At 58.7% G+C, this 230,686-nt stretch carries 212 protein-coding genes, 6 pseudogenes and 1 other annotated feature (2 of these 219 running past the window's edge); of the genes and pseudogenes, 126 read left to right on the top strand and 92 right to left on the bottom strand.

Annotation, left to right across the window (positions count from 1 at the left end):
- The 9 genes from ACORQT_RS06815 to urtE all read left to right on the top strand — a co-directional run.
- Positions 1-556: the final stretch of a putative mucin/carbohydrate-binding domain-containing protein gene (locus ACORQT_RS06815; protein ID WP_042783939.1), read on the top strand. The gene continues 2,012 nt to the left of window position 1, outside the view; the window shows 556 of its 2,568 coding nt (coding positions 2,013-2,568); its start codon lies beyond the left edge, outside the window; the stop codon is at positions 554-556.
- A 222-nt stretch (positions 557-778) separates the two neighbouring features.
- A complete protein-coding gene (gene atzF / locus ACORQT_RS06820; protein ID WP_164057408.1) occupies positions 779-2,608 on the top strand; it encodes an allophanate hydrolase in 1,830 nt (609 codons plus the stop codon).
- A 2-nt stretch (positions 2,609-2,610) separates the two neighbouring features.
- A complete protein-coding gene (gene uca, locus ACORQT_RS06825; RefSeq protein ID WP_042785661.1) occupies positions 2,611-6,231 on the top strand; it encodes an urea carboxylase in 3,621 nt (1,206 codons plus the stop codon).
- Positions 6,232-6,245: 14 nt separating this feature from the next.
- On the top strand, positions 6,246-6,956 hold the full coding sequence (locus ACORQT_RS06830) for a GntR family transcriptional regulator (RefSeq protein ID WP_164057438.1): 711 nt from the start codon (positions 6,246-6,248) through the stop codon (positions 6,954-6,956).
- A 35-nt stretch (positions 6,957-6,991) separates the two neighbouring features.
- A complete protein-coding gene (gene urtA / locus ACORQT_RS06835; protein WP_164057407.1) occupies positions 6,992-8,260 on the top strand; it encodes an urea ABC transporter substrate-binding protein in 1,269 nt (422 codons plus the stop codon).
- Positions 8,261-8,316: 56 nt separating this feature from the next.
- Positions 8,317-9,897, top strand: a complete 1,581-nt coding sequence (gene urtB, locus ACORQT_RS06840) for an urea ABC transporter permease subunit UrtB (protein ID WP_089191348.1) — start codon at positions 8,317-8,319, stop codon at positions 9,895-9,897.
- Positions 9,897-10,973, top strand: a complete 1,077-nt coding sequence (gene urtC / locus ACORQT_RS06845) for an urea ABC transporter permease subunit UrtC (protein ID WP_033642333.1) — start codon at positions 9,897-9,899, stop codon at positions 10,971-10,973. The genes urtB and urtC overlap by 1 nt, the downstream gene beginning before the upstream one ends.
- Positions 10,970-11,776 carry an urea ABC transporter ATP-binding protein UrtD gene (gene urtD / locus ACORQT_RS06850; protein ID WP_164057406.1) on the top strand — a complete coding sequence of 269 codons (807 nt, stop codon included), beginning with the start codon at positions 10,970-10,972 and terminating at the stop codon, positions 11,774-11,776. Before urtC ends, urtD begins: the two co-directional genes overlap by 4 nt.
- Before the next feature lie 12 nt (positions 11,777-11,788).
- Positions 11,789-12,487, top strand: a complete 699-nt coding sequence (gene urtE / locus ACORQT_RS06855) for an urea ABC transporter ATP-binding subunit UrtE (RefSeq protein WP_046686646.1) — start codon at positions 11,789-11,791, stop codon at positions 12,485-12,487.
- Between the two features lie 7 nt (positions 12,488-12,494).
- Here urtE and ACORQT_RS06860 read toward each other — a convergent pair whose 3' ends face one another.
- Both ACORQT_RS06860 and ACORQT_RS06865 read right to left on the bottom strand, forming a co-directional pair.
- Positions 12,495-12,794: a type II toxin-antitoxin system RelE/ParE family toxin gene (locus tag ACORQT_RS06860; protein WP_042783942.1), complete on the bottom strand. Its 300-nt coding sequence runs from the start codon at positions 12,792-12,794 to the stop codon at positions 12,495-12,497.
- Complete coding sequence (locus ACORQT_RS06865; protein ID WP_004939442.1) at positions 12,779-13,042, bottom strand: type II toxin-antitoxin system ParD family antitoxin; 264 nt, start codon at positions 13,040-13,042, stop codon at positions 12,779-12,781. Before ACORQT_RS06865 ends, ACORQT_RS06860 begins: the two co-directional genes overlap by 16 nt.
- 134 nt (positions 13,043-13,176) lie before the next feature.
- Between ACORQT_RS06865 and ACORQT_RS06870 the strand changes: the two genes are divergently transcribed.
- A complete protein-coding gene (locus tag ACORQT_RS06870) occupies positions 13,177-13,689 on the top strand; it encodes a DUF2165 family protein (RefSeq protein WP_042783943.1) in 513 nt (170 codons plus the stop codon).
- Positions 13,690-13,711: 22 nt separating this feature from the next.
- Here the strand turns inward: ACORQT_RS06870 and ACORQT_RS06875 are convergent, their stop codons facing one another.
- The 4 genes from ACORQT_RS06875 to ACORQT_RS06890 all read right to left on the bottom strand — a co-directional run bounded on the left by ACORQT_RS06875 (position 13,712) and on the right by ACORQT_RS06890 (position 16,120).
- On the bottom strand, positions 13,712-14,224 hold the full coding sequence (locus tag ACORQT_RS06875) for a GNAT family N-acetyltransferase (protein WP_164057405.1): 513 nt from the start codon (positions 14,222-14,224) through the stop codon (positions 13,712-13,714).
- A gap of 24 nt (positions 14,225-14,248) precedes the next feature.
- The gene (locus tag ACORQT_RS06880) at positions 14,249-14,596 is read right to left on the bottom strand and encodes a type II toxin-antitoxin system RelE/ParE family toxin (protein ID WP_055312493.1); all 348 of its coding nucleotides are present in this window, start codon (positions 14,594-14,596) and stop codon (positions 14,249-14,251) included.
- Positions 14,556-14,816, bottom strand: coding sequence for a type II toxin-antitoxin system Phd/YefM family antitoxin (locus tag ACORQT_RS06885; RefSeq protein WP_016928576.1), 261 nt, complete (start codon positions 14,814-14,816; stop codon positions 14,556-14,558). The genes ACORQT_RS06880 and ACORQT_RS06885 overlap by 41 nt, the downstream gene beginning before the upstream one ends.
- A gap of 68 nt (positions 14,817-14,884) precedes the next feature.
- Positions 14,885-16,120, bottom strand: a complete 1,236-nt coding sequence (locus ACORQT_RS06890; RefSeq protein WP_240290314.1) for an FAD-dependent oxidoreductase — start codon at positions 16,118-16,120, stop codon at positions 14,885-14,887.
- 280 nt (positions 16,121-16,400) lie between these two features.
- Here ACORQT_RS06890 and ACORQT_RS06895 point away from each other — a divergent pair, with 280 nt between their 5' ends.
- Positions 16,401-17,270, top strand: a complete 870-nt coding sequence (locus tag ACORQT_RS06895; protein ID WP_033642340.1) for a LysR substrate-binding domain-containing protein — start codon at positions 16,401-16,403, stop codon at positions 17,268-17,270.
- On the opposite strand, the gene sseA is transcribed toward ACORQT_RS06895, so the two are convergent.
- Positions 17,267-18,112: a 3-mercaptopyruvate sulfurtransferase gene (gene sseA, locus ACORQT_RS06900; protein ID WP_089192576.1), complete on the bottom strand. Its 846-nt coding sequence runs from the start codon at positions 18,110-18,112 to the stop codon at positions 17,267-17,269. The genes ACORQT_RS06895 and sseA overlap by 4 nt on opposite strands.
- Positions 18,113-18,219: 107 nt before the next feature.
- Between sseA and ACORQT_RS06905 the strand changes: the two genes are divergently transcribed.
- Complete coding sequence (locus tag ACORQT_RS06905) at positions 18,220-18,642, top strand: NUDIX hydrolase (RefSeq protein ID WP_033642342.1); 423 nt, start codon at positions 18,220-18,222, stop codon at positions 18,640-18,642.
- Positions 18,643-18,652: 10 nt separating this feature from the next.
- Here the strand turns inward: ACORQT_RS06905 and ACORQT_RS06910 are convergent, their stop codons facing one another.
- The 3 genes from ACORQT_RS06910 to ACORQT_RS06920 form a co-directional block, all read right to left on the bottom strand.
- The gene (locus ACORQT_RS06910; RefSeq protein ID WP_033652680.1) at positions 18,653-19,318 is read right to left on the bottom strand and encodes an epimerase; all 666 of its coding nucleotides are present in this window, start codon (positions 19,316-19,318) and stop codon (positions 18,653-18,655) included.
- On the bottom strand, positions 19,315-20,340 hold the full coding sequence (locus tag ACORQT_RS06915) for an AraC family transcriptional regulator (RefSeq protein ID WP_164057404.1): 1,026 nt from the start codon (positions 20,338-20,340) through the stop codon (positions 19,315-19,317). Before ACORQT_RS06915 ends, ACORQT_RS06910 begins: the two co-directional genes overlap by 4 nt.
- Before the next feature lie 81 nt (positions 20,341-20,421).
- On the bottom strand, positions 20,422-21,858 hold the full coding sequence (locus ACORQT_RS06920) for an aminotransferase-like domain-containing protein (protein ID WP_444859346.1): 1,437 nt from the start codon (positions 21,856-21,858) through the stop codon (positions 20,422-20,424).
- A gap of 180 nt (positions 21,859-22,038) precedes the next feature.
- Between ACORQT_RS06920 and ACORQT_RS06925 the strand changes: the two genes are divergently transcribed.
- The 3 genes from ACORQT_RS06925 (at position 22,039) to ACORQT_RS06935 (ending at position 24,213) form a co-directional block, all read left to right on the top strand.
- Positions 22,039-22,221, top strand: coding sequence for a DUF1127 domain-containing protein (locus tag ACORQT_RS06925; protein WP_071845081.1), 183 nt, complete (start codon positions 22,039-22,041; stop codon positions 22,219-22,221).
- Between the two features lie 9 nt (positions 22,222-22,230).
- Complete coding sequence (locus ACORQT_RS06930) at positions 22,231-22,854, top strand: glutathione S-transferase family protein (RefSeq protein ID WP_164057402.1); 624 nt, start codon at positions 22,231-22,233, stop codon at positions 22,852-22,854.
- Between the two features lie 228 nt (positions 22,855-23,082).
- Positions 23,083-24,213, top strand: a complete 1,131-nt coding sequence (locus ACORQT_RS06935; RefSeq protein ID WP_042783948.1) for a Gfo/Idh/MocA family protein — start codon at positions 23,083-23,085, stop codon at positions 24,211-24,213.
- 101 nt (positions 24,214-24,314) lie between these two features.
- On the opposite strand, the gene ACORQT_RS06940 is transcribed toward ACORQT_RS06935, so the two are convergent.
- The 3 genes from ACORQT_RS06940 to ACORQT_RS06950 are packed head-to-tail and all read right to left on the bottom strand — an operon-like array spanning position 24,315 to position 27,446.
- Positions 24,315-26,186, bottom strand: a complete 1,872-nt coding sequence (locus tag ACORQT_RS06940) for an amidohydrolase (protein ID WP_164057401.1) — start codon at positions 26,184-26,186, stop codon at positions 24,315-24,317.
- A 21-nt stretch (positions 26,187-26,207) separates the two neighbouring features.
- Complete coding sequence (locus ACORQT_RS06945; protein ID WP_033652685.1) at positions 26,208-26,753, bottom strand: antibiotic biosynthesis monooxygenase; 546 nt, start codon at positions 26,751-26,753, stop codon at positions 26,208-26,210.
- 48 nt (positions 26,754-26,801) lie between these two features.
- The gene (locus tag ACORQT_RS06950) at positions 26,802-27,446 is read right to left on the bottom strand and encodes a hydrolase (protein WP_004939390.1); all 645 of its coding nucleotides are present in this window, start codon (positions 27,444-27,446) and stop codon (positions 26,802-26,804) included.
- A 140-nt stretch (positions 27,447-27,586) separates the two neighbouring features.
- Here ACORQT_RS06950 and ACORQT_RS06955 point away from each other — a divergent pair, with 140 nt between their 5' ends.
- The 8 genes and pseudogenes from ACORQT_RS06955 (at position 27,587) to ACORQT_RS06990 (ending at position 35,569) form a co-directional block, all read left to right on the top strand.
- Positions 27,587-28,498, top strand: a complete 912-nt coding sequence (locus ACORQT_RS06955) for a LysR substrate-binding domain-containing protein (protein ID WP_042783950.1) — start codon at positions 27,587-27,589, stop codon at positions 28,496-28,498.
- Positions 28,499-28,539: 41 nt separating this feature from the next.
- Entirely contained in the window at positions 28,540-28,914 is a 375-nt protein-coding gene (locus tag ACORQT_RS06960; RefSeq protein ID WP_047572209.1) for a cell envelope integrity TolA C-terminal domain-containing protein, read from the top strand.
- Positions 28,915-29,854: 940 nt separating this feature from the next.
- Entirely contained in the window at positions 29,855-30,913 is a 1,059-nt protein-coding gene (locus tag ACORQT_RS06965) for a fatty acid desaturase (protein ID WP_164057931.1), read from the top strand.
- A 13-nt stretch (positions 30,914-30,926) separates the two neighbouring features.
- Positions 30,927-31,856, top strand: a complete 930-nt coding sequence (osmF, locus tag ACORQT_RS06970) for a glycine betaine ABC transporter substrate-binding protein OsmF (protein ID WP_164057930.1) — start codon at positions 30,927-30,929, stop codon at positions 31,854-31,856.
- Between the two features lie 61 nt (positions 31,857-31,917).
- A complete protein-coding gene (locus tag ACORQT_RS06975) occupies positions 31,918-33,078 on the top strand; it encodes an ABC transporter permease (protein ID WP_072628081.1) in 1,161 nt (386 codons plus the stop codon).
- The gene (locus tag ACORQT_RS06980; RefSeq protein WP_047572208.1) at positions 33,075-34,010 is read left to right on the top strand and encodes an ABC transporter ATP-binding protein; all 936 of its coding nucleotides are present in this window, start codon (positions 33,075-33,077) and stop codon (positions 34,008-34,010) included. The genes ACORQT_RS06975 and ACORQT_RS06980 overlap by 4 nt, the downstream gene beginning before the upstream one ends.
- Positions 34,007-34,779 (top strand): annotated as a pseudogene (locus tag ACORQT_RS06985) (ABC transporter permease). The gene ACORQT_RS06980 and the pseudogene ACORQT_RS06985 overlap by 4 nt, the downstream one beginning before the upstream one ends.
- A gap of 28 nt (positions 34,780-34,807) precedes the next feature.
- Positions 34,808-35,569 (top strand): phosphate/phosphite/phosphonate ABC transporter substrate-binding protein, encoded by a 762-nt coding sequence (locus tag ACORQT_RS06990; RefSeq protein WP_089191356.1) that lies wholly within the window; start codon positions 34,808-34,810, stop codon positions 35,567-35,569.
- 6 nt (positions 35,570-35,575) lie between these two features.
- On the opposite strand, the pseudogene ACORQT_RS06995 reads toward ACORQT_RS06990, so the two are convergent.
- The 3 genes and pseudogenes from ACORQT_RS06995 to ACORQT_RS07005 form a co-directional block, all read right to left on the bottom strand.
- Positions 35,576-36,294, bottom strand: a pseudogene (locus ACORQT_RS06995) (SDR family oxidoreductase).
- Between the two features lie 105 nt (positions 36,295-36,399).
- Positions 36,400-36,780, bottom strand: a complete 381-nt coding sequence (locus ACORQT_RS07000) for an HVO_A0114 family putative DNA-binding protein (protein WP_004939357.1) — start codon at positions 36,778-36,780, stop codon at positions 36,400-36,402.
- Positions 36,780-37,145, bottom strand: coding sequence for a DUF6516 family protein (locus ACORQT_RS07005; protein WP_004939355.1), 366 nt, complete (start codon positions 37,143-37,145; stop codon positions 36,780-36,782). Before ACORQT_RS07005 ends, ACORQT_RS07000 begins: the two co-directional genes overlap by 1 nt.
- Before the next feature lie 98 nt (positions 37,146-37,243).
- Here ACORQT_RS07005 and ACORQT_RS07010 point away from each other — a divergent pair, with 98 nt between their 5' ends.
- Positions 37,244-38,155, top strand: coding sequence for a LysR family transcriptional regulator (locus ACORQT_RS07010; RefSeq protein ID WP_033642361.1), 912 nt, complete (start codon positions 37,244-37,246; stop codon positions 38,153-38,155).
- Here the strand turns inward: ACORQT_RS07010 and ACORQT_RS07015 are convergent.
- The 4 genes from ACORQT_RS07015 to ACORQT_RS07030 form a co-directional block, all read right to left on the bottom strand.
- On the bottom strand, positions 38,143-38,319 hold the full coding sequence (locus ACORQT_RS07015) for a hypothetical protein (RefSeq protein ID WP_004939348.1): 177 nt from the start codon (positions 38,317-38,319) through the stop codon (positions 38,143-38,145). The two genes, ACORQT_RS07010 and ACORQT_RS07015, sit on opposite strands and share 13 nt — an antisense overlap.
- 103 nt (positions 38,320-38,422) lie before the next feature.
- Positions 38,423-39,346 carry a drug/metabolite exporter YedA gene (yedA, locus tag ACORQT_RS07020; protein WP_033650530.1) on the bottom strand — a complete coding sequence of 308 codons (924 nt, stop codon included), beginning with the start codon at positions 39,344-39,346 and terminating at the stop codon, positions 38,423-38,425.
- A gap of 108 nt (positions 39,347-39,454) precedes the next feature.
- Positions 39,455-39,949 carry a DUF2878 domain-containing protein gene (locus tag ACORQT_RS07025; RefSeq protein WP_033642363.1) on the bottom strand — a complete coding sequence of 165 codons (495 nt, stop codon included), beginning with the start codon at positions 39,947-39,949 and terminating at the stop codon, positions 39,455-39,457.
- Between the two features lie 177 nt (positions 39,950-40,126).
- Complete coding sequence (locus ACORQT_RS07030; RefSeq protein WP_033642364.1) at positions 40,127-40,780, bottom strand: helix-turn-helix transcriptional regulator; 654 nt, start codon at positions 40,778-40,780, stop codon at positions 40,127-40,129.
- A 103-nt stretch (positions 40,781-40,883) separates the two neighbouring features.
- Between ACORQT_RS07030 and ACORQT_RS07035 the strand changes: the two genes are divergently transcribed.
- The 3 genes from ACORQT_RS07035 (at position 40,884) to ACORQT_RS07045 (ending at position 43,563) form a co-directional block, all read left to right on the top strand.
- Complete coding sequence (locus ACORQT_RS07035) at positions 40,884-42,338, top strand: MFS transporter (RefSeq protein ID WP_108680334.1); 1,455 nt, start codon at positions 40,884-40,886, stop codon at positions 42,336-42,338.
- Positions 42,339-42,472: 134 nt separating this feature from the next.
- Positions 42,473-43,042: a helix-turn-helix domain-containing protein gene (locus tag ACORQT_RS07040; protein WP_033642366.1), complete on the top strand. Its 570-nt coding sequence runs from the start codon at positions 42,473-42,475 to the stop codon at positions 43,040-43,042.
- Between the two features lie 2 nt (positions 43,043-43,044).
- On the top strand, positions 43,045-43,563 hold the full coding sequence (locus ACORQT_RS07045; RefSeq protein ID WP_033642367.1) for a GNAT family N-acetyltransferase: 519 nt from the start codon (positions 43,045-43,047) through the stop codon (positions 43,561-43,563).
- Positions 43,564-43,566: 3 nt separating this feature from the next.
- Here the strand turns inward: ACORQT_RS07045 and ACORQT_RS07050 are convergent, their stop codons facing one another.
- The 3 genes from ACORQT_RS07050 to ompC form a co-directional block, all read right to left on the bottom strand.
- Positions 43,567-44,397: a 5'-nucleotidase, lipoprotein e(P4) family gene (locus tag ACORQT_RS07050; protein ID WP_049866662.1), complete on the bottom strand. Its 831-nt coding sequence runs from the start codon at positions 44,395-44,397 to the stop codon at positions 43,567-43,569.
- Positions 44,398-44,412: 15 nt separating this feature from the next.
- Complete coding sequence (locus tag ACORQT_RS07055) at positions 44,413-45,261, bottom strand: GNAT family N-acetyltransferase (RefSeq protein ID WP_042783961.1); 849 nt, start codon at positions 45,259-45,261, stop codon at positions 44,413-44,415.
- Positions 45,262-45,440: 179 nt separating this feature from the next.
- Positions 45,441-46,538 (bottom strand): porin OmpC, encoded by a 1,098-nt coding sequence (gene ompC / locus ACORQT_RS07060; protein WP_033637639.1) that lies wholly within the window; start codon positions 46,536-46,538, stop codon positions 45,441-45,443.
- Between the two features lie 240 nt (positions 46,539-46,778).
- Here ompC and ACORQT_RS07065 point away from each other — a divergent pair, with 240 nt between their 5' ends.
- From ACORQT_RS07065 to dinG, 4 genes are all read left to right on the top strand, one after another.
- Positions 46,779-47,435, top strand: coding sequence for a glutathione S-transferase family protein (locus tag ACORQT_RS07065; RefSeq protein WP_164057929.1), 657 nt, complete (start codon positions 46,779-46,781; stop codon positions 47,433-47,435).
- A 123-nt stretch (positions 47,436-47,558) separates the two neighbouring features.
- Positions 47,559-47,891: a carboxymuconolactone decarboxylase family protein gene (locus ACORQT_RS07070; RefSeq protein ID WP_089194442.1), complete on the top strand. Its 333-nt coding sequence runs from the start codon at positions 47,559-47,561 to the stop codon at positions 47,889-47,891.
- Entirely contained in the window at positions 47,881-48,273 is a 393-nt protein-coding gene (locus tag ACORQT_RS07075; RefSeq protein WP_042783965.1) for a tautomerase family protein, read from the top strand. The genes ACORQT_RS07070 and ACORQT_RS07075 overlap by 11 nt, the downstream gene beginning before the upstream one ends.
- 66 nt (positions 48,274-48,339) lie before the next feature.
- Positions 48,340-50,538 carry an ATP-dependent DNA helicase DinG gene (gene dinG, locus ACORQT_RS07080; protein ID WP_042783966.1) on the top strand — a complete coding sequence of 733 codons (2,199 nt, stop codon included), beginning with the start codon at positions 48,340-48,342 and terminating at the stop codon, positions 50,536-50,538.
- Here the strand turns inward: dinG and ACORQT_RS07085 are convergent, their stop codons facing one another.
- A complete protein-coding gene (locus tag ACORQT_RS07085; protein ID WP_042783967.1) occupies positions 50,539-50,973 on the bottom strand; it encodes an Lrp/AsnC family transcriptional regulator in 435 nt (144 codons plus the stop codon).
- A gap of 136 nt (positions 50,974-51,109) precedes the next feature.
- Here ACORQT_RS07085 and ACORQT_RS07090 point away from each other — a divergent pair, with 136 nt between their 5' ends.
- Positions 51,110-52,018, top strand: coding sequence for a DMT family transporter (locus ACORQT_RS07090; RefSeq protein ID WP_042783969.1), 909 nt, complete (start codon positions 51,110-51,112; stop codon positions 52,016-52,018).
- A 3-nt stretch (positions 52,019-52,021) separates the two neighbouring features.
- On the opposite strand, the gene prpR is transcribed toward ACORQT_RS07090, so the two are convergent.
- Positions 52,022-53,623: a propionate catabolism operon regulatory protein PrpR gene (prpR, locus tag ACORQT_RS07095; RefSeq protein ID WP_164057927.1), complete on the bottom strand. Its 1,602-nt coding sequence runs from the start codon at positions 53,621-53,623 to the stop codon at positions 52,022-52,024.
- A 244-nt stretch (positions 53,624-53,867) separates the two neighbouring features.
- Between prpR and prpB the strand changes: the two genes are divergently transcribed.
- The 4 genes from prpB to ACORQT_RS07115 all read left to right on the top strand — a co-directional run bounded on the left by prpB (position 53,868) and on the right by ACORQT_RS07115 (position 58,166).
- A complete protein-coding gene (gene prpB / locus ACORQT_RS07100) occupies positions 53,868-54,758 on the top strand; it encodes a methylisocitrate lyase (RefSeq protein WP_164057926.1) in 891 nt (296 codons plus the stop codon).
- A 33-nt stretch (positions 54,759-54,791) separates the two neighbouring features.
- A complete protein-coding gene (gene prpC / locus ACORQT_RS07105) occupies positions 54,792-55,955 on the top strand; it encodes a bifunctional 2-methylcitrate synthase/citrate synthase (protein WP_042783971.1) in 1,164 nt (387 codons plus the stop codon).
- Positions 55,956-56,005: 50 nt separating this feature from the next.
- Complete coding sequence (locus ACORQT_RS07110) at positions 56,006-57,457, top strand: bifunctional 2-methylcitrate dehydratase/aconitate hydratase (RefSeq protein WP_033644225.1); 1,452 nt, start codon at positions 56,006-56,008, stop codon at positions 57,455-57,457.
- Positions 57,458-57,536: 79 nt separating this feature from the next.
- Entirely contained in the window at positions 57,537-58,166 is a 630-nt protein-coding gene (locus tag ACORQT_RS07115) for a LysE family translocator (protein ID WP_060444218.1), read from the top strand.
- Here the strand turns inward: ACORQT_RS07115 and ACORQT_RS07120 are convergent.
- Complete coding sequence (locus ACORQT_RS07120) at positions 58,163-59,002, bottom strand: helix-turn-helix transcriptional regulator (protein ID WP_046686666.1); 840 nt, start codon at positions 59,000-59,002, stop codon at positions 58,163-58,165. The two genes, ACORQT_RS07115 and ACORQT_RS07120, sit on opposite strands and share 4 nt — an antisense overlap.
- Before the next feature lie 99 nt (positions 59,003-59,101).
- Here ACORQT_RS07120 and ACORQT_RS07125 point away from each other — a divergent pair, with 99 nt between their 5' ends.
- Genes ACORQT_RS07125 through ACORQT_RS07140 form a run of 4 tightly spaced genes read left to right on the top strand, consistent with a single transcriptional unit; the run spans position 59,102 to position 64,113 of the window.
- The gene (locus ACORQT_RS07125) at positions 59,102-60,526 is read left to right on the top strand and encodes an MFS transporter (protein WP_164057925.1); all 1,425 of its coding nucleotides are present in this window, start codon (positions 59,102-59,104) and stop codon (positions 60,524-60,526) included.
- Positions 60,527-60,583: 57 nt separating this feature from the next.
- Entirely contained in the window at positions 60,584-61,213 is a 630-nt protein-coding gene (locus tag ACORQT_RS07130; protein ID WP_164057924.1) for an FMN-binding negative transcriptional regulator, read from the top strand.
- Positions 61,214-61,250: 37 nt separating this feature from the next.
- Complete coding sequence (ybiB, locus tag ACORQT_RS07135; RefSeq protein WP_042783976.1) at positions 61,251-62,210, top strand: DNA-binding protein YbiB; 960 nt, start codon at positions 61,251-61,253, stop codon at positions 62,208-62,210.
- A gap of 46 nt (positions 62,211-62,256) precedes the next feature.
- Positions 62,257-64,113 carry a M3 family metallopeptidase gene (locus tag ACORQT_RS07140; protein WP_042783978.1) on the top strand — a complete coding sequence of 619 codons (1,857 nt, stop codon included), beginning with the start codon at positions 62,257-62,259 and terminating at the stop codon, positions 64,111-64,113.
- A gap of 62 nt (positions 64,114-64,175) precedes the next feature.
- Here the strand turns inward: ACORQT_RS07140 and ACORQT_RS07145 are convergent, their stop codons facing one another.
- Together ACORQT_RS07145 and ACORQT_RS07150 are read right to left on the bottom strand one after the other, a co-directional pair.
- Entirely contained in the window at positions 64,176-64,811 is a 636-nt protein-coding gene (locus ACORQT_RS07145; RefSeq protein WP_004939270.1) for a carbonic anhydrase, read from the bottom strand.
- 485 nt (positions 64,812-65,296) lie between these two features.
- Complete coding sequence (locus tag ACORQT_RS07150; protein ID WP_444859347.1) at positions 65,297-66,538, bottom strand: IS91 family transposase; 1,242 nt, start codon at positions 66,536-66,538, stop codon at positions 65,297-65,299.
- A gap of 459 nt (positions 66,539-66,997) precedes the next feature.
- On the opposite strand from ACORQT_RS07150, the gene ACORQT_RS07155 reads away from it, so the two are divergent.
- From ACORQT_RS07155 to cui, 3 genes are all read left to right on the top strand, one after another.
- Positions 66,998-67,228, top strand: a complete 231-nt coding sequence (locus ACORQT_RS07155) for a hypothetical protein (protein WP_239507495.1) — start codon at positions 66,998-67,000, stop codon at positions 67,226-67,228.
- Between the two features lie 70 nt (positions 67,229-67,298).
- Positions 67,299-67,712, top strand: a complete 414-nt coding sequence (locus ACORQT_RS07160; RefSeq protein ID WP_164057923.1) for an Exc2 family lipoprotein — start codon at positions 67,299-67,301, stop codon at positions 67,710-67,712.
- A gap of 120 nt (positions 67,713-67,832) precedes the next feature.
- The gene (cui, locus tag ACORQT_RS07165) at positions 67,833-68,333 is read left to right on the top strand and encodes a colicin immunity protein Cui (RefSeq protein ID WP_415640873.1); all 501 of its coding nucleotides are present in this window, start codon (positions 67,833-67,835) and stop codon (positions 68,331-68,333) included.
- A 4-nt stretch (positions 68,334-68,337) separates the two neighbouring features.
- Here cui and ACORQT_RS07170 read toward each other — a convergent pair whose 3' ends face one another.
- On the bottom strand, positions 68,338-70,230 hold the full coding sequence (locus ACORQT_RS07170; RefSeq protein ID WP_269474748.1) for a colicin-like pore-forming protein: 1,893 nt from the start codon (positions 70,228-70,230) through the stop codon (positions 68,338-68,340).
- Between the two features lie 231 nt (positions 70,231-70,461).
- Positions 70,462-71,699, bottom strand: a pseudogene (locus ACORQT_RS07175) (IS91 family transposase).
- Between the two features lie 301 nt (positions 71,700-72,000).
- Here ACORQT_RS07175 and ACORQT_RS07180 point away from each other — a divergent pair.
- Positions 72,001-72,441, top strand: a complete 441-nt coding sequence (locus tag ACORQT_RS07180) for a hypothetical protein (RefSeq protein ID WP_232091344.1) — start codon at positions 72,001-72,003, stop codon at positions 72,439-72,441.
- Complete coding sequence (locus ACORQT_RS07185) at positions 72,438-72,854, top strand: putative T6SS immunity periplasmic lipoprotein (protein ID WP_047572179.1); 417 nt, start codon at positions 72,438-72,440, stop codon at positions 72,852-72,854. Before ACORQT_RS07180 ends, ACORQT_RS07185 begins: the two co-directional genes overlap by 4 nt.
- Positions 72,855-72,922: 68 nt before the next feature.
- On the opposite strand, the gene bhsA is transcribed toward ACORQT_RS07185, so the two are convergent.
- Entirely contained in the window at positions 72,923-73,183 is a 261-nt protein-coding gene (gene bhsA, locus ACORQT_RS07190) for a multiple stress resistance protein BhsA (protein ID WP_015377148.1), read from the bottom strand.
- 166 nt (positions 73,184-73,349) lie between these two features.
- Positions 73,350-73,979, bottom strand: coding sequence for a flavin reductase family protein (locus ACORQT_RS07195; protein WP_033642382.1), 630 nt, complete (start codon positions 73,977-73,979; stop codon positions 73,350-73,352).
- A gap of 155 nt (positions 73,980-74,134) precedes the next feature.
- Between ACORQT_RS07195 and rlmF the strand changes: the two genes are divergently transcribed.
- The 6 genes from rlmF to ACORQT_RS07225 all read left to right on the top strand — a co-directional run bounded on the left by rlmF (position 74,135) and on the right by ACORQT_RS07225 (position 82,284).
- Positions 74,135-75,061, top strand: coding sequence for a 23S rRNA (adenine(1618)-N(6))-methyltransferase RlmF (rlmF, locus tag ACORQT_RS07200; protein ID WP_444859424.1), 927 nt, complete (start codon positions 74,135-74,137; stop codon positions 75,059-75,061).
- A gap of 210 nt (positions 75,062-75,271) precedes the next feature.
- Complete coding sequence (locus ACORQT_RS07205) at positions 75,272-78,271, top strand: DUF4214 domain-containing protein (RefSeq protein WP_164058235.1); 3,000 nt, start codon at positions 75,272-75,274, stop codon at positions 78,269-78,271.
- A 308-nt stretch (positions 78,272-78,579) separates the two neighbouring features.
- The gene (locus ACORQT_RS07210; RefSeq protein ID WP_033633761.1) at positions 78,580-79,884 is read left to right on the top strand and encodes a methyl-accepting chemotaxis protein; all 1,305 of its coding nucleotides are present in this window, start codon (positions 78,580-78,582) and stop codon (positions 79,882-79,884) included.
- Between the two features lie 182 nt (positions 79,885-80,066).
- Positions 80,067-80,636 (top strand): TetR/AcrR family transcriptional regulator, encoded by a 570-nt coding sequence (locus ACORQT_RS07215; RefSeq protein ID WP_042783982.1) that lies wholly within the window; start codon positions 80,067-80,069, stop codon positions 80,634-80,636.
- Positions 80,637-80,647: 11 nt separating this feature from the next.
- Positions 80,648-81,286 (top strand): GNAT family N-acetyltransferase, encoded by a 639-nt coding sequence (locus ACORQT_RS07220; protein ID WP_072628065.1) that lies wholly within the window; start codon positions 80,648-80,650, stop codon positions 81,284-81,286.
- The gene (locus tag ACORQT_RS07225; RefSeq protein ID WP_042783984.1) at positions 81,274-82,284 is read left to right on the top strand and encodes an alpha/beta hydrolase family protein; all 1,011 of its coding nucleotides are present in this window, start codon (positions 81,274-81,276) and stop codon (positions 82,282-82,284) included. Before ACORQT_RS07220 ends, ACORQT_RS07225 begins: the two co-directional genes overlap by 13 nt.
- Before the next feature lie 2 nt (positions 82,285-82,286).
- Here the strand turns inward: ACORQT_RS07225 and ybiO are convergent, their stop codons facing one another.
- The 6 genes from ybiO to dps form a co-directional block, all read right to left on the bottom strand.
- Positions 82,287-84,506: a mechanosensitive channel protein gene (gene ybiO, locus ACORQT_RS07230; protein ID WP_052752678.1), complete on the bottom strand. Its 2,220-nt coding sequence runs from the start codon at positions 84,504-84,506 to the stop codon at positions 82,287-82,289.
- A 154-nt stretch (positions 84,507-84,660) separates the two neighbouring features.
- Positions 84,661-85,383, bottom strand: a complete 723-nt coding sequence (glnQ, locus tag ACORQT_RS07235) for a glutamine ABC transporter ATP-binding protein GlnQ (RefSeq protein WP_004939230.1) — start codon at positions 85,381-85,383, stop codon at positions 84,661-84,663.
- Complete coding sequence (gene glnP, locus ACORQT_RS07240; RefSeq protein WP_004939229.1) at positions 85,380-86,039, bottom strand: glutamine ABC transporter permease GlnP; 660 nt, start codon at positions 86,037-86,039, stop codon at positions 85,380-85,382. The genes glnQ and glnP overlap by 4 nt, the downstream gene beginning before the upstream one ends.
- A 103-nt stretch (positions 86,040-86,142) precedes the next feature.
- Entirely contained in the window at positions 86,143-86,886 is a 744-nt protein-coding gene (gene glnH, locus ACORQT_RS07245; RefSeq protein ID WP_016928516.1) for a glutamine ABC transporter substrate-binding protein GlnH, read from the bottom strand.
- A 339-nt stretch (positions 86,887-87,225) separates the two neighbouring features.
- Positions 87,226-87,492, bottom strand: a complete 267-nt coding sequence (locus ACORQT_RS07250; RefSeq protein WP_033642389.1) for a DksA/TraR family C4-type zinc finger protein — start codon at positions 87,490-87,492, stop codon at positions 87,226-87,228.
- Between the two features lie 142 nt (positions 87,493-87,634).
- Complete coding sequence (dps, locus tag ACORQT_RS07255; RefSeq protein ID WP_016928514.1) at positions 87,635-88,138, bottom strand: DNA starvation/stationary phase protection protein Dps; 504 nt, start codon at positions 88,136-88,138, stop codon at positions 87,635-87,637.
- A gap of 357 nt (positions 88,139-88,495) precedes the next feature.
- Between dps and ACORQT_RS07260 the strand changes: the two genes are divergently transcribed.
- Positions 88,496-89,047 (top strand): shikimate kinase, encoded by a 552-nt coding sequence (locus tag ACORQT_RS07260; protein ID WP_164057296.1) that lies wholly within the window; start codon positions 88,496-88,498, stop codon positions 89,045-89,047.
- Here ACORQT_RS07260 and nanQ read toward each other — a convergent pair.
- Both nanQ and rhtA read right to left on the bottom strand, forming a co-directional pair.
- Positions 89,029-89,496, bottom strand: coding sequence for an N-acetylneuraminate anomerase (nanQ, locus tag ACORQT_RS07265; protein WP_033650557.1), 468 nt, complete (start codon positions 89,494-89,496; stop codon positions 89,029-89,031). The two genes, ACORQT_RS07260 and nanQ, sit on opposite strands and share 19 nt — an antisense overlap.
- A 132-nt stretch (positions 89,497-89,628) precedes the next feature.
- The gene (rhtA, locus tag ACORQT_RS07270) at positions 89,629-90,516 is read right to left on the bottom strand and encodes a threonine/homoserine exporter RhtA (protein WP_164057297.1); all 888 of its coding nucleotides are present in this window, start codon (positions 90,514-90,516) and stop codon (positions 89,629-89,631) included.
- A gap of 400 nt (positions 90,517-90,916) precedes the next feature.
- Here rhtA and ompX point away from each other — a divergent pair, with 400 nt between their 5' ends.
- Positions 90,917-91,435: an outer membrane protein OmpX gene (gene ompX, locus ACORQT_RS07275; protein ID WP_019454480.1), complete on the top strand. Its 519-nt coding sequence runs from the start codon at positions 90,917-90,919 to the stop codon at positions 91,433-91,435.
- 86 nt (positions 91,436-91,521) lie between these two features.
- On the opposite strand, the gene ACORQT_RS07280 is transcribed toward ompX, so the two are convergent.
- A complete protein-coding gene (locus ACORQT_RS07280; protein ID WP_164057298.1) occupies positions 91,522-92,505 on the bottom strand; it encodes a nitrilase family protein in 984 nt (327 codons plus the stop codon).
- Between the two features lie 91 nt (positions 92,506-92,596).
- On the opposite strand from ACORQT_RS07280, the gene ACORQT_RS07285 reads away from it, so the two are divergent.
- A complete protein-coding gene (locus ACORQT_RS07285; RefSeq protein ID WP_099784306.1) occupies positions 92,597-93,469 on the top strand; it encodes a LysR family transcriptional regulator in 873 nt (290 codons plus the stop codon).
- A gap of 4 nt (positions 93,470-93,473) precedes the next feature.
- On the opposite strand, the gene ACORQT_RS07290 is transcribed toward ACORQT_RS07285, so the two are convergent.
- The 6 genes from ACORQT_RS07290 to ltnD form a co-directional block, all read right to left on the bottom strand.
- Positions 93,474-94,004: a GNAT family N-acetyltransferase gene (locus tag ACORQT_RS07290; protein WP_033650561.1), complete on the bottom strand. Its 531-nt coding sequence runs from the start codon at positions 94,002-94,004 to the stop codon at positions 93,474-93,476.
- Between the two features lie 63 nt (positions 94,005-94,067).
- Positions 94,068-95,438, bottom strand: coding sequence for a GntP family transporter (locus ACORQT_RS07295; protein ID WP_042783990.1), 1,371 nt, complete (start codon positions 95,436-95,438; stop codon positions 94,068-94,070).
- 106 nt (positions 95,439-95,544) lie between these two features.
- Positions 95,545-96,321 carry a 2-oxo-tetronate isomerase gene (otnI, locus tag ACORQT_RS07300; RefSeq protein ID WP_046686680.1) on the bottom strand — a complete coding sequence of 259 codons (777 nt, stop codon included), beginning with the start codon at positions 96,319-96,321 and terminating at the stop codon, positions 95,545-95,547.
- Positions 96,322-96,324: 3 nt separating this feature from the next.
- Complete coding sequence (gene otnC / locus ACORQT_RS07305; RefSeq protein WP_089191378.1) at positions 96,325-96,957, bottom strand: 3-oxo-tetronate 4-phosphate decarboxylase; 633 nt, start codon at positions 96,955-96,957, stop codon at positions 96,325-96,327.
- Entirely contained in the window at positions 96,954-98,213 is a 1,260-nt protein-coding gene (gene otnK, locus ACORQT_RS07310) for a 3-oxo-tetronate kinase (protein ID WP_164057299.1), read from the bottom strand. Before otnK ends, otnC begins: the two co-directional genes overlap by 4 nt.
- Positions 98,213-99,127, bottom strand: coding sequence for an L-threonate dehydrogenase (ltnD, locus tag ACORQT_RS07315; RefSeq protein ID WP_072628056.1), 915 nt, complete (start codon positions 99,125-99,127; stop codon positions 98,213-98,215). Before ltnD ends, otnK begins: the two co-directional genes overlap by 1 nt.
- Positions 99,128-99,410: 283 nt before the next feature.
- Between ltnD and ygbI the strand changes: the two genes are divergently transcribed.
- Positions 99,411-100,181, top strand: coding sequence for a DNA-binding transcriptional repressor YgbI (gene ygbI / locus ACORQT_RS07320; RefSeq protein ID WP_042783995.1), 771 nt, complete (start codon positions 99,411-99,413; stop codon positions 100,179-100,181).
- Positions 100,182-100,330: 149 nt separating this feature from the next.
- Here ygbI and ACORQT_RS07325 read toward each other — a convergent pair whose 3' ends face one another.
- From ACORQT_RS07325 to ACORQT_RS07340, 4 genes are all read right to left on the bottom strand, one after another.
- Complete coding sequence (locus ACORQT_RS07325; RefSeq protein WP_049866663.1) at positions 100,331-100,858, bottom strand: hypothetical protein; 528 nt, start codon at positions 100,856-100,858, stop codon at positions 100,331-100,333.
- Between the two features lie 122 nt (positions 100,859-100,980).
- A complete protein-coding gene (locus tag ACORQT_RS07330) occupies positions 100,981-101,748 on the bottom strand; it encodes a molybdopterin-dependent oxidoreductase (RefSeq protein WP_147837780.1) in 768 nt (255 codons plus the stop codon).
- The gene (locus ACORQT_RS07335) at positions 101,741-102,346 is read right to left on the bottom strand and encodes a cytochrome b/b6 domain-containing protein (RefSeq protein ID WP_147837781.1); all 606 of its coding nucleotides are present in this window, start codon (positions 102,344-102,346) and stop codon (positions 101,741-101,743) included. Before ACORQT_RS07335 ends, ACORQT_RS07330 begins: the two co-directional genes overlap by 8 nt.
- 13 nt (positions 102,347-102,359) lie before the next feature.
- Positions 102,360-102,986, bottom strand: a complete 627-nt coding sequence (locus ACORQT_RS07340) for a hypothetical protein (RefSeq protein ID WP_116286517.1) — start codon at positions 102,984-102,986, stop codon at positions 102,360-102,362.
- A 140-nt stretch (positions 102,987-103,126) separates the two neighbouring features.
- Here ACORQT_RS07340 and ACORQT_RS07345 point away from each other — a divergent pair, with 140 nt between their 5' ends.
- A complete protein-coding gene (locus ACORQT_RS07345; RefSeq protein ID WP_164057300.1) occupies positions 103,127-103,798 on the top strand; it encodes a heavy metal response regulator transcription factor in 672 nt (223 codons plus the stop codon).
- A complete protein-coding gene (locus ACORQT_RS07350) occupies positions 103,795-105,213 on the top strand; it encodes a heavy metal sensor histidine kinase (RefSeq protein WP_164057301.1) in 1,419 nt (472 codons plus the stop codon). Before ACORQT_RS07345 ends, ACORQT_RS07350 begins: the two co-directional genes overlap by 4 nt.
- A gap of 13 nt (positions 105,214-105,226) precedes the next feature.
- On the opposite strand, the gene ACORQT_RS07355 is transcribed toward ACORQT_RS07350, so the two are convergent.
- The gene (locus ACORQT_RS07355; protein WP_108680352.1) at positions 105,227-106,693 is read right to left on the bottom strand and encodes a sensor histidine kinase; all 1,467 of its coding nucleotides are present in this window, start codon (positions 106,691-106,693) and stop codon (positions 105,227-105,229) included.
- A gap of 3 nt (positions 106,694-106,696) precedes the next feature.
- The gene (locus tag ACORQT_RS07360; RefSeq protein ID WP_016928494.1) at positions 106,697-107,410 is read right to left on the bottom strand and encodes a response regulator transcription factor; all 714 of its coding nucleotides are present in this window, start codon (positions 107,408-107,410) and stop codon (positions 106,697-106,699) included.
- 151 nt (positions 107,411-107,561) lie between these two features.
- Here ACORQT_RS07360 and ACORQT_RS07365 point away from each other — a divergent pair.
- From ACORQT_RS07365 to ACORQT_RS07380, 4 genes and pseudogenes are all read left to right on the top strand, one after another.
- Positions 107,562-107,859 (top strand): annotated as a pseudogene (locus ACORQT_RS07365) (hypothetical protein).
- A 10-nt stretch (positions 107,860-107,869) separates the two neighbouring features.
- The gene (locus ACORQT_RS07370; RefSeq protein ID WP_164057302.1) at positions 107,870-108,646 is read left to right on the top strand and encodes a molybdopterin-dependent oxidoreductase; all 777 of its coding nucleotides are present in this window, start codon (positions 107,870-107,872) and stop codon (positions 108,644-108,646) included.
- Between the two features lie 59 nt (positions 108,647-108,705).
- Entirely contained in the window at positions 108,706-108,996 is a 291-nt protein-coding gene (locus ACORQT_RS07375; protein WP_025302107.1) for a pentapeptide MXKDX repeat protein, read from the top strand.
- 64 nt (positions 108,997-109,060) lie between these two features.
- Positions 109,061-109,531 (top strand): YkgB family protein, encoded by a 471-nt coding sequence (locus ACORQT_RS07380; RefSeq protein WP_164057303.1) that lies wholly within the window; start codon positions 109,061-109,063, stop codon positions 109,529-109,531.
- A gap of 44 nt (positions 109,532-109,575) precedes the next feature.
- On the opposite strand, the gene ACORQT_RS07385 is transcribed toward ACORQT_RS07380, so the two are convergent.
- On the bottom strand, positions 109,576-111,615 hold the full coding sequence (locus tag ACORQT_RS07385) for a choline transporter (protein ID WP_004939112.1): 2,040 nt from the start codon (positions 111,613-111,615) through the stop codon (positions 109,576-109,578).
- Positions 111,616-112,014: 399 nt separating this feature from the next.
- On the opposite strand from ACORQT_RS07385, the gene betI reads away from it, so the two are divergent.
- The 3 genes from betI (at position 112,015) to betA (ending at position 115,909) form a co-directional block, all read left to right on the top strand.
- Positions 112,015-112,617, top strand: coding sequence for a transcriptional regulator BetI (gene betI, locus ACORQT_RS07390; protein WP_033642409.1), 603 nt, complete (start codon positions 112,015-112,017; stop codon positions 112,615-112,617).
- 14 nt (positions 112,618-112,631) lie between these two features.
- The gene (betB, locus tag ACORQT_RS07395; RefSeq protein WP_047572157.1) at positions 112,632-114,104 is read left to right on the top strand and encodes a betaine-aldehyde dehydrogenase; all 1,473 of its coding nucleotides are present in this window, start codon (positions 112,632-112,634) and stop codon (positions 114,102-114,104) included.
- 137 nt (positions 114,105-114,241) lie between these two features.
- Positions 114,242-115,909, top strand: a complete 1,668-nt coding sequence (gene betA / locus ACORQT_RS07400; RefSeq protein WP_004939099.1) for a choline dehydrogenase — start codon at positions 114,242-114,244, stop codon at positions 115,907-115,909.
- A gap of 108 nt (positions 115,910-116,017) precedes the next feature.
- Here the strand turns inward: betA and ACORQT_RS07405 are convergent, their stop codons facing one another.
- From ACORQT_RS07405 to ACORQT_RS07415, 3 genes are all read right to left on the bottom strand, one after another.
- The gene (locus ACORQT_RS07405) at positions 116,018-117,643 is read right to left on the bottom strand and encodes an FMN-binding glutamate synthase family protein (RefSeq protein WP_004939096.1); all 1,626 of its coding nucleotides are present in this window, start codon (positions 117,641-117,643) and stop codon (positions 116,018-116,020) included.
- 184 nt (positions 117,644-117,827) lie between these two features.
- Complete coding sequence (locus ACORQT_RS07410; protein WP_004939094.1) at positions 117,828-118,418, bottom strand: LuxR family transcriptional regulator; 591 nt, start codon at positions 118,416-118,418, stop codon at positions 117,828-117,830.
- 21 nt (positions 118,419-118,439) lie between these two features.
- Entirely contained in the window at positions 118,440-119,156 is a 717-nt protein-coding gene (locus ACORQT_RS07415) for an EAL domain-containing protein (protein ID WP_016928483.1), read from the bottom strand.
- Between the two features lie 514 nt (positions 119,157-119,670).
- On the opposite strand from ACORQT_RS07415, the gene ACORQT_RS07420 reads away from it, so the two are divergent.
- From ACORQT_RS07420 to ACORQT_RS07435, 4 genes are read left to right on the top strand one after another with little or no spacing between them, the layout of a single operon-like run.
- The gene (locus tag ACORQT_RS07420; protein WP_033647475.1) at positions 119,671-120,213 is read left to right on the top strand and encodes a fimbrial protein; all 543 of its coding nucleotides are present in this window, start codon (positions 119,671-119,673) and stop codon (positions 120,211-120,213) included.
- Positions 120,214-120,261: 48 nt separating this feature from the next.
- A complete protein-coding gene (locus ACORQT_RS07425; RefSeq protein WP_033650575.1) occupies positions 120,262-120,948 on the top strand; it encodes a fimbrial biogenesis chaperone in 687 nt (228 codons plus the stop codon).
- Positions 120,949-120,960: 12 nt separating this feature from the next.
- On the top strand, positions 120,961-123,555 hold the full coding sequence (locus ACORQT_RS07430) for a fimbria/pilus outer membrane usher protein (RefSeq protein ID WP_033650576.1): 2,595 nt from the start codon (positions 120,961-120,963) through the stop codon (positions 123,553-123,555).
- Between the two features lie 14 nt (positions 123,556-123,569).
- Positions 123,570-124,637 (top strand): fimbrial protein, encoded by a 1,068-nt coding sequence (locus ACORQT_RS07435; protein WP_033650758.1) that lies wholly within the window; start codon positions 123,570-123,572, stop codon positions 124,635-124,637.
- 74 nt (positions 124,638-124,711) lie between these two features.
- Here ACORQT_RS07435 and ACORQT_RS07440 read toward each other — a convergent pair whose 3' ends face one another.
- The 5 genes from ACORQT_RS07440 to ACORQT_RS07460 all read right to left on the bottom strand — a co-directional run bounded on the left by ACORQT_RS07440 (position 124,712) and on the right by ACORQT_RS07460 (position 130,441).
- On the bottom strand, positions 124,712-125,170 hold the full coding sequence (locus tag ACORQT_RS07440) for a helix-turn-helix domain-containing protein (RefSeq protein ID WP_046686691.1): 459 nt from the start codon (positions 125,168-125,170) through the stop codon (positions 124,712-124,714).
- Between the two features lie 205 nt (positions 125,171-125,375).
- Positions 125,376-126,956, bottom strand: coding sequence for a malate:quinone oxidoreductase (locus ACORQT_RS07445; RefSeq protein ID WP_042784013.1), 1,581 nt, complete (start codon positions 126,954-126,956; stop codon positions 125,376-125,378).
- A gap of 460 nt (positions 126,957-127,416) precedes the next feature.
- Positions 127,417-128,844 carry an alkaline phosphatase gene (gene phoA / locus ACORQT_RS07450; protein WP_042784014.1) on the bottom strand — a complete coding sequence of 476 codons (1,428 nt, stop codon included), beginning with the start codon at positions 128,842-128,844 and terminating at the stop codon, positions 127,417-127,419.
- A gap of 131 nt (positions 128,845-128,975) precedes the next feature.
- The gene (locus ACORQT_RS07455) at positions 128,976-129,683 is read right to left on the bottom strand and encodes a glutathione S-transferase N-terminal domain-containing protein (RefSeq protein ID WP_042784015.1); all 708 of its coding nucleotides are present in this window, start codon (positions 129,681-129,683) and stop codon (positions 128,976-128,978) included.
- Between the two features lie 74 nt (positions 129,684-129,757).
- Positions 129,758-130,441, bottom strand: coding sequence for an ArsR/SmtB family transcription factor (locus ACORQT_RS07460; protein WP_042784016.1), 684 nt, complete (start codon positions 130,439-130,441; stop codon positions 129,758-129,760).
- A gap of 175 nt (positions 130,442-130,616) precedes the next feature.
- On the opposite strand from ACORQT_RS07460, the gene ACORQT_RS07465 reads away from it, so the two are divergent.
- Together ACORQT_RS07465 and ACORQT_RS07470 are read left to right on the top strand one after the other, a co-directional pair.
- Positions 130,617-130,988, top strand: coding sequence for an antibiotic biosynthesis monooxygenase family protein (locus ACORQT_RS07465; RefSeq protein ID WP_072628042.1), 372 nt, complete (start codon positions 130,617-130,619; stop codon positions 130,986-130,988).
- A gap of 168 nt (positions 130,989-131,156) precedes the next feature.
- Positions 131,157-131,654 carry an AAA family ATPase gene (locus ACORQT_RS07470; protein WP_042784019.1) on the top strand — a complete coding sequence of 166 codons (498 nt, stop codon included), beginning with the start codon at positions 131,157-131,159 and terminating at the stop codon, positions 131,652-131,654.
- A 32-nt stretch (positions 131,655-131,686) separates the two neighbouring features.
- Here ACORQT_RS07470 and ACORQT_RS07475 read toward each other — a convergent pair whose 3' ends face one another.
- From ACORQT_RS07475 to ACORQT_RS07490, 4 genes are all read right to left on the bottom strand, one after another.
- On the bottom strand, positions 131,687-132,193 hold the full coding sequence (locus tag ACORQT_RS07475) for a GNAT family N-acetyltransferase (RefSeq protein WP_033650582.1): 507 nt from the start codon (positions 132,191-132,193) through the stop codon (positions 131,687-131,689).
- Between the two features lie 62 nt (positions 132,194-132,255).
- Positions 132,256-132,513 (bottom strand): YjhX family toxin, encoded by a 258-nt coding sequence (locus ACORQT_RS07480; protein ID WP_004939031.1) that lies wholly within the window; start codon positions 132,511-132,513, stop codon positions 132,256-132,258.
- A gap of 233 nt (positions 132,514-132,746) precedes the next feature.
- Positions 132,747-133,217: a cyanase gene (gene cynS / locus ACORQT_RS07485; protein ID WP_042784021.1), complete on the bottom strand. Its 471-nt coding sequence runs from the start codon at positions 133,215-133,217 to the stop codon at positions 132,747-132,749.
- Positions 133,218-133,237: 20 nt separating this feature from the next.
- Complete coding sequence (locus ACORQT_RS07490; RefSeq protein ID WP_042784023.1) at positions 133,238-133,891, bottom strand: carbonic anhydrase; 654 nt, start codon at positions 133,889-133,891, stop codon at positions 133,238-133,240.
- Between the two features lie 110 nt (positions 133,892-134,001).
- Here ACORQT_RS07490 and cynR point away from each other — a divergent pair, with 110 nt between their 5' ends.
- Complete coding sequence (cynR, locus tag ACORQT_RS07495) at positions 134,002-134,952, top strand: transcriptional regulator CynR (protein ID WP_033642427.1); 951 nt, start codon at positions 134,002-134,004, stop codon at positions 134,950-134,952.
- Here cynR and ACORQT_RS07500 read toward each other — a convergent pair.
- A complete protein-coding gene (locus ACORQT_RS07500; RefSeq protein WP_019454439.1) occupies positions 134,876-135,307 on the bottom strand; it encodes a hypothetical protein in 432 nt (143 codons plus the stop codon). The genes cynR and ACORQT_RS07500 overlap by 77 nt on opposite strands.
- A 58-nt stretch (positions 135,308-135,365) precedes the next feature.
- On the bottom strand, positions 135,366-135,833 hold the full coding sequence (locus ACORQT_RS07505) for a winged helix-turn-helix transcriptional regulator (protein ID WP_033642428.1): 468 nt from the start codon (positions 135,831-135,833) through the stop codon (positions 135,366-135,368).
- A gap of 63 nt (positions 135,834-135,896) precedes the next feature.
- Between ACORQT_RS07505 and ACORQT_RS07510 the strand changes: the two genes are divergently transcribed.
- Both ACORQT_RS07510 and ACORQT_RS07515 read left to right on the top strand, forming a co-directional pair.
- The gene (locus ACORQT_RS07510; protein ID WP_033650586.1) at positions 135,897-136,124 is read left to right on the top strand and encodes a tautomerase family protein; all 228 of its coding nucleotides are present in this window, start codon (positions 135,897-135,899) and stop codon (positions 136,122-136,124) included.
- Positions 136,125-136,263: 139 nt separating this feature from the next.
- A complete protein-coding gene (locus ACORQT_RS07515; protein WP_033642430.1) occupies positions 136,264-137,856 on the top strand; it encodes an ABC-F family ATPase in 1,593 nt (530 codons plus the stop codon).
- A 51-nt stretch (positions 137,857-137,907) separates the two neighbouring features.
- Here ACORQT_RS07515 and moeB read toward each other — a convergent pair whose 3' ends face one another.
- A complete protein-coding gene (gene moeB / locus ACORQT_RS07520) occupies positions 137,908-138,663 on the bottom strand; it encodes a molybdopterin-synthase adenylyltransferase MoeB (RefSeq protein WP_117189155.1) in 756 nt (251 codons plus the stop codon).
- 2 nt (positions 138,664-138,665) lie between these two features.
- On the bottom strand, positions 138,666-139,904 hold the full coding sequence (gene moeA, locus ACORQT_RS07525) for a molybdopterin molybdotransferase MoeA (protein ID WP_444859348.1): 1,239 nt from the start codon (positions 139,902-139,904) through the stop codon (positions 138,666-138,668).
- A 157-nt stretch (positions 139,905-140,061) separates the two neighbouring features.
- On the opposite strand from moeA, the gene ACORQT_RS07530 reads away from it, so the two are divergent.
- From ACORQT_RS07530 to ACORQT_RS07565, 8 genes and pseudogenes are all read left to right on the top strand, one after another.
- Positions 140,062-140,598 carry a DUF924 family protein gene (locus tag ACORQT_RS07530; RefSeq protein ID WP_033650589.1) on the top strand — a complete coding sequence of 179 codons (537 nt, stop codon included), beginning with the start codon at positions 140,062-140,064 and terminating at the stop codon, positions 140,596-140,598.
- Between the two features lie 358 nt (positions 140,599-140,956).
- Positions 140,957-141,913: an isoaspartyl peptidase/L-asparaginase family protein gene (locus ACORQT_RS07535; RefSeq protein ID WP_444859349.1), complete on the top strand. Its 957-nt coding sequence runs from the start codon at positions 140,957-140,959 to the stop codon at positions 141,911-141,913.
- Positions 141,914-141,932: 19 nt separating this feature from the next.
- Positions 141,933-143,807 (top strand): dipeptide ABC transporter ATP-binding protein, encoded by a 1,875-nt coding sequence (locus ACORQT_RS07540; protein WP_108680363.1) that lies wholly within the window; start codon positions 141,933-141,935, stop codon positions 143,805-143,807.
- A 23-nt stretch (positions 143,808-143,830) separates the two neighbouring features.
- Positions 143,831-145,366: a glutathione ABC transporter substrate-binding protein GsiB gene (gene gsiB, locus ACORQT_RS07545; protein WP_444859350.1), complete on the top strand. Its 1,536-nt coding sequence runs from the start codon at positions 143,831-143,833 to the stop codon at positions 145,364-145,366.
- Between the two features lie 52 nt (positions 145,367-145,418).
- Positions 145,419-146,339, top strand: coding sequence for a glutathione ABC transporter permease GsiC (gsiC, locus tag ACORQT_RS07550; RefSeq protein ID WP_025302141.1), 921 nt, complete (start codon positions 145,419-145,421; stop codon positions 146,337-146,339).
- A 9-nt stretch (positions 146,340-146,348) separates the two neighbouring features.
- Positions 146,349-147,258, top strand: a pseudogene (gene gsiD, locus ACORQT_RS07555) (glutathione ABC transporter permease GsiD).
- An 81-nt stretch (positions 147,259-147,339) separates the two neighbouring features.
- The gene (locus ACORQT_RS07560; protein WP_078061989.1) at positions 147,340-147,582 is read left to right on the top strand and encodes a type II toxin-antitoxin system CcdA family antitoxin; all 243 of its coding nucleotides are present in this window, start codon (positions 147,340-147,342) and stop codon (positions 147,580-147,582) included.
- Between the two features lie 2 nt (positions 147,583-147,584).
- On the top strand, positions 147,585-147,893 hold the full coding sequence (locus tag ACORQT_RS07565) for a CcdB family protein (RefSeq protein WP_047728145.1): 309 nt from the start codon (positions 147,585-147,587) through the stop codon (positions 147,891-147,893).
- Positions 147,894-147,929: 36 nt separating this feature from the next.
- Here the strand turns inward: ACORQT_RS07565 and fghA are convergent, their stop codons facing one another.
- The 3 genes from fghA to ptrR are packed head-to-tail and all read right to left on the bottom strand — an operon-like array spanning position 147,930 to position 150,862.
- Positions 147,930-148,772, bottom strand: a complete 843-nt coding sequence (gene fghA / locus ACORQT_RS07570) for an S-formylglutathione hydrolase (protein ID WP_015377214.1) — start codon at positions 148,770-148,772, stop codon at positions 147,930-147,932.
- Between the two features lie 14 nt (positions 148,773-148,786).
- Positions 148,787-149,911: an S-(hydroxymethyl)glutathione dehydrogenase/class III alcohol dehydrogenase gene (locus ACORQT_RS07575; protein WP_197752085.1), complete on the bottom strand. Its 1,125-nt coding sequence runs from the start codon at positions 149,909-149,911 to the stop codon at positions 148,787-148,789.
- A gap of 30 nt (positions 149,912-149,941) precedes the next feature.
- A complete protein-coding gene (ptrR, locus tag ACORQT_RS07580; RefSeq protein ID WP_047572137.1) occupies positions 149,942-150,862 on the bottom strand; it encodes a putrescine utilization regulator PtrR in 921 nt (306 codons plus the stop codon).
- A 105-nt stretch (positions 150,863-150,967) separates the two neighbouring features.
- On the opposite strand from ptrR, the gene ACORQT_RS07585 reads away from it, so the two are divergent.
- From ACORQT_RS07585 to mglC, 7 genes are all read left to right on the top strand, one after another.
- Positions 150,968-152,125 carry a YbfB/YjiJ family MFS transporter gene (locus ACORQT_RS07585; RefSeq protein ID WP_042784036.1) on the top strand — a complete coding sequence of 386 codons (1,158 nt, stop codon included), beginning with the start codon at positions 150,968-150,970 and terminating at the stop codon, positions 152,123-152,125.
- Between the two features lie 243 nt (positions 152,126-152,368).
- A complete protein-coding gene (gene folE / locus ACORQT_RS07590) occupies positions 152,369-153,034 on the top strand; it encodes a GTP cyclohydrolase I FolE (RefSeq protein ID WP_004938969.1) in 666 nt (221 codons plus the stop codon).
- Between the two features lie 79 nt (positions 153,035-153,113).
- Positions 153,114-154,286, top strand: coding sequence for a DUF418 domain-containing protein YeiB (yeiB, locus tag ACORQT_RS07595; protein ID WP_042784037.1), 1,173 nt, complete (start codon positions 153,114-153,116; stop codon positions 154,284-154,286).
- Between the two features lie 127 nt (positions 154,287-154,413).
- Positions 154,414-155,451 carry an HTH-type transcriptional regulator GalS gene (gene galS, locus ACORQT_RS07600; protein ID WP_042784038.1) on the top strand — a complete coding sequence of 346 codons (1,038 nt, stop codon included), beginning with the start codon at positions 154,414-154,416 and terminating at the stop codon, positions 155,449-155,451.
- 265 nt (positions 155,452-155,716) lie between these two features.
- Positions 155,717-156,709, top strand: coding sequence for a galactose/glucose ABC transporter substrate-binding protein MglB (gene mglB / locus ACORQT_RS07605; RefSeq protein WP_033650594.1), 993 nt, complete (start codon positions 155,717-155,719; stop codon positions 156,707-156,709).
- A gap of 99 nt (positions 156,710-156,808) precedes the next feature.
- Positions 156,809-158,317 (top strand): galactose/methyl galactoside ABC transporter ATP-binding protein MglA, encoded by a 1,509-nt coding sequence (mglA, locus tag ACORQT_RS07610; protein ID WP_004938959.1) that lies wholly within the window; start codon positions 156,809-156,811, stop codon positions 158,315-158,317.
- A gap of 11 nt (positions 158,318-158,328) precedes the next feature.
- A complete protein-coding gene (mglC, locus tag ACORQT_RS07615; protein WP_033642445.1) occupies positions 158,329-159,339 on the top strand; it encodes a galactose/methyl galactoside ABC transporter permease MglC in 1,011 nt (336 codons plus the stop codon).
- An 844-nt stretch (positions 159,340-160,183) separates the two neighbouring features.
- Here the strand turns inward: mglC and sanA are convergent.
- The 8 genes and pseudogenes from sanA to metG form a co-directional block, all read right to left on the bottom strand.
- A complete protein-coding gene (gene sanA / locus ACORQT_RS07620; protein ID WP_004938948.1) occupies positions 160,184-160,927 on the bottom strand; it encodes an outer membrane permeability protein SanA in 744 nt (247 codons plus the stop codon).
- A 169-nt stretch (positions 160,928-161,096) separates the two neighbouring features.
- Positions 161,097-162,794 (bottom strand): NAD-dependent malic enzyme, encoded by a 1,698-nt coding sequence (locus ACORQT_RS07625; protein WP_004938945.1) that lies wholly within the window; start codon positions 162,792-162,794, stop codon positions 161,097-161,099.
- Positions 162,795-163,015: 221 nt separating this feature from the next.
- Entirely contained in the window at positions 163,016-163,900 is an 885-nt protein-coding gene (cdd, locus tag ACORQT_RS07630; protein ID WP_072628019.1) for a cytidine deaminase, read from the bottom strand.
- 137 nt (positions 163,901-164,037) lie between these two features.
- Positions 164,038-164,734: pseudogene (locus ACORQT_RS07635) on the bottom strand (CidB/LrgB family autolysis modulator).
- A complete protein-coding gene (locus ACORQT_RS07640; protein WP_206358101.1) occupies positions 164,731-165,138 on the bottom strand; it encodes a CidA/LrgA family protein in 408 nt (135 codons plus the stop codon). The pseudogene ACORQT_RS07635 and the gene ACORQT_RS07640 overlap by 4 nt, the downstream one beginning before the upstream one ends.
- Before the next feature lie 138 nt (positions 165,139-165,276).
- Positions 165,277-166,491 carry an MFS transporter gene (locus ACORQT_RS07645; protein WP_033650599.1) on the bottom strand — a complete coding sequence of 405 codons (1,215 nt, stop codon included), beginning with the start codon at positions 166,489-166,491 and terminating at the stop codon, positions 165,277-165,279.
- A gap of 131 nt (positions 166,492-166,622) precedes the next feature.
- On the bottom strand, positions 166,623-167,690 hold the full coding sequence (locus tag ACORQT_RS07650; protein ID WP_164057311.1) for a sugar ABC transporter substrate-binding protein: 1,068 nt from the start codon (positions 167,688-167,690) through the stop codon (positions 166,623-166,625).
- A 224-nt stretch (positions 167,691-167,914) separates the two neighbouring features.
- Entirely contained in the window at positions 167,915-169,942 is a 2,028-nt protein-coding gene (metG, locus tag ACORQT_RS07655) for a methionine--tRNA ligase (RefSeq protein ID WP_164057312.1), read from the bottom strand.
- Between the two features lie 159 nt (positions 169,943-170,101).
- On the opposite strand from metG, the gene apbC reads away from it, so the two are divergent.
- A complete protein-coding gene (gene apbC / locus ACORQT_RS07660) occupies positions 170,102-171,214 on the top strand; it encodes an iron-sulfur cluster carrier protein ApbC (RefSeq protein ID WP_033650602.1) in 1,113 nt (370 codons plus the stop codon).
- 45 nt (positions 171,215-171,259) lie between these two features.
- Here the strand turns inward: apbC and ACORQT_RS07665 are convergent, their stop codons facing one another.
- Entirely contained in the window at positions 171,260-171,889 is a 630-nt protein-coding gene (locus tag ACORQT_RS07665) for a phosphatase PAP2 family protein (RefSeq protein WP_164057313.1), read from the bottom strand.
- Positions 171,890-172,121: 232 nt separating this feature from the next.
- On the opposite strand from ACORQT_RS07665, the gene udk reads away from it, so the two are divergent.
- The 4 genes from udk to dcuC all read left to right on the top strand — a co-directional run bounded on the left by udk (position 172,122) and on the right by dcuC (position 176,873).
- Entirely contained in the window at positions 172,122-172,763 is a 642-nt protein-coding gene (gene udk / locus ACORQT_RS07670; RefSeq protein ID WP_033642454.1) for a uridine kinase, read from the top strand.
- A 125-nt stretch (positions 172,764-172,888) separates the two neighbouring features.
- Positions 172,889-173,470: a dCTP deaminase gene (dcd, locus tag ACORQT_RS07675; RefSeq protein ID WP_019454407.1), complete on the top strand. Its 582-nt coding sequence runs from the start codon at positions 172,889-172,891 to the stop codon at positions 173,468-173,470.
- Between the two features lie 44 nt (positions 173,471-173,514).
- Complete coding sequence (gene asmA, locus ACORQT_RS07680; RefSeq protein WP_147837798.1) at positions 173,515-175,347, top strand: outer membrane assembly protein AsmA; 1,833 nt, start codon at positions 173,515-173,517, stop codon at positions 175,345-175,347.
- Between the two features lie 173 nt (positions 175,348-175,520).
- Entirely contained in the window at positions 175,521-176,873 is a 1,353-nt protein-coding gene (dcuC, locus tag ACORQT_RS07685) for an anaerobic C4-dicarboxylate transporter DcuC (protein ID WP_108680368.1), read from the top strand.
- Between the two features lie 31 nt (positions 176,874-176,904).
- Here the strand turns inward: dcuC and ACORQT_RS07690 are convergent, their stop codons facing one another.
- Complete coding sequence (locus tag ACORQT_RS07690; protein WP_033642457.1) at positions 176,905-178,488, bottom strand: TerC family protein; 1,584 nt, start codon at positions 178,486-178,488, stop codon at positions 176,905-176,907.
- A gap of 618 nt (positions 178,489-179,106) precedes the next feature.
- On the opposite strand from ACORQT_RS07690, the gene galU (ACORQT_RS07695) reads away from it, so the two are divergent.
- From galU (ACORQT_RS07695) to ACORQT_RS07850, 32 genes are all read left to right on the top strand, one after another.
- On the top strand, positions 179,107-180,003 hold the full coding sequence (galU, locus tag ACORQT_RS07695; protein WP_033650760.1) for a UTP--glucose-1-phosphate uridylyltransferase GalU: 897 nt from the start codon (positions 179,107-179,109) through the stop codon (positions 180,001-180,003).
- A gap of 53 nt (positions 180,004-180,056) precedes the next feature.
- Positions 180,057-180,950 carry a UTP--glucose-1-phosphate uridylyltransferase GalU gene (gene galU / locus ACORQT_RS07700; RefSeq protein ID WP_033650605.1) on the top strand — a complete coding sequence of 298 codons (894 nt, stop codon included), beginning with the start codon at positions 180,057-180,059 and terminating at the stop codon, positions 180,948-180,950.
- 436 nt (positions 180,951-181,386) lie between these two features.
- Positions 181,387-182,523, top strand: a complete 1,137-nt coding sequence (locus ACORQT_RS07705) for a polysaccharide export protein (RefSeq protein WP_033650761.1) — start codon at positions 181,387-181,389, stop codon at positions 182,521-182,523.
- Between the two features lie 10 nt (positions 182,524-182,533).
- Positions 182,534-182,968, top strand: coding sequence for an arsenate reductase/protein-tyrosine-phosphatase family protein (locus tag ACORQT_RS07710; protein ID WP_033650606.1), 435 nt, complete (start codon positions 182,534-182,536; stop codon positions 182,966-182,968).
- Between the two features lie 12 nt (positions 182,969-182,980).
- Positions 182,981-185,158, top strand: a complete 2,178-nt coding sequence (gene wzc / locus ACORQT_RS07715; protein WP_033650607.1) for a tyrosine-protein kinase Wzc — start codon at positions 182,981-182,983, stop codon at positions 185,156-185,158.
- Between the two features lie 104 nt (positions 185,159-185,262).
- Positions 185,263-186,399 (top strand): glycosyltransferase family 4 protein, encoded by a 1,137-nt coding sequence (locus ACORQT_RS07720; RefSeq protein ID WP_033650608.1) that lies wholly within the window; start codon positions 185,263-185,265, stop codon positions 186,397-186,399.
- A 1-nt stretch (position 186,400) separates the two neighbouring features.
- Positions 186,401-187,723: a hypothetical protein gene (locus ACORQT_RS07725; RefSeq protein WP_033650609.1), complete on the top strand. Its 1,323-nt coding sequence runs from the start codon at positions 186,401-186,403 to the stop codon at positions 187,721-187,723.
- 37 nt (positions 187,724-187,760) lie between these two features.
- Positions 187,761-188,825, top strand: coding sequence for a glycosyltransferase family 4 protein (locus tag ACORQT_RS07730; protein ID WP_033650762.1), 1,065 nt, complete (start codon positions 187,761-187,763; stop codon positions 188,823-188,825).
- 173 nt (positions 188,826-188,998) lie between these two features.
- A complete protein-coding gene (locus tag ACORQT_RS07735; RefSeq protein WP_033650610.1) occupies positions 188,999-190,159 on the top strand; it encodes a glycosyltransferase family 4 protein in 1,161 nt (386 codons plus the stop codon).
- 15 nt (positions 190,160-190,174) lie between these two features.
- Positions 190,175-191,590, top strand: coding sequence for a mannose-1-phosphate guanylyltransferase/mannose-6-phosphate isomerase (locus tag ACORQT_RS07740; protein WP_042785671.1), 1,416 nt, complete (start codon positions 190,175-190,177; stop codon positions 191,588-191,590).
- A 57-nt stretch (positions 191,591-191,647) separates the two neighbouring features.
- Positions 191,648-193,021 carry a phosphomannomutase CpsG gene (cpsG, locus tag ACORQT_RS07745; protein WP_042784047.1) on the top strand — a complete coding sequence of 458 codons (1,374 nt, stop codon included), beginning with the start codon at positions 191,648-191,650 and terminating at the stop codon, positions 193,019-193,021.
- A gap of 119 nt (positions 193,022-193,140) precedes the next feature.
- Positions 193,141-194,535: an undecaprenyl-phosphate glucose phosphotransferase gene (gene wcaJ / locus ACORQT_RS07750; protein WP_072628010.1), complete on the top strand. Its 1,395-nt coding sequence runs from the start codon at positions 193,141-193,143 to the stop codon at positions 194,533-194,535.
- Between the two features lie 72 nt (positions 194,536-194,607).
- Positions 194,608-195,954, top strand: a complete 1,347-nt coding sequence (locus tag ACORQT_RS07755; RefSeq protein WP_232091346.1) for a cellulase family glycosylhydrolase — start codon at positions 194,608-194,610, stop codon at positions 195,952-195,954.
- 79 nt (positions 195,955-196,033) lie between these two features.
- Positions 196,034-197,104 (top strand): acyltransferase family protein, encoded by a 1,071-nt coding sequence (locus ACORQT_RS07760; protein ID WP_164057315.1) that lies wholly within the window; start codon positions 196,034-196,036, stop codon positions 197,102-197,104.
- A 647-nt stretch (positions 197,105-197,751) separates the two neighbouring features.
- Positions 197,752-200,745 (top strand): beta strand repeat-containing protein, encoded by a 2,994-nt coding sequence (locus ACORQT_RS07765; protein ID WP_042784050.1) that lies wholly within the window; start codon positions 197,752-197,754, stop codon positions 200,743-200,745.
- A 380-nt stretch (positions 200,746-201,125) separates the two neighbouring features.
- Positions 201,126-202,892, top strand: a complete 1,767-nt coding sequence (locus tag ACORQT_RS07770; RefSeq protein ID WP_033650615.1) for a type I secretion system permease/ATPase — start codon at positions 201,126-201,128, stop codon at positions 202,890-202,892.
- A gap of 54 nt (positions 202,893-202,946) precedes the next feature.
- Entirely contained in the window at positions 202,947-204,278 is a 1,332-nt protein-coding gene (locus ACORQT_RS07775; RefSeq protein ID WP_042784051.1) for an HlyD family type I secretion periplasmic adaptor subunit, read from the top strand.
- Positions 204,279-204,280: 2 nt separating this feature from the next.
- Positions 204,281-205,657 carry a TolC family outer membrane protein gene (locus tag ACORQT_RS07780; protein WP_033650617.1) on the top strand — a complete coding sequence of 459 codons (1,377 nt, stop codon included), beginning with the start codon at positions 204,281-204,283 and terminating at the stop codon, positions 205,655-205,657.
- 426 nt (positions 205,658-206,083) lie between these two features.
- Positions 206,084-207,097 (top strand): UDP-glucose 4-epimerase GalE, encoded by a 1,014-nt coding sequence (gene galE / locus ACORQT_RS07785; RefSeq protein WP_444859351.1) that lies wholly within the window; start codon positions 206,084-206,086, stop codon positions 207,095-207,097.
- A 487-nt stretch (positions 207,098-207,584) separates the two neighbouring features.
- Positions 207,585-208,472, top strand: a complete 888-nt coding sequence (gene galU, locus ACORQT_RS07790) for a UTP--glucose-1-phosphate uridylyltransferase GalU (RefSeq protein WP_033650619.1) — start codon at positions 207,585-207,587, stop codon at positions 208,470-208,472.
- 313 nt (positions 208,473-208,785) lie between these two features.
- On the top strand, positions 208,786-209,553 hold the full coding sequence (locus tag ACORQT_RS07795; RefSeq protein WP_019454384.1) for an ABC transporter permease: 768 nt from the start codon (positions 208,786-208,788) through the stop codon (positions 209,551-209,553).
- Positions 209,553-210,293 (top strand): ABC transporter ATP-binding protein, encoded by a 741-nt coding sequence (locus tag ACORQT_RS07800; protein ID WP_033650620.1) that lies wholly within the window; start codon positions 209,553-209,555, stop codon positions 210,291-210,293. The genes ACORQT_RS07795 and ACORQT_RS07800 overlap by 1 nt, the downstream gene beginning before the upstream one ends.
- 31 nt (positions 210,294-210,324) lie before the next feature.
- Positions 210,325-212,208: a DUF4422 domain-containing protein gene (locus ACORQT_RS07805; protein WP_033650765.1), complete on the top strand. Its 1,884-nt coding sequence runs from the start codon at positions 210,325-210,327 to the stop codon at positions 212,206-212,208.
- A gap of 4 nt (positions 212,209-212,212) precedes the next feature.
- Positions 212,213-213,367, top strand: a complete 1,155-nt coding sequence (glf, locus tag ACORQT_RS07810; protein ID WP_033650766.1) for a UDP-galactopyranose mutase — start codon at positions 212,213-212,215, stop codon at positions 213,365-213,367.
- Positions 213,364-214,044 (top strand): glycosyltransferase, encoded by a 681-nt coding sequence (locus ACORQT_RS07815; protein ID WP_444859352.1) that lies wholly within the window; start codon positions 213,364-213,366, stop codon positions 214,042-214,044. Before glf ends, ACORQT_RS07815 begins: the two co-directional genes overlap by 4 nt.
- Positions 214,045-214,139: 95 nt before the next feature.
- On the top strand, positions 214,140-214,262 hold the full coding sequence (locus ACORQT_RS07820) for a hypothetical protein (protein ID WP_444859353.1): 123 nt from the start codon (positions 214,140-214,142) through the stop codon (positions 214,260-214,262).
- 14 nt (positions 214,263-214,276) lie between these two features.
- Positions 214,277-215,419, top strand: a complete 1,143-nt coding sequence (locus ACORQT_RS07825) for a glycosyltransferase family 4 protein (RefSeq protein ID WP_033650622.1) — start codon at positions 214,277-214,279, stop codon at positions 215,417-215,419.
- Positions 215,420-215,672: 253 nt separating this feature from the next.
- Positions 215,673-217,079: an NADP-dependent phosphogluconate dehydrogenase gene (gene gndA / locus ACORQT_RS07830; RefSeq protein ID WP_042784055.1), complete on the top strand. Its 1,407-nt coding sequence runs from the start codon at positions 215,673-215,675 to the stop codon at positions 217,077-217,079.
- A 222-nt stretch (positions 217,080-217,301) separates the two neighbouring features.
- A complete protein-coding gene (locus tag ACORQT_RS07835; RefSeq protein ID WP_099817909.1) occupies positions 217,302-218,402 on the top strand; it encodes an acyltransferase family protein in 1,101 nt (366 codons plus the stop codon).
- Between the two features lie 50 nt (positions 218,403-218,452).
- A complete protein-coding gene (locus ACORQT_RS07840; RefSeq protein ID WP_164057316.1) occupies positions 218,453-219,475 on the top strand; it encodes a glycosyltransferase family 2 protein in 1,023 nt (340 codons plus the stop codon).
- Position 219,476: 1 nt separating this feature from the next.
- Positions 219,477-220,751: a glycosyltransferase gene (locus ACORQT_RS07845; protein WP_042784056.1), complete on the top strand. Its 1,275-nt coding sequence runs from the start codon at positions 219,477-219,479 to the stop codon at positions 220,749-220,751.
- 149 nt (positions 220,752-220,900) lie between these two features.
- Positions 220,901-222,274, top strand: coding sequence for a glycosyltransferase (locus ACORQT_RS07850; RefSeq protein WP_164057317.1), 1,374 nt, complete (start codon positions 220,901-220,903; stop codon positions 222,272-222,274).
- Positions 222,275-222,394: 120 nt separating this feature from the next.
- Here ACORQT_RS07850 and hisIE read toward each other — a convergent pair whose 3' ends face one another.
- From hisIE to hisL, 9 genes are all read right to left on the bottom strand, one after another.
- Complete coding sequence (hisIE, locus tag ACORQT_RS07855; RefSeq protein ID WP_015377251.1) at positions 222,395-223,015, bottom strand: bifunctional phosphoribosyl-AMP cyclohydrolase/phosphoribosyl-ATP diphosphatase HisIE; 621 nt, start codon at positions 223,013-223,015, stop codon at positions 222,395-222,397.
- Positions 223,009-223,785, bottom strand: coding sequence for an imidazole glycerol phosphate synthase subunit HisF (hisF, locus tag ACORQT_RS07860; RefSeq protein WP_033642483.1), 777 nt, complete (start codon positions 223,783-223,785; stop codon positions 223,009-223,011). Before hisF ends, hisIE begins: the two co-directional genes overlap by 7 nt.
- A complete protein-coding gene (gene hisA / locus ACORQT_RS07865; protein WP_042784058.1) occupies positions 223,767-224,504 on the bottom strand; it encodes a 1-(5-phosphoribosyl)-5-[(5-phosphoribosylamino)methylideneamino]imidazole-4-carboxamide isomerase in 738 nt (245 codons plus the stop codon). The genes hisF and hisA overlap by 19 nt, the downstream gene beginning before the upstream one ends.
- A gap of 5 nt (positions 224,505-224,509) precedes the next feature.
- Positions 224,510-225,100, bottom strand: coding sequence for an imidazole glycerol phosphate synthase subunit HisH (gene hisH / locus ACORQT_RS07870; RefSeq protein ID WP_021504315.1), 591 nt, complete (start codon positions 225,098-225,100; stop codon positions 224,510-224,512).
- Positions 225,100-226,167, bottom strand: a complete 1,068-nt coding sequence (hisB, locus tag ACORQT_RS07875) for a bifunctional histidinol-phosphatase/imidazoleglycerol-phosphate dehydratase HisB (RefSeq protein ID WP_015377254.1) — start codon at positions 226,165-226,167, stop codon at positions 225,100-225,102. Before hisB ends, hisH begins: the two co-directional genes overlap by 1 nt.
- Positions 226,164-227,252: a histidinol-phosphate transaminase gene (gene hisC, locus ACORQT_RS07880; RefSeq protein WP_072627990.1), complete on the bottom strand. Its 1,089-nt coding sequence runs from the start codon at positions 227,250-227,252 to the stop codon at positions 226,164-226,166. Before hisC ends, hisB begins: the two co-directional genes overlap by 4 nt.
- Positions 227,249-228,556, bottom strand: coding sequence for a histidinol dehydrogenase (hisD, locus tag ACORQT_RS07885; protein WP_042784060.1), 1,308 nt, complete (start codon positions 228,554-228,556; stop codon positions 227,249-227,251). Before hisD ends, hisC begins: the two co-directional genes overlap by 4 nt.
- A 4-nt stretch (positions 228,557-228,560) precedes the next feature.
- Positions 228,561-229,460, bottom strand: coding sequence for an ATP phosphoribosyltransferase (hisG, locus tag ACORQT_RS07890; RefSeq protein ID WP_015377256.1), 900 nt, complete (start codon positions 229,458-229,460; stop codon positions 228,561-228,563).
- Between the two features lie 70 nt (positions 229,461-229,530).
- Positions 229,531-229,657: a sequence feature (His leader region), on the bottom strand.
- Entirely contained in the window at positions 229,633-229,680 is a 48-nt protein-coding gene (hisL, locus tag ACORQT_RS07895) for a his operon leader peptide (RefSeq protein ID WP_100396937.1), read from the bottom strand. Its footprint overlaps the feature before it by 25 nt.
- Before the next feature lie 229 nt (positions 229,681-229,909).
- Between hisL and ACORQT_RS07900 the strand changes: the two genes are divergently transcribed.
- Positions 229,910-230,686, top strand: the 5' portion of a protein-coding gene (locus ACORQT_RS07900; protein WP_164057318.1) for an SDR family oxidoreductase. The gene runs 48 nt beyond the window's last position; the window shows 777 of its 825 coding nt (coding positions 1-777); it begins with the start codon at positions 229,910-229,912; its stop codon lies beyond the right edge, outside the window.

Raw genomic sequence — 230,686 nt, forward strand, 5'->3', positions numbered from 1 at the left:
GCAGCGTTTGCGTCGCCTGTTGCCGGCTTACTATGCGCCATCGTCGTCGTTCAAGGACGATATTTATCTGGCGTTCGGCGCCTTTGCCGAGCCGCAGCGCGAGTCACTGTTGGCGACCTATCGGGATTGCCTGCCGGCCGACAATACGCCGCCGGGCGCCAACGTCGGCAATGCGTTTACCGTGGCGTGCAAAGGGATTGGCGATCGCCAGTTCCTGACCGGCGCCATCGATCTGGTGAAGAAAACCGTTACCGTCACGCTGGCGGCGGGGATTGCTCACCACTACTTTGCCGACAGCTATGCCTTCCTCAGCGTGACGGATGCGGACGGCAACGTCTTGCTCAGCTACGACGTCATCGGCAGCCAGAATCAACCGGCCAAAACCTGGGTGTTGCCGCTGTCGGGTTACGGCGGTGAAGTGATTCATCTGCGGCATGAAGAGCCGGACAACCGCCTGGCGATCGTCAACGAAATGCAGCACTTGCGGCTGGCGGAGAAGGGCAAGCAACAGACCTACTGCATTACGCCGGTCGGTTTGAAACGCATCAACGACTGATCCCCATCGGCCTGCGGGGCGGCGAGTGCGTCGCCCCGGTTTTTCCTCTGCATCATCCCGCCATTGCACTCTTTTTGTTCTCCCGCTGCGCGCCGCTGGTGCAGCCCGTTTGCCGCCGCCGTCATAAGTTTTAATTATAATTTATTGAAATCATGAGATTAAAAATTGGCACGCCGGTTGCTCTGTTGAATCCCATCTTGTGTACCAGATGGAATTCAGTCGATGAGCGAACCTGTTGTAGCGTGCGGTTTTACCCTCAGTGAATGGCAACACCATTACCAAACCCGCCCGGCGGGCGAGCGCCTTGCCTGCGTCAGTGCGACGATCGAAACGCTGGTCGCCGGGCTGAACCCAGACGATAACGCCTGGCTGTATCTCGCTACGCCGGCGCAGCGCGAGCAGCAGTATCGGCAGCTGGCACAGAGGCTCGAGGCGGTCGCCGGCGATCTCAGCCGCCTGCCGCTGTTCGGCGTGCCCTTCGCCATCAAAGACAATATCGACGTCGGCGGCTGGCCGACCAGCGCCGCCTGCCCGGCGTTCACCTATCAGGCCGCGGCGGACGCCACCGTGGTCGCCCACCTGCGCGCCGCCGGGGCGATCGCCCTTGGTAAAACCAACCTCGACCAGTTCGCTACCGGGTTGGTAGGCACTCGCTCACCGCATGGCGCAGTGGTCAACAGCTTCGACAGCCGCTACGTCAGCGGCGGTTCCAGCTCCGGCTCCGCCTCGGTGGTGGCGCGCGGCCTGGTGCCGTTCGCGCTCGGCACCGACACCGCCGGTTCGGGGCGTGTGCCCGCCGGGTTCAACAACATCGTCGGGCTGAAGCCGACCAAGGGGCGGTTGTCCAACCGCGGCGTGGTGCCGGCCTGCCGGTTGAACGATACGGTGTCGGTTTTCGCGCTGACGGTGGCCGACGCCGCGCTGGTGGCGGAACTGGCGAGCGGCTTTGACGCGGCAGACCCGTATTCCCGCCCCGATCCGCATACCGCGCCGGCGGATATCCCCGCCGCGCCGCGTTTCGCCGTTCCCGCCCAGCTGGAGTTTTTCGGCGATGTTCAGGCCGAGCGGGCGTTTCACCGAGCGCTGGCGCAGCTGCAGGCGGGCGGCGCCACGCTGGAACCCCTCGATTTCGCGCCGTTTCGCACTCTGGCGGAGCAGCTGTATTACGGCCCCTGGGTGGCGGAGCGCACGGTAGCCATTGAGCAGGTGCTGGAAGCGAGCCCGCAGGCTATCGATCCGGTGGTGCGCGGCATCGTCGGCAACGGCCTCGGCTACAGCGCCTGCGACGCCTACAAGGCGGAATACCTGCGCGCCGAGCTGGCGCGGCAAATCGCCCAGCGGCTGGCGCCGTTCGACGCGCTGGTGGTGCCGACCGCGCCCACTATCCGCACCCTGGCGGAGATGGCGCAGGAGCCGGTGCTGTTCAATTCGCAATTCGGCACTTACACCAATTTCACCAACCTGGCCGATCTGAGCGCGCTGGCGCTGCCGGGGCCGCTGCGCGAAGACGGTCTGCCGGCGGGCATCACCCTGATTGCGCCCGCCTGGCATGACCGGGCGCTGGCGGCGTTTGGCGTGCGCTGGCAACGACAAAGCGCCTTGCCGCTCGGCGCTATCGGCCGGGCGTTGCCGCCGCAGCCTGTGTCTGCGCCGTCCACAGGGCACGTGCGTCTGGCGGTAGTGGGCGCTCACCTGAGCGGCATGCCGCTCAACGTCCAGTTGACACAGCGCGACGCGGTGCAGGTGGAGCAAACCGCTACCGCCCCCTGCTATCGCCTGTATGCGCTGGCCGATACCGAGCCGCCGAAGCCGGGGCTGGCGCGCGCGGCGCAGGGGGCGGCGATCCGCGTTGAGCTGTGGGACATCCCGCTGGCCCGTTTCGGCGAGTTTGTGGCGGAAATCCCGGCGCCATTGGGCATCGGCACGCTGCTGCTGGCGGACGGCCGGCGGGTGAAGGGGTTTATCTGCGAAGCCTGGGCGCTGGAAGACGCGACGGATATCACTGAGTTTGGCGGCTGGCGCGACTATCTCGCCAGCGTTAAGGGGGCATGAACATGTTTACTACCGTACTGATCGCTAACCGCGGCGAAATCGCCTGCCGCGCCATTCGCACCCTGAAACGCCTGGGCGTAACCAGCGTGGCGGTCTATTCCGACGCCGACCGCAATGCGCCGCACGTCGCCGAGGCCGACAGGGCGGTGGCGCTCGGCGGCGACAAGGCCGCCGACAGCTACCTGCGCATCGACAAGATCCTCGCGGCGGCAGCGGCCACCGGCGCGCAGGCGATCTACCCCGGCTACGGCTTTTTGTCCGAGAGCGCCGAGTTTGCCGACGCCTGCGAAGCGGCGGGCATCGCCTTTATCGGCCCGACGGCGGCGCAGATGCGCGAGTTCGGCCTCAAGCACCGGGCGCGCGAGCTGGCGGCGTTGGCCGGGGTGCCGATGACGCCGGGCACCGGCTTGCTGGAGAGCGTTGAGCAGGCGGTCGCCGCCGCCGCGCGCATCGGCTACCCGGTGATGCTGAAAAGCACCGCCGGCGGCGGCGGCATCGGCCTGACGCGCTGTGACGACGAGGCGGCGCTGCGCGACGCGTACGACAGCGTCAAACGGCTGGGAGAGCAGTTCTTCCGTGACGCCGGCGCCTTTATCGAACGCTTCGTCGATCGGGCGCGCCACGTCGAGGTGCAGATTTTCGGCGACGGCCAGGGGCGGGTGGCGGCGCTCGGCGAGCGCGACTGTTCGCTGCAGCGGCGCAACCAAAAGGTGGTGGAGGAAACCCCGGCGCCGCATCTGCCGGCGGCGACCCGCCAGGCGCTGCACCGGGCGGCGGTGGCGCTGGGCGAGTCGGTGAATTACCGTAGCGCCGGCACCGTAGAGTTTATCTATGACGCCGCGCGCGACGAGTTTTATTTCCTGGAGGTGAACACCCGCTTACAGGTCGAGCACCCGGTCACCGAAATGGTCACCGGCCTGGATCTGATCGCATGCATGCTGCAGGTGGCGGCGGGCGACGCGCTGGATTGGGCGGCGTTGCAACGCGCGCCGCAGGGCGCGGCGATCGAGGTGCGCCTCTACGCCGAAGATCCGCTGAAAAACTTCCAGCCCAGCCCCGGCGTGCTGACCGAGGTGCATTTCCCTGACGACGTGCGCCTCGACGGTTGGGTGGCGACCGGCAGCGAAGTGTCGGCGTTTTACGACCCGATGATCGCCAAGCTGATCGTGCACGGCGCGGATCGGGCGCAGGCGCTGGAAAAATTGCGCGTGGCGCTGGCGGCGACCCGTTTGCACGGCATCGCCACCAACCTCGACTATCTGCGGCAGGTGATCGCCACGCCGCAATTTCAGCGCGGCGACGTCTGGACGCGCCTGCTGGACGATGTGCGTTTCCAGCCGCACTGCCTCGAAGTGCTGCAACCCGGCACCTACAGCAGCGTGCAGGATTATCCCGGCCGCCTCGGCTATTGGGACATCGGCGTGCCGCCGTCCGGCCCGATGGACGACTTCGCGTTTCGGCTGGCCAACCGCATCGTCGGCAACCACCCGGCGGCCGCCGGGTTGGAGTTTACCCTGCAGGGGCCGACGCTGCGCTTTCACTGCGACGCCACCATCGCGCTGACGGGCGCGAGCTGCCCGGCCGATCTGGATGGCGAGGCGGTCGCCTACTGGCGGCCGATCGCGGTGCGGGCCGGGCAGGTATTGACGCTGGGGCGCGCTACGCAAGGCTGCCGCACCTATCTGGCGGTACGCAACGGCTTTGACGTGCCGGTGTATCTCGGCAGCCGCTCCACCTTCGCGCTGGGCCAGTTCGGCGGCCACGCCGGGCGCACCTTGCGCGTGGCGGACATGCTGGCGATCGCCCAACCGGCGCTGGCGGCCAGCACCACGCCGGCGCCGATCGCCGCGCCGCAGGCGATGGACGACAGCCTGATCCCGCACTACGGCGACCAGTGGCACATCGGCGTGCTGTACGGGCCGCACGGCGCGCCGGACTTTTTCACCGCTGAATCGATAGAGGCCTTTTTCGCCACCGACTGGCAGGTGCATTACAACTCCAACCGCCTCGGGGTGCGCCTGTCGGGGCCGAAGCCCGAGTGGGCGCGGGAGGACGGCGGCGAGGCCGGTTTGCATCCTTCCAACGTGCACGACTGCGAGTACGCCATCGGCGCCATCAACTTCACCGGCGACTTCCCGGTGATCCTGACCCGCGACGGGCCCAGCCTCGGCGGCTTCGTTTGCCCGGTGACCATCGCCAAGGCTGAACTGTGGAAAGTGGGGCAGGTGAAGCCGGGCGACCGCATCCGTTTCCATCCGATCGGCTTCCGGCAGGCGCAGTCGCTGGAGCAGGCGCAGCTCGGCAGCATCGAAGCGCTGGCGGCGGTGAAGGCCATCACCCTGCCGCCGCCGGATCTGGCCCCGGCGGAGACCGTTTCCGCCGCGGTGCTGGCGGCGCTGCCGGCGGCGGAAGGGCGCCCGGCGGTGGCGTATCGCCAGGCGGGGGACGGCTACATCTTGATGGAGTACGGCGACAATGTGCTCGATCTGGCGCTGCGGCTGCGCATTCATCTGCTGATGCAGTCGCTGCGTGAGGAGGCGATACCGGGCGTGGCGGAGCTGGCGCCCGGCGTGCGTTCGCTGCAGATCCGCTACGACAGCCGGCAGATTAGCCAGGCCGACCTGCTGCAGCGCCTACTGGCGCGCGAACGGGCGCTGGGGGACGTCAGCCGCCTGAAGGTGCCGACGCGCACCGTGTGGCTGCCGATGGCGTTTGAGGATTCGGCCACGCTGGGGGCGGTGGATCGCTATCAACAGACGGTGCGCGCCTCGGCGCCCTGGCTGCCGAACAACGTCGATTTCATTCAGCGCATCAATGGCCTGAGCCGACGCGAGCAGGTGCGCGACATTCTGTTCGACGCCAGCTACCTGATCCTCGGGCTGGGCGACGTCTACCTCGGCGCGCCCTGCGCGGTGCCGCTCGATCCGCGCCATCGCCTGCTGAGCTCCAAATACAACCCGGCGCGCACCCACACCGCCGAAGGGACGGTCGGCATCGGCGGCATGTACATGTGCATCTACGGCATGGATTCGCCGGGCGGTTACCAGCTGGTGGGGCGCACGCTGCCGATCTGGAACAAGTTTCTCAAAAACCCGCAGTTCACCGCCGGTGAGCCCTGGCTGCTGCGCTTCTTCGATCAGGTGCGCTTCTACCCGGTCAGCGAGCAAGAGCTGGACGAGCAGCGCGAAGCGTTCCGTGAAGGGCGCATGCAGGTGCGCATCGAAGAGAGCGAGTTCGACTTCGCCGCCTACACCCGTTTCCTGGCCGACAACGCCGAGGCGATCGCCGACTTCCAGCATCGCCAGCAGCAGGCGTTCAGCGCCGAAGTGGCGCGCTGGCGCAGCGATGACGACGAGGCCGAGGCGCAACTGTTGCCGCCGGAGGAAGAAGACGCCATCGACGGCGATCTGGTCAGCGCCGATCTGAACGGCAGCGTGTGGAAAATCCTGGTGGAACCGGGGCAGGCGGTGGCGGCCGGGCAGCCGCTGATCGTGGTCGAGGCGATGAAAATGGAGCTGGCGGTCACCGCGCCGCGCGCCGGGATCGTTAAACGCATCAGCTGCCGGCAGGGGCGGCCGGTCGGGCCGGGCGACGCCCTGCTGTGGCTGGAAAAGGCGGTCTGAACGGAGGAGCGATGATGCAAATCACCAACGGAGAGCACAAGGCGCGCCCGGAAGGGTTGGCGGAGCGCATTTATCTGCAGCTCAAGGCCGACATCTTCGAGTTTCGCCTGCTGCCGGGCGATCGCTTCAGCGAAAGCGACGTGGCGCAGCGCATGGCGGCCAGCCGCACGCCGGTGCGTCAGGCGCTGTTTCGGCTGGAGCGCGAAGGCTATGTCGAGGTGTTGTTTCGCAGCGGTTGGCAGGTGCGGCCGTTCGATTTCGCCTACTTCGAAGAGCTGTACGACCTGCGCATCGTGCTGGAGCAAGAGGCGGTGAAACGGCTGTGCGAACGCCCGGCCGGGGAAACGCCGGACGCGCTGTCGGCGCTGAGCCGTTTTTGGACCGAAGCGCCGCGCCTGGCGGACGGCAAGGCGGTGTCGCAGCACGATGAGCAGTTTCATCAGGCGTTGGTGGCCGCGGCGGGCAACGGCGAAATGGCGCGCATTCACCGCGAACTGACCGAAAAGATCCGCATCATTCGCCGGCTGGATTTCACCCAGCAGGCGCGGGTGGACGCCACCTACCGCGAGCACGCCGCCATTTTGCAGGCGATCCTGCAGCGGCAAAGCGGGGAGGCGCAAACGCTGCTCGGCGAGCACATCGCCGTCAGCAAGGCAGAAGTGCGAAAAATAACGCTGCACATGTTGCACCAGGCGCGGGCTCAGCAGCCTGCGCGCTCGGCGTAACGATTTTGATTTCACACACATCAGGAGTTTGAACTATGCAACGTCGTCGTTTTATCAAAGCTTTTGCGCTGTCCGCCGCCGCTGTCGGCCTGGGCCTGGCCTGGAGCGCGCAGGCCGCCGACACCATCAAGGTCGGTATTCTGAGTTCGCTTTCCGGCACCATGGCGATTTCCGAGACGCCGCTGAAGGATGTGGCGCTGATGACCATCGACGAGATCAACGCCAAAGGCGGGGTGCTCGGCAAAAAGCTGGAGCCGGTGGTGGTGGATCCGGCCTCCAACTGGCCGCTGTTCGCCGAAAAGGCGCGCCAGCTGCTGAGCCAGGACAAGGTGGCGGCGGTGTTTGGCTGCTGGACTTCGGTGTCGCGCAAGTCGGTACTGCCGGTGTTTGAGGAGCTGAACGGACTGTTGTTCTATCCGGTGCAATACGAAGGCGAAGAGATGTCGCCGAACGTGTTCTACACCGGTGCGGCGCCGAACCAGCAGGCGATCCCGGCGGTGGAATACCTGCTGAGCGAGGACGGTGGCGGCGCCAAGCGCTTCTTCCTGTTGGGCACCGATTACGTCTATCCGCGCACCACCAACAAGATCCTGCGCGCCTTCCTGCACAGCAAAGGCGTGCAGGACAAGGATATCGAAGAGGTCTATACGCCGTTCGGCTATAGCGATTACCAGACCATCGTCGCCAACATCAAGAAGTTCGCCGCCGGCGGCAACACCGCGGTGATTTCCACCATTAACGGCGATTCCAACGTGCCGTTCTACAAAGAACTCGCCAACCAGGGCGTCAAGGCCACCGACGTGCCGGTGATCGCCTTCTCGGTCGGCGAGGAAGAGCTGCGCGGCATCGACACCAAGCCGCTGGTGGGCAACCTGGCGGCCTGGAACTACTTCGAATCGCTGGATAACCCGACCAACAAACAGTTTGTCAGCCAGTGGAAAGCCTACGCCAAGGCGCACAATCTGCCGAATTACGCCACTGCGGTCACCAACGATCCGATGGAGGCCACCTACGTCGGCCTCCATATGTGGGCGCAGGCGGTGGAAAAGGCCGGCTCCACCGACGTCGATAAGGTGCGCGCGGCGATGGCCGGGCAAACCTTCGCCGCGCCGTCGGGGTTCACGCTGACCATGGACAAGACCAATCACCACCTGCACAAGCCGGTGATGATCGGCGAGATCGAGGGCAACGGCCAGTTCAACGTGGTGTGGCAGACCGAGGCGCCGGTGCGCGCGCAGCCGTGGAGTCCGTATATTGCCGGCAACGACAAAAAACCGGATTACCCGGTGAAAGGCGGCAAGTAACGTCACTCAGCGCCGGCGCGGCCCGACGCGCGCCGGCCCAACAGAAGAGGCAGCTGATGCAATCTCCGTTTTTATCCTCTCTGCGCGCCGGGCTGTGGCTGTTGTGCGCCTGGCCCCTGCTGGCGCAGGCCGGGCCGGCCGATGAGTTCGCGGCGGCCACTCGCGCGCAGCAGGCCAAACTGCTGCAGGCGTGGGCGGCCGAGCCGGACGCCGCGCGCCTGCCGTTGCTGCAGGGGCTGCAGCAGGAAACCGTGGCGATCGACGAGGCGAAGCGCGCCTTTATCCGCCAGGGCGACCGCTATCTGCCGCTTGAAGGTGAGGCGGCCCCGGTTGGCGAGCCGAAGAAAGTGTGGCTGAACAACCGGCTGCGCATTCTGATCGCCAACGCGTTGTCGGCGCAGCGGTTGGTCAGCGCGGACGCGGCGGTGCGGCTGCAGGCGGCGACCGCGCTGCAGCGCGAGGCGCAGGGCGAGCAGTTGCCGCTGTTGACCCGGCGGCTGGCGCAGGAGAAAGACCCGCAGGTACGCGACGCGCTGAGCATTGCGCTGGCGAACCTGCAATTGGCCGACGCCAGCCCGCAGGTGCGCTTCAATGCGGTGCGGCTGCTGGGGGAATCGGGCAAGCCGGAAACCCGCGCGCGGCTGCAAGCCTTGACCGACGCGGCCATTGAGCCGGACGCCGCGGTGCGCGCCGAGGCGCAGCGCAGCCTGCAGCGCGTGCAGCACCGCCTGATGATCGGCGATCTGCTCGGCCAGGCGTTCAGCGGCCTGTCGCTCGGTTCGATCCTGCTGCTGGCGGCGCTTGGCCTGGCGATCACCTACGGCCTGCTCGGCGTCATCAATATGGCGCACGGCGAAATGCTGATGCTCGGCGCCTATTCCGCCTATCTGGTGCAGGGGTTGTTTCAGCAATTTGCGCCGCAGTGGCTGGCGCTCTACCCGCTGGCGGCGCTGCCGGTGGCGTTCGCCATCACCGCCGGGATCGGTATGCTGCTGGAGCGCACGGTGATCCGCCACCTGTACGGCCGGCCGCTGGAAACCCTGCTGGCCACCTGGGGCATCAGCCTGGTGCTGATCCAACTGGTGCGGGTGCTGTTCGGTGCGCAGAACGTCGAGGTCGCCAACCCGGCGTGGCTGTCGGGCGGCGTGCAGCTGTTGCCGAACCTGGTGTTGCCGTGGAACCGCATCGCGGTGATCGCGTTCGTGCTGCTGGTGCTGGCGTTGACCTGGCTGCTGCTGAACAAAACCCGGCTCGGCATGAACGTGCGCGCGGTGACGCAAAACCGCGCGATGGCGGCCTGCTGCGGCGTGCCCACCGGGCGGGTGGACATGCTGGCCTTCGGGTTGGGATCCGGCATCGCCGGGCTTGGCGGGGTGGCGCTGTCGCAGTTGGGCAACGTCGGGCCGGAGCTGGGGCAAGGTTACATCATCGATTCGTTCCTGGTGGTGGTGCTCGGCGGCGTCGGCCAGCTGGCGGGGACGGTGGCGGCGGCCTTCGGCCTCGGCATCGTCAACAAGATCCTCGAGCCGCAGATCGGCGCCGTGTTGGGCAAGATCCTGATCCTGGTGCTGATCGTTCTGTTTATTCAAAAGCGTCCGCAGGGGCTGTTCGCCCTTAAGGGCAGGGTGATTGACTGATGAGCCAACCATTGACCGTAACCGGCGTGCAGAAAGCGCCCCGGCTGGCGTTGAGCATCGGCGGGCTGGCGTTGCTGGCGCTGCTGGTCATGCCGTTCATGACGTTGTTGCCGGCGGGTCATCCGCTGGCGGTGTCCACCTATACCCTGACGCTGGCGGGCAAGATCCTGTGCTACGCGGTGGTGGCGGTGGCGCTCGATCTGGTGTGGGGCTATGCCGGGCTGCTGTCGCTCGGCCACGGGCTGTTCTTCGCGCTCGGCGGCTACGCCATGGGCATGTACCTGATGCGGCAGGCGGCGGGTGACGGGCTGCCGGCGTTTATGGCGTTCCTCTCCTGGAACGAGCTGCCGTGGTTCTGGAGCGGCACCCAGCATTTCGCCTGGGCGCTGTGCCTGATCGTGCTGGTGCCGGGCCTGTTGGCTTTCCTGTTCGGCTACTTCGCCTTTCGCTCGAAAATCAAAGGGGTGTACTTCTCGATCATGACCCAGGCGCTGACCTATGCCGGCATGCTGCTGTTCTTTCGCAACGAGACCGGTTTCGGCGGCAATAACGGCTTTACCGGTTTCACCACGCTGCTCGGCTTTCCCATCACCGCCGCCGGCACGCGGGTGGCGCTGTTCCTGGCGACGGTGCTGCTGCTGGCCGCCAGCCTGGCCATCGGCTTTGCGCTGGCGCGCAGCAAGTTCGGCCGGGTGCTGACCGCGGTGCGCGATGCGGAAAACCGCCTGACCTTCTGCGGCTACGATCCGAAGGGCTTCAAGCTGTTCGTCTGGACGCTGTCGGCGGTGCTGTGCGGGCTGGCCGGCGCGCTCTATGTGCCGCAGGTCGGCATCATCAACCCCGGCGAAATGTCGCCGACCAACTCGATCGAGGCCGCCATTTGGGTCGCCCTTGGCGGGCGAGGCACCCTGGTGGGGCCGCTGCTCGGCGCCGGCATCGTCAACGGCGCCAAGAGCTGGTTCACCATGGCCATTCCCGAATACTGGCAGTTTTTCCTCGGCCTGATGTTTATCGTCGTCACGTTGTTTCTGCCCAAAGGGGTGATTGGCCTGCTGCGTCGGAGGAAATCCTCATGAAGGCGATGCAAGTGACCGACGAACTGTTTACCCATCCGCTGCCGGCGGACAAATACCGGCAGCAAACCGATCCGGTGTTGCAGCTCGACAACGTCAACGTCAGCTTCGACGGTTTTCGCGCGCTGACCGATCTGTCGCTGCGCATTGGCGTCGGCGAACTGCGCTGCGTGATCGGCCCCAACGGCGCCGGCAAGACCACGCTGATGGATGTGATCACCGGCAAAACCCGGCCGGACAGCGGCAGGGTGTTTTACGACCAGACCGTCGATCTGACCCGGCTGGCGCCGATGCAGATCGCCCATGCCGGCATCGGCCGCAAGTTTCAAAAACCGACGGTGTTCGAGGCGCTGACGGTGTTCGAAAATCTGGAGATCGCCCAGAAAACCCGCAAGTCGGTATGGACCTGCCTGCGCGCCCGTTTAAGCAGCGAACAGCGCGACCGCATCGACGAGATGCTGAAGACCCTGCGGCTGGGGCACGAGCGCCACCGGCCCGCCGGGCTGCTGTCCCACGGGCAGAAACAGTTTCTCGAGATCGGCATGCTGCTGGTGCAGGAACCGCACCTGCTGTTGCTCGACGAGCCGGCGGCCGGCATGACCGACGCTGAAACCGACTACACCGCCGAACTGTTCCGCGAGCTGGCGGGCAAGCATTCGCTGATGGTGGTGGAGCACGACATGGGGTTTGTGGAAACCATTGCCGATCGCGTGACGGTGCTGCATCAGGGACAGGTGCTGGCGGAAGGATCGCTGGCGCAGGTGCAGGCCGATGAACGGGTGATTGAGGTATATCTGGGGCGCTGAGGAGGCGTAATCATGCTGCAGGTAGAGGAATTGAATCAGTATTACGGCGGCAGCCACATTCTGCGCGGCCTGTCGTTCGAGGCGCGCATCGGCGAGGTGACCTGCCTGCTGGGGCGCAATGGCGTGGGCAAGACCACGCTGCTGAAATGCCTGATGGGGCTGATCCCGGCGCGCAGCGGCAGCGTCCGTTGGCGGGGCGAAACCATCACCGGTAAAAAGCCGCATCAGCGGGTGCAGGCGGGCATCGCCTATGTGCCGCAGGGGCGGGAGATTTTTCCGCGCCTGACGGTGGAGGAAAATCTGCTGATGGGGCTGGCGCGTTTTTCCGGCGCCGACGCGCGCGCGGTGCCGGATCCGATCTATGAACTGTTTCCGGTGCTGCGGCAAATGAAGGATCGGCGCGGCGGCGATCTTTCCGGCGGGCAGCAACAGCAGCTGGCGATCGGCCGGGCGCTGGCCTGCCGACCGCAGCTGTTGATCCTCGACGAACCGACGGAAGGGATCCAGCCTTCGGTGATCAAGGAGATCGGCGCGGTGATCAAACAGCTGGCGGCGCGGGGCGATATGGCGATCCTGCTGGTGGAGCAGTTCTATGACTTCGCCGCCGACCTGGCGGACAGCTATCTGGTGATGTCGCGCGGCAGCATCGTGCAGCGCGGCGCCGGCAGCGCTATGGAACAGGACGGCGTCCGCGCGCTGGTGGCGATTTAACGTTGGGTCAGCTGAAAAAGGATTGGCTGAGCGGATCGCGGGAATGATGCAGCACTCTGATGATATTCACCTCCCGCCTGTGCTGTCGAAAATAAATCAGGTGGTTGGCGACGGGCAATACCCATAGGCCGGGGCCGATTGCATCGATGTTTTTGCCGAGTTGGTGGTGGCTAAGGTTATCGAAAGCCTGATGCAGGCGGCGCAGATAATCTTCGGCCACCTGCAAGCCAAAGTGCGCCAACCCGTAAAAATAGATCTCTTCCATATCGTCCAACGCTTTTGGACGAACGGTTACTCTCCTGCGCATCCTTTTGCTTTGCTCCGTATTCTTTCCATGAACACATCACGATCCCATTCGACGGCTTCGCCGCTGTTCTCTCCTTCGGCGATCAAGCGCCTAAGCTCTTCCAGTTTTGAGGCGGCGGTACGTTCGCGCAAAGTGCGCACGGATTCGCGGATGACTTCGCTGGGCGTTCGGTAATCGCCGCTGGCCACCAGGTCTTCGACGAAGCTACGCAGTTCGTCACCCAGATCTACCGTTAGTGTTCTGCCCATTGTTCCTCCTCACTTTCGGCTATGCTGCGTCATTGTAAGATTAGTTCTTACATTGTGCACGTCAAACTATCAGGATCTCAATAGCGGTCCCGTCATGAGGACGGGAGCCACCCGTTTATTCATTAAGGATAACCATGAACGAAATCACTGTGTCACGCCTCGGTTGCATCGTCCTGTCCCTGTTTCCGGCCCTGTGGGGGCTGTTTAGCCTGTTGAACAATACGGCGGATTTCGCCGGCACCGCGCGCAATGCGGTGGGGCCGCTGCTCGCCATGCAGGATACTTATCAAACGCCGGGGCTGATGTGGCGCGCGATCAGCGCCGACTGGGCCTGCATGTTGGGGTTGGCGGTCATCACCGCGCTGGAAACGCTGGCCGGCCTATTCGCGACGGCGGGCGTGGCGTTGATGATCGGGCGATTGAAAGGCCCTTACGCCGCTTTCGCCAAGGGCAAAGTCTGGGCGATGCTGGGGGCGCTTTGCGCGATAACGGTGTGGGGCGTCGGCTTTATGGTGGTCGCCGGCGACTGGTTTATGGCCTGGCAGGCCAAGAAGGATCCGCTGGCGGTGCAGCTGGGGGCGCTGATCTACCTGGCGCCCAATGCGTTTGCCTTGCTGTTCCTGATGCTGCAGCGGGAGCCGCGCTAAACGACGGCGGAGTGGGGCGCGGTTACAGCGCCTTGCTCATATACCAAATGCCTATCGAGCCCTGGGCGCTGGTGTAGCAGGTCTCGCCACAAATGCTCAATCCTTGACGCTGATAAAAACGTTGGGCGCGGGTGTTGCGTTGCAGCACTTCCAGCCACAGCGTTTTTTGCCGACGGTCGATAGCCCGCTGCTGTACCTGTTCGTACAGGCGCTGGCCATAGCCGTTGCCGGCATGGTCCGGCAGAAAATAGATTTTCTGCAGCTCTGCGCCGATGTGCTCGGTTGGTGCCAGCAGGCTGTCGAAATTCACCCGCGCATAGCCGACGAGGGCGTCATCCTCATGGGCCAACAGCCAGCAAACGTTGGGATCGCGCAGCGTCCGTTCCAACGCGGAGACGGAAAAATTCTCCGCCAGAAAGACCTCCAGCTCGTGCGGGTAGCGCCACAGCTCACCGAAGTGGGCGCGGTAGGTGCGGATGCCGATATCGCGCACTTGCGTTAAATCTTCCAGCAATGCCTGACGGACGGTGAACATCAGTGCCCCTTTGAGTAAGAAAAATTACAGCCGTTGTTCCAGATGCCGGTGAGGCACCATCGCCTGATGCAGAATGGCGAGAACGGTGATGCCGGCAGGGCGGTTGCGGTAGTAGATCCTATGGCTGGCGTAAGGAAAACTGCGTATCTCTTCGCCCAGATCGTGGAAGTGAGCTTTACCCGCTTCCGGCATATCTGCCAAATGATGCATGACCTCTCTCAACTGCTCAAGATAGCGGCGAGATTGCGCTTGGCCCCAGTGCTCGATGGTGAAATGACGAATAGCCAGCAGATCTTGTTGGGCCTGCGGGGTGAGGCGAAACGCGGGCATCTCAGTCTGTTTCATCGGTGAGTAGACGGTTGAAGAAGGCATCGCCGTCTACCGCCTTACCGGCGTCTTCCTCGGCGGTAGCCTGCGCGATTTTTTGCTGCAGTGCGCTTAATTTGAGATCTTCCAGCGCCTGGTAATCTTCTACAGACATGACGACGGCGACCGGTTTGCCGTTGCGATTGATTTGCACCGGTTCACGCTGCGCCTTGAGCAGCAAATCGCCGAATTGGGTTTTGGCCTCGTTCGCGGTGAGTGCGTACATTTAATCGCTCCAGTTAATTAAATCGTTCGATTTAACCATTATACGACGCGATGAAAAAATCACCAATGCTATTCCGGCGGGCAGGTTTCGTTGGACAGATGCCGCGGTGTTTCACGGCGAAAACCCAGGCCGATGATGCGGCCGAACAGGCGCGGCAGCCAGCGGCTGTTACCGACGCGGGCGATCAAGCGCGAGCCGCCCGCCGCGCGGCGTTCGCCCGGCTTGCGCTGGCTCATTTTGATCTGCAAAAACTGGATGGCGCGAGTGGGGAATTCGCGCCGGCGCTGCACGCTCAGCAGATGCTTCAGCTGCAGCCGATGCTGGCGCAGCGGCGGGATCAGGGCGTTGGCGGCGGCCACCGCGTCCTGAATCGCCAGGTTGACGCCCACGCCGCCGATCGGCGACATGGCGTGCGCGGCGTCGCCGATGCACAGCACTCCCGGTTTGGCCCAGCGATCCAGACGATCGATGCGAATGCTCAGCAGTTTGACCTGATCCCACTCGACGATCTCCTGCAGGCGATCGTCCTGGAACGGCGCCACCTCAGCGAGGTGCAGTAAAAATTTCTCCAGCCCGCTGTGGCGGATCGCATCGAAGCTGCCTTTGTCGATCGAGTAACCGCACTGCCAGTAGTCGCCGCGATCGATCATGATGAAGTTCTGTTTCGGCCCGGTGTGGCCCATCGACCAGGCCGGATCGCCCGGCTGCTTGCTGAGCTTCATCCACAATACGTCGCGCGGCGCGCCGAAGGATCGGCTGCTGAGCGCCGCCTGTTCGCGCACTACCGAGTTGCGGCCGTCGGTGCCGATCACCAACTGGCTGCGCACGCGGATCGGGCCTTCTGGCGTGTCGGCCAGCACGCCGCACACCTGGCCGCGGTCGTACAGCAGCTGGTGAACCTGCGTTGAGGTCAGCAGCCTGAAGTTGGGGAAGGCGGCGGCCTGCTGGGCCAAAAAGTTGAGGAACTCCCACTGCGGCATAAAGGCGATAAATTTGCAGCGCGTCGGCAGGCGGGTGAAATCCGCCAGCTTGATGTCGCGTCCGGCGACTTCGGCGTGCAGAGATTCCGCGCGCTGATGCGGCAGCGTCAGCAGTTCGTCGAGCAGGCCCAGTTGATGCATGATTTCCAGCGTCGACGGGTGAATGGTGTCACCGCGAAAATCGCGCAGGAAATCGGCGTGCTTCTCCAGCACCGTCACGTCGATCCCCGCCCGCGCCAGCAGATAGCCGAGCATCAGCCCGGCGGGGCCGCCTCCCACGATGCAGCAGGTGGTGGCGTAAGGTGTGATTGGTGATGACGACATGACGGTTGACCCCGGAGAACGGCCCGCATCCCGCGAGCCGCAAATGAATATGCAATATTGATAATGATTATCAATATCACATTGAGCTGTCAACCCGCGGCGCAGTGTGGTCAAAGGGAGCGGACAGAGGGGCGGAACCGGCGGGCAGGGTAAAACGGTATTGCATCGCGAGTATAAGGATTCTCCGGAAAGACATTGACCCGGAGCGCGTGACACGCCATCTTTATCAGTAAAATCGGTATTATTTTGATTGATGGTTCAGAAAATCAGGATGGTCAGCATGGGGCGAATAACGTTCGATCTCGAGGATTTGCGCAGCTTCGTCACCGGCGTCGAGCTGGGCAGCTTCGCCAAGGCGGCTGAACGGCTGGGGCGCTCGACGTCGGCGGTCAGCGCCCACCTGAAAAAACTGGAACAGCAGGTTGGCGCGCCGATCCTGCGCAAGGCCGGGCGCGGCATGGTGATGACCGAGACGGGGGAAACTCTGCTTGGCTACGCGCGCCGCCTGCTGGAGCTTAATGACGAAGCCGCCGCCGCGGTGCGCGGGCTGGATCTGCAGGGCACGGTGCGGCTGGGGTTGCAGGAGGATTTCGGCGAGACGTTTCTGCCGCAGGTGTTGGGCAGCTTCGCGCGCGCCAATCCAAAGGTGAGGATCGAGGCGCGCATCGCGCGTAATGCCGAGCTGATCGACTGGGTGCTGAAAGGCCAGCTGGATCTGTCGCTGGCGTGGGATGGCGGTCTGAGCACGCCGTTTCATCAGGCGCTGGGGCAGCGGCAGTTGCACTGGATCGCGTCGCCCGGCTTCGCGCTGGCGCCCTGGCGAGAAGGGGATGAGCCGCTGCCGTTGGTGATGTTCGACGCGCCCTGTCTGATGCGCAGCGCGGCGACGCAGGCGCTGGATCGCGCCGGCATACCCTGGCGCATCGCCTTTAGTAGCCGCAGCCTGAACGGCGTGTGGGCGGCGGTGAGCGCCGGGTTGGGCGTTACGGTGCGCACGGCGGCGGGCTTGCCGCCCGGCCTGTCGCCGCTGGCCCCCGATCTGCTGCCCGCTCTCGGCCAACTCGGCGTGGTGTTGCACCGCGCCGAGGATCAGCCTTCGGCCGCCGTGCAGCGGCTGGCGCAAATCGTGGTCGAGCGGATCGAAACTTAATCTTGGGCGATAGGCTGCTTGCCGCTCAGCTGGCCCCATTCGCTCCAGGCGCCGTCATACAGCTTGACCTGCGGCGCGCCGAGCGACAGCAGGCCAAACGCCAGCACCGCCGCCGTCACGCCGGAGCCGCAGCTGGTGATGATTGGGCCGTTGATGTCCACCCCCTTGTCGCTGAAGGTTTGGCGCAGCGCCTCCAATGATTTGAAGCGGCCGTTTTCCAGCAGCTCGCCGTACGGAATGTTGATGCTGCCGGGAATATGGCCGCGATGCAGGCCGGGGCGCGGCTCTGGCGCTTCGGCATAAAAGCGCGGCGCGGCGCGCGCGTCGAGAATTTGCACCGGCGTGCCTAACGCTTGCTCCACTTGCCGCATATCCACCACCGCGTCGGCGTTGAACCGGGCGTTGAACGTCAGCGGGGCAGGCTGCGCCGGGCCGGTTTCCAGCGCTTGCCCCAGCGCGGTCCAGCCGTTCAGCCCTTCATCCAGCACATAAACGCGCTCGGCGCCGAAATTGCGGAAAGTCCACCAGCCGCGCGGTGCGGAGAACTGATTGCCCTCGTCGTAAATCACCAGGGTATCGCGCTCGCTGATGCCCAATTGGCCCGCCGCCGCGGCGAATTCCGCCGCCGTCGGCAACATGTGCGGCAGCGCGGTGTTTTTGTCCGCCACGTCGTCGATATCAAAATAGACCGCGCCGGGGATATGGCCGCGTTCGAACTCGGCAAGCATGTCTTTTTTCGGCGTCAGCCCGACCGGCGACATCCGAACGTCGATCACCACCAGATTTTCATCGTTGATATGTTGCGCAAGCCATTGGGGAGTCACCAGAAACGGAGAGTTCATCGTCATTGTTCGCCTGTTGTGAAAACGGATTTTCACTATACACCAGGCCGCGCGGGGATGAAGTATGATGTTCAGTCAAAGGCGATGGGGCCGGGAGCGGAGAAATCATGACGGACGAGGCGTTTGGCGGGGCCAAGATCGCGCTGCTGTGCGACGGTCTCTTGCTGGTTTACCAACGGGACGACAAGCCGGGCATTCCGTGGCCCGGTCAGTGGGATCTGCCCGGCGGCGGGCGGGAAAACGGCGAAACGCCGCTGCAGTGTGTGCAGCGGGAAACGCGGGAAGAGTTCGGCGTGGCGATCGCCGAACACCAGGTTGTCTGGCGGCGACGCTACGCCGGCATTTTGCCCGGCTCCCCGCCGACCTGGTTTATGGCCGGCGAGATCGCCCCGGCGCAGATCGCCGCCATTCGCTTCGGCGACGAAGGCCAACGCTGGCGGATGATGCCGGTGGCGCAGTTTATTGAGCATCCGCAGGGCATCGAGCATCTGCGCCGCCGGGTGGCGGAGTATTGGCGGCGGCGCGGTTGATGACGGTATTTCAGCGCGTCGCCAGTTGATTGATCTGCGGCGGCTCCAGGATGCGCAAGGCCGTTTCCCGGCGCGCCACCGCCAGCATCGCCAGCCCGATTCGTTCGGTGCTGCTCACCTGCGCGGGAAACAGTCGCAATGCGCCGAGCCACAGCGGCTTGAACAGCCGATAAATCAGATCGTATGCGCGGACTTTGGAGCGAATGCCGTGCAGCGGCACAATGGCGCCGGGGCGGAACATCACCGCGTGGAACGGCAGCGCCAGCAGCGCGTTTTCGGTGGCGCCCTTGACCCTGGCCCACATGCTGCGGCCGCGTTCGCTGCTGTCGGTGCCGACGCCGGAAACGTAGAGGAAGACCATCGTCGGATTCAGCCTCGCCAGCGGGCGGGCGGCGGCCAGCGTCAGATCGTAAGTCACCGCGCGATACTCGGCTTCGCTCAGGCCGGCGGACGAAATCCCCAGGCAGAAGAAACAGGCGTCATAGCCGGCGAGCTGCGGCTCCAGCGCCGACAGATCATGCAGATCGGGCACAGAAAGCTGGCGCAGTTTGGCGTGGCTTTGCGCCACCGGGCGACGGCCGATGCTGAGTACTTCGCTGACCCGCGGATCGCGCAGGCATTCCCGCAGCGCGCCCTGGCCCACCATGCCGCTGGCGCCGAAGATAATCACTTTCATGCTCTGTTCTCCCACTGGCCGGCGGTGCGCTGCATGCGCCAGCGGCTGGGCGTCAGCGCTTCCCACTGAATAAAGGCGCGGCTGAACGAATTCAGCTCTTCGAATCCCAGCACAAAGGCGATTTCCCCTGGCTCAAGATCGGTCTCCGCCAACAAGCGGCAGGCGGTGCGGTGGCGGGTTTTGTCCAACAACTGCTGGTAGCTGTAGCCGTGCCGTTGCAGACGGCGCTGCAGCGTGCGTGGGCTGAGATAGAGCTCCGCGGCCACGCTGTTGACGCTGGGGCGCTGGCCGCGCATGCTGCGGCCGAGGATCGTCATCACCTGTGTGGGCAAGTCTTGCTCGGCGCGCGCTTCGGCCAACTCGGCTTCCAGCTCCGGCAGCAGCAGCGCCAGCATGTCCTGGTCGTGGGTGATGAGCGGCTGCTGCATCAGCGCACGGTCAAATACCAGCACGTCCAGCGGCGCGTCGAATCGCACCGGGCAGCCGAAGTGGCGCAGCAGCGGTGAGTGGGGATCGCGACGGCGGGTCACTTCAAGCGCCTTGGGTTGCAGCGGTAAACCGGTGCCACGGCGGCACAGGGTGGTGATAGAGGCGAACATGGTGTCTATCAGCAATTCCGGCGTATGGTCCTCAATCATCGTCCAACGCGTATGCAGCCGAACGCTGTCGCCATCTTCCTCCAGCATCAGTTCTTCCGGGCACACCAACCGTTTGTAGCGCGCGACTTTACGCAGGGCCTCGCCCATCGTGGCGGAGTGCAGTGCGGCGACTGACGCGATATCGTAATGCTCCGGCACGACGTCGCCGCCCAGCCGCAGACCAAAGGCGGGATCGTCGCTCAGTTGGGCGAGGGCGCGCCAGACGGCGAAGAACTGCTGGGTGGTCAACCGCACTTTTACGCGCCGCTCGCTGAGCAGCCCGGCGGGCAAGCCGGCCAACTGACCGACCCGTTCGAGATCGACGCCTTGCGCCGCGAGGCGCACCGCCAACGCGTTGGAAACCGGAATTTGATCGCTGCTCATGGTTGTTGCCTGCCAGTGGTAAGAGAAGGCATTACTCTAAAACAACCTGTCCGTGCGCCGATAATCCGATCGCGTCAAGATTTAATCCGATTGCGCCAAACTGTTGCTCGGCATCAGCGCCTGGATGGTGGCGCCGACCCGTTGTACCGCCTGTTCGATCTCCGTCGTCAGCGTCGGCGCATAGTTGATGCGCAGACAGTTGCGGTACTTGCCGGCGGCGGAAAAAATGCTGCCGACGGCGATTTGCACGCCTTGCTGTTCAAGATGGCGGTTCAGCCGCAGGGTGTCGAACGCCTCGTCCAGTTCGATCCACAGCATAAAACCGCCGCGCGGCCGGCTGACGCGGGTGCCGGCCGGGAAGTATTTCAGGATCAGATCGGTCATGCGGTCGCGGTTTTGCTGGTAGCGGGCGCGCATGCGCCGCAGGTGCTTCAGATAGTGCCCGCCGCGGATGAAGTCGGCGATCGCCAGCTGCGGCTGGGTGGCGGTGGCGCCGGAGCCGATGAACTTCATGTGCAGCACCCGCTCCAGATAGCGGCCGGGCGCGATCCAGCCCACGCGCAGCCCCGGCGCCAGCGTTTTGGAAAACGAGCTGCACAGCAGCACGCGGCCATCTTCGTCGAACGATTTGATGGTGCGCGGCCGCGGGTAGTGATAGGCGATGTCGCCGTAAACGTCATCCTCGATGATCGCCGCGTCGTGGCGCTGCGCCAGCGTCAGCAGCCGCTGTTTATGGGCGTCGGGCATGATGTAGCCCAGCGGGTTGTTGCAGTTGGGCGTCAGCAGGATGGCCTTGACCGGCCACTGTTCCAGCGCCATCTCCAGCGCCGCCAGGCTCACGCCGGTCAGCGGATCGGTGGGGATTTCCAGCGCTTTGATGCCCAATCCCTTCAGCGTTTGCATGGTGCCGTGGAAACAGGGGGAATCGACCGCCACGATGTCGCCGGGTTGGCAAACGGCGCGCAGCCCGGCGGAGATCGCTTCCTGACAGCCGGTGGTGATCAGCAACTGATCGGCGCCGATTTGGCAGCCGGAATCCAGCAGCAGGCGAGCGACCTGTTCGCGCAGCGCGGTCACGCCCTGGATGCTGTCGTAATACAGGCTGCGCAAGTCGCCGTGACGGGCGGCGTTGCGCAGGGCGACGATCAGCGGTTTCATCGTCGGCTCGGCGATGTCCGGCATGCCGCGCCCCAGTTGGATCAGGCCCTCGCGCGGCCGGGTGCGCACCAGTTCCAGCACCTGTTCCCATTGCGAAATGTCCACCGGCCGCTGCGTCGGCGCCGTCATGGCGGGCAGCTCGGCCTGCGTGCGCTGCGCATGCACGAAGTAGCCCGATTTCGGTCGCGCTTCCACCAGGCGCTGTTCTTCCAGCAGGCGGTAGGCTTGTTGCACCGTGCTGATGCTGACGCCGTGTTCCAGGCTCAGCGCGCGCACCGAAGGCAAGCGGTGGCCGACCGGATACAGCCCTTGCTGAATGCGTTGGCTGAGAATGGCGGCCAGCGTGGCGTAGCGTGTCATACAGATATCCCTCATCAGGAAAAGTAACCGAAAAACCGGTACAGATGCCTCAAAAGTAAACCATTCAGCGCATTTTGGTATGCAGCTGTATGAAAAAAATAGCGCTAACGTGCATCTGTATTGTTTTTTGCCCGGCGCGCATCATCACAACAAGGCGAAAACATCAGGGGGAATAATAAGATGGCTCTGTTTGATGGCATGACGACGTGGCGACGGGGAGGCTGGTCACGCTGGCGTTGGTATTTGTTGCGTCGCAGAACGCGCAGAGAGTTACTGCTGCTGAACGACAGGCAACTGGCGGATATCGGCCTGACGCGGGCGGATGCCTGGCGGGAAGGGTATAAACCGTTCTGGAGAGAATAAGGAAAGCGGATGCTGAAATTATTGGGCAAAGCCTCATCGATCAACGTGCGCAAGGTGCTGTGGACCAGCCATGAGCTGGGGCTGACGCTGGAACGGGAAGACTGGGGCAGCGGCTTTCGCTCCACGCAGGAACCCGAGTTTTTGGCGCTCAATCCCAACGGCCTGGTGCCGGTGCTGATCGACGGCGCGCGGGTGCTGTGGGAGTCGAACACCATTTGCCGCTATCTGGCGGGGCGGGAAAGGCGCCGCGATCTGCTGCCGCAGGAACCCGGCGCGCGCGCGGCGGTGGAGATTTGGATGGACTGGCAGGCCACCGATCTGAATGGCGCCTGGCGCTATGTGTTCATGTCGCGCGTGCGCGGGCATGCGGATTACCAGGATGCCGCCAGCCTGGCCGTCGCCGAGCGCGAGTGGAATCGGCTGATGGGCTTGCTGGATGCGCATTTGGCGCAGCACGGCCCTTACGCCGCCGGCGCTGCCTTCACGCTGGCGGACGTAGTGCTGGGGCTGTCGCTCAACCGCTGGCTGATGACGTCGTTCGAGCGGCCGGAGTATGCGGCGCTGGCGGCCTATCAGCAGCGCCTGCTGCAACGCCCTGGCTACGTTCAGCACGGTGCCAACGGTTTACCGTAATATGAAATAAATGGTTCATTTTACCTTATCCGGATACGGCAACGCTGCGTTCGGATTTTCCTTTTTGCATCATCCTGTCAACGTTTCATGAACGACATCACGAATCCGAACTTTCTTTTTCCGTGCGCTTGTTATTGAAATTTATATTCCATATAAAGCCGTTATCAGCTGGCGCGTTTCACTCAGGGCGCCGGGTTTCAGGCAAGATTTCGGTCACGGGAGAGGATGATGAAACAGGTACGCGTTGGATTAATCGGCACCGGCTATATCGGGCGTTGTCACGCTATCGCTTATGCGCAGGCCCCCACGGTCTTTCCCCTTAAAGGGGATCTGGTGCTGGAGATGCTGGCGGAGGTGACGCCCGAGCTGGCGGCGCAGCGCGCGGCCGAGTTCGGCTTTGCGCGTTCGACCGGCGACTGGCGGCAGCTGGTGGCCGATCCGGCGATCGACGTGGTGGACATCTGCGCCCCCAACTTCTTGCACAAAGAGATGGCGCTGGCGGCGATCCGCCACGGCAAGCACGTGTATTCGGAAAAACCGCTGGCGCTGGACGCCGCCGACGCGGCGGAGATGGTGCAGGCCGCCCGCGCCAAGGGGGTGAAAACGCTGGTGGGTTTCAACTACATGAAAAACCCCACCAGCCAGCTGGCGCGCGAGATCATCGCCAACGGCGAAATCGGCGAGGTGGTGCATTTTTACGGCACCCACAATGAGGATTACCTGGCCGACCCGCGCACGCCGATCGACTGGCACTGCCGCCGCGCCAGCGCCGGGCTGGGCGCGTTGGGGGATCTGGCGGCGCACATCGTCAATATGGCGCACTACCTGGTGGGCGATATCGTGGCGGTCTCTGGCGATATGCAGACCGTGATCAAACAGCGGCCGGATCCGCAAGACCCGTCGCGTATGCATCCGGTGGAAAACGAAGATCAGGCCGGCGCGCTGCTGCGTTTCGCCGGCGGGGCGATGGGCACTATCGAAACGTCGCGCATCGCCTGCGGGCGCAAGATGGGGCTGACCTATGTGGTTACCGGCACCAAAGGCACGCTGAGTTATACCCAGGAACGGATGGCCGAACTGAAGCTGTATCGACACGATGAACCGGCGGAGCGGCAGGGGTTCAAGACGTTGCTGGTGGGGCCGAAGCACCCGGACTATGCGGCGTTTTGCATCAGCGCCGGGCACGGCATTGGTTTTAACGATCAGAAGACGGTGGAGATCCGCGATCTGGTCAACGGCATCGCCGCGGGCGATCGCATGTGGCCGGACTTTGAAGAGGGCTGGAAGGTGTCGTGCGTGCTGGACGCGATAGCCGCCTCCGCCGAGCAGCGGCGCTGGCTGGAGATCAACCGCGATTGAAAAGGAAATGGCGCTCTCCGCGGACAGCGCCATTAATTTATTATGTTGCTAGCTTAATGGCTTATTAAATTAATTTTATAATAAGTTATTGGCTTGATAACTTAGAACGAGAAACACGAACAGCCGAAAGCGCCCCAGAAGGCATTCTCGTCCGACACCGGGATGCTGGAGCGGCGCGCGATGTCATGCTGGTGCGCGTGCACGCCGCACGGGCCGCAGCATTGGTGCGCCTGGCTCACTACCCCGACGCGGGCCGCCGCCGACGGCGGCGCGGAGCGGTAATGGCCCGGCACCTGGGTGACCGGCGACCACTCCGGCAGCACCGGCAGCGGCGGCGGCGCCAGCGGCGAGAAGCTGCCGGCGGCGTAGACTACTTTGCCGTCCACCACCGTCATTACCGACTCGATGCCTTTGATCTGCTCTTCCGGCACGCTGAAGTAGTCCTGCGACAGCACCGCCAAATCCGCCAGTTGGCCGACCTTGATCTGGCCTTTCTTGCCCTGTTCGGTGGAGAACCAGGCGCTGCCCTGGGTCCACAGCATCAGCGCCGTTTCGCGATCCAGCCGGGCGCTGTCGTCGTACATCGCCATGCCGCCGACGGTGCGGCCGGAGACCAGCCAGTACAGCGCCGTCCACGGGTTGTAGCTGGCGACGCGGGTGGCGTCGGTGCCCAGCCCGACCGGCAGCTCGGCCGCCAACATTTTCGCTACCGGCGGCGTATGTTTGGTGGCTTCGATGCCGTAGCGGTCGGCGAAATATTCCCCCTGGAACGCCATGCGGTGCTGGACCGCAATGCCGCCGCCCAGCGCCTTGACGCGCTCGATATTGCGTTCGGTAATGGTTTCGGCGTGGTCGAACAGCCAGTGCAGGCCGTTGAACGGAATATCGCGGTTCACCTTCTCGAACACGTCCAGCATGCGGCTGATGGATTCGTCATAGGTGGCGTGCAGGCGGAACGGCCAGCGGTGCTCGACCAGATGGCGCACCACCCGCTCCAGCTCGTCTTCGGTGCCCGGCGGCAGATCCGGGCGCGGCTGCAGGAAGTCTTCGAAGTCGGCGGCGGAAAACACCAGCATCTCGCCGGCGCCGTTGTGGCGATAGAAGTCGGTACCCTGGCCCGGTTTGAGCATGTCGGTCCACAGCTCGAAGTCTTCCAGTTCCTGCTTCGGCCGCTGGGTGAACAGGTTATAGGCGATGCGGATGGTCAGCTGCTTTTTCTCGTGCAGCTCGGCGATCACCTGATAATCTTCCGGGTAGTTCTGGAAACCGCCGCCGGCGTCGATGGCGCTGGTGAGGCCGAGGCGGTTCAGCTCACGCATAAACTGGCGGGTGGAGTTGACCTGCTGTTCCAGCGGCAGCTTCGGCCCTTTCGCCAGCGTGGCGTACAGGATCATGGCGTTGGGTTTGGCGATCAGCATGCCGGTCGGGTTGCCGTTGGCGTCGCGCTGGATCTCGCCGCCCGGCGGGTTCGGCGTGTCTTTGGTGTAGCCGACTACCTTCAGCGCCGCGCGGTTGAGCAGCGCGCGATCGTATAAATGCAGAATAAATACCGGCGTGTCCGGCGCCGCCTGGTTGATTTCGTCCAGCGTCGGCATGCGGCGTTCGGCAAACTGGAACTCGGTCCAGCCGCCGACCACCCGCACCCATTGCGGGCTCGGCGTGCGCAGTGCCTGCTCTTTCAACATGCGCAGCGCGTCGGCCAGCGAAGGCACGCCTTCCCAGCGCAGCTCCAGGTTGTAGTTCAGGCCGCCGCGGATCAGGTGCAGGTGCGAGTCGTTCAGGCCCGGAATGGCGGTGTGGCCGTGCAGATCGATCACCTGGGTTTCCGGCCCGGCGTGTTGCATGACTTCGGCTTCGCTGCCGACCGCCAGAAACTTGCCGTCGTGAATGGCGACCGCCTGCGCGGTGAGGTTTTGGCGGTCAACGGTGTGAAATTTGCCGTTGGTGAGGATCAATGAAGCGTGGTGGTTCATAACATTCTCCCGGCGAACCGCCTAGCGGCGGATCAGCCATTGATGAAAAACGCGAGTCACGATGGGCATCCACAGGTACACCACCAGAGCGACCACGGTGGCGTCATTGAGAAAATGGCCGAGCAGCGTGCCGTTCAACTGCGGCAGCGCCAGCCCCCAAAACCAGGGCACCAGATTGGTGGAAGGGAAGATCACCAGCAGGGTGATGATGAACTGCTTCCACTGGGGCGGTTGGCGCACGCCGGGGTTGGGCGGGGTAAACCAGAACTCCGCGCCGGGGCGGATCTCGATATGGTCATTCTCCAGCAACAGCGGAGTGACTTCTTCGATGTATTGCTTGCGCAGCGGCGAGTTGAGCCAGCGGTAGAGATTATCGACATTGTCGAAGCGGACCAGCACCGTATAGGCCTGTTCGCTGTCGGATGGGCGGATGACGTTGACGCCCAGATGGCCGGTGAAGCCCGCGGCGTCCGGCATGATGCGGTTCAGCCAGGCCTCATAGGCCTGCTCGTTCCCCGGCGCCAAACGGTGGGTGATCACCAGCGTGACATGCTGCGGATGGGCCATAAAACCGACTCCTGAAAATACCCCGGCGCGGGGCCGGGGCAGGGGGAATTATTTCACCGTGCGGGCCGGTGCGTGGTGCACCATGGTGTAAGCGTAGTCGACGCCCATGCCGTACGCGCCGCTGTGTTCGCGCACCAGCGCCATCACCGCGTCGTAGGTGTCTTTGCGCGCCCAGTCGCGTTGGTACTCCAGCAGCACCTGCTGCCAGGTCACCGGTACGGCGCCGGCCTGCACCATGCGATCGATCGAGCGCTCGTGCGCATCGACGGAGGTGCCGCCGGAGGTGTCGGTCACCACATACACTTCATAGCCGGCTTCCAGCGCCATCAGCGCCGGGAAGGTCAGGCACACTTCGGTCCACAGCGCGGAGATCACCAGCTTTTTGCGGCCGGTGGCTTCCACGGCTTTGACGAAGGCCGCGTCTTCCCAGGAGTTCATCGAGGTGCGTTCAATCGGGGTGATTTCAGGGTGTACCGCCAGCAGCTCCGGCCAGATATAGCCGCTGAAGCTTTCGGTTTCGACCGAGGTGAAAAGGGTAGGAACGTTGAAAATCTTGCCTGCCTTCGCCAAACCAACAACGTTGTTTTTCAGTTGCTGACGATCAATATTAGCCACGCCGAAGGCCATTTGCGGTTGATGATCGATAAAAATCAGTGCGGAGTTGTCTTTATCAAGCAGTTGAAACTTGGACATAATTTACCTTCCCAGTGATATTTCGGTTGAACATCTGATGAGTGTAACGCCGATAAAACCCATGGTAGGCAGAGGGCGATTTCAAAGATACCGCAGAATTTTTGCCGACTTGTTGAGTTTTTTTATACACGGGAGAAAACATGAGATTAAACCTGGAAGCGCTGCTGATTTTGGATGCGCTGGACCGGCACGGATCTTTCGCCGCCGCGGCCGCCGCACTGTTTAAAACCCCTTCGGCACTGAGTTATATGGTGCAAAAGCTCGAGAACGATCTCGACATCACCCTGCTCGATCGCTCCGGCCATCGGGCGAAGTTCACCGATACCGGCAAGCTGATGCTGGAAAAAGGGCGGGTGCTGCTGCGCGCGGCGCAGGATCTGGAACAGCAGGCGCGCTATGTCGAAAACGGCTGGGAAAGCGAGATCACGCTCGGGATCGACGCATCCTTCCCGTTTGCCCGCCTGTTGCCGTTGATAGAAGAGTTCTACCGGCAGCATCACCATACCCGGCTGCGTTTCAGCCACGAGGTGCTGGCCGGCTCCTGGGAGTCGCTGGTTTACGGCTGCGCCGACATTATCATCGGCGCCATCTGCGAGCCGCCGTCGCGGGTGGGCTATGCGTTCAGCCGCCTGGGGCAGCTGGATTACGTGTTTGCCGTCGCGCCGCAGCATCCGCTGGCCGCGCTGCCGGAACCGTTGCCGAAGGATGAGATCCGTCAGCACCGGGCGGTGGTGGTGCGCGATACCTCGCGCGTCAACGCGCCGCAGAGCCTGAACCTGCTGGAAGAGCAAGACACGCTGACGGTCTTCGGCTTCGACGCCAAACTGCAGGCGCAGCTAGCCGGACTGGGCTGCGGCTATCTGCCGCGCGCCTTGGCGGAACCTTACCTGAACAGCGGCGAACTGGTGGCGAAACGCGTCGAATCGGAACGTTGCAGCGACATCGCCTACTTCGGCTGGCGGGAAAGCGCCAGCGGTCTGGCGGCCAAGTGGTGGCGCGAGCGGCTGCAGCGTTACGCAGATGACGGTGAGGCTTACCCAGCGGCGCAGTAAGGGCGCTCGATAAAGATTAATCCCCAATAAGGACATAGGGAATGAAAAAGACACTAAGCCTGTTGGCGCTGTTACTGTTGAGCGGCTGCGGCGCGGGCGCCGGGCGTCAGGCCGGCACCCCCTTGCCGTCGCCGCAGACCGAGGCGCCGGTTGCGGCGCCGCTCAGCTATCCGGTGCGGGTGCATAACGCGGTGAGTCGCGAGCTGCGTTTGCCGGAGCACGCGCGCGGCCAACGCTGCACCATCAGCATCCGTTTGCGGCCGGACGGGAAACTGGCGAGCAGCAAGATCGTAAGAGGCGATGCGCCGCTGTGCGCGGCGGCCAACGCGGCGGTGCAGCGCGCGCAGTTTCCGCCGATGGCCAGCGCCACTGAATACGCATTGTTCAACGCCGTGGTGCTCGATTTCGTTCCCTGAAGGGATGTGACCGACGGGCCGCCTGCGCGGTCAATGCTTGTCAGTTAGCGTTTTTTTGAAGTACTCGTGACGTTTTCGGTCGATAAATGAGAGGTGCATCATGAGGCTCCTGCACCTCGACCGAGCCAGGGGCCGAAAGGCGCGGCCCCTGGCAACCCGCGCCTTTGCCCTATCAGACGGTTGGCTTTGCCAACGTTACTCAGCCCATCCCTGGGCCTCGCCCCTTCGGGGCCGCTGCAAGCAGCGTTCAAATCTGCTCCAGGCAGATTTGTCCTCCCTCCGCCATACCGCATTGAGGCCGGTTGCGACAGGCGTCCCTGCCTGTCTCACCTGAAACCGCCGTCCATGGCGGTTTCGCCTAATGCGCTATGCCTGCGTTCGGCGTCTTCAAGGGCGTCCAATACCGTGCTCATCTCCGATTCCTCTTCTCTGCTATAACCTCATAAAGTACGGGTTGCCCGGTAGCTGCCAGCTCGGGTGTTGACCTTTGACGTGCATCACCGGCTGCCGAGCAAGACGGCGTTGTCAGGGGCAACCGGCCAGGGAAGGCCGGTTGAGGCGAGACTAACAGGGACGTTTGTCGTAGCCGACCCGCCCGACAATGCAGACGCGGCGAGGGTATCCGCGTAGCGGACAGACGGTGTTAAGCGAAGGCGCGGGTGGAGGGGCCGCGCCTTCGGCCCCTCCAATTGCCGTTCATTGTAGTAACAGAGAAATGCGGAACATTTACGGCAATTCAGGCTACACAAAACACACAAAGATGGGATAAAAAATGCCAGTCAGGTTTAACTGACAGATATCACCGCCTGCGCGGCCCGTTTTTTCGCTTTGACGCGTACGCAACCCGCTGAATTTTCACTTAGCTTTGCCATTTTCGTTATTTTGAACGTCACTGCGGCTCACGGATACTGGGGGAAAATCCCCAACCGCGAGCCGCAGCATGTCCCACGCCCACTATTTGCACCCCGAACAACGCGACCGGATCCGGCGGCTTTATCAGCGTTGGCACTGGCGGCTGGAACTGCCCACCTGGGGGATCATGGCGGCAGTGTACGGCGGCTGGTTTGGCGTGGCGCATTATTGGCAGGCGCTGGGCCCGTGGCTTGGCACGCCACTGCTGATCCTGCTGACCACCGGGTATATGTCGCTGCAGCATGAGCTGATCCACGGCCATCCGACGCGCCGGCCGCGCGTCAATCAGCTGTTCGGCCTGTTGCCGCTGGCGGTGTGGTATCCCTATGGGCTGTATCGCGATTCGCATCTGCGCCACCATCGCAATGAACACCTGACCGATCCGCACGAAGATCCCGAAAGTTACTACTTCAGCGCCGCGCAGTGGCGGCGTTATCCCCGCCTGTTGCCGCTACTGGCCGCGGTGCGCAATACGCTGATCGGCCGGGTGCTCCTCGGCCCGGCGCTGGATATCGCCGCAACCCTGGCCGCGGCGGTGAAGGCGCTTGCCGGTGGCGCATGGCGCGCCTGGGCGATGTGGCTGGTGCATCTGTCGTTGTTGGCGGCGCTGCTGCACTGGCTGCAGGCGCAGGGTATCGGTACGGCGTTTTACCTGTTGGCCATCAGCTATCCGGCGCTGGCGCTGACCAAGGTGAGATCGTTTTTTGAGCATCGCGCCGTGGACGCACCGCAGGCACGTTCTATTATTAATGAGGCGGGCTGGCCGTGGCGGCTGTTGTTTCTCAATCTGAACTACCATTTAGTGCATCACGATCTGCCCGGCCTGCCCTGGTATGGCCTGCGCGAAGTCTATCTGGCGGAACGCGAAGCGTATCAGCGCCGCAGCCAGGGATTTGTCGCGCAAGGCTACGGCGAGTGGCTGCGCGATTACGCGCTGACGCCGATCGACCTCGGCGTGCATCCGCTGAGCGCCGGCGAACGGCGGGAGGAACGCGGCGCCCGGCCGAAGAAAAAATTTATTGCGCGCTGGAAGCGCGTTTCTCAGGATTTTCCAACCGAACTGGCCCATGAGCCGAAAAACATATAACCAGAGGAAAAGTATGGCAATCACCTTATCACGCGGACGTTCCTTTGCCGTCGCGCTGGCTCTGCTGGCCACCGGCGGCCTGGCGCAGGCGGCCGACTCGGTGCGCGTCGGCTCCAAGATCGATACCGAAGGTTCGCTGCTCGGCAACATCATCGTGCAGTTGCTGGAAGCCAACGGCATCAAAACCACCAACAAGCTGCAGCTCGGCACCACCAAGGTGCTGCGCGGCGCCATTACCTCCGGCGAGATCGACATTTACCCGGAGTACACCGGCAACGGCGCGTTTTTCTTCTCCGATGAGAAAGATCCGGCATGGAAGAACGCCCAGGCTGGCTTCGAGAAGGTGAAGCAGCTCGACTACGACAAAAACAAAATCGTCTGGTTGGACGCGGCGCCAGCCAACAATACCTGGACTATCGCCATTCGGCAGGACGTGGCGGACGCCAACCATCTCAAAACGCTGGCGGATCTCGGCAAGTGGATTAATGGCGGGGGCAAGTTCAAGCTGGCGGCCTCGGCGGAGTTTATCGAGCGGCCGGATGCGCTGCCGGCGTTCCAGAACGCCTACGGTTTCAAGCTGAATCAGGATCAGCTGCTGTCATTGGCCGGCGGCGACACGGCGGTGACCATCAAGGCGGCGGCGGAGCAGACCTCCGGCGTCAACGCGGCGATGGCCTACGGCACCGATGGCCCGGTGGCGGCGCTGGGGTTGCAGACGCTGGCGGACCCGAAAGGTGTACAACCCATCTACGCGCCGGCGCCGATCGTGCGCGAAGCGGCGCTGAAAGCGCACGCCAATCTGCCTGAACTGCTGAAGCCGGTGTTCGCCTCGCTGGACGGGCCGACGCTGCAAAAGCTCAACGCGCAGATCGCCGTGGAAGGCCAGGACGCCAAACAGGTGGCGGCCGCTTACCTGAAAGAGAAAGGATTTGTTAAGGGATAACGCCGAGGTGCCCCCTCTTGCTACGGGAGAGGGGGAAAACCGATGGCGCCGGAGAGTTTCTTTGACTATTGCCGTAAAACATCGCGTGTTGTTAACGCTGTTCGTGCTGTTGCTGCTGGCCGCCTTCGGCCTGCCGTTCCTCAGTTATGCCCCCAATCGTCTGCTGTCGGGTAAAAGCCTGTCCTTATTCTCCCTGTTGCACGGCCCGGCGCTGTGGCTGCTGTTGCCGCTGGCGGCGTTGGCGATCCTCAGCCTGTTGCCGCCGACGCGGGGGCGTGCGCTGTTGACGGCGCTGGCCGCCTGCGGGGTGCTGACGCTGGTCTTTTGGATCGGCGGACAGGCCGCTGAACGCCTGGCGCAGGAGGGATCGCGCCTGGCGCGCACCTCTTGGGGCAGCGGTGCCTGGCTGACGATGGCGCTGAGCCTGCTGATCGCCGCCGACGCGATGACGCGCCTCACCGCGTCGCACCTGCGGCGAATGCTCGGCAACGCGCTGGTGCTGGTGCCGCCGGCGCTGCTGCTGTTCGGCCATCAGCTCGATCAGCTGTCGCTGCTGAAGGAGTACCACAATCGGCAGGAGGTGTTTGACGCCGCACTGCTGCAGCACCTGACCATTCTGCTGGCGACGATGGCGCCGGCGCTGGCGATCGGCGTGCCGCTCGGGGTGCTGTGTTTTCGCTCCGAGCGCTGGCAGAGGCCGATCTTCTCCGCGCTGAACATTATCCAGACCGTGCCTTCCATCGCGCTGTTCGGCCTGCTGATCGCGCCGCTGGCGGGGCTGGCGGCGGCGGTGCCCTGGCTGGCGGAACACGGCGTCAGCGGCATCGGCATGGCGCCGGCGATCGTGGCGCTGGTGCTGTACGCGCTGTTGCCGCTGGTGCGCAGCGTGGTGGCGGGGCTGCAGAGCGTGCCGGCCGGGGTGATTGAATCCGCCACCGGCATGGGGCTGACGCGCGGGCAGATCTTCCTGCGCGTGCAGCTGCCGTTGGCGTTGCCGCTGTTCCTGACCGGCGTGCGCATCCTGGCGGTGCAAACCGTCGGCATGGCGGTGGTGGCGGCGCTGATCGGCGCCGGCGGCTTTGGCGCCATCGTGTTTCAGGGGCTGCTCAGCAGCGCGCTGGATCTGGTTCTGCTGGGGGTGATCCCGGTGGTCATGATGGCGGTCATCGTCGATTCGCTGTTTAAATTTTGGGTTTCAATCCTGGACGTATCGCGCCGATGATTCACTTTGAGCAAGTCAGCAAAATTTTTCAGGGCAAGCCGGCGGTGGACGATCTCACGCTGCACATCGCCGAGGGCGAATTCACCGTGTTGATCGGCACCTCAGGTTCCGGCAAGTCCACGACATTAAAAATGATCAACCGCCTGATCGAACACGATCGGGGCAAGATTCTCTTTGCCGGCGAAGAGATCCAGTCGTTTAAACCGCAGGATCTGCGGCGGCGCATGGGTTATGCGATCCAATCGATCGGCCTGTTTCCACATTGGACGGTGGAGGAGAACATCGCCACCGTGCCGCAGCTGCTGAAATGGCCGCGCGCGCGCATTCGCGATCGGGTTACCGAGTTGCTGGAGCTGCTGCACCTGGAACCGGATCTGTTTCGTCGCCGCTATCCGCACCAGCTTTCCGGCGGGCAGCAGCAGCGGGTCGGAGTGGCGCGCGCGCTCGCCGCCGATCCCGAGGTGTTGTTGATGGACGAACCGTTCGGCGCGTTGGATCCGGTCACCCGCGCGGCGCTGCAGGCGGAGATCGCGCGCATTCATCAGATCTCGGGCCGTACCATTGTGCTGGTGACGCACGACATCGACGAGGCGTTGAGCCTGGCGGATCGTCTGGTGCTGCTCGATCAGGGGCGGGTGGTGCAACAAGGCACGCCGCTGACGCTGTTGACCGCCCCGGCCAACGACTTCGTGCGTGACTTCTTCGGGCGCAGCGATCGCGGCATCAAGCTGCTGTCGCTGGGGACGGTGGCGGAGCGGGTGCGGCCCGGTGTCGCCGGGGGCGAACCGATCGCCGCTGCCATGAGCCTGCGCGAGGCGCTATCGGTGTTCGTGGCGCGCGGCAGCGACTGCCTGCCGGTGGTGGATGAACGGGGCGAAGCGTTGGGGGTTCTGCACTTCCACGATCTGATCGCCGGGCAGGCGCTGTCATGAGCGGGCGTCTCTGGCGCCTGCTGCGCGATCCGCTGCCCTGGACGCTGGCGCTGCTGTTGGCGCTGGTGTTCGGCATGGATCATCTGCGCGGCCTGTTCGCCGCCTGGTTCCCCGATCTGGACCGGCCCATTTATCAGCAGGACAGCTTTATCGCGCTGGTGGGGCGCACCTGTCGCTGGTGGCGATCTCCAGCCTGATTGCGGTGGCTCTCGGCGTGGCGGCGGGCGTCGCCGTGACCCGACGCGGCGGCCGGGAGTTTCGTTCGCTGCTGGAAACGGTGGTGGCGGTGGGGCAGACCTTCCCGCCGGTGGCGGTGTTGGCGGTGGCGGTGCCGGTGATGGGCTTCAGCGAGCAGCCGGCGATCATCGCGCTGGTGCTGTACGGCTTGCTGCCGATCCTGCAGGGCACGCTGGCGGGCATCGAATCGGTGCCGCCCGCCACGCGCGAGATCGCCCGCGGCGTGGGGATGAGCGCCTGGCAAATACTGTGGCGGGTTGAACTGCCGCTGGCGGCGCCGGTGATTGTCGCCGGGATCCGCACGTCGGTGATCATCAACATCGGCACGGCGGCCATCGCTTCCACCGTCGGTACCAAAACGCTCGGTTCGCCGATCATCATCGGCCTAACCGGGTTTAACACCGCCTATGTGATCCAGGGCGCGGCGGTTGTGGCGTTGTTGGCTATTATCACCGATATGCTGTTCGAACGTTGGGTGCGTTATCTCACCGCCTGGCGTCAGCAGACGCTGGCGGCCACTCCGGCGGGGTAAGGGGGAAATGATGCAGGTGTCTCTACCGATGTACGGCGTTGGCCGGGAGCAGGCCGACGCTTTCTGGCAGGTCTTGCGCGGCAAGCTGCTGCGGCTGGGGCTGCCGGCGGCGCCGGAACGGCTCAGTTGGCCGGACGATTTGGCGCAGCATTGGCGGCGCGAGGATCTCTTGCTCAGCCAAACCTGTGGTTATCCGTTGGTCAGCAGCCTGCCGCAGGTGCAGCTGATCGGAACCTATCATTATCGGGTGGAAGGGTGCGACGGGCCTAATTACCGCAGCTGGCTGGTGGTGCGCGCGGGCGACTCCGGCGAACGGCTGGCGGATTTTCGCGGCCGGACGGCGGCGTATAACAGCACCGATTCCCAGTCCGGCTACAACGGCTTACGCGCGCTGATCGCGCCACTGGCGCAGGACGGGAAATTCTTCGGTGCGGCTATCGCCTCCGGGGCGCATTACCAGTCGCTGAAACTGATCCGCAGCGGGCAGGCGGATATCGCCGCCATCGATTCCATCAGCATGGAACTGCTGCGCCGCGCGCAGCCGCAGGCGCTGGAGGGGCTGAAAATCATCGGCCGCACGGCGGCGGTGCCGGGTTTGCCGCTGATCACCGCAGCCGGCACGCCGCCGGAACAGGTGGACATCCTGCGCGCCGGCGCCCGAGCGATGCTGGATGAGGCGGTCAGCGACCGCCTGCTGATCGGCGATTTCAGCCTGGTGCCGCGCTCGGCTTATCAGATTATCACCGTGCTGGAGCAGCAGGCCGCCGCACAGGGCGTAACGGCGCTCTAGCCGCCGTTACAGCAGGCCGCCGCCGTCGATGTCGATCACGCTGCCGGTGACGAAACCGTTCTCCATCGCCAGCAGGTAACCCGCTGCGACGTCGGCCGCCTGGCCGATCCGGCCGACCGGTAGACTGACGCTCACGCGCTCGAACAGCGCCTGACGCTGCGCGGCGCCCATGCCGCCGTAGGCTTCGGTGGCGGTGATGCCGGGGCTGACCACGTTCACCCGCCGCGGCGCCAGTTCCTTCGCCAGCTGTTTACCGACCGCTTCCAACGCGGCATTGATGCCGGTTTTGATCAACTGACCGCCGAGGTATTTGCGCGACAGCTGGCCGGAGGTCAGAGTGATGGAGCCCTGCGGCGCCAGCGTCGGCAGCGCGGCCTGCACCGCGCGCAAGCTGCCCCAGAATTTGACGTTGAAGTCGGCCTGCGCCTGCTCAAAAGCAGTCTCCGCCAGCGGTTTCGCCTGCACCAGCGGCCCGGCGGTGATCACCAGATGGTCGAAAGCGCCGACGGCGGCAAACAGCGCATGCAGCGACGCTTCATCGGTCAGATCGGCCTGCATCAGATGGAGCGCGTCGTTTTTCTCCCCGGCGTGGGGAAGGCGGCGCGAAGCCAGCACCACTTCAGCGCCGCGCGCCGCCGCTGCGTAGGCCACCGCGGCGCCAATGCCGCTGGTGCCGCCCAGGATCACCAGCTTTTGTCGTTTCAGGGGGAGTCAGGAATTGTCATGTTAAGGCCTCTTTTTAGTAAGTTTCAACGGGATCTATCTTTCCTGATTGAAAATCACCTAACAATCGGCCTTGCTGACAAACTCTTATTAATATTTTTTAAAGATCATGCGGCGCTAAAGCGGGCGTTTAGCTTCTGATCCACGATGATTTCGAAATCGGTAAACAGCGCTCGGGGTTTCACTGAACGCCCCTGTTTTTCCAGTGCCACCAGGCCGTGCCCGCTCAGCGTTTTCAGCGTGGTGGACAGATTGCTGACCTGGCGCCCCGACAGTTCGGCCAACTGGCTGATGGTTTCGGGGCGGGCAGTGTCGATCAGACGCAGCAGGGCAATATTCTCGTTGCTGAGCACCTGGGCCAGCGCAATCATCGACGTAAACCACACTTTGGGCTCACGTTCCTGTGGCTGGTATTCCCCTTTTGCGATCGCCAGTGTGCGCTTGCGAATCAGTTCTTCAGGCATCACGCCAATCAGTGCTTTCATCATCAACCTCGGTTTTCTCTCTTGCGTATGACTTCGTCTATCCGGGTAAAAAAATCTTCCACCAACTGATAGGCGGAATGAAACTCGTAGGGTGAGCCTTTGTCCGTCGGGGAGTCATGTTGGTGATCGTAAACGACGCGGCCCGAAAATTTACCTTTGCGGGGTGTTTTAATGGCATGCGCGTTATCTATGCCAAAAACCCGGGTATTGTGGTTATCATGCAAGGTCAAATTGTAACGGATGCCGTGAGGGATAAAGGCCGTTTGGGTCACCGTCCAAGCCTCGATTTTCCACCAATAGCCATCCTCACGATTGACCCGCGTGCCATGCAGGCTAAGGATGTAATCCAATCCGTTGTGTTCATCCATTGATCAAAGCTCCATTTATTATGATCTAATCATAACTGTTGGGCGTTTTATCGTCAATCCGATACGCCGTGAATCCGGCTCTCTAAGAAGGGAAATACATGACCTCATTTGTCGATCTCGAGGTGTTTGTCCGCACGGTGGACGGCGGCAGTTTTTCCGCCGCGGCGCGCGCGCTGGATATGACGCCGGCGGCGGCCAGCATTGCGGTGAAAAGGCTGGAGCAGCAGTTGGGCGCGCGGCTGCTGGTGCGTTCCACCCGCAGCCTGAGGTTGACGGAGGAGGGGGCTCGCTATCTCGACAGCGCGCGCCTGGCGCTGGGCGCGTTAGCCGAAGGAGAGCAGGCGATCCGCGAGAAGCATCAGGGGCTGTCCGGGGTGCTGCAGATTTCCGCGCCGTCGGATTTTGGCCGCAATTTGCTGCTCTGCTGGCTGGATGAGTTCCGCCTGCAGCATCCGCATATTCAACTGCAGCTTCTGATCAACGATCGGCAGGCCGACCTGTTCCGCGAACCGGTGGATGTGGCGTTGCGCTTCGGGCCGCTGGCCGACTCTTCGCTGGTGGCGCTGCCGATCTTGCCGCAGCATCGGCGGTTGATCTGCGCCAGCCCGGATTACCTGCGGCGTCACGGCGCGCCGCAAACGCCGGCCGATCTGGTTCGGCACAGCATTCTGGTGTATCAGCCCAGCGGCAAACGGCAGGTGGAATGGCGGCTGTGGCGCGGTGAGGAGGGGGTCGAAGTGCCGCTGAACGGCAGCTATTTTACCGATGACGGCGAGGTGGCGCGGCGCTGGGCGCTGGCGGGGCACGGCGTGGTGCGCAAGTCGGCGATCGACGTGGCGGCCGACATTCACGCCGGGCGGCTGGTGCAACTGTTGCCGGAATGGCGCAGCGACGCGGTGCCGATCAATCTGGTCTGCCCGCATCGTTCGCAGGTGTCGGAACGCGTCAGGCAGCTGCAGCGCTTTTTACAGCAGCGCTGCCAGCGTTGGATGGACGATCACTTGGCCTGAAGGGTTTCGGTTTGCGCCGGCGTGGCGGCGGTATCCCCGGCAGGCGCGCTTTCTTCGTGCGGGGTGGTGGAACGGGTGTAGATGTTCAGCCCGGCGAGGAATACGCCGCCCAGAGAACCGAAGGCGCAAAGGGCGATGACGATGACGAACGCTTTTTTCAGCATAGGAATAATTTCGCAGGTTGCTTGGAACAGCGGGAATTATAGCCCCTTCGCCGGGTGAAACAAGAATCGTTTTTAACGGCGGCCCGCAGACCGCCCTTTGTGATCATCGCCGTTCGCAGTCGATGGCCTGTACGTTGGCCGGGCGGGCGAACAGGTATTTTCCCAGCGTCACCAGCACCACCGCCGCCACGATGATCACCAGCGCCAGCCACTCGCGCGGCGCCAGCGATTCACCGGCAAAACCGATGCCGAGCAGCACCGCCACTACCGGGTTGACGTAGGCATAGCTGGTGGCGACCGCCGGGCGCACGTTCTTCAACAAGAACATATAGGCGCTGATCGCCAGCATCGAACCGAAGACGATCAGATAGCCCAGCGCCAGAAAGCCGCCGGTGCTCGGCATCTGAACGAGGCGCTCGCCGCTCAGCTGGCTGGCTGCCAATAACACCACGCCGGCGACCAGCATCTCCGCCGCGCCGGCCATCGGCCCGGCCGGCAGCGAGATGCGCGATCCCAACACCGATCCGAAGGCCCAACTGGCCGACGCCAGCAAAATCAGCAGCGCGCCGGTCGGATTGCCCACCAGGTTGTTGCCGGTATTAAGCAGCACGATGCCCACCAATCCGAGCGCGATGCCGGCCCATTCCAGCTTGGTGTTGCGCATGCCCCACAACAGGCTGAAGCAGAGGGTGAACAGCGGCACCGTCGCCACCATCACCGCCGCGATGCCGGACGGCACGTGTTGGTGTTCCGCCACCGTCACCAGGCCGTTGCCCACCGCCAGCAGCAGAATGCCGATGGCGCCGGCGGCCAGCCACTGCTTCGGCGTCGGCAGCGCGTGGCCGCGCCAGGCCAGGAAACTGAACAGCACGATGCCGGCTAGCAGAAAGCGAATCCCGGCCATCATCAGCGGCGGCCACTGTTCGACGCCCAGACGAATGACGAAATAGGTGGAACCCCAAACGATATATAACGTGAACAACGCCCCGATCAACGGCAGGACGCTACGGCTTTGTTGGCTAAGCATAGGATTGTATTTTGCGGGAATGATTATTATTAGAACGCTCAGTAAACCCGATCGGGCAACCGATAAGCAATGGCCTGCGGCATTATTTTTCCGGCAGCCGAAAGCCGTTCAATGGCCTTGCTGTTTCCACTGCAGCCAACTGACGGCCGGCAGATAAATCGACCAGCCGATGGCCAGCAGCAGCAGCATGAACTCCGGCGGCATGCCGGGCAGCAGGGCGTCCAGTTTCCAGGACACGGCGTAGGCGAAGGGGCCGAGGGCGGCGCCCAATACCGCCAGCGGCCAGGGCGCCGCTCTGACCACGTCCAACAGCCAATACCACCAGCAGCCGAAGCCGATCCACAGCGCGATGGTCCAGAGCGGCAGGCCGTGTTGCCCGCTGTAATGCAGCACGCCGCTGTAGCTCCACAGACCATCCATGCCGATGCCGCCCAAGGCGGCCAGGGCGGCGCCCTTGCGGCGGGCGGCGGGGGTAAAGATCAGCGCCAGCGCCGCACCGGCCAGCAGTATGCCGTTGAGCCGATCGCGAGTCAGCAGCGCCAGCAGCCAGCAGACGCCCAGCCCCAGCGTCGCCAGCCAGAATCCGGCATGCGGCTTCTTCATCGTTCAACTCCCGTGGGGTTACTCTGCCGCCGTGCGCAGCGCGCCGACGGAGGTGTCAGAACGGGCGCGGGGCCCGTTGTTTGCCTGAATATTCGATAATTCAACCTTAGAAGGGAAGGTGCGGGGTGCACAAGCAGAATAATCTGTACCGGTTGAAAACGCGGGCAAAAACCGGTGTTACAAGAGAGAAATCCGGTAGGCGCAGCGGCGAGAGCCGGCCAGAATGTGTTCGGCGCGCTCCACCTGCGCCTGCAGCACTTCGGTGAAGATGCTCAGCTCAGCGCGGCAGAAGCCCTGGCAGACGGTGGCGGCGGCGCAGATCGGGCAGTGGTTTTCCACCAGCAGATAGGCGCCGTCTTCCTCCTGACGCCATTCGGCCATATACCCTTCGCGGCAGCGGATCTCGGTGAGACGCGCCACGCGTTCGCGCAGATCGGTGGCGCCGATCATCGCCTGCTTGTAGTTGATGCGGTTTTCCTGCTCACGGGTCTCGATCAGCAGGTCGATCGCCTGTTCACCCAGCTTGTCACGCACGGTGCGCAGCAGCTGCACCGTCAGATCCGCATGGGTGTCCGGAAAGCGTGCGTTACCGGCGGCAGTCAAATGCCACAGCTGCACCGGGCGGCCCACGCCGCGCGTTTCCGCGATCGCTTCGACCAGCCCCTCTTTCGCCAGCTTGACGAACTGCTGGCGGGCCGCTTCACCGGTGGTGCCGAGCACTTTTCCTGCGTCTGAGGCTTGCTGCGGGCCGCGGGTCTTCAATAGCGTCAGCAAACGGTCACTGACCGATTGTGCGGTGCTGCCGCCATTTTCCAAGTTTATTCTTGACATATTTCTCCGCCTCGCCCTAACTTATTCCAAGATAACTCTTGTTAAATTTAACGCAATCTCATGACCAACTCAATGCCATTCCTCTGAAAACAGGACAACAACCGTGATAACCCATGACGATAGCCGCTGGAGCGACCTTTTCTCCGGCAAAAATGCGGCCAGTGCGATCGCGCTCTCGCTTGGCGTGGCGCTGCATGCCATCAATATTCTGGTCGCCACCACCATTCTGCCCTCGGTGGTGCAGGATATTGGCGGTCTGGAGCTCTATGCCTGGAACACCACGCTGTTCGTGGTGGCGTCGATCCTCGGCTCCGCGCTGTCGGCCCGCTTGCTCAGCGGCTACGGCGCGCGCAACGCCTATCTGGTCGCTTCGCTGTTTTTCATCGCCGGAGCGGGGCTGTGCGCGCTGGCGCCGAGCATGCCGGTGATGCTGATCGGCCGCACGGTGCAGGGATTCGGCGGCGGGCTGATCTTTGCGCTCTCCTACGCGATGATCAATCTGGTGTTCGAGCAGCGATTGTGGCCGCGCGCCATGGCGCTTATCTCGGCGATGTGGGGCATCGCCACGCTGGTCGGCCCGGCGGTAGGCGGCATTTTCGCCGAGTTGCACGCCTGGCGTTGGGCCTTCGGCATTCTGCTGCCGATCATGGCGCTGTACGCCGCGTTTACCTTCCTGATCCTGCCCAAGGGCCAGGCGCAGCAGGCAGCCGCGCCGCTGCCGACCGCGCAGCTGCTGTTGCTGACCGTGGCGGTGCTGGTGGTGTCCGCCGGCAGCCTGGCGCACAGCGTCTGGATCAACCTGGCGGGCATCGCGCTTTCGCTGGCGCTGATGGCCTGGCTGATGAAGCGCGAGGCGCGCTCGCGCGCGCACCTGTTGCCGCATGGCGCGCTGCGGCGCGGCTCATCGTTGGCGGCGCTCTATATTACGGTGTCGTTGCTGGTAATCGGCATGACCAGCGAAATCTTCGTGCCCTATTTCCTGCAGTTGCTGCACGGCCAGTCGCCGCTGATCTCCGGCTATATCGCCGCGACCATGGCCGCCGGCTGGACGTTGTCCGAAATCCTCAGCTCCGGCTGGCGCGGGGCGGGCATTCGCCGGGCGATCGTCAGCGGGCCGCTGTTCGTGCTGGTGGGCCTGCTGGCGCTGGCGATCCTGATGCCGACGCCCTCCGGCGGTCACTGGCAGGCGCTGACCCCGATCGTCATCGCGTTGTCGCTGGTGGGATTCGGCATCGGCTTCGGCTGGCCGCATCTGTTGACGCGTATTTTGCAGGTGGCGCCTGAAGCGGACAAAGACATCGCCGGCGCCTCGATCACCACGGTGCAACTGTTCGCCACCGCATTCGGCGCGGCGCTGGCGGGGATGATCGCCAACCTGGCGGGGCTGAACGATCCGGGCGGCGCGGCGGGCGCGGCATCGGCGGCGCGTTGGCTGTTCCTGGCGTTCGCGCTGGCGCCGCTGCTGGCGGTATTCAGCGCCTGGCGCTGCGCCGCGATCGCGCCGCCGGCCGCCGAGACGGGCAATTTTGTACCCAACCCGTCCTCGCGCGAGTGCTAGAACGCTTCTCCTCATTCGGCGATGTTTGCGGTGATCCTGGCGTTATTCCTGCGCGACATTGTTAAAATTCGCTTGCTATATCTCTAATTTGAGATTATTTCTCTTATATGGGATTTTCAAGCGGAGTGTGAACGATGGATAACGGTCTGGACAATGCCGACCTGAGGTTGGCGCAGCGGCTGGCGGATTTGCGCCAGCAACGGGCGTGGTCGCTGGAGGAGCTGGCGCAGCGCACCGGCCTTAGCCGGGCGACGCTCTCGCGGGTGGAGCGCGCCGAGACCAGCCCGACGGCGTCGTTGCTGAACCGGCTGTGCGCCGCCTATGGGTTGACCATGTCGCGCCTGCTGAGCGAGATCGAAGACGAGCCGCCGGAGCTGTTGCGGCCGCAGCAGCAACCGGTGTGGGTCGATCGCGCCAGCGGTTTTCACCGTCGCTCCGTTTCTCCCCCCGCTGCGTTGTATAAGGCTGAATTTATCGAAGCCCGGCTCGATGCCGGCGCGCAGATCGATTACGACCTGCCGTCGATTCCGGCGCTGGAGCACCATCTCTGGCTGCTGTCCGGGCAGCTGGAGTTGACGCTGGAAGGGCGCGTTTTCCGGTTATCATCCGGCGACTGCCTGCGCTACCGCCTGTTCGGCGCCTCCCGTTTCCATGTCCCCGGCGATGAGCCGGCCCATTACACCCTCGTTATTTGCAGGCCATAGCCATGATTGAATTGCAACAGTGGGACGCCGGCGCGGCGCAAAGCGCCATTGCCGAATTGGCCGAAATGCTGCACGCCAGCGTGGCGCACGGCGCCAGCATCGGTTTTGTCATGCCTTTCACGCTGACGCAGGCGCAGGCGTTTTGGCAGGGGTTGCTGCCGGCCATCGCGCGGGGAGAGCGTGCGATGCTGGTGGCGCTCGCGAACGGCCGGCCGGTCGGCACCGTGCAGCTGCTGTTGGCGATGCCGGACAACGGCCGTCACCGGGCGGAAGTGGTCAAGCTGATGGTGCACCCGCAGGCGCGGCGGCAGGGCGTCGCCCGGCTGTTGATGCAGGAAGTGCAGGCGCTGGCGGCGCGTCATCGCCGCAGCCTGTTGGTGCTGGATACCCTGAGCGGCAGCGCGGCGCAGGGGCTGTACCGTCAATTGGGGTTCGAGGCGGCGGGCGACATCCCGCAATACGCCCGCGCCAGCGACGGCGGGGCGTTGGAGGCCACCTGCTATATGTACAAACTGCTGTGAGGGTTAGCGCCCGCGCCAGGCTTTGATCGCCTGCTGGCGCACCTGCAGCTTTTGCTGCGGCGTCAGCTTGTTGTAGTCGCGAGCCAGGCCGCTTTCCCAGTCGCCGTACATCGGGTTGGGCAGCACGATGAATTCGGTGCCGAACTTGGCCTGGTTCTTGCTGACGAACGCCCGGCGCTGCGCATTGTCCTGGTGGTAAGTCGCGGCGCCGAAGTCGTTCAGGTTGTCGCCCGCGTACACCACGATGTCATAGCCGGCTTGTTTAATGGCGTCGAAGCGCGCCTGTTTATTGGCGGTGTCGGTGCTGAGCAGCACGGTTTTTGCCGACAGGCCGGTGAAACCGAGCTTCTGCATGTTGGCCACCGTGGCGGCGTAGTCGCTCTGTTTACGGTTCGACACGTAGAACATGGTCCCCTGATGGGCGTTAACATAGCGGGCGAACGCCACTGCGCCCGGCACCGCGGCGGCCTGTTCGGCCTGCGTCCATTTGGCCCAAGTCGCGCCGTCGTACGGTCGGCCCTGCTGCGCCTGCCAGCCGGAGTAGGCGCTGTTATCCAGCATGGTTTCATCCAGATCGACCACCACCGCCTTTTTACGGCCTGGCGCGGCCCTGGCCTGATCGAAGGCGCGCTGCGCGCTGTTGAACGCCTGATGCGCCAGCGCCTGGTATTCGCCGGACTGTTGGAACCAGTTGACCGCCAGCACCGATTGATCCGCCAACCGCTGCTGGGCCTGCGCGTCGGCGTGCGGCGGCTGTGCGCAACCGGTCAAGGCCAGCAGCGCGACGCCCATCGCCGCGCCGAGGGTGAGTGTGCGTACCTGTTTTCCTGCCATTGTTATCTCTCTTTTTTATTGTGGACTGTCCAGCAGCATATCCATCTCGAACTGACGCAGGGGATCCTGCCGCCAGCCAAGATGCGTAAAGAAGGGGGCGGCCACCTCGGGCACAAAAACGTTGGCGGTCAGCGGCAAAGGGGCGAACTGCGCTTGCAGAGCGGCCAGCAAGGCGCGGGCATGCCCCTGGCCGCGATGCTGCGGCGGAACGTAGATCAGGCGCAGCCAGCAGTGCTCGGTACCGGGCATCACCACGGCGTAGGCTTGGCGTTCGAGGGTATAAGCGCGCGGTTTGCCCGGCAGTTTGAACAACGACTCGGGGGCGATCAGCCAGGGCAGGTCGGTGGCGCCTTCCGCCGTCAGGCGATGGCTGACGGTCAGCGGATCGACCGCCTGCAGCACCGCCTTGCCTGGCGGCACGGCCGCCGGCGCCTGATGGCCGGTCAGGGTGCGCACGATGCGCAGCCCGGCGCGGTGGTACAGCGCCAGCGCGGCTTCGTTGCCTTCGATCACTTCCAGCGACAGCCGATGGTCGCCGCGCTGACGGGCATCCGCTACTACCCGCTGCATCAGCGCCTTACCCAGCCCCTGCCCGCGCATCTCGGGGCGTACGGAAAAGGCCGCGATCCGGCTGTGCCGGCCGCGGCGGGCGATCAGCGCCACCGCCACCGGTTCATTGCGATGGGTGACGATCAGGCTGTCGTTCAGGCTGAGATCTTCGGCGCCGAAGCGGGCGGCGAAGGTCGGCCCGTCGAGGACGAAACGCACGATGTAGTTTTCAAAACAGTGGTTGAGGATGTTCGCCAGTTCGTCGCTGCTGTAGCGCACGGCGTTGTGATAGTTAAACCGACCGTCGTTATGCATGGCTGATTCCGCTCGGGGGAAAGCTATACATGTAGACCCGTTTGTTTGGCAAGGCAAGCGGGGGCATTCGCCGGCGGGGAAAATAAAAACAAAAAAGCCGGACGCAGCCGCCCGGCGAAATAAAACTCTGGGTATCAAGTGACGCTAAAGTTTGCAGTGGTGGTTATTCATTCATCACATCAGAACTGATAGGTCAGGGCGACGGCAATCACGTTGTCGTCTTTCAGACCCAGCTTATTATTGCTGTCGAGCTGGTTGATTTTATAATCCACATAGGTCGACATGTTCTTGTTGAAATAGTAGTACGCGCCGACGTCGATATATTTCACCAGGTCGGTATCGCCGATGCCTTCAATATCTTTACCCTTCTGCTGAACGTAGCCCAGCGATGGACGCAGACCGAAGTCGAATTGATATTGCGCAACCAGTTCCAGGCCTTCGGCTTTATTGGCGAAGCCGCTGACGGAAGTGGAGCGGTTATTGATGGTGGCGGTACCGGAAATTGGCGCGATGTTGCGGCTTTCCGAGTAGGTCGCGGCCAGGTAGACATCGTTATTGTCATACTTCAGACCGGCGGCCCAGATATCGGCCTTGTCGCCTTTACCGAAGGTGCCCGCTTTCTGACTGGCGGTGCGGTTGGAAGAGGCATAGGCGGCGCCCACGCTCAGGCCGTCGATGATTTCATAGCTGGAGGAAAGGCCCCAGCCGTCGCCGTTCGCCTTGCTGGCGGAGCGGCCGTCGTTTTCGTTCTTGCCCTGATACTGGACGGCGAATTTCAGGCCGTCGACCAGACCGAAGAAGTTGTTATTGCGGTAGGTGGCGACGCCGTTGGTGCGGCCGTTCATGAAGTTGTCGGTTTTGACGTATGCGTCGTCGCCGAATTCAGGCAGCATATCCGTCCAGGCGCCGACGTCGTAAATAATGCCGTAGTTGCGACCGTAGTCGAAAGAACCGAGGTCTTTATATTTCAGACCGGCGAAGCCCAGACGCGTTTTAGTGTCTTTGGTGCCGTCGGATTCAGAATGGTTAGCGGCGATCTGATATTCCCACTGGCCGTAACCGGTCAGCATATCGTTAATCTGAGTCGCGCCTTTAAAGCCGATACGGACGTAGGTTTTATCGCCATCGTTGCCGGCATCATCGGAGAAATAATGCAGGGCTTTCACACGACCGTAAAAATCGAGCTTGTTGCCGTCTTTATTGTAGATTTCTGCTGCCTGTGCCGCTTGCGCAAGTAAAAGTGCCGGAATAATAACGGCCAGAAGATTACGTTTCATGGGTTACCCTGCTTTATTCGATTAAAAGACGCTATCATCAGTTGCATTGCTGCTTTACTGTGCCGTCCGGTTGTTGGCGGCGGAGAATTTTTACCGTAGTAATGTGATCTATTTATGACAAAAAATTCATTTTCATGTCGAACGATTAAAAAAGTCGCGCAAAGGGTGAATTTTTTCTGCAACCGACGGTCTGCGGCTGGTCTACAGTTACCGATAGCCTGATCGGTTTCCGGAGGAATCATGCACGATACTTATACATTGTTCGGTACGCAGGGGTGTGGCTCGACCATCGTGGCCACCGCGTTGGTGCTGACCGCGTTCCCCTGGGGCTACGAGGAAGTGGATTACACCCAGGAGGGCCCGGAGCGGGATCGCCTGTTGGCGTTGAACCCGCTCGGTCAGGTCCCCACTCTGGTGCTGCCTGATGACGAAGTGATGACGGAGAGCGCGGCGATTATCCTGCTGCTGCACGATCGCGCGCCGCACGCCGAATTGGCGCCGTCCGGCGGCTCGCCGCTGTTGCCGCGCTTTTTGCGCTGGCTGTTGTTCATCAACGCAGAGATTTATCCCACTTTCACCTACGCCGACCATCCGCAGCGCTGGCAGCCGAAAACGGAAGGGGCGGAACAGCTGAAAAACGCAGTGATGAGCTATCGCGAGCGTTTATTGCGGCAGTTGAACGCCGCCGCCGGTGCCGCCGGCCCGTGGTTTCTCGGCAAGAGCTTCAGCGCGCTGGATCTGTACGTGGCGGTGATGTGCAACTGGCGGCCGGGGCGCGCGTGGTTCCGGCAACACTGCCCGCGGCTTTACGCCATCGCCGAACGGGTGGAGCAGCGGCCGGAGCTGAATGCGCTGCTGAGCGCCCATTTTGACGACGTTGCGCCGCTGGAATCGTAATATCTCCCCGCCGTCGGCGGGGAACCCTCCCGTTTTTCTGAACCGAGACTGCCGAAAATCCCGATTTTCACTCGCCTCGTCGGCGGGTAGCGTAAGGCTATCCGCAACTGACAGGAGAGTGTGATGCAATCAGAATCCCGGGCCGGACAACAGGCGTTCGGCGATATCGCCCCCAAGCTGGCGCAGCTCAGCGACAGCGTCTTGTTTGACGATGTCTGGCAGCGGCCAGAGCTGAGCCCGCGCGAGCGCAGCTTGATCACCGTCGCCGCGCTGGTGGCGCTTAACCGCCTGGAGCAACTGCCGTTTCATCTGCAGCTGGCGCAGCGCAACGGCGTCGATCGCCCGCAATTGGCGGAGCTCATCACCCACCTGGCGTTTTACGCCGGCTGGCCCGCGGCGGCGTCGGCCGTGGCGCGCTTGCGCGAGCTGGAACCGGAGGCGCCCCATGCCGTTTAGCCGCATCGCCCTGCATCAGGGCAAATCCGCCGACTACCTGCAAACCTTGTCCGACAGCCTGCATCAGGCGCTGGTGGAGGCCTTCGAGGTGCCGCCGGCGGACAAATTTCAGGCGATCGATCAATACCGCCCCGGTGAGCTTATCTACGATCGCGATTATCTCGGCGGGCCGCGCAGCGCGGATTTCGTGCTGTTTTACATCACCGCCGGGCGGCCGCGCGACAGCGACACCAAGCGGCGTTTTTACCGGCGGTTGGCGACGCTGCTGGCGGAGAACCTGCGGCTGAACCCCGAGGATGTGATGGTGGTGATCGCCACCACCCAGTTGGACGAGTGGTCGTTCGGCGGCGGTCGCGCCTCGATGATCGATCCGCAGGCGTAACTCGGGCTGACGCCGCCGGCGGTCTGTGGGACAATAGCGCCATCATTTCGTTTAGATAAGAGTTGAATGGCGCTCTCCTCCGCAGTTAAAGATCAGATTGGCCAGTGGTACAAAGCCCTGCAGCAGCAAATACCGGAATTCATTTCCCGCGCGCCCCAGCGTCAGATGATCGCCGAGGTGGCGAAGACGCTGGCCGGCGACTACCCGCGCCATCTGGCGATTGAGGCGCCGACCGGCGTCGGCAAAACGCTGTCTTACCTGATACCGGGCATCGCCGTCGGGCGGGCGGAGAGCAAACCGCTGGTGGTCAGCACCGCCAACGTGGCGCTGCAGGATCAGATCTACAGCAAGGATTTGCCGCTGCTGAAGAAGATTATTCCCGATCTGAAATTTACCGGCGCCTTTGGCCGCGGGCGTTACGTCTGCCCGCGCAATCTGGCGGCGATGAGCACCGACGTTAGCCAACAGGGCGATCTGACGCTGTTTCTCGACGACGAGCTGGCGCCGTCCAGCGGTGAAGAGCAGGCGCTGTGTCAGAAGCTGACCAAGGCGCTGGCCCGCTTTGAGTGGGACGGGCTGCGCGATCACTATCAGCAGAGCATCGACGATCCGCTGTGGGCCAAGCTGAGCACCGACAAGGCCAACTGCCTGGGGCGCAACTGTCACTACATTCGCGAATGCCCGTTCTATATCGCCCGCAAAGAGATCGAGAGCGCCGACGTGGTGGTGGCCAACCACGCGCTGGTGATGGCGGCGCTGGAGACGGAATCGGTGCTGCCGAACCCGAAAGAGCTGCTGCTGGTGCTGGACGAAGGCCACCATTTGCCGGAGGTGGCGCGCGACGCGCTGGAGATCGACGGGGAAATCACCGCGCTGTCGACCAACCTGCAGCTGGACATGATCGTGCGCCAGGTCGAACAGTGCATGACGCAGTACCGGCCGAAGAATCCGCCGGGGCTGGCCAACAGCGAACGGCTGAAAAACCATTGCGAGGAGCTGCGCGAGCTGGTGCAGATCTTCGAGCATCAGGTCAGCGCCTATCTGCCCGGCGACAGCGTGGTGGCCGAGCACCGTTTTGAAATGGGCGAGCTGCCCGCGGAGATGGTGGAGAGCTGCGCGCGGCTGTTCAAACTGACCGATGCGCTGCGCGGGCTGGCGGAGTTCGTGCTTAACGATCTTACCGAACAGACCGGCAAGCACGACATCATGCGTCTGCACCGCTCGATCATTCAGATGAGCCGCACGCTGGGCTATCTGGAGGCGATGAGCAAGCTGTGGCGGCTGGCGGCGCTCGACAAGTCGTCCAACGCGCCGATCTCCAAATGGGTCACGCGCGAACTGCGCGATAACGTCACCCATCTGTATTTGCACTGCGTCGGCATTCGCGTCAGCGATCAGCTGGAAAAGCTGCTGTGGCGCAAGGTGCCGCACGTGGTGGTCACCTCGGCCACGCTGCGTTCACTGAACAGCTTCGCGCGTTTGCAAGAGATGAGCGGGCTGAGCGAGAAGGCCGGCGATCGCTTCGAAACGCTCTCATCGCCGTTCAATCACGTCGAACAGGGCAAGATTGTCATTCCGCAGATGCGCTACGAACCGGCGCTCGCCAATGAGGCGGAGCACCTTGAGGAAATGGCGCGGTTTTTCCGCGCCGAGCAGGCGAGCGGCAAGCACAAAGGCATGCTGATCCTGTTCAGCAGCCACCGGGCGATGCAGACTTTCCTCAGCTACGTGACCGATCTGCGGCTGATGCTGCTGGTGCAGGGCGACCAGCCGCGCTACCGGCTGGTGGAAGAGCACCGCAAGCGGGTGGAGAAGGGCGTCGCCAGCGTGCTGGTGGGGCTGCAATCGTTCGCCGAAGGGCTGGATCTGAAAGGCGAACTGCTGACCCAGGTGCATATTCACAAAATCGCGTTCCCGCCGATCGACAGCCCGGTGATCATCACCGAAGGCGAGTGGCTGAAATCGCTGAAGCGTTATCCGTTCGAAGTGCAGAGCCTGCCGAGCGCCTCGTTCAACCTGATCCAGCAGGTCGGCCGCCTGATCCGCAGCAACCAATGTTACGGCGAGATCGTGATCTACGATCGCCGGCTGTTGACCAAAAACTACGGTTCGCGGCTGTTGGCGTCGTTGCCGGTGTTCCCGATTGAGCAGCGCGCGGTGCCGGAGGCCGACAAGGCGCATCTGGCGGCGCTGAAATCCGCCGCCGACGCGGCTAAAAAAGAGAAGAAGCGCGGCAACCCGTTCGCCCGCAAACGGCGGCGTTGATCAGAGCAGCGGCGGCAGGCGGCGCTTGACCGGCGTGGTTTTCACGATCGAGGTGTTGCTCTGCGCGTGCTCGGCCAGCCGATCGAGGGTGTGGTCGAGCTGTTCCATCGAGTGCGCCACCAGCCGCACGATAAAGCAGTCTTCGCCGGTCACCTTATCGCATTCGACCACTTCCGGGATCGCCTGAATCAGCTGTTCGACCTTCTTCAGCATGCCCGGCAGCGGCTTGATGCGCACCAGCGACTGAAAGGCGTAACCCACCGCCTGCAGATTGACGTTCAGGGTATAGCCCTGGATCACGCCGCTTTCCTCCAGCCGCCGCAATCTTTCCGACGTGCTCGGCGACGACAGGCCCACCTGCGCGCTCAGCGTCTTCAACGATGCGCGCGCATCTTCCGCCAGAATGGTCAGGATTTGGCGATCGATATCATCCATAACGCCTCCGTTAGGTGTTTCCTTGATTGTAGCTGCGAGAAAAAGGCAGTTAAGCACATCTGCCTTTTTTATGCTATGGAAAGCCGCCCTGCGAAGCCGCAAGCTATGTCTCTGGGCAAGCTTTGAGGAACGCAGAATGAATGCAGAGATAAAACGCGGCTCGCTGGAGATGGCGGCGGCGATGCTGATTTCCGGCTCCATCGGCTGGTTTGTGCTGATGTCCGGCCAGCCGGTTATCAACGTGGTGTTTTGGCGCTGCGCGGTGGGGGCGCTGGTGCTGCTGGCGGTGTGCGGCGCGCTGGGCCAGCTGCGCCGCGATGCGCTGACGCGCGCCACGCTGCTGCTGGCGATCGCCGGCGGCGTCGCGCTGGTGATCAACTGGCTGCTGCTGTTCGCCGCCTATTCCTATGCCTCTATTTCCATCGCCACCGCGGTGTACAACACCCAGCCGTTTATGCTGGTGGGGCTGGGGGCGCTGTTTCTGGGGGAACGGCTGACCGCCCGCAAGCTGCTGTGGCTGAGCTTGGCGTTCGGCGGCATGATGCTGGTGGTGCTGGCGCAGCCACGGCAGGCGGGGGAGCAGAGCCATTATCTGGCGGGCATCGCGCTGGCGCTCGGCGCGGCGTTTTTCTACGCCCTGATGGCGCTGGCGGCCAAGCGGCTGAAGGGCACGCCGCCGCATCTTATTGCGCTGATTCAGGTGACGGTAGGGGCGGTGATGCTGCTGCCGCTGGTGGATTTTCATGCGTCGGCCAGCGTTGGCCAGTGGGGGATGCTGGCGACGCTCGGCGTGTTGCATACCGGCCTAATGTACGTGCTGATGTACGGCGCGTTGCAGAAGCTGCCGACCCACCTGATCGGCTCGCTGTCGTTCATCTACCCGATCGCCGCCATGCTGGTGGATCGCCTGGCGTTTGGCCACCGGCTGTCGGCATGGCAACTGCTGGGGACGGCGATCATCCTGCTGGCGGCGGCGGGTATGAACCTGCTGGGCGATCGGCGAGCGCGACTGCTGCCGGCCTCGGACGGCCGGCGCGCCGGCTGATGCTCAGTTCGGTTTTTTCAGCCGGCGCCATAAAGTGGTGCGGCTGATCCCGAGCAACCGGGCGGCGGCGGCGTGGTCGCCTCCGCACCGCGCCAGGGCTTCGTGGGCGGAGATGGGCGCCGCCGGCGTCTCGGGCGGCGGCGCCACCGCCAGCTCCGGCAGCAGCCACTGCAGGGTCTCGCCGCTCGGCGCGACGCCGGTGCTCAGCATCAGCGCCACCCGCTCCATCATGTTGCGCAGCTCGCGCAGGTTGCCGGGCCAGGCGTAATGACCCAGCGCGGCGTAACACCCGGCCAGGGCGGCGCGCAGCGGCTCCGTCAGCGGCACGTCGAGCGCCGCCAGCGACTGTTTCAGAAAGTGTTCCGCCAGCATCGCGATATCGTCGCCGCGCGCCCGCAATGGCGGCAGCTGCAGCCGCAGGGCGCTCAGGCGGTAAAACAGATCGGCGCGAAAATCGCCCTGTTGAATCGCCTGCTCCAGGCGGGTGTGGGTGGCGCTGATGACGCGAAAGTCGACCTTTACCGGCTGTTGCCCACCGACCCGGGTGATGGTTTTTTCTTCCAGCGCCCGCAGCAGCCGGGTTTGCAGGTGCAGCGGCATTTCGCCGATCTCATCCAGAAACAGGGTGCCGCCGTTGGCGGTTTCCAGCAGCCCGCGTCGGCCGCCGCGCCGTGAACCGGTGAAGGCGCCTTCTTCATAGCCGAACAGCTCCGCCTCCAGCAGCGATTCGGCGATGGCGCCGCAGTTGATGGCGACGAACGGCGGCGTCGCGCCCCTGGACGGCGCGCCGCGCCGGGAAAAGTATTCGCGGTGGATCGCCTGCGCCGCCAGCTCTTTGCCGGTGCCGGTTTCGCCTTCGATCAACACCGCCGCCGGCGAGCGGGCGTACAGCATGATGGTGCGCCGGGTCTGTTCCATCTGCGGGGAATCGCCCTGTAAATCGCTCAGCCCATAGCGCGGCTGCAGGGTATCGCGTGCGGCGTAATCGCCGCCGCGCTTGGCGCCGCCCAGCATCAGGCGCGTTACGTCCAGCGCATCGCTGAAGGCGGCGCGCAGGGTGGCGGCGGAATAGAGAAAAATGGCGGTGAGCCCGGCTTCTTCCGCCAGATCGCTGATGAGGCCTGCGCCGACCACGGCCTGAATACCGGCGGCTTTCAGCTCGGCGATCTGGCCGCGCGCGTCCTCTTCGGTGACGTAACTGCGCTGCTCCAGCGGCAGATCGAAGGTTTGCTGGAACTCCATCAGCGCGGGCAGGGGCGTTTTATAGGTAATGACACCGATCCGATCGGCGGTTCTGCGCGCCTGGCTCAGCGCCTGCAGCAGGTCGAAGCCGCCGGGCTTGACCAAAATGACCGGCACCGACAGGCGGCTTTTCAGGTAAGCGCCGTTGGAGCCGGCGGCGATGATGGCGTCGCAAGGCTCGCTAGCCAGGCGAGAGCGGATATGCTGCACCGCCTCCTCGAAGCCGAGACGGATCGGGGTGATGGTCGCCAGATGGTCGAACTCGAGACTGATATCCCGGAACAGATCGAACAGGCGGGTGATGGAGACGGTCCAGATCACCGGTTTGTCCGGCGTGCGGGACGGCGTGATGTGATCGCTCATGGTGGGTTACCGAATGAAAGTGGCTGCATTAGGTGTAGCCTTGTTTCAGTCATGTTTCAAATATGCCGATTGAAACCGCGATTGAAACGTTAACTGAAACGTTTTTTATCGCTTGGTCTGCCCAATGGCGATGCGAATTTTATAACTCACTTATTTTTATCGCTTTTAATTTTTTCCTCGCCAAAGTGCAACCTGGCCCGCCTCTTGCTCTGTCTGTTCTATCTAGCTAATCGGAGAGAACGTCATGACGCTGCGCTCACCCGGGCTCGCCTTTCGTCAGGCCCTGAGTAAAGAAAAACCCCTGCAAATCGCCGGCGCGATCAACGCCAACCATGCCCTGCTGGCCCAGCGGGCGGGGTTCCAGGCCATCTATCTTTCCGGCGGCGGCGTGGCGGCCGGTTCGCTGGGGCTGCCGGACCTGGGTATTTCGACGCTGGACGATGTGTTGACCGATGTTCGCCGCATCACCGATGTCTGCCCGCTGCCGCTGCTGGTGGATGTCGACAGCGGTTTCGGCGCATCGGCGTTCAACGTCGCCCGCACGGTGCGCTCGGTGAGCAAGGCCGGGGCGGCGGCGCTGCATATCGAAGATCAGGTCGGCGCCAAGCGCTGCGGCCATCGGCCCAATAAGGCCATCGTCTCCACCGAAGAGATGGTGGATCGCATCAAGGCGGCGGTAGATGCGCGCAGCGATCCGGACTTCGTGATCATGGCGCGCACCGATGCGCTGGCGGTGGAGGGGCTGGAGGCGGCCATCGAGCGCGCTCAGGCTTACGTGGCGGCCGGGGCCGACATGCTGTTCCCGGAAGCGATTACCGAGCTGGGCATGTACCGCCGCTTCGCCGAAGCGACGCAGGTGCCGATCCTCGCCAACATCACCGAATTCGGCGCGACGCCGCTGTTCACTACCGAGGAGCTGCGCAGCGCCCAGGTGGATATGGCGCTGTATCCGCTGTCGGCCTTCCGAGCGATGAATCGGGCGGCGGAGCGGGTGTACCGCGCCCTGCGCGAGGAGGGCACGCAGAAAAACGTCATCGACACCATGCAGACCCGCAACGAGCTGTATGAAAGCATCAACTACTATTTGTTCGAAGAGAAACTCGACGCTCTGTTCGCTCGCCAACGCGACGAATAAGCGCCATTCACGCAGAAGCCAAATGAGGACAGTATGAGCCAAGCGATCCCCCCGCAAAGCCCGACTGGCATTAAGCCGAAAAAATCCGTGGCGTTATCCGGCGTGCCCGCCGGGAATACCGCGCTGTGTTCCGTAGGGCGCAGCGGCAACGATCTGCACTACCGCGGTTACGACATTCTCGACCTCGCGCGCCACTGCGAGTTTGAAGAGGTCGCCCATCTGCTGATCCACGGCAAGTTGCCCAACCGAGACGAACTTCATGCCTACAAGCAGCGGCTCAAAGCGCTGCGCGGCCTGCCCGCCAGCGTGCGCACGGTGCTGGAGGCGCTGCCGGCGGCATCTCACCCGATGGACGTGATGCGCACCGGCGTTTCGGCCCTCGGCTGCACGCTGCCGGAAAAAGAGCAGCACGGCGCGGCCGGCGCGCGCGACATCGCCGACCGGCTGCTGGCGTCGTTGGGATCGATGCTGCTCTACTGGTATCACTACAGCCACAACGGCGAGCGCATTCAGCCGGAGACCGACGACGATTCCATCGGCGGCCACTTCCTGCACCTGCTGCACGGCGCAGCGCCTTCCGCCAGCTGGGAGCAGGCGATGCACGCGTCATTGATCCTGTACGCCGAGCATGAGTTCAACGCCTCGACCTTCGCCGGCCGGGTGATCGCCGGCACCGGATCCGATGTCTATTCGGCGATCGTCGGCGCCATTGGCGCGCTGCGCGGGCCGAAGCACGGCGGCGCCAACGAGGTGTCGCTGGAGATCCAGCAACGCTATGAAACGCTGGACGAAGCGGAAGCCGACATTCGCCGCCGCATCGACAACAAAGAGGTGGTGATCGGCTTCGGGCACCCGGTGTATACCGTCTCCGATCCGCGCCATCAGGTGATCAAAGAGATCGCGCTGCGCCTGTCGCAGGAAGCGGGCGCGATGAAGCTGTATGACATCGCCGACCGGCTGGAAAGCGTGATGCGCGACACCAAAAACATGTTCCCCAACCTCGACTGGTTCTCGGCGGTGTCTTACCACCAGCTGGGGGTGCCCACCGAAATGTTCACGCCGCTGTTCGTCATGGCGCGCGTCAGCGGCTGGTCGGCGCACATCATCGAGCAACGGCAGGACAACAAAATCATTCGCCCGTCCGCCAACTATACCGGGCCGGAAGCGCGAGCCTTCGTACCGTTGGATCAGCGCTGAGCGCCGATCGTTATCGTGTCGTTTTCACTCTGGAGCCTTTGGGAATCATGATGCTTGAGTCTGCCAATACCCGCCGTCCGCCGTTCGATCGCGAAATGGTCGATATCGTCGATTATGTGATGAAAGAGGCCGTCGATACCCCGGCGGCGTACCGCACCGCCCATTATTGCCTGCTCGATACCCTCGGCTGCGGGCTGGAGGCGCTGAGCTACCCGGCCTGCAAGAAACTGATGGGACCGGTGGTGCCGGGCGCCGAGGTGCTGAACGGCAGCCGGGTGCCCGGCACCCGTTTCCAGCTGGATCCGGTGCAGGCGGCGTTCAATATCGGCGCCATGATCCGCTGGCTCGACTTTAACGACACCTGGCTGGCGGCGGAGTGGGGCCACCCGTCGGACAACCTGGGCGGGATCCTGGCGGTGGCCGATTGGCTCTCTCGCCAGGCGGTGGCGGCGGGCAAAGCGCCGCTGACCATGCGGCAGGTGCTGATCGCCATGATCAAGGCGCATGAGATCCAGGGCTGCCTGGCGCTGGAAAACGCCTTCAATCGGGTAGGGTTGGATCACGTGCTGCTGGTGAAGGTGGCGTCCACCGCGGTGGTGGCGCAGCTGCTCGGCCTGAGCCGCGAGGCGATCCTGAACGCGGTGTCGCTGGCGTGGGTGGACGGGCAGTCGCTGCGCACCTACCGCCACGCGCCGAACGCCGGCACCCGCAAATCCTGGGCGGCGGGGGATGCGACCGCCCGCGCGGTGCGGCTGGCGCTGATGGCCGCCACCGGTGAGATGGGCTATCCCTCGGCGCTCACGGCACCGACCTGGGGATTCTACGACGTCTCGTTCAACGGCAAACCTTTCCGCTTCCAGCGGCCGTACGGCGCGTATGTGATGGAGAACGTGCTGTTTAAAATTTCGTTCCCGGCGGAGTTCCATGCCCAGACCGCCGTGGAGGCGGCCATGACGCTGCATCGTCAGATGCAGGCCGCCGGCAAAACCGCCGCCGACATCGCCGCAGTGAGCATCCGCACTCACGAGGCCTGCCTGCGCATTATCGACAAGCAGGGGCCGCTGGATAACCCGGCGGATCGCGATCACTGCATTCAGTATATGGTGGCGATCCCGCTGCTGTTCGGCCGGCTGACGGCGGCGGATTACGAGGACCGGGTGGCCGAAGATCCGCGCATCGACGCATTGCGTAGCAAGATACATTGCCATGAAGATCCCGCCTTCACGCGCGATTATCACGATCCGGAAAAACGCTCGATCGCCAATGCGCTGACGGTGGAGTTCGCCGACGGCAGCCGTCTGGATGAGGTGGCCGTGGAGTATCCTATCGGCCATGCGCGGCGGCGCGAAGAGGGCATCCCGCTGCTGATCGAGAAGTTCAAAACCAACCTGGCGCGCCAGTTCCCGGCCCTGCAGCAGCAGCGCATTCTTGAGGTGTCGCTGGACCGGCAGCGGCTGGCGCAGATGCCGGTCAACGAGTATCTCGATTTGTGGGTGATCTGACGCGAGCGGCGCTGACAAGCCAGGTCGGCGTCGCTATGATGGACGCTCCATCCCCGTCCGTCTTCTTATCAGGTGATTCATGATTGATGCCGCAACGCTGTTGTTGTTTTCCGGTGCCTGCGTGGCGCTGGCGCTGACCCCCGGCCCGGATATGCTGCTGATCGCTTCGCGCAGCGTCAGCCAGGGGCGGCGGGCCGGTTTCGCTTCGCTGGCGGGCATTCAACTCGGCACTTACTGCCACGCGCTGGCGGCGGCGCTGGGGTTGTCGCAACTGTTCGTCGCGGTGCCGCTGGCTTACGACGCGGTGAGAATGTTGGGCGCGGCTTATCTGCTTTATCTGGCCTGGAAAACGCTGCGATCCGGCAGCAGTCTGCAGGCTTCCGCCGGGTTGCAGGCGGTGCCGACGGCGCGCATTTTCCGACAGGGGCTGCTGACCAACATCCTCAACCCGAAGATGGCGCTGTTCGTGCTGGCGCTGTTCCCGCAGTTTATCGATCCGCGCGCCGGCTCGGTGGTGGTACAGATGCTGGCGCTGGCGACGGTGCTGAATCTGGTCGGCTTGCTGATTAACGGCGGGGTGATCCTGGCGGTCAGCGGCATGAAAAGCCGTTTCGTCGGCCGCCGTTTCAGCGCCCGCTGGCCGAACTACCTGCTGAGCGGCGTGTTCGCCGGGCTGGCCTGCAAACTCATTTTCGACAGCCGTCGTTAATCCTCGCGCAGCAGCGCTTCAAACGCCGCGCTGGCCGGTTCGTCCGGCAGCGCGCTGTACATCACCAGCCGCAGATGGTTCTCTTCGTCGACGATGAAAGAGGCGTGGTCAAAGGTGACCGGGCCGATCTCCGGGACGACGAAGCTGCGTCGCCCCTGACAGCGTCCGTGAATGTCATGCTGCCGCCAGAGCCGGCGGAACGGCGGCGACACCCGCTCCAGCGCCTGCACCCGTTGGCGCATCACCTCATCCTCCGGCGCGCGGGCGTAGTCGCGACGGAAGCTGGCCAGGATTTGCGGCGCCTGCGCCTGCCACTCCAGCAGGCGCTCATTAAGCTGCGGATCGGCAAACAGCATCCACAACATGTTGCGCTCTTGCGCCGGGCGCTCGCCGATGGCGAACAGCCGCTGCGCCGCCGGATTCCAGGCGATGATGTCCCAACTCAGGTTCATGACGTAGGCCGGCCGCAGCGCTAAATCGTCCAGCAGACGCCGCACCAACGGCGAAACCTGGCACCACTGATGCCCAACCGGCACCGGCGGGCGTTGATGCGCCAATAAGAACAGGTGGTAGCGGCCGGCGGCGTCGAGCTGCAGCACCCGCGCCAGATTTTCCAAAAACGTCACCGACGCATTGATTTCCCTGCCTTGCTCCAGCCAGGTGTACCAGGTGAGGCCGACGCCGGCCAGCGCCGCCACCTCCTCGCGCCGCAATCCCGGCGTGCGGCGGCGGCTGCCGCTCGGCAAGCCGACCGCCTCTGGCGACAGTTGTTCTCGCTTTTGCCGCAGAAAATCCCCCAGTTCGTGGCGGGTGCGTTCGAGGGTGCGTGGGGGCATGTCGGCCGTCCTGTTGCTGTCAGTAATAGTATAAATGGCTATATAGTAACAGTTTAAACCTTGTTCCATACTGCGGCCATCATAATCTCTGGAGGTGGTATGGAACATTCATTATCTGGTGAGCGGCGAGGGTTGCCCGGTCTGTCGGTGCTGCTGTTGGGCGGTTTCGTCACGGTGTTCGATCTGTTCGTGGTCAATGTGGCGGCGCCGGTGATCCAGCGGCAGTTCGCCGCCGATTTCGCCGGGGTCGGTTTGATCGTCGCTGGTTACGAGCTGGCGTTTGGGGTGCTGTTGATCGCCGGTGGGCGCCTGGGCGATCGCTTCGGGCGTCGGCGCTTGTTCAGCCTCGGCATGCTGGGATTCACGTTGAGCTCCCTGCTGTGCGGGCTGGCGGGATCGCTCATCCTGCTGATCGCCGCGCGTATTCTGCAGGGGGCGACGGCGGCGCTGTTGTTCCCGCAAATTTACGCCTTGATGCGGGTGCTGTACGCGCCGCAACAGCGGCGGCGCGCCTTCGCCTGGCTGGGCATGACGTTGGGATTGGCGGCGATTTTCGGCCAGATCCTCGGCGGATTTATCATCGAGGCCAACCTGTTCGGCAGCGGCTGGCGCATGATCTTTTTGATCAATTTGCCGATCGGCGCACTGGCGCTGTGGGCGGTGCGGCGCATTCCCGAATCGCGGGTGGCGCAGGCGCAGCGGCTGGACGGCGTTGGCCTGTGGCTGGCGGCGACCGGCCTGTCGCTGTTGCTGCTGCCGCTGCTGGAAGGGCCGGCGCGCGGCTGGCCGTGGTGGATAGCGCCGATGTTGGCGTTAGCGATGCTGACGCTGTGGGGCTTCCTGCGTTGGGAGCGGCGTCTGGCGCAGCGCGGTGACGATGCGGTGCTCGATCCGGCGCTGTTCCGCCAGGCGGGTTTCGCGCCGGGTATGGCGGTGGTGCTGGCGATTTATGCCACCGCCTCCTCGTTTTTCTTGTGTTTCGCACTGCTGCTGCAGGCGGGGGCGGGGCTGACGCCTTTTCAGGCGGGCAGTCTGTTCGCCCCGGCCAGCGCGGCCTTTATGTTGGCCTCGATGCTGGCGCCCCGGTTGGCGCAGCGGTGGGGCAACGGCGTGCTGAGCGTGGGCGTGGCGATTTACGCCGCCGGGTTGGTGCTATTGATGGCGCAGGCGCTGTGGGGTGAGGCGCTGGCGCATCCGCTGCGGCTGCTGCCGGGGTTGGTGATTCTGGGATTCGGTCAGGCGCTGAGCATGACGCCGCTGTTGAATCTGGTGCTGGGTTTGGCGCAGGAGCGGCAGGCGGGGATGGCGGCGGGTTTGGTCGCCACCGTGCAGCAGGTGGGAGGCGCGTTGGGCATCGTGGTCAGCGGCGTCGGTTTTGTGCCGCTGTTGGCGAGCGGCGGCGCGGCGGAGCGCTATGCCCAGGCCTTTGCCGGCGCCATGGTATTTAATCTGTTGGCGATGGGCGTGGCCCTGTTGTTGTTAAAGCGGATCACTCGAAATACTCAGAAAGCGGATCTTAAGTAGGCCGCCGGCGGGTGCTTTACTGTTGTCATCATGAGAGAGCGATAAGGAGCCCCACTGATGTTTCAACCCGCCGCATTTCGCGAAGACGATCTGGATGCCCAACTGGCGTTGATCCGCGCCCACCCGCTGGGGCTGTTGGTCAGCCACGGCGAGCACGAATTGACGGCCGACCCGCTGCCGTTTGTGGCTGATGTCGAGCAGGGGCAGCTGCGGCTGCGGGCGCACCTGTCGCGCGCCAACGAGCACTGGCGGCGGTTGCGGCACGCCGCGGAGTGCCTGGTGATCTTTCAAGGCCTGGAAGGTTATGTGTCGCCAGGCTGGTACCCGAGCAAACGCCAGACCGGCAAGGTGGTGCCGACCTGGAATTACAGCGTGGTGCAGCTGTATGGCGTGCCGACGGTGACGGACGATCCGGCCTGGCTGCGCCGCCAACTGATCGCTCTTACCGCGCAGCAGGAAGGGCGACGCCCGGAACCCTGGCGGCTCGATGATGCGCCGGCCAACTACATCGCCGCACAGCTTAAAGGTATCGTCGGCATCGAGATCGCCGTCACCCGGCGCGAAGGCAAATGGAAGATGAGCCAAAACCGCAGCGCCGACGATGCCGGCGGGGTCATCGCCGGGCTGCGCGAGGGCGATGACGCGCAGCGGCGGCTGGCGCAGGAGGTTGAGCGGCGGCGCGGATAGGGTATGCTAACTGAAGGGCAGCCAGGGGAACCTTCGGATGGATTACACCAAAATTATCAAAGAAATAGGCCGCGGCAAAAATCATGCGCGCGACCTGGATCAACAGACCGCTTTTCAACTGTATCAGGCGATGCTGGCCGGGGAGGTCCCCGAACTTGAGCTGGGCGGCATTCTGATCGCGCTGCGCATCAAGGGCGAAGCCGAAGAGGAGATGCTGGGGTTCTACCAGGCGATGCAGCAGCAGGTATTGTCGCTGCAGGCGCCGCAAGGGCGCCCGCTGCCGGTAGTGCTGCCGAGCTACAACGGCGCGCGCAAGCAGGCCAACCTGACGCCGCTGCTGGCGCTGCTACTGGCGAGAGTGGGCCTGCCGGTGGTGGTGCACGGCGTCCTGGACGACAGCACCCGCGTGACCAGCGCCGAGATTTTCCGCGCTCTGGGGCTGCCGTGGTCGGAACAGGCCGCTCATGCCCAGCGGCGTCTCGATAACGGCGAGGCGGTATTCATGCCGGTTTCCACGCTGTCGGCGCCGTTGGCGCGGCAGCTCGGATTGCGTTGGCGCATGGGGGTGCGCAACAGCGCCCATACGCTGGCCAAGCTGGCGACGCCGTTTGGCGAACAGGATGCGTTGCGCCTCGCCAGCGTCTCGCATCCGGAGTATGTTGGCCGGGTGGCGTCGTTTTTCCGCCAGATTGGCGCCCGCGGGTTGCTGATGCACGGCACGGAAGGCGAGGCCTACGCCAACCCGCTGCGCTGTCCGCAGATTCACCACATCGTTGGCGGCGAACAGCAGGTGCTGCTGGAGCGCACCTTGCCGGACGAAACGCCGGCATTGCCGGCGGCGAAAGACGCGGAAACCACCGCGCGCTGGACTGAACGCTGTCTGGCTGGCGAGGTGGCGATCCCGCAGGCCATCCAGCGGCAGGTCGCCTGTTGCCTGGTGGCCGCCGGCGAGAGCGAGACGCTGGAGCAGGGGCTGCAGCGCCTGCGTCAGGTCTAAGCGCGACTATACTGGGATATTTCCTCATCGGCTGAGAAGGACGGTTATGCAACAGGCTCTCGATTACTTCAATCAATTGAACCAGGATTACCTCGACGTTCACCGCGCCAAAGAAGAGCTGTTCTGGCAAAACTACATGGGCACCGGCGATGAAGACGTCTCGGCGCGCTTTTCCGCCGCGGAAAGCGCCTATAAGCGCTTCGTCGCCGAACCGCGCCGGCTGGCCGAGATCCGCAGTCTGCTTGCCGGGCTCGAAGCATTGCCGCAGGAGGCGCAGCGCGATGCGCTGATCCATGGCCTGCAGGGTTGGCTGCGTTTCTTCGACTGCAACGCCATTGAAGACTCGCAGGCGCAGGCGCTGTTGGATCAAATCATCCACGCCGAGTCCGATCTCTACTCGCGTCGCAAGGGCTATCAGGTCACGCATCTGAACGCCGACGGGCGGCGGGTGGCGGCCTCGCTCGGCGAGCTGTTGACCAACCAGGCGACCAACCCGAACGAAGACTCTCGCCGCAGCTCGCAGCAGGCGCTGCGCGATCTGGAGCAATGGCTGCTGCATAACGGCCTGCCGGAGCTGATCGGCCTGCGCAACCGCTTTGCGCGCCAGATGGGCTATCGCAACTACTTCGATTACAAGGTGAACAAAACCGAGCGCATGACGCCTGAGCAGCTGTTCGCCATTCTGGATCGCTTCGAGCGGGAAACCCGCGAGGCCAACGCGCGTAGCCTGCGGCAGCTGGCGGCCGACAAGGGCGACCAGGCGCTGGAGCCGTGGAACGTACGCTTCGCCAGCGCCGGCGACGTTACCCGTCAACTGGATCCTTACTTCCCGTTTTCTCGTTCGCTGGAACGCTGGGTCGACAGCTTCAAACGCCTGCACATCGGTTTTGGCGGCGCCGAGATGAATCTCGATCTGCTGGTGCGCAAAGGCAAGTTTGAGAACGGCTTCATGCACGGCCCGGTGCCGCCGTTTGTGCGCCAGGAGGAATGGGTGCCGGCGCGCATCAACTTCACCAGCCTGGCGCAGCCGGGGCAGGTGGGCAGCGGCGCTTACGGGCTCAACACCCTGTTCCACGAGGGCGGCCACGCGGCGCACTTCGCCAACATCCGCCAGAATGCGCCGTGCTTCTCGCAGGAGTTCCCGCCGACCTCGATGGCCTATGCCGAAACCCAGTCGATGTTCTGCGACAGCCTGCTGGACGATGCCGACTGGTTGAAGCGCTATGCGAAAAACGCCGCCGGCGAAGCGGTGCCCGATGCGCTGATTGAGGCCGGCATCGCGGCGCGCCAGCCGATGCGCGCGTTCAACGAACGCCATATCCTGCTGGTGCCGTACTTCGAGTGGGCGTTGTATCAGTGGGATGACGAGCAGCGCACGCCGGAAGCCATCACCGCGCTGGCGCGCGAGGTCGAGCAAAAGATCCTCGGCATCAGCGGCAGCCCGCGCCCGACGTTGGCGATCCCGCACCTGCTGTCGCTGGAGTCCGCCTGTTCCTATCAGGGCTATCTGCTGGCGATGATGGCGGTGGAGCAAACCCGTCACTTCTTCCTGCAACGCGACGGTTACCTGACGGACAACCCGGCCATCGGCCCGGATCTGGCGCAACACTACTGGTTGCCGGGCAACAGCGTCAGCCATGACGACACGCTGCGCAGCCTGACCGGCGAAGGGTTTAATCCGGACTATCTGGCGCAGGCCTGCAACCAGACGGTGGCGCAGGCGTGGCACGAGGCGCAGCAGACGATGGCCGCCGCGGCCAAGCGCCCGCAGCCGCCGGCAGATTTCGATTTGCAGGCGCACATCCGGGTGGTGGATGGCGAGACGGTATTGGCGGACAACGCTGAGGGTGACGAACGGATGTGCCGCGACTTCGCTGCGGCGATAGAGGCGCGCTTGGCTTAAGGCGGATAATAAAATCCACGCCGCGGCGTGGATTTTATTTAATGGCTAAACCGGACGCTATTTTATTCGAAATAGACGTCGGGATTATCGGCCAAAGACACGAAGCTCTTGGTGTTTCTATCCAGCGTGCGAATTTCGCCGCTTTCGATGTCGTACACCCAGCCGTGCAGGCGCAGCCCGCTGTTGCGCAGACCCACCGCCACAGAAGGGTGGGTTTTAATATTATTTAGCTGAGCAATAACGTTCTCTTCGACCATAGCGTTAACTTTGTCTGTTTCGCTATTCCACGTTTTCTTCTCGACCACCGCTTTTGCCGCATCGGCATAGTGCAGCCAGTGGGCCACGGCAGGCATGGGATCGAGGCACTGGCAGGAGGCTATCGCTTTCATGGCGCCGCAGTTCGAGTGGCCACAAATCACGATATCGGTAACCCCCAACGCCACCACTGCATACTCGATGGTGGCAGAGACGCCGCCCGGCTCCGGGCCGAAGGAAGGGACGATGTTGCCGGCGTTACGGATAACGAAAAGCTGCCCAGGTTCTTGCTGTGTGACCAGCTCGGGCACTAAACGGCTGTCAGAGCATGAGATAAACAGCGCTTTGGGATTTTGGCTGGAGGCAAGGCTGCGGAACAGTTCCTTGCGCTGCGGGAAAATCTCTTTCTGGAAACTGAGGAAACCTTCAATGATATGTTGCATACAACGCTCTCTGCATCTGTAGTCTGCGTAACATGATAATCATCCTCTCCCGTTAGTCCAGCTATGGGCAGGTAAAAAAATGTGTGTGCAAACCCCCCGCAAACCCCATTGAATACAGGGTTTCTGCCTGTTGGCGACAGAATTTTCCGGCTCGTTTACGCGTGGGGGCTGACGAAGCGGACGGCAAAAAACTCGCTGTCTTACCCATTCAAAGAATAAATATATTTAATTGAGTCCATCGTAAATCAAAATTGGTGTCGTAATAACGAGGGGAGACCATCAATATTTCCGGGAGAATTATCCCAAACTATCAGGCCATTCCCGCACAAGGTGGCTATTTATGCTAGGGTATTCTTTCACTTGGTGGTTAGGAGATTCAATCGACCTTTTTTGAATCTCCTAACCATGAACAGTGGCGAGGAAGAGCTGCATGAGGTCAGTACCGTTACAAGATAATGAGTAAAAAGGCCAGTTTAGCTGCGCTTTTAATCTGAAACCCATTTTTTAGGCGCTCTGATCCAGAGGCGGGGTCTGAAGCCATCGTTTTTCGCCATCCGCTGCAGCCTGTCAGAGAGCAGTTTGGTGGCGTGCTCACCTGCCACAGCGCCGGCAAAACGCAACCGACCTTTGCACAGGATACACTGGTACGGATCGGTGCCCAGGAAGCCTTTCATCAACACCGCAAACCCGGGCCGTTTTGGTTTTTCCCGTACCGTCATCGCCAGCGCGTTGTAGATCTTCGGCAGCAGCGAGCCCCGCTTGCGGTTGGCCAGAAAACCGTAATAGCGCACCATCTTAAAATGTCGGGCCGGGATATGGCTGACGTAGCGCTGCAGCATCTCTTCCTGGCTGATTTTCTGGTGTTTGTGCTGCTGTGTACGGTGATCGTAATACTGATGCACCACGGCACCGCCGCGATAGTGGCTCAGCTGAGAAGCGGCCACCGGCGGGCGCTTCAGGTACCGGCCCAGGTATTTCACGCTGCGCCAGGCACCGCGGGTCTTTTTGGCAAAGTGCACTTTCCAGGAACGGCGATACTGGGCATGCAGGTAGCGGTGCCACCGGTCTTCATTACGGATATGGCCGAGACCCGGCAGGCCACCGGGGTTGATTTGCGCGTAGTTGTCGCGCAGCAGGTAAACCACGGCGTTGCGCCAGATTTGCTCTACCTCTTTCTTTTTGAAGAACGGCTGCTGCCAGGTGCTGTGTTTTATGTCGAGGGCGCCTCGGGTGACAGACACGTGGATGTGAGGATGCTGATTGAGCTGGCGTCCGTAGGTGTGCAGCGCGCAAAAGATGCCGACTTTGATCCCCTGTTGACGCGCCCAGCGGAGCATGGCGCGGGTGGCGCAGCGAAACAGGTCATTGAGCAGGGGCCAGTTGTTGTTGAAGAACGGCCACAACAGGTGGGGCATGGTAAACGTGATGTGTTGCCAGTCGCAGTCGGGCAGGATGTGCTGTTGTCCGACGATCCACTGCTCGGTGGCCTTGAGGCCACAGCTGCTGCAGGCTTTGGACTTGCAAGACTGGCAGAAGAAACGAGCATGGGTGCAATCCGGTGAGGCACAGCAGTAGCGGCGAACACCCATGGCACAGGTGCCGCAGGCGAGCATGCGTTCGACGGCGAGTTTGGTCCAGTCGCTGAGGGAATCGCCGTGTTTGTCGAGATAGCGGCTCCAGCCGTCGTCATGCTGGAACAGCAGTTTTGCGGGTCGCGGAATATACATGGTGCAGAGTCTACAGGGGGGGCTGCGGGCAGGAAAAGGGCGTCGGCGCCAGCCGGCTCACGCCACAGGCGTGCTCATTTTATGCGGGTGTCAACGCGCGGTGGGGCATGTCCCACCGCGAGGGTCTTGGTGCGTTCAGACGGCGCCGGCGTTGAGGTGAGACTGGATCTTCAAGACGGTTGAGGCAGCAGAGCTGCCGTGCTCGCCCCGCAGGGGCGCTACGTTCTCGTGACCACTCCGACGGCGCACACGAAGATATACGTCGCATTTAGCGGAACTAGTCTTGCAGGGTGAGGGGGGGAGATAGGCAATACCTATCAGGCCTGGGCGGCTCCGCCGCGTTACCGGCGCCATTTGCTAAAAGTGCCATATGGAGTTCCCGCTGGCGCCTCCATGCCGCTTTGCGGCATTAGAAAGACCGACTCTCGCCTGTCTGGTTAAGCCATGGTATAAATATTTGTGCGCATATTTACAGGCCGTCACCTGACAGCAGTTAATAAGTCAGACGCTGAAAGCGCTTCTTTGCTGGTTGGGCCAGGGTATAAACAACAACCTGAAGAAATAGACGCCCCTGATGCGATCATGGCGCTTAAAAGATTTGCGGATATAAAAAATGAAGAAATAGCGACAGAACACGCCTTTACTACCGGAGCGGTGTTCAGTTCAGTGTTGTCAGCCCTTCTAAAATAAAGGGGCTAAACAGAACCGGGAGATAAGCGATTTACTCTCACCGATAACAAAACAGCAAGGACGATGTTTCATGTTTAATTTCAGCCTACGAGTCAGTTTTATCATCGGGACTTTCGTGCTTTGTGCGTGCGCCGGTCCACAGGGCAGCGTTAAAACACATGCCCGGCATGCCTCTTATCAGCTAGCACAAGCACATTTTGACCCTAATACCCGTTCGGCGGTTTCAGACAATAACCAGCGTCTTGTCGCGTTCTTTGAACAATTTTATCAAGCCGGAAAGTCAGACAAAGCCTGCGGAGTTTCGCGCGAACAGGCAGAAAAACGAATTGCAGGATTTCGCCATCCAGATTTCATGCCGATATCAGAACAAAAATCCACCTTCATTAATCAAGTTTACTCATCAGATATTCCAAAGCAGCAACGTGATATACTTATTGATAATGGTATAGCCACTTACTGGGATGGCTATGAGGGGCGGTTGTGATTCTAGTCTTGCTTATTCCCATAACATGGATAATTAAGTAAATTTATAAAATAAATCAATATGAGAGTTAACATTAATATGTATCATGAGATTGAGGAAGGCAACAATATAGCAAAGAAAATGCTATGCTTATTATTGGTTGCTCTTGTGCCTTTGCTATTAATTGCTGCATTGTATTATATTAATCCAAAATCCAATTTTCTCCAGGGAGTATCGGAATACACCACGTTTTTACCAGCGATCGTTTCATCTAATAACCCTTTATTTAGCAAGGTAATGGATATCTATTTAAAAACATCTCCGTTGTTTTCTTTATTTTTCTTTTTTAGTTTCTACAAAAGATTGAAATTGAAATCCAATCAGTCAGTGTCGAAACTGTTAGTTACGTTTATTTTTTTTACGGTTTTTTATGTCTGTTTGATTTATGGATTTTTATTTACCAATATTGAGCTAACGAACTCGGTAAGAACTCTGAAGGCGATGTCGACAAATGACATAACCTTGTTTTTGTTTTATATCACTTTGTATGCTGGTATATATGTATTCGGTTGTTTATATTTGTGGTTCGGTATCGGTACTGTCAAAGCATTTAAAGCGAGGCAGAGAACTACCTCGCTTTAAACCATTAATGAGCCGGAGGAATAATCTCGTTGTTTATTTTCTCTGCGATTTTATCATCAATCAGTGAAGATAAATAACTGATAGTTATAATTCCAAGTATCGTTAGGGCTGTCAGCGGCAGCCCTGTGATAGGAACCGCGCTGAGAATTAGACCTAGTAACCCTAACGCCGCCGCAGTAGCCACACCACTCAACACCCAGGATTCCACTTCCAGCATCAGTGGTTTCCAGTTGCCGGTTTCATATCCCTCAATACTCTTTTCACGCACTTTTTCTACTTTCAACGCCACATCAGCTACTTTGAAGGCGCGGGCCAGATTGCCCAACTTATTTGCCGTGTCTGTTGCATTGACGTGCTTCCAGGCATTAACAATGGCCTCCTTGTCTGCCTTGTTGATTTTCATGGCCGGATTCAAGGTGATTTTGTTGAGCGATGCCATTGCATCATCGAAGCTGCGCAGCTTCTTGCCCTGGAAATTCTTGATGTCATCGGCGATTTGCTTTGCAACCGCTTTGTACTTATCCCCCAGATGCTCACCCACTTTTTCTCCAGCAGCCGCAACGAGCTCACTCGTTTTCATCAGGGCATCCTTTTCATCCCTTCCCCTTGCAGCTTCCGCATCCGCTTTTGCCTTCGCCTCTGCCGCGGCTTTTGCCTCAGCATCCGCCTTGCGTTTGGCCTCAGCGGCTTCCTGTGCCTGTCGCTCTGCTCGCAGGGTATTCAGCCGGGCTTCCGCCTCCGATTTTTCTCGTTGAGCCTGTTCAACCCGTTGTTGCGCCTGATTGGCTTCATTTCTCGCTTGGTTGGCGGCATTACGCTCGCGATCAATATCACCTTGTTTGGCATCAGCCTTTTGCTTCTCTTGCTCTGATTGCCGATGTAATTGCATGGCTGCCTGGTATCGGGCGCTAGAAGTGTCACTCATTGCACCCGTTTTAAGCAATTTCGTAAATTCGTCATTAAAACGTTGCTGCTCCTGACGAATGGCATTCTGTTCATTCTGAATATTATTAGCGGTGCCATCATGCTGGCCCGCCCGTTGCTCAGCATTATTTTTATCCTGCTGTGCCTGATTAATACGCTGCTGAGCTTCATTAATTTGCCGCTGCGCCGCTTCTTCCTTATGTTGTTCGTCCCATTCAGCTTGTTTACGCTTTGCCTCTTCCTCTGCCCGACGTTTGGCTGCGGCTTCCGCATCAGCTTTTGCTTTAGCCTCGGCCGCCGCTTTGGCTTCCGCTTGCTTTTTCTCATTCAAATAAGCCTGAACCTGATTTCTCGCAAACTGCTTACCGGCATCATCATTACCTGACAAACGCGTGTCATGTTCATTTTTCGGCGGGCTTTTAATTTTACTGACATGTTTAATATTCCCGTCTTTATCAACGAGCACTGAATAAACAGATTCGCCATCACGTACATGATAATTATGCTTATCACTATTATCACCACTTAGCTGACCCGCATCCGCAATATTGGGATGGCCAGGTAGCCCATTAAACCCGCTCCCACCAGTAGGACTGCCTCTGTCATTCCCTTTACCATCAGTCCCATACCCCACCCTTGTGGAGCCTATTAACTGTCCCGCTGCGTTGTAGCTATCTACCCAGCCACCTTCATGCCGTTGGAATGCAACTTTGAAATCCCCCTTTCCTGAACCAATGGCGGGTACATCGCCAGATCCTGTACCTTTACCGCCCCCACCAATCCCGGTTGGACCCCCTTTAACACCACCAGTTGGGCCACGGCTGTCTTTTCCATCTCCGCCACTCATATTTATCTCCTTGAAAATAATTTGAATTAAACTGTATTTATATACAGTATTTGTAATGTATCTGGCCTGCTGCTCATCGTCAATAAATGATAATAATTCTTGTTTGTGTGGTGCGTAGTACAACATGGGGCTGAGGTGGTGTGTGACTGTGGTAAGGTTTGAGAGGGGTAGAGTCCAGGGACGTGGTGTAAATTCGGCAGGATGGTGGTAGAGTCCATGGTTAGGAAACTCAATCGCCCCTTATTGGGTTTCCTAACCATGAACGGTAGCAAGAAATAACCCCTTATGGTGCGGGTTGTCGTAGAGTAATGTGGGAAAATGCCAGTTTTGCTGTATTTTTCATCTAAAATCCGTTTTTCATGCGCACTTATCCAGAGCCGGCGCTTGAAGCCATCGTTTTTTCGCTATCCGATGCAGCCTGTCGGACAGCATTTTTGTGGCGTGCTCGCCCGCCATGGCGCCGGCAAAACGCAACCGACCTTTGCACAAGATACATTGGTAAGGGTCGGTACCGAGGAAGCCCTTCATTAGTACTGCGAACCCGGGACGTTTTGGCTTTTCCCGTACCGTCATCTCCAGCGCGTCGTAGACCTTCGGCAACAGCGAGCCCCGCTTGCGGTTGGCCAGAAAACCGTAGTAACGCACCATCTTAAAATGCCGCGCTGGGATATGGCTGATATAACGTTGCAGCATCTCCTCCTGGCTGATCTTCTGGCGTTTGTGCTGCTGTGTACGGTGATCGTAATACTGATGGACCACGGCGCCGCTGCGGTAATGCCGGGGCTGTGAAGCCGCCACTGGCGGACGTTTCAGGTATCGGCCCAGGTATTTCACGCTGCGCCAGGCACCGCGAGTCTTTTTGGCGAAGTGCACTTTCCAGGCACGGCGATACTGGGCATGCAGGTAGCGGTGCCACCGGTCCTCGTTACGGATATGGCCGAGACCCGGCAGGGCGCCGGGATTGATTTGTGCATAGTTGTCGCGCAGCAGATAGACGACGGCATTGCGCCAGATGGCTTCCACTTCTTTCTTTTTAAAGAACAAATTACGCCAGGTGCTGTGTTTGACATCAAGTCCGCCACGGGTAACGGAAACGTGGATATGCGGGTGCTGATTGAGCTGCCGACCGTAGGTATGGAGCGCACAGAACATGCCGACTTCGATCCCCTGTTGGCGCGCCCAGCGGAGCATGGCGCGGGTGGCGCAGCGAAACAGGTGATTGAGCAGGGGCCAGTTGTTGTTGAAGAACGGCCACAGCAGGTGAGGTATGGTAAACGTGATGTGCTGCCAGTCGCAGTCGGGCAGGATATGCTGCTGTTCGGCGATCCACTGCTCGGTGGCCTTGAGGCCACAGCTGCTGCAGGCCTTGGACTTACAGCTCTGGCAGAAGAAGCGGGCGTGGGTGCAGTCCGGCGAGGCGCAGCAGTGGCGGCGCACGCCCATGGCACAGGTCCCGCAGGCAAGCATGCGTCCGACGGCGAGTTTGGTCCAGTCGCTGAGGGAGTCGCCGTGTTTGTCGAGATAGCGGCTCCAGCCTCATCATGTAGGAACAGCAGCTTTGCGGGGCGCGGAATGTAGAGTCTACAGGGTGGCAGTGGGCAGGAAAAGGTCGTCGGTGCCAGCCGACTCACGTCGCAGACGTGCTCATTTTATGCGTGTGTCAACGCGGCGGTGAGGCATGCGATACTGTGCGAGCCGCACCGGCGTTGATATGAGGCTGGGGCTAAAAGACGGTAGAGGCAGCAGCGCTGCCGTGCTCGCCCCGTAGGGGCGCTACGTTCTCAATGGAACTGACGATATGACTACGGCTAAAGGAATGGAGCGAAAGCTCACCGTCGGTGAGATAGGAATAGCTCAGATAATTTTAAGAATGCTATCGATTATTCGAGAGTGAGTGTGCATAACGCGGGTTATTTCCCTTTAGGTTTGCAAAATGATAATACGGCCGTTACACCGAACGGCGAAATTTATTTCACTCCAAAGAATTTTCGTGAGGATTATTCAAGAGAGGGCGCGGGTTTTCAACATTGGTTTATCCATGAAATAGCGCATGTTTGGCAGTATCAAATGAAAATGAATGTGTTGCTCAGAGGTACCATGAGCTGGGCGGCAACTTATGAATACTCTCTTCCCAACTATAACACTCTCGCTGATTACGGAATGGAGCAGCAGGCTTCCATCCTTGCTGATTACTTTTTACTTATTCGTTTTAGTCGAGAAGAGTGGCGTCGTAACAAACGGATGACTGGCTTGGAAGGGCCAGATCTTAAAACTCGCTATGAAACCGTGTTACGGTTGTTCCTTCGAGAGCCGCGTAACCCTAAGGCAATGAAATGAAAAAACTGACTTTTTTATTGGCGCTGGCATTGCTGAGCGGCTGTGTGCAGGAACGTCCCTGGTTCTATCCGGCAAACGTCAGCGTTAAAAACAATCGCGTATGCATTAGCGTGCCGGACGATATTGATGGAAAACGCGAGCTGGTGGGCATCGGAATTTATCAACCGGGGGCCGGAGGGAAGGCGGAATGGTCCACGTCGGTTGCGCCGGGCCAGCAACCGATAGCGGTGATGCCAGGCGAATGCCTGACGGAGGCTTTCGACGGGTTCAAGATTGGGCATAGCTATTCGGTTGAGATTGCGACGGTCGGCAACGCGTCAAATGAGGCGCCGCGCAAATATTGGACTGAATTTACATTGGTTGCTGACAAAGCGGACGGCAAAAAACTCGCTGTCTTACCCATTCAGCGCTAATGCACTTGAACATAAAAAAAGCCCGCCGGGGTTATAGCCGGCGGGCTTTTTGACGTCTGGAGCGGCGATTATTTGTAGATAACCGCGGTGGCGTGCATCAGGTTATTGCCGCTGGTGGAGGTGATGGTGAAAGCTTTGGCGCCCGCCGCATCGGCTTTGGCGGCCAACTGGGATTTCAGGCTGCTCAGGTCGGTCGCGCCGCTGGCGACGATCACGCCGGCTTTTTCGAATTGGGCGGCATCCTGCGCGCTGACGTGTTCAGCGGCGAAAGTGGTGAAAGAAACGGTAGCCAGAGCGATAGCAGCAGCAAAAGTTTTGATGGTTTTCATGTTCGTCATTCCTGTCAAAGCGGATTAGGGAGAAAGGGAGTGCCTTTCGATGGGAAGATTATTGCGCAGGATAAGACGTGATGAAATCGGAGAGTGTTGACGGTTTTATTCAGATTTTTTGATTGTTAATTCCCCCGTTCATCTTCTGCATAAACGGGGGAGACGATCAGCGCGTCGGGCGCGTCAGATCGAAACGGTGCTGCTCGGAAATGCCGTAGTAGGCGCTCGGGCCGCCGGCGCGCAGGATCGGTTCGGCGGCGGCGGTCTGGTAAACGCCGTGTTCATCCAGCAGCGCCGGATCGAGATGCACCGCCACCACTTCGCCCAACACCAGCCAGGTCTCCACCTGTTCCCCGGCGGCGGTTTGCAACTGAATGCATTGGGTCAGGCGGCATTCGAAGTTCACCGGGCTTTCGGCCACGCGCTCGGCTTTGACCCGGCGCCCGGGCAGCGGCGTGACGCCGGCGAAGGCGAATTCGTCCTCACCGCGCGGCAGGTTGATGGAACTGTTGTTCATCGCTTCCGCCAACGGGCGCGTCGCCAGGTTCCAGACGAACTCGCCGGTTTCCACGATATTCGCCACGCTGTCTTTCCAGCCGGTGCTGGCGAAACCGATGATGGGCGGGCGGTAGTTGAAGCAGTTGAAAAAGCTGTAGGGCGCCAGATTACGCAAGCCGGCGGCGCTGCGGGAAGAGATCCAGCCGATGGGGCGCGGGCCGACGATGGCGTTCAGCGGATCGTGCGGCAGGCCGTGGCCGGCGGCGGGTTCATAATAATAACGAGATTCACGGCTCATGGGGGCCCCTGTGCAATCGATGAAGCTTTCATTGTGCCGGGTTTCCCGCCGCTGCGCCATTCCGGGCCGGATGTGTTATCTTACGCGCCGGAAATACCTTCAAGAGAGCCCGTCACGGTGGAAAAAAGAAAACCTTCCCGCAGCAGAAAAGCGGCCTGCATCCGCGCAACCGTCATCGTTCGCGCTACGACTTCCCGGCGCTGATCGCCAGCTGCCCGGCGCTGGCGCCGTTCGTAAAACCGAACGCCTGGGGCGATGTCTCGGTGGACTTCGCCGATCCGGCGGCGGTGAAAATGCTCAACCGTGCGTTGCTGCAACACTTTTACGGCATCGAACACTGGGATATTCCGGCTGATTACCTGTGCCCGCCGATCCCGGGCCGCGCCGACTATCTGCACCACCTGGCGGATCTGCTGGCGACCAGCAACGGCGGCGAGATCCCGCGCGGCAAGGGCGTGGCGATCCTCGACGTCGGCGTCGGCGCCAACTGCATTTACCCGATCGTCGGCCTGCGCGAATACGGCTGGCGTTTCACCGGCTCCGAAATCGATCCGGTGTCGCTGAACGCAGCCAAAATGATCGCCGAGATGAACCCGACGCTGCGCAACAGCGTGCGTCTGCGGCTGCAAAAACAGCCTGAGCTGATTTTTAGCGGCATCATCGGCGCGGCCGAGAAATTCGACGCGACCCTGTGCAACCCGCCGTTCCACGCGTCCGAGCAGGAAGCGCGCGCCAGCACCCGCCGCAAGCTGCATAAATTGGGCAAAGGGGAAGTGGCCGACAAGCCGGTGCAAAACTTCGGCGGCAAGAACAACGAGCTGTGGTGCGAAGGCGGCGAAGAAGCCTTTGTGCGCAAGATGGTGGAAGAGAGCGTCAGCAAGGCCAACAACTGCCTGTGGTTCACCTCGCTTATCTCGAAAAACACCACGTTGCCGGCCATCTACCATGCGCTGAAAGTGGCGGGGGCGGCCGAGGTGCGCACCATCGAGATGGCGCAAGGGCAGAAGATCAGCCGCTTCGTCGCCTGGACCTTCCATGACGCCGAGCAACAGGCAGCCTGGGCAGCCGAGCGCTGGCGTTAAGTCTTCAGGTGCCTCGGTATGGGAGCAAAGTCCCATACCGAGGACCGGTTTTCCCCGTTTTATTGACTTATCGCATCAGCATTTCTTAACTGTAGTCATACCTATAAGAACCCCTCCAGGCAGTGTGCAATGTCTCTCTTCACGATGTAGGAGACAGGCCGCGGCGCAGCCATGCCGCGAACTTAGTCCATCACACTGACGGGATTTATTATGATTCCTTTAGCTACGCAACAAGAGGTCGGCGCCTTAATCATCGGCATTTTCGGGCGTTTGCCGACGGCGGCGGAAATCGATTACTACGACAGCGCATTTGATATCGGCAGCCAGCCGCCCGCCTATATGGCCAGCATTTTAATGAGCCAACCCGATGCCGGTTGGATGAGCGGCCAAAGCGAATACGACATTCTCAGCCAGGTTTATTTCTCCGTTTACAATACCGCTCCCGATCCGGATTACATCAATGCCTTACTGCAACTGGGGCATTTCAACAGCGCTGTCGCCAGCGTCGTCATCGATCTCTTTAACTATCTGGGGGACGATCCGGTGATGCTGGCGCAGCGTGATGCGCTCGATCAGCGCATTGCAGAAGGTTTGTATCCCGGCACGGCCGCTGATGCCGCCGGCGGGAGCGGCGACGCGCAGGCGATGTTTTATCTGTTGCGAGCGCCCTGGCAGACCGATGAAATTGCGCATGACGGCAAGCTGCTCAATCAGGGGGGCGATCTGGCTGCGTTGGCGCAGAGCAAGATTGCCACCCTGCCACTCAACGATCTTTCCGATCATGGCTTCATTTTGCATCTGTTCGCACAGGGATTCGAACGGCCGCCGACGGCGCCAGAGTTGGCTGCTTACCAGCAACGGCTGGCGGAAGGCGCGACGCGTGGCGATCTGCTGGTGGATATGATCGCGCAGTTGCGCGGGGTGGTGGCGCCGGAAGATGCGGCGGCTCAACAGCATTTCAATGCGGCGGGCCAGGAATATTCGCCGGGCGAACTGCCGGCGACCGAGTATCTGGAGCAGATAGCGGCGCTGTTCCGTGCATTGCCTGAGCGGGCGGTGGACAGCGTCTCGCTGGACAATTGGAGCAAGACGCTGGCCTCCGGCACCTTGAGCTATACCGAATTGGTCACGGCCCTTCTGGCGACGCCGGAATTTCAGGCGCAGATCGGTGGTTTACAGGGGGACGACTTTATTCAGCACGTCTATCAGGCGGTGCATGGCCGGGCGGCGAATGAACAGCAGTTGGACCACTACCGGGCGTTGGGCGGCGACAAGGCACTGGTCACGCAGGCGGTGATTGCCGATCTGATCAATGCGCCGCCGGCAGGTGACGTTCAGTATGAACAGTGGATGTTTGCGCGCGATGTCGGCGCCAGCCTGGCATATAAAACGACCGCTTTTCTCGCCACCAGCGAGGGCGGCGGCAACGCGTCGAGTACGGTGAATACGCATGCTCACCATACGCTGAGCAATGCGGAAACCGCCGTGCTGTTCAGGGTGTTCCTGGATGCTGACGCGGACGTCACGGTTGACCTGAGCTATGCCTCGCAGCTTTCTTACCTGATCGTCAATGGCGACGCTGCGGCGGATATCTGGCTGCATAATAACCCTGCGGCTCGGTATGGGGTGGACATGACGGTAAACAATGCCAATGTGACAGTGCATGGCACCTATGGCGACGATCGGGTGCAGCTCACCTCGCAGGCCGATCTCGCCACCGCCCAAGGGCACTTTTATCTGAACAACGGCAATGACAGCCTGCTATGGGGAGGCAATGCCGATGGCGGCGCCAATCGTGTGGGGTGGATGTTCAGCGCCGATGGTGGTGCCGGGCGCGATATTTTGTCCGCTAATCTGATCGTCAAAATGACCTCGACGCTCGACCTTTTTGGCGTGCGCATCAGTACGGTGAGCAGCAATGCCGCCCATTTCAGTCATTTCGAACAGATAGATATGGCGGGTTACATCGGCCAGGCGGAAGCTACGCTGACGCAAATCGGTTGGAACGGTTACAGCACAAAAGCGCTGGCGACGAGTGCTCATGTGTTTGACTACGGGGTGTTGAGCGGCAACGCCACCGTAGAGGGAACGGACGGTGGGAAGATCGTGCAGAGTTGGGCGGCGCAGGCGCTTGGCCGTGAGGGATTGCTGTTGTCCGGCCGGGCGGACAACGTCAAGGTGATCAACGCCAATGCCGATGCGGCACGCCTTGAAATCAGCGGCATCGGCGATCATGCGGACAGCAGGCTGGAGATTGCCTTCCTGGAGAATGCCACCGATCGTTTCGATCTGCTTTTCTCCGGGCGCGGCAACGCCGGCTCGTTGGCGCTTGACTCGCATGGGGATGAAAAGCCATTGACGTTGATCGCCATCAGCACCGGCGCTTGGGGAAATGGCGCGCTGACGTTGACGGGGCAAAATACTCAGGTGCAAGACATTACGCTGCTCGGCGGCGCGAATTTCAATCTGACGCTAACCGAAGGGTATACCCAGGTTCGCCACATTGACGCTTCGGCCTTCACAGGAAATGGGTTCACCCTCACGTCGTCTCATGGCGGCAGCGGTGACGGCACGATCGTTCAAATGCTGGATTTACTGCCCTTGAGTGGCGACGCGCAGGCCAAATTGGCGCCGCTGCTGCAAGATCTCGGGCTACGGGGCGAACAGCTGTTGGTCAAAGGCGGGGGAGGCAGCGATCAATTTAACGTTATGGGGGACACGACGATCGTCGCCGGCGCAGGGAAAAGCCACGTTACGCTGCAGAGCAGCAAGGCAGCATCAGGCGTGACGTTAAAAGACTTTTCGCTGACACAGGGAAGTATCGACGATGTGCTTTCGGGTCTGCGGATTGTCCATGGCGCCGGCGGTAAGCTGGCGGATTATGGGGTCAGCGATGCGCAAAGCATGGAGGCGAGAATCAGCGCCCTGACGGCCGAGCAGGGCGGCAGTGCCAGTCAGTTGTTGGCCGCGTTGCTCGATCTCGGTCAGCCCGGAGCATTGAGCGCCAAGGTCGGGATCAGCAGCGTTATCGGTGGGCAAAGCGGCAGCTATCTTATCGTCGATAACAATGATGACCACCGTCTGGATGAGGCCGACAGCGTGATCCTGCTCCTGGGGCAGAATCATCAAAGTTTGCTCAACGAACTGCGATATGTTCCGGAAATCATGCTCAATGGCATCGTGGTTGAGCCAGAAGCGCTGGTCGCGTAACTGGCGATATTTTCGCTTAACGGCGCCGGTTATCCTGCCGGCGCCGACAAAAATCCGCATTTTACCTTTCAATTTTCATCACTTACGTTATTCTCAATACAGTTATTCATAATAAAAATCTTAGGTTGTTGGTTTATTTAAATTCGAATAATTACTTTACTGAATAAATAAATTTAATCCGGTTAAGAGCAATAACCAGAAGGATCGGCGCGCCCGCTCCTTCCGCGATGGCACGTCTGCGTGTGGGCGCGGCATGTGGCCAGACAAAATAAGAAAAGCGCGATCATCTGCCACAAGGACTACACCCTATGCTGTTACGATTCAGTCAGTTAACTACCCACAAAGGCGCCGAGCTGAGCGCGATAGAACACGCCGTTCCCATGATTGTATTCTCGCCCGACGGCACGGTATTGCGCGCCAACGATCTCTTTCTCAGCACGCTCGGATTTCAACGCGATGATGTGATAGGCCGGCATCACCGTATTTTCTGCGATCCGAACTATGTCGCCAGCCCGTTATATCGCGAACATTGGGAGACGCTGAATAAAGGGCAACCCATCACGGACACGATAAAGCGCATCGCGAAAAACGGCGAGGCGGTGTGGCTGCAGGGCACCTATGCGCCGGTGCTGAATAAACAGGGTAAGGTGGTGGAAATCGTCAAGATAGCCAGCGAAGTGACCGAGCGAGTGACCCAGGCGCAGGAACACCGCAGCCTGCTGGCGGCGCTGAATCGCTCGATGGCGATGATTTCTTTCACGCCGCAGGGCGACATTGTCAGCGCCAATGACAATATGCTGGCGCTGATGGGCTATCGGCTGGATGAGGCGTGCGGGCAGTCGCATGCGGTGCTGTGCCCACCGGCGTTCGCCGCTTCCGACGACTATCGGCGGCACTGGCAGCGCCTGGCGCGCGGCGAGTTCATCACCGGGCGTTTTGAGCGCGTCAACCGGCGCGGCGAACGGGTCTGGCTGGAGGCCAGCTATAACCCGATCCTCGACAACGACGGCCAGGTGGTGAAAGTGGTGAAGATCGCCCAGGACATCACCCGGCTGATGCAACAGCAGCAGCATGAAGAAGAGATGGTGCGCAACGCGCATCATCTGTCGCTCGATACCGACCGGCAGGCGGCGCAGGGCGCGGTCATCGTGCAGCAGGCGGTGAAGGGCATGCAACAGGTCGAAGCGGCGGCGCGCGAAACGTCGGACGTGGTCACCGAGCTTGGCAAGTGCTCTCAGCAGATCGGCACCATCGTCGAAGCCATTCGTAAAATTGCCTCGCAAACCAATCTGCTGGCGATTAACGCCTCCATCGAAGCCGCCCACGCCGGTGAGCACGGGCGCGGTTTTGCGGTGGTGGCCAACGAGGTGCGCACGCTGGCGGAACAGTCGCGCAAGGCGGCGACCGAGATCGAACGCATGACCAAGTCTATCCAGCAAGGCGTGGCGGCGGCGATCGCCGGCATGGCGACCTGCGTGGAACAGGCCGGCGGCGGTGTGGCATTGACCCATGACGCCGGAGAAGTGATCAACCAGGTCAACATCGGCATGCATGACGTCGTGAAACTGATGCAGGCGTTTACGTCGGTGAAGCAGGGCGACGCGCTGCACTGAGTTTGCCGGGCGCCGCCCCTGAAAGCGGGGCGGCGTTTGTCTCTTCCCACCGATCTCTGCGCCGTTGAGCCGCGGTTCAATTTTACCGGCCTATGCTATCCTTAAATGTGAATGAACGTTCGTTCATTTATTTGTGTCAATTTACGGCGCCCAGCGCCCCTTCACCGTTTCGGGAGCTGCCGATGGGAAACCGAGAAAAGATTGTCGACGCTGCGCTGCACAGCTTTACCCATAAGGGATTTCACCAGACCAGCATGCGGGATATCGCCCAAGCGGCGGGCGTTAGCGTGGGCAACCTCTATAACCATTTTTCCGGCAAGGAGGCGCTGATCGGCGAGATCGCGCTGCTGGAAAACGGCGTATTCGCCGAGTTCGCCGCCGCATTGCGGGCCGAGAAAAAGCGGCCGAAAGAGGCGCTGTCGGCCTTTTTCACCGCCTATCACGCTTTTGTCGCCGAACCGGACAATGTGCAACTGTCGGCGGAGATTGTGGCTGAAGTGGCGCGTAACCCGGCATTGGCCGAGCCGTTCAGCGCCAACCAGCGGCAGTTGATTGAGGCGCTGGCGACGACGATCGCCGAGGCTCAGCAAATAGGCGAGATCGCGCCGGCGATAGCGCCCTTGCCGCTCGCGCAGCTGGTGCTGGACGTGATCGAAAGCCAGGCTTGGCGGCAGGCGATCTTCGCGTCGCCTTCGCCGGAGGCGATCACGCCGGTGCGGCTGTTGGAGCAACTGCTCTACCGCCAACCCTAGTCGAGGTTGATATGTTGCACATTGAGCCTTATCGCGACGCTGACCGCCTGCAAACGGCGGCGTTGATCTACGCCGCGTTCTGCGACAAATTCCAGCGCGCGCGCCGTCTGAGCGCCCGCCTTCAGTGGCGTCTGTTCTATCGGCTGTGGGGTTGGAAGCAAAGCGGCAGCCGGGAGCGCAGCTTCGTGGTGAAACAGGATGAGCAGGTGGTGGCGGCCTTTGCCCTGAATGCCATCGATGGCGAGAACCGCGCTGGGCTGCGTCCGCACGCCTTGCCGATTTGGCGGTTGTGTCGCCGCTATGGCTGGCTGAACGTTTGGCGTATGTATCTGCAAATTGCGGTGTTGCAGCACACCCCGGCGGCCGATGAGCTGTATCTTTCCTACCTGGCGGTGGCCGAGAGTCAGCGCGGCAAAGGGGTGGGCAGGCGACTGCTGCAGTGGATGAACGACTACGCCGCCGAACAAGGCGCAGGCCGGCGCCTGAGCCTGCACGTCAGCCGGCGCAACGTCGATGCGCAGCGTCTGTATCAGCGCTGCGGTTTTCAGGTGCGGCGCGAAGAACATTACGCCTCGCTGGGCTTGCTGTTCGGCCAGGCCGATTGGGTGTTGATGGAGAAACGCAGCGGGGAGGCGACGTGCGCAGAATAGGGCTGTGTCTCGTGGCGCTGCTCCTGCCGGTGCTCGGCTGGGTGATTTACGTCAACGACTTTCGCTTTGTCACCGAACCGGTCGTGGTGACCGCCGGCGGCAATCGGCTGACCGGCACGCTGGTGCTGCCGGAGCATGCGCCAGTCAAGCCCGGCGTCGTGGTGTTTGTGCACGGCGATGGGCCGGCCAACGCCAGCCGCGACGAAGGCTATTACGGCATTTGGGAGACGATGGCGCAGCAGGGCTATGCGGTTTTATCCTTCGATAAGCCGGGCGTGGGCGGCTCCGGCGGCAACTGGCTGCATCAGACCATGGCGGATCGCGCGCGGGAAACCGCCGATATCATCGACTGGGCCCGGCGGGACGGGCGCTTCGATGCGCGCTGCGTGGGGCTGTGGGGCACCAGTCAGGCGGGGTGGGTGATGCCGGAGGTGGCGCGTTTGCGCCCCGACATCGCGTTTACGCTGGCGGTGGCGCCGGCGATCAACTGGCTGCGGCAGGGGCGCTACAACACCCGGGCGGCGATGGCGGCGGCAGGGGACGATGAAGCGTCGATCGCCGCGCGCGAGGCGCACTGGCGCCACATCCAAACGCTGCTCGAACAGCCGGACGGTTACGAACAGTACCGCCGTGAGTCTGGCGCCGCCGCTGCATTGAGCGCCGGCCGCTGGCGCTTTATTCGCGCCAACATGGCCAGCGACGCGACGGCGGGATTGCGGCATTTCGCCACGCCGGTGCACCTGATCCTGGGCGGGCGCGACGTCAACGTGGACGCGGACGAAACCGAGCGCGTGTATCGGCAAACGATCCCGGCCTCGCTGCTGACGGTGACGCGCATCGACGAGGCCGATCATGTGATGGTCAAGCCGCTGTTCGCGCGCCATCCGTGGCTGATCAACGTGGTGGGCCTGTTTGCCCCGCGCTCGGTGCAATACGACGCCTACCGGCAGGACGTGGCGGCCTTCCTGGCCGCTCAGCCCTGCGGGCGCGGGCGCTAACCTCAGATCGCCGCGGGCGGCGCCTGCTCGTCATGCGGCTGCGGCGCGCGGGAAATCTGCATCGCCTGCTGCGGCATGCCGATGCCGGCCCGATCGAAATGGATTTTCACCAGCCGGTCGAGAGCGTATTGCACCACCCACTGTTTCAGCGCCTGCGTGCGCACCGTCACGCGGGTGGTGAACGAGCGATCGCCCAGCGCCACCACGCCGTTGAAGACCGGCTCGCCAATCAGGAAATGCTTCACCTGTTCATCCTGCTTCAGCGCCTCGATGGCCTGATGCAGCACCTCATTGACCCGATCGATGTCCTCGTCGCGGCTGACGGTGTAATTGGCGCGGTATACCCCGAACTCACGCGCATAGTTGGCCAACGTGGTGATCGAAGAGTACGGCACGATGTGATAGACGCCGTAGTCGTCGCGCAGGCCGATCGAGCGGATGGTCATGCGCTCCACGGTGCCGGTGATGCCGCTGACGGTCACGTATTCGCCGGTATTCATGCCGTTTTCAAACTGGATGAACACGCCGGTGATCACGTCTTTCACCAGCGTCTGGGCGCCGAAGCTGATGGCCAGCCCCAGCGCGCCGGCGCCCGCCAGCAGCGGCGCGATGTTCAGTCCGACCTGCGACAGCACGATCATCACGGTGATGGTGCTGATAACGATAGCCAACACGTTGCGAAACAGCGTCAGCAGCGTGCGTTCGCGCGCGCTCGGCCGCACGCCGTTGCTCAGCTCCAGCGCCAGGCGGTGCTCGATGATGCTGGCCATCAGCGTCCAGCTGAACACGGCGATCAACAGGATCAGCAGAATATGCACCAGCCCGCCGAGCGTCCGCTGGCCATTTTCGCTGCCCGCCCATTGATACAGGTTGATCAGATGCCAGGCATCGAGCAGAAACAGCGTCACTGCCAGCACCACCATCACCCGCAGTATCTTCAACCCGTTGGGGATGTAAGAGTTGATGCGCCGCTCAAGCATCGGATAGCGCAAATTGACGTCGGTCGGCAGCGAAATGCGGCGGAAAATCCAGCGGGTCAGCATGCCGGACAGCAGGGCGCCGACGCCGACCACCAGCAGGCTTTTTACCGTGGCGCTCATCATAAAGCGCAGGCTGTTACCGATGTCGAACTGGGACAGCACGAACAGCACCAGAAAATAGGCGATCGCCAGCAGGTGCCAGACATGCCCCAGCCCGCGCAGGATCACGCTGAAAAACGCCATCGACCGTTCGGCCAGCAGGTTGATCTGTTGCTGTATCGGTTTGCGGTTGTGCAGGATCAGCCAAATGGCGTATAGCGTCAGCGCCAGCATTACCACCAGGTTGACGGCGGCGGCGGCCGAATAGCTGATCTGCACCGCCACCACCGGCACCACCACCATCAGGCCATAGCCGATCAGGCCGCTGAGCCAGGCGAGGCGGGTGTTCCAATAGCGCGCGCTCCGATCGCTGAAGGGGAACGGGCGCAGATAGTCGAAGCTGGGGGCGAAAATCAGCCGCAGCACCGCCTTGAAAAATTCAATTACCGCGAAGGCGCTGAGAAACAGGGTCTGCAGCCGCAGGATGGTGGCGCTGTCGGCGTGGACGTGGCGGGCAAACAGGTTGCCTGCCGCCAGCGCCAGCAGCAGCACCAGCAGATCGATGGCGAAAGCGCCGAGAATGGCGGCGGGGCGCTTATACCACGGGCCGCGCTGCAGTCTGGCGTTGTGCCCCCAACTGCCCATGCGCTTGTACAGCGGCGCGATCAGCCGGCGGATCAGGTGGAACAGCGCAAAGGTGACCGCCACCGTCAGCAGAAAGTAGCCCAGCGCGCGGAAAAAGCCGGCGGGATTGAAAACGCGCTTCGGGCCGGAATCGATCAGCTTTTGCAGCGCGCCGAGCTTCTGGTTAAAGGTGCCGATGCCTTCCTGCGCCAGCGAGTTCAGGCTGTCGCTCAGCGTAACGGGCGTCGATTCTTCCGGCGTTGCCGGCGCGGCGGCCGCAGCGTCGCCGGCGGTCTGTTTCAGGTGGTCGATGAGTTCCGCGCGCGCTTGGTCGTCTTGCAGCAGATCGGCCAGCGCGGCGTAGGCGGCTTTCTGCTGCTCGCTCTTGTCGGCGGGCGCAGGCGGCGCGTTTTGCGCCAGCGCCGGTGGTGCGAAGACGCTCAGGGTCAACAGCAGCAGCAGGAAAAGCAGGTGTTCTCGCAGATGAGAACCTCGTCGGGAGTCTGCGTTTGGCGGCATGGTTCCTCTCTTTGGCGTTCTGTGATCGGCGGATGTCAGAGCAATACGATGAAAAACAATCAATATAGTAGGAAAGGAAACGCGATGGGGCGTGGGAGAGCGTGCGGAATGAAAGCGGCGGGCGCGTGGCGCGCCCGCCGTTAAACCGCCAGGATCAGGAAACGTGCTGCAGGAATTCCTGCAGACGCGGGCTCGGCGGATGGTTGATCAGATCGTGCGGATTGCCGTCTTCGGCAATCCGGCCCTTGTCGATAAAGATCAGGCGCGACGCCACTTTTTCGGCAAAGCCGACTTCGTGGGTGACGATGACCATCGTCATGCCTTCCTCGGCCAGATCCTGCATCACCTTAAGCACTTCGTGGCGCAGCTCCGGATCGAGCGCGGAGGTCGGCTCGTCGAACAGCATCATTTTCGGCTTCACCGCCAGCGCGCGCGCGATCGCCACGCGCTGCTGCTGGCCGCCCGACAGCTCGGACGGGTAGTGGTGGGCGCGCTCAGCCAGACCGACCTTGGCCAGCAGCTCGCGCGCCAGCTTTTCCGCATCGGACTTCTTCGCGCCGCGCACGCGGATCGGGCCGAAGGCGACGTTTTCCAGCGCCGTCAGGTGCGGGAACAGGTAGAACTGCTGGAATACCATGCCGGCTTCCTGGCGGATCAACCGATCGTCCACTTTCGGATCGTTGGCTTTCAGGCCATCGACGATCAGATCGCCGCTGGTCACCTCTTCCAGCTTGTTGATGCAGCGCAGCAGGGTGGATTTGCCGGAGCCGGACGGCCCGATGATCACCACCACTTCGCCTTTGTCGATCTTCAAATCGATGTTGTGCAGCACCTGGGTTTGGCCAAAATGCTTGGAGACGTTTTTAAATTCAATCACAGGATTTTCATCCTTCTTTCCAGACGACGCAGCACGAAGCTCAGCACCAGAGTAATAATCAGGTAGATAACCGCCACGGCGCTCCAGATTTCCAGCGCGCGGAAGTTACCGGCAATAATTTCCTGACCCTGACGGGTCAGCTCCGCCACGCCGATCACGATGAACAGCGAGGTATCTTTGATGCTGATGATCCACTGGTTGCCCAGCGGCGGCAGCATGCGGCGCAGCGCCAGCGGCATAATGACGTAGCGGATGGTTTCGCGGCGCGACAGGCCGAGCGCCAGCCCGGCTTCGCGGAAACCGTTATGGATAGACAGCACCGCGCCGCGGGTGATTTCCGCGATGTAGGCGCCGGAGTTGATCATGATGGTCACCACCGCCGCGGTGAACGGATCGATGCGCAAATCGGTGAACGCCATCGGCAGGGCGAAGTAGATGAACATCACCTGCACCACGATCGGCGTGCCGCGGATCACTTCGATAAACACCAACGCGATGTGGTTGGCGATCCATCCGCCGTAGGTGCGGGCAAAGCCGGCGACGAGGCCGATGATCAGGCCGCCAATCAGACCGAGGACCGAAATCCACAGGGTCATTTTGGCGCCCTCTAACAAGATAGGAATGGCGGGCCAGATGGCGCTCCAGTCGAACTGCATGATATTTCTCCCGGTGATCCCAAACGTGGGTATCAGATACAACGAAGCGCAGGGGGTTAAGCGACCCCCTGTGCTTAAGTTAATAGCGTGCCAAGTTCACCGCTTACTTAGGTTCGGTGCCGAACCACTTCTTGTAGATTTCGTTATAGGTGCCGTTCTCGCGCAGGGTTTTCAGCGCGCCGTTCACCTTCTCGCGCAGCGCATCGCTGCCTTTAGGGAAGGCGATACCATACTGCTGCGCTTCCAGCGAATCGCCGACGGTTTTGAACTTGCCGGCGCCGGCCGTCTTGATGAAGTATAAGATGTTTGGCGTGTCGTGCAGCACCGCGTCGGCGCGCTTGGTGCCCAGTTCCATATAGGCGTTGTCAATGTTCGGGAACTGACGCAGATCCTTGGTTTTGATGTGCTGCTTGGCGTAATCCACCGAGCCGGTGCCGCTCTTCACCGCCACCACTTTACCGTTCAGATCGTCGATGCCTTTCACGCTGTTATTGTCGGCATTGACCATGACCAGCAGGCCGCTTTTGTAGTAACCGTCTGAGAAGTCGATGGCTTTCTTGCGCTCATCGGTGATGGTGATGCCGGCCAGCGCCAGATCGACGTTTTTGGTCTGCAGCGCCGGAATGATGCCGCCGAAGTCCATCGGTTTCAGGGTGTAGTCCAGCTTCAGCTCTTTGGCGACGGCGGCCCACAGGTCGATGTCGAAGCCGACGTATTTGTCGCCTTGCTTGAACTCAAAAGGAACGAAAGCGGTGTCGGTGGCGACCACCAGTTTGTCTGCTGCGTGGGAACTTACGGCAAAGGCCAGGGAGAGTGCGGCCAGGGAGACTTTAAAAATCGACTTCATGAGAGGAATTCCTGTACAGGTTGCGGATTACCCATTTTTTATATTGCAGTTGGTGCCATGAAAAAATCGTGCCATGTTTTCAACTAATATAAAAACAAAGAGTTACTGCGTGATGTTGTGCCGTGACGACGAATAGTTATGGTTATGCACCACAATGAGGCACCGAAATGGTGCGTAAGAATTATCTTGGTGCACGGGGCTATCATTAACCAAATTTTGGCTGTGAAACAACCGTTCTTTAACGTTTTTGCTTCAATATTGATAACTAACTCTAACTTTCATGATCCATTGACGGTGCAAGCGTGACTGCGAGAGGGGGAAAAAGGGGAGCAGATAATGCTAGCGCAACTGGCTGTCTTTGCTGCCGCGCCGGTTGTACAGGCTGCTGGCCGCGTGTTTTTTGTCTTGTTCGGCCTGGCAGGTGACACAAAAACGCACCCCCTTCAGCGCCTTGCGGCGCGCCTCGGGGATCGGTTCTCCACATTCCTGGCAATAGCGCTCGCTCTCGCCATGCCCGAGCGCATCACGCGCGCGCTGCACCGCATCGTCGACGGTAGAATCAATTTGATCTTGTACGGCGCCGTCCGCCGCCCAGCCGCTGGCCATCATGACCTCCTGACAAGGGAAACCTACCGTTTAATATGGGCCGTTTTTTGCACAATTCAACGGCCGCGCAAAAGAAAACAGGCCGGGCGAAGCCCAGCCTGTTCTGCCCGGCACGACGGGCGGTCTGCAACGCGCTGCGGCGTTATTCGATGTTGGATTCGATGAACCACAGGAACTTGTCCAGATCGCGCGAGGCGGCGGTGAACATGTCGGCGGTGTCTTCGTCTTCCACTTCGGTAATGGCCTTACGGATGTCATTCGCCACCGCGCCGTAGCGATCGGCCAGCGCTTTCAGGTGTTCTTGCACGCTGTGGATATTGGTCGGATAGCTTTTCAGCGGCGTGCGATCGTTCACCACCTGTACGGTGCCCAGCGCCACGCCGCCCAGCTGCACCACGCGCTCGGCGAAGGTGTCCTGGTGCTCGATGATGGCGGTGCGGAAGCCGTCCAGCATTTCATGAACCGCGATAAAGTTCGCGCCACGCATGTTCCAGTGCGCCTGTTTGGTGATCAACGAAAGATCGATGAATTGCACGACCTGATGGTTCAGCGCCTTGATGGCGGCCAGTTTGATTTTTTCGTCCAGATCGTTACGGGTATACAGCAGATCAGAAGATTTCGTTTTCACCAGTTTAGCGGTACTCATATCAGATATCCTCTTGATTAGTCGTTGTCCTATTTCGTTACGGGATTAATTATAGCAGGGCTGTTTATTTTTGCCGGACGAAAATGGCTATTGCACAAATAGGGTTAGCCTACGAATAATGGGTCTGGTTGAATTTTTACTTAATACAACACCATGAAAAATATAATTATTTATCATTCTCTGATTTATTGTTTATGGCTGTGAAAATTTACCCTGGTTATTTTATTTTTTCGCTTGCGGGTTTCGGCTAAATATCCGCTTTGTTATCGTGGTGTTAATTTCTCATCCATTCATATTGATAGCGGTAATTGATGCCGCTACAGTAGGGCAATTATCCTCTCTCTTTATAGGCGAATAATGAAAATTAACGTCGTCGGCACCAGCGGCAGCGGTAAAAGCACCCTGGCGCGTCAACTGGCGGAACGGCTTGGCGTGCCCTATATCGAGATGGACAGGCTGTATTGGCGGCCCGAATGGCAGGGAACGCCCGATGACGCGTTCCTGGCGCGGCTTGAACAGATGCTGGCCGAAGCGGGGGATGGCTGGGTGCTGGACGGCAATTACAGCCGCACGCAGCCGATCAAGTGGCGCGAGGTCGATTATATTCTGTGGCTGGACTACGGTTTCGGCCGCACGCTGTGGCAGGCCGTGCGCCGCGCGTGCCGACGCGCGGCCGGCAAACGTGAGCTGTGGCCGGGCACCGGCAATCGGGAAAGCTTCCGCCGTTCTTTCTTCAGCCGCGAGTCGATCGTGCTCTGGACGATCCGCACTTACTCGAAGAACCGGCGAAAATACCTGGCGGAGATGGCTCGTCCCGACGCCGGACGCCGTTTCGTGCGCCTGCGTTCTCCCCGCCAGGCCGCCGATTTTCTACGGGCGCTGCCGCAGGTTCACAGCAGCAGACGGTGATGGATCCTCACCACCGCTTTCTTGATTTGCTGTGGCCGCTGCCACACGCAGCCGGTCTTGTGCGGCTCCATCTGGAAAAAGAGGGCGAACATGCCGTGCGTCATGTGCAGCGTTTGCGGGTGGCGTTTGATGTCCAGCAGCAGCAGATCGCTATTTTCCGCGTGGGGGTGTTCGCGATGTCCGTTGCCCGCCAGACCGTATTCGATGCGCTCTTCACCGCTGATCAGCAGATGCAGCGCAATGTATTCCTGATGCATTTCGGCGCGCTTTTCCGCCGCCGGCGCGGTGGTCAGCGTCATCACGTCCATAAAGATGTTGTCGCCGTCGATCGGGTGATGCCCCAGCGCCAGTTCTGGCAGGTCGCATCGGCGCAATTCGGTCAGGGTTGAAACCAGCGCCGGCGCGAGTCCGCGGCCGAAGCGTGGGTTGAACAGGCTGTTGTGAATCACTGTTATTCTCCATGTGAGCGAAAGTCCAAAGAGCCTGCGATACAGGCTAAGGGGAAGTATGCCGACTTGTCACGAGGAAAACAGTTAACCCGCCTGCATTCCGACGTTGCGGTCTGCAGGCGAGTCGGGTCATCAGGAAAGGCTTTCGAGGCGAGGTTTGTGGCGAATGGTGAGGGCGGAGCCCATGGAGGCGGCGATGATCGCCGCCAGCGCCAGCCATTGCACGTCGCTCAGGTGTTCGCCGAGGAACAGCATGCCGGATAACGCCGCCATCGCCGGTTCCAGGCTCATCAAGGTGCCGAAGGTGCGCGCCGGAATTTTGGGCAGCGCGATGATCTCCAGCGAATAAGGCAGCGCGGTGGAGAGGATCGCCACCGCCAGCGCTATCGGCAGAATCTCAACGTTGAACAGCACGCTGCCGGTTTGCCAGGCGCCGATCGGGCAGAACACCAACGCGGCGATCAGCGAGCCGAGCGCCACCGTGCCGGGGCCGTGATCGCCGCCGGCCTTCTGGCCGAAGATGATATAGACCGCCCAGCAGGCGCCGGCGCCGAGCGCGCAGGCGGCACCGAACGGGTCGATTCCGCCTACGCCGTGGCCAAGCGGCAGCAGGAACCACAGCCCGGCGATCGCCAACGCCACCCAAAGGAAGTCGATCGGCCGCCGCGACGAGAACATGGCCACCGCCAACGGGCCGGTAAACTCCAGCGCCACGGCGATGCCGAGCGGCACGGTGCGCAACGACAGGTAGAACAGGTAGTTCATCGCGCCGAGCGACAGGCCGTAAATCAACAGCGGCAAGCGGCTGCCGGCGGCGATGCGCATGCGCCACGGGCGGAAGATGATGAACAGAATCAGGGTGCCAATGAAAAGACGCAGCGTCGTGATGCCTTCCGCGCCCACGATCGGGAACAGGCTTTTGGCCAACGAAGCGCCGCTCTGGATCGACACCATGGCGATGATTAACAGACAAATGGGCAGCAGCGCGGAGGGCGCTCTGCCGGCAGTAGATAACGACATCCTTAACGGGCCTTTTATGCGCCGTTCCTCAGCCTTGAGAAAACGGTCGAAACGGGGATGCGAGCAGTGTAAATGAAATGGCGAAAATCTGTCTGAGAAAAGCGCGCATCGCGGTGAAATCCGCCGATCCTCGGATGAGATGTGGCGGATTTGGTCAAAAAATGCGCTTTTTCTTAAGAATTATCTGGATATTAAATAGGTGATTTTTGTCACAGAAAGTCGTAGAATACGGCCGAAAATAGAGCGAAAAGAAGAAGATACACTGTTCTTGAAATCTTCTGTTACACGATATAAAGCATTAGACACTCATTTCAAGGCAGAGTTTCACGCTAATTTTTGTTATATTTTCAAAGCATGAACAAATGGATGTACTTAATAATAAAACGCGTTTGAGGTGGTTATGAAAAAAATTGCATGTCTTTCCGCAGTAGCAGCTTGCGTATTAGCAGTTAGCGCAGGTACCGCATTCGCTGGTCAGAGCACCGTATCCGCTGGCTATGCGCAGGGTGATTTCCAAGGCGTTGCTAACAAAGCCGACGGTTTCAACCTGAAATACCGTTACGAGTTCGACAACAACCCACTGGGCGTAATCGGTTCCTTTACCCACCTGGAAAAGGACGGTTCTCAGGACGGTTTCTATAACAAAGCTCAGTACAACTCTATCTCTGCCGGTCCAGCATACCGCATCAATGACTGGGCGAGCATCTATGGTCTGGTTGGCCTGGGTTACGGTAAATTCACTACCAACGCTCAGAACGGCACTTCTCGTCACGACACCGCTGACTACGGCTTCACCTACGGTGCCGGTCTGCAGTTCAACCCAATCGAGAACGTTGCCCTGGATGTCGGTTACGAGCAGAACCGCATTCGCAGCGTTGACGTTGGCACCTGGAACGTTGGCGTAGGCTACCGCTTCTAAGTGTGTTCGTGCCTGCGGGCATGAACCTGCGGCCTTGTTTGCCGCACCCATAAAAAATCCGCCTCCGGGCGGATTTTTTTTATCTGTCATTCACCGCCGCGCCCCGTCGGCTGCGTCGAAAAGCGCGCGCTGCGGGCATCGCGCTCGTAGCCTTGCGGCTCGGTCAACAACCCGTACAGCTCGGGGCGCCGCCCGTAGATCCAGCGGCGACCGGTGCTGAGCGGGATCAGCGTCAGATCGAGCTCGGCGCTGACCATCCGGTCTTCCGCCACCCAGGTCTCCGCCACGATCCGGCCGTAAGGATCGAGGATCATCGCGTTGCCGGTGCGTATTTCATCGTCATCTCGGCCCACGCCGTTGCTGAACAGCAAGAACAGCCCGTTGTCGTGAGCGCGCGACGGCAGCCAGCGCATCAGCCAGCCGCGGCCGTGTTCGCCGCGAAAGGCGGCTTCTATCGCCTGCGGATCTTCCACGCGCCGCTGCCACAGCGCCTGCGGGATCGGCTTCATGCCGTGCGGGCTGCGCGAATGGGTGCCGCCGGTTTGGTGCGGGGCGATCAGCACGTCCGCGCCCAGCAGCGCCGTTGCGCGCACATTCTCCACCAGATTATTGTCCCAGCAGATCAATACGCCCACGCGTACGCCCCAGGGGGTATCGAACACCGTATAGCGGTCGCCGCTGGCGATAGCCGGGTGCTCGAAGGCGTGCAGTTTGCGGTGCACATGCAGTTCGCCGTCCGGCAGACAAACGGCATAGGCGTTGTAACACCGGCCGTCATCGCCCAGCTCGATCAGCCCGACGCCAATCGCCATGTTGTAACGCTCAGCCAGCGGGCGAATGCGCGCCAGCGAAGGGCTGCTCACGATCGGCTCCGCCAGCGCCCGCACTTCGGCGTCGGACAGATGGCGCACGTGCCAATAGCCGGTGACGCACATTTCCGGGAAGGCCAGCAGCTGTATCTGTTGTTCGGCCGCTTCCGCGATAAAGCGTTCCATGGTCGACAGGTTGTAATTCTTGTCATTCGCATGATGCTGGAATTGCACCGTGGCGGCGCGTAATGAGGTGGTCATGGGATCTCTCCGGTTGGGGTCTGCATTGATTACAGCAGGCGAATTGATTACTGTATAATCAATTAAATTCCTTATTTGATAACCTAATGGAATGGATATAAAACAACTGCGCGCCCTGGTGGCGCTGGCGGAGCAGGGCAACTATCGGCAGGCGGCGAGCCTGCTGTGCATCAGCCAACCGGCGCTGAGCAAGCAAATTCAGGCGCTGGAAGCCCAGCTTGACGTTCGGCTGTTCGAGCGCGGCCGACAAGGGGCGGTGCTCACTGCCGGCGGGCGGCGGCTTTACCCGGAGGCGCAGGCGCTGGTGGAGCAGTATCAGCAGTTTCAGCGGCGCGCGCGGCGGGTGGCGCTCGGGGAAGCGGGGCGGCTGGCGCTGGGGTTTGGCCTGTCCAGTTTTCATCTGGCGCCGCAGCTGGTGGCCGCCTTTCGCCAACGGTTTCCCGAGGTGGCGATTGGCCTCGAAGATCTGCCGTCGGAGCGGCAGTATCAGCTGTTGCTGCAGGGAGAGTTGCAGGCGGGGTTCGTGCGCTTGCCGGTCAATACGCCGCTGTGCGGCGTCGCGTTGTTGAGCGATCGGTTGGTGCTGGCCGCGCCGGGCGCGCTGGCGCTGCGCGCCGACGATCTGATGGCGCGTTTCAATCAGCTGCCGCTGTTGCAATTGACCCCTAAACGCGGGCGCGGGCTGAGCGATCAGTCGCTGCGGTTTATCGCCGCTCACCGCCTGACGCCGAACGTGGTGCAGCAGGCCGGCGACATCCAGACGCTATTGGCGTTGGTTGCCGCCGGCGTCGGCGTCGCGCTGCTGCCGCACAGCATCACGCATATCGCGCCGGCCGGCATCGACATTTTATCGCTGAGCGGCGAGGAGACGGAGTGGCAGGTCGGTATCGCCTGGGATCCGCAGCGCACCGACGCGCTGCGGGACAACTTCATTCAGACGGCGTTGGCGGTGCAACGCGCTTAGGCATTCAAAGCGGGCAGTGCATCACCACGATCGGGTTTTGATGGTACTCGCTGCGGTGGCTTTCGCTGAAGCCGACCTTTTTCGCCAACGCCAGCGAAGCCTGGTTTTCAGGCGAGATGATGCAGACGGTTTTTTCCCCCGGCAGGTGCGTTTTCCCCCAGGCCAGCGCCGCCCGCAGCGCCTCGGTGGCATAGCCTTTGCCGTGCGCCGAACTCACCAGCGTCCAGCCCATCTCCGGCGCATCGAGCGCCGGGGTGATGTCGCGCAGGAAGTTGGAGAAGCCGATGCTGCCGAGGTACTCGCCGCTCTGCTTGTCACGCACCGCCCAATACCCGTATCCCAACAGCGCCCAGTGGCCAACGTAGCGCATCAGGCGCCCCCAGGAGTCTTCCCGGTCGCGCGGTGTGCCGCCGATATAGCGCACCACCAGCGGGTCGGCCCACAGCGCGGCCAGCGAGTCGAAGTCGTCCAGCGTGTGCGCGTCCAGCCGCAGGCGTTCGGTGATAAGCGTGGGCGCGGTGTTGATTACGGTCATGTTGCTGCTCCTGCACAGGATGAAAGGCGATGAAAAACAACGGCGTTCAGTATGCCAGAGAAATCACGCCGCCAGCCACAACAGCCAGGTGAACAGGAAGCCGCTCAGGCCGAGCAGGGTGGTCAACACCGTCCAGGTCTTCAGGCCATCGGCCACCGACAGCCCCAGATAGCGCGTGACGATCCAAAAACCGGAGTCGTTGACGTGCGAAAGCCCGAGCCCGCCGAAACAGGTCGCCAGCGTTACCAGCACCAGCTGCAGCTGATTCAAGCCGCTGACCGCTTCCGACAACAGACCGCCGGTGGTCAGGATCGCCACGGTGGCGGACCCCTGCGAGGCGCGCAGCGCCAGCGAAATGATAAAGGCGGCGGGCACCAGCGGCAGGCCGATGGCCGTCAGCACTTCCGCCAGCGCCTTGCCGACGCCGGATTCCACCAGCACTTTGCCGAACACGCCGCCCGCGCCGGTTACCAGGATCACCACTGCGGCGGTCGGCAGCGCAGCCCCCATCACGTCGCTGGCGTGTTGCAGGCTCCAGCCGCGGCGCAGCGCCAGGAAGTAGAAGGCCAGCAGCAGGGCGATCATCAGCGCCACCGCCGGCGAGCCCAGCAGCGACAGCGCATCGCGCAGCGCCGAGCCGGCCGGCAACAGCGTGGCGGAGACGGTGCCGAGCATGATGATGGCGATCGGGATGACGATCAGCGCCGCCACCAGGCCGGCGCCGGGCGGGTTGATGCGATCGCTGAGCGGCGCGTGATCTTCCGGACGCGGCTCCGGCGCCGCCAGCTGCAGCTGTTCCAGCACCTCTATCGATAACGGATAGGTTTTGCGGTTGAGGTAGTTGGCGGCGAAATAGCCGATAACGCCGACCGGAATACAGATCGCGAGGCCGATAATGGTTAGCCAGCCGATGTCGGCGTTGAGCAAGCCGGCGGCGGCGACCGGGCCGGGGTGCGGCGGCAGCGCGACGTGTACCGTCAACATCACGCCGGCCATCGGCAGGCCGAACTTGAGCGGCGACACTTTGGCGACCTTGGCGAAGCCATAGATAATCGGCGCCAGAATGATAAAGCCGACGTCGAAGAACACCGGAATGCCGAGAATAAACGCGGCGAGGGTCAGCGCCGCGACGGTATGTTTCGGCCCCAGACCCTGGCTGAAACGCTGCGCCAGCGACTCGGCGCCGCCCGATTGTTCGATCATGCGGCCGAGCATCGCCCCCAGACCAATGATGATGGTCACCGAGCCGAGTACGCCGCCCATTCCGGCGGTCATCACTTTCATCACTTCGCCGGTCGGAATGCCGCTGGCCAGCGCCACCAGCAAACTGACCACCAACAGCGCGACAAAGGGTTGCACCTTCGCCTTAATCACCATCAATAACAGCAGCACCACGCCGAGTACGGCAATCAGCAACAGCAGAGAGGTAGACATGAAAAAAGCCTTTCGTTGGGTAAGCGTTGGGCACCGCGATCGCCGCGTGGCGATACGGGTGCGTTTCATTGTTATAAAATCGATTTCCTGGTGTCGGCGTGCGGCTTTAGCGGTAAGGCTTCAGCCAGCCGAGCCCGGCGGCGGTGTCGCCGCGCGGGCGGTATTCGCAACCGATCCAGCCCTGATAGCCGAGCGCATCCAGTTTGTCGAACAGCCACGGGTAATTCAGTTCGCCCTCGTCCGGCTCATGGCGATCCGGCACCGAGGCTATCTGGATATGCGCGTAGCGCCCGGCCAGCGTTTCCAGCAGCCCGCTGATATTGCCGTCCACCAACTGCGCGTGGAAAAAATCGAACTGGATGAACACGTTCGGTCTTTCGATCGCCGCCACCGCTTCCGCCGCCTGATGCTGACTGGCGAACAGGTAGTCGGGCTTGACCGGCGGGCTGAGCGCCTCGATCAGCACCTTGACGCCATGCGGCGCAAAAGCGTCGGCGGCATAACGCGCATTGGCGATAAAGGTGTCGAGATAACGCCGTCGATCCGCGCCTGCGGGCACCACGCCGGCCATCAGGTGCACGCAGGGGCAGGAAAGGGCGATGGCGTAGGCCAGCGCGCGATCGATATCGGCGCGCGCATCCCGTTCGCGGCCCGGCAGCGCCGCCAGCCCCCATTCGCCGGCGGCGGCATCGCCGGGCGCGGTGTTGAACAGCACCTGTTGCAGGCCGTGTTCGCGCAGTTTCTCGGCCAACAGATCGGCGGGATGCTCGTAAGGGAACAGGAATTCCACCGCGCTGAAGCCCTGTGCGGCAGCGGCGGCAAAGCGATCGAGGAACGGCACCTCGGTAAACATCATCGACAAATTGGCGGCAAATTTAGGCATGGTTCAGCTCCGTAATTCGGCAATTTCATCAGCGGTCAAATAGCGGATCGGACGATCGCCGAGGGTGAAGATCAGCCGCGCCGCATCTTCCATCTCTTCGGTATTGTCCGCCGCCGCTCGCAGGTCTTTACCCGTCACCACCGGCCCGTGGTTGGCCAGCAAAAAGGCGCGGTGGGTCGGCGCCAGGCGGGCCAGATCCTGCGCCAGCCTTTCGTCGCCGGGCCGGTAGTAAGGCACCACCGGCACCTTGCCGACGCGCATCACCACATAGGGGGTGAACGGTTTGATGGCGTTGTCGGCGTCCAGCCCCTGCAGGCAAGAGAGCGCCGTGAGGTAGGTGCAATGCAAGTGCACGACCGCTTTGCATTCTGGGTTGTTCAGATAGAGCGCCCGATGAAAGCTGATCTCTTTCGACGGTTTGTCGCCGGAGAGCCAGTCGCCGTTCAGGCTCACTTTAGACAGGCGATCGGCCTGCAGCTCGCCGAGGCAGGAGCCGGTCGGCGTCGCCAGCAGCGCGCCGTCCGGCAGCAACAGCGAGAGGTTGCCGGCGGAGCCGGTGGCGTAGCCGCGTTGGAAAAACGAGGCGCCCAGGCGCACCATCTCTTCACGCGCCTGCTGTTCAATCGTCATGCTCATACCGGGAACTCCGTTTGCGCGCGCGTGAAGAAGGCTTCATCGCCAAAATTACCCGATTTCAGCGCCAGGGAAATGGCTCGATCGCTGGCGCGCACCCAGGGAACGCCGGGGGAAATGCTGGGGCCGATATGGAAGCCGCGAATGCCCAGCGCCTGCGTCACCACGCCGGAGGTTTCGCCGCCGGCGACGATAAAGCGGCTGAATCCCAACTGGCGCAGTTGCACCACCAGCTCGGCGAACAAGGCTTCCACCGCCTCGCTGGCGGCGGCGCCATGCCGTTGTTGCGTTTGCTGCAGCGACTCCGGCGATGCAGTGGCGTAGATCAGCGGGGCAAGCGCTTCTCCGGCATGGCGCTGCGCCCAGTGCGCCAACTCGACGGCGTAGGCGGCGCGCGTCTGGGGATCGAAGCAACGGTCGATATCGATGGCCTGCGCCGCCGCGCGTTCGCGATAGTGCGCCACCTGCCGGTTAGTCATGACGGAGCAGGAGCCAGACAGCACCGCCGCCTTTTCCCCCTGCGGCGCGCCGGCCGCCTCTGCCGCGCGATCGCCGTTCTGCGCCCATTGCCGCGCCAAACCGATCGCCAGGCCCGAACCGCCGGTCACCAGCTTCATCGTTTTCAACGCTTCACCCTGGGTAAGCAGATGCCGTTCGTTGAGCGTGTCCAGCACCGCGTAGCGCACGCCTTCCTGCGCCAGTTGCTGCAGCTTCTCGCTGACTGCCTCGGCGCCGCGATCCATTTCCGCCGCCGTCACCAGCCCACAGCGTCCGGCGGCCTGGGATTCCATCAGGCGAAGCAGGTTGCTGTCGGTCATCGGCGTGACCGGGTGATGACGCATGCCGGATTCAGACAACAGCTGTTCCCCGACGAACAGGTAGCCCTGATAGACCGTGCGGCCGTTTACCGGCAGCGCCGGGGAAACAACCGTGAAATTTTCCCCCAGCGCGGCGAGCATGGCGTCGGTCACCGGGCCGATATTGCCCTGTGCGGTGCTGTCGAAGGTGGAGCAGTATTTGAAGTAGAACTGGCGGCAGCCCTGTTTTTGCAGCCAGGCCAGCGCTTGCAACGCCTGTTCGACTGCCTGTTCTGCCGGGCAGGAGCGCGATTTCAGGCTGATGACGACCGCCTGAGCGTCGACCGGCGTTTCGTCCTGCGGCACGCCGTTCAACTGCATCGTCGGCAGGCCGTTTTGCACCAGAAAGCTGGCGATGTCGGTCGCGCCGGTAAAATCATCCGCGATTACGCCGAGTTGCATCAGAGCGTCTCCTTTTTCTGCGGCAGATCGATGCCGGCAAAGATTTTGATTACCGCGCTGTCATCTTCTTTACCGTAGCCGGCGTTGCTGGCGGCGGTAAACATGGTGAAGGCGGTGGAGGCCAGCGGCAGCGGGAAATGCAGCGCCTTGGCGGTATCCGCCACCAGCCCCAGATCCTTGACGAAGATATCCACCGCCGATTTGGGCGTATAGTCGCCGTCGACCACGTGGCGCATGCGATTTTCGAACATCCAGGAGTTGCCGGCGGCGTGGGTGACGACGTCATACATGACGTCCAGCGGGATGTTGGCGCGGGCGGCCAGCGCCATGGCTTCCGCCCCGGCGGCGATGTGCACCCCGGCCAACAGCTGGTGGATGATTTTTACCGTCGCGCCCAGGCCGATGGTTTCGCCGATGCGGTAAACCTTGCCGGCGATGGCGTCCAGCACGGGTTGCAGGCGCGCGAAGGTGGCGTCGGCGCCGGCGGCCATCACCGTCATCTGGCCTTCTTCCGCCTTGGCCGCCCCGCCGGAAACCGGCGCGTCCAGCATCGCCAGGCCGTAGTCCAGCAGCCGTTGCTCGATCTGTTTGGCGTCATCGGCGGAAATGGTCGAAGACACCATCACCGCCGTGCCCGGCTTGAGCTGCGGCGCCAGGCCTTGCTCGCCGAACAGGATTTGCTTCACCTGCGCGGCGTTCACCACCAGCAGCAACACGGCGTCCAGCTCGGCGGCGAAGTCGCAGGCGCTGGTAGACGCTTGTTTCGCGCCGGCCTGTTGCAGCGCCGCCAGCGCGTGCGGATTGAGATCGGCGCCGTAGGTGGTCAATCCGGCGCGGAGGCATGAACGCGCGGCGCCCATGCCCATCGCCCCCAGACCGATGACGCAAACGGCATAATTCCCTGGGTGTGTCATACTGCACTCCTGTTAATTTTAGTGATAATTTGTTTTGTTGTGTTAAATGTAAGCGCTTGTCGGCTGATTATCCGCGATCGCTATCACAATAATTAACAATGCGTGAAACGGGTTTTTCGTGCGATTTCTGGCCTGAAGCAACATTACTATTATGTTTTTAAATAAGTTTATGTTTGGCTGGCCTAACTGCGCTCGCCGTCACGCTGCGAGAAATTAGGGCTATCGGCGAACGAAAATTGACGTAAAATCACAATTATTATCACCGCAGCAACGAGAGGGAACCGTGATACCTGTAGAACGCCATCAACAAATTCTTGCGCTGGTATCCGAACGCGGCGTCGTCAGCATCGCCGAGCTGACCGAACGGCTGGGGGTGTCACATATGACGATCCGCCGTGACGTGCAAAAGCTGGAAGAGCAGGGGGCGGTGCAGTCGGTCTCGGGCGGCGTGCAGGCGCCGGAACGGGTGGCGAGCGAACCTTCTCACCAGACCAAAGAGGGGATGTTCGGCCGGCAGAAAATCGCCATCGGTCGGCTGGCGGCGCGGCAAATTCCCGCCAATGGCTGTATCTATCTGGATGCCGGCACCACCACGCTGGCGCTGGCGAAACAGATCGGAGAACGTGACGATTTGACGGTGGTGACCAACGACTTTGTCATCGCCGGGTTCCTGATAGAGCATAGCCAGTGCCGAATCATCCACACCGGCGGCACCGTGTGCCGGGAAAACCGCTCCTGCGTCGGCGAGGCGGCGGCGCAGGCGCTGCGCGGTCTGTTTATCGATCTGGCGTTCATCTCCGCCTCTTCGTGGAGCATGCGCGGCCTGTCGACGCCGAACGAAGATAAGGTGATGGTGAAGAAGGCCATCGTCGAGGCCAGCCGCCGCCGCATTCTGCTCAGCGATACGTCCAAATACGGCAAAGTCGCCACCTATCTGGCGCTGCCGATCGCTGCCTTTGACGCCGTCATTACCGACGAAGGGTTGCCCGCCGCCGCGCGGGAGGCCATTGAGCAAGCGGGGATTGCATTGCTGACGGCGGGAGAAGAAGAATAAGAACGAACCGGAATCAGGATGAAAGTTCGGTATCGATGCTACGTGCGGGCGGTTCACTGGCTTCAACGCCGCCGCGTTCACGCCATTCGCGGCGCCTTTGTTCCCACCACTCTTCGTGGAAGGCTTGCATCTCTTTCAGGCGCTGTTCCTTAACGTGCTGTTGGCAAGTATGGGATGCTATGGGGGCTACGTGGGATTTCGATGACATAGAGGCCGTCCTTTATAAACTCTATTTTGTATAAATAATGCCCTTTGTGCGCGTATTTTTTCAACAAAAAATCATAAATTTTAGCTAATGCTGGCCTTAACGGTGCACTTAAGATGATCCTGGCATGATACTGATAGGCAAATTTGAGAAGAGTTTCCCCGATGCCAACAACGAATAAGCGTTCGCGTTGGAGAAGGGTATAATGCATTGCGGTATAGGTATCGAAAGCTGAGCGCCGATGCCTGTTTACGTCGCTCAACGCCTTAACATCATAAAACTCCAGAGAGAAAGCATTATTGAGGAGAGCAGTGTCCACATACACTGGGGCAAACCAATGGTGCATGTTTTGCCCAATTCTCTTGAAATCCAAATGATAGATGGCCGATTTACCATCACCTTTTCTGACGGCAATCTGATATCTGTATGTGTCTGCTATTCCAGTGTGTGACTCCCTCACATCAATCTCCATGATAAAATCCTTTTTACTATTATTTTTCCTATAGTTATCCCCTTTGTGACGAACAGATTATTAACCGCGGCGGAGACGATCCTCCAGCCGCCGATGAAGGTTGTGCGCAGCGCCGCGCAAAACTAAATGCCGCTGAACCAGTTGTAGCCCTGATCCTCCCAATACCCGCCCGGATTGACGTCGCTGACGAAGATGGCGGCGATATGTTTGGCGTTTTTGAACCCCAGCTTGGTCGGCACGCGCAGCCGCAGCGGGTAGCCGTAGTCCGCCGGCAGCGCCTTGCCGCCGAAATCCAACGCCAGGATGGTCTGCGGATGCAGCGCGGTGGCCATGTCGAGGCTGGCGTAGTAACGGTCGGCGCATTTGAAGCCGACGTAACCGGCATTCAGATCCGCGCCGACGTGCTGCAGAAAGGTGCGCAGCGGCACGCCGCCCCATTGGCCAATGGCGCTCCAGCCCTCAATGCAGATCAGGCGCGTGATCTGGCTTTGCTGCGGCAGCCGCTGCAGCTGTTCCAGCGTCCAGGGCGCTTTTCTCTCCACTTTCCCCGCGACCTCAAGCCGGTAGCCGGCGAGATCAATCTCGGGGACGTTGTATTCCGGGTAAAATGCGTTAAAGGGGAAAGGGTGGGTGATCTGGTCCGGCCGGTAAGTTTGCGCCAACCGCTGGCCGCTGAACAGCCAGGCCTGCACCCGGTCGTTCCAGCGCGACATGGCCCACAGCACTTTATCCACCCGATCGCCGTCTTGCAGATTACACCCGGTCAGCATGGCGATGCCGCCCAGCGTCAGCCCGGAGCGCAACATCAACCGGCGTTGCAGATTGACCAGCTGCTTTTTTTGATCCGGTTCCAGCGTCGGCGCGGTTGCCCGCTGTTTTTTCTCATTCATGTTTGCCACCCGTTATCATCGCCCACAGGGTTTTGGGCACGACAACCACCATAAAGACGTGGATCGCCACAAACAGGCCGATGCCGGCCATGGCGAAGAAATGCACGTAGCGCGCGAAGTCGAAGCCGCCAAACAGCGCGACCAATACCTGCAGTTGAACCGGTTTCCAAATCGCCAGGCCAGACAGCACCAGTAATAGCCCCAGCGCCAGCACGCCGAGGTACATCAGTTTCTGAATGGCGTTGTAGCGGCCATGCCGGTGGCGCAGGCGCAGCGTCATCGCCAGCCAGATATCCTGCCGCAGCGCGTCGGCGCGAAGCGGCAACAAATCGCGGCGAAAATGGCCGCTGAACAGGCTCCACAGCAGATAGCAGACGGCGTTGAGCGCCAATAGCCACATCACCGCCAAATGCCAACCAATCGCGCCGCCCAGCCAACCGCCCAGCGTCATCTGCGGCGGAAAGCGGAAATCGAACAGCGGCGAGGCGTTGTAGATTTCCCAACCGCTCATGAACATGCACACCATGGCGAACAGGTTGATCCAATGAGTGATTCGAACCGGCCAGCGATGCACCGGTGGCGACGCGTTGGTCTTCATGGCATTCCTCCGGTTACATCGGCGGCACGGTGCCGTCTTTGCCGGCGGAAATACGCGTGGCGACGCGCTGGCCCTTATCGTCGGCGGCGGAGAACAGCACGATGTGCACGCCCGGTTTAAGCAGGCTCAGATCGCCCGGATCCAGCGTCACGATCGGCACGTCTTCCGGCACGACGACGGTTTTCTGCTGGTTACCGTAAGTGACGGTCAGGGTGCGGCCGTTGGATTTCACCAGTTTGCCGACGGTGCCGTTAGTCATGGTATCCACTTTGCCGTCGGCGGATTCCCAGGCCGAATGCCCTTCGCCGGTGCCGCGCAGGCTGGCGGCGAACACGTGCACTTCCAGTGCCTTGAGCGTGCCGTCCGGCTGCGGCACGGCGGCGGTGCCGATAAAGCTGTCCGGTTTGATATCGTCCAGCGTGGCTTTGGAAACGCTGAGCACTTTAGTTTGATCGTTCAGCTTGACGCTGAGTGTCTCGCCCTTGCGGTCGGTCAGCTGCAGATTGCCGTCGGCAACTTGCGTGATGGTGCCGCGCAGCGGCGCAATCACCTTGCCCGGCGTTTGAGCGGCGGCGGCCAATCCGCTGGAAAGCAGTAACGTGGACAACAGTAAACCGGCTATACGATGACGGGTAATCATAACGTTCTCCTGAAATGAGTTTGCCGGTTAAGCATGGTTGACCTACTGGGTCAGCGCCATGGCCGTTTGATGACATTAATGTCATCAAGTTTGTCCGCCGAAGCTGCTAGTATTTTTGCAGACGTAACGAGGTGGCGAGCATGCGAATACTGGTAGTTGAAGACGATATCGGCACAGGGGATTACCTGAAGAAAGGGCTGGGGGAAGCGGGCTACAGCGTCGATTTAGCGCGCAACGGCACCGACGGGCTGTTTCGCGCGTTGGAGCAGGACTACGATGCGATCGTGCTCGATGTCATGCTGCCGGGGCTGGATGGCTGGCAGATCATCGAGATATTGCGCAAGAAAAGCGACGTGCCGATCCTGTTTCTCACCGCCCGCGATGGCGTGCAGGATCGCATCCACGGTCTGGAGCTGGGCGCGGACGACTATCTTATCAAACCGTTTTCCTTTACCGAGCTGGTGCTGCGTTTGCGCACCTTGCTGCGCCGCGGGCCGGCGCGCGAAGCCGATCATTACGCCATCGCCGATCTGCAGTTGGACGTATTGCGCCGCCGGGCGGTGCGCCAGGATCAGGTGATCCCGTTGACCAATAAAGAATTCATGCTGCTGCATCTGCTGGTGCGGCGCGAAGGCGAAGTGCTGTCGCGCACGCAGATCGCCTCTCAGGTGTGGGACATGAATTTCGACAGCGACACCAATGTGGTTGACGTGGCCATCAAACGCCTGCGCGCCAAAATCGACCGGCCGTTCGACGTCAAGCTGATCCACAGCGTGCGCGGCATCGGCTATGTTTGCGAGCCGCGCTCGTGAACGCCCGCGCTTCACGTCGGCCGGTGTCGCTGACGCTGCGTACCGCCATGCTGTTCGCGCTGGTGGCCGCCTGCGTGGTGAGCGGGGCGGGCTGGTATCTGTTCGGCGCGATGCGCCAGGAAATGACGCTCCGCAGCGATCTGCAGGTGACCGGGCGCGTAGAGTATTTCCGCCATTTACTGGGGCAGCGCTTTCCTTTGGCGCGCCTGACCGCCAATAACGGCCTGTTCGAAAATATGCTGGGCAATGAACAGGATGTGTTGATTTTCCAAATTCCGGGGCAAAAACCGCTCATCAATGTGAATTCGGCCAGGGTGGCCCTGCCGCCGATCGCGCCGACGCCGCCCGAACAGGCGCAGACGCTGGCCGCCGTGCGCGGCGGGGAGACGGCGCAGGGGGTGCCGCTGCGCGCGGCATCGGCGATGGTGCGTCTGGAAGACGGCAGTTTGCTGCAGATCTCCGCTGCGCACGTCATGGTCAACGAGCAGAAGATGCTGGCGCGTTACCTGTGGCGCATTGTCGCGGCGGTCATTGTGGCTTTCCTGCTGATTGCGCTGCTGGGCTATGGGGTCATGCGCCGGGGATTGAAGCCGCTATGGCGCATGGCGGCGCAGGCGTCGCAGATCGCGCCCAATACATTGTCCACTCGCCTCAGCGAACAGGGGGCGCCGAAGGAGTTGCAGCAATTGACCCGGTCGTTCAATGCGATGCTCGATCGGTTGAATGAAGGCTATCAGCGGCTGACGCAGTTTTCCGCCGATCTGGCCCATGAGATCCGCACGCCGGTGGGCGCGTTGATGGGCCAGTGTCAGGTGGCGCTGTATCAACCCCGCAGCGTGGAGGAGTACGAAACCCTATTGTCGAACAATATGGACGAGCTGGAGCGTATTTCGCGCATGGTGGAAAACATCCTGTTTCTGGCGCGCGCCGGTGAGGCGCAGTCCGCGCTGAACTACAGTCGTCTGGAGGTGGCGGCCGAGCTGCGGCGGGTGGCGGATTACTTCGAAGGGCTGGCGGAAGAACGCGGCATCGTGCTGAGCTGTGAAGGGGAAGGAGAGCTGAAGGCGGACGCGATGTTGTTCCAGCGGGCGCTGAGCAACCTGGTGGCCAACGCGGTGCGCTATGCCGATGAAAACAGCCTGATCGTGTTGCGGGCCGAACGGCGTGCCGATGCCTGGTGGGTGCAGGTCATCAATCAGGGGCCGCCGATCGCGCCGGCGCACCTGGAAAAGCTGTTCGATCGTTTCTACCGCGCCGATCCCGCGCGCAGCGCCGGCAGCCACGCCAGCGGCCTCGGGCTGTCCATCGTGCGCGCCATCATGACGCTGCACGGCGGTGAGGTGCGCGCCGAATGTATCGAGCGCGCGCCTGTCGCCAGCCTCATTTTCAGCCTGCGGTTCCCGCTAGCGCAATAACCGATATGCCGGATTAACGCGGCGGAATGGCAAAGCGGAAGCAGGCGCCGCTTTGTGGTTGTTCTATCAGCTGAATGTCGCTGTCGTGCAGTTGCAGAATGCGCCGCACGATCATTAACCCCAGCCCGCCGGCGGGGCGTCGGGCGCCGCTCAGGACAGACGGCCGCACGAACAGATCGGCGCGCAGCGTCTGCGGAATGCCGGGGCCGCTGTCGCTGACCTGCACCATCACCTGGTCTTCCTGCCGCCACAGCCGCACGCCGATGTCGCCGCCGGGCGGCGTATGGCGAATGGCGTTGTCCAACAGGTTGGTCAGCACCCGCTCAATCATGCTGAGATCGGCGAACACCGGCGGCACGCCGGGGGCGATGTCGGCGTGCAGCCGCTGGTTGCGCGCCTCCGCCGCCAGCTCGAACTTCTGGAACACGTCCTGCAGCAGCTCGCTGAGGGAGAAGGGTTCTTTCTGCGGTTTCACCACGCCATATTCCAGCCGCGCCAGCTCGAACAGCTCCTGCGCCAGCTTGCCCACCTTGCGGCTCTGCGCCAGCGCGATCTCCAGATAGCGCCGCCGATCGGTGTCGCTCAGGGTGGCGGCCTTGACCGACAGCGTTTCCAGATAGCCGTGCAGCGAGGTGAGCGGGGTGCGCAGATCGTGCGAGACGTTGGCGATGAATTCGCGCCGCAGCCGATCCTGCTGCGCCAGCGTTTGCCACTGTTCGGCGAGGCGCTGCGCCATGCGGTGGAAGGCCTGTTGCAGCTGGCTCACCTCGTCGCGCCCGGCCGGCACCGCCGGCAGCGCCGCGTAGGCCTGCACCGCCTCAATGCCGCCGCTGTCCAGCGCATTGACCTGACGGGTCAGGCGCCGGATGGGGCGAGTGACCCAGTAGAACGCGAAACCGCCGGCCAGCAGGCTGAACAGCACCATCACCCCGGAGGTCCACAGCGCCATTCTGGCCGCCGAGTTGAACTGGGCGTTGCTGGCCAACGCCGTGTACTCTTCACCGAGCAAGACCACATACAGATAGCCCTCGACCCGGCCGTCGACCTTCAGCGGCGCAACGCTGAACACCTTGCGCCCGTCCGCGCTGCGCGGATCGTCGCCATACACCGGCATCTGCGCGCCATCGAGCAGCGCCTGCAGCGGCGCCAGCGCGACCCGCTGCCGCTTCAGATGCCCGGCCGGCGCGGCGTTGCCAATGATTGCGCCCTGGTTGTCGAGCAGATAAACCTCAACGCTGGGGTTCACTGCCATCAGCTGATCGAACAGGGTATGCACCGCCTGTGGATCCGGCCCGTTCACCCCCAGCAGCGGATTGCTGTCGGCGATATGCTGCGCCAGGTTGCCGGACAGGCGCTGGATCACCGCCTGGCTGTACTGGGTATTGCTGCGCACCTGCATCCAGCCGGAAAAGGCGCAGCCGATGACGATCAGCAGCGCGAAGATAATCGTGAGGCGTTGCGCTAACGTAAGGTTTTTCATGGCTCACTCTTGCGGCGCGGCCGCGAATTTATAGCCCATGCCCCACACCGTGAGGATGCGCTCGGGTTCCGCCGGGTTGCGCTCGATCTTGATGCGCAGCCGGTTGATATGGGTGTTGACGGTGTGCTCATACCCCTCGTGCTGATAGCCCCAGACCTGATTCAACAGGCTGAGGCGCGAGAACACCTGGCCCGGGTGGCGGGCGAAAAAGTACAGCAGGTCGAATTCGCGCGGCGTCAGCTCGATCGGCTGTTGGTGCAGGCGCACTTCGCGGGCGATGGGATCGATGGTCAGATCGTTGAAGCTGAGAGCGCCGGCGTCCATGCGCAGGTTGCGGCTCATCGCCTCCTGGCGGCGAAACAGCGCCTTGACCCGCGCCACCAGCTCCAGCATGGAAAAGGGTTTGGCCAGATAGTCGTCGGCGCCCAGCTCCAGCCCCAGCACGCGGTGCACCTCGCTGGAGCGCGCGCTGGTGATGATGATCGGCGTGTAGCGCGTCATGGTGCGCGCCCGGCGGCAAATCTCCAATCCGTCTACGCCCGGCAGCATCAGATCGAGGATCAAGGCGTCCCAGCCGCCCTGTTCCAGCATCGCCATGCCCTGATTGCCGTCGGCGGCGTGGCTGATGGCGTAACCCTCGTCACGCAGATGCAGCTGCAGCAGCTCGGCGATGTCGCCGTCGTCCTCGACGATCAAAATTCGTTTTGGCTTGTCCATTCTCATTACCGCTGATTAGCCCGATTCTCTCTGAAGTCTACACAACCGCCACCGGCGGAGTTATCACATTTTATTTAACTTTGCGTGAGGTCTTGGGGAACAAATCCGGGGAATACTCGGTGCATCGCATCGTTAGCTGGCAGGAATCGTTATGAGCCTCACCCTCACCCCGGAACAACGACAGACCGTACATCCGCTGTGGCTGCGGTTAACGCATTGGCTGAATGCGCTGGCGATGCTGATCATGGTGACCAGCGGTTGGCGCATCTACAACGCTTCGCCGCTGTTCAACTTCAGCTTTTTCAACGAGCTGACGCTCGGCGGCTGGCTGGGCGGCGCGCTATATCCACTTTTTCGCCATGTCGGCGCTGGTGGCCTTCGTCGCGATCCATTTGGTGATGGTGGCGCTGGTGCCCCGCACGCTGCTGGCCATGCTGCGCGGACGTTAAGGAGTTCACGATGAAAAAGGATAAACAGACCATGACGATCGTTGAAGGGCAGGCGATCGTCAAAGAAGCGCAGCGCTTGTTGACCGCGTCGTCCCGCCGCCGCTTTCTGCGCAACGGCCTGACGCTGGGCGGTATCGCTATGCTTACCGGCTGCGATCTCAGCGGCAACGCCAACGTCGAGCAGGCGCTGAGCCGCATTTCGCGCCTCAACGATCGGGTACAGGGCTGGCTGTTCAACGGCGATCGTTTGGCGCCGGTCTACCCGGAGTCGATGATCACCCGGCCATTCCCGTTCAACGCCTTTTACGCCGAGGAGGAGGCGCCCGACATCAATGGCGACGACTATCGGCTGGAAGTGGCGGGGTTGGTGCAGGACAAGCGCGCCTGGAGCCTGCCGCAGCTGCATCGGATGGCGCAGGTTAGCCAGGTGACGCGTCATATTTGCGTCGAGGGTTGGAGCGCCATCGGCAAGTGGGGCGGCGTGCCGTTCGCCAACTTTCTTAAGATAATCGGCGCGGATCTGAGCGCCCGCTACGTCAGCTTTAAATGCGCCGACGACTATTACACCAGTATCGACATGGCCACCGCGCTGCATCCGCAGACGATTATCGCGCTGACCTACGACGGCCAGACCTTGCCGCGCAAGTACGGCTATCCGATGAAGCTGCGCATGCCGACCAAGCTGGGCTACAAGAATCCGAAGCACATTCAGGTGATCGAGGTCACCAACCGCTTCCCGGGCGGTTACTGGGAAGACCAGGGTTACAACTGGTTTGGCGGCAGCTGAGGCGGCCGCCGGCCATTCTCCGGCACTCCGGTGCCTTTGACATGACGGAAGGAAATACCATGAAAAAGTTATTCGCAATGATGATGTGCAGCGCGCTGATGCTGGGCGTGGCCGGCGCCAACGCCGCGGACGGCATGAGTAAAGACGCGATGAAAAAGGACGGCATGAGCCAGATGTCGCACGACGGCATGGCGAAAGATGGGATGAAGAAAGAGTGCATGGGCAAGGACTGCATGAAGAAAGACAAAATGGGCAAAGACGCCATGAAAAAAGAGGGCATGGCGAAAGACGGTATGGCCAAAGACGGCATGAAGAAAGACGAGATGAAAAAGGATGCGATGGGGCACTAAGCCGCCTCACCCCGCGGCCGCAAGCGGCAAACCGCGGCGGCTGCGGGCAACATAAGGAGAGAGGATGATGTTGGCGACATGGCTGCGGCGCTTTCGGCGCTCGAACGGGGACGTTATCTTTATGCGCGCGGCGCTGGTGGTGATCTTCGCCGCCTTCGGCTACGCCAAATGGTTTGATTATGAGGCGCAGGGGCTGGTGCCGCTGATCGGCAACAGCCCGCTGCTGAGCTGGATGCATCAGGCGTTCGGCATTCGCGGCGCCAGTTATGCATTGGGCGTCGCCGAATGGAGCTTCGGTTTGCTGCTGCTGGCGGGGTTCTGGTCGCGGCGTCTGGGTTTGCTGGGGGCGATCGGATCGACGGTGACCTACCTGACCACGCTGACGCTGATCTTTTCCTCGCCGGGCGCCTGGGAGCCCTCCGCCGGCGGTTTTCCGGCCATGGCCGGCGCCACCAGCTTTTTAATCAAGGATCTGGTGTTGCTGGCCGGCTCCCTGGTGCTGCTGAAGGCCGATTTGCCGGCCGAGCAGGCATAAAAAAGGGCGTAGCCTGGCTACGCCCTCTGGATATTTCTCGGCCGTCACATATCCGGGAAGGTCAGGGTGCCCCCCGGCGCTTCGCGATGAATGTGCAGGAAGTTCAGGTGCTTCTCGTACTGGTCGAGAATATCGCCAATCACCTGTTCCTTGCTGTAGTCCATCAGGTCGTTGCCCTGGGTGCCTTCCATCAGGAAGGTTTCCAGCCGGTAGTAGTGCGACTTGCCGGAGCGGGCGCGGTAGGTGAAGCCCGGCACCGAGTAGCGCATCGGCCAGATCTGATAGATAAAGTTCTGTTCCTCGCCCAGGTGCACCAGCAGCTCCAGGTGGTTCAGGCGTTCGTCTTCGGTCGGCGGCACTTCGCTGAACTCCACCTTCGCGCCGCGCAACTCCAGCTCGCGCGCCACGTCCTGCATCGCCGGGCGGCAAACCTTATCCAACATTTTCTGCGTGTACTGCGTGCCCGGGTAGTTCATCACCCGCGACAGACGCTGTTTCCAGTTGAGCACGTCGTGGCTGGAGACCGGCACCGGCGCCAGGGTGCTGAGCGCGCTGGCCTTGCGGTAGTCCTCCACCCGCAGCGATTTGTACAGCCCGGCCATCACGAAGAAGATCACGAAGCTGAACGGCAGGCCCATGATCACCGTGGTTTTCTGCAGCGCCGGCACGCCGTCGGTCATCAGCATGCCGATGGTCAGCAGGCCGATGGCCACCGACCAGAAAATCCGTAGCCAGTTCGGCGCATCATTATTGATGTCGGCCAGGCGCGAGGTGAAGTTACCCAGCACCAGCGAGCCGGAGTCCGCCGAGGTGACGTAGAACAACAAGCCGGTGATGGTGGCCACCGAGGCGCTGAAGGTGAAGCCGGGGTATTGCGCCAGCAGGCTGTAGAAGCCGCGCTCCGGGAACTGCATCACTTCCTGCGCGAATTCCGCGTTGCCGTGAATGATCTGATACAGCGCGCTGTTGCCGAAGATAGACAGCCACAGCAGGGTGAACACGAACGGAATGATCAGCGTGCCGACCACGAACTGGCGAATGGTGCGCCCGCGCGAGATGCGCGCCAGGAACAGGCCGACGAACGGCGACCACGCCACCCACCAGGCCCAGAAGAACAGCGTCCAGTTGTTCATCCACTCCACCGGCCGATCGAACGCGAAGCTGTTGAGCGTCATGCCCATAAAGCGGTTGACGTAATCGCCGACGTTAAGTACCAGCGCGTTGAGCAGGAACTCGGTGTCGCCGAAGAACAGAACGAACAGGATCAGGCCCAGCGCCAGCAGCACGTTCAGCTCGGACAGGATGCGGATGCCCTTGTTGACCCCCGAGGTGACCGAGATGGTGGCCATGATCACCGACAGCAGGATCAGCGAGCCCTGCACCGTCAGGTTTTCCGGGATCTCGAACAGCACCTTGAGGCCGTAGTTGAGCTGCACCACGCCAATGCCCAGCGTGGTGGCGATGCCGAAGATGGTGCCGAGCACCGCGGCGATGTCCACGCTATGGCCGATCGGGCCGTTGATGCGTTTACCAAAGATCGGGTACAGCGCCGAGCGAATGGTCAGCGGCAGATTGTAGCGATAGCTGAAGTAGCCGAGGGCGATGCCCATCAGCGCATACATCGACCAGCCGGTCAGGCCGTAGTGGAACAGCGTCCAGACCATCGCCTGGCGGGCGGCCTCCAGCGTTTGCGCGTCGCCTTCCGGCGGCATCATGTACTGGGTCACCGGCTCGGCGACCGAGAAGAACATCAAATCGATGCCGATGCCGGCGGCGAACAGCATCGCCGCCCAACTCATCAGGCTGAACTCCGGTTTGGACTGTTCCGGCCCGAGCTTGATGGAACCGAAGCGCGAGGCGGCGATAAACACCACGAACACGATGTACAGCGTCGCCGCCAGCAGGTAGTACCAACCGAAGGTGGTCGACACCCAATTCAGCGTGCGGGTGATCCACTGCCCGGAGAAGTCGGTGAAAAAGATGGTCATCAGCGAGAAGGCCAGGATCAGCCCCGCCGAGGTGAAGAAAACCACAGGGTTGAGGCGGTCCTGCTGCGGTTTGGAGGAGGTTTCGCGTGTTGTCATCGTCATCCTCTGAACTGAGTAAAATCGTGCCGCTCCGCATTCTGGGGCGCGTTGGCGCATCCGGAAAACGGGCGAATGGAGGCGGCGGCCATCCCCACGGGAATGGCCTGAACGATACCGCTTTCGCCTGCTTATGAAGTACCGGAGCGCTTCGCGGTGGGAACCGCTTACAGCCACTGATTTTGGTCAGATTCGTTAATTACCTCACAAAAATCAGCCAGTTCCACAACCAGAAAATACATTTTTTTAACCAGGCGGCAATAAAATATATGCAATTTTTATTGAACGTTCAATCAAAAAAAGTTTAATAGCCCTCATGATGACCTGAATCACGGGCGAAACGGCAGTGAAATTTGCCCGCTGAGATAAGGCCGAAGTCGGTTTTGTGAGAGTCGAAATATGCCAAAGGTAGGAATGCAGCCAATCAGAAGGCAGCAGTTGATTGATGCCACGCTCGCCGCGGTAAACGAAGTGGGAATGCATGACGCCACCATCGCGCAGATCGCGCGGCGGGCCGGCGTTTCCAACGGCATCATCAGCCATTATTTCAAGGATAAGAACGGCCTGCTGGAAGCCACGATGCGCTATCTGATCAGCCATCTGGGCGAGGCGGTGAAGCTGCGGCTGCAGGCGCTGACTGACAACAGCCCGGCGGCGCGGCTGCAGGCGATCGTCGCCGGCAACTTCGACGACAGCCAGATCAACAGCGCGGCGATGAAGACCTGGCTGGCCTTTTGGGCCAGCAGTCTCTACCAGCCGCAGCTCAACCGCTTGCAACAGGTGAACGGCCGTCGGCTCTATTCCAACCTGTGCGCCGAGTTTCGCCGCGTTATGCCGCAGCCGCAGGCGCGGTTGGCGGCCAAGGGGCTGGCGGCGCTGATCGATGGGCTGTGGCTGCGCAGCGCGCTGCGCGGCTCCGCGTTCAATCAGGCGCAGGCGCTGGCGCTCACGACCGAATACATCACGTTCCAACTCCGGGGGCAAACGCCGCCCGGAGGATAACTCAAGGAGATCCTATGTCCCGTTTTGGCTTGCAGAAGCTCTATATTCATGGCGCCTATGTAGACAGCACCGCTGGAAAAACCTTCAACGCCATTAACCCGGCGAACGGCGAAGTTCTGGCTGAAGTCCAGTCCGCCGGCGCTGAAGACGTCGATCGTGCGGTGGCCAGCGCGGCCAGCGGGCAGAAGGTGTGGGCGGCGATGACGGCGATGGCGCGTTCGCGCATCCTGCGTCGCGCGGTGGATATTCTGCGCGAGCGCAACGATGAACTGGCGGCGCTGGAAACGCTGGATACCGGCAAAGCGATGTCGGAAACCACCGCGGTGGATATCGTCACCGGCGCTGACGTGCTGGAGTACTACGCCGGCCTGATCCCGGCCATTGAAGGCGAGCAGATCCCGCTGCGCGATACCTCGTTCGTCTACACCCGCCGCGAGCCGCTGGGCGTGGTGGCCGGCATCGGCGCCTGGAACTACCCGATTCAAATCGCGCTGTGGAAGTCCGCGCCGGCGCTGGCGGCGGGCAATGCGATGATCTTCAAGCCGAGTGAAGTCACGTCATTGACGGCGCTGAAGCTGGCGGAAATCTACACCGAAGCCGGCCTGCCGGACGGCGTGTTCAACGTGGTGACCGGCAGCGGGGCGGAAGTGGGGCAGTATCTGACCGACCATCCGGGCATCGCCAAAGTCTCTTTCACCGGCGGGGTGAAAACCGGCAAGAAGGTGATGGCCAACGCGTCGGGTTCGACGCTGAAGGAAGTCACCATGGAGTTGGGCGGCAAGTCGCCGCTGATTATCTTCGACGACGCCGATCTGGATCGCGCCGCCGATATCGCCATGATGGCCAATTTCTACAGTTCCGGCCAGGTGTGCACCAACGGCACCCGCGTCTTCGTGCCGGCGGCGCTGCAGGCGCAGTTTGAGGCGAAAATCCTCGAACGCGTGAAGCGCATTCGCCTCGGTGACCCGACCGATCCGCAAACCAACTTCGGGCCGCTGGTCAGCTTCGCGCACATGGAATCGGTGCTGCGCTTTATCGAGAGCGGCAAAAACAGCGGCGCGCGCCTGCTGTGCGGCGGCGAACGCGTCACCCATGGCGAATTCGGCAAGGGCGCTTATGTGGCGCCGACGGTGTTCAGCGACTGCCGCGACGATATGGAAATCGTGCGCGAGGAGATCTTCGGGCCGGTGATGAGCATCCTCAGCTACCAGAACGAAGAGGAAGTGGTGCGCCGCGCCAACGACACCACCTTCGGCCTGGCCGCGGGCGTGGTGACCCACGATCTGGCTCGCGCGCACCGCGTGATCCACCAGCTGGAAGCCGGCATTTGCTGGATCAACACCTGGGGCGAGTCGGCGGCGGAAATGCCGGTCGGCGGCTACAAGCAGTCCGGCGTTGGCCGCGAGAACGGCCTGACCACGCTGGAACACTACACCCAGATCAAATCGGTGCAGGTCGAGCTGGGCGAATACGCCTCGGTATTCTGATCTTCCCGTCGTCTTTCGAGCCGCAGCCGCGTTGGCTGCGGCCGACAATCTCTAGAGCGCCCAAATACACAGCCTGTTGCCGAGCCGCGCTTCGCGTCTTTGCCTGACCAGGCCTCTATAAAGTAAGGAGATAATGAATGGAATTTGACTACATCATTATCGGTGCCGGTTCCGCCGGCAACGTGTTAGCCACCCGATTGACCGAAGACGCCGACGTCAGCGTCCTGCTGCTGGAAGCCGGCGGCCCGGACTACCGGATGGATTTCCGTACCCAGATGCCGGCCGCGCTGGCGTTTCCGCTGCAGGGCCGCCGCTATAACTGGGCGTATGAAACCGATCCTGAGCCGCACATGAACAACCGCCGGATGGAATGCGGCCGCGGCAAAGGGCTGGGCGGTTCATCCCTGATCAACGGCATGTGTTACATTCGCGGCAACGCGATGGACTTCGACAACTGGGCCAAGGCGCCGGGTCTGGAAGACTGGACGTATCTGGACTGCCTGCCGTATTTCCGCAAGGCGGAAACGCGCGATATCGGCCCGAACGATTACCACGGCGGCGATGGCCCGGTGAGCGTCACCACGCCGAAGGCCGGTAACAATGAACTGTTCCACGCCATGGTGGAAGCCGGCGTGCAGGCGGGCTATCCGCGCACCGACGATCTGAACGGCTATCAGCAGGAAGGGTTCGGCCCGATGGACCGCACCGTGACGCCGAAAGGGCGCCGCGCCAGCACCGCCCGCGGTTATCTGGATCAGGCCCGTTCACGGCCGAACCTGAAGATCGTCACCCATGCGCTGACCGACCACATCGTGTTCGATGGCAAGCGCGCAGTGGGCGTTAACTATCTGCAGGGCGACAGCAATCAACTGACCCATGCCAAAGCGCGCCGCGAAGTGCTGCTGTGCGCCGGCGCCATCGCCTCGCCGCAAATTCTGCAGCGTTCGGGCGTCGGCCCGGCGGCGCTGCTGAAAAGTCTGGACATCAACGTGGTGCACGATCTGCCGGGGGTGGGGGAAAACTTGCAGGACCACCTGGAGATGTATCTGCAGTACGCCTGTAAGAAACCGGTGTCGCTGTACCCGGCGTTGCAATGGTTCAATCAGCCGAAAATCGGCGCGGAATGGCTGTTCAACGGCACCGGCGTCGGCGCCAGCAACCAGTTCGAGGCCGGTGGCTTCATCCGCAGCCGTGCAGAGTTCGCCTGGCCGAACATCCAGTATCACTTCCTGCCGGTGGCGATTAACTATAACGGCAGCAACGCGGTGAAAGAGCATGGCTTCCAGGCCCACGTCGGTTCGATGCGTTCGCCGAGCCGCGGCCGGGTGCAGGTGAAGTCGAAGGATCCGCGCCAGCACCCGAGCATTCTGTTCAACTACATGTCGACCGAACAGGATTGGCAGGAGTTCCGCGACGCTATCCGCATCACGCGCGAAATCATGGCGCAGCCTGCTCTGGACGAATACCGCGGTCGCGAGATCAGCCCAGGGCCGGAGGTGCAGACCGACGAGCAGCTGGACGCCTTCGTGCGCGAGCACGCCGAAACCGCCTTCCACCCGTCCTGCTCGTGCAAGATGGGCGAAGACGAGATGGCGGTGGTCGACGGCCAGGGCCGGGTGCACGGCATGGAAGGATTGCGGGTGGTGGATGCGTCGATTATGCCGCTGATCATTACCGGCAACCTGAACGCCACCACCATCATGATCGCCGAAAAGATCGCCGACCGCATTCGCCAGCGCGCGCCGTTGCCGCGCAGCACCGCCGACTACTACGTCGCCGGCGATGCGCCGGTGCGCAAGCAGTAACCGACACGCCCTCTCGCCGTTGAGGGGGAGGGCCGCCGTAGCAAGCAACCCCTCTCCATATGCTCTTCCCCAAGGCGAGGGGGCAACTCTCTTTTATTCCTTATCCCATCATGCCGCCGGCAGCGAGATTGCCTGATCGAAACTGTTGGGCGTCGCCATGCGCCACATGCGGGCGTAGAACTCGCTTTTGATCTCCGGCTGCAGCAGCGCGCCCGGCTCCAGGTAGTAATAGATATCGGCGTACACCTTGATCTCGGTCGGCGTGATGCGGCGCAACATATGGTGCGAGGTCAACTGCTCCGGGCGGCTGACGCCGGCCGCCGCCAGCATGTCCGCCAGCGCTTTCACCGTATTTTGATGGAAGTGATAGACGCGCTCCGCCTTGTTCGGCACCACCAACGCCTTCTGACGCAGCGGATCTTGCGTCGCGACGCCGGTCGGGCAGTGGTTGGTATGGCAGCTTTGTGACTGGATGCAGCCGACGGCGAACATAAAGCCGCGCGCCGAATTCACCCAGTCGGCGCCGAGCACCAGCACGCTGGCGATGTCAAAGGCGCTGATGATCTTGCCGCTGGCGCCAATCTTGATTTGGTCGCGCAGGCCGCAGCCCACCAGCGTGTTATGCACGAACAGCAGCCCTTCGCGCAGCGGCATGCCCATATAGTTGGAGAGTTCGAGCGGGGCGGCGCCGGTGCCGCCTTCCTTGCCGTCCACCACGATGAAGTCCGGCAGAATGCGGGTGTGCAGCATCGCCTTGACGATGGCGACGAACTCCCACGGGTGGCCGATGCACAGCTTGAAACCGACCGGTTTGCCGCCTGACAGCTCGCGCAGCTGCTGGATGAACTGCATCATTTCCAGCGGGGTGGTAAAGGCGCTGTGCGAGGCCGGCGAGATGCAATCCACGCCTTCCGGCACGCCGCGGGTGGCGGCGATTTCCGCATCCACTTTTTTCGCCGGCAGAATGCCGCCGTGGCCCGGTTTGGCGCCCTGGCTGAGCTTGATTTCAATCATTTTCACCTGCGGGCTTTGCGCCTGTTCGGCAAAGCGGCGCGGATCGAAATGGCCGTCGGCGGTACGGCAGCCGAAATAGCCGCTGCCCAGCTCCCACACCAGATCGCCGTTGTTTTCGCGGTGATAGCGGCTGATGCTGCCCTCACCGGTGTCGTGGTAGAAATTGCCTTTGGCCGCGCCGAGGTTGAGCGCGCGGATGGCGTTGGCGGAGAGCGCGCCGAAGCTCATCGCCGAAATGTTGAAGATTGACGCGGAGTAGGGCTGGCGGCAGTCGGCGCCGCCGATGGTGATGCGAAAACTGGTGGGATCGGCGGCTTCCACCGGCCGCATCGAGTGGCCGATGCATTCATAACCGGTTTGGTACACGTCCAGCAGGGTGCCGAACGGCTTGTCGCCCATCTCGTTTTTCGCCCGGCGATACACCAGCGTGCGCTGGGTGCGGGAGAACGGGATCTCTTCATTATCCTGCTCGAGGAAATACTGGCGCAGTTCCGGGCGGATGAACTCGAAGAAGAAGCGCAGGCGGCCGATGATCGGGTAGTTGCGGCAAATGGCGTGGCGCTGCTGAGTGAGATCGTAGATCCCCAGCACCATCAGGCAACCGCAGGCCAGGGCCGGCAGCCAGAACCACGGATGGTTGTGCATCATGATCAAGAAAACCAGGGTGAGCAAGATGCTCAGCACAAAGCAGGTATAGCGGCTGAATAAGGACGACTTCATAACATCTCCTGATGTTTATTTTTAATCCACACGACATGACTCACGGATAATCCGTGTGCAAATCGTAGCCAACAGGAGAGGATGTTGTGTGTCTGTTGCTGCTTTGTCGCCGGTTGTTACATTAATTTAACTCGGCGAGGGGGCGGGTTGCCGCGCGGCATACCGCGCAACAAACCAGGGCGTGTTATTTGCCGGCGACGAAGATGGTGCTCATGCTACGCAGCCGCAGCTTTTTCATCGCGCTGTATTTCTGCGAGAAGATGGTTTTCGGGTGCGTGCCGCGTTTTTCCGCGATATGCAGCAGGCTGTCGCCGCGCAGCAGATTGAAGATCACGTCGCTTTCCGCCGGGCTGAGCTCGCGGGTTTTCTGCACCCGGATACCGCCCGGCTCTTTGCTTTCCAGCAGCCGCTGGATTTTTTCCTGCAGCGAATAAAGCGGAATGCGGGTGGAGACCAACTCGACGGAAATCCCCAGGATCGACAGCAGTTTCACCACGCGCTCGTCGTCATAGAACACCAACAGGCGCGTTTTGCTGTTGTACTGCTGGTGCAGGGACACCAGGCTTTCGATCACGTTGACGCTCTGCTCCAGGTTTTGCGAGGTGAAAATCAGCGCGATATCGTGCTTGGTGATCTTTTCCGCTTTGGCGCCGCCGTGCATGAAATCGGAAAACAGGCGGATATCGTACGCGCCGTAGTGTTTCTTCAGCAGCACCGACAGGCCAACATAGCTGTACTTACACTCACTAATCACAAGAACGTTGTTTTTAGACATAGGGCAAACACCAATACCGAGTTAAAAGTATTCAGCTGTAAGAAGCGAGTTCAAATCCTTGATGCTGGATTCCTTCCACAGCTTTCCCTGCAGTGCGTAATATGGCATTTCATCCAGCCATTTCTTGTGTTCGGGAGTTTCAACTCCTTCGATAATTACCTTGTAATGATTAAGGTAAAAGAAGCGCAGTAACGCGCGCATCAAGCCCTCGCCGCCGGACTTTTTCATAAAGTCCCAAAGCAGAAAACGATCGAGCTTAACGAAGCGGAACTGGCTGTTGTACAACGCGGAAAAACCCGCATAGCCAGAACCAAAATCATCGAGCCAAAATGAATAACTATTCAATGACGGATCGCCGTGCACGCGATCTTTCACCAGCCGGGTTGAATTCTCGCTGATCTCAAAATGAATACAGCGCAGGGCATTAATTCTTTCGGCAAAGTGAGTATTCGCCAGCGATTGCAAGGAATAATCGTCAACATTCAAAGTGGCTATCACTTGGTTTTCATGAAACCAGTGTTTGTATTTATCGATCAGATTGATCTGATCCATCAAAATCTCAATCCGGGTAGCGCTGTCGGCATGGCGAAAGAACTGTTCAGGAGAAAAATGGGCATATTCGCTATTAAACGTAAAGCGAGACAGGCATTCAACGGCCAGCAATTGTCCCGATTTCGCGAACATTGGCTGGAAAACATAATTAATGCCGTTATTTTTCTCTCTGAAAGAACCGCTCATTTCCCAATCCTTGGATTGATATTTAACTTGTTGATTTTAAATGATTAAAAAGAAAGTTACTCCGTGTTTTTTGGTAAATTTCTTATTTAAAGCGTCAGGATGGCCGAAACGTGTCGACAGACCATTTAACGCGGAATTTGTGCCAAAGTCCAAACGTCGCAATCTGTTACTAAATGTAAATGTTCGGGATAAAATTCTGATTTTCAGGGCTTAACGCAAAATGTTGAACTCTGCAGCTTTCCCAAACACAGATTATTCCTATTCATATGAATCGTCAACATCGATCGATAGGTATTCGCCGATAGTTTATTCCTATCAAGAGGGGGCTTATGAATGTTTTAAACGATTTAACATTAAGAATATGCTTAGTCTATATTTCGTCCGGCAATGAGTTCATCGAGGCAACGCTCCTTTTCAGCAAGGGAGTGCTATCGCTGAGTGTATGCTCAGTGGCGGCAATATATATATAAGCCCGCCACTGAATCGATTATTTTATTGTTCTATGGAGCTGGAAATGAAAAAAGTATTATTGCCTTTGGCTGCCCTGGTATTGTCTGCAACTGCTTCCAACGCAATGGCAGCAAACGGCACTGTTAAATTCACCGGTGAAATCAAACAGTCTACCTGCCAGGTAACTAGCGATACTCAAAATAAAGAAGTTTACCTGGGTACTTACCCAACTTCTGCTTTCCCAACTGTGGGTTCTAAATCCGCTTCTAAAGCTTTCCAGATCTCTCTGGAAAAATGTGATGCCGGCGATTACAGCCTGCGCTTCGACGGTAACACCGTTGCCGGCAACCCAGACCTGCTGTCCGTAAGCAACGTTGGCGGCACCGGCGCTGCAGCTACCGGCGTGGGTATCGAAATCACCGATAACAACGGCAAGCCATTCGCTATCGGCGACGGTTCCAACATCAACGACGACGTAGCGAAAGTCACCATCGCTGCTGACGGTAAAGCGACCTTCAACCTGCAGGCTCGTTACCGTTCATTCGATAGCAACGTAACTGCAGGTCTGGCTAACGCCACCAGCCCGTTCACTATCGAATACAAATAATCGTCTTTCAGGACACATACGGCCAAGGATGGCCCATAGAGGAAACCGATGAAAAAGTTCTTTGCTGCTCTGCTGATGCTGGGCACCTTTAACAGCTACGCCGGTATCCAGGTAGATGCCACTCGCGTGATCTATAAAGGCGATGACAAATCCGCCTCTCTGCCCATTCATAACGATGCTTCAGAAGCTTATATGGTGCAGACCTGGCTGGACACCGGCGATAGAAACCAAGTGCCGAAAAATCTGCCTGTCGTTGTCGTTCCACCGATTCTGAAATTGGACGCTGCCAAAACCGCGGTTTTGCGCTTTATCTATTCCGGTAATGGCTTACCTCAGGATAAAGAAACCCTGCTGTGGATTAACGTGCAGGAAATTCCACCGGCGCCGAAGCAAGAAAACGTGCTGCAGGTTGCGGTGCGTACCCGAATCAAACTTTTTTACCGGCCGGTGGCGTTGAAAACGACGCTGGACGAGCAAGTACAAAACTTGCGTTGGCAGCGTGAAGGTTCACGCCTGCAAGTGATTAACGATGGCCCGCTGCATATTACCTTTGGGGCGCTGCATTTGAAAAACAGCGCGGGCAAGACCGTGGATGTGGACGCCAACATGGTGAGCCCGAAAGATCGCTTATCGATCAACATCCCGGCGGGCGTCAGCGTCGGCAACAAGATTGCTTTCAGTTATATCAACGATTTTGGCGGTAGAACGGAAGTCAAGGACGTTCCAGTACAATAAGAGAGACAGGGAATGGCAAATCAACGAAAAGTAGCAGGCGGAACGACGCGGCTGACGCAGCTGATCCGTATTGCAATCATTGCCGCCAGCGCGCCGATGTTATGGAGTGAAACGGCGCTGGCAGAGTTTAACATGTCGTTTATTCACGGCGATGAAAACCTGAGTAACGCGGAAGCGGTCGCTCAGGGCGATGCTTTGCAACCGGGCGTTTACCCATTCGACATCTACGTCAACCTGACTCAGGTCGATCACAAAGATGTTACTTTTCGTCAGGTTAAAGGCCAGACCGCGTCTCAACCTTGCCTGAAAGTTGAAGACCTGCGCAACTACGGCATCAAACTGCCGGAAACGCTGCAGGCCGGCAGCTGCGTTGATCTGCCTGCGTTGGTTAAAGACGCCACCGTCAGCTATGACGCGGCGGTGCAGCAGATCAACATCTCCGTACCGCAGACCATGATGGATCTGAGCGCCATTGGCGCGATCCCGCCAAGCATGTACGATGAAGGCATCAACGCGCTGTTCGCCAACTATAACTTCAACTACAACAAGAACAGCTATCGCAAAGATGACGCCGACGACAGCGAGTACATGTTCCTCGCGTTGAACAGTGGCCTCAACCTGGGCAGATGGCGCCTGCGCAACAACTCCACCTGGGACAAACAGAGTGGCAGCAGCAGCAACTGGACCAACGTCTCTTCCTGGGCCGAGACCGACATCGTGCCATGGCGCAGCCGTTTGGTGATGGGGCAGGCGAGCACCAACAACAGCGTGTTCAACAGCTTCCAGTTCCGCGGGGTACAACTCTCTAGCGTTGACGACATGCTGCCGGACAGCCTGCGCGGTTATGCGCCGGTAGTGCGCGGCGTGGCGGCGACCAACGCCCGCGTCGAGATCCGCCAGAACGGTTACGTCATCTATAGCACCAACGTCGCGCCGGGTCCGTTCGAGATCCACGACGTCTACCCGCATACCAATAACGGTGACCTGCAGGTGACCGTGAACGAGGCCGACGGTTCGCATAAAACGTTCAGCGTCGCCTACTCCTCCGTGGCCAACATGCTGCGCGAAGGTATTTGGAACTTCCAGCTGACCGCCGGTAAATACCACAACGGTAACGGCGGCTATCAGCCGAAGCTGATTCAGGGCACGGCGGCATACGGCATGAACTATGGCCTGACGCCGTTCGGTGGCGCCATCATCGCCGAGCACTACCGTTCCGCTGCCGTGGGTATCGGTAAGAGTCTGGGCTCATGGGGCGCCATCTCCGTAGACGGTTCGATCTCCGATACCGAGCTGGCGAACGGCGATCGCAAACAGGGCCAGAGCTTCCGTTTCCTGTACTCCAAGTCGCTCAACCAGATGGGCACCAACTTCCAGTTGGCGGGCTATCGCTATGCGACGTCCGGTTACTATGATCTCAGCGATGCGGTCCAGGAACGCAACAGCTGGCGCAACGGCATTTATGCCAATGATTACTGGGATCCAAACGATCTGCAGCCGGGCCAGCCTTCCTGGAGCAACAACCAGAAACGCACCCGATACACCGCGCGCTACGGCAACAAGCGCGAACGCGTCGAGCTGTCGCTCAGCCAGCAGCTGTGGGCGGGGGCCAGCCTGTACGCCAACGTCAGCCACCAGAACTACTGGGGCGTGTCCGGTAACGATCGCACGATTCAACTGGGTTACAACGACGGCTTCAAACGTATTTCCTACGGCGTGTATCTGCAGGATACGCGCGGCCAGTACGGTTATTCCGATCGCAGCGTGAACTTCACGATGTCGATCCCGTTGGATTGGGGCCAGAGCAACAACTCGACCACCGCCAACTTCAGCGCGGCGCACAGCAAACAGAGCGGCGACAGCTACTCGACCGGCATCAGCGGCACCATGCTGGATGACCGTCGCATGAACTACTCGGTTTCCACCGGACATACGCAGTCCTCCGGTCAGAGCAGCAACCTGAACCTGGGCTACAGCAGCAGCATCGGTAACATCGACGGTAGCTATGCCTACAGTTCGAAATACCGCCAGGAAGGGCTGGGCCTCTCCGGTGGTCTGCTGGTGCACTCCGGAGGCGCGACTCTGACTCAGCCGTTGCAGAACACTATCTTGCTGGTGGAAGCGAAAGACGCCAAAGGCGTGCGTCTGGAAAACCAGCCGGGCGTGACCATCGATCGCTTCGGTTATGCGGTGGTGCCGTCGGCCAACCCGTACCGCTACAACTATGTGGCGCTGCGCACCGAAGATTTCGGCCCGGGGCTGGATGTGCCGGTGGCCAGTAAGCAAGTGGTGCCGACCGAGAAATCGGTGGTGAAGGTGAGCTTCGATACCTTCAAGGGCGTCAGCCTGCTGATTCACGCTCGTCTGGGTGACAACGGTTATCCGGCCATCGGCGCCGGCGTGTTCAACGAGTCCGGCCGCAACAGCGGCACCGTGGGCCTGGAAGGCGCAACCTATGTTTCCGGCGTGAAAGCGGGTGAGAAACTGACGATCAAATGGGGCCCGAAAGCCGATCAGCAATGCGTGCTGCCGATTCCGGCGGACGTGGGCGACAAACAAGCGGCCATGGGATATCAGGAACTGACCCTGCAATGCCAAAAACTGTAAGGTACACCATGAACTTGAGCAAATTAGCACGTAATACACTTCTGTCGGTGGTGGGGCTGGCGGGGTTGGCGATGGCGCAACAGGCGGCGGCGATGCAATGCCGCTTCGGCAACTCGACCGGCAGTAGCAGACCAACCGGCAGCGTGACGCAGGATATTGACGTCGGCCGCCCGATCGTGCTTGCCGCCAGCGACTTCGTCAAAGGCAACCTGATTTGGCGTTCGCAGAACTTTACCTCGACCTTTACCTGTTGGGATACCGATAACTACCCGCGCGGTGAGAACGCTTATATCTATTGGAACCCGCAGAACTCCTTTGGCGCCCTGGATAAGTCGTTGGAAATCGGGGTTTCGATCAACGGGCGTGATTATGATGCGATCAACCTGAAGCAAAGTTCCAACCGGCCGACGGGCCCTGATTTGGGGCCGGGTACCAAACCGGGTAGTAACAGAAGAAAAGCCGATCCTCAGGCGGTGACTGCCACCTATTCGGTGTATATCAAAGCCACCGGGGTAAAACCGCCTGCGGGTAACTTCCCGCCGCTGGCGCGTGCTTCGCTATTCCAGATCGATGGTGAGTTGGGGCTGAACGCCACCAAAGACAGTAACTTTAACGCCTACATCAAGGGGCTGGACAAGATCCGCGTGATCCAGTGCAACCCGCAGATCACCGTATTGGCCAACAACGGCGCCAGCGTCGATTTCGGCGTGCTAACCAGCTCCAGCGCCAAAATCGGTACTATCGCCAAGCAGGTGCCGTTTGATATCAAGGCTACCTTGAGCGGCGGCGAATGTGCCGGCCAATCTCTGCAGGCCAGTTTCAGCAGCACCAACGCGGATCCGAATGATAATACGCAGATCCTGCCAACCACCCAACCGGGCGTGGCGATCTTCCTGACGCAGCAGCGCGACACCAGTAAGAAACCGATCCCACTGCAAACCAACGTGGATTTCGGCGGTGTGCTGCAGGATAAGCAGAACGAAGTGAAAGAGACCTTTATCGCGAACCTGAAGTGGTTGACCAATACGCCGAAGACCGGGGTGTTCAACGCCACAGCCAACGTCGACGTCACCTTCAAATAATTCGGTGTCTCGTCAATAAAGAAAGGGTTCAGTTCTCGCGAACTGAACCCTTTTTTGTGCCTTTACCATGAGGATTAACGCAGCCCCATCCAGCTGGTGCATACGCCTTCCGGCAGTTTGCCGGCAAACCAGCGCGGTAAGGCGGGGGCGTCGCGGTGTTGCTCAGTCTGCGTCTGCGCCGGCTGCGCCGGCCACTCCGCGACGTCCCAGCGGGTGGTGCGGCGATACACCGCCGGGGTCTTGCCGAACTGTTTCTTGAAGGCGCGCGAGAACGACGGCTGAGAATCGAAGTGGTATTGCAGGGCGATATCCAGGATCGGGCGTGGGGTGGAGCGCAGCGCCTGCGCCGCCTGCGACAGGCGCCGCTCGCGGATATAGCTGCCGAGCGCGTGGCCGGTGGTGCTGCGGAACATGCGCTGCAGGTGCCATTTGGAGTAGCCTGACTTGGCGGCAACGTTATCCAGCAGCAGCGGTTGGTCCAGATGAGTTTCAATCCAGTCTAGTAAATCGTGAATGATATTGACGCGATCCATGGTTTTAGTTCTCCCGCAAAAACGACATTCAGGTCACAGTGACTTAGCTTAATTATCCAAGAATATGCTTTGATAATAGGCGTGACTACGCCGTTACGCAAGGGTAAACCGGGGGTAAATAGGTGGCCAAAAATGCTCTTTGAGCGGCAGGGGTATAGAAAAAAGGCCGCATAAAGCGGCCTTGTCAGCAGAAAACCACGGGGAATCAGTTAGTTTCCGGTTTCACTTCAATGTAGTTCAGACCCAACACGCTGCTGGTGTAACCGCGGATCTTGTTGGTCATCTCGATATCGCCGTTCAGCTTGTGGCCGTAAGACGGGATGATCTCTTTCAGCTTGCTCTGCCATTCCGGCGTCGCCACTTTGTCTTTGAACACGGTTTCCATCAGATGCAGCATGATCGGCGCAGCGGTAGAAGCGCCCGGCGAAGCGCCCAGCAGAGCGGCGATGCTGCCGTCTTCAGAACTGACGACTTCGGTGCCGAACTGCAGCACGCCGCCTTTATCCGCGTCTTTCTTGATGATCTGCACGCGTTGGCCTGCGGTCCACAGCTTCCAGTCTGCCTGCTTGGCGTCCGGGAAGTACTCTTTCAGCGCGGCGAAGCGGTCGTCGTCGTTCATCATCAGCTGGCCGACCAGGTATTTCACCAGATCGAAGTTATCCAGACCGACGTGGGTCATCGGCATCAGGTTCGAGGTGCTCAGCGAGTGCATCAGATCGAACAGCGAACCGTTCTTCAGGAACTTGCTGGAGAAGGTGGCGAACGGCCCGAACAGCAGCACGCGTTTGCCGTCCAGCATGCGGGTATCCAGGTGAGGCACGGACATCGGCGGTGAACCTACGCTGGCCAGGCCATACACTTTGGCCAGGTGCTGGTTGGCGATCTCCGGGTTGGTGGTGACCAGGAACTGGCCGCCGACCGGGAAGCCGCCGTAGCCGTCGGCTTCTGGGATGCCGGACTTCTGCAGCAGGGTCAGGGACGCGCCGCCTGCGCCGATGAACACGAACCTGGCGTTAACGGTGGTTTCTTTGCCGTCGCGGTTCAGATCGGCAACGGTCACGCTCCAGGTCTGGTCGGCGTTGCGCTTGATGTCGCGCACTTCGTGGCTCAGGTTCAGCTTGAACTTGTCGCTGGCGCTCAGCGCATCAACCAGCTGGTGGGTGATCACGCCGAAGTTGACGTCGGTACCCAGCGGCATGCGGGTCGCGGCGATTTTCTGCGCCGGATCGCGGCCGTTCATCACCAGTGGCGCCCACTGCTTGATCTGCGCAGGATCTTCGGAGTATTCCATGCCGCGGAACAGGGTGCTGTGCTGCAGCGCCGCATAGCGTTTACGCAGGAAGTTGACGTTGTCGTCGCCCCACACGAAGCTCATGTGCGGCACGCTGTTAATGAAAGATTTCGGATCTTTCAGGACATTGTTTTTCACCTGATAAGACCAGAACTGGCGAGAGATTTCGAAAGACTCGTTGACCTTCACCGCCTTGCTGATGTCGATGGTGCCATCGGCTTTTTCCGGCGTGTAGTTCATTTCGCTGAAGGCGGAGTGCCCGGTACCGGCGTTGTTCCAGCCGTTGGAACTCTCTTCCGCTACGCCGTTCATGCGCTCGTACATGTCGATGGTCCAGGTCGGCTCCAGCTCATGCAGATAGGTACCCAAGGTGGCGCTCATGATGCCGCCGCCGATCAGAACCACGTCGACGGTTTTATTCTTCTCTTCAGCCGCCGCCTGTTGCGTAACGCCAAACAGGCTGAGACTGAAAATCAGGACGAGTAATTTTCTCATTGAATTAAATCTCTTGTGTGTAAATTCTACTCATTGCAGGTGAAAGAATTTAGCGGGAGTTACCCTGGAAATAATGAAGCCGACCGCCCGGCGAAAGCCGATAGGCAGCAATAATGCCTTTTTGTTAATAGGGTTTTTAACGAAAAGTGAACTATTGCAGGCCGTCCGGATGCAAATTGATCGGTTCACGTTACTGGCGGGGTATTATTGTTTGCGAGAATGTTAAAAACTACTTTTGTAACTAAAAAAAATGAATATAAGCAAAAAACGGCCGGTTGCTGTCGCAGGAATAAACAGAGAGGGAAGAAAGGCCGTATAACCGCGTTATTTTCAGGGGCTAATTGTCGCGTAATTAGACGTTATTTCGTTATCACACAATAATTGCGGTTAAATTGCAAATACCTAGCGGTAACCAATAATAAATGGCCGCCGTTGCGGGCGGCCATCGTTCAGGGGGCGGTTACTTGATACCCATCGCATCGCGCATGGTGAAGAACAGATCGGTCTGATCGGTCAGGCCCACTACGTTGGCGGCGTGCGGGCCGTAGGCCGCGACGCGCAGCTGGGTGCCGGTGTGCCCCTGCGATTCCTCTTCCGAGTTGCCGTAGCTGAGGGTCATCGGCGCGGCGTCCTTGGTGGTCAGCTTTTGGGTCAGGCCCGGCGCTTTGGCGTCGGCGGAGACGATCTGGCTGGCGTGCGCGTGGTCGGCGGTAACGATCACCAGCGTGTTGCCGTCGGCGCGGGCGAAGGCCAGCGCTTTTTGTACCGCTTCGTCCAGATCGACGGTTTCGCCAATCTGCCCGCACGGGTTGGCGGCGTGATCCTGCTTATCGATCGACGCGCCCTCGACCTGCAGGAAGAAGCCGTTTGGGTTGTCTTTCAGCAGCGCGATCGCTTTTTCGGTCATCGCCGCCAGCGTTGGCGTGGCGGCGGTGCGCGCCGGGTTGTTTTCGCAGGTCACTGCCGGTTTGTCGAGGTTGCCATGGTAGCTTGCTTTCGGCCCCAGCCAACGCACCGGCATATTGCCGTCGGCGAACAGCCCCAGCAGCGGTTTTTGCTGGTTGGCGAGGGTAACGGCCTGCAGTTCGTCGGCGTTGCTCACCCACTGATAACCCTGCGCCGCCGCCTGGTCCTTCAGCGATTTTCCTTGCCATTCGCCGCTTTTTGCCAGCTGGTTGAACGATTTCGCGCCGCCGCCCAGCGTGACGTCGGCGCGGGTTTTCAGCAGTTGTTCGGTGATGGAGCCGCGGCCGCCGTTTTCCAGCGCGTTAGCGGCGCATTTCTCGCTGGTTTCCTCCGGGCCATAGCACTTGCGTGAGATGACGTGGGAGACCAGCGCTGCCGGCGTGGCGTCTTGCAACTCGGCGGTGGAGACGTTGCCGGTGGCCTTGCCGGCCGCCTTGGCGATCTCCAGTAGCGTCGGTTGGTCCTTGCCGTTCACGTCCACGCCGAGCGCGCCGTTATAGGTTTTCACCCCGGTGGCCCAGGCGGTGGCGGAGGCGGCGGAGTCGGTCACGTAGTCCGGCTTATGGGTTTTCCTGTCCAGCGAGTAATGGGTGTATTGTCCGGTCAGCGGCAGGGCGTCGATGCCCTTGAAGTAACCGCCTGCGCCTTCGGCGTAGTTGCGCGCGGCGGTGATCTCGGAATCCCCCATGCCGTCGCCGATCAGCAGGATCACGTTTTTCGCCGTTTTGTCCGACAGCGACGCCTTCAGCGCGGCGGTCTGATCGCCGGCCAGACGGCGGGCGCCGCCCGGTTCGACGAGGTTGCCGCGCGCGGCGCGATCGGTCAGGCCATCGGCATTGGCCGAGGTTTCCGCCGCGATGGCGGAGGAACAGAGCAGGGCGGACAGTACGGCGCCGGCGATCAGGGATACAGCAGGTTGCATGGGGTAAGCTCCTTGTCGTAATACAACAATGTAAATAACATCAAATTGTTACGAAAGGAGAGTAGAGCAGAGGGATGACAATTTTATGACAGCGGAAGGCGGGACGGCCCGGCGGCCATCCCGTTTGACGATCAGGCCGCGCGCGCCGGGATAGCGAGCCCACGCTGCACCGCCGGGCGCGCCAGACCGCGCTCCAGCCACTGCGCGACGCGAGGGAAACTGTCGAACTCCACCAGTTCGCGCGCCTCATAGAAGCCGATCAGGTTGCGCACCCAACCCAGCAGCGAGATATCGGCGATGGTGTACTCCGCGCCCATGATCCAGTCGCGGCCTTCAAGGCGTGTTTCCAGCACGCCGAGCAGGCGTTTCGATTCGTTTTTGTAGCGCTCCAGCGGCCGCTTGTCTTCATATTCGCGCCCGGCGAATTTATGGAAGAAACCGAGCTGGCCGAACATCGGGCCGACGGCGGCCATCTGGAAGAACACCCATTGAATGGTTTCGTAACGCTGCGCCGGGTCCTGCGGCAGGAAACGGCTGCTCTTTTCCGCCAGGTAGAGCAGAATGGCGCCGGATTCGAACAGCGGCAGCGGCCGGCCGCCGGGGCCGTCGGGATCGATGATCGCCGGGATCTTGCCGTTCGGGTTCAGCGCCAGGAATTCCGGCGTCCAGGTTTCGTTGTTGCCGATGTCGATCAGGTGCGCTTCATAAGGCAGGCCGATCTCCTCCAGCATGATGGAGACTTTGACGCCGTTCGGCGTCGGCAGAGAGTAGAGCTGCAGCCGTTCCGGATGCTGAGCCGGCCAGCGTTTGACGATCGGGAATTGGGTGGAATCGAGCATGGAAACTCCTCGGGTTGGCGGGGTCGCTTAAGCGTACCCCTAGAGTATTGCAGTAAAACTACCCTGTCGCCGGGTTACACCGTGAGGTCAAAATGTGCGGCCAGCGCTTTTTTACCGGCAGGGGTCAGCTGCAGCTCGCGGCTGTCGAGCCGGCGAAGGATCCAGCCGCGTTGGATAAAGGCGGCTAACAGCGCGGCGCCCAGCGCGCCGCCGAGGTGAGAGCGGCGTTCGCTCCAGTCCAGGCAGCCGCAGGCGAAGCGGCGGCGGGTGGGAGCGGGGGAGCAATCGACGCCCAGCCGCGCCAGCGCGGCCTGCCCGGCGTCGCTTAACCGGTAGTCTGCTTCGCCGGTCAGCCAGTTCAGCGCATGCAGCCGATCGTGCAGCTTCACCGCCACCTCGCCCGCCATATGGTCGTAACAGGTGCGAGCATATTGCAGCGAGGTGGGCGTGCGGCTTTTCACCGACGGGCGCGGCACGCCCGCCAGCGCCATCATGCCTTCCAGCGCTGCGGCCACCGGTTGCCCCGCCAGCCGGAAATAGCGATAGCGCCCCTGTTTGACGCAGGCAATCAACTGCTGTTCCAGCAGTTTCGCCAGATGCGCGCTGGCGGTGGACGGGGCGACCTCGACCGCCGCGCTGAGCTCGGTGGCGGTGTAGGCGCGCCCATCCATCAACAGGCACAGCATGCGCGCCCGGGTGCGGTCGGCGATGGCGGCGCTCAGCGCCGCTAAACGATCTTCTATCTCGATGTTATGCATACTTCGAGGTTAGGCGAAGTATGGCTGTGCGTCCATTGCTAGCCTGTGGTCATCGCACTTTGCTGCTGTGCGGCCGTATTCGCTGGATATTGATGAGCGGGCGTTGAAACCGGTGCAGTGGCGCCATTCTTACCCTGCGCGCGTATCGGAATTTTACCGTTGAGAGGAGAAGATAATGATCGCCGTGATTTTTGAACTGCAGGCCGCCGATGGGCAGCGCGATGCCTATCTGGGGCTGGCTGCGGAGCTGAAGCCGCTGCTGGCGCAGATCGACGGATTCATTTCCATCGAGCGCTTTCAAAGCCTGGCCGATCCTGCGCGCCTGCTGTCGCTCTCTTTTTGGCGCGACGAAGCGGCGGTGCAACAGTGGCGCAATCTCGAACAGCACCGGGCGGCGCAGGCGCGCGGCCGTGGCGAGGTGTTGGCGCAGTATCGGCTGCGGGTGGCGGAAGTGGTGCGGGACTACGGGCTGGAGAGCCGCGACCAGGCGCCACAGGATAGCCGTTGTTATCACGCACAGAGCAAGCCTGCGTCGGAGACGAATTGACAACGCTGCACGGTTGTCATATTCATTAGCCATGAAAAAATCCCACCGCCCATTCGCGCAAATTATTATCACCCTTCTCCAGAGGGTGGGATAGCGCGTGTGTCGCCAATAAAAACCCGCCGGCAGGCGGGTTTTTTTATCCCCTTCCGGCAACGACCGGAGAACGTCATGAAAACCTACCCTGCAGTTTTACACCTGATGTGCGGCAAGGCCGGCGCAGGCAAATCGACGTTGGCGCAGCGTTTGGCCCAGCAGCCGCAAACGCTGTTGCTGAGCGAAGATGCGTGGCTGGCGACGCTGTATGAACAGGAGATGGTCAGTCTGCAAGACTACGCGCGCTGTTCCGACCGGCTGCGACGAGTGCTGGGCGGGCACCTCGTTCAGCTGCTGCGCGGCGGTTGGTCCGTGGCGCTCGATTTCCCGATGAATACGCCGGACAGGCGGCGCTGGGCCAAAGCCTTGGCGGAGGAGGCCGGCGTCGTGCACTGCCTGCACTTTCTCGACGTCAGCCATGCGCAGTGCCTGAACCGGATAACGCTGAGAAATGCGCGCGGCGAGCACCCGTTTACACTGAGTGAGGCGGAGTTTGAGCATCTGGCGCAGTATTTTGTTCCCCCGGCGGAAGAGGAAGGGATGACCGTCTTGCGTTATGGCGAACGGGACTGAAAACCGGCGCCATGACGGCGCCGGCAACAGGGTTAGGCTTCGGCGTTAAACGCGTTGTGGAAGGTGACCTCCGCGCACGGCAGCGCGCCCTGGAAGGCGACGGCGCGGAAGTAGTCTTGCGGCACGCCCGGCAGGGTCAGCGCGCACTGCGCCTGGAAGCCGAAGCGGCCGTAATAGTTCGGATCGCCCAGCACCACGCAGCCTGCGGCGCCGCGTTCCTGCAGCTCGGCCAGCAACTGGCGGATCAGCCGGCTGCCGATCCCCTGGCTCTGACAGGCCGGCAGCACCGACACCGGCGCCAGCCCGTACCACCCGGCGGCGCCGTTGCTGAGTGCGACCGGCGAGACGGACGCGTGCCCGATCGGTGTGCCATTTTGCTCGGCGAGCAGCGACAGGGTGAGGGCTCCCGCCGCGCGCAGCGCATTAACGATAAACTGCTCGGTGTGGCTGCTGTGTTCGGCATGCAGGAACGCGGCGGCGGTCAGGGTGGCGATGGCGCCGACGTCGGCCGGCGTTTCGTGGCGTAAAGTAATGTCCATGGTTGTATCCTGATTAAATAAGGCTGAACCGACCGGGCTGCCTGCCCGGCCGGTATCGATGATTAGCGGTTATCCAGCTGCGCACGCACGGCCTTGAGCCCGGCGAAGGTGACGCGATAAGGGCGCCCCTGGCGAGAGAGGATCAGGCGTTTGGTTTTGAGCTTGGTGAAGACGGCCAGCGAGCAGTCGGCCAGGCCGAGCCCTTCGCGGGTGTAGCATTCGACGTGGGTGACGCGACCGGCGTCGTTGCGGGTGAAGGCGATATAGCCGCCTTTGGCCAACACGTGCAGCACGCGTTGTTCCGCTTTGGAAATGTTCATGTTGGGAGATCCTGTAATAACCCCAGATACGCGCATCCCCGCGCAAACGCGCGTCGGATACGTCAGAGTCCCTCGCCATACGGCAAGGAAGCGACTATCGGGTGGTTACAATCTCCAACATACAGGCCTCGGGCAGTGAAAAACGCCAGGGTGGCGTTTCAGCGCAGATAATGTAGCCAATGGCCGGTTGGCTGTCAATTTGCCGGCGACGCAGGCCGCCGGCGAAAGGCCAATTAGAAAGGCTTGGTCGGCAGGTATTTGCCGTCCAGGGTGATCACCGCGCGTTCGCCGCCTTCCGGATCGGCGACCTTTTTGATATCCAGCTTGAAGTTGATGGCGCTGATGATGCCGTCGCCGAACTGCTCGTGCACCAGCGCTTTCAGCGTGGAACCGTAAACCTGCAGCATTTCATAGAAGCGATAAATGGTCGGATCGGTCGGCACGCCGCCGGGAATGCTGCCGCGCAGCGGGATGGTTTGCAGCAGCAGCACCGCCTCTTCGTCCAGCCCCAGCTTGGTCGCTACCGTGCGCGCCGCCGGTTCCGGCAGCGCATGCTGCCCGAGCAGCGCGGCGGTGACGAACGCCAGGCTGAGACCGGTGCCCTCGGCCAGCGCTTCGAACGTCAGGTTATGGCGAATTTTGGCGGCCATGATGGTGTCGGTGAGCGCTTCGCGCGGGGCGGCGTTATGCAGAGAGTGTGTCATGTTAGCTCCTTATTGTCGGCTTAAAAACGGGCGATCGCCGGGGTGGCGGTCACCTCGGGATGGGTGGCGAGTGGTACGAAGCGGCGGGTTTCGCCGTCCAGCGCCTCGATAGCGCCGCTGGCGATGTCATAGACCCAGCCGTGCAGCGCCAGGCGGCCCTGATCCAGTGCCAGCGCGACGGAAGGGTGCGTTTTGATGTTGTTGAGTTGGGCGATGACGTTCTCGCGCACCATCGACGCGACCCGGGCTTCGTCAGAGGCGTGCGGATAAGCCTGATTGACCGCCTTGGCGGAATCGGCGTAACGCAGCCAGCCGGCGACCGTCGGCAGGTGATCCAGACACTGGCAGGTGGCGATGGCGGTCATCGCGCCGCAGTCGGAATGGCCACAGATCACGATATCTTCCACGCCCAGCACAGCGACGGCGTACTCGACCGAGGCGGTCACCCCGCCGGGTTCGGGGCCGAAAGACGGCACGATGTTACCGGCGTTGCGGATAACGAACAGATCGCCCGGCTCGCGCTGGGTGACCAGCTCCGGCACCAGGCGGCTGTCGGAACACGAGATAAACAGGGTGCGCGGGTTTTGGCGGGTCGCCAGCCGCTGAAACAGCGCCGTGCGTTCAACAAAGGCTTCGCGCTGAAACTTCAGGAAGCCTTCAATCACCTCTTTCATTGTCTTTCTCCCTGGGGGTAAGCGATGACGGCATGATGAACGCTTCTGGCTATAGGGTCTAAGACCCATTTATAATGCTGGCTATAGGTTTTACTAATAGCTGGGGCGCTATGCTGCTGCGACATATCCGATATTTTCTGGCCGTTGCCGAACAGGGCAATTTCACCCGCGCCGCCGAAGCGCTGCACGTCTCGCAACCGACGCTCTCCCAACAGATCAAACAGTTGGAGGATGCGCTGGGAGCGCCGCTGTTCGATCGCAGCGGCAGAAGGGTGCAGCTGACCGACGCCGGTGAGGCCTGGATGCGCTATGCTCGCCTGGCGCTGCAGGATCTGGACGCCGGCGCGCGGGCGATCCATGACGTGGCGACGCTGGCGCGCGGCCATTTGCGGCTGGCGATGACCCCGACGTTCACCGCCTATCTGGTGGGGCCGACGATCGATGCGTTCTATCGCCGCTACCCGGGGATTACGCTGAGCATTGAGGAGATGGCGCAAGAACGAATCGAGGCGCTGCTGGCGCAGGATCGGCTGGATCTGGGGATTGCCTTTGAGATGGCGCAGTCGGTGGAGGTGGAAGCCTCGGTGTTGTTCAGCGAGACGCTGGAGCTGATGGTCGGCGCCGATCATCCCCTGGCGGCGCGGCGTCGGCCGCTGACGCTGGCGGAGTGGCGACATCTGCCGCTGGCCTTGCTGAGCGGCGACTTCGCCACGCGTCAGTTTATCGATCGCTACTGCACGCAGTTGGGGTTTCGGCCGCAGGTGGCGGTAGAGGCCAATGCGCTGGGCGCCATCGTCGAGATCGTGCGGCGCGGGCAGCTCGCCACGCTGTTGCCGGCCGCGATTGCGCGCGAGAACCGGCAGTTGAAAAAGGTGGCGCTGGCCAACGCCATGCCGGCCCGTCAGGCGGTATTGCTGCAGCGCCAAGGCGCTTACCGCAGCGCCGCCGCGCAGGCGTTTATCGCCGTCTTGCAGCAACAGGGCGTTACGCCAACGCACTCCAGCGCTGCGTCATCCCCAGCAGATGCACCAGCCCGAAGCCGAGGCAAATCAGCGAGCTGACGACGATGAAGCGTTGGCTGCGGCCGGTATCGCGCAGGGCGAAAGGGCCGGCGACACCGCGCAGCAGGTAGATAAAGGTGATAATAAACAGCGCGGGCCGCAGCAGCGGCAGCGGCGCGATCAGGCCCGCGCCGGACAGCGCGTACAGCGCCCAAATAAACAGCACCAGCGCGATGCCGGCGGTGACTACGGCCGGGAACTTTTTACCCGCTTCCGCCGCCTTAATGAAGCGATCGCCGGCGCCGCATAGCCGATAGCCGCGCGGCCCGGCGGCGATCACCCAAATATGCAGCAGGGCGGCGATGGCGCTCAGCGCGGCGCCGATCAGCAGCGCGGTGTTATAGAGGTGTGGCATGGTTCAGCATCCTTGTCCTAAATCAGTCTGGTATCAAGCGTAGACCAGAATGGGTAAGTCAGGCCGGGGGGAGCTCAACGGCCGACATTTGCAGCGCGTCTTCAGGCACTACGTGCGCCTGCGCATCGATAAATGCCAGCTGCACCGGCAGCCCGCTGCGTTTATCCACCAGTTGAACGTGGGGGCTGTCATGCAGAATATGCCGGTGGCCCCATGCCATCAGCGCAACCAGGATAGGCCCCAGGCTGCGCCCCTTGTCCGTCAAGACATATTCATGTCGTTCGCGCTCGCCCGGCTCCCGGTAAGCGCGTTTGGCCAACAGTTCTTGTTCTACCATGGCATTCAGACGGTTGCTCAACGCCTGGCGTGAAGCGCCGATATTCTCGCGCAGCTCTTCAAAACGGCGGACGCCGTAGAATGACTCGCGCAGGATCAGTAACGTCCAGCGATCGCCAAGCAGATCCGCGGCCTGCGCCAGCCCGCACAGGGCAAGAGAAACGGTAGGGAGATCGGGAGATTTTGACATGGGCATTTTCCTTCGCTAATCTAAGTCTTGTTTTTAGACTTATCTATATTCAAGGAGAGTATAATGCCATTTGTTAATGTGCAAACGGTGAAAGGCATGCTGGATGAACGGCAAAAAAGCGAATTGCTGTCCCGCATTACCGAACTGTTGGTGGAGATAGAAGGGCGAGGCGATCCGGCGTTCAGGCAGTCGGTTTGGGTCCGAATCGATGAACATGCGCCCGAACAATGGAGCCTGGGCGGCGTGCAGCCGACGGCGGCGATGATTGCCGCGAAGTTCCCGCCGCGTTAATTCAGCTATGCCGCCTGCGAAAAGGATCGGATGCCGCAGGCGCCGCTCAAAATGTCACCGAAACTTCCCGCGATCTCTGCACCCCGTTGTGGCATAATGCGCGCCAAATCACATTCCCTATGTATAAAGAGCGAGCGCTGTGTTAAGCACTAACAACATCACCATGCAGTTCGGCAGTAAGCCGTTGTTTGAAAACATCTCTGTCAAATTCGGCGGCGGCAACCGTTACGGCCTGATCGGCGCCAACGGCTGCGGCAAGTCCACCTTTATGAAAATCCTCGGCGGCGATCTGGCACCGAGCGGCGGCAACGTGTTCCTCGATCCGAACGAGCGCCTGGGTAAACTGCGTCAGGATCAGTTCGCCTTTGAGCAGTACAGCGTGCTGGATACCGTGATCATGGGCCACACCGAACTGTGGGCGGTGAAGGAAGAGCGCGACCGCATCTACGCATTGGCGGAGATGAGCGAAGAAGACGGCTATAAAGTGGCCGATCTGGAAGTGGCCTACGGCGAAATGGACGGCTACAGCGCCGAAGCGCGCGCCGGCGAACTGTTGCTCGGCGTGGGTATTCCGGTTGAGCAGCATTATGGCCCGATGAGCGAAATCGCGCCGGGCTGGAAGCTGCGCGTGTTGCTGGCGCAGGCGCTGTTCTCCGATCCGGAAATCCTGCTGCTCGACGAACCGACCAACAACCTGGACATCGACACCATTCGCTGGCTGGAAAACGTGCTCAACGAGCGCAACAGCACCATGATCATCATCTCGCACGACCGTCACTTCCTGAACATGGTCTGCACCCACATGGCGGATCTGGACTACGGCGAACTGCGCGTTTACCCGGGCAACTACGACGAATACATGACCGCCGCCACCCAGGCGCGCGAGCGTCTGCTGGCGGACAACGCCAAGAAGAAGGCGCAGATCAATGAGCTGCAATCGTTCGTCAGCCGCTTCAGCGCCAACGCCTCCAAATCCAAGCAGGCCACCTCGCGCGCTCGCCAGATCGACAAGATCCAGCTGGAAGAGGTGAAAGCCTCCAGCCGCCAGAACCCGTTCATCCGCTTCGAGCAGGACAAGAAGCTGTTCCGTAATGCGCTGGAAGTGGAAGCGCTCACCAAGGGCTTCGATGAAGGCCCGTTGTTCAGCAAGCTGAACCTGATGGTGGAAGTGGGCGAGAAGGTCGCGGTGCTGGGCGCCAACGGCATCGGTAAAACCACCCTGCTGAAAACGCTGGTGGGCGATGCGCAGCCGGACAGCGGCACCGTCAAGTGGTCGGAAAACGCCCGTATCGGTTACTACGCGCAGGATCACGAATACGAGTTCGACGACACCCTGACCGTGTTCGACTGGATGAGCCAGTGGAAGCAGGAAAAAGACGACGAGCAGGCGGTGCGCAGCGTGCTGGGCCGTCTGCTGTTCAGCCAGGACGACATCAAGAAGAAAGTGAAGGTGTTGTCCGGTGGTGAGAAGGGTCGCATGCTGTTCGGCAAGCTGATGATGCAGCGCCCAAATATTCTGGTGATGGACGAACCGACCAACCACCTGGATATGGAATCCATTGAATCGCTGAACATGGCGCTGGAGATGTACGAAGGCACGCTGATCTTCGTCTCCCACGACCGTGAGTTCGTCAGCTCGCTGGCGACGCGTATTCTGGAAATCACCCCGAACAAGGTGATCGACTTTACCGGCAACTACGAAGACTATCTGCGCAGCCAGGGCATCGTATAACCCTCGCGGCAACGCATCAGGGCGGGAATTACCCCGCCCTTTTTTTATCCGTCATTCTCCGCCGCACACCTCGCAGTGCGGATCCTTCGGCAGTTTCATCTCGCGGAACTGCATGCTCATCGCATCGAACATCAACAGCTTGCCGCGCAGCGGTTGACCGTACTCGGCCAACAGCTTGATGGCTTCCATCGCCTGCAGGGTGCCGATAGTGCCGACCAGCGGCGCCATCACGCCCGCTTCGACGCAGGTGAGGGCGCTGTCGCCGAACAGCCGGCTCAGGCAGCGGTAGCAGGGCTCGCCCGGCTGATAGGTGAACACGCTGAGCTGGCCTTCCATGCGGATCGCCGCGCCGGAAACCAGCGGCTTGCGCTGCGCGTGGCACAGGCGGTTCAGCGCGTCGCGCGCCGCCACGTTATCGGTGCAGTCCAGCACCAGATCGCAGGCGGCGATCTCTGCCGCAACCGCATCGTCTTCCAGACGACCGTCGATGGCGTCGATGCGGATATGCGGATTGATGGCGCTCAGTTCCTGCCTGGCGGAGGCGACTTTGCTCTGGCCGATGCGATCGTCGCGGTGCAGGATCTGGCGCTGCAGATTGGAGAGCGAGACGGTGTCGAAATCCACCAGCACCAGATGGCCGACCCCGGCCGCCGCCAGATAAGGCGCGGCGGCGCAGCCCAGCCCGCCCAGCCCGGCGATCAGCACGCGGGCGGCCTTCAGCTTCTCCTGGCCGTCGAAGTCAAAGCCGCGCAGCACGATCTGGCGGTTGTAGCGCAGCGCTTCGGCGTCGGTCAATTCCGGCAACATGTTCAGCTCCTCAGCAGGGCGTTGAACGGCTCGATCTCCACCGTTTCACCCGCCGCCACCGAACCGCGTTCGCGCTCCAGCACGATGAAACAGTTGCCTTGGCTGTAGGAGCTGAAGACGTGCGAGCCCTGGTGGCCGGTAGTGCTCACCTCCAGTTCGCCCGCGGCGTTGCTGCTGAACACGCCGCGCTGAAAATCGAGGCGGCCCGGCGATTTCTTCAGCGGCGTCAGCGCCCGCGCGCGCAGGCGCGGCGGCAGGCGCCAGTCGCTGTGGCCGGCCAGCTTCGCCAGCAGCGGTTGCACCAGTTGGTAGAAGGTCAGGGCGGCGGAAACCGGGTTGCCCGGCAGGCCGCAGAACCAGGCGTGGCCCAGTTTGCCGAAGGCGAACGGTTTGCCGGGTTTGATAGCCAGCTTCCAGAAGCTGACCTGGCCCAGCTCGTCGAGCATCTGTTTGGTGTAGTCGGCTTCGCCGACCGAGACGCCGCCGCTGCTGATCACCACATCGGCCTGGCTGTCCGCTTGTTCGAAGGCGGCGCGCAGCGCATCGCGATCGTCGCGGATAATGCCGAGATCGAGCACGTCGCAGCCCAGCTGCTCCAGCATCAGGCGCACCGCGAAGCGGTTGGTATCATAGATCTGGCCCGCCTGCAGCGGCTGGCCGACCGGCTGCAGTTCGTCGCCGGTGGAGAACACCGCCACCTTCAGCTTACGCATCACCCGCACTTCGGCGACCCCGAGCGAGGCCAGCAGCGGCAGCTGCGCGGCGCCCAGCTTCACGCCGGCCGGCAACACGCTGGCGCCCTGGCGAATGTCTTCACCCGCCAGACGGATATTCTGGCCGGCTTCTGCCGGCGCGGTAAAACGCACGCCCTGGTCGCTCACTTCGGCCTGTTCCTGCATGACCACGGCGTCCGCCCCGGCCGGGATCGGCGCGCCGGTCATGATGCGCACGCAGCTGTTGGCCGGCCATTGGCCGTCGAACGGCGCGCCGGCGAAGGCTTTCCCGGCGACCGGCAGCGGCGCATTGGCCGCCAGATCGGCGAGGCGCACCGCATAGCCGTCCATCGCCGAGTTGGCGAACGGCGGCACGTCGAGCGGTGAGACCACCGGCGCGGCGGTGATGCGGCCGGCGGCGGCGGTCAGCGCGACGGATTCGGTCTGTTGCAGCGGGGCGATCTGCCCGAGCATTTTTTCCAGCGCTTGCTCCAGGGAGATGAGATCGGAAGTATGGCAATGATCCATAAGGGGAACTCCGTAATCAGGGTGCGCATTGATAGCGACAAAGTGCAGGTATTATGGCAGAGAACGCCGGGGGGGAGAACGGGTTATGCCCGCCATCTTTCGCACTGCGGCGCTGGGGCGATCGGGTATAAACTGCGTAAAACAGAGGAGAATCATGATGCATAAACAGGTTATCGAGTTCTGGTTCGACGAGATCGAACCGGTGATGTGGTTTAAAAAGGACGATGATTTCGATCGTCTGCTGCACAGCCGTTTCGGCGAAATCTGGCGGGCGGCGGCGGCGGGGGAGCTGGCGCACTGGCGCGACACCATCGAAGGGCGGCTGGCGGAGGTGATCGTGCTCGATCAGTTCAGCCGCAACCTGTTCCGCGGCACGCCGCAGTCGTTCGCCTGCGACGGCATGGCGTTGATTCTGGCGCAGGAGGCGATCCGCAGCGGCGAGTGCGAACGGCTGAGCCGCGAGCAGCGCGGCTTCCTTTATCTGCCGTTCATGCATTCGGAATCGCCGCTGATTCACCAACAGGCGCTGGTGTTGTATACCGAGCTCAATAACGGCGATCAGCTGGAATTCGAACTGCGTCATAAGGCGATCATCGATCGTTTCGGCCGTTACCCGCATCGCAATGCGATATTGGGGCGCATCAGCACGCCGGAAGAAGAGGCCTTTTTACAGCAACCCGGTTCCGGTTTTTAATCGCGGAGTATCTTCGCCCGGCCGGGAAAAAAACGGCAGGCCGGGCGTCGAAATAATGATTATTCAGCGTGAACGTTTATTTCATGACCCCATGCCGCTATTTCCTCTCGCGAAATTACCAATAATCCCAGCCGCACTCTCAGCGGTTTGCTGCTTTTTATAACCTGCTGTTTTTATTCCAATAAGCTATTTCAAGGTGCGAAACGGTCTAAGCGGACTACGCTAAAAGTGGGGCGTGGACGTTATGCTGTACTTCCACAGTCGGGCTAAATAGCATCGAAAAAAGACTGAATAATAATGATACCGCGCTCAGCTTATTCGCTGTGCTACGGCGGGATTAACACAGGGTGTCAGGCAAATGAGCAAACCAGTGATTGCCATTCATGGCGGCGCGGGCGCAATTACCCGGGCGGCGCTGAGTGCGGAAAAGGAACGGCAGTATATTCAGGCGCTGTCCGAGATCGTGGCCGCCGGTCAGGCGATATTGGCACAGAGCGGCAGCGCGCTGGACGCGGTGACCGAAGCGGTGCGGCTGCTCGAAGAGTGCCCGCTGTTCAACGCCGGTAAAGGCTCGGTGTTTACCCATCAGGGCACCCACGAGCTGGATGCCTGCGTGATGGACGGCCGCACCTGTGATGCCGGCGCCGTCGCTGGCGTCAGCCGCGTCCGCAACCCGGTGCTGGCGGCGCGCGCGGTGCTGGAAAACAGCGAACACGTGCTGTTTGCCGCCGAAGGCGCCGAGAAGTTTGCCGCCGCCCACGGCCTGGAAATGGTTACTCCCGACTTCTTCTTTACCCAAGAACGTTTTGATCAGTTGCACCGCGCCCAGGCGGAGCAGGGGCGGGTATTGCTCGATCACGACGGCGCGGCGCAGGCCGGCGATCCGCTCGATCCCGATCGCAAATTCGGCACCGTCGGTGCGGTGGCGCTGGATGCGCTGGGCAACCTCGCCGCCGCCACTTCCACCGGCGGCATGACCAACAAGCAGGCCGGGCGGGTGGGCGACACGCCGATCATCGGCGCCGGTTGCTATGCCAACAATGCCACCGTGGCGGTCTCCAGCACCGGCACCGGCGAAATCTTCATGCGCGGCGTGGCGGCCTATGACGTCTCCGCCCTGATCGAATACGGCGGGCTCAGCCTGCAAGAGGCCAGCGATCGGGTGGTGATGGAGAAGCTGCCGGCGCTGGGCGGCAGCGGCGGCATGATCGCCGTCGATCGCCACGGCAATATCGCGCTGCCGTTCAACAGCGAGGGGATGTACCGCGGTTTTGGCTATGTCGGCGATGCGCCGTCCGTCGGGATTTATCGCTAAGCGTTCACCGGGAGGGTGTATGACCGACGTTTCATTCCGGCCCGCCGGCGACGGGCTGTCATTGCCGCCGCAGCGGGTGCTGACGGTGCGCGATCTGAGCATCAGCTTTCCTCAAGCGGACGGCGCCGTAGACGCGGTGCGCAACCTGTCGTTCGATCTCGATCGCGGCGAGACGCTGGCGATCGTCGGCGAGTCCGGCTCCGGCAAATCGGTCACTTCGCTGGGGCTGATGCGGTTGGTGGAGCAGGGTGGCGGGCGTATCGTCAGCGGCGCCATGACGCTGCGCCGGCGCGACGGCGCGCTGCTCGATCTGGCGCACGCCTCGCAGCGCACGCTGCGTACGGTGCGCGGTGCTGATATGGCGATGATCTTCCAGGAGCCGATGACCTCGCTCAATCCGGTATTTCCGGTCGGCGAGCAGATCGCCGAATCGCTGCGTTTGCATCAGGGCATGGACCACCGCAGCGCGCGCCAGGAGGCGCTGCGCATGCTCGATCTGGTGCGTATTCCGGAGGCTAAAGAGGTGTTGGGGCGCTACCCGCATCAGCTTTCCGGCGGTATGCGCCAGCGGGTGATGATCGCCATGGCGCTCTCCTGCAAGCCGGCGTTGCTGATCGCCGATGAACCCACCACCGCCCTCGACGTCACCATTCAGGCGCAGATCCTGCAGCTGATCCGCGTGCTGCAACAGGAGATGCAGATGGGGGTGATCTTCATCACTCACGACATGGGCGTGGTGGCGGAGATCGCCGATCGGGTGCTGGTGATGCGCCGCGGTGAGCAGGTGGAACAAAATCGGGTGCGCGAGCTGTTCGCCGCGCCGCAACAGGCCTATACCCGAGCGCTGCTGGCGGCGGTGCCGAAGCTGGGGGCAATGGCCGATCGGCCGCTGCCGGCAAAGTTTCCGCTGCCGGATGGCGAGGGGGATGCCGCGCCGCAGGATACCGTGCCGCCAGACGCTGCGCCGATCCTGCGGGTGGAGCATCTGGTCACGCGTTTTGATCTGCGCGGCGGGCTGTTCAATCGGGTTACTCGCCGGGTGCACGCGGTGGAAAACGTCAGCTTCGATCTTTACCCCGGCGAGACGCTGGGGCTGGTGGGCGAGTCCGGCTGCGGCAAGTCCACCACCGGGCGTTCTTTGCTGAAGCTGGTGGACAGCCAGAGCGGCACCATCACCTTCGCCGGGCGGCGAATCGATCGGTTGAAGGGGCCGGCGCTGCAGCACCTGCGGCGCGATATTCAGTTCATCTTTCAAGATCCTTACGCCTCGCTCGATCCGCGCCTGACGGTTGGTTTCTCCATCATGGAGCCGCTGCTGGTGCACAACGTGATGCGCGGCCGTGAGGCGGAAAGGCGGGTGGCCTGGCTGCTGGAACGCGTCGGTCTGCAGCCGGAGCATGCGCGCCGCTACCCGCACGAATTTTCCGGCGGCCAGCGCCAGCGTATCTGCATCGCGCGCGCGCTGGCGCTGAACCCGAAAGTGGTGATCGCCGACGAGGCGGTCTCGGCGCTGGACGTGTCGATTCAGGCGCAGATCGTCAATCTGCTGCTCGATCTGCAGCGCGAGTTCGGCATCGCTTTTCTGTTTATTTCACACGACATGGCGGTGGTGGAGCGCATCAGCCACCGGGTAGCGGTGATGTACCTCGGGCAGATCGTCGAGATCGGCCCGCGGCAGGCGGTGTTCGACAACCCGCAGCACCCCTATACCCGCAAGCTGATGGCGGCGGTGCCGGTGGCCGATCCCGCTCACGCCCACAAACGGCAGCCGCTGCCGGCCGATGAGATCCCGAGCCCGGTGCGCGCGCTGGGCGATGAACCCGTTACCGCACCGCTGGTGCAGGTTGGCGCCGGGCACTTTGTCGCCCGCCACCCGATCGCCGGTGCTTTTTAAAGACCTCAGGAGAGACAAGCGACATGAAGCACACATTCAAACGCAATGCGCTGTTGGCCGCCGTACTGCTGGCGGCGGGAACCGGCCCGGTCTGGGCGGCGAAGGACGCGGTGATCGCCGTGGCCTCCAACTTCACCACCCTCGATCCTTACGACGCCAACGACACGCTGTCGCAGGCGGTGGCCAAGTCTTTCTATCAGGGGCTGTTCGGCTTCGACAAGGACATGAAGCTGGTAAACGTGCTGGCGGACAGCTATGAGGTCAGCAAAGACGGCTTGACCTATACCGTCAAACTGCGCCAGGGCATCAAATTCCACGACGGCACCGCGTTCAACGCCGAAGCGGTGAAGATCAACCTCGATCGCGCCAGCAACCCGGACAGCCACCTCAAGCGCTATAACCTGTTCAAGATGATCGACAAAACCGAGGCGGTGGACGCCAATACGGTGAAGATCGTGCTGAAGGCGCCGTTCTCGGCGTTCGTCAACAATCTGGCGCACCCGGCGGCGGCGATCATCTCCCCGGCGGCGCTGAAGCAATACGGCAAGGAGATCGGTTTCCATCCGGTCGGCACCGGGCCGTATCAGTTCGTGACCTGGAACCAGATCGATTTCGTCAAGGTGAAGAAGTTCGACGGCTACTGGCAGCCGGGGCTGCCGAAGCTCGACAGCATCACCTGGCGCCCGGTGGTGGATAACAACACCCGCGCGGCGATGCTGCAGACCGGCGAGGCGACCTTCGCCTTCCCGATCCCTTACGAGCAGGCCAAGGTGCTGGAGGGCAACGCCAAGCTGGACGTGGTGGCTGCCCCGTCGATCCTGCAGCGTTACATCAGCATGAACGTCACTCAAAAGCCGTTCGACAACCCGAAGGTGCGCCAGGCGCTGAACTACGCGATTAACAAGGACGCGCTGATCAAGGTGGCGTTCGCTGGTTATGCGGTGCCGGCGGAAGGGCCGGTGCCGCCGGCCATCGACTTCGCCGCCCGCTACAAGCCGTGGCCGTACGATCCGGCCAAGGCGCGTGAGCTGCTGAAAGAGGCCGGTTACCCGAACGGCTTCACCACCACGCTGTGGTCGTCCCACAACCACAGTACCGCGCAGAAAGTGCTGCAGTTCACCCAGCAGCAGCTGGCGCAGGTGGGGGTGAAAGTGACGGTGACGGCGATGGACGCCGGGCAGCGCGCGGCGCAGGTGGAGAGCATCGGGGTGAAAGACACCGGCGTGCGGCTGTTCTACACCGGCTGGTCGGCCTCGACCGGGGAAGCGGACTGGGCGCTGTCGCCGCTGTTCTCCACCCAGGCGGCGCCGCCGAAGCAGTTCAACACCGCGTTCTACAGCAACCCGCAGGTGGACAAGGATCTGACCGACGCGCTGGCGACCACCGATCGCGCCGAGAAGCAGAAATTGTATCAGGACGCGCAGGATCGCATCTGGGCCGACGCGCCCTGGATCTTCCTGGCGACCGAACGTTTGTTGTCGGCCAACAGCAAACAGCTGAGCGGTTTCTACGTGATGCCGGATACCTCGTTCAACTTTGATAACGCCGATCTGAAATAAGGCGCCCATCCCCGCCTGCGGCCCGACGGCGGCGGGCGGGGGAAGGAATGAGATGCTCAATTATTTTCTGAAACGACTGCTGGGCCTGATCCCGACGCTGCTGATCGTGGCGGTGCTGGTGTTCCTGTTCGTCCACCTGCTGCCGGGCGATCCGGCGCGGCTGGCGGCGGGGCCGGAGGCCGACGAGGCGGTGGTGCAGCTGGTGCGCAAGGATTTGGGGCTGGATAAGCCGCTGCCGCAGCAGTTCGCGCACTTTTTCGTCAACGCGCTGCGGGGCGACTTCGGCATCTCGATGGTGTCCAAGCGCCCGGTGAGCGAAGAGATCGCCTCGCGCTTTATGCCGACCTTCTGGCTGACCGTGGCCAGCATGCTGTGGGCGGTGGCGTTCGGTCTGGCGATCGGCGTGGTGTCGGCGGTGTGGCGTAACCGTTGGCCGGATCGCCTCGGCATGACGCTGGCGGTATCGGGGATCTCGTTCCCGGCTTTTGCGCTCGGCATGCTGCTGATGCAGGTGTTCTCGGTCGAGCTGGGGTGGCTGCCGACGGTGGGCGCCGACAGCTGGCGGCACTACATTCTGCCTTCGATCACTCTGGGGGCGGCGGTGGCGGCGGTGATGGCGCGTTTCACCCGCGCTTCGTTCGTCGAGGTGTTGCAGGAGGACTACATGCGCACCGCGCGCGCCAAGGGCGTACGGGAAAGCGTGGTGGTGATGAAACACGGCCTGCGCAACGCGATGATCCCGGTGGTGACCATGATGGGGCTGCAGTTCGGCTTCCTGCTCGGCGGTTCGATCGTGGTGGAGAAGGTGTTCAACTGGCCGGGGCTGGGGCGCTTGCTGGTGGACTCGGTGGAAATGCGCGATTACCCGGTGATCCAGGCCGAGGTGCTGCTGTTCTCGCTGGAGTTCATCCTGATCAACCTGCTGGTGGATATGCTGTACGCGGCGATCAACCCGGCGATTCGTTACCAATGAGGACGCGGCATGATTAAGCATTGGCGGCGCAGCGCCGCATTGAAGGCGATGCCGCTTATCGACCCCAACGCGGTACGCACGCCGTGGGGCGAATTTTGGCGGCGTTTTCGCCGTCAGCGGGCGGCGCTGGTCGCCGGCCTGTTGGTGCTGCTGCTGATTGCGGCGGCGCTGCTGGCGCCTTATCTGGCGCCGTTCGATGCGGAAAACTATTTCGATTACGACCGGCTGAATGAGGGGCCTTCGCTGGTGCACTGGCTGGGCGTAGATTCCCTCGGGCGCGATATTTTCAGCCGCATCCTGATGGGCGCGCGCATTTCGCTGGCGGCCGGGGTGTTCTCGGTGCTGGCGGGTGGGGCGATCGGCACCCTGCTGGGGCTGCTGGCCGGCTACTATGAGGGCTGGTGGGATCGCCTCACCATGCGCGTCTGCGACGTGCTGTTCGCGTTTCCCGGCATTTTGCTGGCGATCGGCGTGGTGGCGATCATGGGCAGCGGCATGGCCAACGTGATCGTCGCGGTGGCGATCTTCAGCATTCCGGCCTTCGCCCGCCTGGTGCGCGGCAATACGCTGGTGCTCAAGCACCTGACCTATATAGAGTCGGCGCGCAGCATCGGCGCCTCGGACTGGACCATCATCCTGCGGCACATCCTGCCGGGCACCCTGTCTTCGATCGTGGTCTATTTCACCCTGCGCATCGGCACCTCGATCATCACCGCCGCAAGCCTGTCGTTTTTGGGGCTGGGCGCCCAGCCGCCCGACGCCGGAGTGGGGGGCGATGCTCAACGAAGCGCGCGCCGATATGGTGATCGCGCCGCACGTGGCGATCTTCCCCAGCCTGGCGATATTCATCACCGTACTGGCGTTCAACCTGTTGGGCGACGGATTGCGCGACGCGCTCGATCCGAAACTGAAGGGGTGAGGGCATCGCTGAATTGGCATACCCCTGTTTTACGAGTATAATTGATGAAAATTTAACCCGTGTATATTACAGGGATGGGGAATGGATATGGCAAATAACAATGTGACGAAAAAGACAGTCAACGTAACCATCGATCGCGATCTTTTCCAGCGTGCAAAATCCCTGGGCGTCAATGTGTCATCCGTATTGACGGACGCATTGAGCGTCCGCGTCAGGGATATTGAGATTCAACAGTGGCGCGAGCAAAATCGCGCGGCGTTAGAAGAACTTAATCGTATCACTGAAGAAAATGGTTTGTTGTCTGATGAATATCGGACATTTTAAATATGCAATTTACCGTATATGACAATACGTATCCGGCATCAGCCTATCCCTACTTACTGGACGTTCAAAGCGATCTTATTGATGTCCTCTCGACCCGGTTAGTGATCCCTCTTTATGCTTTGGATAACGTCAGGGTTAAAATTTCTGCACGTTTATGCCCGGAAATTGAGGTCAACGGCGAAAAGTTTCTTGTTATGACGCATGAGATGGCTGCCGTACGTATTTCGCAGATTGGGAAGGCCGTTGGTAATGTCAATGAGCACAGGAATCAAATTAAAGCCGCTATCGATTTTCTGATTGATGGCTTTTGAAGAAATCCGGGCGGTTAAACCGCCCGGATTTTTTTATCAGCGGAACAGGTGCTCGGCGTGGAAACGCAGGTGATCTTCCACGAAGGTGGCGATGGTGAAGTAGCTGTGATCGTACCCCGGCTGAATGCGCAGCGTCAGCGGCCAGTCGCGCTGGCGCGCCAGTTCGGCCAGCCGCGCCGGCTGCAGCTGATCGGCCAGGAACTGGTCGTCATCGCCCTGATCGATAAGGACCGGCATTTTTTCCGCGCCGCTGGCCAGCAGATGGCAGCTGTCGTACTGCAGCCACTGGCTCTCGTCGCTGCCCAGATAGGCGGTGAATGCCTTGCGGCCCCACGGCACCTGGCACGGGTTGACGATCGGCGCGAAGGCCGATACCGAGCGGAAGCGCTGCGGGTTGCGAAACGCCATCATCAGCGCGCCGTGGCCGCCCATCGAGTGGCCGAAGATCGACTGACGATCGCTGACGCTGAAGTGCTGTTCTATCAGCGCCGGCAGTTCGGCGCTGATGTAGTCGTACATGCGGAAGTGACGATCCCACGGCGCTTGGGTGGCGTTCAGGTAGAACCCGGCGCCCTGGCCCAGGTCGTAGCCTTCGTCGTTCGGCACCTCGTCGCCACGCGGGCTGGTGTCCGGCATCACCAGCACCAGGCCCAGCTCGGCGGCGATGCGCTGCGCGCCGGCTTTCAACGTGAAGTTCTCGTCGTTGCAGGTCAGCCCCGACAGCCAGTACAGCACCGGCGGCGGGTTGTCATCGCGCGGCGGCGGCAGGTAGATGCTGAATGTCATGTTGCAATTCAGGCTCTGCGCCGCGTGGCGATAACGCTGTTGCCAGCCGCCGAACATGCGGTGCTCTTCGAGAAGTTCCAATGACAACGTCATCTCTGCCTCCTGGCTTATTTGTCGAAGTGGATGACGGAACGGATCGATTTGCCTTCGTGCATCAAATCGAACGCTTCGTTGATCTGCTCCAGCCCCATGGTGTGGGTGATAAAGTCGTTCAGCGCGAATTCGCCGTCCAGATAGCGCTCGACGATGCCCGGCAGCTGTGAACGGCCCTTGACGCCGCCGAATGCCGAGCCGCGCCAGACGCGGCCGGTGACCAGCTGGAACGGCCGGGTCGAGATCTCTTCGCCGGCGCCCGCGACGCCGATGATCACCGATTCCCCCCAGCCCTTGTGGCAGCATTCCAGCGCGGAACGCATCACGTTGACGTTGCCGATGCACTCGAAGGAGAAGTCGACGCCGCCGTCGGTCAGCTCGACGATCACCTCCTGAATCGGTTTGTCATAGTCTTTCGGGTTGATCAGATCGGTAGCGCCCAGCTTGCGCGCCAGATCGAACTTGCTGGTGTTGATGTCGATGCCGATGATGCGGCCCGCGCCAGCCATCTGCGCGCCGATGATCGCCGACAGGCCGATGCCGCCCAGGCCGAAGATCGCCACGGTGTCGCCCGGTTGCACTTTGGCGGTGTTCATCACCGCGCCCATGCCGGTAGTGACGCCACAGCCCAGCAGGCACACTTCCTCCAGCGGCGCTTCCTTGTTGATTTTCGCCAGTGAAATCTCCGGCACCACGGTGTATTCGGAGAAGGTGGAAGTGCCCATGTAGTGGAAGATTGGCTTGCCGTCCTTGAAGAAGCGGGTGGTGCCGTCCGGCATCAGGCCTTTGCCCTGGGTGGCGCGGATCGCCTGGCACAGGTTGGTCTTGCCGGATTTACAGAATTTGCACTCGCCGCACTCCGGGGTGTAGAGCGGGATCACGTGGTCGCCGACCGCCACGCTGGTGACGCCTTCACCGACCGCTTCCACCACGCCGCCGCCCTCGTGGCCGAGGATCGCCGGGAACACGCCTTCCGGATCTTTGCCGGACAGGGTGTAGGCGTCGGTGTGACAAACGCCGGTGGCGACGATCCGCACCAGCACTTCGCCTTTTTGCGGTGGCATCAGCTCGACTTCTTCGATCTTCAGCGGCTGGTTCGGGCTCCAGGCAACGGCGGCGCGGGTTTTGATCATCTCCATCATAGTCTCCTCAGTGGTTTTCTTTTTAAATCAGGCGATATCGACAACGTCTGATAAATCGTTGGGGGTGTTTTCATCAACAGCGGCGGTTTCCGTCTGTTCAATAATCAATTCTTTCAGCGCGCGCACGTTCGGCCCGAACGCGTCGCGGCGCCACAGCAGCCAGGTGGCGGTGTCGGCCACGTCCGGCGGCAGGGTGTGAACCCGAACCCGCTCATGGCCCGGCAGCAGGCTGAGCACCGAATGCGGGATCATCGCCAGCCCGGCGCCGCTGGCGACGCAGGCCAGCATGGCGTGATAGGACTGGATCTCCATGATCTGCCCCGGCCGCGCGCCTTCGCGCTTGAACCAGGCCTCCAGCCGCAGGCGGTAGGAGCAGCTGGCGCGAAAGGCGAACAGCGTTTCGCCGTTGGCGTCTTTGGCGCTGTGGATCGGCGCGTGATCGAGACAGGAGATCACCACCATATGTTCAGGATAGGCGATGCAGCCGTTCAGCTCGTCATAGGGCACCGGGCCGTCGACCAGCGCTGCCGCCAGCGTGCCGGCGCGCACCCGATCGGCGATTTCGCCGGAGGTGCCGGTAGTCAGCGACAGAGACACCTGCGAGAAACGCTGGTGGTAAGCCGCCAGCAGCGAGGGCAGGCGGGTGGCGGCGGTGCTCTCCATCGAGCCGAGAGCGAAGTTGCCCGCCGGTTCGCCGGCATGGGTGATGCTCATCGCCTCGTCGCTCAGCGCCAGGATGCGATTGGCGTAGCACAGAAAGTTATGGCCCATCGGCGACAGGCGCAGGCGCTGTTTTTCGCGGATAAACAGATCGGCGCCCAGTTCCTGCTCGAGCTGGCGCAGCCGGGTGGTCAGATTCGACGGCACGCGGTGCAGCTGCTCGGCGGCGCGGGCGACCGAGCCGGTTTCCGCTACGCAGCAGAACATGCGAAGCTGGGTCAGATCCATAATGTTCTCGTTTCGTGATGAACTTGATGACTATTATTCAGTTTTTGTGAGTTTAATACTGCGGCATGATACTGGCAACTTTCTTTTAACCTTTTGGATACCGGTATGGCTTTACGTATTGCCTTGAGCGGGTTTGCCGCGCTGATCGTGGCGATGGGCATTGGCCGCTTCGCTTTCACCCCTCAGGTGCCACTGATGATCGCTGACCACCAGTTCAGCCTGACCGGCGCTGGGCTGGTGGCGGCGATCAACTATTTGGGCTATCTGTGCGGCGCCTACGACGCGATGCGCGCTACGCGCCACGTCGAGCGGCGCCTGTGGCTGGGCGTATGGGGCGCGATGGCGCTGACGCTGCTGTCGGCGTTGGCGCAGGATGAATGGACGCACGGCGCGCTGCGCTTCGTCATCGGCTGGGCCAGCGGCTGGGCGATGGTGCTGGTGGCGGCCTGGACCAACGAGCGGTTGGCGCACTACGGCCGGCCGGCGCTGAGCGCGGCGGTGTTCGCCGGGCCGGGCGCCGGCATCTTCCTCAGCGGCATGCTGGCGGTGGGCATCAACGCGCTGGGGCTGACGGCGGCGCAGGCCTGGCTGGTGTATGGCGGGCTGGCGCTGGTGCTGGTCGGGGGGATTAGCGCCTTTCTGCCGCGCAGCGGCGAGCTGCATCGCCCGGACGTAGCCCCGGAGCCGCTGCTGCTGACGCCGGCGCTCAAGCGTCTGGTGTGGAGCTACAGCCTGGCCGGCTTCGGCTATATCCTGCCGGCGACCTTCTTGTCGCAGATGGCGGCGGCGCGTTTTCCCGACAGCCTGTTCGCGCAGTTCGTCTGGCCGGTGTTCGGCGGCGCGGCGGTGCTGGGGATCGTTATCGGCATTGTGACCCGCCATCGACTGACCACCCAAACCCGGTTGGCGATCACGCTGTGGGTACAGGCGCTCGGCGTACTGAGCGCCGAAGTGGTGCCGGGCGTGGCCGGCCTGGCGCTCGGGGCGTTGCTGACCGGCGGCGGTTTCCTCTGTGTGGTGCAGCTCGCCCTTCAGCACGGCCGTGAACTGGCGCCGCGCCATGCGCGTTACATGGCCGGATTGCTGACCACCGGTTATGCGATCGGCCAGCTGGTTGGGCCGATGCTGTCGGCGCTGTCGACCGGCTTGACCCATCGGCTGGAACCGGCGCTGTATGTGGCGGTGATAGCGCTGTTGGTGGCCGGAGGGCTGGCGGTGAATACCCCGGCGCGGCGGTTGGCGCAAAAAACGGCGACTCGGTGATTAAAATCCATACAAAAGCGTGGAGACCCGCAGCCGGCCTGATTGTGCTAAATGCGAAGATTTCACCTCTGGATGAAGCACTATCACTGGATAATCGCCGCGCTCTCATCTACAGTGGGGGCAAAATCTTGACCGGGTTCACGTTATCCACCACGAAAACTCTGCCGTCACGAGAGCAAGCAATTCGCCGGCCGCACGCCCTATCAGGCCGCCGGCGGGTTCCGTCCGCAGGAGAACAAATACATGACATCATTAAGTAAAGAAGCCGCTCTGGTGCATGCGGCACTGGAAGAGCGTGGTCTGGAGACACCGCTGCGCGGGGAAGTGCTGGATCGCGAAACGCGCAAGCGTCGCATCAAAGAGCACATGACCGAAATCATGCAGCTGCTGAATCTCGATCTGTCTGACGACAGCCTGGCGGAAACGCCGCATCGCATCGCCAAAATGTATGTCGACGAGATCTTCTCCGGTCTGGACTACGCCAACTTCCCGAAAATCACCGTCATCGAGAACAAAATGAAGGTGGATGAGATGGTGACGGTGCGCGATATCACGCTGACCAGCACCTGTGAACACCACTTCGTCACCATCGACGGCAAGGCCACCGTGGCCTATATCCCGAAAGACTCGGTGATCGGTCTGTCGAAGATCAACCGCATTGTGCAGTTCTTCTCCCAGCGTCCGCAGGTGCAAGAGCGCCTGACCCAGCAGATCCTGGTTGCGCTGCAGACCCTGCTCGGCACCAATAACGTGGCGGTATCGATCGATGCAGTCCATTATTGTGTCAAAGCGCGCGGCATTCGCGACGCGACCAGCGCCACCACCACCACCTCGTTGGGGGGGCTGTTCAAGTCCAGCCAAAATACCCGCCAGGAGTTCCTGCGCGCGGTGCGCCATCACCAGGGGTGATGGCGTTGCGGGGCGACTCGCAAAACGACAACAGGCGCCTGCGGGCGCCTTTTTCATGAGCGGAAGACAGCGATAAAAAATGAACAGTCATCCTCTGCCGCGCATCGCCACGCTGGACTGCGTGCGCGGCATCGCCATCCTCGGCATCTTATTGCTGAACATCAGCGCCTTCGGCTTGCCGAAGGCCGCCTACCTCAATCCGGCCTATCTGGGGATGCCGTCATCGCGCGACGCCTGGACCTGGGCGCTGCTGGATCTCTTCGCCCAGGCCAAGTTCCTGGCGATGTTCGCACTGCTGTTCGGCGCCGGGCTGCAAATGCTGCTGCGACGCGGCAAAAGCTGGATCCGCGCGCGGCTGTCGTGGCTGGTGCTGTTCGGCCTCGCGCACGCCATCTTCCTGTGGGACGGCGACATTCTGTTGGCCTACGGGCTGATCGGCCTGGTGTGCTGGCGCATGATCCGCGAAGCCAAAGACACATTCCAACTGCTGAAAACCGGCGTGGTGCTCTACCTGATCGGCGTGGCGGTGCTGCTGCTGCTCGGTTTTGTCTCGCACGGTGAACCGGGCAGCTTCTGGCAGCCGGGCGTGGCGGAGTTGCAGTACGAGAAGTTCTGGAAGCTGCAGGGCGGTTTCGAAGCCTGGCGCAGCCGCGCCGATCTGCTCTCGTCCAGCCTGCTGGCCATCGGCGCGCAGTATGGCTGGGAGCTGGCGGGGCTGATGCTGTTCGGCGCCGGGCTAATGCGCAGCGGCTGGCTGCGCGGCAGCTATTCCTCCGGCTATTACCTGCGGCAGGCGGCGTGGCTGTTGCCGCTGTCCGTGCTGATCCAACTGCCGGCGGTGGCGCTGCAATGGCAGGTGCACTGGGACTATCGCTGGAGCGGTTTCCTGCTGCAGGTGCCGCGCGAGCTGGGCGCGCCGCTGCAGGCGCTGGGCTATCTGGCGCTGTGTTACGGTTTCTGGCCCGCGCTGTCGCGCCTGCGCATCGCCCACTGGCTGAGCCAGGTGGGGCGCATGGCGCTGAGCAACTACCTGTTGCAAACGCTGATCTGCACTACGCTGTTTTATCGCTTTGGCCTCTATGAGCAGTTCGACCGGCTTCAGCTGTTGGCGTTTGTGCCTCTGGTCTGGTTGGTCAACCTGGTCTTTTCCGCGCTGTGGCTGCGTTACTTCGAACAGGGGCCGATGGAATGGCTGTGGCGCAAATTGACGCAGATGGCCGCCGGTGAAACGGAATCCAAAGCGCTGAAGTGAGCGCCCATCGGCAGGTTAAAAAAATGTATGTAAACGTTTTCTTTCCTGTGACGTAATTCACGCAGAGCTGCGGGTCAATCGGGGTAGGATAGCGCCACCGGCCACTACCCCGATTTCAGGATCCCGCATGCCTCCAGTTCATCCGATCACTATTCGCGACGTGGCGAAACGCGCCGGCGTCTCCGTGGCGACCGTGTCTCGCGTGCTCAATCACAGCGCGCTGACCAGCAAAGAGACGCGCGAACAGGTGCTGCAGGCGGTGGCGGAACTGGGCTACCGCCCCAACGCCAATGCACAGGCGCTGGCGACCCAAAGCAGCGATACGCTGGGCGTGGTGGTGATGGACGTGTCCGATCCATTCTTCGGCGCGCTGGTGAAAGCGGTAGACACGGTGGCGCAGAAACACCACAAGTATCTGCTGATCGGCAACAGCTATCATCAGGCGGATAAAGAGCGCCATGCGATCGAAGTGCTGATCCGTCAGCGCTGTAACGCCCTGATTGTTCACGCCAAAGCCTTGAGCGACGCCGAACTGATCGGCTTTCTGGAGCAGGTGCCGGGCATGGTGCTGATCAATCGAATTATCCCCGGCTATGAGCCGCGCTGCGTTGGGCTGGACAACGTCAGTGGCGCTGACATGGCGATGCGTCTTCTGCTCTCGCAGGGCCATCGGCGCATCGGTTATCTGGGCTCCAATCACCCGATCGAAGACGGGCCGCTGCGTCAGCAAGGCTATGCGCAGGCGATGGCCGCCGCCGGGCTGGCGACGCCCGACAGCTGGCGCGCGTACGGTTCGCCGGATCTGCAGGGCGGCGAGGCGGCGATGGTCGAGCTGCTGGGGCGCAACTTACAGCTGAGCGCGGTGTTCGCCTACAACGACGCCATGGCCGCCGGCGCCATGGCGGTGCTGAAAGAAAACGGTATCACGGTGCCGCAGCATTTCTCGCTGATCGGCTTCGACGATATTCCCATCGCGCGCTACACCAGCCCCAAACTTACCACGGTGCGTTACCCGATCGTTTCGATGGCCACGTTGGCGACCGAGCTGGCATTACAGGGCGCAGCAGGCCTGGCGGAGCCGCAGGCGAGCCATCTGTTCATGCCGACGCTGGTGCGGCGCCATTCTGTCGCCCCCTGGCAAAGTGAGGCGACGGTCACTCTCTGACGATTTAATCTTGTGTAACCGTTTTCAATCTGTGAGAAAATTCACAGAATATTAACATCACGCCGTCTATGCTCTAGGCGTTTTCAGGCGCAAAGGCCCTTGCCGCTGTAACCGTTTATCTCGCGCTGACACAGCATTTCTCGGAAATAACAAGATCCACGGACGACAGGTGTTGAGTGGAAATCGCCTGGCCTGGGGTGCGTGCACTGCCGGTGACCATTGGCTCAAAGACGAGTAATACCCTACACAGAACCGGAGATTGACAATGAATAAGAAGGTTTTCACCCTGGCCGCCATGGCCGCTGCCATGATGTTTGGCGCCGCAGCCCATGCTGATACCCGTATTGGCGTCACGATTTACAAATACGACGACAACTTCATGTCGGTGGTGCGCAAAGCGATCGAGAAAGACGCCAAGGCGTCACCGGACGTTACCCTGTTGATGAATGACTCGCAGAACGACCAGTCCAAACAGAACGATCAGATCGACGTGCTGCTGGCCAAGGGCGTGAAAGCGCTGGCGATCAACCTGGTCGACCCGGCCGCGGCGCCGGTGGTTATCGATAAGGCGCGCGCAAACGATATCCCGGTGGTGTTCTACAACAAAGAACCTTCCCGCAAAGCGCTGGACAGCTATGACAAGGCGTATTACGTCGGCACCGATTCCAAAGAGTCCGGCGTGATCCAGGGCGAACTGATCGCCAAACACTGGAAAGCCAATCCGGCCTGGGATCTGAACAAAGACGGCCAGATCCAATTCGTGCTGCTGAAGGGCGAGCCGGGCCACCCGGATGCCGAAGCGCGCACCACCTACGTGGTGAAAACGCTGAACGAGAAAGGCATCAAGACCCAACAGCTGCAGTTGGATACCGCGATGTGGGATACCGCGCAGGCGAAAGACAAGATGGACGCCTGGCTCTCCGGCCCGAACGCCAACAAGATCGAAGTGGTGATCGCCAACAACGACGCCATGGCGATGGGCGCGGTGGAAGCGCTGAAAGCGCACAACAAGACCAGTATTCCGGTGTTCGGCGTGGATGCGCTGCCTGAAGCGCTGGCGCTGGTGAAATCCGGCGCGATGGCGGGCACGGTGCTGAACGACGCCGACAATCAGGCGAAGGCCACCTTCGAGCTGGCGAAAAACCTGGCGGCGGGCAAACCGGCCACCGAAGGCACCCAATATAAAATCGAAAATAAAGTCGTGCGTATCCCTTACGTCGGCGTAGATAAAGACAACCTGTCTCAGTTCATTAAATAAGAATTGAGATCCCGCTAAGACCCCGCCTGCGGCGCCAACACCAGGGATACCGCCGGCGGGGATGTTTACGACTGCAAGATCGTTAAGCCAGGTGTATTTATGGCCGATAGCTCACGCGAATTTTTGCTGGAAATGACGGATATTTGTAAGTCATTTCCCGGCGTCAAAGCCTTGGACAATGTCAATTTACGCGTCCGTCCGCACTCCATTCACGCCCTGATGGGGGAGAACGGCGCGGGGAAATCGACGTTGTTGAAATGCCTGTTCGGCATTTACAAAAAAGACAGCGGCAGCATTGTATTTCAGGGCCGGGAAATCGACTTCAAGAGCTCGAAGGAAGCGCTGGAGCACGGCGTTTCCATGGTGCATCAGGAGCTGAACCTGGTGCTGCAACGCACCGTGATGGACAACATGTGGCTGGGACGCTACCCGACCAAAGGCCTGTTCGTCGATCAGGACAAGATGTTCAAAGACACTCAGGCGATCTTCGACGAGCTGGATATCGACATCAACCCGCGCGAAAAGGTGGGCAACCTGTCGGTGTCGCAGATGCAGATGATCGAGATCGCCAAAGCGTTTTCCTATGACGCCAAGATCGTCATCATGGACGAACCGACCTCTTCGTTGACGGAGAAAGAGGTCAATCACCTGTTCACCATCATCCGCAAGCTGAAAGAGCGCGGCTGCGGCATCGTCTATATCTCGCACAAGATGGAAGAGATCTTCCAGCTGTGTGACGAGATAACGGTGCTGCGCGACGGCCAGTGGATCGCCACCCAGCCGCTGGAAGGGCTGGATATGGACAAGATCATCGCCATGATGGTCGGCCGCTCGCTGAGCCAGCGTTTCCCCGACAGGCAGAACACGCCGGGTGAGGTGATCCTCGAGGTGAAGAACCTGACGTCGCTGCGCCAGCCTTCGATCCGCGATGTGTCCTTCGATCTGCACCAGGGCGAGATCCTCGGCATCGCCGGGCTGGTGGGCGCCAAGCGCACCGACATCGTCGAGACGCTGTTCGGCATTCGCGAGAAGGTGGCGGGCACTATCAAGCTGCACGGCAAGGCGATCGACAACCACAGCGCCAACGAAGCGATTAACCACGGTTTCGCGCTGGTGACCGAAGAGCGGCGATCCACCGGGATTTACGCCTACCTCGACGTGGGTTTCAACTCGCTGATCTCCAACATCCGCAATTATAAAAACAAGCTCGGCCTGCTGGACAACGCGCGGATGAAGAGTGACACCCAGTGGGTGATCGACGCCATGCGGGTGAAAACGCCGGGGCATCACACCCATATCGGCTCGCTGTCCGGCGGCAATCAGCAAAAGGTGATCATCGGCCGTTGGCTGCTGACGCAGCCGGAGATCCTGATGCTGGATGAACCGACGCGCGGCATCGACGTGGGCGCCAAGTTCGAGATCTATCAGCTGATGACCGAGCTGGCGAAGAAGGGCAAGGGGATCATTATCGTCTCGTCCGAAATGCCGGAGCTTTTGGGGATCACCGACCGTATTTTGGTGATGAGCAATGGTCAGGTTGCGGGCATCGTTAACACCAAACAGACCTCGCAAAATGAAATCTTACGTCTCGCCTCCCTGCACCTTTAAGGATTCGAATTATGAACGCGCTAAATAAAAAAACCTTATTTACCTATTTCAAGGAAGGCGGCATTTACGTGGTGTTGCTGGTGCTGTTGGCCATCATCATCATTCAGGACCCCACTTTCCTCAGCCTGATGAACCTGAGCAATATCCTGACGCAGTCTTCGGTGCGCATCATCATCGCGCTGGGCGTGGCGGGATTGATCGTGACCCAGGGCACCGACCTGTCCGCCGGGCGGCAGGTGGGGCTGGCGGCGGTGGTGGCGGCCACGCTGCTGCAGTCGATGGATAACGTCAACAAAGTGTTCCCGCACATGGAAACCTGGTCGATTCCCGTGGTTATCCTGCTGGTGTGTGCGGTCGGCGCGGTGATCGGCCTGGTTAACGGCCTGATTATCGCCTACCTCAACGTGACGCCGTTCATCACCACGTTGGGCACCATGATCATCGTCTACGGCATCAACTCGCTGTATTACGATTCGGTCGGCGCGTCGCCGGTCGCCGGCTTCGATCCGAAGTTCTCCACCTTTGCCCAAGGCTTCTTGCGCTTCGGCGACTTCAAGCTGTCGTACATCACCTTCTATGCGCTGATTGCCATCATTTTCGTCTGGATCTTGTGGACCAAGACCCGCTTCGGCAAGAACATCTTCGCCATCGGCGGCAACCCGGAAGCGGCCAAAGTGTCCGGCGTCAATGTGCCGCTGAACCTGATCATGATCTATGCGCTGTCCGGCGTGTTCTATGCCTTCGGCGGCTTGCTGGAAGCGGGGCGCATCGGCAGCGCCACCAACAACCTCGGCTTTATGTATGAGCTGGACGCCATCGCCGCCTGCGTGGTGGGGGGCGTCTCATTTGCCGGCGGGGTGGGTACGGTGTGGGGCGTGGTGACCGGGGTGATCATCTTTACCGTCATCAACTACGGCCTGACCTATATCGGCATCAACCCGTACTGGCAGTACATCATCAAGGGCAGCATCATCATCTTCGCCGTGGCGCTGGACTCGTTGAAATACGCCAAGAAGAAGTAGATCTGCCGCAGCAGAGACGACAAGGCCGGCCTATTGCCTAATGCTGGTCAGTTAGCGTTTTTTTGAAGTACTCGAGTCGTTTTCGGTCGATAAATGAGAGGTGCATCATGAGGCTCCAGCACCTCGACCGAGCCAGGGGCCGAAGGCGCGGCCCCTGGCAACCCGCGCCTTTGCCCTATCAGACGGTTGGCTTTGCCAACTGCCCTCTCTCCGCCATAGCGCATTGAGGCCGGTTGCGACAGGCGTCCCTGCCTGTCTCACCTGAAACCGCCGTCCATGGCGGTTTCTCCTAATGCACTATGCCTGCGTTCGGCGTCTTCAAGGGCGTCCAATACCGTGCTCATCTCCGATTACGCTTCTCTGTCATAACCTCATAAGGGACAGGTTGCCCGGTAGCTGCCAGCTCGGGTGTTGACCTTAGGCGCGCATCACCGGCTGCCGAGCAAGACGGCGTTGTCAGGGGCAACCGGCCAGGGAAGGCCGGTTGAGGCGAGACTAACAGGGACGTTTGTCGCAGCCGACCCGCCCGACAATGCAGACGCGGCGAGGACAAATCTGCCGGGAGCAGATTTGAACGCTGCTTGCAGCGGCCCCGAAGGGGCGAGGCCCAGGGTGGGCCGAGTAATTTCCGCACAGCGGACAGACGGTGTTAAGCAAGGGCGCGGGTGGAGGGGCCGCGCCTTCGGCCCCTCCAATTGCCGTTCATTGTAGTAACAGAGAAATTCGGGGGATTTACGGCAATTCATCCTGCACGTCACGTAAAGAGACTGGATAAAAAATACCAGTCAGGCTTAAGTGACCGGCATTAGGCCTATTCTTCCGGCTTTTTTGGGCGTTTGCCGCGTCAGGGCTGTTTGGCTTTCTGTTTCTCTTCTTTCAGCTTGTGCTCCAGCTCCACCAACTGTTCAGGCGAGACGGCGGGATAACCCTGGGCGTCTTCCGGCACGGTGTGCATGGCGGAGATCGGGATCAGCGGGCCGAGGAAGCGCGGCTCGCGCTTGAGGATGTACAGATCGGTCAGCGCGCCCAGACGGGCGAAGATCTCGCGGGCGCGCACCGTCATCATGTCCTTTGGCGACGGCACCGCGTAACACTGCGCCTGAATGCCCATGTGCAGGGCGATAAACAGCGCGCGCTCGCAGTGGAAGCGCTGGGTGATGATGATGAAATCGTTGGTGTCGAACACCTTGCGGGTGCGCACGATGGAATCCAGGGTGCGGAAGCCGGCGTAATCCAGCACGATATCGCTCGGCGCCACGCCGGCGGCGATCAGATCGCGGCGCATGGTCATCGGTTCGTTATAGCTTTGCTGGGCATTGTCGCCGCTCAGCAGCAGGTATTTTACCTTGCCGCTGTTATAAGCGTTGATCGCTCCCTGAATGCGGTAACGGTAGTACTGGTTGATCACGCCGGTGCGATAATACTTGGCGGTGCCGAGCACTACGCCGACCTGGCGATGCGGCAATTCCTGCAGTTCGTCGTAGACGTAAGGCGCGGTTTTCCAGCTGATCCAGCGATCGAGCGCAATAGCCGAGCCCATCAACACCGCAATGATGATGAACAGGCTGATTATCAGGCGTTTCCACATGTTGTTGCCTTACGCGCGCCGGGCTGAAAAAGATGGATCAAGGCTACTTTACCTGACCGACCGACGCAAGACGCGAACCGCCTGAAGCACGCGCGTCGCCGCATTTTTCGGCGGTTTTGCCGCACAAAAAAGCCCGGCGGAGCCGGGCTGGGTCATTTCAGCGCGTCAATCAGAACGAGGTGCGCTTATAGCTGCGGTACTGCGGCCGCCAGAAGTTGTGCTCGATGGCTTTCGACAGCGCGTCTTCGGAGGTGACGATCGCCACACCCTGCAGCTGCGCCGCTTTGCCCACTTCCATGGCGATGCACTTGGATACGCCCTGAATATCGTCGATATTCGGCAGCAGCGCGCCGTGGCCGTCGGTCGCCAGCGGCGAACAATCCGCCAGCGCGCGGCTGGCGGCCATCAGCATGGCGTCGGTGACGCGGGTGGCGCCGGAGGCCAGCACGCCCAAACCGATGCCCGGGAAGATGTAGGAGTTGTTGCACTGGGCAATCGGGTACAGCTGCTCTTTGTAGCTTACCGGCGCAAACGGGCTGCCGGTCGCGACCAGGGCGGCGCCGTCGGTCCAGTTGATGATGTCTTCCGGACGGGCTTCCACGCGCGAGGTTGGGTTGGACAGCGGCATCACGATAGGGCGTTCGCAGTGCTTGTGCATCTCGCGGATCAGCTCTTCGGTAAACAGCCCCGGCTGGCCGGAAACGCCGATCAGAATGGTCGGCTTGGCGTTGCGCACCACGTCCAGCAGCGAGATGGCGTCGCTGGCGGTTTCCCAACCGGCCAGGTTGTCGCTCTTCTGCACCAGCTTGCTCTGGAAGTCGAGCAGGTTCGGCAGTTTGTCGGTCAGCAGGCCGAAACGGTCAACCATGAATACGCGGGCGCGCGCTTCGTCTTCGCTCAACCCTTCGGACTTCATCTGCGCGATGATCTGCTCGGCGATGCCGCAGCCGGCGGAACCGGCGCCGAGGAAGGTGACGGTCTGATCGCGCAGCTGGCTGCCGGCGGCGCGGCTGGCGGCGATCAGGCTGCCGAGGGTGACCGCGGCGGTGCCCTGGATGTCGTCGTTAAAGCAGCAGATCTCGTCGCGGTAGCGGTTCAGCAGCGGGGTGGCGTTGTTCTGCGCGAAGTCTTCGAACTGCAGCAGCACGTTCGGCCAGCGGCGTTTGACCGCCTGAATAAACTCTTCGACGAAGGCGTGGTATTCCTCGCCGGAGATGCGCGGATGGCGCCAGCCCATGTACAGCGGATCGTTGAGGCGCTGCGGGTTGTTGGTGCCGACGTCCAACACTACCGGCAGGGTATAGGCCGGGCTGATGCCGCCGCAGGCGGTATACAGCGACAGCTTGCCGATGGGAATGCCCATGCCGCCGATGCCCTGGTCGCCCAGGCCGAGAATGCGTTCGCCGTCGGTCACTACGATCACCTTGACGTTCTGCTTGGTGGCGTTTTGCAGCATGTCATCGATGCGATCGCGGTTCGGGTAGGAGATGAACAGCCCGCGCGCGCGGCGGTAGATATCGGAGAAGTGCTCGCAGGCCTCGCCGACGGTCGGGGTGTAGATGATTGGCATCATCTCGCTCAGGTGCGAGTCCAGCAGGCGATAGAACAGGGTTTCGTTGGTGTCCTGGATGTTGCGCAGGTAGATGTGCTTATCGTTATCGTTCTTGAAATCCTGATACTGACGGTAGGCGCGTTCCACCTGTTCTTCGATGGTCTCCACCGCTTCCGGCAGCAGGCCGTGCAGGTTGAAGTGGCTACGTTCTTCCTCGGTGAAAGCGCTGCCTTTGTTCAGCAGCGGAAATTCCAGCAGAATCGGGCCGGCGTAAGGGATGTAGAGCGGGCGTTTGCTTTCGTATTCTAGTTCCATCAGTTTTACTCTTCACGTATCAGATAACTGTATTGCCGACGATCCTAAAAGATAAAGAGAAGATGTACAGCATTTGTTGCCCGATGATGAACCAGGTTGGCGTAATTATCGACAATCAAATGATTTTTTAACTAAAGAAAGTGTCTCTGGCGGCGTCGGGGCATTGTATTTGGCGGGCGGTGCTGTTAACGGCGGAACCGGATGGCCCCGCCGTCGTGCGCTTAGAAGGCGGCGCGGCTGACGTTTTGGCAACCCAGCGCCGCCAGGGTGACGCGGGTGGCGTCCCATTGGCTGATGCTCGCGTCCTGCGGCTCGGCCAGGACGGCGCGACGGATAGCTCGGCAGTCGCCGCCGGAGAGGTTCAGCAGGATCAGCGCGGCCTGCAGCGGCGGCAGACTCGGGTTAAAAGCGGCGTTTTCCGCATAGCGGCCGGCGTAGAGGCTGCCGTCTGCCGTTTCCAGCGCCACGCCGCTGTGGGCGTTGCTGTACGGCGCGTGGCTCCGGTTGGCCGCCGCCAGCGCCGCTTGCGTCAGCGCATCGTTCAGCGGCAGTTGATGCCCGTGATTGACCTCGTCCATCAGCAGTGAAGCGACATCCAGATCTTTCGGGCCGAAGGCGTCCGGCAGATAGTCCGCCAGCGTGGCCGGTGCGCGGCCAGGCAAACGGATTTGCAGCGCGCCGCCGCTGTTCAGCTCATTCATAAACTGGCGGCAGTGGCCGCACGGCGTATAGTTGACGGTGATCGAGGCCAGCGCTTTTTCGCCGCGCAGCCAGGCGTGAGTCACTGCGCTTTGTTCCGCATGTACGGATTGCTGCAGCGGCGCGCCGCTGAATTCCATATTGGCGCCGAAATAGAGATTGCCGCTTTGCCCGCGCGCGATGGCGCCGACGTGGAAATGCGATATCGGGGTTAACGAGCAGGCCGCCGCCAGCGGCAGCAGCGCGAATGCCAGCGCGTCATCGTCCAACCCGCAACCTGAGCGGATCGCCGCCGCTTGCTCGGCCGTGAACATCGCCGGAAAGTCGGGCGCGTCCAGATAGGGCTGCAGGGCGGATTGCAGTGTCGCGGGCAGTGCGCTGAAAGCGGTGTGAAAACGCGGATGCATGGAAGGTCTCTCTACAGGTTAACGGGATCACATTCTAGGCAGGCCAGAGACATTAAAGTGTGATCAATATCTCTTAAATGATGAAATCAATGCAATAAAAGGCGTAAATGCGAGATGTATCGCAAGTTTCATCCTGATCAACCGAACAGATGCAACAGCACCGGAAACACAAACGGCGCCAGCAGCGAGGTGATGATGCCGCAGATCACCAGCGCCAGCGAGCCGAAGGCGCCCTCCTGATAGTCCATCTCCGCGCAGCGCGCGGTGCCCAGCGCGTGGGAAGCCGTGCCCATCGCCAGGCCACGCGCCGAGGGCGTCGTGATTTTCAACAGGTTGAACAGCGTGTGGCCGAACACGGCGCCGAGGATGCCGACGAAAATAACGCAAACCGCGCTGATCGCCGGAATGCCGCCGAGCGAGTCCGCGACGGCCATCGCGATCGGCGTAGTGACCGATTTCGGCAAGATAGAGGCGGCGATTTCCGGCGTGGCGCCCAACCACAGGGCGATGGCGCCGCCGCTGATCATGGCGGTCAGGCTGCCGATGAAGCACACCGTGATAATCGACTTCCAGCGCGCGCGGATTTGGTGCAACTGCTCATACAGCGGGAAGGCCAGCGCGACGACCGCCGGCTGCAGCAGATCGTTGAGGATCCTGCTGCCCTGGGAAGTAGCGCTCATAGGAAATACCGCTGAGCAGCAGCAGCGGGATGATCACCGCCATGGACACCAGCAGCGGATTGAGCAGCGGCATGTTCAACCGGCGCGCCAGCCAGCGCGCGGCGAAATAGACCGCCAGCGTCAGCGGCAGCGACCACCAGATTTCATGGATCATGAGTTGCCCTCCGTGTCGTCGGGCTTACCGGCAATGCGCCGCTCGCGGTGAAAATAGTGTGAGGTATAGCCGACCACCACCAGCACCATCAGCGTGCTGATCAGGCAAGAAATGACCAGCGGGCCCAGATGCGCGACGATCTGGTCGTAATATTTCATCACGCCGACGCCGATCGGCACGAACAGCAGCACCATGTAGCGGATCAGCAAATGACAGCCGGGTTTAACCCATTTGGCCGGCAGGATCTGGGTGGAGAGCAGCGCGAACAGCAAGAGCATGCCGATGATGCTGCCGGGAATGGCGAACGGCAGCAGCGTCGCCACTGCGTTGCCGACGAACAGACACAGGTAGATGAGGAGCAGGGCCCTGAGGTATTTCCAGCACAGTGTGAGCACGTTGGCCATTGTCTTTTCCCGTTTAACTGACGCATTCATCATACAATTAAACTGTGAGCCACGCCACAGATCGCACTATGAATTCTCGCTATGCCTGCCATGCGCGATCGGCGGGTTGACATCCTGCTTTGAGAGTTGCAGGCAGGGTCAGCGCGCGTCTTCGGCCGTTGCCGCAGAACGTTCCGCCAAACGATGGCCGAGGAAGAAAAACAGCAGGCTGAGCAGCGCGGCGACGATCAGCATCACGAACATCAGCGGCGGCGCGGCGTAGCTGAGCATGACCCCGCACAGCACCGGGTTGATGGCGCCGCCCAATGCGCTGAGGTTCTGTACGCCATAGTAGCTGCCTTTCAGGTGCGGCGGCGCGATAAAGTCGATGAACATGTATTCCACCGGGATAACGATGATCTCGCCTAAGGTAAACACCGCCATCGCCGCCAGCCATAGCCAGACCGCCTGGCCGGCCACCATAAAACCGAGCAGCCCGACGATGAAAAACAGCGTGCCCAGCGCCAGCCAGCGCAGCATATTCTCCTGGCGCATGCCGCGGCTGAGCAGGTATTGCAGGGCGATGACGATACCGGCGTTGACGATCATCACCAACCCGATGATTTTGTAGGCGAACTCGGCGCTGGAGACGGTGATCAGGTACTGCGACAGATAGCCCGTGAACTGACCGAACACCACCGCGCCCAGCGTGCTGCCGAGGGTGAAGTAGATCAGCCGTCGATCGCTTCGCAAGATGGCCAGCGTTTGACGGAAGTTGGCCAGCGCGGCCGGTGCGGCGGCGCTGGGTGCCGGGCGCTGTTCACCACCGCGCAAGCGCAGGCTCAGCGCCGTCACCGTCGCCAGCGCCAGGCCGCCTGACAGGTAGAACGGCAGCAGCGGACTCAGCCCGGCCACCAGAACGCCGAGCGCAGAGCCGATCGCCCAGCCGACGTTGACCAGCGTGTAGTTGATTGAGAAAGCCTTGATGCGCTGCTCGACCGGCAGCCAATCGGCGAAACAGGCCTTAATGGTGATGCTCAGCACCGAATAACAGGTATGCAGGATCGCCAGCACCACGATCACGCCGCCGGGACGCGGGATCCAGGGAATGGCGAAGAAACTCAGCGCGAACAATAAAATCGACAGCAGGATCAGGCGGTTTTTGCTGAATTTGTCCACCAGATAGCCGCCGTACAGGCTGGCGATGATGCCGAGGGTGAGGCTGACGCCCAGGATCACGCCCACGCTTTTCGGCAACAGCTGGAAGTGCTCGGTGAGGTAGATGGTGATGAACGGCAGCGTGACGCCGCGGCCGATGGTCAACACCAGCGAACTGGCCAGCAGTACGTTGATCAGCGAGGGGAATCCCTTCATTTGAAACCTGTTTATGCATACAGTTATTGGGCGATGCAGATAACATAGCGCATTTTGGCGGGGACGGAAGGGGGCTGCCGATATTTATCTGAAAAACAGAGGCTGCGTCGGCAGCCTCGTGAAAAACAGCATTATTTACCGTGTTCGGCCTGCCGCGTGGCGAACCACGGCTGAACGAAATCGCTGCTGCTGCCCCAGCCGGGGATGATCTTCGCCAGGCCGGCGACGTTGACCGGCCCCGGTTGCGCCAGCAGCAGGGCCTGCGGAATGACCGCCGCTTTGAACTGATAGTTGTCCGGCGTGCTTTCCCCGGCGATCTTGTTGGCCACCAGGCGCAGGTTGACCGCGCCGATCAGCTTCGGATCCACCGCCACGCTGACCTGCCACGGGCTGCCGGCCTCGCGCATCAGCTGTAAATCCTGATTGGAGATATCGATGCTGTACAGCTTGATTTCGGTGCGGCCGTTCTCTTTCAGCGCCTTGTAAGCCCCTTGGGTAAAGGCGTCCCACGTGCCCCAGATGGCGTCGATCTTGCCTTTCGGGTATTTCGCCAGCACCGCGCCCACCTTGTTGGCGGTATCGCCCTGCACGTCGGATGAGACCGCGCCGATCGATTCCAGCTCATGAATGCCCGGATGCTGTTTCAGCAACTGCTGGTAAGCGGCCTGACGGCGCTCCATCGGCGGGAAGCCGGCCACCCACAGCTTGACAATATTGGCCTGGCCGTTGAAATCCTTCACCAGTTGGCCGAAGGAGGCATTGGCCAGTGAAGCGTCGTCCTGCTGCGAGACGGTGACGCCGGGAACGCTGCCGCTGACGTCGGTATCGAAAGCCGCGACGGCGATGCCGGCCGCCGCGATGCGCTTGACCAGGTCAGTGGAATAGGGGGCTCGCCCCTGCGAGAGAATGATGCCGTCATATTTCTGGCTGATAGCCTGATTGACGAAGTCCTGGAAGCGCGCGTCGTCGCCGTTGCTGAGGAAGGTATCCACCTTGAAGCCCAGCTTGCGCCCTTCCTGAATGGCGCCCGCCAAAAATTGCGTGGTGTTGTCGTCGGATCCGAGGTTGCGGATCACCGCGATGCGCACCGGCCCCTGATGCTGAGCGATGGCGGCGGGTACGGCGGCGTTTTCCGCCGCCTGCAGCGGCAGGGCGGACAACAGACTGAGGGCGAGCAGCGAAGTCTTGAGGTTTTTCATTATTATAGGCTCCAAAAAAGCAGGGAAACGATCCCGGTGAAGGTCTGTTATAGCAGTCTTTCTGTCTGGACGTCTATTTTGGGTTTCGGAGCATCATAGCCGGATGCGGCGGGCAGGGGAATCAGGGCGGTTATGACTTTTTCTTCATGCTTATAACGTGGGGGTTGGGGCAATAAAAAAGGGCCGAGCAAGCTCGACCCTCCCTACGCCGCGCATCTGCGCGATTACTTGACCTGCATGCCAGGCTGCGCGCCGCTGTCCGGGCTCAGCAGGAAGATCTCTTTCCCGCCTGGGCCTGCCGCCATCACCATGCCTTCTGACACGCCGAAGCGCATTTTACGCGGCGCCAGGTTGGCGACCATGATGGTCAGACGGCCTTCCAGCGCTTTCGGGTCCGGGTAAGCGGAACGAATGCCGGAGAAGATTTGGCGCGATTCGCCGCCCAGATCCAGCTGCAGCTTCAGCAGCTTGTCGGAGCCCTCGACAAAGTCGGCGCTCTTGATCAGGGCGATACGCATGTCAACCTTGGCGAAGTCGTCGAAGGTGATGGTTTCCTGGATCGGATCGTCAGCCAGCGGGCCGGTCACCGGCTTGGTGGCGGCCATGTCTTCTTTCGAGGCGCTGACCATCTCGTTGACCTTGTCCAGATCGATGCGGTTGAACAGCGCTTTGAACGCGTTCACCTGATGGCCCAGCAGCGGCTGCGGGATCGCGTCCCAGCTCAGCTCGGCGTTGAGGAACGCTTCGGCGCGTTCGGTCAGCGAAGGCAGCACCGGCTTAAGGTAAGTCATCAGCACGCGGAACAGGTTGATGCCCATCGAGCAGATGGCCTGCAGCTCGGCGTCGCGGCCTTCTTCCTTCGCCACCACCCACGGCGCCTGCTCATCCACATAGCGGTTGGCCAGATCGGCCAGCGCCATGATTTCGCGGATTGCGCGGCTGAACTCGCGGGCGGCGTAGGCTTCGGCGATGCTCTGGGCCGCGTCGACGAAGGTCTGGTACAGCGCCGGATCGGCCAGGGTGTCGGCCAGTTTGCCGCCGAAGCGTTTGTTGATAAAGCCGGCGTTGCGCGAAGCCAGGTTCACCACCTTGTTGACGATGTCGGCGTTCACGCGCTGCACGAAGTCTTCCAGATTGAGATCGATGTCGTCAATGCGTGAAGAGAGCTTGGCGGCGTAGTAATAGCGCAGGCAGTCGGCGTCCAGGTGCTGCAGGTAGGTGCCGGCCTTGATGAAGGTGCCGCGCGACTTGGACATCTTGGCGCCGTTCACCGTCACGTAACCGTGCACGAACAGGTTGCTCGGTTTGCGGAACTGGCTACCTTCCAGCATCGCCGGCCAGAACAGGCTGTGGAAGTAGACGATGTCCTTGCCGATAAAGTGGTACAGCTCGGTGGTGGAGTCTTTGCGCCAGAACTCGTCGAAGTCCAGATCGCCGCGTTTATCGCACAGGTTCTTGAAGGAGCCCATGTAGCCGATCGGTGCGTCCAGCCAGACGTAGAAGTATTTGCCCGGCGCATCCGGGATTTCGAAGCCGAAGTAAGGCGCATCGCGGGAGATGTCCCACTGCTGCAGGCCGGATTCGAACCACTCCTGCATCTTATTCGCCACCTGCTCCTGCAGCGCGCCGGAGCGCGTCCACGCCTGCAGCATTTCGCTGAAGGCCGGCAGGTCGAAGAAGAAGTGCTCGGAGTCGCGCATCACCGGCGTCGCGCCGGAAACCACGGACTTCGGATCGATCAGTTCCGTCGGGCTGTAGGTGGCGCCGCACACTTCGCAGTTGTCGCCGTACTGATCCGGCGATTTGCATTTCGGGCAGGTGCCTTTCACGAAACGGTCCGGCAGGAACATGCCTTTCTCCGGATCGTACAGCTGAGAAATGGTGCGGTTCTTGATAAACCCGTTTTCTTTCAAGCGGCTGTAAATCAGGGTGGACAGCTCACGGTTTTCCTCGCTATGGGTCGAATGATAGTTGTCATAGCTGATGCCAAAGCCGGCGAAATCCTGTTGGTGCTCCTGGCTCATCTCCGCGATCATTTCTTCCGGTTTAACGCCCAGTTGCTGCGCTTTCAGCATGATCGGCGTGCCGTGCGCGTCGTCCGCGCAGATGAAATGCACTTCGTGGCCGCGCATTCGTTGGTAACGCACCCAGATATCCGCCTGGATGTGCTCGAGCATGTGGCCGAGATGGATGGAACCATTTGCGTACGGTAGCGCGCACGTCACCAATAATTTTTTCGCGACTTGAGCCATAGTGAGAACTTGCTTTCTGTAATGAATAAAAGGGCCTTCGATGTTAACCGATCGCGCCCTTCGCTGCTAGGGCGGTTTCTTACAGGTTATACGCGCCAGCCGCCGCGCAGTTCTGGTATGCTTAGCCGGAAGCTACCCATTCAAAATCAAGGAGCCGGGATGAACGCAAAATCCCCTGAGCAGACCAACCCCGAAGTTCTGCGCGCCCTGGTGACCGGTGTACTGGCCGCCTTTGAACACCCGACGTTGAAAAACAACCTGACCGCATTGAAGGCTATCCATCACTGCGCGTTGCTGGACGATGTACTGCATATCGAACTGACGATGCCCTTTGCCTGGCAGAGCGGTTTTGAAGCGCTGCAGGCGAGCGTCGGCCCCGAACTGCTGCGCGTGACCGGCGCCGGCGCCATCGATTGGAAGCTGAAACACGATATCACGACGCTGAAGCGCGCCAACGCGCAGGCCGGGATCAAAGGCGTGCGCAACATCATCGCCGTCAGCTCCGGCAAAGGCGGAGTGGGGAAATCCAGCACCGCCGTCAACCTGGCGCTGGCGCTGGCCGCCGAAGGGGCCAAGGTCGGCATTCTGGACGCCGACATTTACGGCCCGTCGATCCCCAACATGCTGGGCACCGAACACGAGCGGCCGACTTCGCCGGACGGGCAGCACATGGCGCCGATCATGGCGCACGGGCTGGCGACCAACTCCATCGGTTATCTGGTGACCGACGACAACGCCATGGTGTGGCGCGGCCCGATGGCCAGCAAGGCGTTGATGCAGCTGCTGCAGGATACGCTGTGGCCGGATCTGGATTACCTGGTGCTGGACATGCCGCCGGGCACCGGTGACATCCAACTGACGCTGTCGCAGAACATTCCGGTGACCGGCGCGCTGGTGGTCACCACGCCGCAGGATATCGCCTTGCTGGATGCCGCCAAAGGCATCGTAATGTTCGAGAAAGTGCATGTGCCGGTATTGGGCATTGTCGAGAACATGAGCGTGCATATCTGCAGCAACTGCGGCCACCATGAGCCGATCTTCGGTACCGGCGGCGCCGAGAAGCTGGTGCAGAAATATAACAGCCGTCTGCTGGGGCAGATGCCGCTGCATATCTCGCTGCGTGAAGATCTGGATCGCGGTACGCCGACGGTGATCAGCCGCCCGGACAGCGAATTCGCCGACATGTATCGTCAATTGGCCGGCCGTGTGGCGGCGCAGATGTATTGGCAGGGCGAGGCGATCCCGACGGAGATTGCGTTCCGCGCGCTGTAATCAGCCTATCGCAATGCAAGAACCCGGCTTAAACGCCGGGTTTTTTTATGGGGTAGGGGTCGGCTTGTGCAGGTCGGCACGGGTATAAGGGCGTTCGATCTGCGCCAGCGTTTTGGCGATATGTTCCAGCAATCCCTGGGTGGGGGCCGGCTGCCGCTGCCCCATCAGCGCCAACGGCAAGGCCAGCGCGATGGCCAAATGCGGCCAGGCCAGCTGTGGTCGCGCTTTCCCTCGCTGCAGCCATAAAAACAGCGCGCTGGCCATGTAGCCTAAAATCAGCCCGCTGATGACCTCGGATACCGAATGCACGCGGATTTCCAGGCGCGACACGCCGATGGTGAAAGGCAATATCCACCCGGTCAACAACGCGATGCTGCGCACCGGATGGGAAAATCGACCGGTTAAAGCCCAAAGCAGCGGCGGCCAGATGCTCGCGGCGAGGGCCGAATGGCCGCTGAATCCGGTGAAGTCATAACTTGCGCTACCAATGCCCCAGCCCAGAAAGGCCAACTTGGACAGGCAGACCAGCCCGCCGGTGAAACCGAAAATCAGCGCCCATTGCCAGCCTGCAACGCGGGTGGCGGGCGATGCGAGCAGCAATAAAAAAAGAATCAGCGCGCAGGGCAGCAGCAGCATGCTGTCGCCGAAAAAAGTCAAAAAATACCAATCCAGCACATCATTCTCCGATGAAAGACTACGGGGTCCCTAAGTCAGCGCAGGAGTGTAACCTGTTGCGGGGCATTGCCCTAGCCGTGAGATTCTTAAAATGTCATATCGCCGGTAGGGCGCGATAGCCTGAATTCGCCCGCCGTCGCGCAATATACAGTGGCGCAAACCCCGACGACTCCCTATAATTGTCGCGTTTTAGTTCCCTCCCTTCACATTACGAAATCAGGTCTTTAATTTTATGACTGACAATCCGCATCAGTGCGTCATTATTGGTATAGCTGGCGCATCTGCCTCCGGAAAAAGCCTTATTGCCAGCACGTTGTACCGCGAACTCCGCGAGCAGGTCGGCGATGAGCACATCGGCGTTATTCCAGAAGACAGTTACTATAAAGACCAGAGTCACCTGACCATGGAAGAACGGGTCAAAACCAACTATGACCACCCGAGCGCCATGGATCACAACCTGCTGTTCCAGCATTTGCAGATGCTGAAGGCGGGCAAAGCGATCGAACTGCCGCTGTACAGCTACACCGAGCACACGCGCAAGAAAGAAACCGTCCACCTGAAACCTAAAAAAGTCATTATTCTGGAAGGGATCTTGCTGCTGACGGATATCCGCTTGCGCCAGGAGATGAATTTCTCGATCTTCGTCGACACGCCGCTGGATATCTGCCTGATGCGCCGCATGAAGCGCGATGTCAACGAGCGCGGCCGCTCGATGGATTCGGTGATGGCGCAATACCAGAAGACCGTGCGCCCGATGTTCCTGCAGTTTATCGAACCTTCCAAACAATACGCCGATATCATCGTCCCGCGCGGCGGCAAAAACCGCATCGCGATCGATATTCTGAAAGCCAAAATCAGCCAATTCTTTGAATAATGCCGTTTAATGGCCGGGAATGTGTATTTCCGGCCGGCGGCCAACTATTTGCACCCCGGCGTAGACCTTTCGCCCGTTGTGTGGCAATTTTTGTTTAGTTACGCGTTTTGATGGAGAAGAGAGACATGAGACTGTGCGACCGCGATATAGAAGCCTGGCTGGATAGCGAGAAACTGGTGATTTCCCCGCGTCCGCCGCTCGAACGCATCAACGGGGCCACAGTAGATGTCCGTTTGGGCAACCAGTTCCGCGTGTTCAGCGGCCATACCGCGCCTTTTATCGATCTGAGCGGGCCGAAAGACGAAGTCAGCGCCGCGTTGGATCGCGTGATGAGCGACGAGATTGTCCTGCCGGAAGGCGAGGCGTTTTTCCTTCATCCCGGCGAGCTGGCCCTGGCGGTGACGTTCGAATCCGTGACGCTGCCGGACGATCTGGTGGGCTGGCTCGACGGCCGTTCTTCTCTGGCGCGCCTGGGGTTGATGGTGCACGTCACTGCGCACCGTATCGATCCGGGCTGGCACGGACGCATCGTGCTGGAATTTTACAACTCCGGCAAGCTGCCGCTGGCGCTGCGGCCGGGCATGCTGATCGGGGCCTTGAGCTTTGAACCGTTGTCCGGCCCGGCGGCCCGGCCATACAACAGCCGGCAGGACGCGAAATATCGCGATCAGCAGGGCGCAGTAGCCAGTCGAATCGACAAGGACTAACGGCGCGGGATGCACCGTCGGTGTGGCGCTGACAAGAGGGTGGCATGAGAAGATTACTGACGACATTGGCGATTTTACTGGTGGTGGTGGTGGCGGGGATGTCCGCGCTGGTACTGCTGGTCAATCCGAATGATTTTCGCGGTTACATGGTCAAAAAGGTCGAGCAGAAGAGCGGCTATCAGCTGACGCTCGAAGGCGACCTGCGCTGGCATATCTGGCCGCAGCTCAGCATTTTGGCCGGGCGCATGACGCTGACCGCGCCGGGCGCGAAAGCGCCGGTAGTGAGCGCGGAAAATATGCGCCTCGATGTCAAACTGTTGCCTCTGCTGTCGCATCAGCTGTTTGTGAAACAGGTGATGCTGAAAAACGCCGTCATTCGCCTCACGCCCGATAGCGAAGAGCATTCGCAGATGGATGCCCCGATCGCGCCGGCCGGCACTGGCACAGACGCGGCAGATGCGGCCTGGAAGTTCGATATCGATAATCTGCGGGTCGTGGACAGTCTGCTGATTTGGCAGCGCGCCGACAATGAGCAAATTAATGTCCGGGATATCAATCTCACCCTGCAACAAACGCAGACGCGACAGGCGCAGCTGGAACTTTCCAGCCGGGTCAATCGCGATCAGCGCGACCTGACCTTCAGCATGGCGGCCGATGTCGACTTGCAGCAGTTCCCTCGCCAGATTGGCGCCAAAGTCACCCAGTTCAATTATCAACTGGCGGGTGCGGATATTCCGAACGGCGGTATTCAGGGAGAGGGCAATGCGCAGGTGGTCTATCAGCAGACGCCGGCGCAGATTGCCGTCAGCCAGCTGAGCGTCAGTGCCAATAACAGCCAATTGACCGGCGATATCAGCGCCACGCTGGGGGCGGTGCCCGGCTATGTGGTGAACCTCAATTCGGCTAACCTCGATCTCGATGCGCTCTCCGGCTGGCAATCCAGCACCAATACCGCCGAACAACCCGCCGTGACTTCCGCGCCGGTGATCGCCAGCCAGGTTGACGATCGGCAGCAGAATTTAGAGGCGCTGCGCGATTTCAATGCGCAGTTGAATCTCCAGGCCGCGCAGTTGACCTATCGCGGTATGAACGTCACTCAGTTGGCCGTCGTGGCGGACAACCAACGCGGACTGCTGACGCTGCATAAACTCGCCGGACAATTGGCCGGCGGTGATTTCTCCTTGCCGGGCTCGCTGGACGCGCGCGGCAATAAACCGGTGATCAGCGTGCAGCCGGCGCTGAACCAGGTTGAACTGGGCACGGTGCTCAAAGCCTTCGACATGCCGCAGATGTTGACCGGCAAATTCAGCATGAAAGGGGATTTGACCGGCGATCGCCTCTCTTCACAGTCATTTGAGCGCCGCTGGCGCGGTACGGCGCAGCTGGCGATGCAGGATGCGCAGCTGCATGGCCTGAACATTCAGCAGCTGATCCAGCAGGCTGTGGCGCGCAACGATAACAGCGTGCGCGGGCAAGACAGCTATCAGCGTTATACCGAGGTCAAAAACGTCTCGGCGCAGGCCAGCCTGAATCAAGGCACGATCAAGCTCAGCGGTCTGACGGCGGATTCGCCTTTGCTGGCGCTGACCGGCGCCGGCAGCATCGATATGCCGGGCAAACAGTGCGATATGGCGCTTAACGTGCGCGTCACCGGCGGATGGCAAGGGCGCGGCGAGCTGATCGAGCAACTGCAAAAAACGCCGATCCCGCTGCGGGTCTATGGGCCGTGGCAACAGCTCAATTATCAACTGCAGGTCGATCAGGTGTTGCGTAAAACGCTGCAGGATCGGGCTAAAGATGCGCTGAACAAATGGGCTGAAAAGAACAAGGATTCGCGCGAAGGTCAGGATCTGAAAAAGCTGCTCGACAAGCTGTAATCCCTCCGATGCGGGCCACAGTGTGGCCCGCGTCAATATCGAGGTTCCCGCGATAATTTCTCTCCGTTACCTTGATGAAGGTCATGAAGACCTCTGCTCAGTTTGTGCAGAGTAGGGGCCAGTTTTGCTATTACTGTGCGCTTGAGCGCGAAAAAATGACGAGTTGAGGAAACATGATAGAGCTCCTTATTGGCGCCGCAGTCGCGGCGGGCGTGGGCCGTTACATTATCAAGGGATATTCCGCTACCGGCGTCTTGTTGGTGGGGGGGCTGCTGCTGCTCGGCATCAGCGCGCTGATGGGGAAAACGCTGTTGCCGTCCGGCGCCGCCTCAACCGGCTGGCGCGCGACCGACATGATCGAGTACGTCAAGATTTTGCTGATGAGCCGCGGCGGCGATCTCGGCATGATGATCATGATGCTGTGCGGCTTTGCCGCCTACATGACGCATATCGGCGCCAACGACGTGGTCGTCAAGCTGGCTTCGCGTCCGCTGCAGATGATCAATTCGCCTTATCTGCTGATGGTGGCGGCGTATTTTGTCGCTTGCCTGATGTCGCTGGCGGTCTCTTCCGCCACTGGTCTCGGCGTGCTGCTGATGGCGACGCTGTTCCCGTTGATGGTGAACGTGGGCATCAGCCGCGGCGCGGCGGCTGCCATTTGCGCTTCGCCGGCGGCGATTATTCTGGCGCCGACGTCCGGCGATGTGGTGCTGGCGGCCAAAGCGGCGGAGATGCCGCTGGTGGACTTCGCGTTCAAAACCACGCTGCCTATCTCGATTGCCGCCATTGTCTGCATGGCTGTGGCGCATTTTTTCTGGCAGCGTTATCTCGACAGAAAGAGCGATGAACAGCATCACATCATGGACGTCAGCGAAATCAAAACCCATGCGCCGGGATTTTACGCGATATTGCCGTTTACACCGATCCTCGGCGTGCTGATTTTCGACGGCAAATGGGGACCGGAGCTGCACATCATTACCGTGTTGGTGGGTTGCATACTGTTGGCGGCATTGATTGAGTTCGTGCGCAGTTTCAGCGCGAAACAGGTGTTCAGCGGCCTGGAGGTAGCCTATCGCGGCATGGCGGACGCATTCGCCAGCGTGGTCATGCTGTTGGTGGCCGCCGGGGTCTTCGCGCAAGGGTTGAGCACCGTCGGCTTTATCAGCGGGTTGATCGGGCTGGCGCAGTCGTTCGGCACCGGCGGTTTGATCATGATGTTGGTGCTGGTGGTGATCACCATGCTGGCGGCCATGACCACCGGCTCCGGCAATGCGCCGTTCTATGCGTTTGTCGAACTGATCCCGAAACTGGCGGCGCAAATGGGCGTTAACCCGGCTTATCTGGTGATCCCGATGCTGCAGGCGTCTAACCTCGGCCGCACGCTGTCGCCGGTCTCCGGCGTGGTGGTGGCGGTCTCCGGCATGGCGAAAATCTCACCGTTCGACGTGGTGAAGCGCACTTCGGTGCCGGTGATTGTCGGGCTGGTGGTGGTGATCGTGGCGACGGAGTTGCTGGTTCCCCAGTAAAACCAAGGCCGGGCAATGCCCTGCCTCAATGTTAAACCTCGTAGTCCTCCGGTGGGGGAGGCGGGGTGATCTTCACTTTCAGGATACGGTGGCTGTTGACCTCCAACGGCTCGAACAGGTAGTCACCGATCGTGATTTGTTCGCCTTCTTGCGGCACGCGCTGGCTGTGTTCCATCAGCAGCCCCGCCAGCGTGTGGTATTCGCGCTTTTCTTCCAGCGGCATCGGCAGGTACAACACCAGATCTTCCAGCGGCATATAGCCGTTGGCGGTCCAACTGCCGTCCTCGTTTTGCTGAATGTCGTGGCGTGCATCCACCTCTTCGCCGGCCTCCGGCAGGTTGCCGGCGATGGTTTCCATCACGTCCGTCAGGGTGACGATGCCTTCGACGGAACCGAACTCATCGACCACAAAGGCAAAGTGCGTCTGTGCCTGGCGGAATTGCTCAAGGGCGCTCAACAGCGTGAGCTGTTCCGGGAAGATCAACGGTTGGCGTATCAGCGCGCGCAGATCCAGCGGCGCCTGCGCCAGCTGCTGTTTGAGGACGTCGATAGTGTGGATAACGCCCAACGGCTCATCGCTGGCGCTGCTTTCTACCACCACGATGCGCGTGTGTTGATTGCGCTCCAGCAATTGCGTCAGCTTCTCCTGCGGATCGTTCAGCTCAAGGTATTCGACGTCGTGACGTGAGGTCATGATGCTGCTGACCGTGCGCTGCGCCATACCCAGCACGCGTTCGATCATGCGCCGCTCTTGCTGATTGAAGATCTCGCCGTTTTCGCTGTCGCTGTCGGCCAGCAGATTGGCGGAATGACTGTCGACCTCGGCTTCTTCATGTTTGCCGCTCAGCATGCGCAGCACCGCCTCGGCGGTACGCTCGCGCAGCGGCCGCACCTTCGACAGGAAACGACGGCGGTTGAATTGCGCCAGTTGGTTCAATGCTTCGATCATCACCGAGAAGCCGATCGCCGCGTAGAGATAGCCTTTCGGAATGTGGTAGCCGAAGCCCTCCGCCACCAGGCTGAAACCGATCATCAGCAGGAAGCTCAGGCACAGAATGACGATAGTCGGGTGAGCGTTGACGAAGCGCGTCAGTGGTTTGCTGGCCAGCAGCATCAGGCCGATGGCGATACAGACCGCGATCATCATCACCGCCAGGTGGTCGACCATGCCGACCGCGGTGATCACCGAGTCGAGCGAGAAGACGGCATCCAGCACCACGATCTGCGCCACCACCGGCCAGAAGCGCGCGCCTTTGCGTGTGCCATGCTGCTCTTCATCCTTGCCCTCCAGCCGCTCGTTCAGCTCCATGGTGGCTTTGAACAGCAGGAATATGCCGCCGACCAGCATGATCAGATCGCGGCCGCTGAAGGGGTGTTCTGCGACGATGAACATCGGTTTGGTCAGCGTCGCCAGCCACGAGATGGAGGCGAGCAACGCCAGACGCATCACCAGCGCCAGCAACAGACCGACGACACGAGCCTTATCTCTTTGTTGTTTTGGTAGTTTATCCGCCAGAATGGCGATGAAGACAAGGTTGTCTATACCCAGAACGATTTCCAGCACGACCAATGTGGCCAGGCCGGCCCAAATTGTTGGATCAGCGATCCATTCCATACGCCCAATTTCACCTGTAAGTTCTACGGCTTATGCCGCACGGGAATGATGGGCGCTGAGGCGGCAAAATTCAACTCTAATCCGGGACATGTCGACAAAAACGGGCGTTGCAAGACTTTGCGCAACAAATATTGTTCGCCGATGCTGGGCATGAAAGCGGCGTGCGGTATCAGGCTGTTTTTGCCGGAATACGCCTCGCTCATAAAAAGAACGTCTCTATAAATCTATTTAAATCAAAATATTAAAATCTCTCTCCACGTCAGGGACTCGTTACGGTATGTGGCATGAGTAGTCTTATTCTGAAAACGGCTGGCTGGGGGGATCTAAGGCTTGTATCACTTGGACATTAGTATAAGAATCCTAGCCATATAAACGTCAGTAACTAACATTGTTTGGTTATAAAGGCTCCAGTTTTTTTATTGTTTTGTGAGCGGTGCGGCAATCCAGATTAAGAGCAAATGCCGCTTTACAAAAAGTGATTTGGCTCACGGGGTGACGTGAGTGAAAACGTCAATAACAGTACTTTGGTAGCTGCAAGCCAAGGGCGGTAGCATGCTTGATGAATGTTCCCTTTTTACTTGCCGCGGGGATGCAGCGCCACGATGAATTGGAATGAAAATGCAGAAAAGACTCAAGGCAGTGATCCCTGTAGCGGGCTTGGGAACCCGAATGTTGCCGGCAACCAAAGCCATCCCTAAAGAAATGTTGCCGGTGGTCGATAAGCCCTTAATTCAGTACATCGTCAGTGAGTGCGTAGCGGCGGGCATCAAAGATATCGTTTTGGTTACCCATTCATCAAAAAATGCGATTGAAAACCATTTCGATACCTCCTTTGAGCTTGAGGCGATGCTCGAAGCGCGCGTGAAGCGTCAGTTGTTGGCCGAAGTAAAAAGCATTTGTCCACCGGATGTGACCGTGATGCAAGTGCGCCAGGGCCAGGCGAAAGGGCTGGGACATGCCGTATTGTGCGCCAAGCCGATGATAGGCGATTCTCCTTTCGTGGTGCTGCTTCCGGATGTTTTGCTGGATGATGCAACCGCGGATCTGCGCACAGAGAATCTGGCCAGAATGCTCCAGCGTTTCGACGAGACGGGATTCAGCCAGATTATGGTTGAACCGGTGCCGGAACAGGATGTGTCCAAATATGGCGTAGTTGACTGCGCCGGCGCGACGATCGCTGTGGGTGAAAGCGCGCCGATGACGGCCGTGGTAGAGAAGCCGGCTCGCGAGGATGCGCCTTCCAATCTGGCGGTTGTTGGCCGTTATGTGCTTGCCGCCGATATTTGGCCGTTGCTTGAAAAGACGCCACCCGGCGCGGGCGATGAGATCCAACTGACCGATGCGATCGCGATGTTGATGGATGAACAAACGGTGGAAGCGTTCCACATGAGCGGTAAATCCCATGATTGTGGTGACAAGCTTGGCTACATGAAGGCATTTGTGCAGTATGGATTGCGTCACGGTTCCGAAGGCGAAAACTTCAGCCGCTGGTTGAAGCAGACGTTGAATAAGTAACAGGCTGTCGCCACTGCGGCTGAAAGCGATCACCAGATTGAATGAGGGCTACTATGACGAAGTTGAAAGCGGTTATTCCTGTGGCAGGGCTGGGTATGCGTATGCTTCCGGCGACCAAGGCGATTCCGAAAGAAATGTTGCCGATCGTAGATAAACCGCTGATTCAATACATTGTCAATGAATGTGTTGCTGCCGGGATCAAAGAGATCATCTTGGTGACGCATTCTTCTAAGAACGCCATCGAAAACCATTTTGATACCTCATTCGAATTGGAGGCGATGCTGGAGGCTCGTGTGAAACGGCAGCTGTTGGATGAGGTGCAGTCGATAACGCCAAAAGGCGTCACGCTGATGCATATCCGGCAGGGGCAGCCAAAGGGGTTGGGCCACGCGGTGCTCTGTGCCAAACCTTTGGTCGGTGATTCGCCGTTTGTCGTTCTGTTGCCAGATATCTTGCTGGATGACGCAAAAGCCGATTTGAAGAAAGACAATCTGTCACACATGATTGCGCGCTTTGAACAAACCGGTCTGAGCCAGGTGTTGGTTCAGACGGCGGATGAACACGTCCTGCATGACTATTCTGTGGTGCAGTGTGAAGCCAGCAGCCTGGCTCCTGGCGAAAGCGCTCGTATCACGTCGATTATCGAAAAACCGGCGCCGGAAACCAAGTTGGAATCCAACTATTCGGCGGTGGGACGTTATGTGTTGTCAGCGGATATTTGGCCTCTTCTGGAGACGACCAAACCGGGGGCCTGGGGCCGTATTCAACTGACCGATGCGATTGCCGAATTGTTGAAACACAAACCGGTAGAGGCAACAGAGTTGGTTGGGGAGTCGTTCAACTGTGGTGAAAAACTGGGGTACTTGCGGGCGTTTGTCACCTACGGTTTGCGTCATCCTACTCAGGGCAAGGCTTTCCGGGAATGGGCTGAACAGCTGGCGTTTTGAACTAGACTGGATGGTTCCCTATCGGCCCGATCACTGTAAGGAAATCAGGAGAGTGGTTGAATTTTGGGGAATTTCACTGTCTCAATTTTTATATTAGTATACATTCAATAGCGGGTTGCTGAGTTGCCTTGGCGAGTACTTTTTGCACGAACTTGCCAGGCTGCTCTGCAATATACTGTTATTAATACAAATTAAAGCCCGAATCGGCCCCGGTATCGATTTTCGCCAATGCGAGGCTTCTCAGCTTATTTATCTTGCCAATAATAGCTTTGCTCTTATCAACGGCAGATAAACGTTATTGAAAATTGCAACAGGGCGCTTATTGAGAGACGGCGCAGCAAGTGTCAGGCATTTTGATAAGGTTACAGCGAGGCAGCCACGGTTGGCTAGCATTGTAGCTTTGCAGATACATTTACTTGAAAGTGATGATAATTTGATGGCAAAACGACAATTGAAAGTGATATCGCTATTGATATCAATTAGCGTAATCAGTGGATGCACGGTGTTTCCTGGAACCCATTTATCGACCAGTGGAAAAGATGTCGTAAAACAAGAAGATGCTGACTTCGATATTGATAAGCTGGTCAATATTTACCCTATGACGCCTAAGCTGCTGGATTCGATGCGTCCCGCAAAGGTGGTTGCTCAGTCGAATGCGCAATTGGACGCATCGCTGCGCACGTATGAATACCGGATTGGTGTGGGTGACGTCCTTAACGTAACGGTTTGGGACCATCCTGAACTGACTACGCCTGCGGGCCAATACCGCAGCGCCAGCGACACCGGTAACTGGGTGCATGCCGACGGTACTATTTTCTATCCTTATATCGGTAAGGTGAGCGTGGTAGGTAAAACGGTCACCGAGATCCGCGATCAAATCGCCAGGAGACTGGCGCAATACATTGAAAGTCCACAGGTTGACGTCAATATCGCCGCTTTCCGTTCACAGAAAGCGTATGTGACGGGGGAAGTCGCCAAGTCGGGTCAACAACCGATCACCAACGTGCCATTGACGGTGATGGATGCCATCAACGCCGCCGGCGGGCTGACGGAAGATGCCGATTGGCGCAATATCATTTTGACTCACAACGGCAAAGAGCAGCGCCTTTCATTGCAGCAACTGATGCAAAATGGGGATTTGACCCAGAACCGCCTGCTCTATCCCGGGGACATTCTGTACATTCCTCGTAATGACGATCTCAAGGTATTCGTGATGGGGGAAGTAAAAACTCCATCCACGCTCAAAATGGATCGCAGCGGTATGACGTTGACGGAGGCGTTGGGTAGCAGTCAAGGGCTTGTACAATCGAGTGCTGACGCGACAGGCATTTTCGTTATTCGACCTCTGCATGGCACTCAGGGCAATAAACTGGCAAACATCTATCAGTTGAATATGTCGGATGCGACAGCCATGGTGATGGGGACGGAATTCCACCTTCAGCCTTATGACATTGTCTATGTCACTGCGGCGCCGGTCGCTCGTTGGAATCGTCTGGTCACGCAGTTGGTGCCAACCATCGACGGCTTCAACAACCTGACGGAAGGTACGCTGCGTATTCGTAACTGGCCGTAGAGGATACGCTATGTTTGATTCTGTTTTGGTTGTCTGTGTTGGAAATATCTGCCGTTCTCCGACGGGGGAGCGGCTGTTGAAAAAACATCTGCCACAAAAAAAAATCGCGTCGGCCGGTATCGGCGCACTCGTCGGTAAGCCGGCGGATGAGGCTGCGGTGGCGGTGGCGGAAGAGCATGGTCTTTCTTTGGATAACCATGTTGCACAGCAGTTGACCAAGGAAATGTGTCGTGAATATTCGCTGATACTGGTGATGGAAAAAAGTCACATTGAGGCCGTTTGCCGTTTAGCCCCCGAAGTCAGGGGGAAAACCATGCTGTTCGCTCACTGGATGGGGCAGGCTGAAGTTCCTGATCCGTATAAGAAGAGTCACGAAGCGTTTGAGTTTGTATATAACCTTCTGGCTGAAGCTGCGCAGAAATGGGCAAAAGCATTAAATCGTTAACCAGAGATGACAATGATTGATAATAGCAAACTGGGTCCGGCTGCGGGCGCAAGTAATGATGAGATTGATTTAGGTCGGTTGCTGGGAACGCTGCTGGATCATCGGTGGCTGATTATAGGGATTACGACATTCTTTGCTGTGATCGGCATCGTCTATTCTCTGTTCGCAACGCCTGTATACCAGTCGGATGCATTGATTCAAGTTGAACAAAGTTCGGGTAACTCGATCCTCAACAACCTTTCCGAAATGTTGCCCACGGCACAGCCTGGTTCTGCGGCGGAGATTGAGCTGATCAAATCCCGCATGGTGCTTGGCAAAACCGTCGCAGATTTGAACCTGAATACGGTCGTTGAACAAAAATACTTCCCGATCTTTGGGCAGGGTTGGAATCGTTTGATGGGGAACGAACCTGGCAAGATAGCCTTGTCGCGTTTGTCTATTCCTTATTCATGGAATGAGAAAGACCTTGAGCTGGAAGTGATTGATAAAAACAGTTTCGCTCTCAGCGTTGATGGTGATGAATTCCTCAAAGGCAAAACGGGTGAGCTGGTCAATCAAAAAGGCGTGACCATGCTGGTCAGCGAAATTGACGCGGCGCCTGGTACGGTCTTCAAAGTGACCAAGCGCAGCGATCTGATGGCTATTAACGCGTTGCTCGCGGCGTTGACGGTTGAAGATAAAGCCAAGGACACCGGCGTGTTGGCGTTGACCCTGCAAGGGGAAGATCCTGAGCTGGTGGGTAAAACGCTCGACAGCATTTCGAAAAATTATTTGCTGCAGAACGTTGAGCGTAAGTCGGAAGAAGCGGCCAAGAGCCTCGAATTTCTGAAAGAGCAGTTGCCGCAGGTGAGAACCTCTCTGGACATCGCCGAAGATAAGCTGAATAAGTTCCGTCAAGACAATGATTCCGTCGATCTGTCGCTTGAAGCCAAGTCTATGCTGGACAGCGTGGTTTCTGTCGAGGCACAACTGAATGAGTTGACCTTCAAAGAAGCTGAGATATCGAAGCTGTACACTAAAGAGCACCCGGCATATCGTGCTTTGATGGAGAAGCGTGGGACCCTGGAAGGGGAACGCGCGAAGCTGAATAAACGTATTAGCGTAATGCCTAAGACGCAGCAGGAAATCTTGCGGCTAACCCGAGATGTTGATGCGGGTAAAGAAATTTACATGCAACTGCTGAATAAGCAACAAGAGCTTGGGATCACCAAAGCCAGTACCGTGGGTAATGTGCGTATTGTCGATCCGGCGGTGACTCAGCCAAAACCGGTTCAGCCACGTAAAACCTTGATTGTTCTGCTGTGTGTGGTGTTGGGCGGGATGTTCTCCATCGGCATCGTGGTGCTTAAAACCATGCTGCACCACGGAATCGAGAGTCCTGACGAGTTGGAGCAACGCGGTATCAACGTCTATGCCAGCATTCCATTGTCTGAATGGCAGCAGAAAAAAGACCGCGAAATGTTGCTGCGCACTCATCGCAAGTCCAATACGCGCGCCAACTCGTTGCTTGCCGTCGGCAACCCGGCTGACCTTGCCATCGAAGCCGTTCGCAGTCTGCGCACCAGCCTGCATTTTGCGATGATGGAAGCGAAGAATAATGTGCTGATGATTTCCGGCGCCAGTCCAAACATCGGTAAGACGTTTGTCAGTATCAACCTGGCGGCGGTTATCGCTCAGGCGGGGCAACGTGTGTTGGTTATCGACGCCGACATGCGAAAAGGGTATTCACATACATTGCTGGATGCCGATTGGCAAAATGGTCTGTCTGATATTTTGTCAGGCAAAATCGATGCGGCCAGCGCGGTTCGTCCTACGCAAATCAACGGTATGGACTTCATTCCGCGCGGCCAGATTCCACCGAATCCTTCTGAGTTGCTGATGCACAGCCGTTTTGCCGATTTGGTCGAATGGGCGGACAAGCATTATGATCTGGTTCTGATCGATACTCCGCCTATCCTGGCTGTCACCGATGCGGCAATTATTGGCCACCATGTCGGTACGGCGCTGATGATCGCGCGCTTCGGTATGAACACGGTTAAAGAACTCGAGATCAGCGTGCGCAGATTCGATCAAAACGGTATCGAGATCAAAGGCATTATTCTGAACGCCGTTGAACGTCGCGCAAGCAGCTATTATGGCAACTACGGTTACTACCAGTACGAATACAAATCTGGCGGTAAAGACGCGTAATAAAGCAAATCTCCCTTCAAGAGGTTATAAGTGTCTTTATAACCTCGCTTTATCTAAAGCGCCTAGTCTTACGGCGCCGAAATACCTGATAAAAACCGGCTATTATGAATATATTAATTGTTAATACATTATATGCACCATTCAAGGTTGGCGGCGCGGAAGTGTCTGTGCAACTTTTGGCGGAAGAGCTGGTTTCAAAAGGCGATAGAGTTCGCGTAGTTTGTTTACACGATGAAAAGTTCAGAAAGCAGACGGAAATAAATGGCGTTGAGGTGGTTTATTTACCGCTGAAAAATCTGTACTGGCCTTTCAGTAATGAGCAAAAAGGGAAGTTGTCAAAAGTCGTCTGGCATTTGGTTGACAATTTCAATCCAATGATGGGAAAGGCTTTCTCCAGAGAGTTGGATGATTTTAATCCCGATGTGGTACATACCAATAACATCAGTGGCTTTTCTGTTGCGATTTGGGACTGTGTCAAAAAAAGGAATATAAAACTCGTCCATACGGCTCGTGATTATTATCTCTTTCACCATAACTGTACGCTGTTTCAACATGGGGAAAATATGGATGTAGGTTCTGCAGCGGTCCAGTTGACATCTATGGTGAAAAAGCGAAAAAGCCAGAATGTCGATAGGTTTGTCGGCATCAGCAAATACATCTCTGCATTGCATCAAGATAATGGCTTTGCCATTAATGCCCGACACAGCCACATCTACAATCCGATAAAAAAATGTCATGTTGCCGACCAATCGTCGTCGGTTATCCGGATTGGCTTTATTGGCCGTTTGACCGCAGATAAAGGGTTCAAGGCGTTCTGCGCCAAAGCGTTGGAAATGACGATACCGGGTGAGGTGGAGTTTTACGCTGCCGGGCGTTTTTCCTCCTCCGATGAAGGCCGCGCCTTGCAACTCAGGGCGGAGGAGGCTGGCGTCCATCTGTTGGGGTTTGTGCCGGTAGAATCCTTCCTGGCTCAGATTGATATGGTTTATTTGCCTACACTCTGGAATGAACCGTTTGGCCGAGCAGTAGCGGAAACGGCTGCTGCCGGCAAGCACGTCTTCACTTCTTTCGCCGGTGGCGTTGCTGAAATCGCTGAACATTACCCCAATGTATATCAGCTAAGTGAATTTACGTTGGAAAAACTGCGAATCTTAAAAAATGAGCGCGTCGAGTTTGTTGATGTGAATCCCTTTGACGCCGGGCGGTTGGCTGCGGGTTATCAAGAGGTTTATAAGAGCTGATATGGGATTCTCATCGAAAAAATTCGCAGACTATTTTGTTATCACCTATCTGGTAGTAATTTCAATCAGTGGGGTTATCAATATCGTCGCTCACAATACGACGCGCCTGATACTGCTTTATAAAGATGTCTATTCATTGGCATTACCGGCGTTTTTGCTGCTTTATCTGGCGGCCAATAAGAGTAGAACCGGCCCGGGTTTTAGAAGCTACCTACTGCTGTTTATTGGCATGGTTATGCTTTCCCTGTCATATGTTCTTATTTCTATTCTTAACAGCAATTTTAAAATTGGTAACGTCGTTACGCAATTCCGCTTCGAATTGTTTACCTATTCGTCGTTGCTGGTTGCCGCACTCTTGGTGTGTCTAGAGCCTGAACATCGCATGAAATTGCTGATGAGGCTGATTAAAGTTTACGTCATAGTCACCGTTGTCAATGCTATTTTCGCCATACTGGAAAGCGTGTTTTCAGGTTTGCTTTATGCGCTGACCGGGGTAAGTCCTGGATTGCAATTTACGCAAGTGGGAAAAGATAATGGGCTGATTTTACGTACCGCAAGCGGATTCTTTAGGGCGATAGGTCTTTTTAGTAGTCCTTTTACACTATCTGAGTTTTTATTCTTCGGTCTCATATTAAGTCCATTTGTTAGTAAGAAAAATCGCTTGAGATATATATTGATTGTCTCGGCCGGTATTGTCTGTTCCACATCGAAAACAGCTATAATTATGGCCGGTATTTATTTTGGCTATCTGTTTGTTCGTCGATTCCTATCGTTGAAAGCCAGTTTAGCCAGTGTGGTGCTTGTATGCGTGGCATTGTCATCATTCTTCTACGCAACCATGACGGACATGGGGATCTATAAATCTATCTATTCAAGCGATAATAATTATGCAGAGCAAAGTATTCTGGAAAGGATCTTACTGATTGAAGAAGTGAGAAATAGTGACACCTATTCAATTTTTACCGGAGCAGGTTACGGCGTTAACGGTAATGCCGCGGTCGGTGATGATGCTGCGCTGCCGTTGGACAGTATCTATATTTTCTTGCTTTCCAACTATGGCGGAGTGGGAATTTTCATCTTCTTACTTGCTGCGTCAATTATTTTGCTGAAACTGTATAATAAAGTCCGTTATGGACAGTTCTACACGGGCGTGTTCCTGTATTGGATGATTTCGCTATCTATCAACTTAGTTTATAACAACCCGATTACTAATTATCCAGGGTATGTTTTCTCGATTATTATTTCTGCTTTGCTTTTGTCATTTAGACAAGATGAGTTTTCTAAGATGGCTGATGCCCAAAGGCTCCAAGCGCAGACACGATAAGCTTGAATTGTATAGTGGCGTCGTCATAGAGGTATATATGATTGTTGTTAATGCACGATTTCTCACACAAGAGTTAACAGGGGTGCAGCGCTTTGCCGAACAGATTAGCCTGGCGCTACGGGAACTACGCGACGATATCGTTTTTGTTTCACCTGGTGACATAAAGAATACGAAGGCTGCTGAGTCGCTCAATGTAAAGGTGGTTGGACATCGAACCGGGCATCAATGGGAACAACGAGACCTGCCAAAATATCTGAAAGCCAATGGCAATCCATTGTTGATCAATTTAGGGAATACTGCGCCGCTGTGGTATAAGAATAAGGTCGTGACTCATCATGACGTGACTTATAAGAAATTCCCGCAGAGCTATTCTAGAAAGTTTCGGTTGATGTATAACCTGCTGATTCCCATCATGCTAAAAAACAGCCGTGCACTATTGACCGTTAGTGAATTTTCTAAAAAAGAAATTACGACGGCTTATGGTTACAATCCGAAAAATACCTTTGTGATCGCCAATGCTGTATCCGATCTTTTTTCTCGCAGAAGTGTCGAGAGTGCCAGCAATACTGATGAGCGTTTTCTGTTGGCGGTTTCTTCGCCTAACTATCATAAGAACTTTCATGGTTTACTGGCCGCTTTTTCTGCCGCATGTCAAAATACGGATGTTAAACTTAAGATTATCGGTGGAAAGAATAAGAATTTTTCAGGCATGGATTTCTCTGGCAATGATGAGAACGCCATGAAGAATGTTGAATTCTTAGGGCGAGTCACCGATGAAGAGTTGGTGGCGATTTACCAACGCGCTTTAGCGTTTGTTTTTCCTTCGTTCTATGAAGGCTTTGGTATTCCTCCATTGGAAGCCCAAGCTTGCGGATGTCCCGTCGTTTCGTCGAACCAGGCCTCCTTACCCGAAGTATTGGCGGATAGTGCCCTGTATTTTAACCCGTATAAGCATCAGGAAATGGTTGATGCACTGAATAGAATTATCAACGATGAATCGTTGCGCGAACAGCTCAAAGAGAAAGGGTACAACAACATCGGTCATTATTCCTGGCTTGAATCGGCCAAGAAGTTGGAAAATATTATCACTCAGTTGAGATAGCGCTAGGGTATTAGGCATTCGGTAATTGTAGAACGTTATTATGAAATTACGGATGCCTGGCATATCTGAAGAGACGTTGAGAAGATATCATTCAGCGATTCAGAAAAGCCGAATCATTAGTGAAGAGTATTCTTGTATTGGGATTTCAAATTTAAGGTGAGTTGGGGAGAGGTATGTCTGAACAGAAGTCGTTAAATGTCGGGGTCGTAGCCGATTGGTTGGTGACCTACGCAGGAGCTGAGCGCGTAATAAAAGAGTTTATTGACATATATCCCGATTCTACTCTCTATTCCGTGGTCGATTTTTTGTCGGATGCCGCTCGACAACAGATTCACAACAAGCATGCCACAACCACATTCATACAAAATCTACCGAAAGCCAAGACCAGCTATCAAAAGTATTTGCCTCTGATGCCGTTGGCTATTGAGCAGCTTGATGTCTCCTCTCATGATGTCGTGCTATCCAGCAGTCATGCTGTGGCCAAAGGCGTTCTGACTGGACCCGATCAGCTGCATATCAGCTATGTGCATTCGCCCATCCGTTATGCCTGGGATCTGCAGCATCAATACCTGCGCGAAGCTAACTTGATGAAGGGCATGAAAGGGCGGTTGGCTAAATGGTTGCTGCACAAAATTCGCATGTGGGACTATCGTACCGCTAATGGCGTTGACCATTTTATCGCTAATTCACAGTTTATTGCGCGTCGTATTAAGAAAGTGTATGGCCGTGAAGCCGACGTTATTTATCCACCTGTTGATGTGGATCGATTCTTACTTAATGAAAACAAGGATGATTTCTATTTTACGGCGTCGCGAATGGTCCCTTATAAGCGTATGGACTTGATCGTTGAAGCTTTCAGTGCGATGCCTGACAAGAAGCTGATCGTGATCGGCGACGGCTCGGAGATGGCGAAGATCAAAGCCAAAGCGGGCAAAAACGTTGAGATCTTGGGATACCAGAGCAATGAGGTATTGCAGGATCACATGTCCAGAGCCAAAGCGTTTGTTTTCGCTGCTGAAGAAGACTTCGGCATTACGCCGGTAGAGGCGCAGGCATGCGGAACACCCGTTATCACCTTCGGTAAAGGTGGCGCGTTGGAAACCGTGCGTCCGTTTGGCGTCAGCAATCCTACCGGGCTTTTCTTCTCGGAACAAACGGTCCCTTCGTTGGTCGCTGCCGTAGAGCAATTTGAGAAAATACAGGACCAAATCAGCCCTGTTGACTGTCGTACTCAAGCCTGCAAATTCTCTGCGGAACGTTTTCGCAGTGAGCTGACCGAATACATTAATGCCAAATGGCATGAGTTCAATACCGCGAAAACCATAAAATACTGATCGGTGAGATTTATTATGAGTAATATTTATCCTGTAATTATGGCTGGCGGTACCGGAAGCCGTTTATGGCCTCTCTCAAGAGAATTATTTCCGAAACAGTTTTTAGCGTTGTGCAGTGAATTTTCCATGTTGCAAACCACGGTCAACAGACTTGATGGGTTGGAGATATCAAACCCGCTGGTGATCTGCAATGAAGAGCACCGTTTTATTGTTGCAGAACAGCTGCGACAGATTACTCGTTTATCCCACAACATTATTTTGGAGCCGGTTGGGCGCAATACGGCACCGGCCATTGCACTGGCCGCGTTGCAGGCGACCGCTGGCGGCGAAGATCCCTTATTGCTGGTTTTGGCAGCAGATCATGTTATCCAGAATGAGGAAGCATTCCGTACGGCTGTATTGCAAGCGGTGCCTTACGCTGAAGCAGGAAAGCTGGCGACCTTCGGGATTGTGCCGACCGGTCCGGAAACAGGGTATGGTTATATCCATAAAGGTGAAAGTATTGATGGGGCGCTTGCCTCTCGGGTGTCTCGCTTTGTTGAAAAACCGAATCTGTCGACGGCTAAAGAGTATCTTGCCAGCGGAGAATACTTATGGAACAGCGGGATGTTCCTGTTTAAAGCCAGCCGTTATCTCGAGGAGTTGAATAAATTTCGGCCGGATATTTTGGCTGCGTGTCGTCAGGCCTTGCTGCATACGGCGCCGGATCTGGATTTTGTCCGTGTCGATCGCGAAGCCTTTATTGTCTGCCCAGATGAGTCCATAGACTATGCGGTGATGGAGCAGACAGCGGATGCCATCGTGGTGCCGTTGGATGCGGGGTGGAGCGATGTCGGTTCCTGGTCGGCGCTTTGGGACATCAGTGCGAAAGATGCAAACGGCAACAGCACCTTTGGTGATGTGTTGCAACATGATTGTTCAAATAACTATATTCGTGCCGAACATAAATTGGTCGCAACGGTAGGTGTAGATAACTTGGTTATCGTTGAAACCAAAGATGCTGTGTTGATCTCGAATAAAGATAAAGTGCAAGATGTTAAAGAGATCGTCAATCATCTGAAACGTGGACAGCGTTCGGAATGCAAGCAGCATCGTGAGGTCTACCGCCCATGGGGCAAGCATGACGCCATTGCGCAAGGCGAGCGTTTTCAGGTACGTAAGATAACGGTTAAACCTGGCGAGAAACTCTCATTGCAGATGCACCATCATCGTTCAGAGCATTGGGTGGTCGTTTCGGGTACCGCCAAAGTTATAAAAGGCGGTGAGACGAAGTTTGTAACTGAAAACGAATCTATTTATATTCCATTAGGTACTGAACACTCATTAGAGAACCCAGGGAAAATTGCATTGGATTTGATTGAAATTCAATCCGGCTCTTATTTGGGTGAAGACGATATTATTCGCATTGATGATAATGGAAAATACAAATAACGGTGATGTGTCTTAAGCGTGACATGTTTTCGTAAATTTTTTGGTAAGGATTTTTAGATGACTCAAACTTTAACTTGTTTCAAAGCATACGACATTCGTGGCCGGTTAGGTGAGGAGTTAAATACGGATATTGCCTATCGTATCGGTCGGGCTTACGGTGAGTTTTTGCAACCACGCGAAGTTGTGGTTGGTGGCGATGTTCGTTTGACCAGTGAAGAGCTGAAACTGGCGCTGGCTGAAGGTTTGCGTGATGCCGGCGTTGACGTACTGGATATCGGGCTCAGCGGTACCGAGGAGATTTATTTCGCGACTTTCCATTTGGGTATTGATGGTGGCATTGAAGTGACCGCCAGCCACAATCCTATGGATTACAATGGCATGAAGCTGGTGAGAAGCCAGGCCAAACCGATCAGCGGTGATACCGGCTTACGCGATATTCAGCGATTGGCCGAAGGGAACGCGTTTGCCGAAGTGGATCCCTCTGCGCGTGGCAGCTACCGTAAGATTTCCGTAGAGGATGCCTATATTGAGCACCTGCTAGGCTATATCGATGTCAAAAATCTGAAGCCGCTTAAACTGGTGGTCAATTCCGGCAATGGTGCAGCAGGGCATGTGATCGATGCCATTGAAGCACGTTTCAAGCAACTGCAAGTTCCGGTCGAATTTATCAAGGTTCACCATCAGCCGGATGGTAATTTCCCTAACGGTATTCCTAATCCTCTGTTGCCTGAGTGTCGTGAAGATACGGCGCAAGCGGTTCGCGCGCATGGTGCCGATATGGGCATTGCGTTTGATGGCGACTTCGATCGTTGCTTCCTGTTTGACGAGAAGGGCGGCTTTATTGAAGGTTACTATATTGTTGGCCTTCTGGCTGCGGCGTTTCTGGAGAAAGAAACCGGTGCCAAAATCATTCACGATCCGCGCTTAAGCTGGAACACGATTGATGTGGTCAACGCCAGCGGTGGCGTGCCTGTCATGTCGAAAACCGGCCATGCCTTTATCAAGGAACGCATGCGTAAGGAAGATGCTGTCTATGGCGGTGAGATGAGTGCTCACCACTATTTCCGCGAGTTTTCTTATTGCGATAGCGGCATGATCCCATGGCTCTTGGTTGCCGAATTGCTTTGTCTGAAGAATATGTCCCTCGGACAATTGGTGGCCGATCGCATGGCTGCCTACCCGGCTTCCGGGGAGATTAACAGCCATCTGCAAGATCCTCAGGCATCGATTGATAAAGTCCTGGAATGCTATCGGTCTGATGCGCTGCTGTTCGATCACACCGATGGTATCAGTTTGGAGTTTTCTGACTGGCGATTCAACTTACGCAGCTCGAACACGGAGCCGGTGGTTCGCTTAAACGTTGAGTCGCGGGCGAATCCGTCATTGATGCAGCAGAAAACAGAGGAAATTCTTGCCTTGCTCCGCAGTTAAACTCTGCACTTACGCTATATTGGAAGTTCGGGGCTGTATTGCCCCGGCTTTAGGAATATAGGTACCAGAGAAAACTAACAAAAGGCATCTATACTATGCTAGCGAATAGGCCGTTATCTATGAATGGTTTCCGTCGTGGGAGTTTGCATACCAATGCGTCCCTGACATCAATGTTGCAACGATTTTCCGATATTTTTATCGTTTTTTGCGGGCTCTACTTATCCTGTCTGATTTCAGGAACGCGCTTCGCCATACAACACTGGGTTATGGTATTAACGTCGATTGTGATATTTCAAATGATCGGCGGCATTACGGATTTTTATCGTTCCTGGCGCGGTGTGCGAGCAGGGTTAGAGATTCGGCTTATTATCCAAAACTGGACGATAAGCTTGGTGATGACTTCGGGCGCTGTTGCATTTGTCAATGATTTTAATAATGAATATATAGTATATATTCAATGGTACTTATTTGTTTGCTGCGGTTTAGTCATTACACGCAGCACTATCCGTTTGATGCTGGGATATATGCGGAATTTAGGATTTAACACCCGTAATATCGCCATCATGGGATCGATGCCGGTTGGTCTTCGGCTCGCGGAAACGTTGAGTGATGCGCATTGGATGGGATTCCGGGTACTGGGTATCTATGATGACAGTGCAGAGCCATTGGATAGTGTGATCGAACGCCGTGGCGATTTAGCGCAACTAATTGAGGACGCTAAGTGTGGTCGAATTGATCGGATTTATATCGCGATGCCTATGGAGCAAGAAAAACTGATCAAGGATACGGTGACTGAACTTTCCGATACCACGTGTTCCGTGATGCTGATTCCAGACATATTCACCTTTAATATGTTGCAGTCGCGATCGGAAGAAATTAACGGCGTATCCGTTGTCTCGTTGTTTGATACACCAATGAGTGGTATTAACCAGGTGATAAAGCGGGTAGAAGATATTGTTCTCTCCATTTTTATCCTGCTCTTTATTTCACCGGTACTGGTGTTGATTTCAGCCGCAGTGAAGTTTACTTCTCCCGGCCCGGTGATTTTCAAACAGCGCCGATACGGCATGGATGGCAAGGCAATTGAAGTGTGGAAGTTTCGCTCCATGAAGGTAATGGAGAATGGCGATAAAGTCGTTCAGGCGACAAAGGGCGATTCGCGGGTGACACCGGTGGGGGCATTTCTTCGCCGTACTTCACTCGATGAGCTGCCACAATTTATCAATGTGCTGAAAGGCGACATGTCGATTGTAGGGCCACGCCCTCACGCCGTTGCGCATAATGAGCAGTATCGTAAGTTGATCAAGGGTTATATGCTGCGGCATAAAATGAAGCCTGGCATCACAGGTTGGGCCCAGATAAATGGCTGGCGGGGTGAAACCGACACGCTGGATAAAATGGAAAAGCGTGTTGAATTTGACCTTGACTACATTCGGAACTGGAGCGTTTGGTTGGATGTAAAGATTGTTTTCTTGACGATATTTAAAGGGTTCGTCAGTAAAACAGCCTATTAATTACTCTGATGGTAAATTGCCTCATCGGGCTTCCTGTTCAACAGGTTGCCTGGGGGCGTGCAGGAGGTCGCGTTGAAAATCCAGCCTGGTACCACACGTAGCCCCGTAAATGGCTATGCGAAAATAGTAAAAGCATGCGCGGTTGCGGGCGCGTTATTGTTCGGTTCATACGGATACGCGAATGCGTTTGAGGTGGGTGTGAACGTACATTTACGTCACTACCCTAAACCGACAGACAACTATCTGTCGTTAATCAAGGAGTATGGCTTTACTTCTTTCCGAGCCGGCTATTTGTGGGGATTGGTAGAGCGAACACCTGGTACGATGAACGTCGCAGATCCGTTGACTAAGGAAGATGATGCTTATCAACACGGTCTCTCTCAGTATGGGTTGAATTCTTTACTCATTCTCGCCTACGGGAATACCGCCTATAACGCACCTGACTACCCCACAACGCCTGCGGCTATCGATGGATTTGCCAATTATGCATACTGGACCGCAAAGCGCTTTAAGGGAAAGGTAAAATATTACGAAGTTTGGAATGAGTGGACGGTGGGAACCGGTATGAGTAAAAAAACGGCCATTCCTCCGCCTGAAGTGTTTGCAGAGCTGGTTAGGAAGACATCCGCCGCCGTAAAACGCGCAGACCCCGATGCCATCGTTCTCGCCGGTTCGCTTAATCCTTTGGGGCCGGCGGGGCTCAGTTGGTTCGACCAATTGATGAAGCTAGGCATACTTAATGATATTGACGGTATCTCGTTGCATCCTTATTCCTACCGTTTGCCGGACTTAGCGTTAAGAACGCCAGAGGATAACCTCAACGCTATCGATAAATTTGAGCAAAGGGTGAAAGCCTTCGCCAAGAAAAGCGTCCCTGTTTACATTACAGAGATGGGGGTGCCGACTTACAATGGGCCCGGTGGGTTAAGTGATGCTGCTGCGGCTCAATACGTTGTTAAGTATACGATGTTGGCTAAATCTCGACCGTATATCAAAGGTATTTGGTGGTATGATCTCATTGATGATGGTGACAACCCGGCAATCAATGAACATCGGTTTGGCTTGCTAAATCGACAGGAACAACCAAAAGCTGCCGCATTGGCTTACGAAAAAATTGCCAAAGTAGCGCGCGATTTCACCGTAAGTGACTACAAAGCATCGTCTGACGGCGTGATAAGTATCGCGTTGAAGGGCAGCGGTAATCAGTATGCGATGCTCTATTGGCAAAAACCGCAAGTGGCGCAACCTTCAGCTCAGGCAAATGGTTTGAGATCATTAATCAGCAGCGCGCCAGTACAGAAGACGAAAGAGTCTGCCGCCCAACCGTTGATTGAGTTAAACAGCCAGAAAACTGTGTTGCAAGGAGATACTCCTGTGTTGATGTTATCCGATAAGCCTATCTCATCGCCGACGCGTTAATATTTTTTTTACTATTTTGGGCTTTTATTTTTCCTGGATTATGACTGATAAATATTTTTCTCAACATCAGGTGGTTTCTATGCAAATAGAGAAACAGGCGAAAACCACCGCTGACAATAAAACTCCTGTTCGTTTGGATTATGTAGACTCGATACGAGGAATTGCGGCGATAAGTGTAGTTATTGCCCATTTTCTGGTGCCGATTTACGGTTACGATAAGTATATTTTTTCCCATGTTTTTGATGTCGGTAAAATAGGTGTCGTATTATTTTTTATTATCAGCGGGTTTATCATTCCCTTTAGTTTTCGTCGTGAAAACGGCGGTGTTCAAGCCTTCTTCATCTCGCGCTTTTTCAGGCTTTACCCTGGATATTGGTTCTCGTTGTTTTTGTATCTTGTTGTTTCTTATTGCTTTGGTGAGCAGTTCCCCTTGCGGCAAATTTTGGCCAACATCACCATGTTTCAAACGGCTTTGCACGTGAAAGATATTGTCGGCGTATATTGGACGCTGTTTATTGAACTGGTCTTTTACATCATGTGTGTATTTGCCTTCATTCTGAGGTTACTCAACAAGGTAAGATTCAATTTTATTTCTGCGCTTGTCATGTTAGGTGTTGCTCTGGCGATGGGAGTTGCCAGGCATAAACTGGATGCTGCGTTTCCTGTCGCTCTGCCGCTTGCATTGTCACTCATGATGTTTGGCGGTTTATGGCGTTCATATTTGTTGGAAGGCGATCTATTCGCTAAAAAACAGGCGATTTACTATATCGCGATTTTTGCTTGTGTCATTCCGCTAGTCAGTTTCTATTCCTATGGTTCGGAGCCCGGGCATACGATGAGATATACTTTGACGTATTATTTCAGCATGCTGCTGTTCATCCTGTTGACAACGCGGCTCAAAATTCATAACAAATTCATGGTGCTCATGGGTGTTATTAGCTACTCTATTTATCTGATTCATCCTAGCCTATTGATTGTATTCGAACATCTGACAGCTAATCTCGACAATGGCACTCGCTATCTTTGGGGGAGCGTCGGGGCGACTTTAACTTTGCCGGTTTCATATTTGGTATACAAATATATCGAGTTGCCATCGATCCACTTTGGCAGAAGAGTTAAGTCCAGCTTGGTCAAAGCGATGCCTCTCTGAGCATGTTTGCTGCAATTACCTGATTCATTTCTACAGGTATTATCTATGGGCATCTTCATCACCATCGATGAAGATGCCTTTTTTTATGCCTGTTTCCCGCCTTCATCACCGCGCTCCAACTTTTCAACGCTCATGTAATATCTTTATTCTTCAATTAGATAGTTTTTATCTTTATATCACTTATGCCCCTATCCCCCATCCCTCCGCGGCGACTAACCGGCATTGCACGTCTGAAAAAATCCTCTCTATTTAGTATGGTTTTTCTCTGTCTAACTTAGGTTTGAGCCACCACTGAAGCGATCTTTATATGAAAATGGCAATATCATTGCCATTTTATTCGAAGTTTAAACAAATCATCTTATTAACCATCGCCTTACCGTTAGATGTGCTGCCTTTAATTGACATAACAATAATCTCATTGCGTTCCTTGACAGATCCGGTCATCAGATACTTTACTCAGTAAATAACTATGGGCGCGTTTAGGAGAGTTATTTAGCTGGAATTGATTTTATTGCTATTAATTTGATGTTGAGTTTACAGGCAAGACCAAACTTCTTTAAATTCAGCAGCTAAGCTTATGTTGCTGAACATCGAAAGTTGTGTGGAACGTTCTTTTTACCTTATCTCACTTAGATTAGGAGTTTTTTATGGCTTCTCTAGCATCTCAGCAGCAGGCGGCGGCGATCTACTATTCGGTTTTGGGACGTACTCCGTCTCTGACCGAGATCAACACCTATGGGCAGCAGCTCGAGGGTGGCACACAAACCGCAGCGCAACTGGCACAGTTCTTCATCAGCTCTTCCGGCGGGAATGCGCTCTATTCTGGGAAAACCGACTCGGAAATTCTGCAGATTATCTATACCCGTGAGTACGGCTCTGCCGCCACATCTCAACAACTGACTGATTTCCTGAATGGCAACACCCTGAGTTCGGCGGTTTCCAATGTCGTCAGCGGGTTGCTGAACTACAGCGGTAGCGACGCCACGATATTGGCTCAACAGACCGCATTCCAAAACACGGTTAACACGTTGCTATATCCTTCGACGGCCTCCGCTGCCTTAGGGCAAGGTGCATCGGATATTCAAGCTATTTTGCATGTTATCGGTTCGACCGTGACTGCCGATGCCGTCAACTATTTTGGCGCTAAAATCAATGCCGGGATGACGATCACTCAGGCTGCGGCCGCCAACATTGCGGGGCGTTCTTACCTGACTTCGCTGAGTGACGACGCATTTATCGCTCGTCTGTTCCAATTTGGTTACGAGCGTGCGCCATCCTCTGCCGAATCTGCCAGCTTCCTGTCATTGCTGCAGGGGGGCGCGACTCGTGCCGATCTGGTGGTTGATATTATCCAGGGATTGCGTGGCACCGTCGCGGCCGGCGATCTGACGGCGCAGCAACATTTCAATAGCGCTACGACCGTGTACCAACCAGGCCATCTCCCAGGATTGGCGTTCCAGGAACAAATCGCGGCTGTCTACCTGGGCGTTCCGGAACGCGGCGTTGATGCTTCCGGTTTAGACACCTGGAGCAAAGCGTTAGCCGCCGGCATGTCATATAACTCATTGATCGGTAACCTGGTTAGTTCTTCCGAGTTCCAACGTAAGGGCGGGCAGTTAACCGGCACTGATTTTATCCAGCATGTTTTCACCGCGGTGCACGGCGTTGCCGCCACGACGGCTCAACTGGCTATTTACAGCGCATTGGGCTCAGACAAAGGGATCATTACCCAAGCGATTATTAATGATCTGCGCTCTTCGACCGCGACGGATGCAGCAACCGTAACCCAACAGCATGCTTTCGAATTCGATATCGGCACCAGCTTGTTGTATAAAACTAGTGCCAACCTGTCTGTTACGGCGGGGGGCGGCAACGGCACCGGCACCGTCAATACCGGCGCCAGCCATGCGTTGAGCAATGCGGAGACCGCGGTGTTGACCAACGTGGTGTTGAACGCCAACGCCGCCAGCCTGGTCAACCTGAAGTTCGCCGATCACTTGGCCAACCTGACCATCAACGGCACCAGCGCGGCAACGGTGAACCTGTCTGACAACGGCGCCAGTTCTGGGGTTGCTGTCACCGTCAACAACGGCAATATCATTCTGAACACCGGTTCAGGTGCGGACAATGTGGTCGTTACTTCGACGGCAAATCTCGCGACCGGTACCGCGCAGTTTAACCTCGGCGCCGGCAACGACAGCCTGCACTGGGCGGGTAACGCCGTTGCCGGCGCGGCGAACACCGTCGCCAATACCGTCAAGGCTGACGGTGGCGCAGGGACGGACTCCATCTCCGCCAACTTCATCACCAAAACCGTGGTGACCAACCAGAACGCCTTGGGCGTTCGTACCAGCACCGTAACCAGCAACGCCAACAACTTCTCGAACTTCGAGCAGATTGATCTGACCGGTTATATCGGCAAGTCTGTCGGTACGCTGATTACGACACCGCTGGTTGGTTCACCGACTACCACTACCGTCACAACACCGACCAACACCTTCGACTTTGGCCTGACCAACGGCACGTCCACGGTGGAAGGCACCACGGGGGGCACTGTCACCCAGAACGCGGCGGCAACCAACCTGGGTGCGCAAGGGTTTGTGATCTCCGGCCTGGCTAATGTCAACGTCATCAACGCCGCCGGCGGCAACGCCGCGCAGCTGGAAGTGAAAGGGGACGCGACCTCCGCCAGTACGCTGAACTTCACCTTCGTGCAGAATGCCACCGATCACTTCAACATCAACTTTGATGCGGTGAGCTCTGCCAACGTGAATGCTGGCGCCATCAGCCTGAACAGCAGCAGCAGCGTTCTGTTGGGGACGGCATTGACGACGGTGAACGTGGCTTCCGGCGGGACCGGTGCGTTCAGCAATATTCTGTCTCTGGCAGGCACCAACGCGCAGGTTCAGAATATCAACGTGACCGGCGACCATGCGTTGAACCTGACCGTGGGCGCGGGCTACAGCAACGTGCGCGACATCAATGCCTCTGCCAATACCGGTGGTTTGAACCTGGATTCAAGCCATGCGGGTACCGGTGACGGTATTATCGTGCAACTGCTGAAAGCCTTGCCGTTGAGTGCGGCTACCACGGCGCTGCTGACTCCGCTGCTGAACACGCTGGGTCTGAACGGTTACCAATTGACGGTGGAAGGGACGTCGACGACCGACAGCTTCAACGTGCTGGGTAACACCACGCTGACTGGCGGTAACGGAGCGAATACTTACGATCTGAAATCCAGTAACTCGCAGGCGGGGGTCACCATCACCGACTTCAGCACCGCGAAAGACAAGATCGTCGATGCCGCTTCCGGCCTGACCCTGTCCAACACCGGTACCGCGGTGGCGGATTACGGTACTCGCGCTTCAGATACGTTGGATGCGCTGTTAGGTTCGCTGGTTGGCGGTCTAACTACCGGCGTTGTCGGTCTGTTGGGTGGCATCCTGGGCCTGAGCAATCCTAACTCGCTGACGGCGAAGGTGGGCGTGGCCTCGGTGGTGTTCAGCGGGACAGGTAACAATGCTGACTCCTATGTGATTATTGACAATAACAATAACCACACGCTGGATGCCAACGATACGGTCATTTACCTGACTGGCCAGAACCACCAGCAATTGGTGGATACTCTGCACTACGCCTAAGGGTAAAGTTGCAATAACAAATAATTCCATATGGAACTATTTGGGGTTAAATAATGCGGGGGCGTAATCCCCCGCATGTTTAATTTTGTGAGCGGCGTCATTCTCTCTAAGTTATTCCATTTCGTTATCTTCCCTCCCTGCTTTTATTTTCTCATATCGCATTGTTTTGTTGGGCTTTTGTCAGGCGCGTTGACCGGCTTTTTTTTTATGACCCACCTTGCCGGTTTTCACTTTCTCTACCTATAGTTAACAAAAGTATCTGCAGTCTCGGGCATTTCTTTGGGGTGAGCCTTCTCGGGATAATTCTTTTTTTAGGAATTTCTTTAGGTAGGGGGTCAATGCGGATTGGACTGACAGTGCACATGATGTAAGGGCAGAACGTGAATCAATTTATCCCGCGCAACGAAATTGCGGATGTTATACGTACACGCAGCAAAGTCTTCTGGACCGTTGGTATATTTACTGCGTTTATTAACCTGTTAATGCTGGTTCCTTCCATTTACATGCTCCAGGTTTACGACCGGGTGCTGCCTTCGCGCAATGAAATCACGCTGTTAATGCTGACGCTGATCATGCTGGGTATGTTCGGCATGATGTCCTTGCTGGAATACGTACGCAGCATGGTGGTGATCCGCATCGGCAGCCAGTTGGATATGCGCCTCAATACGCGCATTTATACGGCGGCTTACGAGGCGAATTTAAAGAACGGCTCGTCCGATGCCGGCCAGATGCTGAGCGATCTGACCAACGTGCGCCAATTCCTGACCGGTAGTGCGCTGTTTGCCTTCTTCGATGCGCCCTGGTTCCCGATCTATCTGCTGGTGATTTTCCTGTTTAACCCTTGGTTGGGGTTGTTCGCCCTGGTGGGCTCCTTGCTGTTGATCGCCCTGGCGGTGATCAACGAAGTGGTGTCGAAGAAGCCTCTGGCGGATGCCAGCCGGCTTTCAATCATGTCAGGCAATCTGGCCAGCACGAATTTGCGCAATGCCGAAGTGATCGAAGCACTGGGGATGCTGCCTAACCTGAAGGGACGCTGGTTCGGTTTACACCAGCGCTTCCTGAATAGTCAGCGTATCGCCAGCGAGCGGGCATCGCGGGTGACATCGATCACCAAGTTTGTGCGTTTGTCGCTCCAGTCGCTGGTTTTGGGGCTGGGGGGCTGGCTGGCGATCGATGGGCACATCACGCCGGGCATGATGATCGCCGGTTCCATCTTGATGGGGCGCACGCTGGCGCCGATCGAGCAAGTGATTAACGTATGGAAAAGCTGGAGCTCCGCCAAGCTGGCTTATCAGCGTCTGGTGCGCCTGCTGGAACAGCATCCGCCTCGCGGTACCGGCATGTCGCTGCCGCGTCCGGAAGGGGTGGTTTCCGTTGAAGGGGTGACCGCTACGCCGCCGGGCTCGAAGGGGAGCGCGGTATTGCATAACGTCAGTTTCGCCGTTCAGCCGGGAGATGTGCTGGGGATTATTGGGCCAAGCGCCTCCGGCAAATCGACGCTGGCGCGTCTATTGGTCGGCATCTGGCCGGTCAGTGAAGGCATCGTGCGACTGGACAATGCCGACATCTACCAGTGGAACAAGGACGAGTTGGGGCCCTATATCGGTTATCTGCCGCAGGATATTGAACTGTTCGCCGGCAGCATCGCGGAGAACATCGCCCGCTTCAACGAGCTGGACTCGGAGAAAGTGATTGAGGCCGCCAAGTTGGCCGGCGTGCATGAGCTGATTCTGCGCTTTCCCAATGGCTATGATTCGGTGATCGGCAGCGGTGGCGCCGGGTTGTCCGGCGGCCAGAAACAGCGTATCGGTTTGGCACGTGCGCTGTATGGCGATCCGTCTCTTATCGTGCTGGATGAACCCAACTCCAATCTGGACGATGCCGGTGAACGGGCGTTGAACCAGGCCATTACGTTCCTTAAACAGCGCAATAAAACGGTGATCCTGATTACTCACCGCACCAATCTGCTGGCGATGACCAACAAGCTGTTGCTGCTGGTTAACGGGAATGTCAATGCGTTTGGCCCAACGCAGCAGGTATTGCAGGCCCTGGCGAATGCGCAAAAAGCGCAGGTGCCTCCGCAGGCGGTGCGTGCGGTGAACTCCGAGCCGGATGAAGGCGATATCCCTAAAACTCAAACTAATTAAGCCGTGAACTCGCCTGGCGGCGCCGTTGCGTCGCCGGCAGTCAAAGGAGTTGGTATGTCTACGCATATTGGCGAGCCGCATGACTCGTACTCAGAACAGATCCCGTTGGATGAGCGTCGTTATACCCGCCTGGGGTGGTTGGCGCTGGGGGTGGGCGTGTTCGGCTTCTTGGCCTGGGCGGCGTTTGCGCCTCTGGATAAAGGGGTGGCGTCGCCGGGCTCGGTAACCGTTTCCGGCAATCGTAAAACGGTGCAGGCTCCGGCCAGTGGCATCATCAAAAATATCGCGGTGAAAGACGGCGATAAGGTGAAAGCCGGCGAGGTGCTGGTGCAACTGAGCCAGGTGCAGGCGCAAGCGCAGGTCGATTCGCTGCGCGATCAGTACTACACCACCTTGGCTACCGAAGGGCGCCTGCTTGCTGAACGGGACGGGCTGGGCAATGTCACGTTTTCCCCGATCTTCGCCAAGATCAAGGATCAGCCGCGCGTCGCGGAGATTATTGCGCTGCAAACGCAGCTGTTCGCTTCCCGCCGCCAAGGGCTGCAAAGTGAAATAGACGGCTATAAGCAGTCGATGGACGGGATCCGCTTCCAGTTGAAAGGCCTGCAGGATTCGCGTGCCAATAAACAGATCCAGCTTTCCAGTTTGCGTGAACAGATGAACAGCATGAAGCAGTTGGCCGCGGACGGATACCTGCCGCGCAACCGCTACCTGGAAATTCAACGCCAGTTCGCCGAGGTGAACAGCAGTATCGACGAAACCGTCGGGCGGATTGGCCAATTGCAAAAGCAACTGCAGGAATCTCAGCAACGCATCGATCAGCGCTTTGCTGATTATCAGCGCGAGGTCAGAACGCAGCTGGCGCAAACCCAAATGGACGCCAGCGAGTTCCGCAACAAGCTGCAAATGGCCGATTTCGATCTGGGCAACACCGCCATCACCTCACCGGTGGACGGCACCGTGGTCGGATTGAATATCTTCACTCAGGGGGGCGTCGTGGGAGCGGGTGACCACCTGATGGACGTTGTGCCCAGCCAGGCGACTTTGGTGGTGGATTCTCGCCTCAAAGTCGACCTGATCGATAAGGTGTACAACGGGTTGCCGGTGGATCTGATGTTTACCGCCTTCAACCAAAACAAAACCCCGAAAATTCCGGGAACGGTCACGTTGGTTTCCGCCGACCGTCTGGTCGACAAAACCAATGGCGAACCCTACTACCAGATGCAGGTCACGGTCTCGCCGGAGGGCATGAAAATGCTCAGTGGCGAGGACATCAAGCCGGGGATGCCGGTGGAGGTGTTCGTGAAAACGGGGTCGCGCTCGCTGCTGAGCTATCTGTTTAAACCTATTTTGGATCGCGCTCATACTTCATTAACCGAGGAATAATTTTGATTCATTCAAAACGACAGGCTGCCGGTCTGGTTATCGGCACCCTTTTGTTTGCGATGTCTGCGCCGGTTTATTCGATAGGGATTTTAGACGCATATTCGCTGGCATTAGAAAAGGACCCGACTTTTCGGGCGGCTATAAAAGAGAAAGAAGCGGGAGATGAAAACGAAAATATCGGCAGGGCGGGGCTGCTGCCGAAGGTATCGCTGAATTACCAGAATTCGCCGCGTAACTGGCAAACCCAGAAATATCCACAAAGCGACTTCTTTGGCAACATTACGGAAGCGACGCGGCGCCAGCAGTACCGCAGCTACTCCAGCTCGGTGACGCTGACGCAGCCGCTGTTCGATTATGAGGCCTATGCGCGTTATAAAGGCGGCGTGGCGCAGACGATGATGTCGGATGAGCGCTATCGCGGCAAACTGCTCGATCTGGCGGTGAGGGTGATCAGCGCGTATGTCGAAGTGGCCTATGCCAAAGATCAAATCGCCTTGGCCGAGGCGCAGAAAGCAGCCTATAAAGAACAGTTGGCGTTGAACGATCGTCTGATGAGCGCGGGTGAGGGGACCCTGACCGACGTCTCCGAAACGCAGGCGCGCTACAGCCTGGCAGAGGCGCAGGTGATAGAAGCGCGCGACGCGCTGGACGCTGCGCAGCGTGAGCTGGAGGTGATCATCGGCGTGCCGTTGAATCAATTGGATGAGCTGCAGAGCTTACGGCCAGGGCAATTCAAGGTGGCGCCGCTGATCCCGTCGAAGTTTGAAGAGTGGCAAAAGATCGCCCTGGAAAACAACCCAGTGCTGGCCGCCTCGCGCCATGGCGTCGATGCGGCGAAATACGAAGTGGAGAGAAACCGCGCCGGCTTTATGCCGAACGTGCAACTTTACGCTTCGCATTCGGAAAACGACTCCAGCAGCGATAACACGGTTAACCAGAAATATCGTACCGACAGCATCGGCGTGCAGGTGAGCCTGCCGATTTACTCCGGCGGCGGCGTGGCGGCCTCCACCCGGCAGGCCGCGGCGCGCTACGGCCAGGCGATGGCCGAAATGGACACGCAAGTCGGCACGACGCTGAACGATCTGCGCAAGCAGTTCAATCTGTGCATCAGCAGTCGTGCCAAACTGGCGGCCTACGAATTGGCGGTGAAGTCGGCGACTACGCAGGTGACGGCGACCCGGCAGAGCGTGTTGGCGGGACAGCGCGTCAACGTCGATGTGCTCAACGCCGAACAGCAGCTCTACAGCGCCCAGCGTGACTTGGCCTCCGCCAAATACACCTATATCAAGTCTTGGATTACCTTGTTGAGCGACTCCGGCACCTTGGACGAGAAGGATGTGCTGCGCGTCGCGCAGTATTTTGCCCGTAATCGCTAGAGGTTATTCCACTATAAGCATGACTCTGAAAGAGCAGCGTTAAGCTGCTCTTTTTCAATTTCATGCGTGTATTTCTCAGGTTGTGTTTACTTGTTTTTTATTTGATTCATAAAGAATGTCTGCTTGGGCTTGGGCTTGGGCTTGGAATGCGGTCATGCTCCTGAGAGGGTATCGAATTCTGCCGAAAGATAACGAGAAGCCACCCAAGCGCGATGCCACGTTCACCCCCAGGAAAAGGTGATGCTGCAGTTAACCCTTCATCGCTCAAGAGGCGCACATACCGTTTTCTCTTCATGCGTGAACCATTGAGCTGTATTATGCGTTTTGTCATCAATGGATGGTTTGCGTGAACGTCTCATGAAACAAACGGTCTTCTTATAGAACGAGTAACTATGCTTCGATGCTATCGAAGCGTAAGGGGTTGATATGGCAATTTTAGTTACCGGTGGCGCTGGTTACATCGGATCGCACACCGTGCTATCGCTTCTGGAGCGTGGCGAGGACGTTGTGGTGCTGGATAATTTGTCCAACTCATCTGCGGAGTCATTGCAGCGCGTGGAGAAACTGACGGGGAAAGCCGCGGTGTTCTATCAAGGCGATGTTCAGGATGCTGAATGCCTGCATCGTATCTTCGGCGCGCATGATATCACTGCCGTGATCCACTTCGCCGGCCTCAAGGCTGTTGGAGTGTCAACGCGCAAACCGCTTGAGTATTATCAGAATAACGTCACCGGCACGCTGGTACTGTTGGATGCTATGCGCCGTGCCGGCGTACATGATTTCATCTTCAGTTCCTCCGCCACTGTCTATGGTGCCAATTCGCCGGTGCCTTATGTTGAAACGACACCGATCGGCGGCACGACCAGCCCTTATGGCACGTCTAAGCTGATGGTGGAGCAGATCCTGCAGGATTTCGCTAAGGCTGAACCGCAGTTTTCGATTATTGCCTTGCGTTACTTCAACCCGGTCGGCGCTCATGAATCGGGTTTGATCGGCGAAGATCCTAACGGTATTCCCAATAACCTGCTGCCTTATATTTCGCAGGTGGCTATCGGCAAACTGGAGAAGTTGGGTATTTTCGGTGGTGACTATCCAACAAAAGACGGCACGGGCGAGCGCGACTATATTCACGTTATGGACTTGGCCGACGGTCATCTCAAAGCGATGGATCATCTGGCGAAGATCAGCGGATTTAAGGCTTATAACCTGGGGGCCGGTGTAGGGCACTCGGTGTTGGCGATGGTTCAGGCATTTGAAAAAGCTTCCGGCGTAACGATCCCTTACCAAATCTTGCCTCGCCGCGACGGCGATCTGCCTGCTTTCTGGGCGAACGCGGATCTGGCATATCAAGAGCTAGGATGGAAAGTACGTCGGAATATTGATGACATGATGCGCGACACTTGGAACTGGCAGAAGAAAAATCCGCAAGGGTATAAGTAAGAAAACTGATATAAAGTTAAGCAACGAAAAAGCCCACATCTCGATGTGGGCTTTTTCGTTGTTGGTCATGAAGATACCGGGGAGTACTTTTTTTGTAATTAATAATCATTCTCAATTAACCAGTGTTTTTATTAGCGTGCTTATTAAATTTTGCTTTTTTTGGCCACTCTTACCCTGCGGTAGCAAAAACGGCACCTGGCGTCAGGAGGTTTTTAGGACAATTTTGAAAGCATGAATGGTTTATTTTTTATTGTTATTCAGTGTGTTAGGATTTTTCTTGGTGGCTGGCGGTTACTGCATAGACAAATGACGTTTTGTCTATGTGGCGTTAATGTATTAACTTCCCACATGGGTGTATAATTCAGCCCGAAGAAAATAGAGGTCTCTTGGTTGCATAACCGAGGACGGCGATAACGTCGAAATGTTATCGCGATAATTTTGACATGTTGCATTAATGAAACTGAAGTCGTTGGGAGCCCCCACAGATATGCTGAAAGCTGTCATTCCCGTTGCCGGTCTTGGTACCCGCATGTTACCGGCCACTAAGGCGATTCCTAAGGAAATGCTACCGGTTGTCGACAAACCTCTTATCCAATACATCGTAAATGAATGCGTCGCCGCCGGTATTAAAGAGATTATTCTGGTTACGCACTCGTCAAAAAATGCTATTGAAAACCATTTTGACACCTCGTTTGAATTGGAAAGCATGCTGGAGTCACGCGTTAAGCGCCAACTGCTGGAAGAAGTTCAGTCTATCTGTCCGAAAGGCGTGACCCTGATGCATGTGCGGCAGGGGCAATCCAAAGGGTTGGGCCATGCGGTACTCTGTGCCAGACCCCTGATCGGTGATGCGCCGTTTGCCGTGTTGCTGCCGGATGTGCTGATGGACGACATCGCCTCTGATCTAACGAAAGATAACCTCGCCAGCATGATCGCTGAATTTGAAGCGCACGGTCGCAGCCAGATCATGGTAGAACCTGTGCCAGAAAAAGACGTGTCCAAATACGGCGTGGTTGATTGTCGCGGCGTGGCCGTGGCGCCAGGCCAAAGCGTGCCGATGCATGCGATCGTCGAAAAACCCTCGCAGGAAGAGGCTCCTTCAAATTTGGCTGTCGTTGGCCGCTATGTTTTGGCTGCTGATATCTGGCCGCTGCTGGAAAAAACGCCTTATGGCGCTGGCGGTGAGATCCAGCTTACCGATGCTATCGCCATGCTGATGGAGCAAAAACCGGTTGAGGCTTTCGCCATGGTTGGGCGTTCGCATGACTGCGGTGATAAATTAGGTTATATGAAGGCCTTTGTTGAGTATGGTCTTCGTCATCCGACGCAGGGTGAAGCATTTTCTGAGTGGTTAAAGGGGATGTTGCAGGCTTAAGCGTCTGCTATACCTGACGAATCCAGCCGATTCCTAAAGTAAAATGAATTGGCTGGATGTAGCTTGAGGGCAGGTTACACGCGCTCATCGCGCTGTGTAGCGAACTGGGTGCAGGAAGTTTTCCCGGTTATGAAGTAAAATCAACAGGTTGTTTTAAGTGTGCTCTGGTTGCCGCAATGCCAGGGGCGGTAGCGTGGTTGCGATTAGTTCAGCAACGCATTCTACCCGTCATGCCATCTGGCTACGCTGGACCTGAAGACGTACGGCCATGTTTCATCTGTCAGGGAATTTCAATCTTAAATCGAGTTTTTATATGAAGTATAGCTTAGGTTATCTTTGGGATTTGGCTTCGGTCATCACAGAGAAAGAATTAAAAGTAAGATATAAAAGCAGCTTCTTTGGCTATTTATGGTCAATTGCTAATCCATTACTCTTTGCTATGATCTATTATTTTATTTTTAAATTGGTCATGCGGGTTCAAATACCAAACTATACCATTTTCATTATTACAGGCCTGTTCCCTTGGCAGTGGTTTGCCAGCTCAACGACTAACTCCTTGTATTCGTTTATCGCAAACGCACAGATCATCAAAAAAACCGTATTTCCGCGTTCGGTCATTCCTTTTAGTAATGTCCTGATGGAGTGTCTGCATTTCCTCTGCACGATTCCGGTCATTATCTTCTTTCTCTATGTCTATGACATGCGTCCATCAATTGATTGGCTTTGGGGGGTTCCGCTTATCGGCATTGCGCAGATGATGATGACCTTCGGGATCGCGATGATGTTATCGACGCTGAACCTTTTCTTCCGCGATCTGGAACGTTTCATCACGCTGGGTATCATGCTGATGTTCTACTGCACGCCGATTTTGTACTCCGGTGATATGATTCCTGAACAATATCGCTTCCTGATTGATTTTAATCCACTGGCTAACATGATACTGAGCTGGCGTGATCTTTTTATGAATGGCGTAATTGATTATCACCAGATAGGCATGCTTTACGGATATGCGTTGCTGTTCATTATCATTGGTGTCAGCATTTTCAATAAGTTGAAGTACAGATTTGCAGAGATATTATAATGAGCGTAGCTATAGAATTTAAAAATGTGACTAAGCGCTATCCATTATACCATCATATTGGATCTGGCATTAAAGAGCTGATTTTTAACCCGCGTCGTGCACTAAGCTTACTGAGCGGTCGTAGTTATCTGGCGATTGAAGATATCAGTTTCCAGGTTAAAAAAGGCGAATCGGTTGCGCTTATTGGCCGAAACGGTGCGGGGAAGAGTACGTCGCTTGGTTTGGTCGCCGGTGTGATGAAACCGTCATCCGGTTCTGTTCATGTAGTTGGCCGTGTGGCTTCGATGCTGGAGTTAGGCGGTGGGTTTCACCCCGAGCTGACTGGCCGTGAGAATATTCGACTGAATGCGACGCTGTTAGGCCTTCGTCGTAAGGAGTTGAAGCAGCGTTTGGATAAAATCATCGAGTTCTCCGAGCTGGGTGAATTTATTGACGAGCCCATCCGAGTTTACTCCAGCGGTATGTTGGCGAAGCTGGGTTTCTCTGTCATTACGCAGGTTGATCCAGATATTCTGATTATCGATGAGGTTTTGGCAGTCGGGGACATCTCGTTTCAACGCAAATGTCTCGAAACTATTAATGAGTTCAAGAAGAAAGGGGTGACAATTCTTTTTGTTAGCCATAATCTTCGTGATATCGAAAAAATTTGCGATAGAGTCATCTGGATAGAAAACCATAAGATGAAAGTTATGGGTGAGGCTCATACTGTTATAGCGCAATATAAAGAAGCAATGAGTTGAAATTCATAACCGTGATTGCCAGGTAGTGCAAATGCAGAATATTAAAATATATACGTGTCATCACAAGCCTAGCGCTTTTCTCGACTCAAAGTGGATACAACCAATTCATGTCGGTAAGGCTAATAGTCTTACCGAGATTGGATGCCTTGGTGATGATACGGGTGATAATATATCGTTCAAAAACCCATTCTATTGTGAGTTGACTGCGCATTATTGGGTATGGAAAAATGCAGAGCCAGCCGACTATGTTGGGTTTATGCACTACCGGCGTCATCTAAATTTCTCTAACGATCAGCAGGCCCCGGAGGACCGATGGGGCGTGGTGAGTGCTGAGAAGGTAAGTCGAGAATACCAAGATAAATTTGGTTTGAATGATGAAACGATTCCTCTTTGTCTCGAAGGCGTCGACATTATTTTGCCTAAAAAATGGGATGTTGGTGCTGCAGGTAGCAAAAATAATTATCAGCATTATAAAATCTCTAACCACTTGCATATCGAAGACTATGATGCCGCATTGACCGTATTGGGAGAGCTTTATCCCGAATATATCACTGCCGCAGAAAAATTTAACCAAGCCTCAGATGGTTATTATACGAATATGTTCGTGATGAGAAAGGACATCTTTGAGGACTATTCAATCTGGCTCTTTTCTATTTTAGATAAGTTGGAAGAGAGGCTGAGGTTTAAAAACTACAGCGATCAGGAAAAGCGAGTTGTCGGCCACATTGCAGAACGGTTACTTAACATTTATGTTGGTCACAAGCGAGAAGTTGGCACCTTAAATATTAAAGAGCTGCAGAGAACCTTTATTCAGAATGAAACCTTCTCGGCGACGCTGGAACCTGCATTCTCTGATAATAATGTACCGGTTGTCATTTGCTTCGATGATAATTATGCGATTAGCGGGGCTGCATTAGTCAACTCTATCATTAAGCATGCTAATCCTCTTTTGAATTATGATTTGGTGGTGCTTGAGAACGGAGTGTCTCAGGCGAATAAGCAACGTTTCTTCTCTCTGCTTGCTGAGCATGACAATATCAATCTCCGCTTCTTTGATGTTAACGCTTTTTCAGAGATAAAGAATGCGTTTACGCGTGCACATTTCAGTGCTGCAACCTATGCACGTTTGTTTATTCCTCGGCTGTTTGCTGAGTATGAAAAAGTGATCTTTATTGACTCGGATACTGTAGTCGAGAATGATTTAGCAGAGTTACTCGATATCCCGTTGGCCGATAACTTGGTTGCGGCGGTAAAAGATATCGTGATGGAAGGGTTTGTTTTGCTTGGCGCCATGTCACAATCCAGTGACGGAGTGATGCCGGCGAAGGAGTACCTTTCTTCTTCATTGGGTTTAATCAATCCAGATGAATATTTCCAAGCGGGAATATTGGTATTTAACATTGTTCAGATGAATAAAGAGAATACCTTTTCCAGCCTGATGGAGGCGATGCAGGGTAAGCAATACTGGTTCCTCGATCAGGATATTATGAATAAAGTTTTCCATGGCCGCGTACATTATTTGCCGTTGGAATGGAATGTCTATCATGGTAACGGTAATACAGAGACATTTTTCCCCAATTTGCCATTTTCAACCTACATGCGTTTCCTTGAGGCGCGTCGCAATCCGAAGATGATTCACTTCGCTGGTGAGAATAAACCGTGGAATACGCGTTACGTTGATTTCTTCGATAATTATCACAAGAATATACTGAATACGCCCTGGGCTCCGGAGCTTTATGCCCGCTTGCAAGGCGAGAGGAAGGATTCGTCACCCGCACGTAAGAAGAGTGGGGCACCGATATTGAAACGCTCCATAATGTTTATTCTTAATCGTGTAGCGCCGAAAGGGACAACGCGGCGTAATGCAATGACCAAATACTACTACAAATTTAGACAGCTAATTCGCGGATCATAAGATGATGAACAGTAAGAAAATTTTAATCGTTGGAGCAGGCTTTTCCGGTGCGGTGATCGGGAGAAAATTGGCTGAGCAAGGCCATCAAATTCATATTATCGATCGCCGTACTCATATCGCTGGCAACTGCTACGACGCTCGGGATGAAAAGACGGACGTGATGGTGCATACCTATGGTCCGCATATTTTCCATACCGACAACGAGCAAGTCTGGAACTTTGTGAATCAGTACGCCACAATGATGCCTTATGTTAACCGCGTAAAAGCGACGGTAAACGGCCAGGTTTTCTCGCTGCCGATCAATTTGCACACCATCAACCAGTTCTTCAAAAAAACCTGTTCACCAACGGAAGCGAAAGCCTTGATCGCCGAGAAAGGCGATTCCAGTATCACCGATCCGCAATCGTTCGAAGAACAGGCGCTGCGCTTTGTCGGCAAAGAACTGTATGAAGCCTTTTTCAAAGGTTACACCATCAAGCAATGGGGCATGTCCCCGGCACAGTTGCCGGCTTCGATTCTGAAGCGTCTGCCTATTCGTTTTAATTATGATGATAACTATTTCAATCATAAGTTCCAGGGGATGCCGAAAGACGGTTATACCAAAATGGTGGAAGGTATTCTGGATCACCCGAATATCTCGGTGACGTTGGATACCCAGTTCCAAATGCAGGATCGTGAGGGCTACGATCATGTGTTTTACAGCGGTCCGCTGGATGCGTTCTATGACTTCCAGTTTGGGCGCCTCGGCTACCGTACGCTGGACTTTGAGAAATTTACCGTGGAAGGGGATTATCAAGGCTGTGCGGTGATGAACTATTGTGAACAGTCGGTACCTTATACTCGCATCACCGAGCATAAGTACTTCTCCCCTTGGGAACAGCACGAAGGGTCGGTTTGCTATAAAGAGTACAGCCGCGCTTGCGAAGAAAATGATATCCCTTATTACCCGATTCGTCAGGTCGGTGAAATGGCATTATTGGAAAAATACGTCGATTTGGCCGAAAAAGAACATGATATTACCTTCATTGGCCGCCTGGGTACGTATCGCTACCTGGATATGGACGTGACCATTGCCGAAGCACTGAAAACGGCTGAAACCTATCTGGCCAGTCTGGAGCAAGAAAACGCTATGCCAGTATTCACGGTCAGCATCAGATGAGATGTTCGGCGTTAATTGTTACATTCAATCGCCTGGAAAAATTGAAACAATGTTGGGCGGCAACCTCTGCGTTGCCGTTTGATGACATTGTCATTGTCGATAACGCGTCGACCGACGAAACGCAGTCGTGGCTACACAGTATCGAAGATAGCCGTTTGCACGCCATACGCGCTGCGCAAAACGACGGCGGCGCAGGCGGGTTCAGGCTCGGAAGTGAATATATTGCGAGTAAGATAGACACCGACTGGGTGTTTATGTTCGATGATGACGCTTATCCCGATCGCACATTGTTGACACGTTTCGCTGAATTGGCGCAACGGTTCGACTATGAGGCCTACTGTTGCCGAGTCCTGGATAGACAAGGGACGTTATGCAAAATGAACGTACCTTTCAGCAAGATGCCTACGTCGTTGGTAAACACGTTGGGTTATATCGCCAGACCCGAACGTTACATCCCCGCAGAGCTTAAGCCTGCGGATGTCGTGACTTTCTCATTTGTTGGTGCAATAATACGCAAAGACGTTTTAGCCGCTAACATTGAGTACATTTGGCCAGAACTTTTTATTTATTATGATGATCTTTACTTCTCTTACAGGTTGAGTCAACAAGGGTATCGGTTCCGGTACTCACCAGAGTTGGTATTTCTGCACGATGTGCCTGCTGGCCAGGGGGGATAAACCCGCCCTGGAAAGTCTACTATCTGGTCAGAAACCTGCTCCTCTCAAGGATGCTTTTCAAAAAACATGAAAGACCTTACTCACTCGGAGCTATCGTGTTACGTATTGCAAAATATTTACTTTCTTTTACCTCTCAAGGCAAAAAAGGTGAATATATTAAATACGTAGTGCGCGGTATTGTTGACGGTATATCACGTAAAAATGGTAAACAACATTAGCCGGTAAGAGTTAAATGAAAAAGATTTGTTATTTTATCAACTCAGATTGGTACTTTGAACTGCATTGGGTTGAAAGAGCGCTGGCGGCTCAGGCTGCTGGCTATGAAATCCACGTTGTTAGCCACTTTGTGGGAGACGACATTCAGCAAAAGTTGGCAGATAAAGGTTTTATCTGCCACGATTCATCAGTATCTGAGCTGTCCATCAACCCGTTCAACTTCTTTGGTTCATTGGCCAAGGTATGGTCGTTGCTCAAAAAAATTGACCCAGACGTACTGCATTGCATCACTATCAAACCTTGTTTGATGGGGGGGTTCTTTGCGCGTTTTTACAACAAACCGATTATTCTGGGCTTTGTCGGGCTTGGGCGTGTCTTTATGGAAGACAAATTGTCAATGAACGTCATTCGTTATCTGACGTTACATTCGTACAATCATATCTTTAAGAACAAAAAATGCTTGCTGGCCTTTGAGCACGAACACGACCGCGATCGACTTCTTGCGCTGACTGAAGCGAAAAAAAGCCAAACGGTTGTTATCGATGGTGCCGGCATTAACCCCGATATTTATCACTACTCGCTAGAAATCAACCGCGAAAAACCGGTCGTCTTGTTCGCCAGCCGATTGCTCTGGAGCAAAGGATTGGGCGATCTGGTCGAGGTGAAAAAGCGCTTGGCGCAGAAAGGCGTGGATTTTGTGTTGAATGTGGCGGGAATTTCCATTGTTGACGATCCGGATGCGATTCCGCTGTCGCAAATAGAAGAATGGCACCAGCAGGGGCTCATCAATTGGTTGGGTCGTTGCAGCGACGTTTACAGCCTGATTGAGGCCTCTAACGTTGTCGCTCTGCCTTCTACGTATTCAGAAGGCATTCCGCGTATTTTGCTGGAAGCGTCTTCGGTTGGGCGTGCTTGCATCGCTTATGACGTGGGTGGTTGCCAAAGTCTGATTATTGATGAGTACACCGGCAGCCTGGTGGAGATGCGCAATATCGAGGTTCTGGCAGAGAAGTTGGAGCAGTTGCTTACCAGTCCAAGCAAGCGCGTTGAGATGGGCGTGCGCAGCCGTGAGCGTATCGAGAGCAAATTCGCCTCATCATTGGTTATTGATGACACGTTAAAGCTCTATCAGCGTGCGATCGCAGCCGGAAGTTATTGAGCGTCGTGTGAGCGTTGGGTTTTTCGGTAAAAGGACAGTGGAAAATCCAAATTTGTAAGCAAGAGTCATGGCTGTAACCTAAACGGCTGTTATTGTCGCGATTGTGTAATTTTTGATGGTTCGTAATCTGTTGCAAAGCCTATCGCACCAATCACTACCCACCCGGCTCAATCCTGAGTTAACATGTGTGCCACATCACAAAACCTGCTGGCCGACGTTGCCAGCAGGGTCATCCTCAGACAGGAGTTCCTAAATGTCCAAGCAACAAATCGGCGTTGTCGGCATGGCGGTAATGGGCCGCAACCTCGCGCTGAACATCGAGAGCCGTGGTTACACCGTTTCCATTTTCAACCGTTCTGGCGACAAGACTGACGAAGTAATCGCTGAGAATCCGGGCAAAAACCTGGCGCCGTATTACACCGTTGAAGAGTTTGTTGAATCGCTGGAAAAACCACGCCGCATCCTGCTGATGGTGAAAGCGGGCGAAGCGACGGATAAAACCATTGCCTCGCTGACTCCGCATCTGGACAAGGGCGATATCCTGATCGATGGCGGCAACACCTACTATCAGGACACCATCCGTCGTAACCGCGAACTGTCCGACCAGGGCTTCAATTTCATCGGCACCGGCGTTTCCGGCGGTGAAGAGGGCGCGCTGAAAGGGCCTTCCATCATGCCTGGCGGCCAGAAAGAAGCTTACGAGCTGGTAGCGCCGATCCTGGAGAAAATCGCTGCGGTTGCGGAAGGCGAGCCTTGCGTGACTTATATCGGCGCTGACGGTGCTGGCCACTATGTGAAGATGGTGCACAACGGCATCGAATACGGCGACATGCAGCTGATTGCCGAAGCCTATTCTCTGCTGAAGCAGGCGCTGAACCTGAGCAACGAGCAGCTGGCCGAAACCTTCGCCGAGTGGAACAAGGGTGAGCTGAACAGCTACCTGATCGACATCACCAAAGACATCTTCACCAAGAAAGACGAAGAGGGTAAATACCTGGTCGATGTGATCCTGGACGAAGCCGCCAACAAAGGCACCGGCAAGTGGACCAGCCAGAGCTCGCTGGATCTGGGCGAACCGCTGTCGCTGATCACCGAATCGGTGTTCGCACGCTACCTGTCCTCGCTGAAAGATCAGCGCGTTGCCGCGTCTAAAGTGCTGACCGGGCCGAAAGTGGCACCGTTCACCGGCGACAAAGCCGAGTTCATCGAGAAAGTGCGTCGCGCGCTGTATCTGGGCAAGATCGTATCCTACGCGCAGGGCTTCTCTCAGCTGAAAGCCGCGTCCAAAGAAAACAACTGGGATCTGCACTACGGCGAAATCGCCAAGATCTTCCGTGCCGGCTGTATCATCCGTGCCCAGTTCCTGCAGAAGATCACCGACGCTTACGCGGCGGACGCCGATATCGCCAACCTGCTGCTGGCGCCATACTTCAAGCAAATCGCCGACGAGTACCAACAGGCGCTGCGTGATGTTGTGGCCTATGCCGTGCAGAACGGTATCCCTACGCCAACCTTCTCCGCCGCGATCGCCTACTACGATAGCTACCGTTCAGCGGTGCTGCCGGCTAACCTGATCCAGGCGCAGCGCGACTACTTCGGCGCTCATACTTACAAGCGTACGGATAAAGAAGGTGTATTCCACACCGAATGGTTAGACTAACGTACTGTAATCATTAAATATTTTAAACCACCATGCTACTGGCATGGTGGTTTTCTTGGCTTTAATTAATTATTCCTACTAGCCGTTTCTGCATTAATTGTTACTACTTCATTTGGCGTCATTCCCTCTGTCTTCAATATTGCGAAATTATCAAGACAGCATATATATGCTGACTCTTTACGACACTATTAGATAGAGAGAAAGGTTCATATTAAGGTTTTTATGAAAAAAATAACCTATCTTGAAGGTTTACGGGGTATATGCTGCTTTATTGTTATTATTGATCACTGCGTCAGTATCTATAAACCAGATATTAGATATACATCGTTTAGCGATATTGGAGGAATGCTGCGGCGGTTAATTGCATGGACACCATTAAATATAGTTTACAGTGGAATTGCACCTGTTTGCATTTTTTTCATTCTAAGCGGTTTTGTTCTTTCGATTAAGTTCAATAAAACCCACGAGGGTAGTGCCATATTCAATGGCGTTGTAAAGAGATACCCAAGGCTGGTTCTTCCTATTTTAGCCTCTATGCTGATGAGTGCATTGCTATATTATATATTGAAGTATACAACTGGCCATGTGATTGAACTCGGTTTTATTCCAGCGATTCTTGAAGCGGTGTATTTCGCGCCTTTCCAACATGTGCCTTTGCATAATTATGCTCTGTGGACTATATCTTTCGAGTTTTATGGATCTTTTATTGTTTTTGGTCTGCTTGCGTTCTTCGGTATGCACCGTAGGCGACTAATATTTTATGCATTGGTCTTCTCTTTCCTTTATGCATGGGGCTCCTTTTATTGTCTCTTCGTCTTTGGAATGATTTTAAACGATTTATATATCGACAATAAATTCAAAATCCATGGAGTGCTGCGTGCACTTATGTTTTTGATCGGCATTGTGCTGGCAACTTCGCCGTATGAACGGGATGGCGTGTATTTATATGGAGGTATCTATAAATACATTGAATACATTTCCGTTGGCTCATATCGAGATACTTATCAAATGCTTATGTTGACAGGAAGTATGCTGATTTTTATGTCGATTTTAGGCAGTAGTTTGAGTGAAAAGTTGCTCGAAAACAAGCTGGCGCAGTTTTTGGGACGTATCTCTTTCCCGTTATATGTCGTACATGTCTGTATACTTAATATTATTGCTGCAATAGCGAAGAGTTATTATGGTGACATACACATGTCTACGTTCATAATGCTATTGTTAGTTACCGTATCAGTGTGCCTGTTGCTTTCTTACTATTTTGAAAAGTATATTGACTTGCCATCAATTAAAATGGCAAATGTATTCGCTAAAAAAATAGCATGATTTTCGCAACCATCAAATATATGGCTGACATTTTTAAGTGGATTCAATGAATGAATAAGGATGCTATGATCGACGTTAATAGTAATACTTCCGCAGCAAGCGAAAGTGTTAAGATTTCGATAATAATCCCGGTATACAATGCTCAGAATTCCATTGTCGCAACCCTGGATTCTATTTTACGTGCGATTAAGAGTACACATGAAATCATCCTCGTCGATGATTGCTCTACTGATAATACTATCTCGGTGATCGAGGGTTATCTTGCTCAGAGAGGAAATATCAAGCTCATTAGGCAAGAGAAAAATCAGGGGCCGGGTGTTGCCAGAGATGTAGGCTTGGCGTCAGCGAGCGGTGAGTATACGATCTTCTTCGACAGCGATGACTTTATGCTGCCTAATGTGGCCGATAATGCCATCGCCAAGCTTGAAAAAGAAAAACTGGACGTTGCCGTAACTCAGTACAATATCGTTTATGGCAAAGCCAAAGAAAGTATTGGCATGTGGGAAGGCGATGAGAAGTTGTTTGAGGAAGTGCGAGTAAAATATGGTGATATCCTTTCTCTGCAAAAGCTACCCGATTTCCTGACGCTAACAAACTATCCTTGGAATAAAATCTGTAGAACACGGTTTTTAAAGGATAATGACATAAAGTTTGGCAGTTTACGTTTACATGAAGATATTTTTCCGCACTGGAAAATATTGATGAATGCAGAGAGAGTTGCCATTCTGAACGATGCAATATGTAATTATATGCTTTGTCCTGAAGGCAGTAATGTGACTAATAATAAAAGTCAGTTACGTATGCAGTGCGTAGATGCTATTGCTGAGTTATATGACTATATTAAGTCAGATAAGCGCTATGATGTTTATACAACGAGTTTCTTCTTGTTTAGCGTAAATCTGATTGATTGGGCAAAAGAAAATATATTTATTGACTTCAAATCAGCACTAGTCTCCAAAGTGAGAGACGTTTTCCTGCAGAGCAGTTACAGTGATCTGCAAAAGGTTTTCCACACAAATAAATATATTCATTCTAAAGTGTGTGAGTATTTAGTTAATAAAAAGGTTTTTTGAGATGACTGCAAAATTATCTATCATTGTCACGTCCTATAACATCGAAAAATACATTGGCGAATGTTTGGACAATGTTCTAGCTCAAACGCTAGAAGATATTGAAATCATTGTAGTGGATGATGGTTCTAAAGATAGCACGCCGAAAATTATCGAGTCTTATGCCGAGAAAGATAAGCGTATCATTCCTATTTTGATGAAAGAGAACTCACCTGGCGGGGTTGCTACCGTTGCTAATATTGGCATGGAAGCCGCTACGGGCGAATTTATTGGTTTTGCCGATGGTGACGATCTTTACGATCCGACAATGTTCGAGAAGCTTTATAACATTGCAGTGGCTGAAAATGCCGATGTCGCGATGTGTAACTTCCTCGAGTTTGAGACAGAAACCGGCATCGAGAATGCGCCGTATGAACCTGCCTGGGCAACATTAGCGAACAAACCCGTTTGGGATATTCGCAGCGTTGAGAACAAGAAGAAAGTTCTCGAATTGTTGCCTGTGCCATGGCGTAAAATTTACAAGCGGAAGCTCATTACCGACAATAATCTGAAATTCCCTGTTGGGAAATACTTCTTCGAAGATAATGGGTTCCATTGGTTTGTCACGTTAACGTCAGATAAAGTCTGCTTTATCGATGAAGTGCTCTGCTATCACCGCCGTAACCGTGCTGGCCAGACGATGATGGCCGGCGGGGATCGGTTACTCGGTGTTTTCCTGCAGCACCAGGTTATTTTTGACTATCTTGAAAAGTCAAAAATGCTGGCGCAATACCGCGAGTATTCACTCAACTGGCTGGTTGGCCATATTGCTTGGGTAAGCCAGGTTCTTACGCCTACGTTTTCCACAGAGTTCTACGAAACACTGTTGCCGCACGTAAAACGCTATCAGAAAGGTGAGATCCAGTCTTACTTGTCCACGCGCTTCTATGACAGAAAAACGGTTGGTCTCGTTATTGCACTGATGAAAGAAAGCAGTGCAGATTTCTCAAAAGTCATGAATGGTTGGGTAGCGAAAACGAAGGCTGAAAAATTACGCTTCAACTACGATAAACTGGGGCCTGGTGGGTTGCTGAATATGCTGGTGCGTATAGGCAAGCACAAGTTTATCGAACGCGGACTACATCGTAAGAGTACGCGGGCTTTGTTGATTGAAAATAATGCAAGATTGGACTCCATTCATTGGCGTTTGTCAGAGTTAGAGAGAATGATCGAGTCTGGGTTTATTCTGCAAGAGCAGAGAATTGCGGAAATAAAAAAGCAGGTTGAAGAGATTAAATAATCAGAAATAGGCCTTATGCGGTAGCATAAGGCTTTTTTCATTTAATCTCCTTCGATTATATGATTATAGGATCAAGCGCGGGAGGTTTCGCTGGGGGCCAATGTCATTCTAAAAGTTGGCTTTATTACAATGAACATGGTGGAATAATAATGTCTGAAGTTAAAACGATACCCTATGTTTCGGTAGTTATGCCAGTTTTTAATGCCGAGATTTATATTTTTGATGTCATTGATAAAGTCAGAAAGCAAACGCTGAAAGAACTCGAGATTATTATCGTTGACGATAATTCTACGGATGGTACCAAGGCGATCCTGGAGCGTATTGCCGCCGAGGATGACAGGGTTATATTGCTTTCCGGCATTGAAGGTGGTGGGGCCGGTGCTGCACGCAATGTTGGTTTAAGCCATGCCCGAGGTGAGTTTGTTGTTTTCCTCGATGATGATGATTTCGTTGATGAAAACCTGATGGAAAAAGCCTATTCAATGGCGAAATCGCATGATGCCGATGTTGTCATTTATAGAAGCCAGTTTTATAACGTTCAGCAGGATAAGCATCTGTCGATTCCCTGGTCGATACGCACAGATCTGCTGCCACAAAAAAACGTGTTCTCTTCCATTGAGATCGAGAGGGATTTTTTCAACGCTTTTATTTGGTGGCCTTGGGACAAAATGTTGAAGCGTGAGAGGATATTAGCTGAAAATTTGCAATTTCAGCAAATAAGAACCTCAAACGATCTCTATTTTATTTGTGCGTTCGTTTTGTTATCTGAAAGAATATGTATTCTTGATGATGTATTAATTGATCACACGGTTTCCAGAGAGACATCTCTGTCTAATACCCGCGAAAAGTCCTACCACTGTGCAATTGATGCGTTGGAAGCATTGAGATCCTTAATGATTGAGAGAGGGATCTATGATGGACGAAAAACCGATTTTATCAACTATTCGGCTTCATTTCTCGAGTGGCATTTAAATACCTTGTACGGTAAGGCTTATTTCACATTATATGATGATGTCAGAAGTTATCTGAATAAGCTCGGTGCTAAGTTCGAGGATTTTTACGAAGAAAGAACACAAGTTTTTTTCGACAGTCTTTATCGTTTGTCAGCGGATGAGTACCTCTTTTATTTAAGCCGACGTTTGCAGAATGAAAACGATGAGTTGGTTTCTGCTAATTATGATCTCTCTTCTGCCAATCGTGAGGCCGAGTCGTCTTATCAGATGTTGTCTACCTCTTACCAAGACGTTTGCGCCGAGTTCAAACGTAAAGAGGAAGCGGAACAGAAGCTACATGCTGAACAGCAAGCTATGGAGGCTAAGCTGAGTGCTCTGGAGGCTCGACTCAGAGCCCATGAAGGGGTGATTCTCGAGAAAGGCCACCAATTGAGAGCCGCTGAAAGCGAGATAGAGTCGCTTACGCATCAACTCAGAGAGTGCGAAATGCGCAATCGTGAGATAGTAAATTCTTGGCCATGGCGGCTGATGGCCCTGTTCCGGCCTTCGCGCAAAAACGGAAAAAATTAAGAATCACGTAGTGGGGGCTGGGCTTTGATTCTCTTCTGCTGCTGTTTTCGATGCTTGTGAACAAATAAAAAGCCGCCGAGGTTAACGCCCGGCGGCTTTTTTATTGCGCGTGATTTAATGTCACGCTTTTTTCTGATGCCGCTCGCGCAGCCGGCCGATCACCGCGCTCAGATCCAAATCCTGGTCCTGCAGCAGCACCAGCAGGTGATAGATCAGATCCGAGGCCTCGTTGGTCAGCTCTTCGCGATCGTTGACCGTGGCGGCCAGCGCGGTTTCCACGCCTTCTTCCCCGACCTTCTGCGCGATGCGTTTGGTGCCGCTGGCGTACAGGCTGGCGGTGTATGAGCTGTCCGGGCTGGCATGCTTGCGCTCCGCCAACAGCTGTTCCAGCTGATAGAGGAACGTCCAGTCGCTGGCGGCCGGATGGAAGCAGCTGCTGTTGCCCAGGTGGCAGGTCGGGCCGATCGGGTTGGCCAATACCAGCAGCGTGTCGTTATCGCAGTCCGGCGTGATGCTGACCACCTTGAGGAAGTGGCCGGAACTTTCGCCTTTGGTCCACAGGCGCTGCTTGGTGCGCGAAAAGAAGGTGACATTGCCGCTCTGCTCGGTGGTCGCCAGCGCTTCCGGCGTCATGTAACCCAGCATCAGCACTTCGCCGGAAACGGCGTGTTGCACGATGGCCGGCATCAGGCCGTCGGTTTTCTCCCAGTCCAGCTGGTTTCTCTGTTGTTCTGTCAGCACACGCGAATCTCCACGCCTTGTTCGACCAGGAACCTTTTCAGTTCGCCGATATTGATGATTTGTTTGTGGAACACCGATGCCGCCAGCGCGCCGTCGACGTCCGCATCGCGGAACGCTTCCAGGAAGTGCTCCATCGTGCCCGCACCGCCGGAGGCGATCAGCGGCACTTTGCAGACCTCGCGCACCCGACGCAGCTGCTGCAGATCGTAACCGTTGCGCACGCCGTCCTGGTTCATCATGTTCAGCACGATCTCACCGGCGCCGCGGCGCTGCACTTCCTGCACCCAGTCGAGGGTTTCCCACTGGGTGACGCGGGTGCGGCTCTCGTCGCCGGTATATTGATTGACGTGGTATTTGCCGGTTTCACTGTCGAACCAGGTATCGATGCCCACCACGATGCACTGCACGCCAAAGCGATCCGCCAGGCGGCTAATCAGATCGGGATCGGCCAGCGCCGGTGAGTTGATGGAGATTTTGTCGGCGCCGAAAGACAGGATCTGGCTGGCGTCCTCGGCGCTTTTAATGCCGCCGGCGACGCAGAACGGAATATCAATCACCTCCGCCACGCGCGACACCCAGCTTTTGTCCACCACCCGGCCGTCGCTCGAGGCGGTGATATCGTAAAACACCAGCTCGTCCGCGCCTTCTTGCGCATAGCGCTGCGCCAGCGGCACGATGTCACCGATGATTTCGTGGTTGCGGAACTGCACGCCTTTCACCACTTGCCCGTCTTTAACATCCAAACACGGGATTATCCGTTTTGCCAGCATGCAATCGCCTCCTCAACGCTAAATTTACCTTCCAGCAGGGCGCGCCCGACGATCACGCCGGCAACGCCGCTGCCGCGCAACTGGGCGATGTCGTCCAGATTGCCGATGCCGCCTGAGGCCTGGAAGGCCACCTGCGGATAACGGCGGCTGATCGCCTGATACAGCGCCACGTTGGAACCGGCCAGCGTGCCGTCGCGCGAAATGTCGGTGCACAGCACGTGTTTCAGCCCGTAGGGCAGGAACTGCTCTACCACCTGTTCAAGCGTGGCGTCGGAATCCTCCTGCCAGCCGCTGATGGCCACGCGCTTCACGCCCTGCGCGTCGATGCGCACATCCAACGCCAGTACCAGCGCGTCGGCGCCATAGCGTTCGAACCAGCTTTGCACCAACTGCGGTTGTTTCACCGCGGTGGAGCCGATCACCACGCGCGTGGCGCCGGCCTCCAGCAGGGCGCTGACGTCTTGCTCGTTGCGGATGCCGCCGCCGACCTGCACCGGCACGTTAACCCCCGCCAACAGCTTGCGCAGCAGCGGGATCTGGCGCGCGGCCGGATCTTTGGCGCCGGTCAGATCGACCAGGTGCAGCACCTGGGCGCCCTGTTGTTGATAGTCCTGCAGGCGCAGCAGCGGATCGTTGCCGTAGTCGCGCTGTTGGCCGTAATCGCCCTGATGCAAACGCACCACGTTGCCGTCGATCAAATCCAAAGCCGGAATAATCATGCTGCCTACATCTCCAGAAAGTTTTTCAACAGTTGCGCTCCGGCCGCTCCAGAACGTTCTGGATGAAACTGTACGCCGAAGAAGTTGTCTTTTTGCACGGCGGCGGTGAAGGGCTCGCCGTAATTCGCCTGAGCGATGGTGCTGGGGCATATCGGCATCGCATAGCTGTGAACGAAATAGAAGTAGGCGCCGTCATCGATGCCGCGGAACAGATGGTGGCCCGCCTGCGCGGATACCTGGTTCCAACCCATGTGCGGCAGCGGCAGGCCGAAGTCGGTCATCTGCTTTACCGGCGTATCGATGAGGCCGAGCGTCGTTATGCCGCCGTTCTCTTCGCTGCTGGCCGCCAGCAGCTGCATACCGAGGCAGATGCCCAGCACCGGCTGAGTGCAGGCCCTGATAAGTTCGATCAGATCGCGTTCGCGCAGCTGATCCATCGCCGCCTGCGCGGTGCCGACGCCCGGCAGGAACAGCTTGTCGGCGCGCAGCACGATCTCCGGATCGCGGCTCACTTCCGGCTGATAGCCCAGGCGCCGCACCGCATAGGTGACGGAGGCCAGGTTGGCGCAGCCGGTATCCAAAATCACCACGTTCATCACAGCACTCCTTTCGAGCTCGGCAGGGTATTGCCCTCGACGCGGATCGCCTGGCGCAGCGTGCGGCCAAACACTTTGAACAGGCTTTCGACCCGGTGGTGGTCGTTTTTGCCTTTGGTCTTCAGGTGCAGCGTGCAACCCATGGTGTAGGAGAGCGAGCGGAAGAAGTGCTCGACCATTTCGGTGCTGAGATCGCCGACGCGCTGATAGTTGAACTCGGCCTTGTACTCCAGGTGCGGGCGGCCGGAGATATCCAGCGCGCAGCGCGCCAGACACTCGTCCATCGGCAGCACGAAGCCGAAGCGGGCAATGCCGCGCTTGTCGCCCAGCGCCTTGTTCAACGCTTCGCCCAGCGCCAGGCCGGTGTCCTCTACGGTGTGGTGATCGTCGATATACAGGTCGCCTTTGACATCGATCTCCATGCGGAAGCCGCCGTGGGTAGCGATCTGATCCAGCATGTGGTCGAAGAAGCCGACGCCGGTTTTGATTTTGCTGCCGCCTTCGCGATCCAGCCAGACGTTGACATCGATCTGCGTCTCTTTGGTCACGCGGTTAACCCGCGCATGACGGTCGCGCAGGGTCAGCTGGCGCACGATCTCTTTCCAGCCCAGCACGCCGCGCTGGTAGCGCAGCCCCTGAATGCCCATGTTTTCCGCCAGCTGCACGTCGGTCGGCCGATCGCCGATCACGTAGCTGTGGGCGGTATCGAGCACGCCGGGTTCGAGGTAACCCTTCACCAGCGCGGTCTTCGGCTTGCGGCAGTCGCAGTTGTCCGCCGGCAGGTGCGGGCAGATCAACACGTCGGCGAACTGAATGCCCTGCGAGCTAAGGATCTGCATCATCAGGTTGTGCGGCGGATCGAAGGTTTCCTGCGGGAAACTGGCGGTGCCGAGCCCATCCTGATTGGTGATCATCACCAGCTGATACCCCGCCTGTTGCAGCGCCAGCAGGGAAGGGATCACGTCCGGCTCAAGCGCCAGCTTGTCCAGGCGGTCAACCTGGAAATCTTCCGGTGGCTCGGCGATCAGCGTGCCGTCACGATCGATAAAGAGGATTTTTTGGCTCACATTGGCTCCTGGCGAGTCTGGTTGGCGCCGGGCAGGGCGGACAAGGCGTCCACCACGCGTTGACATTCGTCGCGGGTGCCTATGGTGATGCGCAGGCAGCCGGACAACCCGGGCTGTTTGTTTTGGTCTCGTAAGATAATGCCCTGATCCCACAAGCTTTTAAACACATTACTTGAGGCGGTGAAGCGGGCCAGCAGGTAATTGCTGTCGCTGGCGAAAACCTGCTCGACGCAGGCGCATTTTTCCAGCTGTTGCTGCAGCCAGCTGCGGGTGGCGGCGATGTCGGTGACGCGCTGGCGCATGGTGCGGATGCCTTCGGCGCTCAGCGCCTGCGCGGCGATATCCGCCACCGGCGTCGAGAGCGGGTAAGGCGCGATCACCTTCAGCAGCAGGGCGATCAGATCTTCGTTGGCGAGCGTAAAGCCGCAGCGCAGGCCGGCCAGCGCAAAGGCCTTCGACAGCGTGCGCAGAATAGCCAGGTGCGGATAGTCGCTCAGCCACCCGGCCACCGAGGCCTGCGGGCAAAACTCGATATAGGCTTCGTCCACCGCGACGATCGCTCTGCCTTTGGCCATCTCCAGCAGGCTGCGCAGAGAGTCCGGGTCAATCAGGTTACCGGTCGGGTTGTTCGGGCTGCAGACGTAGATCAGTTTCACGTTGTCCAGGCTGTCCGCGATGGCCGGCAGATCCAACTGCCAGTCCTCTTTGGCGGCCACGGTGCGGCGCTCCACGCCAAAGGTTTCGGCGCTGACGGCGTACATGCCGTAGGTCGGCGGGCAGAACAGAATGGCGTCTTTGCCCGGCTCGCAGAAGGCGCGGATCAGCAGCTCGATGCCTTCATCGGCGCCGCGGCTGACCAGCACCTGCTCTTTCTTGACCCCGGCATAGGCGGCGTAGCGTTCGATCACCTGCGCCGGCTGGCACTCCGGATAGCGGTTGAAGGTTTGCGCGGTCAGCTGGAATTCCGGGGCGATCGGGTATTCGTTGGCGTTCAGCCATACGTCGCCCTTGCCGCCGAGGCGGCGCGCCGATTGATAAGGGGTCAGCTCGCGAACGTTGGCGCGCGCCAGTTTTTCGATGCTCATGCTTGCTCCTTCAGGGCGGCGACGCGCAGGGTCACGGCGTTCTTGTGGGCGATCAGCTGCTCGGCGGCAGCCAGCGTCTCGATGGTGGCGGCCAGGTTGCTGAAGCCCTGCGGCGTCAGCTCCTGCACCGTCATGCGTTTTTGGAAATCGGCCAGCCCGAGGCTTGAGCAGGTGGCGGTGTAGCCGTAGGTCGGCAGCACGTGGTTGGTGCCGGAGGCGTAATCGCCGGCGGACTCCGGCGACCAGTCGCCGAGGAACACCGAACCGGCGCTGGTGATGCCGTCCACCAGATCGCGCGCATTGCGGGTCTGAATGATCAGGTGCTCCGGGCCGTAACGGTTGCTGATGGCCACGCACTCCGGCAGATCGCGCGCCACGATCAGGCGGCTGCTCGCCAGCGCCTGACGGGCGGTGTCGGCGCGCGGCAGCTCGGCCAGCTGGCTTTCCACCGCGTCGGCCACCGCCTGCGCCATCGCCGCGTCCGGCGTCAGCAGGATCACCTGCGAATCCGGGCCGTGCTCGGCCTGCGACAGCAGATCGGAAGCGACAAATGCCGGGGTGGCGCCGGCGTCGGCGATCACCAGCACTTCTGAAGGACCGGCCGGCATATCGATGGCCGCGCCGTCAAGGCGCTGGCTGACCTGCCGCTTGGCTTCGGTCACGAAGGCGTTGCCCGGCCCGAAGATCTTCGCCACGCGCGGCACGCTTTCGGTGCCGAACGCCAGGGCGGCGATCGCCTGCGCGCCCCCGACCTGAAACACTTCCTGCACGCCGCACAGCTGTGCCGCATACAGGATCTCATCGGCGATCGGCGGCGGCGAGCACAGCACTACCCGGCGGCAGCCGGCGATGCGCGCCGGCGTCGCCAGCATCAGCACGGTGGAGAACAGCGGCGCCGATCCGCCGGGAATATACAGTCCCACCGAGTCGATTGGGCGGGTCACCTGCTGGCAGCGCACGCCCGGTTGCGTTTCGACGTCCACCGGCGGCAGTCGCTGCGCGTTGTGGAAGGTTTCCACGTTGGCGACGGCCACCGCCATCGCCTGTTTGATGTCGTCGCCCAACCGCGCGGCGGCGGCGGCGATCTGCTCGGCGCTGACGCGCAGCGTCGAGACTTCCGCCTTGTCGAAACGGGCGCTGTAGTCGCGCAACGCCCGATCGCCGTTGGCCTTCACGTTGTCGAGGATCTCATTCACCGTGCGGGTGATGCTGTCGGAAGCGGCGATCGCCGGACGCATCAGCAGCTCGGCCTGGCGTTCGGCGCTGCACGTCGCCCAATCGATCGGCGTGTTGAAGGTCGACATGGCGTTACTCCATCATCTTTTCAATCGGCAGCACCAGAATCGAGCTGGCGCCGAGCGCTTTCAGTTTTTCCATGGTTTCCCAGAACAGGGTTTCGCTGCTGACCATGTGCATCGCCACGCGGTTCTGCGCGCCGGCCAGCGGCAGAATGGTCGGGCGTTCGGCGCCCGGCAGCAGCGCGACGATCTCGTCCAGCTTCTCGCTCGGCGCGTGCAGCATGATGTATTTGGATTCGCGCGCCTGGATCACGCCCTGAATGCGGGTCATCAGGCGGTCAATCAGCTGCTGTTTGGCTTCAGGCATTTCGCCGTCGCGCTGGATCAGGCAAGCTTTGGAGCGGTAGATCACCTCGACTTCGCGCAGGCCGTTGGCCTCCAGCGTGGCGCCGGTAGAGACCAGATCGCAGATGGCGTCGGCCAGGCCGGCGCGCGGCGCCACTTCCACCGAGCCGTTCAGCAGGCAAGATTTGAAGCGCACGCCCTGTTTGTCGAGGTATTGCTTCAGCAGGTGCGGGTAAGAGGTGGCGATGCGGGCGTCCTGCAGGCTTTGCGGGCCGGCGTATTCGGCGTCGAGCGGGGTGGCCAGCGACAGGCGGCAGCCGCCGAAATCGAGGCGGCGCAGGGTGAAGTAGCGCGGGTCTTCACCCTGTGCGCGGCGGCTGAGCAGCTCTTCTTCCAGCACGTTCTCGCCGATGATGCCGAGATCGACCACGCCGTCCATCACCAGACCCGGAATGTCGTCGTCGCGCACGCGCAGGATATCGATCGGCATGTTTTCGGCGAAGGCGATCAGACGCTGCTGCTGCAGGTTAATCTTGATGCCGCAGCGCGCCAGCAGTTCCTGGGATTCATCGCTCAGGCGGCCCGACTTCTGCATTGCGATCCGTAAACGTGTCTTGTCCAGCATGGTAACCTCTGTTTAATCTGTAATTTTATGAATTTATTGTAAAAACTATTCTTTCTGTCTGTCCGGAGCCAAAAAAAAACCCTCGGAAGAAATCTTCCGAGGGCTCTCTCTTGCGTTCTGCGCGCCACTGGAAGATTAACAAACCGTCTTCCAGCACACATCGCCTGAAAGACTAGTCAGGGTGATGGTGATGATGGTGGTTGAACTGAACGCGTGTCATGGTGTTTTCTCTCAGCAAAAGTCGGTAAAAAACCGTATGGCAATTAAGCTAAACTATCCGCTGTCCGCCGTGCAACTCTTTTTTATCGTCATAAATTTAATTTATTGAAACAGGTTGAGTTATTAGCCACACACGGCTTTACCTAACCTTAAGCCGGTCAGATTGTATCGCCGCGCGCAGTGGCGTAGCCTTAAGGGCAGGGCGCTGCGATCTTCAGGAGAGGAAGAGGATGAAAAAGGTAGCCATTATTGGTCTGGGTTGGTTGGGCATGCCGCTGGCGTTGTCGCTGATGGGCCGCGGGTACGACGTGGTCGGCAGCAAAACCACGCCGGACGGTGTCGAGGCTGCGCGGATGAGCGGCATCGAATGTTATCAGTTGGAGCTGACGCCGGAATTGATCTGCGATCCGGACGATCTGGCGTCGTTGCTGCGCGTGGATGCGCTGGTGGTCACGCTGCCCGCGCGCCGCACCGTCGAAGGCAGCGAGAACTATTTCAATGCGGTGCGCATGCTGGTGGACAGCGCAATGGCTTTCGGCGTGCCGCGGGTGATCTTCACCAGTTCCACCTCGGTGTATGGCGAAACCGCCGGCACGCTGCGCGAAGAGTCGCCGCTGCGGCCGGTCTCGCCGTCCGGCCGGGTATTGGCCGAGCTGGAGCGCTGGCTGCACGAGCTGCCGAATACCTCGGTGGACATTATGCGCCTGGCGGGGCTGGTGGGCGCCGATCGCCACCCAGGCCGCTTCCTGGCGGGAAAGCTCGATGTGAAGGGGGGCTCGCAGGGGGTGAATCTGGTGCACCAGGACGACGTCATCGCCGCCATCCAACTGCTGCTCAAGCTGCCGAAGGGCGGCCACGTGTACAACCTGTGCGCGCCGCGTCATCCGGCCAAGCGCGATTTCTATCCGGCCCTGGCCGAGCAGCTGCACCTGGAGCCGCCGCAGTTTGCCGACGAAGCGGAACAGGATGAGCGGCTGGTGGACGGCAACCGCATCTGCAACGAGCTG

The organism is Serratia sp. (in: enterobacteria), assembly GCF_052400455.1.
GTDB classification, from domain to species: Bacteria; Pseudomonadota; Gammaproteobacteria; order Enterobacterales; family Enterobacteriaceae; genus Serratia; species Serratia ureilytica.

Coding starts and splice junctions, on each gene's coding strand:
- yedA (WP_033650530.1), bottom strand. CDS start 39,346: ATGCTTAGCCAACAAAGCCGTAGCGTCCTGCCGTTGATCGGGGCGTTG.
- hisF (WP_033642483.1), bottom strand. CDS start 223,785: ATGCTGGCAAAACGGATAATCCCGTGTTTGGATGTTAAAGACGGGCAA.
- gsiC (WP_025302141.1), top strand. CDS start 145,419: ATGCTCAATTATTTTCTGAAACGACTGCTGGGCCTGATCCCGACGCTG.
- galE (WP_444859351.1), top strand. CDS start 206,084: ATGGCAATTTTAGTTACCGGTGGCGCTGGTTACATCGGATCGCACACC.
- ACORQT_RS07540 (WP_108680363.1), top strand. CDS start 141,933: ATGACCGACGTTTCATTCCGGCCCGCCGGCGACGGGCTGTCATTGCCG.
- ACORQT_RS07385 (WP_004939112.1), bottom strand. CDS start 111,615: ATGACAACACGCGAAACCTCCTCCAAACCGCAGCAGGACCGCCTCAAC.
- ybiB (WP_042783976.1), top strand. CDS start 61,251: ATGGATTACACCAAAATTATCAAAGAAATAGGCCGCGGCAAAAATCAT.
- ACORQT_RS07760 (WP_164057315.1), top strand. CDS start 196,034: ATGCAAATAGAGAAACAGGCGAAAACCACCGCTGACAATAAAACTCCT.
- ACORQT_RS07205 (WP_164058235.1), top strand. CDS start 75,272: ATGATTCCTTTAGCTACGCAACAAGAGGTCGGCGCCTTAATCATCGGC.
- ACORQT_RS07085 (WP_042783967.1), bottom strand. CDS start 50,973: ATGGATGATATCGATCGCCAAATCCTGACCATTCTGGCGGAAGATGCG.
- ACORQT_RS07000 (WP_004939357.1), bottom strand. CDS start 36,780: ATGATGAAAGCACTGATTGGCGTGATGCCTGAAGAACTGATTCGCAAG.
- ACORQT_RS07145 (WP_004939270.1), bottom strand. CDS start 64,811: ATGCAACATATCATTGAAGGTTTCCTCAGTTTCCAGAAAGAGATTTTC.
- ACORQT_RS06930 (WP_164057402.1), top strand. CDS start 22,231: ATGCTGAAATTATTGGGCAAAGCCTCATCGATCAACGTGCGCAAGGTG.
- otnI (WP_046686680.1), bottom strand. CDS start 96,321: ATGCCTAAATTTGCCGCCAATTTGTCGATGATGTTTACCGAGGTGCCG.
- ACORQT_RS07640 (WP_206358101.1), bottom strand. CDS start 165,138: ATGGCCAACGTGCTCACACTGTGCTGGAAATACCTCAGGGCCCTGCTC.
- cynS (WP_042784021.1), bottom strand. CDS start 133,217: ATGACACACTCTCTGCATAACGCCGCCCCGCGCGAAGCGCTCACCGAC.
- ACORQT_RS07040 (WP_033642366.1), top strand. CDS start 42,473: ATGGATAACGGTCTGGACAATGCCGACCTGAGGTTGGCGCAGCGGCTG.
- ACORQT_RS07455 (WP_042784015.1), bottom strand. CDS start 129,683: ATGCTCGATTCCACCCAATTCCCGATCGTCAAACGCTGGCCGGCTCAG.
- cynR (WP_033642427.1), top strand. CDS start 134,002: ATGCTGCTGCGACATATCCGATATTTTCTGGCCGTTGCCGAACAGGGC.
- ybiO (WP_052752678.1), bottom strand. CDS start 84,506: ATGCCGCCAAACGCAGACTCCCGACGAGGTTCTCATCTGCGAGAACAC.
- hisD (WP_042784060.1), bottom strand. CDS start 228,556: ATGTCGACCTTCAACACGCCGATCGATTGGGCGACGTGCAGCGCCGAA.
- ACORQT_RS07140 (WP_042783978.1), top strand. CDS start 62,257: ATGCAACAGGCTCTCGATTACTTCAATCAATTGAACCAGGATTACCTC.
- dps (WP_016928514.1), bottom strand. CDS start 88,138: ATGAGTACCGCTAAACTGGTGAAAACGAAATCTTCTGATCTGCTGTAT.
- ACORQT_RS06960 (WP_047572209.1), top strand. CDS start 28,540: ATGAAAAAGACACTAAGCCTGTTGGCGCTGTTACTGTTGAGCGGCTGC.
- ACORQT_RS07370 (WP_164057302.1), top strand. CDS start 107,870: ATGAAAAAGGATAAACAGACCATGACGATCGTTGAAGGGCAGGCGATC.
- ACORQT_RS06865 (WP_004939442.1), bottom strand. CDS start 13,042: ATGGGCAGAACACTAACGGTAGATCTGGGTGACGAACTGCGTAGCTTC.
- rhtA (WP_164057297.1), bottom strand. CDS start 90,516: ATGTCGTTATCTACTGCCGGCAGAGCGCCCTCCGCGCTGCTGCCCATT.
- mglB (WP_033650594.1), top strand. CDS start 155,717: ATGAATAAGAAGGTTTTCACCCTGGCCGCCATGGCCGCTGCCATGATG.
- ACORQT_RS07480 (WP_004939031.1), bottom strand. CDS start 132,513: ATGAACATTTCCAAAGCGGAACAACGCGTGCTGCACGTGTTGGCCAAA.
- ACORQT_RS06990 (WP_089191356.1), top strand. CDS start 34,808: ATGTACGGCGTTGGCCGGGAGCAGGCCGACGCTTTCTGGCAGGTCTTG.
- ACORQT_RS06875 (WP_164057405.1), bottom strand. CDS start 14,224: ATGTTCACCGTCCGTCAGGCATTGCTGGAAGATTTAACGCAAGTGCGC.
- ACORQT_RS07220 (WP_072628065.1), top strand. CDS start 80,648: ATGTTGCACATTGAGCCTTATCGCGACGCTGACCGCCTGCAAACGGCG.
- uca (WP_042785661.1), top strand. CDS start 2,611: ATGTTTACTACCGTACTGATCGCTAACCGCGGCGAAATCGCCTGCCGC.
- ACORQT_RS07045 (WP_033642367.1), top strand. CDS start 43,045: ATGATTGAATTGCAACAGTGGGACGCCGGCGCGGCGCAAAGCGCCATT.
- ACORQT_RS06830 (WP_164057438.1), top strand. CDS start 6,246: ATGCAAATCACCAACGGAGAGCACAAGGCGCGCCCGGAAGGGTTGGCG.
- ACORQT_RS07115 (WP_060444218.1), top strand. CDS start 57,537: ATGATTGATGCCGCAACGCTGTTGTTGTTTTCCGGTGCCTGCGTGGCG.
- ACORQT_RS06860 (WP_042783942.1), bottom strand. CDS start 12,794: ATGCGCAGGAGAGTAACCGTTCGTCCAAAAGCGTTGGACGATATGGAA.
- betI (WP_033642409.1), top strand. CDS start 112,015: ATGCCAAAGGTAGGAATGCAGCCAATCAGAAGGCAGCAGTTGATTGAT.
- ACORQT_RS06940 (WP_164057401.1), bottom strand. CDS start 26,186: ATGAACCACCACGCTTCATTGATCCTCACCAACGGCAAATTTCACACC.
- glf (WP_033650766.1), top strand. CDS start 212,213: ATGAACAGTAAGAAAATTTTAATCGTTGGAGCAGGCTTTTCCGGTGCG.
- ACORQT_RS07375 (WP_025302107.1), top strand. CDS start 108,706: ATGAAAAAGTTATTCGCAATGATGATGTGCAGCGCGCTGATGCTGGGC.
- ACORQT_RS07120 (WP_046686666.1), bottom strand. CDS start 59,002: ATGCCCCCACGCACCCTCGAACGCACCCGCCACGAACTGGGGGATTTT.
- cui (WP_415640873.1), top strand. CDS start 67,833: ATGCTATGCTTATTATTGGTTGCTCTTGTGCCTTTGCTATTAATTGCT.
- urtE (WP_046686646.1), top strand. CDS start 11,789: ATGCTGCAGGTAGAGGAATTGAATCAGTATTACGGCGGCAGCCACATT.
- ACORQT_RS07805 (WP_033650765.1), top strand. CDS start 210,325: ATGCAGAATATTAAAATATATACGTGTCATCACAAGCCTAGCGCTTTT.
- ACORQT_RS06920 (WP_444859346.1), bottom strand. CDS start 21,858: ATGACACGCTACGCCACGCTGGCCGCCATTCTCAGCCAACGCATTCAG.
- ACORQT_RS07295 (WP_042783990.1), bottom strand. CDS start 95,438: ATGTCTACCTCTCTGCTGTTGCTGATTGCCGTACTCGGCGTGGTGCTG.
- ACORQT_RS07645 (WP_033650599.1), bottom strand. CDS start 166,491: ATGAAGGGATTCCCCTCGCTGATCAACGTACTGCTGGCCAGTTCGCTG.
- ACORQT_RS07015 (WP_004939348.1), bottom strand. CDS start 38,319: ATGCTGAAAAAAGCGTTCGTCATCGTCATCGCCCTTTGCGCCTTCGGT.
- ACORQT_RS07090 (WP_042783969.1), top strand. CDS start 51,110: ATGAATGCAGAGATAAAACGCGGCTCGCTGGAGATGGCGGCGGCGATG.
- ACORQT_RS07125 (WP_164057925.1), top strand. CDS start 59,102: ATGGAACATTCATTATCTGGTGAGCGGCGAGGGTTGCCCGGTCTGTCG.
- moeB (WP_117189155.1), bottom strand. CDS start 138,663: ATGTTGCCGGAATTGACCGACGCCGAAGCGCTGCGCTACAACCGCCAG.
- ACORQT_RS06870 (WP_042783943.1), top strand. CDS start 13,177: ATGAACGAAATCACTGTGTCACGCCTCGGTTGCATCGTCCTGTCCCTG.
- ACORQT_RS07010 (WP_033642361.1), top strand. CDS start 37,244: ATGACCTCATTTGTCGATCTCGAGGTGTTTGTCCGCACGGTGGACGGC.
- ACORQT_RS07835 (WP_099817909.1), top strand. CDS start 217,302: ATGAAAAAAATAACCTATCTTGAAGGTTTACGGGGTATATGCTGCTTT.
- urtD (WP_164057406.1), top strand. CDS start 10,970: ATGAAGGCGATGCAAGTGACCGACGAACTGTTTACCCATCCGCTGCCG.
- ACORQT_RS07345 (WP_164057300.1), top strand. CDS start 103,127: ATGCGAATACTGGTAGTTGAAGACGATATCGGCACAGGGGATTACCTG.
- ACORQT_RS06905 (WP_033642342.1), top strand. CDS start 18,220: ATGACGGACGAGGCGTTTGGCGGGGCCAAGATCGCGCTGCTGTGCGAC.
- galU (WP_033650619.1), top strand. CDS start 207,585: ATGCTGAAAGCTGTCATTCCCGTTGCCGGTCTTGGTACCCGCATGTTA.
- dinG (WP_042783966.1), top strand. CDS start 48,340: ATGGCGCTCTCCTCCGCAGTTAAAGATCAGATTGGCCAGTGGTACAAA.
- ACORQT_RS07850 (WP_164057317.1), top strand. CDS start 220,901: ATGTCTGAAGTTAAAACGATACCCTATGTTTCGGTAGTTATGCCAGTT.
- ACORQT_RS07055 (WP_042783961.1), bottom strand. CDS start 45,261: ATGCATAACGACGGTCGGTTTAACTATCACAACGCCGTGCGCTACAGC.
- ACORQT_RS07730 (WP_033650762.1), top strand. CDS start 187,761: ATGATTGTTGTTAATGCACGATTTCTCACACAAGAGTTAACAGGGGTG.
- ACORQT_RS06935 (WP_042783948.1), top strand. CDS start 23,083: ATGAAACAGGTACGCGTTGGATTAATCGGCACCGGCTATATCGGGCGT.
- ACORQT_RS07445 (WP_042784013.1), bottom strand. CDS start 126,956: ATGAGAAAATTACTCGTCCTGATTTTCAGTCTCAGCCTGTTTGGCGTT.
- ACORQT_RS07705 (WP_033650761.1), top strand. CDS start 181,387: ATGGCAAAACGACAATTGAAAGTGATATCGCTATTGATATCAATTAGC.
- ACORQT_RS07360 (WP_016928494.1), bottom strand. CDS start 107,410: ATGGACAAGCCAAAACGAATTTTGATCGTCGAGGACGACGGCGACATC.
- ACORQT_RS07050 (WP_049866662.1), bottom strand. CDS start 44,397: ATGGCAGGAAAACAGGTACGCACACTCACCCTCGGCGCGGCGATGGGC.
- hisG (WP_015377256.1), bottom strand. CDS start 229,460: ATGCTGGACAAGACACGTTTACGGATCGCAATGCAGAAGTCGGGCCGC.
- ACORQT_RS07065 (WP_164057929.1), top strand. CDS start 46,779: ATGCACGATACTTATACATTGTTCGGTACGCAGGGGTGTGGCTCGACC.
- ACORQT_RS07070 (WP_089194442.1), top strand. CDS start 47,559: ATGCAATCAGAATCCCGGGCCGGACAACAGGCGTTCGGCGATATCGCC.
- metG (WP_164057312.1), bottom strand. CDS start 169,942: ATGGCTCAAGTCGCGAAAAAATTATTGGTGACGTGCGCGCTACCGTAC.
- ACORQT_RS07490 (WP_042784023.1), bottom strand. CDS start 133,891: ATGAAAGAGGTGATTGAAGGCTTCCTGAAGTTTCAGCGCGAAGCCTTT.
- wzc (WP_033650607.1), top strand. CDS start 182,981: ATGATTGATAATAGCAAACTGGGTCCGGCTGCGGGCGCAAGTAATGAT.
- galU (WP_033650605.1), top strand. CDS start 180,057: ATGACGAAGTTGAAAGCGGTTATTCCTGTGGCAGGGCTGGGTATGCGT.
- ACORQT_RS07740 (WP_042785671.1), top strand. CDS start 190,175: ATGAGTAATATTTATCCTGTAATTATGGCTGGCGGTACCGGAAGCCGT.
- hisA (WP_042784058.1), bottom strand. CDS start 224,504: ATGATTATTCCGGCTTTGGATTTGATCGACGGCAACGTGGTGCGTTTG.
- ACORQT_RS07150 (WP_444859347.1), bottom strand. CDS start 66,538: ATGTATATTCCGCGACCCGCAAAACTGCTGTTCCAGCATGACGACGGC.
- osmF (WP_164057930.1), top strand. CDS start 30,927: ATGGCAATCACCTTATCACGCGGACGTTCCTTTGCCGTCGCGCTGGCT.
- ACORQT_RS07560 (WP_078061989.1), top strand. CDS start 147,340: ATGGATATGGCAAATAACAATGTGACGAAAAAGACAGTCAACGTAACC.
- ACORQT_RS06895 (WP_033642340.1), top strand. CDS start 16,401: ATGGGGCGAATAACGTTCGATCTCGAGGATTTGCGCAGCTTCGTCACC.
- otnC (WP_089191378.1), bottom strand. CDS start 96,957: ATGAGCATGACGATTGAACAGCAGGCGCGTGAAGAGATGGTGCGCCTG.
- ACORQT_RS07425 (WP_033650575.1), top strand. CDS start 120,262: ATGAAAAAGTTCTTTGCTGCTCTGCTGATGCTGGGCACCTTTAACAGC.
- bhsA (WP_015377148.1), bottom strand. CDS start 73,183: ATGAAAACCATCAAAACTTTTGCTGCTGCTATCGCTCTGGCTACCGTT.
- hisH (WP_021504315.1), bottom strand. CDS start 225,100: ATGAACGTGGTGATTTTGGATACCGGCTGCGCCAACCTGGCCTCCGTC.
- dcd (WP_019454407.1), top strand. CDS start 172,889: ATGAGACTGTGCGACCGCGATATAGAAGCCTGGCTGGATAGCGAGAAA.
- ACORQT_RS06880 (WP_055312493.1), bottom strand. CDS start 14,596: ATGCCTTCTTCAACCGTCTACTCACCGATGAAACAGACTGAGATGCCC.
- ACORQT_RS07510 (WP_033650586.1), top strand. CDS start 135,897: ATGCCATTTGTTAATGTGCAAACGGTGAAAGGCATGCTGGATGAACGG.
- ACORQT_RS07405 (WP_004939096.1), bottom strand. CDS start 117,643: ATGAAGTCGTCCTTATTCAGCCGCTATACCTGCTTTGTGCTGAGCATC.
- prpR (WP_164057927.1), bottom strand. CDS start 53,623: ATGAGCGATCACATCACGCCGTCCCGCACGCCGGACAAACCGGTGATC.
- mglC (WP_033642445.1), top strand. CDS start 158,329: ATGAACGCGCTAAATAAAAAAACCTTATTTACCTATTTCAAGGAAGGC.
- ACORQT_RS07775 (WP_042784051.1), top strand. CDS start 202,947: ATGTCTACGCATATTGGCGAGCCGCATGACTCGTACTCAGAACAGATC.
- dcuC (WP_108680368.1), top strand. CDS start 175,521: ATGATAGAGCTCCTTATTGGCGCCGCAGTCGCGGCGGGCGTGGGCCGT.
- ACORQT_RS06965 (WP_164057931.1), top strand. CDS start 29,855: ATGTCCCACGCCCACTATTTGCACCCCGAACAACGCGACCGGATCCGG.
- ACORQT_RS07380 (WP_164057303.1), top strand. CDS start 109,061: ATGATGTTGGCGACATGGCTGCGGCGCTTTCGGCGCTCGAACGGGGAC.
- cpsG (WP_042784047.1), top strand. CDS start 191,648: ATGACTCAAACTTTAACTTGTTTCAAAGCATACGACATTCGTGGCCGG.
- ACORQT_RS07840 (WP_164057316.1), top strand. CDS start 218,453: ATGAATAAGGATGCTATGATCGACGTTAATAGTAATACTTCCGCAGCA.
- glnH (WP_016928516.1), bottom strand. CDS start 86,886: ATGAAGTCGATTTTTAAAGTCTCCCTGGCCGCACTCTCCCTGGCCTTT.
- ACORQT_RS07470 (WP_042784019.1), top strand. CDS start 131,157: ATGAAAACCTACCCTGCAGTTTTACACCTGATGTGCGGCAAGGCCGGC.
- ACORQT_RS06980 (WP_047572208.1), top strand. CDS start 33,075: ATGATTCACTTTGAGCAAGTCAGCAAAATTTTTCAGGGCAAGCCGGCG.
- ACORQT_RS07195 (WP_033642382.1), bottom strand. CDS start 73,979: ATGAGCCGTGAATCTCGTTATTATTATGAACCCGCCGCCGGCCACGGC.
- ACORQT_RS06955 (WP_042783950.1), top strand. CDS start 27,587: ATGAGATTAAACCTGGAAGCGCTGCTGATTTTGGATGCGCTGGACCGG.
- ACORQT_RS07340 (WP_116286517.1), bottom strand. CDS start 102,986: ATGATTACCCGTCATCGTATAGCCGGTTTACTGTTGTCCACGTTACTG.
- yeiB (WP_042784037.1), top strand. CDS start 153,114: ATGAACAGTCATCCTCTGCCGCGCATCGCCACGCTGGACTGCGTGCGC.
- wcaJ (WP_072628010.1), top strand. CDS start 193,141: ATGAATGGTTTCCGTCGTGGGAGTTTGCATACCAATGCGTCCCTGACA.
- galU (WP_033650760.1), top strand. CDS start 179,107: ATGCAGAAAAGACTCAAGGCAGTGATCCCTGTAGCGGGCTTGGGAACC.
- gndA (WP_042784055.1), top strand. CDS start 215,673: ATGTCCAAGCAACAAATCGGCGTTGTCGGCATGGCGGTAATGGGCCGC.
- ACORQT_RS07565 (WP_047728145.1), top strand. CDS start 147,585: ATGCAATTTACCGTATATGACAATACGTATCCGGCATCAGCCTATCCC.
- betA (WP_004939099.1), top strand. CDS start 114,242: ATGGAATTTGACTACATCATTATCGGTGCCGGTTCCGCCGGCAACGTG.
- ACORQT_RS06950 (WP_004939390.1), bottom strand. CDS start 27,446: ATGTCCAAGTTTCAACTGCTTGATAAAGACAACTCCGCACTGATTTTT.
- ACORQT_RS07325 (WP_049866663.1), bottom strand. CDS start 100,858: ATGGAGATTGATGTGAGGGAGTCACACACTGGAATAGCAGACACATAC.
- ACORQT_RS07215 (WP_042783982.1), top strand. CDS start 80,067: ATGGGAAACCGAGAAAAGATTGTCGACGCTGCGCTGCACAGCTTTACC.
- ompX (WP_019454480.1), top strand. CDS start 90,917: ATGAAAAAAATTGCATGTCTTTCCGCAGTAGCAGCTTGCGTATTAGCA.
- apbC (WP_033650602.1), top strand. CDS start 170,102: ATGAACGCAAAATCCCCTGAGCAGACCAACCCCGAAGTTCTGCGCGCC.
- ACORQT_RS07795 (WP_019454384.1), top strand. CDS start 208,786: ATGAAGTATAGCTTAGGTTATCTTTGGGATTTGGCTTCGGTCATCACA.
- ACORQT_RS07160 (WP_164057923.1), top strand. CDS start 67,299: ATGTTTAATTTCAGCCTACGAGTCAGTTTTATCATCGGGACTTTCGTG.
- ACORQT_RS07005 (WP_004939355.1), bottom strand. CDS start 37,145: ATGGATGAACACAACGGATTGGATTACATCCTTAGCCTGCATGGCACG.
- moeA (WP_444859348.1), bottom strand. CDS start 139,904: ATGGATCATTGCCATACTTCCGATCTCATCTCCCTGGAGCAAGCGCTG.
- sanA (WP_004938948.1), bottom strand. CDS start 160,927: ATGTGGAAACGCCTGATAATCAGCCTGTTCATCATCATTGCGGTGTTG.
- ACORQT_RS07710 (WP_033650606.1), top strand. CDS start 182,534: ATGTTTGATTCTGTTTTGGTTGTCTGTGTTGGAAATATCTGCCGTTCT.
- ACORQT_RS07030 (WP_033642364.1), bottom strand. CDS start 40,780: ATGTCAAGAATAAACTTGGAAAATGGCGGCAGCACCGCACAATCGGTC.
- ACORQT_RS07505 (WP_033642428.1), bottom strand. CDS start 135,833: ATGTCAAAATCTCCCGATCTCCCTACCGTTTCTCTTGCCCTGTGCGGG.
- glnP (WP_004939229.1), bottom strand. CDS start 86,039: ATGCAGTTCGACTGGAGCGCCATCTGGCCCGCCATTCCTATCTTGTTA.
- ACORQT_RS06885 (WP_016928576.1), bottom strand. CDS start 14,816: ATGTACGCACTCACCGCGAACGAGGCCAAAACCCAATTCGGCGATTTG.
- ACORQT_RS07500 (WP_019454439.1), bottom strand. CDS start 135,307: ATGCCACACCTCTATAACACCGCGCTGCTGATCGGCGCCGCGCTGAGC.
- ACORQT_RS07825 (WP_033650622.1), top strand. CDS start 214,277: ATGAAAAAGATTTGTTATTTTATCAACTCAGATTGGTACTTTGAACTG.
- ACORQT_RS07535 (WP_444859349.1), top strand. CDS start 140,957: ATGAGCAAACCAGTGATTGCCATTCATGGCGGCGCGGGCGCAATTACC.
- ltnD (WP_072628056.1), bottom strand. CDS start 99,127: ATGACACACCCAGGGAATTATGCCGTTTGCGTCATCGGTCTGGGGGCG.
- ACORQT_RS07420 (WP_033647475.1), top strand. CDS start 119,671: ATGAAAAAAGTATTATTGCCTTTGGCTGCCCTGGTATTGTCTGCAACT.
- ACORQT_RS07075 (WP_042783965.1), top strand. CDS start 47,881: ATGCCGTTTAGCCGCATCGCCCTGCATCAGGGCAAATCCGCCGACTAC.
- prpC (WP_042783971.1), top strand. CDS start 54,792: ATGAGCCAAGCGATCCCCCCGCAAAGCCCGACTGGCATTAAGCCGAAA.
- ACORQT_RS07280 (WP_164057298.1), bottom strand. CDS start 92,505: ATGACCACCTCATTACGCGCCGCCACGGTGCAATTCCAGCATCATGCG.
- ACORQT_RS07355 (WP_108680352.1), bottom strand. CDS start 106,693: ATGAAAAACCTTACGTTAGCGCAACGCCTCACGATTATCTTCGCGCTG.
- ACORQT_RS07410 (WP_004939094.1), bottom strand. CDS start 118,418: ATGTCTAAAAACAACGTTCTTGTGATTAGTGAGTGTAAGTACAGCTAT.
- ACORQT_RS07575 (WP_197752085.1), bottom strand. CDS start 149,911: ATGGAGATGATCAAAACCCGCGCCGCCGTTGCCTGGAGCCCGAACCAG.
- ACORQT_RS07130 (WP_164057924.1), top strand. CDS start 60,584: ATGTTTCAACCCGCCGCATTTCGCGAAGACGATCTGGATGCCCAACTG.
- ACORQT_RS06890 (WP_240290314.1), bottom strand. CDS start 16,120: ATGTCGTCATCACCAATCACACCTTACGCCACCACCTGCTGCATCGTG.
- ACORQT_RS07725 (WP_033650609.1), top strand. CDS start 186,401: ATGGGATTCTCATCGAAAAAATTCGCAGACTATTTTGTTATCACCTAT.
- ACORQT_RS07430 (WP_033650576.1), top strand. CDS start 120,961: ATGGCAAATCAACGAAAAGTAGCAGGCGGAACGACGCGGCTGACGCAG.
- ACORQT_RS07185 (WP_047572179.1), top strand. CDS start 72,438: ATGAAAAAACTGACTTTTTTATTGGCGCTGGCATTGCTGAGCGGCTGT.
- ompC (WP_033637639.1), bottom strand. CDS start 46,538: ATGAAACGTAATCTTCTGGCCGTTATTATTCCGGCACTTTTACTTGCG.
- ACORQT_RS07815 (WP_444859352.1), top strand. CDS start 213,364: ATGAGATGTTCGGCGTTAATTGTTACATTCAATCGCCTGGAAAAATTG.
- ACORQT_RS07530 (WP_033650589.1), top strand. CDS start 140,062: ATGCATAAACAGGTTATCGAGTTCTGGTTCGACGAGATCGAACCGGTG.
- ptrR (WP_047572137.1), bottom strand. CDS start 150,862: ATGGATCTGACCCAGCTTCGCATGTTCTGCTGCGTAGCGGAAACCGGC.
- folE (WP_004938969.1), top strand. CDS start 152,369: ATGACATCATTAAGTAAAGAAGCCGCTCTGGTGCATGCGGCACTGGAA.
- fghA (WP_015377214.1), bottom strand. CDS start 148,772: ATGACGTTGTCATTGGAACTTCTCGAAGAGCACCGCATGTTCGGCGGC.
- cdd (WP_072628019.1), bottom strand. CDS start 163,900: ATGCATCCGCGTTTTCACACCGCTTTCAGCGCACTGCCCGCGACACTG.
- ACORQT_RS07210 (WP_033633761.1), top strand. CDS start 78,580: ATGCTGTTACGATTCAGTCAGTTAACTACCCACAAAGGCGCCGAGCTG.
- ACORQT_RS07415 (WP_016928483.1), bottom strand. CDS start 119,156: ATGAGCGGTTCTTTCAGAGAGAAAAATAACGGCATTAATTATGTTTTC.
- mglA (WP_004938959.1), top strand. CDS start 156,809: ATGGCCGATAGCTCACGCGAATTTTTGCTGGAAATGACGGATATTTGT.
- prpB (WP_164057926.1), top strand. CDS start 53,868: ATGACGCTGCGCTCACCCGGGCTCGCCTTTCGTCAGGCCCTGAGTAAA.
- ACORQT_RS06945 (WP_033652685.1), bottom strand. CDS start 26,753: ATGGCCCATCCGCAGCATGTCACGCTGGTGATCACCCACCGTTTGGCG.
- ACORQT_RS07690 (WP_033642457.1), bottom strand. CDS start 178,488: ATGGAATGGATCGCTGATCCAACAATTTGGGCCGGCCTGGCCACATTG.
- otnK (WP_164057299.1), bottom strand. CDS start 98,213: ATGCAACTCGGCGTAATCGCGGATGATTTTACCGGCGCGACCGACATC.
- ACORQT_RS07440 (WP_046686691.1), bottom strand. CDS start 125,170: ATGGATCGCGTCAATATCATTCACGATTTACTAGACTGGATTGAAACT.
- ACORQT_RS07290 (WP_033650561.1), bottom strand. CDS start 94,004: ATGACCGTAATCAACACCGCGCCCACGCTTATCACCGAACGCCTGCGG.
- ACORQT_RS07335 (WP_147837781.1), bottom strand. CDS start 102,346: ATGAAGACCAACGCGTCGCCACCGGTGCATCGCTGGCCGGTTCGAATC.
- ACORQT_RS07460 (WP_042784016.1), bottom strand. CDS start 130,441: ATGCATAACATCGAGATAGAAGATCGTTTAGCGGCGCTGAGCGCCGCC.
- gsiB (WP_444859350.1), top strand. CDS start 143,831: ATGAAGCACACATTCAAACGCAATGCGCTGTTGGCCGCCGTACTGCTG.
- ACORQT_RS07585 (WP_042784036.1), top strand. CDS start 150,968: ATGGCTTTACGTATTGCCTTGAGCGGGTTTGCCGCGCTGATCGTGGCG.
- sseA (WP_089192576.1), bottom strand. CDS start 18,112: ATGAACTCTCCGTTTCTGGTGACTCCCCAATGGCTTGCGCAACATATC.
- ACORQT_RS07845 (WP_042784056.1), top strand. CDS start 219,477: ATGACTGCAAAATTATCTATCATTGTCACGTCCTATAACATCGAAAAA.
- ACORQT_RS07765 (WP_042784050.1), top strand. CDS start 197,752: ATGGCTTCTCTAGCATCTCAGCAGCAGGCGGCGGCGATCTACTATTCG.
- phoA (WP_042784014.1), bottom strand. CDS start 128,844: ATGCAACCTGCTGTATCCCTGATCGCCGGCGCCGTACTGTCCGCCCTG.
- ACORQT_RS07285 (WP_099784306.1), top strand. CDS start 92,597: ATGGATATAAAACAACTGCGCGCCCTGGTGGCGCTGGCGGAGCAGGGC.
- urtB (WP_089191348.1), top strand. CDS start 8,317: ATGCAATCTCCGTTTTTATCCTCTCTGCGCGCCGGGCTGTGGCTGTTG.
- ACORQT_RS07650 (WP_164057311.1), bottom strand. CDS start 167,690: ATGAAAAACCTCAAGACTTCGCTGCTCGCCCTCAGTCTGTTGTCCGCC.
- ACORQT_RS07170 (WP_269474748.1), bottom strand. CDS start 70,230: ATGTTGTACTACGCACCACACAAACAAGAATTATTATCATTTATTGAC.
- ACORQT_RS07330 (WP_147837780.1), bottom strand. CDS start 101,748: ATGAATGAGAAAAAACAGCGGGCAACCGCGCCGACGCTGGAACCGGAT.
- betB (WP_047572157.1), top strand. CDS start 112,632: ATGTCCCGTTTTGGCTTGCAGAAGCTCTATATTCATGGCGCCTATGTA.
- udk (WP_033642454.1), top strand. CDS start 172,122: ATGACTGACAATCCGCATCAGTGCGTCATTATTGGTATAGCTGGCGCA.
- ACORQT_RS07250 (WP_033642389.1), bottom strand. CDS start 87,492: ATGGCCAGCGGCTGGGCGGCGGACGGCGCCGTACAAGATCAAATTGAT.
- ACORQT_RS07720 (WP_033650608.1), top strand. CDS start 185,263: ATGAATATATTAATTGTTAATACATTATATGCACCATTCAAGGTTGGC.
- galS (WP_042784038.1), top strand. CDS start 154,414: ATGCCTCCAGTTCATCCGATCACTATTCGCGACGTGGCGAAACGCGCC.
- ACORQT_RS07625 (WP_004938945.1), bottom strand. CDS start 162,794: ATGGAACTAGAATACGAAAGCAAACGCCCGCTCTACATCCCTTACGCC.
- ACORQT_RS07025 (WP_033642363.1), bottom strand. CDS start 39,949: ATGAAGAAGCCGCATGCCGGATTCTGGCTGGCGACGCTGGGGCTGGGC.
- urtA (WP_164057407.1), top strand. CDS start 6,992: ATGCAACGTCGTCGTTTTATCAAAGCTTTTGCGCTGTCCGCCGCCGCT.
- asmA (WP_147837798.1), top strand. CDS start 173,515: ATGAGAAGATTACTGACGACATTGGCGATTTTACTGGTGGTGGTGGTG.
- ACORQT_RS07260 (WP_164057296.1), top strand. CDS start 88,496: ATGAAAATTAACGTCGTCGGCACCAGCGGCAGCGGTAAAAGCACCCTG.
- urtC (WP_033642333.1), top strand. CDS start 9,897: ATGAGCCAACCATTGACCGTAACCGGCGTGCAGAAAGCGCCCCGGCTG.
- ACORQT_RS07800 (WP_033650620.1), top strand. CDS start 209,553: ATGAGCGTAGCTATAGAATTTAAAAATGTGACTAAGCGCTATCCATTA.
- ACORQT_RS07465 (WP_072628042.1), top strand. CDS start 130,617: ATGATCGCCGTGATTTTTGAACTGCAGGCCGCCGATGGGCAGCGCGAT.
- atzF (WP_164057408.1), top strand. CDS start 779: ATGAGCGAACCTGTTGTAGCGTGCGGTTTTACCCTCAGTGAATGGCAA.
- ACORQT_RS07735 (WP_033650610.1), top strand. CDS start 188,999: ATGTCTGAACAGAAGTCGTTAAATGTCGGGGTCGTAGCCGATTGGTTG.
- ACORQT_RS06910 (WP_033652680.1), bottom strand. CDS start 19,318: ATGAAAGTGATTATCTTCGGCGCCAGCGGCATGGTGGGCCAGGGCGCG.
- ACORQT_RS07475 (WP_033650582.1), bottom strand. CDS start 132,193: ATGGACATTACTTTACGCCACGAAACGCCGGCCGACGTCGGCGCCATC.
- ACORQT_RS07110 (WP_033644225.1), top strand. CDS start 56,006: ATGCTTGAGTCTGCCAATACCCGCCGTCCGCCGTTCGATCGCGAAATG.
- hisC (WP_072627990.1), bottom strand. CDS start 227,252: ATGAGCATCGAAAAACTGGCGCGCGCCAACGTTCGCGAGCTGACCCCT.
- ACORQT_RS06925 (WP_071845081.1), top strand. CDS start 22,039: ATGGCTCTGTTTGATGGCATGACGACGTGGCGACGGGGAGGCTGGTCA.
- ACORQT_RS06915 (WP_164057404.1), bottom strand. CDS start 20,340: ATGAGCAGCGATCAAATTCCGGTTTCCAACGCGTTGGCGGTGCGCCTC.